Raw genomic sequence first — 230,686 nt, 5'->3', positions numbered from 1 at the left:
GACCACTCCAGCCTGCGCAAGATCCAGAGCGTCGAGCGCGGAACGCGCTGCCAGCCCCGGATGCAACCGCTTATTCCAGGCACCATTCTCCAGATACTGCATGGACCCGGCAGCCATGCTGCCGGCCAGGCCGAAGGCATCTTCGATCACCGATGCCGAAGCAGTGCGCAGTCGGCCGGCGGCGGCCACCGCACCGAATATCCCGGCAACGGAGGTGGTGTGAAAGCCGAGGTCGTAAGCGCTTTCGCCAATCGCCGCGCCTACCCGACACGCCACTTCATAGCCCACCGCCAGAGCCTCAAGAAAACCACGGCCATCACAATCAATGCGTTCGGCCTCCACCAAGGCAGCCGGTATCACCGACGCGCCGGGATGTAGCACTCCCGGCACATTGGTGTCGTCGAAATCCATGGAATGCGCGAAGGCGCCATTAAGCAGCGCCGCCTGCCGGCTTGAGTAATCACCAGAGTCACCGAACACGGTGTAACCGCCACCACCGATCTCCATGCTCTGCACGCCTTCGCGAATGGCGGCGCTGCTCTCGGCATAACGAGCCGAGAAGGCGGCATGGCCGGTGATATCAAAGAAACAATCACGCAATAGCCGGATCAGTGCCGGAGGAATATCCTCACCGGGCACCCCGGCGATCCAATCGGAAAGCAATGGGGTGATCGTTCGTACGTCAGTGTCTTCCAGGACCAGGGTCATTATGATCCTCCACAGGTATCAGTTCGTTTGACGGGAAGCAGCAGTAGCTGGCTGGTTCGCTAATCAGTCGTTATCGCTGGCAATGCCGCCCGGCACGAAGGCCTCGCCTTTCATTAAACGTCGTGCTGTTCTGATCACGCCCAGACGAACGAACCCATCGTTATTCCGGTTCGCTTCCACGTCCACCCGCATGGCCCCGAGAGGATGGCCAATTACCAGCTGGTCGCCCGAGCGGCGGCAGAACTGATGCGTCAGGGTGCCAGGCAGTCTGGAACTGGCGGCGAGACAGATCGAAGCGGTCCCCGCGAAACTTTCATGGCAGCGCCCCATGAAGATCAGGCGCGCCATCAAGTCGATGTCGCTCCCCCGCACCTCCTCGCCGTTGTCATCTCGATAGGTCCGGGGCGGGGAGAGAAAGCCGAGCATCGGCAGGCCAGGAGAGCGCACCTCTGCTTCCCGCCAATGCTTGCAAAAGCCCATCATCACAGCCGCCCTGGCACGAATTTCCTCAATGCGTTCCAGCAAGGCGTCATCGGCATTAATGTCGTCCGACAGAATCGCACCGTCCACCCCTAGCTCTTCGCTGCTCACCCAGACACAGGGGTTGGCCACATCACACAGGGTGGCGCGAAGTACATGGCCGTCTTCCAGGGTAATTTCATCAACCGGATTGCCGGTTGGCAGCACCGCACCGGTTTTGGCGCCCGCGGTATGACTGTAATCGAGCAAAATTCCCGCTCCGGTACCTGGCACGCCGGGGACCCGTACCTTCCCGGTCACATCGGCCTGACCGGAGGCTGTCGGTACCCGAGCAACGATCACCTTACCGGTATTGACGTTGTGAATACGTACAGCGGTTACGTCTCCGTTGACAGCAACCAAGCCTTCATCGATGGCGAAAGGCCCGACCCCGGCGGAAATATTGCCGCAATTTCCTGAATAACTGATGTCATCGCTCTCCACCGAGGCCTGGGCGAACAAATAATCCACATCCGCGTCCGCGCGCCCGGAACGCGAGATAATAGCTATCTTCGAGGTAATCGGACGCGACCCACCCAGGCCATCGATCTGCAAACGATCCGGCGTACCCATGATGCGTTTGAGTAAACGGTCCCTGCGCGGCCCCGCCTCGGGAAGGTCTTCAGCGTGAAAGAACAGTCCTTTACTAGTGCCCGCGCGCATGATCACGCACGGCACGGTGGTATCACTTGTTTTCATTATTTCTCCTGCCCGTATTGGCGCCCCGCCCTGGCGATCACGCAAGGTCTTTGGAGGGCGGCCCCACAGAATATCAGATGTATTCTTGTATGTACAAGATGCAATCAATCATAACCCAAAGCCAACCATCAAAGTAGATACCTCACTCACGTTAAGGCCATTTACAATTACGATAATTTGGTATAATGTTATACCAACATACAAAAAAGAGATTCCAACAACTCCCGGGAGCTTCTTATGCCGACAACACCCCCCGACCAACACCTCACCGAATGGAGCGCCGAAGAACTGGCGCAAGATCCGACCTGGATTTATCCGATGCCAGACGGAGCCGGCCAACAGTTGCTTGACTGCGTGCGCGCGGCTTACCAGCCCGGCAAGCCGCTTCTTGACTATCAGAAATCGGATTTCCCGTTTCTCCACGCGACTCTGGCGGTGCTATCCGGCGCCTTTGAGCAGGTTCGTGAGGGGCGCGGCATCGCCCTGGTTAAAGGCCTGCCCAGAGAGGGAGTCAGCGCCCAGGAGTTCGAGTTGTTAACCTGGGCGATTGGCCTGCATTTCGGCGTCGCCCGGCCACAGAGCAAGGCCAGCCAGTACTTGTCCGAGGTGATGAACAAAGGTACCGACTATCGCAGCGCCACCGGCCGGGGCTACTCCTCCAATGCCGAGCTGGATTTTCATACCGATGGCGCCGATGTAGTGGCCCTGACCTGTTACAACCAGGCCATCTCGGGCGGCGAGAGCATCTGCAGCAGCTCATCGCTGGCGTTCAAGATCATGTCCGAGGAGCGTCCGGATCTGGTCGAAGAGCTGTGCAGGCCCTACCCCTTCAGTCGGCAGGGTGAAGAGGCACCGGGCGAGGCGGCCTTTATTCATGGCCCGATTTTCGCGTTCCGAAACGGACGTTTCTTCTGCCGCTGGGTTCGCAACCGCCTTGAGAGCGCGCGAAAAATGGAGCAGGTACCCGAACTCAGTAAACGCCAGCTCGAGGCGGTGGACTATCTGGATGAAGTGGTGCGTCGCGAAACACTGATGTACCGCATGTACCTGGAGCCGGGTGATATGCAGTTGCTGAATACCCATGTCACTCTGCATTCCAGAACCCAATTCATCGATGCCGAGGAAATGGATAAACGGCGCCTGTTGTATCGGCTCTGGATCGCCCCCCCCAACTCTCCCCCACTACCGGAAACCTGGCGGGACTTTTACAAAAACGTGGAAGGCGGCGCGGTGCGTGGCGGTATACTCGGCCAACACTACGATGAGCAGTGCCAACGCTTCGACGCGCGCCAGGCCAGCGTCATGGGCATGACTCTATAACGCGCGCGGCCAGATTGGTTATCTGGTGCCATCATGCACCAGATAACCAGCACTGGCGCTGTCAATGTCGACGCCCGCCACCTTCATCAGCAAACGGCTACGCCCCGCCACCGTGCGGATGACGATGCGCTGGACCGGTTGCCCAGCGGCATCATGCACCAGACGGGTCACGCGCAATATCGGCGCATTAACATCCGCCTCCAACGCTTGTGCCACGGAGGGCGTGGCCAGTTCCGCGGAGACTTCCTGAACCACCTCCCCCACCCCGGCGATATTGCTGACAATTACATCCCACAGCGGTAATCGGGTCAGATCCTGGCCAAGCACCGCGTCGCCCAACGACGGCGACATCCAGGCATCCAACAGCATCAGTGGCTTCCTGCTTGTTCCCCGCACTCTCACCACATGAGGAGCAACGTCGCCCTCATCAAGCCCGAACAATGCCTGGATATGCCCGGGCGGGCGTTCATTACTCGCGTTGAGCACCGCCACATGGGTCTCCTCAACCACCCTGCGCATATCGTCGAGCAGAGAGTGATCCCGCCCCAGCGCATCACCCACCTGGGTGCGCTTGGCCACGAATGACCCCGATCCCTGCTCGTTACGTACCAAGCCTTCACTTTGCAACTCAGCCAATGCCCGCCGCACGGTGATCCGCGACACGCCGTACCGTTCAGCCAACTCATTCTGAGTGGGCAACCGATCATTGTAATGAAACTGCCCGCCGAGAATCTGCTCGCGCAAGGTCAAAAACAATTGCCTGTGTAATGCCGTACCGGAGGCGTTTAGTTTTATGTTCTTCATAGCGAATTCCGGAGATGAAGTTTCAAGGTGCCAAACGTTCTGGGACCCAGGTCGTGCCTTGTTTTCGGTAGCGGAAGCGATCGTGGAGACGATTGGGCCGGCCTTGCCAGAATTGGATTTCTTCGGGGACGATGAGGTAGCCGCCCCAGTTTTCCGGCATGGGGATGTCGCTGCCTTCCGGGTATTCCTGGCGCAGTTGGGCGACGTCCGCTTCCAGGGTTTCCAGGTCCACGGGCCGGCTTTGCGGCGAGGCGACGGCGCTGATCTGGCTACCGTAGGGGCGGGTTTTGAAGTAGGCGCGGGAGGTCTCGGCATCCACTTTACGGGCGCGGCCCTGCACGGTGATCTGGCGATCCATGGGTGACCAGTAGAGTACGAAGGCCACTTTGTCGCTGGCTTCGATGTCGTCGCCCTTGCGGCTGTCGTAGTGGCTGAAGAAGACGAAGCCACCCTGCTCCACGCCTTTCAGCAGTACGGTTCGGGCGGAGGGTTGTCCTTCAGCGTTGACGGTGGCCAGGGTCATGGCGTTGGCTACCGGGAGGCCGGCGTTCACCGCTTCTTCCACCCACAAGCGCACCTGCTCCACCGGATCGGCAAGCAGGTCCGCTTCGCTCAATCCTTTGCCTTGGTATTCTTCGCGTATGTCGCGCATTTACTGCTCCCATTGATTGCCGCGTGCGTATCGCGGTTCTTTCTGTATGACTGTTCCGCACTGCCATTTGCTGCTAAAGCGGAGCGCCGCCCGGCAGCTTCCCACAGCGGCTTCGTAGCCTGGGGGGGATTCGAAGCGGGCGGCTTCAGAGCTCGTGGAGAGTCGGCGGGCAGCGTTCCAGGACCGTGTTTGGCCAGGGAAGGCCAAACCCGAGCCCACATGGACGTGCTTGTAGCGTGTCCTGGAACGCTGCCCGTCGACTCGCCTTACCTGGCAAGAGGCACCCTGATCCACCACAATTTTAGGGACAGCGGCCTTCAACCGACCGTGATTATTCCAACAGCAAGTAATATAGCGCACTTGCCGGTATGGGCCGAGTTGATGGCCCGCGTCTATCGGGGCCATATCTGTTACCTTCTTCTGGTTCCGGTATCATGGCGCCATCGACGTCCGGTGCCTTGCCGCCGGTCAACCTCTGGCTCATCGGAACCATTATGAAGTTCACTGGACAGCCTGATTTCAGCCACCGGCGCCCGTTGCGTACCGGCGTGCTGATCACCAATCTGGGAACCCCGGACGCGCCCACCACGCCGGCCCTGCGCCGCTATTTGCGTGAGTTTTTGTCCGATCCCCGGGTGGTGGAGGTGCCGCGCCCGCTGTGGTGGCTGATCCTGAATCTGGTGATTCTGGTGATCCGCCCGCCCCGTTCCGCCCACGCCTACCGCGGTGTCTGGACGGAGCAGGGCTCGCCGCTGCTGGTGCACACCCGCAATCAGTGCGAGGGGCTGCGGCAGCGGCTGCAAGCCGAGTATGGCGAGGATCTGGTGGTGGACTTCGCCATGCGCTATGGCAACCCGTCCATTCCCTCGGTGTTGCAGAGGATGGCCGAGCAAGGCGTTACCCGGCTGCTGGTGCTACCGTTGTATCCGCAGTATTCCGCCAGTACCTCGGCCTCCACGTTCGACGCCGTGGCGCAGGATTTCGCCGCCCGGCGCTGGTTGCCGGATCTGCGTTTCATCAGTCATTACCATGATTACGCGCCCTACCTGGATGCCATGGCGGAGCATATTCACAGCCATTGGGCACAGCATGGCCGGGCGGAAAAACTGCTGTTCTCCTACCATGGCGTGCCCAAACGCTACCTCACCGAAGGCGACCCGTACTTTTGCGAATGCCATAAAACCAGCCGCCTTCTGGCGGAGCGGCTGGGTCTCAACGAGCGCCAATGGCAGGTCACGTTCCAGTCCCGCTTCGGCCGCGAGGAATGGCTGCAGCCCTACACCGACGCCACGCTCAAGGCACTGCCCGGCGAGGGGGTGAAAAGCGTGCAGGTGTTCTGCCCCGGCTTTTCCGCCGACTGTCTGGAAACGCTGGAAGAGATCGACGTGGAGAATCGCGGTTACTTCATGGACGCCGGCGGCGAGCGGTTCGATTACATTCCGGCGCTGAACGACTGCCCGGCCCATCTGGATGCCCTGGCGGCGCTGGTACACGATCACCTGGGAGGCTGGCCGGATCAGGACAATGGCGATGCCGCACTGGCGCAGCGTCAGCGCCGGGCGGAGGACACCCGGGCATGATCGATACCACCGCGATCAACCGCGAGCGGAGCCTGTTCCAGGACCACGAGTCGGTGTGGCTGTTCGGTTACGGCTCGCTGATTTTCAAGGTGGATTTTCCGTTCCAGGAGCGGCGGCCGGCGTCGATTCAGGGCTGGGCCCGGCGCTTCTGGCAGGGCTCCCACGATCATCGCGGCACCCCGGAAAATCCCGGCCGGGTGGTGACACTGATTGAAGCACCGGGCGCGCGCTGTGCCGGCATGGCCTACCGCGTCAGCCCCGCGGTATTCGAACAACTGGATGTGCGTGAGAAAAACGGTTATCTGCGTTTCTCCACGCCGATGACCTTCGAGGATGGCAGTCAGGAGGACGGGTTGGTCTATATTGCCACCGCCGACAACGCCGCCTTTCTCGGCCCGGCACCGGAAACGGAGATCGCCGCCCACATCCACCGCAGCCACGGCCCCAGCGGCGCCAATCGCGAGTACTTGCTGAATCTGGCCCAGGCGCTGCGCGAGCTTGGCGAGCAGGATGAACACATCTTCGAGATCGAGCGCAATCTGCAAGCGCTCTGAGACTCACTCCCCTTTGCGCATCCGCAACGGCGTGGTGCCGAACCAGCGCTGAAAGGTGCGGCTGAAATTGGAGGGATCCTGGTACCCCAGTTTCTCGGCGATGCGCTCCACCGGGTGCGCGGTTTCCAGCAGATACCAGGCGGCCAGTTCCCGGCGCACCTCATCCAGCAGTTCCTGATAGCTGGAGCCTTCCTCTTTCAATTTACGGATCAGGGTACGACGGGACATGGCGTGGCGCGCGGCCATCTCATCCAGACTCGGGTAGTGCCCCTCACACTCCAGCAGTTGCACGCCGATGCGCTGACTCAGCGGTCCCCCGCCCTGGAGTTGCCGCAGTTGATGCTCACAATCCCGCAGCGCGGTGCGGTGCAGACCGGGATCCGCGGTCAGACACGGGGTGCCCAACAACTCGGACGGCACTTCGATGGTCAGCGCTGAAGCCCCGAAGCGGACCGGGCAACCCAGTTTTTCAGTGTAGATCTCCGCCCACTCCGGTTCCGGGATCGGCATCGCCACCACCAGATCCCGCAGACGCCGGGAGGTAACGGTATCGATCAGGTGAAAGAAGGTGGCGAGCACCGCGCCGTTGACGTATTCCCGAACCTCTTCCAGGTCCTCTTCTTCCTCCATGGTCAGCACCACCCGCTCCGGCTCCTCGCGCAAATGCACCGTTACCGGCTGGAAGCGCACGCCGACGAAGCGGGAGACCACCCGCAGCACCGCCCCCAGATCCGCCGCCGAGACCACCGCGAAGCCCAGCGGGCCGTGGGCGGACACCGAGGTAACACCGCCGATGTCCAGCCCCAGCCAGGGCTCCCCGGTGAGTTCGATGGAGCGGCGGATCAGGCGGGACATCTGCTCCAGACTCAGGTAGCGATGCTCACCCAGAAGCTGCTCCCAATGCAGGCGGGTGCCCTCGAAGATGGTGGCGTTATCGAAGCCCCTGGAGTGCAAATGGGCGCACAGCAGTCTCGGGTAAGTCGGATGAATCGCCGGTCTGAGCCGGGCGGCCACCTGGATGCTCATTGGTTTCTCCCTCGCCGCCATAAACGGATGATCCTCAGCTTACCCTGCCGGCGCGCCCGGTCACTTGTCACTTTATGACGATTTTCTGCCACTCCTGGCGGTGCCGCACAAACCGGCTTGGGCGCACCATCCGGTGATCGGATAACAAAAAGAGGATTGCGGTATGAGCAAGGCAGGTGAGTTCACCGGCCCGTCCGGCGTGGTCTATCGGGATCGCAAACGCCATTTGTGGTTTTCGTCCATCTTCGTGCCCGCCATTGTGTTCATCGGGCCGCTGCTGTATTTGGCCAACGGCAATGCGCTGATGCTGTGGATTCCGCTGGTGTTCTATTACCTGGCGGTTCCGGTTCTGGACATGCTGATCGGTGAGGATCGCAGCAACCCGCCGGAAGAGGTGGTGCCGCAACTGGAAGAGGATCCCTATTACCGCTGGGTCACCTACGCTCTGGTGCCGGTGATCTGGGGCGCCTGGTTTTTCGGCGCCTGGTTCGTCGGTACCCAGGACCTGCCCTGGCACGGTCTGCTGGCGATGATTCTGCTGCTCGGTGGCACCTGCGGCGTCGGCATCAACCTGGGCCATGAACTGGGCCACAAGAAAGGCAAGGGCGAACGCTGGCTGGCCAAGTTCGTGCTGGCCCCCTGCGCCTACGGCCACTTTTTCATTGAGCACAACAAGGGTCATCACCGGGACGTGGCCACGCCGGAGGACCCGGCATCCTCGCGCATGGGCGAAAGCATCTGGAAATTCGTACTGCGGGAGATCCCCGGTGCCGCCCGCCGGGCCTGGAAGCTGGAGCAGGAGCGCCTGGAATCACGGGGCAAATCGGTGTGGTCCCTGGACAACGAAATCATTCAGCCGGCGATCATCACGGCCATTGCCTGGGGAGTCGTGCTGGCGTTGTTCGGCATCGGCATTCTGCCGTACATCCTCGGCACCGCGTTCTGGGGCGCGTTCCAGTTGACCTCCGCCAACTATATCGAGCACTACGGCCTGCTGCGGCATAAAACCAAAACCGGCCGCTACGAGCGCACCCAGCCGTATCACAGCTGGAACAGCAACCATATGTTCTCCAACTGGGCCACGTTTCATCTGCAGCGGCATTCCGATCACCATGCCCATCCGACCCGGCGCTACCAGAGCCTGCGGCATTTCGACGATGTGCCCAGCCTGCCCAACGGCTATTTCGGTATGTTCCTGGTCAGTTATATTCCGCCGCTGTGGTACCGGCTCATGGACAAGCGTCTGTTGGAACACGCCGGCTACGACGCCCGCAACATCAACTTCGATCCGGACAAACGCGAAGCGCTGATTCGTAAATACGGGATCCAGCACGGCGATGCGCCACCGCGGATCGTGTGACGGGTCTTCGGGGTTGGGAGGAAACGATCTTGTTCTCCATCGGGGACGCTGATCGGCGTTACGCCTTTGCGGGAACGCCGATCAGCTTCGAGGTAACCGACAAGCAAAGGAGTCTTTCCCGCCGCTACCAAGCCCCTATGAAGGGATGGGAGAGAGATCTCCTTTCTATTCCTCGCGCAGATTGTCCAGCATGCGCCCGGCGAGACCGACAAAGGTATCGATCTCGTCTTTCTTCATTCCCTTCAACAATCGCGTCACCACATCCTGTTCCGCCTCCCGGGCGCGGGCCATCAACGCCTCGCCCTTCCCACTCAGAGAGACAATCTGACTGCGCTTGTCATCGGGATTCGGCGCGCGTTGGATCAGCGACATACCTTCCAGCTCTTTCAGCAGACGGGTGATCTGCGCCTTGTCGCGCCCGGAAGCCAACACGATCCGGTTGGCGGTGCACGCCGGGGTGGCGCCGATCATATGCAGGATGCGCACATGCATGCCGTTCAGTGGCAAGCCGTACTGGCGGATGGCTTTTTTACTGCTGACCTTGAACTGAAACGCCAGTTGCCAGATCGCATTACGGATATCGGATTCTTTTGACACTACTGTTGACTTTGTCAATTACTGGAAATATGGTTGATATTGTCTACCAAACATTTCGATACCACAACCCACATCCAGTGGAGAGACAGACCATGCCAAGGCCCGCTCCCCGGATTCTGGAAGTCCTGCGCACCGAGAACCTGACGCCCAATATGAAGCGGGTGGTTCTGGGCGGCGGCGATCTCAGTGACTTTCCCGAGAATCATGAAAGCGCCAATTTCAAACTACTGATTCCCCGCGAAGGGCAAACCGACATCGCCTTGCCGCCTTACGGCGATACGCCACCGGAACAGCGGCCGGTGGTACGTACCTATACGCTGCGTCACTTCGACAAAACCCGTGGTGAGATTTTCGTCGACTTCATGATGCACGCCGACCATGGCCCCGCGTCCCACTGGGCGGCCCATGCCCGCCCCGGGGACCGCATCGGGTTTGCCGGGCCGGGAGCGCCGAAGTTCGTTGACTTCGACGCCGACTGGTTCCTGTTCGCCGGTGACATGTCGGCGTTACCGGCGATCAGCGCCAATATCGAACGTCTGCCAGCCGGTGCCCAGGGCTACGCGGTACTGGACATTCTCTCCCCCGCGGATCAGCAGCCCTTGCCTTTCCCCTCTGGCCTGGAGGTGCACTGGCGCGTCAATCCCTACCCGGAGCAACCTGCCCTGGGGCTGGTGGACAAGGTCTTGTCCCTACCCTGGCTGGAGGGATCCCCAGCGGTATGGGTAGCGGGGGAAAGCGGCGCGGTGCGCGCCATTCGCCGCTATCTGGTCCAGGAGCGGCGGGTGGACCGGCGTCGCCTGTACGCCAGCGGCTACTGGCAGATCGGGTTGACCGAGGACACACACCAGATCGCCAAGCGCCAGGAAAAAGCGGATTGAATAAAGCCCCGCCGATCAGCGGGGCCGGTACATCTCGAAATACTGGGAGGGATCCACGGAGAAGTATCCGGCCGGGCCGCCGGCGCGCAGAATCGGCTCGGCGGCGGCGGTGTCGTAGATGCCGTCCTTGAGCAAATGGGCGGCGATATGCACCCCCACCACTTCTCCGAACACCACCCAGGTGTCCACCGCTTCACCGGTGGCCGTGTTCAGACGCAGAATCTGGCTGAGCCGGCACTCAAAGGAGACCGGTGTTTCCGCCACTCTCGGCACTGACACCAACCGCGACGGCTCGGCGGTCAGTCCCGCCAGTTCGAACTCATTCACTTCCGGCGGGACCGCCTTGCAGCTTTGGTTCATTGCTTCCGCCAGCGGGCGGGTGGCCAGGTTCCAGGTGAACTCCTTGGTGGCTTCGATATTCCGCACGCTATCCTTATAAGTGATGCTGGAAAAGCCAATGATCGGCGGATGGTAATTGAAGGCATTGAAGAAGCTGTAGGGCGCGAGGTTGAGGACACCCTCGGCACCGCGGGAGCCGATCCAGCCGATCGGGCGCGGCGCCACCAGCGCATTGAACGGATCGTGGGGCAAACCGTGACCCTTGGCGGGCTCATAGAAGTAGGCGTCTTGCATCAACCGTCTCCACAGCGGGAAGCCGTCATGTTGAGCCAGCGGGCGCCGCCGGGCAAGCCGTCGCCCCCGTTTACTGCAACTGGTGGTTGACCACCGGCAGCGGTTCCGGCGCCGGATCGCCCAGGGCTTCGGCCACGGAGATTTCATGGATCCGGCAGATGGTGTCCAGTGGCAGATCATTGGCTTCGCGGCCGAATGGCATCTCCAGATGTTCCGCCAGTCGATCCAGCCCGAAGAAGGTGTAGGCCACCACCGCCACGAACAAAGGCGTGCCCCAGCCCAACGAGCCGATCAACACAAACGGCAACAAATAGCAGTACACATAGGCGGTACGATGGGCCAACAGCGCGTAGGCAAACGGCAACGGGGTCTGCGCGATACGCTCACTGGCGGCCTGCACACCGGCCAAAGCAGTCAACCTCTGGTCCAGCAGGCTCACGCCGATGCTGTCCAGACGCCCTTCCCGATAGCGTTCCCCCACCCAATCGCCGGCCCGACGTAGAAACCAGTCGGCACCGTTGTGATGGTCCAGGGCCTGCTCCACCACCGCCGGCGACTGCACTTTCAACAGGTCCTCGCGTACATCCTCATCACGCAACTGCCCGCGCAGGGCATGGGCATACGCCAGAACCAGCCCCAGCAGTTCCCGACGGTCCGGCTCTTCATTACCAAGCTCTTTATTACCAAGTAAGGTTGCGCTGGTCCTGGCCAGGCTGCGGATCTCATACACCATCTGGCCCCACTGTTTGCGCGCTTCCCACCAACGGTCATAGGCGGCGTTATTGCGGAAACTGAGCAGGATCGACAGCACGATCCCCAGCAATGTCACCGGCATCACCGTGTAATGGCTGACATCCAATACGTGGTACTGGCTCACCAGGGTCATCGCCGAGGCAAACAACGCCACCAGCAGGATGTGCGGCAGGATATCCGGCACCACCGAGCCACGCAGGGCGATCAATAACGCAATGGGGTTGGGACGGTCACGAACGATCATCGGAGAATCCATCAAGGCAGGGCGCGCCGATGATAGGGAATCCGATAGCAAATCGCCATCAACCGAAACAGAGAGAAAAAAAGAAGGTCGTCCCTGACCTCTTGGGGGTAAGAAATCGGAGCGGTGGACCAGCACCGCCGATTTAACGAGAGACCACTAAAAGGCCTGTTGGCAGTAAATCAGTCGGGAGCGCAGCATCGCGTGAAGATCACGGCGCCAGCGGGGTACGCAAATAGCAGGCGGTGAGCGCCAGGAAACGTTGGATCGCCGGATTGGTGGTCCGTGTCGAACGCTGTAAAGCACGGGTATCGAGCATGTCGGTTCCTCCTGTCGCGTTGTGTCCTTTATGTGGGTTTATTGTCGCCGCTGGAAGCAGTGTTGCTAATACCCAGGGCTCCATGAACCTTGCTTGATTCTGCATGCGGGCTTTTTTTGTTTTTTTCCCATCATCTGACGTCGAATTCGCTTGCAGGCAAGCTCCCACAGCGGCTTCGTGGCATGATCCGTGGGAGCCAGCCTGCTGGCGAATGGCGCACTAGCGTGGCGGGCTTGCAGGGCACCATAGAATCTCCCACAGCGGCCTTGTAGACAGCGCTGCATTGATACCTTCCTGGACGGCAAGCGGACCCGGCCGTTACTTAGCGCGCCGCGCTTCTCCTTGCCGGATCCTGCTCCGGCGGCACCGGTGCGCCGGCCAGGGCGCGGTACAGATCCACCATCGCCAGGGTCACTTCGGTGCGGCTGCGGATGAAGGCGTCGCGGGTGTCCATTAGCTCCCGCTCACTATCCAGCACCTCGAAGAAACCGATGAAACCTTCCCGGTAGCGCAGGCGCGCCAGTTCGGCGGCCTGCTGCGCGGCGTCGGTGGCGTGGCGCAGCAGTTCGGTGCGTTCACGGGCCCGCTGATGACGCACCAGTTGGGTTTCCGTTTCTTCCAGCGCCGTGAGCACGGTTTGCTGGTACTCGGCGATGACGGCCTGAGTCTCGGCGTCGGCGGCATCGATACGGGAGCGGACCTTGCCGAAATCGAGGAAGGTCCAATCCACCCCAAGGGCAATGCGCCGACTTTCCGCCGGACCGCTGAACAGGTCACCGTCACGGGAGGCGACGCTGCCGATCAGCCCTTCCAGGGTGAAGCGCGGAAACAGGTCGGCGGTGGCCACGCCGATACGGGCGGTGGCGGCGGCCACGCGACGCTCGGCGGCACGGATATCCGGGCGCCGGCGCAACACACCAGACGGCGTGCCGGTGGCCAGATCCGGCACTTGCGCCGGCAAATCACCGGGCTTGGCCAGGGTGGTCACCAGGCTGTCCGGGGTGCGCCCGGTCAGCACCGCGATACGGTACATGTAAGTCCGAATCGCGGTTTGCAGTTGCGGCACCGTGGCCCGCACCGCGTCCAGTTGCGCCCGGGCGCGGGCCTCATCCAAACGGGTGGCGTTGCCGTCTTCCATGCGAGCCTGAACAATGTCCAGCGCCTGCTGCTGATTCTCCACGTTACGGCGGGCAACCTGCAGCTGTTGCTGCAGGCCACGCAGTTGGAAGTAGCTGTTGGCGATGCGCCCGGCCATGGCCACCTGCAGCGCACCCAGATCCGCTTCCGCGGCATCCAGTTCCGCCGCCTGCGCCTGGGTGGCGCGCCGCAAACGCCCGAACAGGTCCAGCTCCCAGCCAGCAGCGACGCCGGCCTGATAGAGCTCCACCCGCTCCGCGCCACCCGGCGGGCTCTGTTCCACTTCCGCCAGATGCTGCTCGGCGGCGCTGCCGTTGACGGTGACACTCGGCAGTTGCTCCCGGCGGGCACCGCGCAACAGCGCTTCCGCTCTCTGGTAGCGCGCCAGCGCGGCACGCAGGTCGTGATTGGCGTTGAGTGCCTGATCAATCAGGTCCGCCAGCAACGGATCATCAAAGCCGGACCAGAAACGGCGCTCGGCGTTTTCATCGAACGGCCGCACCTGGTCGGCGCCAACGAAGCGCTCCGGCAACGGTGTCTCCGGCTCCTGATAGTCCGGCCCCACCGCGCAACCGGCCAGGGCCATGATCAGTGGCACAACACTCAGGGCATACTTATGCATGACTTTCTCCTGAAAGACCGTGGGCTTCGCCGTCCATGGTGGAAGCGTGGGAGTGCTTGAGCGGGCCGGCGAGTTTGCGCAGGCCGACATAGAACACCGGCGTCAGGAACAGTCCGAACAAGGTGACACCAATCATGCCGGCGAACACGGCGATCCCCAGTGCCTGGCGCACTTCCGCGCCGGCGCCATGACCGAGTACCAGCGGCACCACGGCGGCGGTAAAGGTGATCGAGGTCATGATGATCGGACGCAGACGCAGGCGGCAGGCTTCCAGAGCGGCCTTCACGGTCTCCATGCCCTGCAGTTCCAGCTCACGGGCGAACTCCACGATGAGGATGGCGTTCTTACAGGCCAGGCCAATCAGAACCACCAGCCCGACCTGTACAAAGATGTTGTTGTCGCCGCCGCCGAACCACACACCGATCAACGCGGAGAGCATACACATCGGTACGATCAGGATTACCGCCAACGGCAGTACCCAGCTCTCGTACAGCGCCGCCAGTACCAGGAACACCAGCAGGATGGCCAACGGGAAGACCACCAGCGCCGCGTTGCCCTGGGTGTGCTGCTGGAAGCTCAGGTCGGTCCATTCGAAGCTCATGCCGTTGGGCAGAATCTGATCCGCCAGTTCCGTCAGTTTGTCCATGGCCTGGGCGGACGACATCACTCTCGGATCGGCTTCGCCTGCCAGGTCGGCGGCGGGGTAGCCGTTGTAGCGCAATACCGGATCCGGACCGAAGGTTTGCCGGATATCCACCATGGAACCGATCGGCACCATTTCTCCCTGCTCATTGCGGGTCCGCAGATTGGCGATGTCCTCGACACTGTCACGGAACGGCGCGTCGGCCTGGGCAATCACCTGCCAGGTGCGTCCGAAGCGATTGAAGTCGTTCACGTAGGTGGACCCCAGATAGGTCTGCAGAGTGTCGAACAGCTCCGTCATCGGCACGCCCTGGGCTTTCGCCTTGGTGCGGTCGACCACCGCGTCCAGCTGCGGCACGTTGGCCTGATAACTGGTGATCGGGAAGGTCATCCCCGGTGTTTGCGAGATGGCGCCCTGGAAGGCACTGACCGCCTCCTGCAAAGCGCCATACCCCAAGCCACCCCGGTCCTCGATGAACATCTGGTAACCGGCACCGTTGCCCAGCCCGAGAATGGGCGGCGGCATGAAGGAGAACGCGAAGCCCTCGCTCAACGCGGAAATCTTGGCGTTGATCTCGGCGTTGATCTCTTCCGCGGTGCGCTCACGCTGATCGAACGGGTCCAGCGGCAGGAAGACCAGGCCGGTGTTGGAGGTATTGGTGAACTGCAGCGCATTGAGTCCCGGGAACGAGATCGAGTGCGCCACGCCGTCCGCCTCCATGGCGATGTCCGTCACCGTCTTGAGCAGTTTGTCGGTGCGCTCCAGGGAAGCGCCTTCGGGCAGTTTCACGCCGGCGATCAGATACTGTTTATCCTGTGTCGGGATGAACCCCGGCGGCACCACCTTGAACATCAAGCCAGTGCTGACCAGCAACACCAGATAGACCATGAACACCACCGAGCGACGGCTCAGTGACCGCGCCACCGCGCCCTGGTACTTCTCCGAACTGCGGTTGAAGAAACGGTTGAACGGACGGAACAACCAGCCGAACAGCCCGTCGATGATGCGCGTGAGGCGGTCCTTCGGCGCATCGTGGGAGCGCAGCAGTCTGGCCGCCAATGCCGGTGACAGCGTCAGCGAATTGATCGTGGAGATGACGGTGGAAATGGCGATGGTCACCGCGAACTGGCGATAGAACTGACCGGTGACCCCGGACAGAAACGCCATGGGAATGAACACCGCGCACAACACCAGACCGATGGCGACAATCGGGCCGGACACTTCCTTCATCGCCTGATGGGCGGCGGCCACCGGAGAGAGCCCCTCCTCGATGTTCCGTTCCACGTTTTCCACCACCACGATGGCGTCGTCCACCACGATCCCGATGGCGAGCACCAGCCCGAACAGCGTCAGTGAATTGATGGAATAGCCGAGCAACAGCAAGACCGAGAAGGTACCGATCACCGATACCGGCACCGCCAGCAACGGGATGATCGAAGCACGCCAGGTCTGCAGGAACAGCGTCACCACCAGCACCACCAGCAGCACCGCTTCAAGCAGGGTCTTCACCACCGAATGAATGGAGTCGCGCACGAAAATAGTGGTGTCGTACACCGCTTCGTACTTCACCCCTTCCGGAAAACGGGTGGACAGTTCATCCATGGCGGCGATCACCGAATCACGGATTTCCAGAGCATTGGCGCCGGGCGCCTGGAAGATACCCACCGCCACCGCGTCCTTGCCATCCAGTTGCGAGCGCAGGGTGTAGTCACCGGCGCCCAGTTCCAGACGGGCGACATCGGAAAGCCGGACAATTTCGCCCTGCTCACCGCTTTTCAATACGATGTCACCAAACTCCTGCACCGTACGCAGCCGGCCCTGGGCATTGATCAGGGTGAGGAAATCACTGTTGGGCATCGGCTCGGCGCCGAGCTGACCGGCGGAAACCTGAACGTTCTGTTCACGAATGGCACCCACCACATCGCTGGCGGTCATGCCCCGCGAGGCGATCTTGTCCGGGTCCAGCCAGGCGCGCATGGCGTAATCGCCGCCGCCGAAGATCTGCGCATCACCGACGCCCTGGATCCGGGCCAGTACATCCTTCACATGCAGGCGCACATAGTTACGCAGGTACAGCGTGTCGTAGCGGCCGTCCGGCGAGGTCAGATGCACCACCATCAAAAAGGTGGGCGATTGTTTCTGGGTGGTCACGCCCTGGCGGCGCACGTCCTCGGGCAATCGCGCCAGCGCCTGGCTGACCCGGTTCTGCACCCTTACCGTGGCGTCATCGGCGTCGGTGCCGGGGCGGAAGGTGACGGTCATTTGCAGCACGCCGTCGGAGCCCGCCACCGACTTGAGGTACATCATGTCCTCGACGCCGTTGATGGACTCTTCCAGGGGCGTGGCCACGGTCTCGGCGATCACCTTGGGGTTGGCGCCGGGGTAAACCGTGCGCACCACCACCGAGGGCGGCACCACTTCCGGATACTCGCTGATCGGCAGCATCGGGATCGAGATGGCGCCGACCGCGAGGATGATGATCGACAGCACCGCGGCAAAGATCGGGCGGTCGACGAAGAAACGAGAAAAATTCATGACAAGAGTACCCTCTTGGCGCGCTCCGCGGAGCGCGCTCGATCCATGGACTTGGGTTATGTCGGTGTCAGTCGATCAGGGCGCCGCCGCCACTTCCGGTTCCTTGGTGGCCGCCGCGCGCATTTCCACCAGCGTCGGCGCCACCGGCATGCCGGACATGAATACTTTCTGCACCCCGTTGACGATGACCCGCTCGCCGGGCTTCAGGCCGTCGCGGATCACCACCAGGCCATCCACGGTGCGACCGGCGTCGACGTTACGGCGGGACGCTTTGTTCTCATCGTCCACCACATAGACATAACGGCGGTTCTGATCGGTAAGCAGCGCCTTGCTGTCGATCAACAGCGCCTTGTCGAGACGCTCGGCGGGCAGTTCCACCCGGGCGAATTGCCCCGGCTTGAAGCGGCCATCCGGGTTCGGCACCACGGCGCGGAACTGCAGTGTGCCGGTGCTGGCGTTGAGACGGTTATCGATGAAGTCGACCTTGCCCCGATGCGGGTAGCCGTTTTCACCGCTCAAACCGATACGCACTTCGGTATCCTCGCCATTACCCAGCAGCTCTCGGCCACGCAGGTAGGAATCGCTGTCGCTCTCGAAGTACACGTACACTGGATCCACCGATACCACTGTGGTCAACAGGGTCTGATCAGCGTTGGCCAGGTTGCCGCGAGTGACCATGGCGCGGCCGGCGCGGCCGGTGATCGGAGAGCGCACCTCGGTGTACTCCAGATCAAGACGGGCGGTTTCCAACGCCGCTTCGGCGGCATTCATGGCCGCGCGCGCTGACACCATCGCCGACGCCCGGCGGTCGTATTCCTCGCGGGAGATGGCCCGGCTGGCCACCAGCCGTTCCGCCCGGGAGGCTTCTCTCTTGGCCAATTGATACTGGCTGCGAGCCTGGGCCAGGTCCGCGGCGGCGGCCCGTTCACGGGCACGGTAAGGGCGCTGGTCAATGACGAACAACACATCGCCCTGTTCCACCAGTTCCCCTTCCTCGAAGCTCACCTTGTCGATGTAGCCGCTGACACGGGGACGCAGGTCCACGGTTTCCGGTGCCGCCACCCGGCCGGTGAAGTCATCCCACAGTGTCACCGGGTCATCCAGCACCTTCGCCACCTTGACCGCCGGCGGCGGCATTTGCGCCTGCTCCTGCTCACCACGGGCATCGCAGCCGGCCAATCCAACGGCCACCATCAATATGAGGGCGAGCCCGATGATCAGCTCTCCCCCGCTGGCGTAATGGGTATTGATTGAATCCATGTTGCGCTCGCTCCTGCTGTTCGGGCCTTGCAGGCAATACGCCTGCCTTCAATTGAAAATAGTTCCCATTTGCAAACTCTAAAAACTGACTGACCGTCAGTCAATAGCGGGACACCATCAAGTGAGGTCAAACGATCAATGCCCCGGGCATCGGACTCGTTCTCCCCCAGGCCGCGAACGTTAATTCCTCAACCAATGTTGAGGTCAACGGCGTTTCTTGATGGGTTTACCGATGGTCGATATAGGCACGGCCTATTCGACAGCAACGTGGATCGGGGCCCCCGCTTGCCACCTGACGGACCCGTCCCGCCGATTGGCGGCGGGTCCCTTCCACGCCGCACACAATAGAGGACAGCCGCCAGCCGGCGGTATCCGTTTACTGCGCGATAATTGCCTGATCCTGTGAACAATACAGAATCAGGCAGCCGTCCCCAGCAAACGCCCGCCCGGATCCGGGCCCCATTATCCGGCAAGTGCGAACAACATCACGCCGTCGAAGCCGCCGTCCCCAACAAGGACAATGATGTTGAAACAAAAGGCTTTGCACCATATTGCCGCGTCATAAAACCGACATCCGTTCAATTTGATGCACGCGCCAGGCGGAGCCGGATCAGGCTAGATCACGGATTGTCGCGGATCACCATGACAACCCCTCCGGCTTGCCTGAAATTGCTTGTTACTCCACAGTCATTGCACGATCCTGCAGCATTCCAGGAGCCGCGCTTACCCTGTCACGGGCAGTGCGTATACTGCCGACAAACACACGGAGGGCACTATCGTGGCGCATCACTCCCTTTCCCTTTCATCGTCCGGGCAGGACATCGAACTCGAACAGCTCCGTTCCCGGCTTACCAGAACCGTCCTGCGGCATGCTCCGGAGGATGGCATAGAAGAATCCACACTGTCGGGCCTACATCTGGGCCGGGCCAACACCCCCACGCAATGCACCTCGGCCATCTACGAGCCCTGTCTGTGCGTCATCGTCCAGGGCAGCAAGACGATCTGGCTTGGCGACCGCGAAATCGTCTATGGCCCCTTGAGCTACCTGGTGTCATCGGTCCATCTGCCGGTACTGGGGCAAGTCAACGTGGCCAGCCCCGGCGAGCCGTTCCTGTCCATTCGCCTGGATGTGGATTCCCAGGAAGTGGCGGACCTGGTGTTCGAACTGGGCGAGGCGGTGAGTGACGAAGATCAGTGTCCGGAGATCAACTGCGGGCTGTGCATGGCGCCCATCGACACCGCCATGCTGGACGCCACCACCCGCCTGGTGGAGCTGCTCGACAAGCCCGCCGACACACCGATCATGGCGCCGCTGATCCGGCGTGAGATCCTGTATCGCGCGCTGATCGGCGAAATGGGCGCGCGCATGCGCAAGTTCGCCGCCGCCGACAGCCAGTCCCACCGGGTCTCCAAGGTCATCGCCCTGCTCAAGGACCGCTATACCCAACCGCTGCGGGTTCGGGATCTGGCGGATCAGGTCAACATGAGCGAATCGTCCCTGTTCCACAGTTTCAAACAGGTGACGCGCATGTCACCGCTGCAGTTCCAGAAGAAACTGCGCCTGCACGAGGCGCGTCGGCTGATGCTCAGCGAAGGCCTGGAAGCGGCCACCGCCAGTTACCGGGTGGGCTATGAAAGCCCTTCCCAGTTCAGCCGCGAATACAGCCGTATGTTCGGAGCGCCGCCGCGCGCCCACGTACAGAGCCTGCTGACCGGTGAGGGGGTTGGCGCCCCCGCCTGACCCCGTCTCCAGGGGCGGAATGCCCGCCCCTTTCCTTTCTTTGCGCCTCCTTTCCGGAGAAGTCCATGAGCCATCTGTTTACCCCGCTCGAGCTGGGTCCGTTGAAGCTGGATAACCGTATCGTCATCGCCCCGATGTGCCAGTATTCGGCCGACGACGGCAACGCCACCAGCTGGCACACCATCCACCTGGGCACCCTGGCGCAATCCGGCTCCGGCCTGCTGATCCTGGAAGCCAGCGCGGTGTTGCCGGAAGGCCGCATCAGCCCGCGGGATCTGGGGCTGTGGAACGACGACAACGAAGCCGCGCTGAAAACCGTGCTCGACCAGGTACGCGCGTGGTCTCCCATGCCGATCGGTATCCAACTGGCCCACGCAGGCCGTAAAGCGTCCACGCACCGGCCCTGGGAGGGCGGAGCGCAAATCAGGCCGGATCAGGACAGCGGCTGGCAAACCCGCGCACCCTCCGAATTGCCGTTCGCCGACCATGAACAGGCTCCGGAGCCGCTTTCCGAGGACGAGATCGGTGAATTGATTGAAGCCTTTGTCGCCGCCGCCAAACGGGCACGCCGCCTGGGGCTGGATTTGATCGAGATCCACGGCGCCCATGGCTACCTGCTGCACGAGTTTCTGTCACCGCTGTCCAACCGCCGTGACGACCGCTATGGCGGTAGCCTGGAAAACCGCATGCGGTTGCTGCTGGAGGTGTTTGAGGCCGTCCGCGAAGCAGTGCCGGAAATGGCGGTCGGGGTACGGGTATCGGCTACCGACTGGGCAGCGGACGGCTGGGACCTGGAGCAAACCGTGGCGCTGGCCAAGGCCCTCAAGGCACGCGGCTGCCATTTCATTCATGTCTCCAGTGGCGGCCTGACACCGGCGCAGAAGATTCCCGTCGGCCCCGGTTATCAGACCGCCCTGGCGGCTCGCATCAAGGCCGAAAGCGGCCTGACCACCATCGCGGTGGGCCTGATCACCGAGCCGGAACAGGCGGAAACGCTGCTGGCATCCGGCCAGGCGGATGCCGTCGGCCTGGCCCGCGGCATCCTCTATAACCCGCGTTGGCCCTGGCACGCCGCGGCCCGTCTCGGCGCCACGATCCACGCCTCCCCGCAGTATCTGCGCAGCGAGCCCTACAGCGCGCGCGGATTGTTCAAACAGTAAGCCGCCCCGGCCCGGTGCACGCTCACCGGGCCACCCGCCGTGCCCGCCCCATTCCGGTGCTCTCGTCATGCACCATTGCCCGCGCTGACACGCTTTCGTCACGGCACGGAACTTGAATACAAGAGGCCGTCCGCTTGCCGGGACCCTGGCGGGCCTGCTTGAATCAGAACTGTCCCGCCCCCATATAGGGCGCGAATTCAGTGTCCCGCTTACCGGCCCGGACAGCTACGGCCGGATACCCACCCCGGTGTCCGGCCGCGACGGTCCCCCCACCCACAACGTGGCGACGGACCCACCATAATTTTTCTGCATTCCAAAAGACCAGAAGGAGAGGAAACCATGGCGGAAACACGCGTGACCATCATCCCGGGCGACGGCATCGGCCCGGACATCGTCGATGCCACCGTTCGAGTCCTGGATGCTCTGGACTGCGGCCTGGCCTATGACTATGCCATCGCCGGGCAAACCGCCCTGGACAAGGGCCTCGACCTGGTCCCCCAGGAAACCCTCGACATGATCGGCAAGAATCCGGTGGCGTTGAAAGGGCCGATCACCACCCCGGTGGGCAAGGGCTTCCGCTCGGTCAACGTCACCCTGCGCAAATACTTCGATCTGTTCGCCAACGTCCGCCCCGCTCTCTCCATCCCCGGTGTCCGTTCCCGCTACGATAATGTCGATATCCTCACCGTCCGCGAGAACATCGAAGGCATCTACTCCGGTGAAGGCCAGATGGTCAGCGAAGATGGCGAACGGGCGGAACTGCGCAGCGTCATCACCCGCAAGGAGTCCAGACGCCTGATCCGTTTCGCCTATGAAGCCGCGCGCCGGCTGGGCCGCAAGAAAGTCACCGTGGTGCACAAAGCCAACATCATGAAATCCACCTCCGGGCTGTTCCTGGATGTGGCACGCAGCGTGGCCAAGGAATACGACGATATCGAGCACGAGGAAATGATCGTCGACAACTGCGCCATGCAACTGGTGATGAACCCTCACCGTTTCGACGTCATCGTCACCACCAACCTGTTCGGTGACATTCTTTCCGATCTCTGCGCCGGCCTGGTGGGCGGCCTTGGACTGGCACCGGGCGCCAACGTCGGGGAAGACAAGGGTATCTTTGAAGCGGTGCACGGCAGCGCGCCGGACATCGCCGGCAAGGGGGTCGCCAACCCCACCGCCCTGATGCTCGGCGCGGCCATGATGCTCGACTATCTGGATCTCAACAGCGAAGCCGAGCGTCTGCGTAACGCCCTGCGCACGGTGGTTGGTGAGGGGGACAAAGTCACCCCGGACCTGGGTGGGCGCAGCAGCACCACCGAATTCACCGATGAAGTGATTCGTAAGCTGGCGCAGTAATAAGGCTGCGAAGTCGCTGTGGGAGCTTGCCTGCAAGCGAATGTTGCTCAACGCCTGAGCGAACCTCATTCGCTTGCAGGCAAGCTCCCACAGCGGCTTCGCAGTTCGGTTTGAGGGAAACGGTGAGGCAAACGGTCCATGACTCGCCATTCCCGGCCCGCTCGTGAGCCGGATCAAGAAATCTCATGGTTTTGCATTTTTAACGGCTTGCCCACTAGTCGCCGCGGCCATGCACTCTATATGCTGAAGCTTCGTTGTTCAGATCAGAACGCAGGTCCATACCAAGGAGGCGTCATGAACCAGTCAGCGGAAACCGAAGCCCTGAAAAAAGACCTTGAGCAATTGCGCCGGGACTTCAAGGCCCTGGCCGACGCGGTCAAGCATTCCACTCAGGAACGCGCCCAGGAGCATCTCAACAGCGCCCGGGAAACCTTCGAAGGTGCGCGCCAAAGCGCCTCCCGGCAAGCGGAGCACTTGGGGGAGGAGATCAAGGCCCGCCCTTTTACCAGCGTGCTCACGGCATTCGGCGTGGGCCTGCTGCTCGGCAAACTGCTCGGCCGTTGAGTGTGAAACTGCGCGGCATGCTGGCCGGGCTGTTCAGTCTTAATGCGATGATCTGGCTGATCATGCTGATCAGCCTGGCGGCCTTACTGAGCCTGACGGCGGCGGCCTGGATCGCGCTGACACCGCCGCTGGGCGCGGCGCTGGCCGCGCTGATCAGCGGCGCTGGTCTGCTGGTGGTGGCCGCCGCCCTCGGCTACGGCCTGGTTCGCGCCAACCGCGCCGGTCCAACCCAAGACGACACACCGCCACCGGCGCCGAGCCCGACGGAAAGCGTCCTGGAGTCCGGTCTGCGTCCGTTGGTGGGCGATCAGACTCTGGCGTGGGCGCGCCGCAATAGCGGTCTGCTGATGGTCGGTGCCTTCGCCGCCGGCGTGGCGATTGCCGCCAGCCCCACTTTGCGCCGCGCGCTGACCCAGGTCGCCGGCCCCGTGGTGACACGCAAGGCCGTGGACACCTGGCGGGCCTTCAATCAGCAAGACTGACCCACGGCGCCGCTTCCTTGCGGGTTGGCGCCGACTCCCTTCTTGCATTAGCCTGTCTAAGCCTAATCCCTAGAAAACATCGCTTTTCATTAAGCAGAGCTGGTGCAATGGTACTGCTCACCGAGGGCGTCCCGGCCCGTTTTCAGAAAGGAGCAGAGCCGATGTCAGAACATCACGCCGCCATTGCCTGGACCCGCGCCGACCACCCGGACGGCAACGGAAGCTACTCCCGCAACCATCTGGCCACCCTCAATGGCGGTCAGACCGTGCAAGTCTCCGCCGCGGTGGATTATCAAGGGGACGGCAACTGCGCCGACCCGGAGCAACTGCTGGTGACCTCGGTGTCCAGTTGCTACATGCTGTTCTTCCTGGCCATCGCCGACGTCAAGGGCTACCGGGTGGAGAGCTACAAGGACACACCGGTGGGCTTTCTGGAAAAGAACGAGGAAGGCCGGCTGGCGGTGACCCGGGTGGAATTGCAACCCACCATCGAGTTCGCCGACGGCCAGACACCGGAACCGGCCGAGCTGCAACGCCTGCATGCCGGCGCTCACCGTAATTGCTTCATCGGCAATTCGCTGAAGACCAAGGTGCGCCTGCGCACCCAGTCCGCGGCGGCCTGAGCGGATAACGAAAAACAAGGAGAATCGTGATGAGCGCGCAAGCCGATCTCAATGCCCCGCTGATACTGCGAGAAGACCAGGATGGCCTGGTCACTTTGACCCTGAACCGGCCCCGCCACTACAACGCCTTGTCCGAGGAGATGCTGGCGGCGCTGAAAACCGAGCTGGACGCCCTGGCCAACGACGAGACCCTGCGCTGCGTGGTGTTGCGGGCGGCGGGCAAGGCGTTTTGCGCCGGCCATGACCTGCGTCAGATGTACTCTCATCTGGGCGAGGAGGATTATTACCGGCAACTGTTCGCCACCTGCAGCGGTGTAATGCAAAGCCTGCTGGCGGTACCGGTGCCGGTGATCGCGGTCATTCAAGGAGTGGCCACCGCCGCCGGCTGTCAGCTGGTGGCAAGTTGTGATCTGGCGGTGGCCACGGACAGCGCCCGCTTCGCCGTCTCCGGCATCAACGCCGGGCTATTCTGTTCCACGCCTTCGGTGGCGTTGTCCCGTAATGTCTCGGCCAAGCGCGCCTTCGAAATGCTGGTGACCGCGCGCTTCATCGATGCCGCCACCGCCGCCGACTGGGGATTGATCAATCAAGCCGTGCCGGAAGCGGAACTGGACGGCGCGGTAACCGCCCTGGCCACTTCGATCATGGAGAAAAGCCCGGCGGCGATCCGCCATGGCAAAGCCATGTTCTACCGGCAACGGCAACTGCCCCTGGACGAAGCCTATCGTTTTGCCGGAGAAGTGATGGCGCGGAACATGATGGAAGCGGACGCCGCCGAAGGTATCGACGCCTTCCTCAACAAACGGGCGGCACAATGGCAGCGCTAAGCGGATGAACGAACACACCCGGTCCTCCTTGCCCGCCGGCTTCATGCGGCGCCTGCCGCCGCTGGCGGCGCTGGCCTATTTCGAAGTGGCGGCGCGCACCCGCAGCTTCGCCGCCGCCGCCAAGGAATTGAGCGTGACCCCGGCGGCGGTGAGTCATCAGATCAAAGCCCTCGAGGAACAACTCGGGGTGGCGCTGTTCATTCGCCACCATCGCCGGGTCACGCCGACGGCGGCGGCGCTGAGCATTCTGCCCCGGTTACAGGACGGCTTCGCCGCGCTGGTCGATGCCGTCGATGAACTGCGCAGCCAGGGTGAAGCCAAGGACGTCATCACGGTGTGCGCCGAGCCGTTGTTCGCCACCAAATGGCTGGTGCCACGTTTGCACCGCTTCTATGCCCGCCACCCGGAGGCGGAAGTGCGTCTGCAGGCCAGCCTGCATTCCGTGGACACCGCCCCCGGAGGACCGGTCACGGCTTCCGCCTTCTCCCGCGCCGGCATCGATCTGGCGATCCGCTTTGGTTATGGCGAGTACCCGGACATGGACAGTTCACTGCTGCTGGAAGTGGCACTGGAGCCGGTGGTCGCTTCCGCGACGGGCCGGAGCACCATCGCCGAGGTGCTCGATGAGGGCGCCCTGCTCACCGACAATACCGCCGGCCGTTCCAATGAGCGATTCGGCTGGCGCGAATGGTGTGAAGCAGCCGGAAAACCTTTTCCCGCCGATGCCCGCGAGCACCATTTCGGCAACGGCTTGCTGGCACTGGAAGCCACCCTCACCGGCCAGGGCGCCTGGCTGGTCTGCCCGGAGCTGGTGGAGACGGAGCTGGCCGCCGGCACCCTGCGGCGGTTAAGTGAAGTGGCACTGCCCTGCCGGTTCCACTATTTCATCGTCAGCCCGGAGCGTGCCTCCCCTCGCGCCATCGTCACCGACTTCCGCGACTGGCTGCTGGATGAACGCCGCCTGGCCAGCGGGCAAGCCCCCGAAACCTAGGGCCTGTTCACCCTAGTTCCCCACGGTACGCATGCCTTCCTCGCCATAACGTTCGCCGGCGGCGCCGTGGCGGGGAAAGATCGCATCCAGCCGCGCCAGTTCCTCGTCGCTCAGCCGCACCTCCAGCGCCGCCAGATTCTCCTGCAGATAGCGGCGGCGCTTGGTACCGAACAGGGCGATCACATCATCGCCCCGGGCCAGCACCCAGGCCAGCGCCAACTGTGACGGCAATACCTGTTTCTGTTCCGCCAGGGCATGCACCTGATCCACCAGGTCCAGGTTGCGCTGGAAATTCTCGCCCTGGAAACGCGGATTGTGGCGGCGAAAATCCCCTTCCTCGAAATCCTCCGGCGAGCGGATCGCACCGGTGAGAAACCCCCGCCCCAGCGGACTGTAGGCGACAAAGCTGATGCCCAGTTCACGACAGGTGTCCAACACCCCGTCTTCCGGATCCCGCGTCCACAGGGAGTATTCACTCTGCAGGGCACTGATGGGATGTACCGCCTGCGCCCGGCGCAGGGTATCCGGCGCCGCCTCGCTCAAACCGAGGTAGCGGACCTTCCCTTCCCGCACCAGATCGGCCATGGCGCCGACGGTGTCCTCGATCGGCACTTGCGGATCCACCCGGTGCTGGTAATACAGATCGATGGTCTCCACGCCCAGACGGCGCAGACTGCCTTCCACTGATTCGCGCACGTAACCCGGGGAGCCATTGATACCACGGGCGTGCGGATCCAAGGGATCACGGACGATGCCGAATTTGGTGGCCAGGAATACCTGATCACGTTTGCCGGCGATGGCGCGTCCCACCAATTCTTCATTGGTGTGCGGTCCATACATGTCGGCGGTATCGATCAGGGTGACGTCCTTCTCCAAGGCCGCGTGCAAGGTGGCGATGGATTCCCGGTCATCCCGGTCTCCATAGAAATCACTCATGCCCATGCAGCCCAGACCCAGCGCCGATACCAGCGGACCGTCCCGGCCCAGTCGTCGTTGTTGCATCTTCATGCTCCTCAACAGACACGCTCTTTGCATTGAAAGGAAACAGACCGGCACAGTGTGTTCGTTCAGATGGTGGCCGATAAAGCGGCATTCGTGATTAACTCTGTTCACGATTTCTGAACAGTGTTGTGTCTCTATGGATCGTCTGCGCGCCATGGAAATCTTTGTCCGGGTGGTGGATGCCGGTAATTTCACCCGGGCCGCGGAAACCCTGTCACTGCCCAAGGCCACGGTGAGCACCGCGGTGCGGCAACTGGAAGATCATCTTGGTGTGCGGCTGCTGCACCGCACCACCCGGCGGGTGTCCCTGACTCTGGACGGCGGCGCCTATTACGAACGCTGCCTTCATCTGCTGGAAGAACTGGCGGACACCGAGGCCCTGTTCACCGACGGCCACCGGCCATCCGGACGGTTGCGCGTCAATCTGCCGGCCAGGCCCGCGCGGCTGGTGATACTGCCCCGGCTGAGGGCGTTCTGTGACCGCTACCCGGAGATCCATCTGGAACTGGGCATCAACGACCGGCTGGTGGATCTGGTCCAGGAAGGTGTGGACTGCGCGCTGCGCGTTGGCGAACTGCCCGATTCCAGTCTGGTGGCCCGGCGTCTGGGTTACCTCACCGAGATCAGTTGCGCCTCGCCGGATTACCTGGCCCGGCATGGCACGCCGGAAACCCCCGGAGACCTTGCCCGTCACCAGGTCATTATCTATCACTCCGGCCGCACAGGACGACCGCTGCCCTGGGAATACACCGAGCACGGCCGGATCCACGAATGCCAGCCGGAAGGCCGCCTTACCGTGGACAATTCCGAGGCTTACATCAGCGCCGCCCTGGCCGGCTTCGGTCTGGTGCAAGTGCCGCTGTACTCCGTTCGTCCCCATCTCAACGGCGGCGAATTGGTGGAAGTGCTGGCGGACTATCGGCCGGCGCCAAGCCCGGTGTCGGTAGTGTACGCACACCACCGGCACCGCTCGTCCAAGGTTCGCGCCTTCGTCGATTGGCTGGAGCAGACGCTGCGCGACCTCCCGGGTCTGGAACGTCATCCGCCCTAGCGGCCGCGATCAGCGCGATCCGCTAACCGTGCAACAGGTTCGCCTGACGCAGGCGGTCACGGATCCGATCCAGCGCCTCGGGGTTGGCCAGGGCATCGCGGTTATCGCCACGGGCAGCACCGTTGAGCAGCCCGGCCACCGCCAGCTCCACCTTCTTGCCACTACGGGTATAGGGGATATCCGGCACGGAGATGACATGCCTGGGAACGTGGCGGGGGCTCGCGCCTTCGCGGATTCTCGTTCGCAGACGTTGAATCAGTTCCGCGCTCAACTCGCCGCCGTCATTCGCCACCACCAGCAATACCACTTCCACATCACCGTCGATCTGGCGGCCCACCACCAGGCTGTCCTTGACCGACACCTCGGTTTCCACCTGACGATAGATCTCCGCGGTACCGATGCGTACGCCGCCCGGATTCAAAGTGGCATCGGAGCGGCCATGGATCACCGCGCCGCCGTGTTCGGTGAAGTGAATGAAATCACCGTGTGCCCAGACTCCGGGGAAGGTTTCGAAATAGGCGGCACGGTAACGCTCACCCCGAGGGTCGCCCCAGAACGCCACCGGCATGGACGGCAGCGGCTGGCGGCATACCAACTCACCCCGGCCTTCGCTGACCGGCTCGCCGTGCTCCCCATACGCCACCGCGTCCACGCCCAGGAAGCGGCATTGAATCTCGCCCCGGCGCACCGGCAGAAGCGGCGTGGCGCCGACAAAACAGCCGCAAATATCGGTGCCGCCGGCGATGGAGCCCAACAGTACCCGTGGAGCACCGTCGGCATAAACCCAGTCGTAATCCTCCGGCAGCAACGGCGATCCGGTGGAGAACAATACACGCAAAGCGGACAGATCCAGGGTCTTTGCCGGTGTCAGGCCGGCCTTGCGGCATCCCGCCAGGAAGCGCGCGCTGGTGCCGAAGTGAGTCACCTTCTCGTCCGCCACCAGACGCCACAACATGTCCAGATCCGGGTAGCCGGGTGAACCGTCCACGGTGATGACGGCAGCGCCGGTGAGCAAAGCCGAGGCCTGCCAGTTCCACATCATCCAACCGCAGGTGGTGAAGTAGAGAAACCGGTCCGCCGGCCCCACATCGCCATGCAGCATCAGTTCCTTGGCGTGATTCACCAGCAACCCGGCGGCACCGTGGACGATGCACTTGGGCTTACCGGTGGTGCCGGAGGAATAAAGAATGTACACCGGATGGTCCGGCGGCAACGGCGTGAACGAAGGCGCCTGGCCCGCGCCTTCCGCCAGCGCCACCGGCCAGGGCGTGACCCGGTCGCCGGTCAGCGCCGGCTGGTCCGGCAGTTGCTGGACACTGACCACGCAACGCAGGCTCGGCAATCCCTCGATCAACCCGGCGAAGTCTTCCTGGCGGGCGAATACTTTGCCGCCATAGCCGTAACCGTTCACCACGATCAAAGCGGCGGGTTCGATCTGGCCAAAGCGATCGAGGATGGCGCCCGTGCCGAAGTCCGGGGACGCGGAACTCCAGATCGCCCCCAGGCTGGTGGCCGCCAGCATGCCCACCAGCGCCTCGTAACCGTTGGTCACCACCGCGGCGACGCGGTCCCCCCGAACGATACCCCGGGTACGGAAAAAGGCCTCCAAGGCCCCTACGTCCGCCTTCAGTTGCGCATAACTTTTGCGCAGCACCGGGCGGGTTTCACAATAAGCCACCACCGCTTCCCGGTCGGCGTGTTCCCCCTCCGCTAGCCGCAACAGATTAGCGGCGAAGTTCATCCGCATGCCGGGAAACCACTCGGCACCGGGCATGTCGCGTCCGCTCAGCACCCGATCGGCGGGAACCTCGTGGATCAGTCCGCAATAGTCCCACAGATGCTGCCAGAACAGCTCCAGCTCCTCGATCGACCACTGATGCAAAGCGTGATAATCAGCAAAGGGGCCGAACCCCCGCTCTTGCAGCCAGGTCTTGAAACGTCCCATCTGACAATTGGCCATGGTGTCCGCCGAAGGGGACCAGAGCACGGGGGAAGCTGCCATGTTGCTCATTCATTTCTCCTCTTACTGCATGCCTGTTAAAGCCCTAGGGCCCGCCGTAGATTTCATTGGGCAGCCAGGTGGCCAGGGGCTCGAACCAGAACACCAGGGCCAGGCCCAATAACTGCAGGGCGATAAACGGCAATACGCCCAGATAGATGTGCCGTGTGGTGATCTCCGGCGGACACACGCCCTTGATATAAAACAGGGCGAACCCCACCGGCGGCGTCAAAAACGAGGTCTGCAAACACAGCGCGAACAGAATCGCGAACCACACCGGTTCCACGCCGAGGGAGAACACCACCGGCGCCACTAGCGGCAGAATGATCAAAGTGATCTCCACCCAGTCCAGGAAGAAACCAAGCAGGAAAGTGACCAGCAGAATGGTCAGCAGAATACCGGTGGTGCCGAACGGCAACCCGGTGATCGCCGCGCGTATGACGTCATCGCCTCCCAGCCCGCGCAGCACCGCCGCGAACACCGTGGCGCCGATGAAAATGCCGAAAATAAACGCGGTGGTACGGCTGGTTTGATAGAGCGCATCCTTGAGCACTGTCATATTCAGACGCCGGCTGAGCAGCGCCATCAACAAGGCCCCCGCCGCGCCCACGCCGGACGCCTCCGTGGTGGTGGCGATGCCGAAAAAGATCGAGCCCAGCACGGCGATGATCAGCGCCAGCGGCGGCACCACCGACAAGAACAGATCCCATACCGCCCGTCCGTCCAGACGGTCATGATGCTTCGGTGCCGGCGCCAGATCTTTTTTCAACCAGGAGGCGATAACGATGTAGAGAATGTACATCGCTCCCAGCATCATGCCGGGGATCAGGGCTCCCATGAACAGTTTGCCAACGGAGGCCTCGGAGGTGCCCAACCGATCCGCCATCAACACCAGCATGATGCTCGGCGGCACCAGAATGCCCAGGGTTCCCACCGAACAGGCGGTGCCCACGGCCAGCGGTTTGTTGTACTGGGCCTGCATCATCGGCCCCAGCGACAACATGCCCAGTAACACCACGGAGGCGCCAACGATGCCGGTGGACGCCGCCAGCAGAATACCGACCACCACCACGGTGATCGCGTAGCCGCCACGCAGCGGCCCGAGCACCCGCACCAGACTGTGCATCAATTTCTCGGCGATCCCGGAGCGGTCCAGCATGATGCCCATGAAGATGAAAAGCGGCAGCGCCACCATCAATTCATTGGCCACGATGCCGTAAATGCGGGCATCCAGAACACCGATGGTACCGGCCCAGGTGAACCAGAGATCGGCGTCGAAATACTGAATCAATACACTGCCAATAACGGCGAATAAGAGCCCCACGCCCGCCAGCGCCCAGGCCACGGGAAAGCCCAACAACAGCAGCCCCATGAAACTGGCGAACATGGCGATAACCAGAATTTCTTCCAGACCCATAATAGTGATGCCTCTTGATCAGGGGTGGGGATGAGCGCCGTCGCGCTCGTCCGTGCCGGGCTGGATTTCACGAGGAAAACGGAACAGGAAAGTGGCGCAGCGCAGTCCCCGGGAGAACAACGCCACGGCCACCAGCATCAGCCCCAGTGGCAACACACTTTTGAAAATGAACCGGTGCGGCAGCCCGCTGGGAGCCTGGGAGCGTTCGCTGAAGGTGTAGGCCTTGTAGGCGTAGGGCACCAAGGCATCGATCATCAGATAAAGGATCGGCAAGGCCAGCAATACGATGGCCACCAGTTCGATCCACGCCTGGGCTTTCAGGGAGAATTTTTCCCGCAAGACATCCACCCTGACGTGGTCATCCCGGACCACGGCGTAGCCCAGGGTCAACATCATGGCGGCGCCGAAAAAGTGCCAGGACAATTCCTCCAAAGCGATGGAGCCTTCGTTCATCACGAAACGGCTGAACACATTGCTTAATACCACCGCCAGAACCGCCAGCCAGAGCCAGGAGCACCAGCGCCCGACCCCGGCCACCAGCCGGTCCAGCCACCAGGACAATCGGTTGTACGGCAAGACATCGGCCCCGGCCGCCTCGGCATCGGGGGAAACAGGCTCGTCGGTCACGGTCACCTCTGCGTCGGATAGCAAATGACATCGGCAGGCACCGGACGGAGCCTGCCCCGGGGGTTATCCGGTTCGGGTCAGTCGTACTGATAGAAATCCCGCGGCAGATACCCTTTGCTGTGCCAGATGGCGTGATGCTTCATGAACTCGCGCTGACTGGTGAGCACGCGCTTGAACATGGCGTCCTTGGCGGCCATGTCATCGAGCACCTTGTTGGTGACCTTCTCCAATTCACGCAACACCGGCTCCGGCAGGGTCTGCGCGGTGACGCCTTCCTTCTGGTATTCCCGCAGGGCGGTGGGCTGTGCCCATTCACTCTGGGCAAATCCCTTGAGAACGGCGGACTCGCAGCCCATTTCGATCAAGGCGCGGCTTTCCGGCTTGAGCTTGTTCCAAGCGTCCTTGTTCACCAGCAAATGAGAGGTGGTGAGGGTCTGGTGCCAACCCGGCATCACATAGTTCTTGATGATCTGATCCAGGCCCAGCATCTTGTCGATGGCGGGCTGGGAGAACTCGGTGGCGTCGATGGTCTTGCGCTCCAGGGACTGATACAGCTCGCCACCGGGGATCATGGTGACGGAGGCGCCCAGTTCTTCCAGCACCTTGCCGCCAATACCGGCGAAACGGATCCGCAGCCCCTCGATGTCCTTGAGCTCACTGATCGGCTTGGCGAACCAGCCCGCGCCCTCGGGGCCGATGATGCTGCACAGCATCGGGTGGATATTGCGCTCGTCGTAAATCTCTTCCAGCAGCGCCTTGCCATCCCCTTCGTAGTACCAGGCCAAATAGGCGGGCGGTTCCATATTGAACGGGGCGCCCGAATACAGCGGTAGAGCCGGAATGGTGCCCTGATCGTAGCCGACCCAGGTGTAGCCCGCCGGGTACTTGCCCTCGCTGACGGCGTCCATGATTTCAAACGGTGGCACCAGTTCGCCGGGCTCGTAGTAACGCAGTTGAATATCGCCGCCGGAAATCGCTTTCAGGTTGTCCGAGAGATATTTGATCGGGGTGGTCAGACCCACCAGGTGGGAAGGGAATGCCAGCGGTACCTGCCAGCGTATTTTTTCCTCCGCCATGGCTTGACCGCTGATCAGACTGGCTGACATCAGAGCAGCGAAAGTGGCGCCGCGCCCGAGATTGGAGAGCTGTTGCTTGAGCGACATGAAAAGAATCCTTCTTGTTGTTGTGCGATTGTCGGGGTGGTTGTTCCCACCTTCTGCGCACACCAACTAGCAGGCACCGTGCCAGACCAGAAAACCCTTTAAAAACAAAGAGGCATGAGTTTTCCGGTGATTCCTCTTCATAAAAGTGTCCGGAATACAGAACAGGTTTAGGCAAAGGTCTAACGAAACTGTCCTAAAATATGGACACCTGTCTTGAAATCAGGACAGCTTATTCAGCTTTTCATACAGGGCCGAACGGGAGATCCCCAGTATCCGCGCCGCGCGGGAACGGTTGCCCCGGCTGGCCACCAGCGCGGCCTCGATGGCCTGAAGTTCCGCCTCCGCCAGCACCTGGGCCAGTGGACGGGCCGGTTGCGCCGCCCCAACCGGTTGCAGGCGTCCGCTTTTGCGCGGCAACACCTTGAAGATGGCGTCGGCGTCCAGCAGGCCGGTTTCCTCCCCCATGGTCAGGCCCCGTTCGAGCACATTACGCAACTCGCGGACATTACCGGGCCAGTCATAACTGCTGAGGGCCGACACCGCGGCATCAGTGATCTCGGCACGCAGCTCCAGACCGGCCGCGATATCCTCCAGAATCGCTTCACACAGCACGCCCAGATCCGGCAGGCGTTCCCGCAGGGGCGGGATGGTGATCTCCAGCACATTGAGCCGGTAGTAGAGATCCGAACGGAAGCGGCCCTCTTCCATCATGGTTTCCAGATTACGGCTGGTGGCGGCGATTACCCGCACATCCACCTGGGCCACCTTGTTGGAGCCCAGCGGTTCGATCTCCCCTTCCTGTAACGCCCGCAACAGCTTGGCCTGCAGCGCCAGCGGCATATCGCCCACTTCATCCAGAAACAGGGTGCCGCCATTGGCCAATTGGAATTTGCCGTCCCGGGTACGCCGGTCGGCGCCGGTGTAGGCGCCCGGCGCCACACCGAAGAACTCCGCCTCCAGCAGGTTTTCCGGTATCGCCGCCACATTGACGCCGACGAAGGGACGGTCCGCCCGCCGCGACAGAGCGTGGATGGCCTGGGCCAGAACTTCCTTGCCGGTGCCGGTTTCCCCCAGCAACAGCACCGGCATGTCCCGCCCCGCGGCCAGCCGGGCACGGCGCTTGACCTCAAGCGCCGCCGGGCTGGCGCCAACGAAATCCCCCAGGCTGTAACGCGTACCGCGATTTTTCCTCGCCAGCGCCTTGCGGGCCGCCACCAAATCCTGGTGCAAACGGCGGTACTTGCTGACCAGCGGCGTCAACGGCTGCAGGTCGTCGTACAACACGAACGCCACCGCGCCCATGACCTTGCCGCTGTCGTCAAAATAAGGCAGCCGCGTCACCACCAGTTGCTGGGATTCGTATTCCATGATGTCCAGCAGCAGGGGGCGGCCGGTTTCCACCACTTCCGGCATGCGCGTCATGGGGATCACCCGGCGTACCGGTTCACCGATCACCGCCGCCGGATCCTCGATACCCAGCAGCGAGGCGTAGCTGCCGTTGATCCAGGTAATCCGGGCCTGCCGGTCCACCGCGATGCCCCCCGCGCTGGCTTGCTCGAACATGGGAAACAGGGCTTCGATCAGGTCGCGGGTCAGCCCGCTCTTATCGTTCTTGCTGAACAGCTGTGTCATGCAAATACCGCCGGAGACACTCATGGATGGACCCACGCCATCGCGGGGCTGCGGGAGGCGGGATTGCGGAAAGTATAGGGGGGCGGTGTGAACAGGGTAAACGCCGGCACAACCGGGCGCCGCCGGATGAAAGGTCCGGTTTGCTGCAATTTCGTCTGAATCGACGAATATCCCCAATCCTCACTGAGGAACACTCAAGCATGGATTTTCTGGAGCCGCCCATGGAATTCAGAGGTTGCCACGAAGCCTCCGCAGGAGCTGTGGGACAGCAGTGACCCCCGGCATTTTTTCAGTATCAGAACAAAGGATTCTACATGAGCAGTCCCGACCCGCGCTGTCTTCCCGTCCTTGTGGGCGTGGGTGAAATCACCGATCAGCCGCAACAACTGGAGCGGGGACTGGAACCGCTGGCGCTAATGGAGCATGCCCTGCGTCGGGCCGAACAGGACAGCGGCGCCGCCCTGCTCGATCAACTGGATTCCGTCGACATCGTTTATCAGTTGTCCTGGCCTTATCCGGACACCGAGGCGCAATTGTGCCAACGCCTGGGGCGGCAGCCGCAACGGGTGGAACTCGGCCCCATGGGCGGGGAATCGCCATTGCGCTATCTGCATCAGGCCGCCCTGGCCATCGCACGGGGTGAATACCGGGTGGCGGCGGTGGTCGGCGCCGAGTCCCGGCACACCACGGAGCGGGCGGCGAAACAGAATCTGGATCTGCCCTGGCCACCGCGTGATCCAGCGCCGAAAGTGCGGCGCGGCAAGGACATTCTGCATCCGCTGTCACTCAAACACGGCATTCTGATGCCGCCAACGGTGTATCCGTTCTACGAAAACGCTCTGCCTCGCCGCTATGGTCAGACGCCCCGCGCGGCCATGGAAGAGTCCGGCCGGCTATGGGCGCGAATGGCCCGCATCGCGGCGAACAATCCCTATACCTGGTCCGAGCGCACACCGAGCGCCGAGGAGATCATTACCCCGACAGCGGAAAACCGGGCGGTGGCCTGGCCCTACACCAAATGGCAGGTGGCCAACCCGATGGTCAATCAGGGGGCCGCCCTGTTGCTGACCAGCGCCGCCGTGGCCAGGAAAATGGGAATTCCCGAGGAACGCTGGATCCACTTGTGGGGCGGAGCGGCGGCGGTGGAGCCGGAGGATTATTTGCAACGGGATCAGTTCCACCGCTCCCACGCCCAGGACACCGTGCTGGAAACCGTGCTGCGGTGGGCCGGCGGCGACGTCGGCGGCTTCCGCCATCTGGAGCTGTACAGCTGTTTTCCCTGCGTGCCCAAAATGGCCCGCCGCACTCTCGGCCTGGACGAGGATTTCGAGCCCAGCGTGACTGGCGGCCTGAGCTTCTTCGGCGCACCGATGAACAACTACATGACTCATGCCGCCGCCGCCATGGTGCGCCGCCTGCGCGACAGCGCCCCGGGCGAGGGGCTGCTCTACGGCCAGGGGGAATACGTCACCAAACACCATGCCGTGGTGCTTTCCAACCGGCCGCCACCGGCACCGCTGGCCGAGGACTACAGCGTGCAGGCGCAAGCCGATGCCCGCCGCGGACCGGTGCCGCCGCTGCTGGAACGCTATCAGGGCCCGGCCACGCTGGAGACGTTCACCGCGCTGTTCAACCGTGCCGGAGAGGTGGATTACGCCGTGGTGCTGGCTCTGACGCCGGCCGGCGAACGCGTGATGGCACGGGTTCCCGGCACCGATCGCGCCACCCTGGACACCCTGCTCGACCCCGCGAACAGCCCCATCGGCCTGGCCGGCGAGGCCATGCCGGGAGAAGAGGATCTTCTGCACTTCCGCATCGCCACACGGCGGACCGCCAGCACCAAAGAGGCTATCTAGCCCCCCAAAATACCTGGATGAGAAACGCGCACATGACGGATAACACCAATAACGCCGTAACCCTGGAACGCCTGGGCGATCACATTGCCCTGGTCACTCTCAATCGGCCGCAAGCCCGCAACGCCGTCAACGGCGACGTGGCCCAGGGACTGGCAGCCGCGGTCAAAGCCACCGAAGCGGACAACGACATCCGCGCCGTGATTCTGCAGGGCAGCGGCGACAAGGTGTTCTGCGCCGGCGCCGATCTCAAGGAAATCTCCGCCGGCAACGCCCATCGGCTGGTTACCAAGGAAGGCGGTTTCGCCGGTTTTGTTCATGCACCGCGCCGCAAGGTCTGGATCGCCGCGCTCAATGGGCTGGCCCTGGCCGGCGGTCTGGAAATCGCGTTGACCTGCGACCTGCGCGTGGCGTCCCCCAAGGTGGCGTTCGGTTTACCGGAGGTGAAACGCGGGCTGGTGGCGCTGGCCGGCGGCCTCTATCGCCTGCCCCGCAATCTGCCCCGAGCCATCGCTCTGGAGCTGATCGCCACCGGCAACACCCTGGACGCCCGGCGCGCCTATGACTTCGGCCTGGTAAACCGGCTGGTGGAAGCGGATCAGGTTCTGGACACCGCCCGGGAACTGGCCGAAACCATCGCCGCCAATGCGCCGATCGCGGTGCAGGAAAGTCTGGTCATCGCCCGCCTTACCCACGATCTGGACGAGGCCGCGCTGATCGCCGCCGGCGACAAGGCCCGTGAGTATCTGGTGACCACCGAGGACTATCAGGAAGGGCCGCGCGCTTTCATCGAGAAACGGGAACCGGTCTGGACCGGCCGCTGACCGCTCATCCTTCGGGAGATTCATCATGTCCCAGAGCATGCTCGAGGGCGTACGCATCATCGACATGACGACGATGATCTTCGGCCCTTATTGCACACAAATGCTCGCCGATCTGGGCGCCGACGTGATCAAGGTGGAGGCACCCGCCGGAGATCTCATGCGCATCGCCGGCAATCCGGCGAAAACACCGGGCATGGGGCCGGCGTTCGTGACCACCAATCGCGGCAAACGGTCGGTGGTGCTGGATCTGAAACAGGAGCAGGGCCGGCGTGCGCTGGCGGCCTTGCTGGGCGACGCCGATGTCTTCATTCACAATGTGCGCGCCGATGCCATCGCCCGCCTTGGCTTCGACTATCCCAGCGTCAAAGCCCTGCGCCCGGACATCATTTATGCCCACTGTGTCGGCTTCGGCTCCGGCGGGCCCTATGCCGGTTTGCAGGCTTACGATGACGTGATCCAGGCCGCCAGTGGCATGACCGATCTGGTTGGCCGCTACGACGGCGGCCAGCCCCGCTATGTGCCTTCGGTGATCGCCGACAAGGTGGGCGCCTTGTACGCCAGCCAGGCGGTGCTGGCGGCGGTGGTGCACCGGCTGCGCAGCGGCGAAGGCCAGCAGGTGGAGATCCCCATGTTCGAGACCTTCACCCAGTTTCTGTTTCAGGAACATTTATTCGGCCAGACGTTTCAACCGCCCACCAGCAAGGACGCCGGTTATTTCCGGCAACTGGACCCGCACCGCAATCCTTTTCCCACCGCCGACGGCCACATCAGTATCGTCCCTCACAACGATCACTGCTGGCTGACCCTGCTCGATCTGCTCGGCTGTCCGGAGCTCACCGAACGGCCTGAGTTCAGCAGCCAGCCCGAGCGCCGCGCCAATATCTCGCTGCTCTACAAGGAAATGGCGCAACGCACGCCACAAAAAACCACCGCTGAATGGATGACACTGTGCCGGACAGCGTCGATTCCGGCCATGCCGGTGTGTCCCTTTGACCGCGTTCTGGAAGACCAGCATTTGTGGGCCACCGGCCTGTTCCAGCGCCGCCGCCACCCCAGCGAAGGGGACTACGTGGAAATGCCGCTGCCCACCCGTTTCAGTGCGCGGGCACCGCAGCCGGCCCGGCCGGCACCGCATCTGGGCCAGCACACCGATGAAGTGCTGGCCGAATACAACATCACGGAGTCTCGTTGATGATCACGCTTTACCACTGCCATAACGCCCGTTCGTTCCGCTGCCTGTGGGCCCTGGAAGCGCTTGAATTGCCCTACCAGCTCAACATGATGCCGTTTCCGCCGCGCGTCGAATGCCCCGATTATCTGCGGGAAAACCCGCTCGGCACCATTCCCCTGCTGCTGGACGGTGACACGCGCATGACCGAATCCTCGGGTATCGTCCATTATCTGGTAAGCCGCTACGGACCGGATTCGTCACTGGCACTGCCCACCGACCACCCTGAGTATGGCGCCTGGATCAACTGGCTGTACTTTGGCGAAGCCACGCTGACCTTCCCGCAGACACTGGTACTGCGTTACACCCAACTGGAACCGGAAGAACGGCGGCTGCCGCGAGTGGCGGAGGATTATACGCGCTGGTTTCTGTCGCGCCTGAAAGGCGTGGAACGGGCCCTGAGCGACCGCGACTGGCTATGTGCCGGCCGCTTCACCGCCGCCGACATTTCCGTGGCCTATGCCCTGTTGCTGGCCCAACGGCTCGACCTGTCCCAGTACTTTCCGCCACGGGTCAGTGCCTATTGGCAACGGGCTCAGCAGGAGCCAGCCTACCTGCGGGCCCAGCGTTCCCAGGACCGGCACCAGCCGTCCTCAGCCGCCGTTAGTCCGCTGATGTAATTGGCGCCCGGCCGCCAGCACCTGCTCGGCGGTCATGCCGTGCAATCGTTGCGGCTCCACATCCATAATCAGCTTCACCGACTGGTCGAACTCGATACGCTGGCCTTCCGGTAGCGAAGAACGCACCCGGTCCAGGGATTCCTGCAGGGATGCCTCGGTGCCGGTATCCAGCACCGGCGCGTCCCGGTCGGAGGAGCCGGCCTGATTATGCGGGGCGGCGTCATTGGTGGTGGCTTGGTCGGAGGCCGCGTCCGCGGACGGGTCATCGGACGGGCCACAGCCCGTTACCATCGCCACCATGATCAGAGCAGCGGGCAGTTTCCAGATCGACATCTTGTTCCTTGGCGTTTTCCTGAGTGATTCTGCACGGTTGTCGAACCGGCTCAGAATAGCGCCGGAGGGGAGGTTTGTCTGTCGTATTCGCGCTAGTATTAGGCGGTTTTCAGGTAACAGGCGGATACCGGCCCGCGCCATCATAGGAGTTTCATCCTAGCCCCATTGACGGAGTCACCATGTCTCAGGATTCACCCTCGTCCAACGAGGCACTGCTGACCGCCTTGCATGGTCAGCTCGAACGCATCGCCCACGCGTTGGAAACCGCCACCGGCACCGCGGCGGTGACCTTTCCCGAAGACGCGCCGGCCTACCGCTGGGAACGGCGTCAGGGACCGTTCGGCGGCGGCCGCCTGGTGCCGATCGAGGATCCCGCTCTGATCCGCTTCGATGATCTGCGCAACGTGGACCGCCAACGGCAGGCGATTGAGCGCAACACCCGGCAGTTCGTCGCTGGCCGGCCCGCCAACAATGTGCTGCTCACCGGTGCCCGGGGGACCGGCAAGTCGTCGCTGGTGAAAGCCTGCCTGCAGGCGTTCCACGATGAAGGGCTGCGCCTGATCGAAATCGACAAGGAAGATCTCGCCGATCTGCGCCAGGTGGTGGCCCTGATCCGCCAGCGCCCGGAGCGCTTCATTCTGTTCTGTGATGATCTTTCCTTCGAGGAAGGCGAAGGCGGTTACAAGGCACTGAAGACCGCCCTGGACGGTTCATTGACCGGCGCCGCCGCCAACATGCTGATTTACGCCACGTCCAACCGGCGCCATTTGCTGCCGGAGAAGATGAGCGAGAACCTGGAGGCCCGCCCCGGCGAGAACGGCGAGATCCATCCTGGTGACACCACCGAGGAAAAAGTATCGCTGTCGGAGCGGTTCGGGTTGTGGCTGAGTTTCTACCCCTTTACCCAGGACGACTATCTGCGCGCCGTGGACCAATGGCTGCGCTATTTTGGATTCAGTGACGGGGAAGCGGCCGCTTTACGCGACGAAGCAGTGCTGTGGTCCCGCACCCGCGGCGCCCGTTCCGGACGCATCGCCTGGCAGTTCGCCCGCGATCAGGCCGGCCGGCGGAGCTGATTCGGCGCGCGAAATCGCGGCTCACGAGCCACGGGTGGCCGACCAATTTTATCGGCTCTCCACGTGCCCCGGAAACCGCTGTGGGAGATTCTATGGTGCCCTGCAATGCTTAGAAGAGCTTTGCGGGGCAATATTCTTGTTGCTGCTTCATCAGGGCGAAGGCGGTGCGAGCGATCTTCCGGGCCAGGATCACCAAGGCTTGCGTGGTGTGCAGTCCCCGGTCCCGATAGCGCTGATAGAAGGCGCGCCAGACCGGGTGTCGAGACGCACTCATGGCGGCACAGTGCAGCAGTCGCCTGACCTCCGTATCTCCTTGTTTGGTCAGCTTACGCTTGCCGGTGAGTTTGCCGGAGTCACGGACCCGGACATCCAACCCCAGGAAGGCAACGAAGGCATCGCTATTGGTGAAGTCTCCTCTCAGGAAGGCCATGACCAAGGCGGTGGCGGTGATCTCGCCGACCCCGTCGATCGCGTCGCAGCGTTGCACCTGAGTCTGTAAGCCGGCGGCGCTCACCGCGCTCTTGAGCCGTTTCTGGATCAGAGAGTCAATCCGGTCCATTTTGGCGATCAGGGCACGCAGAGGGGCCTTGAGCTCCGGTTCTCCGCTCAGGCTCTGACGTAATGCCGTGCGGGCCTTAACCAAGGCGGCCCGGCGACGCAGCAGGCTCTGCAGCACCCGGTACGCCTTTGGGGGCGGGCTCCATGGGCGTAACTCGTCTTTCTCCCTGCGCAGATAGCGGGCCAGCAACTGGGCATCGGCCAGATCCGTCTTGGCCCGCCCTCCAACGCCTTTGCGGTAGTTGCTGAGGCGGTAGCCGTCCACCACATAGACCCGATGCCCCTTGGCGTGTGCGCGCTCGGTAATGTCCATGTGATAGGTGCTGGTCGCCTCAATGGCGATATCGCAGCCCTTGGGGAGGGTGGCCAGCCATTGGCGGATGGCTTGGGGCGTATTGTCGATGGTGAGGGTTTGGTTCAGGTCCTGATGGTGGATCACCAGGTTGTCTTTCGCAGCGTCGATCCCGATCTCCGGGCGGCTTGCCGGCATTGCCATGGGGCTCCCCTGTCAGCTAGGTTAAATGGGCTTGTCGGGGCGCACCGTCACGCTGGCTTGCAGAGTATCGTCGGTCTGAGTGCGCGCTCAGCCGATGGATTCCTTATCGGCGTTTGAAGGTGCGGGGTGGGGCCATATCTCCCACAGTCTGTACCCTAGGGTCAGAAGCTTGCCTGGTCCCTCCACCCCGACAAGTCTTCTCCTTCTAAGACTTGCCGGGAAACCATACAAGCTTGCCTGCAAGCGAATTAGCTCCCGCTCTCCTGGGATTCGCTTGCAGGCAAGCTCCTACATATGCGACTCCAGTGGCCCACGAACCGCGACTCTCGGGCTTCACTCCTCCTCGGCGTCCATCACCAGCAATTCCTCGGTGGGCGCCTGCAGGTAATAGCCCTGCAGGTAGTCCACCCCGCCCAGAGTCCACAGCGCCTGCATCTGCGCGGCGGATTCGACGAAACCAACCACGGTGCGGCAACCCTTTTCCCCGGCCCGCTTGACCAGTTCGGCGAAGCGGTCGCGGCTTTCCGGTTTGCCCAGTTCCTGGGTGAAGGACCCTTCGAACTTGACCATGCTGGCGGGCAGATGTTCGAGCAGTTTGAATGGGTCCAGGCTGCCGCCGAAACGGCTGATCGACAGACCGCAACCCAGTTTGCGAAGGTCCCGGCCGAACGCCGCCGCCTGCTTCAGATGATTCACCGCGTCCCCTTCGGTGAGTTGGAAGGTCACCTGGGCCGGGCGCAACCGTGCCGCGCGCAAGGCCTTTGCCAGCCAGTCCACCAGACCGGCCTCGCCCACCGAAAAACCACTGAGGTTGATCAACAGCCCCGGCACCCGCGATTGCGCGGCGGCGGCGCGCATGGCGTTGAGTATGATCCAGCGATCCACCCGTCCGGCCATGCCCATTTCCGCCGCCACCGGCATGAACTCGGCGGCGGCCAACGGCTCGCCCTGACGTTGCGGCATCTGCACGAACACCTCGAACAGCTGCTCGCGATCATCATCAAGATTCATCAGAGGTTGATAGCGCAGTTGGAAACCGTTGTGTTCCAACGCTTCCCGCAGACTCAGCACGATCGCCTCCTGTGACCCGGAAGCGACGTCGTCCATGGGATCATGCACCTTCACCGCGTTGCCCTTGCCGCCGTTCTCGCGCTGGGCCTGGTGACAGCATTTCAACGCCAGCGTCAGGATCGAATGGCTGCTATGGGCATCCTCTCGGGCGAAGGCCAGCCCGACACTGGCGCTGATATGAACGGTACGGGAAGCCACTTCCGGCATCAGCCCGGCGATGCCGGCACACAAGGACTCCGCCATGGCGCGGGCCTCATCGATGTCGTTGACCGGCCGCAGCACGGCGAAGTCCTCGCCGTCCATGCGCGCCAGCTTGGCATCGGCGCAGTGCCGGCGCAGCCAGTCCGCCACCGCCCGCAGCACCTGATCCGCATCCTCCATGCCCAAAGCGGACTGGTGCTGCTCGAAATCATCCACGCGCAAATACAACACCGCCGCCAGTTGGCCCTGGCGTACCGCGTCGCCGACCGCCTGATCCAGCTGCTCCATGAACCAGGAACGACTGTACAGGCCGGTGACCTGGTCGGTCTGCACGATCTCATCCAGCCGCGCCTGGATCGCGCTTTCATCCACTTCACTGACACGAATGACGATCTGAGTGCAGGCCTCGCCATCGTAGGTACTGGGGGAGAAGACAAAAGTCGCGTCGAACTCTTCGCCGTCGGTGCGCAGCCCCCGGCATTGCAGTTCGTCGGTCTGGCTGGCGTCGGCGGCGCGGCCACGCAGCAGCTGTTTCAGGCGGGCGTGGTCACTGGCGGAGATCAGGTCCATGATCGGCACGCCGGCCAGGTCGTCGGCGCCCTGATAGCCGAAGATCGAGACATAGTTGTCGTTGGCGTGGATATGCATGCCATCGAGAACGTAGGCGATGGCGTCCCGGCTCTGATCCATCAGCAGCGCCAGCCGTTTCTCCGCCTCATGGCGAATGATCTCCGAATGCTGCAGTTCCCGGCGCAAGCGCAGGAACTCGATCATCCGGTCCACCATCAGCATCAGCAATTCACGGTCGTCCACCGGCACCACCGCCCTGGCGCCCGCCGCCATGGCGGTACGCACCCGGTCCGCGCAGTAGTCATCGCACAACAGCACCACCGGCAGCGCCCGTCCGAGGCGGTTGATGTGTTCCAGCGCCCGCTCGAAGCTGCCGTCACCAAAGCGGGGCCGGCACAACATCAGTTCCCAGGTGCCGCCCTTGAGGGCCCGGACCAGGTCGTCATCGTTCAGGGCCAAGTGAGCCCGGGTGGCGCGCCCGGCATTGCGCAGGGCATTCATCAGTTGTTCCGCGTCGTCCTGGGAATCGTGCGCGATCAGCAGGCGAAGGGTATCGAGAGCGTAACTCATCGGCGCAAATACTCATCCATTATTCGTAGACAAGCTATTGTGCCTGACCCTTTCGGGTTCTCCAAAGCGATCCTTCGACCGTATGAAAAAGGATCAGCCGCAATTCTGCGTCGATGCTCTGGACAGCGGCTCCGGCTCCCAGGCCCAACGCAAATGATCATGCAAGCGCTTCGCCTCCCCTCCGCCTCGCCGGGTCAGGGCCGCGGCCAGCGGCCGGGGATCGAAGTAACGCGTGTTGAAGCCACCACCGGAATCGGCGCAGGAAGGCGGCCGGTCGGAATCCAGATCCACCCGGAACAGGGCCTGCCCTTCCAGTGGTTCCAGGGTCAGCCAGCGCGCCCATTGCGCGGTGGCCCGGTACAGCGCCAGCACCGCTGGCCGCGACAAGCCCCCCGGTTGAGCACTGGCCAGCAACACCAGACGGCCGTAGGTCACCGCCACCGAGGTTTCCCGCCCCGGCCAGTCCAAGTCGTCCACAGCCACGGCCGCCAGCCCCTGATGCTCGGCTACCGCGTAGAGCCGGTGCAGGCGCCGCCACAATCCCGGCTCAGGAGGGCGGTGCAGCAGTAGATACAGCAGCAGACCGTGTCCCAGTTGCTCCAGGGTTCGCTGCAACGCCACGGCCGCCGCCTGCCGCGACGGCAGCCCGCGCCCCACCAGCGCCGAACGCGCCACCCCCTGATACCCCAGCGCCAGGCGATCATGCAGACGCACGCCCAGGTACAACATGTCCAGATCAGCGCCCCGTGGAGACAGCGGCAGGTTGAGCAGGTAGCTGTCCAGGGCCTGGCGGCATTGCCGGACCCGCGGCCGGCACAGCTCCAGCAGAGTCATGCGCAACGGCGCTTCGGCCCGCAGGCGGCAGAGATCGGAAAGTACCGCGGCCAAGCAATCCGCGCTTTCCACAGGCTCTTCCATGGGCAACTTCGCCAGCCAGGCGGCCAGACGACGGGGGCGGTGATTGGCGAACGGTAAGCGATCCAGGTCCGGCGCGCGCTCCTCGGCCGGTATGGTCCAGATGACCTCATCCATGATGGTGCTTCCCCAATAAGCCGGGGCCCTTGATTCAGAGGTTCCTTGGAATCCAGGGTCCGATTCAATGATTATTTGTGACGTAGATCACAGAATCTAATTGAATAAAAGAGAAATGTAAAATCCATCATACCCGCCGATTCCCTTCACCCCGCCAGCACGGTTTTCGCGTCCTCCCCGGGCTCTTCACGCGCCAGCCGCGGCACCAGGAAGCCCGGCAGGCGCCCGCGCATTTCCCGCACCAGCGCCAGGGCCCGCCGATCGTCCACGGCGAAATGCGCGGCGCCGGCCACCGCGTCCAGTTGATGAAGGTAATAGGGCAGTACACGCGCCTCGTGCAAGGCCTCGGACAAAGCCACCAGGGCATCGCTGTCGTCGTTCACCCCGGCCAGCAACACCGACTGGTTCAGCAGGGTCACCCCCGCCGCGCCCAGGTCGGCACAGGCCATCGCCAGTTGCGGAGAGATCTCCCGGGCATGATTGGCATGAAACACCACCGTGGTGCGCCAGCGCGGCCGGGCCAGCAATTCGACCAATTCCTGATCCAGCCGGGCGGGCAGCACTACCGGCGTGCGCGTATGCACGCGCAGCCGGCGCAAATGCGGCAAGGCCGCCAGTTCATCCAGCAACTGCCGCAACCGGCCGTTACTCAAGGTCAGCGGGTCCCCGCCGCTGAGAATCACTTCCTGTATGTCCTCGCGCCGCGCCAGCCAGTCCAGCGCCGCCCGCCAGCGTCCACCGCTGAGATGGGTCTGATAGGGGAAATGGCGGCGGAAACAATAGCGGCAGTGCACCGCGCAGGCGCCGGTCACCACCAGCAAGGCGCGCCCGTGGTACTTGTGCAGTACCCCCGGCACCGGCGTATGCGCACTCTCATCCAACGGATCCGGCCCGTAACCGGGCACCTCGCGGCGTTCATCCCGGTGCGCGAGCACCTGCCGCAGCAGCGGATCCGCGGGGTTGCCCTTTTCGATCCGGTCCAGATAGGCCCGTGGCACCCGCAGGGGAAAATCACTGGCCGGATCAGCACCGGCGGCCAGGTCGGCACGGTCCAGTTCCAGCAGTTGACAGAGCTGGTCCAGGTCGGTGACCAGGTCCGCTTGCTGTCGACGCCACTCCGGCACCTGCCAACCGTCGGCCTCCTGCGTTATCATGGCCAACCTTTGTAACGCCATCGAAAGATTCCTGAATCAACGGAAAGGGTTTATGGCCAACTATTCTACCAGTGAATTCAAGTCCGGCTTGAAAGTGATGCTTGATGGGGACCCCTGTTCCATCATCGAGAACGAGTTCGTCAAGCCCGGCAAGGGCCAGGCATTCAACCGGGTCAAACTGCGCAACCTGAAAAGCGGCAAGGTCTGGGAACGGACGTTCAAGTCCGGGGACAGCCTGGAAGGCGCCGACGTCATGGACGTGGAGATGCAGTATCTCTACAGCGATGGCGAGTTCTGGCACTTCATGGATCCGCAGAGCTTCGAGCAGAAAGCCGCCGATGCCGCCGCCGTGGGCGACGCCAAGCAGTGGCTGAAGGAAGAGGACCTGTGCGAAATCACCCTCTACAACGGTGAACCGCTGTCGGTGTCCGCGCCCAACTTCGTCGAGCTGGAGATCGTGGAAACCGATCCCGGCCTGAAAGGCGACACCGCCGGCACTGGCGGCAAACCCGCCACCCTCACCACCGGCGCGGTGGTCCGGGTACCGCTGTTCGTGCAGGTGGGCGAGGTGGTCAAGGTGGACACCCGCACCGGCGAATACGTCGGCCGGATCAAAGGCTGAGCATCGCCTGGCCGTGTCCTGACGCCGGATAACCATGTCATCCCGGATCTGGCAGCCCGCCGCTTCCCTGGAGGCCATGAAAGCGCGCGCCGAGCTTTTGAGCACGGTGCGCGCTTTTTTTGATGCCCGTGGCGTACTGGAGGTGGAAACCCCCGCCCTGGCCGCTCACGGCGTCACCGACCCGCACATCCATTGCATCGAAGTGCCCGGCTACGGCTGGCTGCAGAGCTCGCCGGAGTACCACATGAAGCGGCTGCTGGCCGCCGGCAGCGGCCCGATCTACCAGTTGTCCCGAGTATTCCGTCACGGTGAGGCCGGCCCCCGCCACAATCCGGAATTCACCATGCTGGAGTGGTATCGGCCCGAATTCTCCCTGGAACAACTGATCGACGAATGTCTGGCGCTGTTGGGTCGGTGGCTCCGGCGGCCCAATGTGATCCGCCCTTTCCGCCACCTGTTCGCCGAGGTCACCGGGCTGGATCCGCTGACCTGCCCGCCAGCGGCGCTGGTGGCCGCCGCCGCCGAGGCCGGCGCGCCGCACGGTCTGGACCATCGTCAGTCGGTGGATTTCCTGATGGCGACACAAGTGGAAACCGCACTGGATCCGGCCACGCTCACCGTGGTCACCGACTTCCCCGCCTGGGCGGCGGCGCTGGCTCAGGTGCGGGAGGATGAGGACGGTGTGCCGGTGGCGCGGCGCTTCGAGATTTACCACGGCGGCCTGGAGCTGGCCAACGGCTATCAGGAATTGACCGACGCCGGCGAGCAGGCCCGGCGCTTCGCCGCCGACAACCAAGAGCGTGCCGGGCACGGTGACCGCGCCATGGCACCGGACCCGCATCTTCTGGCCGCGCTGCAAGCCGGCCTGCCGTCCTGCAGTGGCGTGGCCATGGGGGTGGAACGGCTATTGATGGCCATCCACGGATATCGCGACATCCGCCAGGTGCTCACCTTCCCCACCCAGCGGGCGTGACGCCCCGGCGCGCTGCGCGGTGGCGGCAATCAGCTCCCCGACACGCGGCAACACGGCGGGGGGCAGGTCATGGCCCATCCCTTCCAGAATCGCCAGCCGGGCACCGGGAATTGCCTTGGCCGAGGCCTTGCCGCCGGCGGGGCGGATCAGCGGATCACTGCCACCGTGAATGATCTGCGCCGGACAGCGGACCCGGCGCAAATAGCGATTGAGGCTGCCGGTGGCGAGAATGGCCATGAATTGATTAAGGATACCGCGCGGGTTCAGGCCGCGTTCCCAGCTCTGCCGGAAGGCCCGCTCCAAGTCCTCCTGATCCTGCGGCAGCGTGCCGCCGATCCTGCTCATCATGTCGCGGCCAAACGCCAGATACTGATCCAGGGTTTCCACTTTCACCTTCGGCGCCACCAGGGTTTTCAGCGCCGCCGGTTTGGGTGGCGGCAGGAACGGACTGTTGTTGCTGGACATGATCGAAGTAAGACTGAGCACCCGGCTGGCCTGGGTTGCCGCGGTCAGCTGCGCGATCATACCGCCCATGGAAGCGCCCACCAGATGCGCCCTGGCAATGCCGAGAGCGTCCAGCAGACCCACCGTATCCGCCACCATATCCACCAGGGTGTAAGGCGCCGCCACCGGCATCCCCAGCATGTAGCGCGCCATCGCGCCCACTGGTCCCTGCCGGATCGGCGCGCGAATGGCGGTGGACATCCCCGCGTCCCGGTTATCAAAAGCGATCACCCGGTAGCCGCGGCGCGCCATGTCATCCAGCAGCGCCTCCGGCCAGAACACCCACTGGGCGGACAACCCCATGATGAACAGGATCGGCTCGCCGTCCTCGGGCCCGCGGGCGTCGTAGTACAGCTCCATACCATTGCTTTTGATGATTCCGGATGACACCTGGACGCTCCTCACCTGTGGCTGGCCCGCCCCGCTCCCGATCCCCGGGCACCGACGCGATAATGGATCAAAGGTTAAGCAAGGCCGGGAAGGTCAACAAGACATCCTCCTCGGTTTGGCCCCGCCGGCATGACCTTCAGCCTTCGTCTTCCTGCAGACAACGGCGCAGTAGCCGCGTCAGAGAGGCCTGATCGGAAGCGGACAACGGCTCACAAAGGTGATGCAACGCGCGCCGCTCAATGCGGGCGCAGAGGGAGGCGGTACTCAACCCCTTGGCGGTCAGCGAAACCCTGGCGGCGCGGCGATCCAGATCATTGACTTGGCGCTCCACCAATCCCGCTTCCACCAAAGCGGTCACCAGCCGCGTCAGTTGTCCCTTGTCCCTGCCGGAGCAAACCGCCACATCGCGCATCCCCATCGCTCCGCGCCGTTGCAGCAGCAACAACACCTGCACCGCTGGTGGCGGCAAGCGTATGCCCTCGCGACGCAACCCGTCGCGCAGCTCCCGGCGCAAGCGGATCAACACGCCGTCCAGAGCCTGGGACAGCTCATTCAATACGTCCAAGCCGAATTCCTCTTGCCGCGGTTCCTGGTCGGACCGTTCATCATCCCCGAATTATTGACCAAGTCTATCAAAGCCCCTTCCAGGAAGCGCGTGACGCGAACAAACCCGATTGACCTGGAATTCCGCTCGCTGCTAAAGTCGGCTTCCGACAGTGTCAATTCAGACCCGCTAGCGATGCGCTTTGCTTTTTCCAATAAACACCAGGCCAAGAAACGGACCTCCGATGTCCGGGCCGGGTGCTGCATGGAAAAAGTCTGAATCACCACTGACGTCAGATTCTGAAAAAAAACCCGGTCGCGGACGGCGCGACCGGGTTTTTTATTGCCCGCCAGTGCCCTCTTCGGCCTTCGACATAAGGAATCAGATCATGTTTGAAGGTTCATTGGTTGCCATGGTGACACCATTCCAGGACGGAAACATTGATTTCGCAGGGGTGCGGCGTTGTCTTGACTGGCACCTGGCGGGCACTACCGAAGGCCTGGTGATCGCCGGCACCACGGGCGAGGCGCCCACCTTGTCAAAAGAGGAATACGGGCAGCTCTTGGATGAGGTGTGCCGCTATGTGGCGGGCCGTTTGCCGGTGATCGCCGGCGCCACCTCCTACGACCCGGTGGCGGCGTTACAGTGGGTGCGCATCGCCCGGGAATGCGGAGCGGACGCGGCACTCTGCGCCACCGGATTCTATAACCGGCCCAATCAGGAGGGGCTGTACCACCATTTCCGATACCTGCATGACAACAGCGACCTCCCCCTGCTGATTTACAACATTCCACCTCGCACCATTGTCGATATTCAACCGGAAACCCTGGCCCGACTGGCCGCTCTGGAACGAGTGATCGGTGTCAAGGATGCCTGCCGTGACCTGGCCAGGCCGGCGCAGGAACACGCGCTCATCGGCGACGGCTTCACCTGGCTTTCTGGCGATGACTGCACCGCGGCGGCCTACAACGCCATGGGCGGACGGGGCGTGATCAGCGTTATCGCCAACATCCTGCCCCGGGTAAGCCGGCAATTACAGGACGCTTGCCGGAGCAATGACTTCGCCACGGCAACCCGCTTGCAGCAGGCGCTGACTCCGTTGATCCAGGCGTTGAGCCGCACCCCCAACCCGACCGGCGTGAAGTACGCCTGCTCGTTGCTGGAGTTGTGCACGGAGGAATGCAGGCCACCAATGATGGCGCTGGACGAGCCCGACCGCCAGGCGATACGGACAGCGCTGGAGCCGTGGTTATAGGAGGGATGATGAAAGGCGGCGAGGCGCGGACGGCCGAACCGTCCGCGCCGCCGCGTTTTACTGGCTCAACTCGGTGATCGAGATGCTTTGTTGCTTGATCTGTTCCTCGGTGAACGGGAACTCAAGCCATGTTTTCTCTGAATAATCCTCGGTGGCCGCGCTGTAATAGGGGCTGGCCGGGTCCGTGGTCACCGCGTGAGTGAGCATAGTGTAGGCCCGCACCGGCTCGCCTTCCGGGAAATCCACCACGTGCATGTAGGTGTTGCGCAGCACCGTGAAGTAGCCTTCATAGCCTTCACCGCCGAACTGTGGAATGTCGGTGCCGGTCTTGGCGTACTTCTGCCAGTCACGGACCTTGGCGTTCAGAGCCACGCCGGAGTCCACCACTTCCTGCACGGCCTCGGAGAACGCGGTTTCCACGGCGGCAACCACATCCTCGTTACCGGTATTCAGGCCATTCGGTGTGTGTATCGGATCTTCCGCCTTGAACGGATTGGCGTAAAGCTCATCCTGGTTGCGGATCTTGAGCCAGAACGCGCTCCAGATATGCGCGCCGGCGGCGTCCAGGTTGCCGGTGTTGTCCCAATTGTCCAGCACGATGCACGCCTCGGCTTCATCCGCGGTATCACCCGGGCAAACCAGGGGCAGCACCTCCGCCTTCAACAATTCCGCGCTCAGGTTACGGCTGTTCAGCACCATTTCCCGCACCGTCTCACTGCTGGCGCCCGCCATGCCGTGACCATCGGTGCCCGCCTTGCGGTCTTCCACCATCATGTGCCCCATGCGGGTACGCAGGCTTTGTTCATAGTCTTCCTGACCCATGATGCCGGCGTAACCGGTCAGCGGCTGGTCCGGATTACTCAGCCAATAGCTGTCATTCATGTTGGCAATGTAATCCGTGGTCAGCAGCACCGGCAGGTTGGCCGGACCGAACGTCCCCGGCGCGGCGGAATCCGAATCGGTTTTCCAGTCACACTCGGAACGGCTACCGTCCAGCAGTGGCAGACCGGGTACCGCCTGCAGGATGACCGGTCCCAGGGTCGGCACCAGACAGCCCGCCAACATGCTGTCCGGCACGTTGGGAACCGCGGTGATATCGGAATACAGCGCACGCTCGTCGTCGCGGCCAATGGCGGAGGTATTCACCCAGGGAATGCCCACGTACCGCTTGATGCTGGCCACGAACTCGTCCAGCGAACCGGCATGGCCGAAGGCGAAAAAGTTCTTGAACGAGCGGGTATTCTCCAGGTTCACGTCACGCAATGTGAACGCCTGATTGGTGTCCCAGGCCAACGCCGGATGCAGCGATGACAGGTTGATCATCGGACCGTACTCGGAACGATAAAGAGTGCGGGACACAGGCGCCAGAGAACCGTCCTCCTGCAGCACTTGAACGGTGATGGTTTCCTCTTGCAGGGGCTGTTCCGCGCCATCCTTGATGTAGGTGGTCGGGTCGCCGTCCTTCAAGGCGAGGCGATAAAGTGTGAACCGCCGCGCGGTGGACACCGTATGCGACCAGGACACGTTGTTGTTGAAGCCCAACAACACCATGGGCGCGCCCATGATGGAGACGCCGGCCACATCAAGTTTGCCCGGCAGGGTCATGTGCATTTGATAGAAGCGATCCACCCCTTCCAGATACCAGTGTGGATTGGCAAAGTTCAGCGACCGGCCGCTCTGGGTAGCTTCGCCGCCAAAGGCATAAGTGTTACTGCCGATACCGAACTGGCGCCCCAGTTGGAATCGCTCCGGATCCAGATTGATCTCGCTGCCGCTTTCAGGGGAAGGGTTACGCAGACGCAGCGGTGCCGCTGAAGGTGGCGCGGCAGCGGTAATCTCCTCGACCCAGTTGGCGGAGCTGGCCGCCAGATTCAACGCCACCAGACGGCGAAATACAGCCTTTTCATCGATTTCACCAAGCCATTCCGCGTCACGGCAATCGGCATGGCGACCGGCATGCTGGCCGGCCTGGATTTCATTCAGGTAGCGGTTATAACCAACAGCGAAGCCATCCGACAGCTCGCGCATCTCTTGCGGCTGCTCCGCCATGAAGTCCTCGACCTGCTGGTCATTAACCACAAACCGGAAGAAGAAATCCGCTTCCAGGTTCGACGGCGAACCGAAAGTCCCCATCACCGCCGCCGGTTCATCCGGACCAAAATACCGCGACCGTTCTCCACGGAAGGTCACATAAGCGTCCGCCAGCACACAGAGGTTATCCTCGGCAATGGCATAGCCGTGGCCATAACCAAGACCACGATAGTCGTCAGCACTGATATGAGGGATACCCTGGGTGGTTCGTTCAATGGTGGCGTTGTAGGAGATCGAGGACCGATTGGAGGAGGAATCACTGCCACAGCCGCTCAAGGCGACCGCGACGGACAACACGCAAGCGGCGGACAAGCCGCCCCTATAGTGAACAGAAAAGTCAGGAAAAGGCATTGCAGCACTCCCATTTTTGTTATTAAGACAGCGTTATTGAAATAACAAATTCTAGGGACGTACTGACAGGTAGGCTTGAACGCAGAGGCTATTTCATGTGCAACCGCATTCCCCGGGCCAGAAACGACGGGGTCAGGCCAAAAAATGCTTTCAAGGTGCGGGTAAGATGAGCGGAATCGGAGAAGCCCACATCATGGGCCACGCTGATCAGGGTATCGCCACGGGCAATGCACTCAACCGCACGGCGCATGCGGGCCCACAACAAATAGCTTTTTATGGAAATCCCGAGGGATTCGGAGAACAGATGGGTCAGCCGGTCCTGGGACAGCCCGACCTCTTCCCCCAATTCCGCCACCGTGCTGGTCAACGGCAACTCCTTTTTGATTTTCTGAGCGACGTGCATGACGCGCATATCAATGGGCATACGAATCGGTTGGTATCCGACGATAGCGCGAGGCAGTTGTGTGGTGAGCCGAAAAAACGCCGCATCCTCGAAAGCCTCGCTGGTACAGCGACGAACCCAGTCCGCCGGCAGGGCAGCGTCATCCAGAGTCACCGCCTTGACGCCCTCCTCTCCGAGAAAAGCTGAAAGCGCGTGGTACTCATAACTCTGCGGGTCGAAGTTGAGCGACAGCAAGGGAACCGAGCCGGCATCCAGCGACCGGGTCACCTGTTTGCCGACCAGGGCGGCGTGATAGGGCTGCACCGCGCCGCCGGATTCACACAGCGTGAACGGCGTGTCATTCAATGACAGCAACAAGGTGACGGTATGACGCTGGGTATAACCGGAAGCAATCCCCTCGGTCAGGTATAAAAAGCGGTCGTCCCAGACATAAAGCACATTGGGAAATCCCATCTCGGTTTCTCGTTGTTATTGTCCATTTTATTGTAAACCGCGTTTCGGGCGGCCTTACCCTGGCCGCCTCGTCGATACCCGGGGCCTACCACATCAGATCGTCGGGCACCTCGTAACCGGCATAAGGATCGTCCTCATCCTGCTTCTTCGCGGATGGGGTGTTGCACACCAGGACGACGCTCTCATCCCGCTCGCGGATCTTGTCCACCACCTCGGCGGGCACCAGCTCATAACCTTCACCCAGCGCCACCAGGACCAGCCGCCCATTAGCCAATTGAGTTTGCTGGGAGGCGGTCACATAGATGGTTTTCACCTTGCGTTCCTGCACGAACCGGAACCCCACCTCACCCTGCTCCCGGGGCAGGCGATGGGCTTCGATCAGTTGCCGCAGTTGGGCCTGCTTCTCCCTTTCCTCACGCTCAGCCTGCCGCTGGACCTCCAACTGGCGGTCCCGTTCGGCCTGCTCCTGGCGCTGACGGCGTGCACGTTCCGCGGCGTCCTCATCGCCCCCTTCACGGCGGGCGCGGTTGGCATCCTCACGCTTTTGCTGCTTGGCCCGGCGGGCGGCCTTCTTGTCCGCAAGCCCGGCTTTCATTAACTGCTGTTGCAGGGAATTGGCCATGGTTCTGTTCCCGGTCTGTCCGAACCCACAAGGATAGCCGTGAAGGGCGCCCGGGGCCATCGGCGCGGCGGCTTTTCCGGGGTTGGTCTGCGGCGAAGGCGATGCAATACTGCGCCTCAAACGCAGCCCTTAAATGCAACAAGGATACCCTGATTATGAAACGATTGATGCTTGGCGCCCTGGTACTGGGCGCGACGCCCCTGGTTCAGGCCGCCCCGCTGGTGGACGCTTATTTCGGCGCCTACACCTGGGACGCGAAAATCAGCGGTGACATCGCCTCCGGCGGTGGCAACATTGACGTGGAACACGATCTGGGGCTGGACGACAGCCGCGAGAACGTGCTGTTCGTGGGCGTGGAACACGCCATTCCTCTGATTCCCAATGCGCGCATTCGGCATATGGAATTCTCCGAAGGCGGCAGCCGCACCCTGGGCCGTAACATCTCCTTCAACGGCCAGGACTTTCTGGCTGGCGAGGAAGTCAGCGGCGACCTGGATCTGGAGCTGCTCGACGGCACCCTTTACTGGAGCCCGCTGAATAACGTGGTGAAGCTGGATCTCGGGGTGACGGTACGCCGAATGGAAGCCGACTTCAAAGTGAGCGGCCTCGGCCGCGCCGCTTCAGAGAGCGCCAACAAGACCTTCCCCATGGGCTATCTGGCGGCCCGCGTCAATCTGCCGCTTACCGGCCTGTATGTGGGCGGGGAGGTCAACGCGATTACCTACGATGGCAGTGACATGCGCGACTATACCGCCCGGGTTGGCTGGCAGTCCGACTTCCTGCTTGGTGTGGAAGCCGGCTACAGCCGATTGGAAGTGGAACTGGATGACGTCAGCGGCGTGGATACCGACCTGGAGATCGGCGGGCCTTATCTGGCGGCGACGTTGCGATTCTAATATCGTCTGGCGGACATGAATTCAGAGGTCGCCACCAAGCCGCTGCGGGAGCTTGCCTTGCAAGCGAACAGAGGTTCAGCCCGCAAGATTCGCCAGCAGGGCTGGCTCCTACAGTGGCTTGGTAGTCCGGTCTCCGTGGGCAGCCAGCCCGCTCAGGACACCTCCCGGGTTTCGGCGCCAACGCTGCGATGCTGATCCGCCAGCTCATCGATCAGGGCGTCTTTCTCCCGCCACAAATCGTTGACCCAGCGCTGAATCACGGTACGGAATTTCGGGTCGTTCTCGTAGTCCCCCTGCCACAGCGCCGGATCCAGCTCCCGCATGCGCAGGTCCACGATGACCCTTTCCACCCGGCCGCTGATCAAATCCCAGAAGCCCGGCGGTGTATCATTCGGGTAGACGATGGTCACATCCAGCAAGGCGTCCAGACTGTCCCCCAGAGCCGCCAGCACAAAGGCGACGCCGCCGGCCTTGGGTTTGAGCAGATGCTTGAAGGGGGAGTTTTGCCGGGCCTGCTTCTCCGGAGTACGCCGGGTCCCCTCCAGGTAATTCACCACCGTCACCGGCATGTCCTTGAATTTCTCGCAGGCGGCCTTGGTGATCTCAAGGTCCTTGCCGAGCAATTCCGGGTGCTTCTTCAGATAGCTCTTGGTATAGCGTTTCATGAAGGGGTAATCCAGCGCCCAGAACGCCAGCCCCAGAAACGGCACCCAGATCAGCTCTTTCTTGAGGAAGAACTTGAAGTACGGCACCCGGCCGTTGAGCACCTGAACCAGCGCCGGAATATCCACCCAGGATTGATGGTTGCTGACCACCAGATAGGAGGTGTTTCGGCGCAAACCTTCAGCGCCACGCACTTCCCAGCGGGTTGGCGTCATCAGCGAGAAAATCGCCTTGCAGATACCCGCCCAGGTTTCCGCGATCCACATGACACCGCGGGAACAGCGATTACGCAGGGTCTTGCCCGGCAAAACCAGTTTGAGCAGGGCGACCACCATCATCGGCCCGATCAGGATCAGCGTGTTCAGCAGTAACAACAGTGCGGTGGTAACACCGGTCAACATGGCACGCATGACGCGGCTACTCCTTTTCACTTAACGCCCGGATCATAACCAAAAGCGGCGATCCGGGCGCCCCCTGACTCAGTCGCGGGGCTCCACATCCATGGTGTCCACATTCTGGAAACCACGTGGCAGTTTGGCGCCACGGCGCCCCCGCTCTCCCATGTAGTGCTCCAGATCGGCGGGTTTGAGTTTCAAATGACGCTTGCCGGAACGCACCACCAGGGCATCCTCGGGGCCAAGCACCTGGATGTCCTGCACGAATTCCACCCGGTCAGCCACTCGCGCGGACGGAATGGAGACCATCTTGTTGCCCTTGCCACGCGCCATTTCCGGCAGATCCGCCGCCGGGAACACCAGCAGCCGGCCTTCGTTGGACACCACCGCGATCAGCGCCTGCTCGATCGCCGGCATCGGCTTCGGCGCCATCACCTTGGCGCCTTTGGGCACGGTCAGCACGGTCTTGCCGGCTTTCTTGTTGGCAAGCAGATCACCGTAACGGACCACGAAACCGTAGCCGGCGTCGGTGCTCATCAGGAAGGCGTCTTTTTCCTTGCCCATGATCGCCGCCACGAACTGGGCTCCGGAAGGCGGATTAACCCGTCCGGACAACGGCTCGCCCTGGCTGCGGGCGCTGGGCAGGGTATGGGCCGGCAGCGAGTAACTGCGCCCGGTGGAATCAAGGAAGCACACCGGCTGGTTGGACTTGCCCTTGGCGGCGGCCAGGAAGCCGTCACCGGATTTATAGCTGAGCCCTTCCGCGTCCACATCGTGGCCCTTGGCGGCACGCACCCAGCCTTTCTCGGACAACACCACGGTGACCGGGTCCGAGCCCAGCAGATCCGCTTCGTCCATGGCCCGGGCTTCGCCACGCTCCACCAGCGGGGAGCGGCGGTCGTCACCATAGGTGGCGATGTCTTCTTCCAGCTCCTTGGCCACCAGCTTCTTCATCTTGGCCATGGAACCGAGGGTCGCTTCCAGGTTGTCGCGCTCCTGGGACAGGTCGTCACGCTCGCCCTTGATCTTGAATTCTTCCAGCTTCGCCAAATGACGCAGCTTCAACTCCAGGATCGCTTCCGCCTGTTTGTCGGAAAGCCCGAAGCGCTCCATCAGCACCGGCTTGGGCGCGTCCTCGCGACGAATGATCTCGATCACTTCGTCGATATTGAGGAAGGCGATCAACAAACCTTCCAGGATGTGCAGCCGGTCGAGCACCTTGTCGAGTCGATGCTGCAGACGGCGGCGCACGGTGACCATGCGGAATTGCAGCCACTCGTTGAGAATCACGTCCAGGCTCTTCACCTGCGGCCGCCCGTCGATGCCGATCATGTTCAGATTGACCCGGTAGTTCTTCTCCAGATCGGTGGTGGCGAACAGGTGCGCCATCAACTGCTCCACGTCCACCCGGCTGGAGCGCGGCGTGATCACCAGGCGGGTGGGGTTCTCATGGTCGGACTCATCGCGCAGGTCACTGACCATGGGCAGTTTTTTCTTCTGCATCTGATCAGCGATCTGTTCCAGCACCTTGGCGCCGGAGACCTGATAAGGCAGCGCGGTGACCACGATATCCCCCTCTTCCCGGTCGTAAACCGCGCGCTGCTTGAGCGTTCCCCGGCCTTCCGAGTACATGCGGATGATGTCGTTGCGGGAGGTAATGATTTCCCCTTCGGTGGGGAAGTCCGGCCCTTGGATGTACTCCATCAGATCATCCAGCGAGGCACCGGGGTCCTTGAGCAGGTGGATACAGGCCTGCGCCACTTCGCGCAGGTTATGCGGCGGGATATCGGTGCTCATACCCACGGCGATACCGGTGGTGCCGTTCAACAGCACATTGGGCAGACGCGCCGGCAGCAGTTTCGGCTCGTCCATGGTGCCGTCGAAGTTCGGCACCCATTCCACCGTGCCCTGGCCCAGTTCCGCCAGCAGCGTCTCGGCATAGGGCGCCAGCTTCGACTCGGTGTAGCGCATGGCGGCGAACGATTTGGGGTCGTCCTGGCTGCCCCAGTTGCCCTGCCCGTCCACCAGCGGGTAGCGATAACTGAACGGCTGCGCCATCAACACCATGGCTTCGTAACAGGCGCTGTCGCCATGGGGGTGGTATTTACCCAGCACGTCGCCCACGGTACGGGCGGACTTTTTGTACTTGGCGGTGTTCTTCAGGCCCAGCTCGCTCATCGCATAGACGATGCGGCGCTGCACCGGTTTCAGGCCATCGCCGATGTGCGGCAGGGCCCGGTCCAGAATCACGTACATGGAATAATCCAGATACGCTTTTTCTGTGTAGTCCCGGAGGGAAAAATTCTCGAAATCGTCGGCCATTTTTGCTCGCTTTGCTCGCTTTGGGTCTGACGTCGGACGCCAAAACCCCAGTTCTGATTCAGCGTCGGACGTCCAACCTCAGACGTCCGACCCGCGCCGCCATGCGGCGCTTATACTTCCGCCAGGTTGCCCTTCTCTTCCAGCCAGCTCTTGCGGTCGGACGCGCGTTTCTTGCTGAGCAGCATGTCCATGAGCTGATGGGTGTCGTCGTCACTGGTCATGGTCAACCGCACCAGGCGGCGGGTATCCCGGGCCATGGTGGTTTCCCGCAGCTGCATCGGGTTCATCTCACCGAGGCCCTTGAAGCGGGTGACACTGACCTTGCCGCGCTTCTTCTCGGCCTTGATGCGATCCAGCACGCCTTCCCGCTCTTCTTTATCCAGGGCGTAATAGACGTCCTTTCCGATGTCGATGCGATACAGCGGCGGCATCGCCACGAAAACGTGCCCGTCGCGCACCAGCGCCGGGAAATGACGCAAAAACAGCGCGCACAGCAAGGTGGCGATATGCAGGCCATCGGAGTCGGCGTCGGCGAGAATGCAGATCTTGCCGTAACGCAGACCGGACAGGTCGTCGGCGCCCGGCTCGATGCCCAGGGCCACGGCGATATCGTGAATCTCCTGGCTGCCCAGCACTTCCGTCGGATCCACTTCCCAGGTGTTCAGGATTTTGCCGCGCAGCGGCATGATCGCCTGGTAGACACGATCCCGGGCCTGTTTTGCGGAACCGCCGGCGGAATCCCCCTCCACCAGGAAAATCTCGGTTTGGGCCGGGTCGTCGCTGGTGCAATCAGCCAGCTTGCCGGGCAGCGCCGGACCGCTGGTGACCTTCTTGCGGGTGACCTTACGCGCCGCGCGCAGGCGCTTCTGGGCATTGCTGATACACAGCTCCGCCAGTTGCTCCGCCTCGGAGGTGTGCTGATTGAGCCACAGCGAGAACGCGTCCTTGACCACCCCGGACACGAAACTGGCGGTTTGCCGGGAACTGAGCCGCTCCTTGGTCTGGCCGGCGAACTGCGGGTCCTGCATTTTCACGCTGAGCACGTAGCAGGCGCGGTCCCAGATGTCCTCCGGGGTCAGTTTCACGCCACGAGGCAATAAATTACGGAATTCACAGAATTCGCGCAGCGCGTCCAGCAGACCGGAGCGCAGTCCGTTCACATGAGTACCGCCCTGGGGAGTGGGGATCAGGTTGACATAGGACTCAGTGATCAGCTCACCGCCTTCCGGCAGCCACAGCACCGCCCAGTCCACCGCTTCGGTTTCGCCTTTCATGGCGCCATCGAAGGGCTCCGCCGGCACCCTCTCCCAGCCCCGGGTCCCCTCCAGCAGATATTCCACCAGGCCATCACTGAACTGCCAGTTCTCGGTTTCCCCGGTGGCCTGGTTTTCCAGCGTCACCGACAGACCCGGGCACAGCACCGCCTTGGCGCGCAGCAGGTGACGCAGACGCGCCACCGAGACCTTGGGCGAATCGAAATAGCTCTCGTCCGGCCAGAACCGCAGCAGCGTCCCGGTATTGCGTTTACCGACGGTATCGACCACTTCCAGATCACTGGTCTTTTCGCCGCCGGCAAAGCTGATGTGATGCAACTGGCCGTCCCGTTTGACCAGGACCTCCAGCTTGCGGGACAACGCGTTCACCACCGAAACCCCGACGCCGTGCAAACCACCGGAAAACTGGTAGTTCTTGTTGGAGAACTTGCCGCCGGCGTGCAGGGTGGAGAGGATCACTTCAACACCGGGCTTCTTCTGCACCGGGTGCAGGTCCACCGGCATGCCGCGGCCATCGTCTTCCACTTCCACGCCGCCGTCCTTGAGCAGGCTGACGCGGATACTGCGCGCATGCCCGGCCAGGGCTTCGTCGACGGAGTTGTCCACCACTTCCTGGATCAGGTGGTTGGGGCGGGTGGTGTCGGTGTACATGCCGGGACGCTTGCGCACCGGCTCCAGGCCCGAAAGGACCTCGATATTCTCTGAGGTATAGGTGTTGGTCATAGATCCCTGAAAACAGTCAACGGCCCGGCATTCGGACAGACCCGCCGGGCGGTACCGGACGTCACAGGCCGGACGTCAGGCGAATTCCACAAAAGCGCAACACTAACGGAATAAAGGCATCGAAGTCATCGAACCCGTGGCTGCCGCCCAATCCGCAGTAGCGGTGGCAGTCGGCATAGTATTCCCAGCCGTCGGTCCAATCCAGGGACTCATCCCCGGTTTGTGTCAGCAGCAGCAGGCGCTCGGGCTTGCTGACCTCCGGCACCTCGTAGCGCTTGAGTTCATCCAGCCAGGCCGGATCAAAGTCATAGGCCTGGCCGGTGTGATAGTTATGATTGATACCTGTGTATTTGTCCAGTAGTGCCCAGGGACGAACCGCCGGATTCACCAGCACCGCGGGCAAATCGTGGTGCTCCGCCAGCCAGGTGGCGTAGAAACCACCCAGGGACGACCCCAGCAGGGCCACCGGACCGGCACCGGCGATTTCCGCCTCCAGCGCGGCCATGGCCCGCTTGGGCTGCGGCTCCAGAGCCGGGATATGCAGACGGTGCCCGGCGCCGGCGGCCTCGAACACTTGCCGCAGCAGCCCTGCTTTATGGGATTGCGGCGAGCTGTTGAAGCCGTGAATGTAGATCAATGAGGTTTCGGTCATGGTCTTCAGCCATTCATGATGTTTTACATCGGGCCGGCACGAACACCACCCGCCGAGCCGAACCAGGCTCAAGGCTCCCGAGTTTGCCAGTCAGCGTCAAGCACCCGGGGAACAACCGTGATATAACAAAAGCCACCGTCCCACGACGGCGTGACCAGGAGGGTCGCCATGCAGGTTCTGCTGCATCTGATGGCCGCCGTGGCGTTGCTGGTGTGGGGCACGCATATCGTGCGCACCGGTGTGCTGCGGGTCTACGGAGCCCGTCTGCGCCATTGGCTGAGTCATTATCTGGATCGTCGGCTGCTGGCCTTTGCCGCCGGCACGGGGGTCACCGCGCTGGTGCAAAGCAGCAACGCCACCGCGCTGCTGGTCAGCGGCTTTGTCGCCGACGGCCTGATGCCCCTCGCCACCGGTCTGGCAATTCTGCTTGGCGCCGATCTGGGCACCGCCCTGATGGCTCGCGTGCTCACGCTGGATCTGTCCTGGCTGTCCCCGCTGCTGCTGATCGTCGGCGTTCCGCTATTCCTGTCCCGCAAGCAAAGCAAGGCGGGGCAGCTGGCGCGGGTGGCGCTGGGATTGGGCCTGATGTTGCTGGCCCTGACGCTGATCATCGAGGCCATGGCGCCGGTGACCGAGGCTCGCGGCGTACGCGTTCTGTTCGAGTCTCTCACTGGTGATCTGCTACTGGACGCGGTAGTCGGCGCGCTGTTCGCCATGTTGACCTATTCCAGCCTGGCGGCGGTCCTGCTCACCGCCACCCTGAGCGCGGCCGGTGTCCTGTCGCTGCCGGTGGCACTGTGTCTGGTGATGGGCGCCACCGTGGGCAGCGGCGTGCTGGCTTTCCTCAACAGCGGCTTTTACCACACCGCCGGACGCCGCGTGGCCCTGGGCAGCCTGCTGTTCAAACTGGCCGGGCTGATTCTGATGCTGCCCTTCGTCGATCTCACCGCGCGCTGGCTGGCCACCCTGTCCTTCGCTCCCCAGGATCTGGTGATCGGCTTCTATCTGGCCTATAACGGCGGCCGCTGCCTGACCATGCTCCCGCTGACCGTGCCGATGGCCCGTCTGTGCCGGCTATTGCTGCCGGATCCGGCCACGCCCGAGCCGCGCCAGGGGCCTCGCCATCTGGACCCGCAGGCCCTTGATCAGCCGGCCCTGGCGCTGGCCAACGCCAGCCGCGAGGTGCTGGCCATGGGAGACCTGGTGGAAACCATGCTGGACGAGTTAGGGAACGCCATGCGCCGCGAAACCACTCGGCCCAAGGCCCCGCCGGAACCGTTGGACGACCAACTGGACAGCCTGCACACCGCGATCAAGCTGTACCTGGCACGGCTTCCCCGGGAGCGGTTGAGCCCGGACAGCCAGCGGCGCTGGAGCCAGGTGCTGGAAATGAGCATCAGCCTGGAGCAGGCCGGAGATATGATCGAGCGTATGATGGAGAAAGTCCGTGATCGCAAGACCGCCCGGCGCCGCTCGTTTTCCCAAAGTGGTCTGCAGGAACTGCTGGAGTTACACGAACGGCTGCGGGCGAACCTGCGCCTGGGGCTGTCGGTGTTCCTCAACGACGATGAAGACAGCATCCGCCGCCTGCTGGAAGAAAAAAGCCGTTTTCAGGCACGCCAGCGGCAACTGGCCCACGCCCACCTGGAACGGCTGCGCCATCAGGTGGTGCAGAGCCTGGAAACCAGCTCCCTGCACCTGGATCTGCTGGGCGACATGAAACGGCTCAATTCCCTGTTCTGCGCCGCCACTCTGAAACCAGTGGACAGGGAGCGGCCAGCCGGAGAGTCGCGTTCGTAATAAACAGACTCTAAAGGCTCAACACCGGCCGGAATCCGCCCCACATCATCCGCTTGCCATCGAAGGGCATGGTGGCCGGATCGATACCGGCGATGCGCGGATCCTTCATTACCTGCTCGTTGATGCGATCCCGCTCTTCCCGCGAGGCGTAGGTGATCCAGGAGAACACCACCACTTCTCCGGGCTCCAGTTTGACGCTCATGGGAAAAGAGGTGACTTCGCCGTCCGGCACGTCATCGGCCACGCATTCCACGTAATCGATGGCGCCGTATTCCTTCCACACCTCTCCGGCCTTGCGGGACATCTCCAGGTAAGCGTCCAGGTTCTCTTTCGGTAAAGGCAGTAAGAAACCGTCCACGTAGCTCATCGTTATCTCCTAAGCGCCTGTTTAAGGTCTTTCCTGATCTGGTCGAACCGGCGGGCGCCGGATCGACATTCACGGCTATCTCAAAACGATGATTTTCGATACCAGCTCGGCGGTGTTCTTCGCTTCCAGTTTCTTCATCAGGCGGCCACGGTGGACTTCCACCGTGCGATGGGAAATACCCAGCTTGCGGCCGATCTCCTTACAAGTGAGTCCATTGACGATATAGGCGGAAATCTGCCGTTCCCTGGGCGTCAGTTTCACCGTCGCCTGGATCGGGTTATCGATGCGTTCGAAGTGCCACACCATCAGCTCGAAGGGCGACTCCGGCGTCAACGTGTAGCCGTTGGCGCGGGCCCAGAACACCTCACCGGAACGGTGCTGCATGAAGCGTTCATCGGAGTAGGAACGGTTGCGCTGCAACCAGCTCAGACAGCGGTCGCCGATGGCCTGGAAATCCGCCATGGAGGGGTACAAACGCAGAATCAGCTGGCCCAGCAATTGCTCCCTGGAGTAGCCGAACAGCGCGTTGAACGCTTCGTTGAAATCCAGCATGGCCCGCTGCCGGGTGATCACCTGGGGCGCCGGCGAAACACGGAAGGCCAGACGTTCCAGATCCTCGCTGGTGACGGAATCGTGCATCGCGACACCTCTCGCAGTCAGGTCCCCGGAAGGCACTCTTAGTCATGTACGTAGTTGCACGAATAGCGGTACGGGACGGGAATGGACCACATTGTAAATAGAACCGGCGGTCTGGCAAGTGCCTCCACCGCGACCCCAGCGAACAAAAACAACGCAGGTGCCTCATGACTCAGCAGGACCACTCCGTCTCCATCGTCGCCAGCGGTCATACCCGCTTCGGCCGCCTCAACGACGCCACCCTGGAAGACCTGATCGTCGAAGCCAGCCGCGAGGCGCTTGACGACGCCCGGGTGGACGCCAGCGACATCGATCAGATTTTCCTCGGCCATTTCAATTCCGGCATGGTCCCGGATGGCTTCCCCGCCTCGCTGGTATTGCAGGCGGATCCCGGACTGCGCTTCACTCCCGCCAGCCGCTGCGAAAACGCCTGCGCCTCCGGCGCCGCGGCGGTATTCGCCGGTATCAACGCGATCCGTTCCGGCGCCGCCGACCTGGTACTGGTGGTGGGCGCGGAGAAGATGACCGCCAACAGCACCGCCGATGTCACCCGCGCCCTGGCCGGCGCCGGCTATCAGAACGACCCGCGCGAGGCCGGGCTCAGCTTTCCGCAGGTGTTCGGCATCGCCGCCCGCGCCTATCAGGAGCGTTACGGCGATCCGCTGGCGGCGATGGCCCGCATCGCCGAAAAGAACCACGGCAACGCCATGGAAAACCCGCTGGCGCAGATGCACCGTCCGCTCAGCTTCGACGAATGCAATACTGTCTCGGAGCAAAATCCGCTGATCGCCGACCCGCTGCGGCTCACCGACTGCTCGCTGATCACCGACGGCGCCGCCGCCATCGTGCTTGCCTCGCCGGAGCGGGCCCGGGACTTCCCCCGCCAGGTGGCGATCCGTTCAGCAGTGCAAGTGAACGATCTGCTGCCGATGAACAGCCGTGATTTTCTCGCCTTCGAGGGCCCGCGCCGGGCCTTGTCCCAGGCCTACCAACAAGCCGGGGTGACCCTGGAGGATCTGCATTTCGCCGAGGTCCATGACTGCTTCACCATCGCTGAACTGTTGATCTACGAAGCCATGGGCCTCGCCCCTGCTGGCCAGGGTGCCCGGGCGCTGGAGGAGGGCACCGTGTTCGCCGACGGCCGCCTGCCGGTCAACCTGTCCGGGGGACTCAAGGCCAAGGGGCATCCGGTGGGCGCCACTGGCGTTTCCATGCACGCCCTGGCGTTCCGGCAACTCACCGGCCAGGCCGTCGGACGGGCCCGTGCTGGCGCCGAAACCGGCCTGATTTTCAACATGGGCGGCGCCGCGGTGGCCAATTACGCCTCGGTGCTGCAGGCGAAGAGGGCCTGATCACCGATGAATATCGCAAACTGGCTGCACGATCAGGCCCGCTGCCACCCGCAACGCCCGGCACTGTTTCATGGCGCCGAGCAGGTGGCGGATTACCGCACCTTCGCCGACCGCGCCGCCGCTGTCGGCGGCCTGCTACGGGAACACCACGGCGTAGTCCCTGGCGACCGGGTCGCGCTGTTCATGAAAAACGGCGTGGACTACCTGCCGCTGATGTACGGCATCTGGTGGAGCGGCGCCGTGGCGGTCCCCGTCAACGCCAAACTGCATGCCGCGGAAGCGGCCTGGATCGCTGGCAACGCGGAAAGCAAGCTGGTGATCACCGACGACGGCCGCACTTTCCAGGACTCGCCCCTGGAGAGCGGCGTCGAGCTGGCCGCCAGCGCTCTGATTGCCCGCGACACGCCAGCGGCCCGCACTCAACCTCCACATCCACGCCGCGCCGATGACCTGGCCTGGCTGTTCTATACCTCCGGCACCACCGGCCGCTCCAAAGGCGTCATGCTCTCCCACGGCAACCTGGTCGCCATGGCGCTGTGCTACCCGGTGGATGTGGAGCCGGTAACCGGGGACGACGCCCTGCTCTACGCCGCGCCCATGTCCCACGGCGCCGGCCTGTATAACTTCATCTTCGTTCGCGCCGGCGCCCGCCATATCCTGCCGGTCTCGCGAGGCTTCGATGCCGCCGAGGTGCTGGACCTGGCCCGGCGACTCGACCGGGTATCACTGTTCGCGGCGCCGACCATGGTCAAGCGGATGGTGGCGGAAGCGCGCCGCCAGGGCGAGCACGGAGAAGGCCTGAAGAGCGTGGTCTACGGCGGCGCGCCGATGTACACCGCGGACATTCGCGAAGCCCTTTCCGTGCTCGGCCCGCGCTTCATCCAGATCTATGGCCAGGGCGAAAGTCCAATGACCATCACCGCCCTGGACCGGCGGCGTATCGCCGACCGCGACGCCCCGGACTGGGAACGCCACCTGGCCTCGGTGGGACGCGCGCAATCCTGTGTCGACGTGCAGGTGGTCGACAGGCAAATGCGCCCCCTTCCCCCGGGCGAGCCCGGTGAAGTGGTGGTACGCGGCCTCACCGTGATGGCGGGCTACTGGCGTAATGAAGACGCCAGCCGCGACACCCTGGTGGACGGCTGGCTGCGCACCGGGGATATCGGCTTCCTCGATGAGCAAGGCTTTCTGACCCTCACCGACCGCTCCAAGGATGTGATCATCTCCGGTGGCACCAACATCTATCCGCGCGAGGTGGAAGAAGTACTGGCGCAGCACCCGGCCATCAGCGAGGTATCGGTGATCGGTGAACGGGACCCGGAATGGGGTGAAATCGTGGTGGCCTTCGTGGTGGCCGACAATATTCAGGCCGAGCAACTGAACCGATGGTTCAGCAAGCGCATGGCCTCGTTCAAAAAGCCGAAAAAATACTACTTCTGCGACGATCTGCCGAAAAACAGCTACGGGAAAATTTTGAAGACCGAGCTACGCAAACGAGTGGAAAGCGGCTCTGCCGCTTCCCTCTGAAATAGAAAAAACGATCCCCTATAACGCTGACCAAGACAATAACAGGAGACACGTGATGACAATAAAAAGAAGGGATTTCCTCAAAGGCAGCGCCGCCCTGGCCGGCGCCGGCATGCTGAGCGGTTTGTCGGTACCGGTGTGGTCCGCGTCCGCCACCCGCATCAAGTTCGACACCTACATTTCTGAAACCGCCGGCCCCTCGCGCCTGGACGGCTGGTTCCTCGACGAACTGGAAAAACGGGCCGGCGACGCGGTAAAAATTCGCCGTTTCTGGGCCCAATCGCTGAACAAGGTTGGCGAGCATCTGGCGGCGGTCCGCGACGCCACGTCCGAAATGTCGCTGATTTCCCCCGGCTACTACCAGGCGGAATTGCCGGTGACCCGGGGACTGGACTGGTACTTCCGCATGCAGCGCGCCGACGCCCTGCAGCTGGTGTGCCGCGACCTGTACCAGCAGTTCGAGCCGCTGCGTCAGGAGTGGGAGCAACGGCACCGCTCCAAGGTGATGTACTGGACCAACTGGTATTACGCGCCCCTGGTGACCCGCGAGCCGATCCGCTCCCTGGAGGACATCAAGGGCAAACGGATTCGCGGCTACGGCGTGGCCACGGAAGTGATCGAGCGTCTCGGCGGCACCGCCGTGCCAATGGCGGCACCGGAAGTTTACACCGCCCTGGAACGGGGTGTTCTGGACGGTGTCTACGGTTTCGATTTCATGACCTCCATTGCTTACAAACTGCATGAGATCGCGCCCTATTTCACCGACCTGGGCGACGGCCCTCATGCTCCCGCCGCCACCATAATGAGCATGAGTACCTGGAACGAACTGCCGGACAAGGTGCAGGGTATCTGCAACGAGCTGGTGGAAGAGATTTACGCTGGCAAGTACACCGAAATCTACGGTGCCACTTCCCAGGAGTATGTGAAAACCGCGCTCAAGGAAGGCGCAAAATTCTCCTCACTCAGCGATGCCGAAAAAGCCGAAGCCAAGGCCCTGATCCAACCGGCCCAGGTGGAGGGCTGGATCGAACGGGTAGCCAAACCGGCCAACATCGATGGCGCCAAGATGCAGGCGCTGGTGGACGCGGCCATCGCCAGGCACGATGCCAACGGTACCCTGGAGCGGCCTATAGAACTGGCGGCGGAGCTGTAAAGCTCCGCCCCTGCCGGCATCGCATCGGATGACAACAATAACGAGGCAATCATGACCTTCCTTGAACGGCCATTCCGGGCCCTGGCCAATGTGTTTGGCGGCGTGGCACTGGTTTCGCTCGCCTTTCTGATGGTAGCGATCACCCTGGACGCCACCGTCCGCTCCCTGATCGACCGGCCGATCACCGGCATCTTCGAGCTTTCGGAGATCGCCCTGGTGCTGATCGTATTCCTCGGTCTGGGCTGGACCCAGATGGAACACGCTCATATCCGCGTGGACGCCCTGGTGAAACTGGCGCCACCGCCAGTGGCCCGGGCCATGAATGCCTTTTCCTGGGCCGCCGCCGCGCTGGCCCTGGCCTTGCTGACCTGGCCCTCGACCCTGGACGCCATTCATTCGTTCCAGATCAAGGAGTTCCGCTGGGGCTATATCGAGTTCCCGATCTGGTGGGCGAAGATCGCCCTGGCCGTGGGCCTCTGGTTCGCCACCGCGCAAATGCTGCTGTATTCCGGCCTGGCTCTGCTGGGCCGGGACCAGCCTTCCACGCCAGACCCGCACACCGACTGACAGGCCAATGAGAGACCCGCTATGGATGAAATGACCGCTACCCTGCTGGCCATTGGCCTGGTCTTCGTGCTGTTGGCCACCGGCGTGCCCGTCTTTGCTTCGCTGGCCCTGGCCGGCGTTGCCGGCGTGGTGATGGTGGAAGATCTGGACTTCGCACTGAACCGGCTCAAGGCTTTCTCTTACACCCAGACCGCAGTCTATCTGCTGACCGTAATCCCGCTGTTTATTCTGATGGGGAACTTCGCGCAAAAAGCCGGTGTCGGGCAAAGGCTATTCAGTGTGGCGCGTAAATGGGTCGGGCAATTGCCCGGCGGCCTGGCCATCGCCAGCGTCCTCACCAGCGCCGGGTTCGCCGCCACCTCCGGTTCCAGCGTGGCCACCGCCGCCACCGTCGGCGCCGTCGCCATCCCGGAAATGAAACAGGCCGGTTACGACCGCCGGCTGAGCACCGGCGCGGTGGCGGCCGGCGGCGTACTGGGCGTGCTGATTCCGCCGAGCGTGCTGCTGATCTTCTATGCCGCGCTCACCGAAGTTTCCGCCGGCGCCATGCTGGTGGCAGGGGTGTTGCCCGGGTTACTGTCCACTCTGGTGTTCATCGCCGGTATCGTGGTGGTCAGCAAAAAAATCATGCCCGATTGCCACCAGACCCAGCCCCACTATGGCTGGGGGGAACGCTTTGCCTCCCTGGGCGATGCCTGGCAGGTGATCGTGCTGTTCGTGGTCGTGCTCGGCGGCATTTATCTGGGCTTCGTCACCCCCACCGAAGCCGGCGCGATCGGTGCTTTCGCCGCCTTCGTGATGCTGCTGTGCTCACGCCAGGCCCGCGCCAACCTCGGCGGCAACCTGAAGGACAGCTTCCGCTCTTCGATCAGCACCACGGTGATGATCCTCATGACCATGCTCGGCGCCGGCATCTTCAGCTACTTCCTCACCCTGGTGGGCGCGCCGCAATACATCGTCGAGGCCGTCACCACCGTGGATCTGCCGCCGCTGCTGATCATCGGTTTACTGCTGTTGATCTATCTGCCGCTGGGCATGTTCCTGGACGCGTTCTCGATGCTGGTAATCACACTGCCGATTCTGTTCCCCACGGTGCAGTCACTCGGTTTCGATCCGCTCTGGTTCGGTATTCTGGCGGTGAAAATGTGCGAGATCGGCCTGATCACCCCACCGGTGGGCCTGAACGTCTATGTCACCGCCGGCATCGACCGCGACACCCCACTGGTGGACGTGTTTCGTGGTGCCGGCTGGTTCATGATCATGGAAGCGGTTACCACCTTGCTGATTTTCTTCTTTCCGGTCATTGTCACCTGGTTGCCCGCCAACATGCTCGGCTGAAGGTCGAATCATTGGAGGTCGAATAAACAACAGTGTTCATGCACAGGCGTTCGTGCATAGGAGAGATGCCGTGAAAGCCATGATCATCGACCGCTCCGACGCGGCTCCAACCATCCGGCAAAGCGAAATTGAGCCTCCTTCCCGGGCCAGAGGGCAGGTACTGATCCGGGTCCAGGCCGCGTCGGTGAATCGCGCCGACCTGGCGGTCCTGGCTGGCACCCATGCCCACCCCGGAGCCGCTGGCCCCGCCGTGGTGGGTCTGGATGCCGCCGGCATCGTGGTCGAAGCCGATGAAGACAGCGAGTTCCGTGTCGGCGACCGGGTGATGACCATGGTGGGCGGCGGGTTGGCGGAGTATGTCGCCATTGATTCGCGCTTCCCGGTGCCCCTCCCTGACTCGTGGACGTTCGAGGAAGGCGCTGGCGCCATTATTGCCCTGATGACCGAACACAACGCGCTTCGTACCGCCGGCCGGCTGCGAGACGGCGACGCCGTACTGATCAATGCCGCCAACTCCGGGGTCGGCCAAATGGCCATCCAGGTCGCGCGACATCTGGGTGCCGGGCGGATCATCGCCGGCGTCCGCACTCACCGGGAAGACGCGCTGCTCACCACGCTCGGCGCGGACACCATCATCAATACCGGAGCTGGCGGGTTCGCCGAGCAGGTCCTCGACGTCAGCGACGGGCAGGGCGTGGACATCATCATCGACCATGTGGGCGGCCCCTATCTGGCGGACCACATCAAAGCCGCGGCGCTCAGGGCACGCCTCATCGGCGTGGGCCGTCTCGGTGGCGCCGAAGGCACCCTGGACATGGAAACCCTGGCCTTCAAACGGCTGGAAATCATCGGCGTGACGTTCCGCACCCGTAGCCTGGAAGAGAAGGTCCGCATCGTCGAGACAATGCGTGAGGATCTGGACAACGCCCTGGCCGCGGGAAAGCTGAAGCCGCGTATCGACCGGGTACTGCCCTGGACGGAAGTGCGTTCGGCGCAGACCCTGGTGGCCGGCAATGACCACCTGGGCAAGGTTATCCTCCAGGTCGGGACTTGATCATCCGGAGGCCCCGGTCGTGGTTATTTCGGAGACCTGGGCAGGAACGACAAATCCATGTGATAACGGCGAGGATCGTCACGCCCGATGAACACCGGCACGCTCACGTCCTGCAAATAAGGGGAAGGGTCGTACCATAAGTAATCGCTGAGAAAACGGCGGCTGTCCCCGCTCAAAGGATCGCGTCCTCGTGTCACCACCCGATAAGGATGGCGATACTGCATCTTCATCGAAGTCACATGCTCCACGCGCTCCAGTTCGGTCTCGATCCGCCGCCCTTCACGCTTCAGCACAGCCACTCGGCGCCGCTTTCGCCGCCCGGCCGCAATCCAGATACCACCGATCAAAAGGAATACCGGTCCGATCAACCCACCGATTATCGAACCGCCCCAGAGCGCAAAGAAATCATCAACCCGAGCCTCCGCGGGCCTGGCCGGCGGATACAGGATCGGCATGGCATCGCCTATCCGCGCTCCAGCACAACGCGTTCCTGCTCTGGTGGAAAACTCGATTGGGCGTCCGTCCTCCGTACGAAACCGCACCACCCATTCGCATACGGTCTTTTCGTCCATACGCCGCTCACGAACGTTCTCCAGCACTCCTTGCCCTGATACCGCCTCCTTTACGAAAGAGGCAGTGTCCAGATACAGCACGACCGCCATAACAATCGCGGCGAAGCCAAAAACCACAAAAAAGTATTTAAAGAGTCCGCGAACTGTCATGATTCAACCACACCCCCACTGCGCCATCCTTGCCTCAATTCTCGTCTTCTCCTATGCATCACGCTCCGCCCTCAGCGTATCTCTCCGGAGCGAATTTTTCTCACTACCGCCGCCAGCTCCGGGCTCGATATCTGCCGGGCGCCCCAAAGCAGTTCCCACTTGCTCAGTTGCTTCTTGCGATACAACCTTTCCAGATGACCGGCGAAATCCCTGTCACTCATACCCGGCTCACGATGAGCCATCACCACTTCAAACGCACGCAGCCAACGATAAATGAACCCGTATACAATAACCGTGGACAAAAGCGAGACGGCCATTACGACAAAAAGAACGACATCCACCGGCTTGCCAAGCCAGAGTTTGACACCATCCCAAAGAAACACCCCCAGACACAACAGAAAAACCGCCAGGAGTCCCCATGTGACCGAGGCCGGGGTTCGCCGATATATAACAGGGGCTTTTCGTGGATCCAGAGGCGGTTTATCCGGTCCCGCAAAGAACCAGTCGTAATGTGCCTGACAACAGAAGAGGCGACCGCTCTCACTGACGACGGCTTTATCCGTGGTCACTTTTTTGTTGCAGGCGGCGCATTTCGGGGAAGTCCTGAGCATGAACGCCCTTCCTTTAGTGGACATCATGCGCCTTATTTAAACACAGGGCGGCGGTGGGCGCCGGTCGACGCCCATGGTCTTTTTACCAGAAAAACGAGAATTGACCACCCATCGGAAAAAAAGCCGACCGATAGTCCACCCAGGATACGAGCGAAGACCAGAGCACTTCCCTCGTCGCTCAATGAAACAAACCCACCTCACGGCAGCCACTGAGAGCCGGATTCTTCTTCCTTGGCAGGCGCGTCCGGATCATGGTCCTTGGGCACCCACAAATCCGCATTCAAATACAAACGGCGACAGGTCTCCGGGTCGTAATCTTCCGCTGTGGTCAACTTAGGGGTAGGTTTGCCGGGTTGACCAGCTTCACGAATGATCTTGGGCCAACGAGGTTCCCAGCATAGTAACTGAGATACCCAATGCCCCGCGCCCAGAATCAAAAAGGCGGGACTCATCAGTAATTTACCCAGCCATAATTTCCAGTCGCCATGACGCAGAATCGGCCACAGACCCTCGAATTGGGGTTCCAGGCTGTACCAGGGCCAGGGAATCTTGCTGCGCACGCGGGGTTTGGGTACGGACTTGGGGCCGTCTTCCATGTAGCGGCGGATAAACTCCCATTCATCGAGTAGGTCCTGTGCAGTGCCGGCACGTTTGCCGACGGCGGCAAAGGTCACAAACGGCTGCCCGGTTCGGTGCGGCATCCAGGCCAAGACCAGACGCATACCTGCCCCTTCATGGATGGCAATAATCTTGTCCCAGGGCATTGTCACCACTCCGCCCGTATACTTTGGGCGATGCAAATACACCTGTCGGGTTTTGCGGTTGAAGCGGATCAATAAACGACGGTGGGTGAACAGTTCCCAGCGGATAGGAATGTAGAATTTGAATTTGAAGAAGCAGTACCAAAGTCCGGCAGTTAAGCCGCCTACGCCAATCACGCCGACAAGATAATCTATAATCCCATTGTGATTGGGACCTTGAAGCAGCAAATCAATTGCACCATAAACCCCACCGAAAGCAAACAAGAAGAGCGTTAATGCCAACGGTGTAATCAACCCCCGATAATGCTCCAGAGAGCCGCAATGCATTTCCAGGACAGTGTCATTGAAGGCGTACACTGGCCCCCGGCTACGAGGAACATCGCTGACAGCTTGGTCCAGGGGCGGCTGCTTTTCTTCCAGTAATGCTTTCAGCGATGCCTGGCGCTTCTCTATGGATTTGAGCCAGTCTTTGTCTCGCTGCGTCTCATCAAAAGTGCTGCCCCACCAAGCCATCCATTCAAATAAGTACATCAGGTTACCTCGGCAACGGACATCCACAACTCGGACAGTTCCGTGTCCAGATCATCGTAACCCGTGCCATTGTTCTTACGGAACACGCTCTTGTCACACCACGCCTCCAGGGCATCCGGCGTCACCAAATACCATACTCCGGTGGCGCCCCAAAATACGGCGTTACTACCGACGAGAACGCGCGTCAGCAGTTGCTGGGCGCCTTTGGTGCCAAGTTTGATGGATAGATCAGCAAAGAAGCCGGCAGAGACAACCGCAGCCCTATTGGTAGAGGTCTTCGCCACATGCTCAAAGAACGGCTTGGCAGTGGCAATGGCCAGTAAGGAACTGGCAAGACCCAGGCCAAGCCCGGCAAGACCTCGGGCCAGATAGGCGGTAGCCAATGTACCTTGACCGCTCTTTCTTGCACCCCAGAAGTCCCCAAAGTCATACGCCGCCAATACCACCCCACCCACGGTGCCCATTGAGGCCGCCCACAGTTTGCGGCTGCCTTGAAGGATACGGGCTCCCTCGGCACTGTTCCCCACCGCGGCAGCGCGTTGGGCCGCCGACTCGGCGGCGCTGGCCATCATCTCCGCCCCACAGGCCGCACCGGCCATCACGGCGGCCATGGCCTCCATGTAAAAACGTTGGTCTTTGGCGCCCACGCTTTCCGCCTTGAACGCCAGCATCAATACCTCGGCAGCGATCAATACCGACAAGGCGCGTCCATAGCGCACTTCGCTGGCTTTCGGCTGGGTGATAAAACTATCCAGTCCCGCTTGCGCATTCCGAGCAGCCCCGGTCGCGCTCTGCCGCACCACTTCGGACTCGCGCACCAACTTTTCGACCAGCCGTGGGGCGGTACGCGCGACAGGGTGCACAGCCGCGCGGGACAACTGCTTGTGCAGTTCCGCATCGAAGGCATAGCGCCCCAGTTGCGCCCGGCTCGCCGTGCCCAGTAATCGGTACAACGCACTTTCGCCTTTGCCGGGATGGCCGCTGCCGAACAGATTACGCAACAGCCCCGCCTGCCAGGCGAGTACGCCACTAACGGCCACGCCACTACCTTCCAGCGAACTAATGGCTGTATCCAGCTTTTCGAACTGTTGGGTGGCCGACTGAACCACCTGAAGCGCGCCGATGGCCACCCAATTGGGCCCTTCGCCCTCGGTATCGACCTGCCCTTCCAGCGCCTTGGCCATTTCAATCAGATTGTCTTCCAGCGCTTGATGGTTGTAGGCCATGGCACGCCAACACAGGTTAGCCGGATCCCCACTGGGGCCCTGGGCCCACCAGCCATCAATCACGGATCGGCCACTTTCGCAGCCTACCAGGCCATCCACCGCCAACCCCAAGGTCGCGGTAAAACGGGCGCCGTTCTCCTCATCCGCCTTGTCGTAGGCCTGCAGGGCTCCTTGCAAATAATCGCTTTGCAGCACCGCAATCTGTTCCGGAGCACGGCGGTTCATTTCCGTCTCTGCCTCGGCACTGTGTTGCAGGAAAGCGGTTTGTACCTGATCCATCTCGCCGGTATTCAGCCGGGACAGATAGTCCTGCTCGAACTCTTCCCGATAGGCGTTCTGCTGTGCCGGGCTATATTCGGCATTACGGGCCGCGTCAACCGTATCTTGATGCCCTTGTTTAATCCGTTCCCGGCGTCTGGCGAACTGCGCGGCGTATTTCTCTTCAAAAACACGGTCTCCGTGAACGTGCCGTCGCTGCCGTTCTTCCTCTTCGAGGCGATGCAGCTGATGTTCCACACTGCCGTGGCCGGCCTCCCAGCGAAGGCTTTCTCGTTGCACCGTCCCCGCCGCCTTCTTCCCCGCATACCCCTCATGCAGTTGTTCGATCTGCTGCTGGATCTGCACTTTCCAGTCGTTGCTGACGCCGTGTTCGTCTTCTTCTTGAAGCCAATCGTGCAGTGGATCCAGGGCGGCGTTACGCCAGGTGTTCAGGGTCTGGGCGGCGCCGAGGGCGTCGTTCAGGGCCAGAACGGCGCCGTGGGTGGAGACCGCCTGGGTGACGGTAGTCAGAGTGCCCTTCAGCACACCGACGTTGGCGTACTGAATCAGGCCCTGGTCATCCGCCAGCCAGGCGGGGGCGAAGGGGTCTTGCGTCAGCGCCTGTTGCAGGGCCGGATTGCCGTCAAGGCACGCCTCGGTCACCGCGTTGCCGATCTGCTCACCGTGCAGGGTATCAAGCTGGGAGGTTTGGCCTTCGGCCCATTCCTTCGGCGAGAAGGTTTGCCAATAGCCTTTGGCGGTATAGTCGTCGGCGTTTTCTTCATAATCCGCTTTGCGGGCGTCGGTGAGCGGGTCCGGGGTGAACAACCACCATGAGCGTTCAACGGTCTCCGCTTTTTCAATCTCCACCGCCAGGGTATTGGGCGTCACGGGTTCGGGTTGGGCCGGTGCTTTTGGCGCCTCACCCTCAAACCGGGTCAGGTCGCCGTTGGGCTTCACCTGATAGTGCTGCCATTCCTTCCGGCCGCCCCGGTCCAGCAGTACGTACAGATAGCCTGCCCTCAATAATCTCAGTGTCTCCCGGGATTGGGACAATGAGGTGGGAGGAACAAGTTGTTTCGGCAGTTGGGGCGCATGCTCGGCCAAGGCCCCCGTGGCCACGGCGTGACGCACAGGCAGGATCGTGAGCGTCAGCGTCTCCATCATTTCCTGTTCGGTGGTTTCCTCTTCCTCATCTTCCCACTCGACATCCGCCAAACGCTGCGGAGCCAGAGGCGCTTTAGCGGTCAGGGAGGGCGCCAGCCCGGCCACTTTTTTTGCCAAGGGAGCGAAGGAGAACAAACCCGCGGGCAAAGCGGGAAAGCTGGTGTTGCCCGATTGCCCGCCTTCCAAGGATTTGATTGAGCCTTTTACGGTAAAGGTCCCCGGGCAGCGGAAGGTGATGTTGGCGCCGTCGAGGACGATTTCGGTCTGGCCGCTTTGTAGGGTGATTTTTTCCTTGGCGAGGACGCTGACCTTGCCTTCACTGCTGCTGGCGGTGACGGCCTGGTCGGCGAGCAGTTCCAGCGGCCCGCCGTTGGCCTGCAGGGAGACCGGACCGTTTTCGCTGATGATCTTGAGCGGGCCTTTGTGGCTGTAGAGGCCGGCGCTGCCGCCGCTGGCCAGGGCGAGATTATCGCCGGCGGTGATGTGGCCGTCGCTCTGGGTGGTGATGTGCAGGTGCTCGCCGGCCATGGCGGCGGCGCTTTTGTCGCTGTTGAGGACGATGTGATCCGGGCTTTCCAATACCAGTTTCGGATCGGCGAAGGTTTCCACCGGCTGGTCGCTGTCTTCACGGCTGCCGGGCTTCGGTTTGAACGGCGACTGGCCCGCCACCGGAGCGGTGTAGCGGCCGTCGACTTGCGGGTCCAGGGCTTCACGGAAGGCGGTTTGCGCGGCGTTGCCGGCCAGGCCCGGCGCGCCAGCGGCGGTGGCGGCGTCGTGCAGGGCCTGGGCGGTGCGTTCCGCGCCTTTGAGCTGGGCCACCGCTTCGTTCATTTCCATCTGGGTGCCCTGGCCCTTGGCCTTGGCGCTGGCCGATATCAGCAATCCACGGCCGGCGCGCACGGTGGTCCAGGCCTGGGTGGCCAGTTCCCAGCCCTGGCCGCGCAGGGCGCCACGCCGGGTGGGTCCCGGGGTGACGCTGTAATCCACCAGATAGCCCAGCCCCAGGCCGCTGCGGGCCAGGCTGGTTTCCAGCCGCACGCTCACCTGTTTCGGGGTGTCGTCCAGCAGCAGACGCTGCAGGGTCGGGCTGTGGTCGCCCTGGCCGTCGTGCTCCCGGGTTTGCAGGCCACTGACGGTGCCGGCGTGGTTGGTGCCGTCTTCCCGGGCGACGCCGAACGGCGGCTTCACTTCGCCGTTGTAGAGTTGGCCGATGACTACTGGCTGGTCGATGTCTCCCTGGCGGAATTCCACCAGTACCTCGCTGTCGACCCGGGGCAGGAAATTGCCGCCCCAGTTGGGACCGGCCAGGGCTTCCGCCACCGGCACCCAGATACCGGAAGAATGGTCTCCCGGAGCATGGCCGGGATGCTGCCCTCCGGTGTCGTCAAGGCTGCCGGGATTGGGCGCCGTACCGCGCTGCCAGGCGTATTGAATACGCACCTGGTGATCGCGGTTGCTGGTGACGGCATCGCCGGGCATGCCCACCACCCGCGCCACCAGCGGCCCGCCCACGGTGGGTTTGGGGCGGCATAGCGGCGCGATCGGGGTGGTCGCCGGCACCGCCAGGAAGGTGTTGCGGTACTGACCGGCTTTGAGGGTGTCGTCGCCGAGCAGTTCGCCGGCGTGGGCCAGGTTGTTCACGGCGGCGTGTTCCACCGCCAGGGCCAGATAGGGCCCCTGGTCACAACGGGGATGGCCGCTCAGCGTAAACGCCTCGCCGGCCGCGAGAGTGCGGGAGCGGCCCTCACCGCGGTGCACACGCCGCAATACCCGCAGCGCGTCGAGATGATGGCGGGCGCTTTGTTCCGCCTGATCGGCGCCGTCGAAGCGGGCGTCCTGGTGGTGCCAGTAAACTTCCCGCACCGGCAGGCCATCCGGGTCGGCTTCCTCGGCACGACCGGTAACGGTGCGCACCTTGCCGCTGTGCCAGCTGGCCACCTGCACCGCGTTGGGGGTCAAGCGGGTGCCGTCGGTGAAGCGGGTGATCGCGGCCCGGCCTTCTTCGGAAAGGTCGTTATGAAAATGCAGCGGCGCGGCCTCGGGATGTCTGGCATGGCGATCGAAGATCACCAGGGTCACCGGCGCGCCAGAATCGCCCTCCCCCTCGTCCTGGCGATGCTCGAAACGCCAGGCCAGGCCACACTCGGCCATCAGCCGCCGCACGAAATGCCAGTCACTTTCCCGGTACTGGGTGATCATCGGCCGCCGCGGCAACGGATCCATCAGGTCGAACCGCACGGCACCGTCGGGGTACTCCGCGAACACCTGCTCCAGCACTTCCCGAACGGTACATTGGGGAAACACCAGGCTGTTAAGCCGCTGTTCCAGCCACCAGGTCCAGGGCGCCACGGTGAGCTCACAGCGAGGCAGGCCATCCATATCAACGAAGTGGTGGCCGTCCACGCAGACACCGTGCCAGCGCCGCCAGCCACCGTCGGCACGGCGCAGGGATAAGGTCAGGGGCTGACCGATCAGGGCGTCGAGAAAGCCGTCATCACGGCGATCGGAACCGGAGATGAAGCATTGCAACTGGAAACGATAGTCGCCACAGAGTTCCTCCCGGCCACGGAAGCGCTCCACCACCAGACCATCCACTGGAGCATCCAGTTCGATCAGGCGCTGGTCTTGCAGAGGGTTGGCCAGGGAGGCCAGTAGATCACGGGCGAGGGATTGAGCATCGATCATGGAAAGTCCTTTTCCAGCGGGCGGGTCATCCGGCCGTCTTGGCCTCCCGCCGAATCCGCAGAGCATAGCAAGGCGGCCGAATGAGTCAACCCAACCGCCGTCGGGGTTAATAGCCGTTGACGGTGAGATCCACGGTGAAGTGCATGCCCTGGACCCGGCTCACTCCGGATTCGATGCGCCCATCGGGGTAGAGATCCAGCCAACGGTAGCCCGGATTGCATTGGTCCAGGGCGAAGTCGGCGCTGTGTGGTTTGAATTGAACGCAGGTGCTGGGCACCGCCAGCAAACGCACATTTTTGCGTCGGCTTTCGTATTCCTGATGAACATGCCCCCACAACACGGCCCGCACTTGGGGGTGCTGGTCAACGATGCGAAAAAAGGCGTCGGAATTGGCCACTTGCTGCTCATCGAGCCAGCGGCTGCCCATGGGCACCGGATGGTGATGCAGGCAAATCATCACATGGTGGTCACGGCTCTCCATCAGCGCTTGTTCCAGAAACACCAGGTCCCGGTCGAACAGCTCGCCGGGCACCTGACCGGGGATGGTGGAGTCGAGCATGATCACCCGCCAGCCGTCGACGGTGCCGACACAGGGGCTGACCCGGCCGGCTTCATCGGCAAGCATGGCGCGCATGGGGTGGGTTTCATCGTGGTTCCCTTCGAGCCAGTAGACCGGCACACCAAAGGCTCGCAACGCCTGTTTGAGACGCGTATAAGACGCCTCGGAGCCGTCCTGGGACAAATCCCCGGTGGCCAGGATCGCCCGCATATCCGGCTGCTCGGCGCGAACCAGACGAAGAACGGTCTCCAGACTGTGCTGCGTATTCAACCCCAGCATGGTGCTGGCCGGGTCGGCGAACAGGTGGAAGTCCGACAGTTGCACCACCCGAACGGGTGTTACCGGTTGCGACAAGGTACGCGCTCCCGCTGTTTGTAGTGATCCGTTTTACCCTCAAGCGCCGTGGCGCCCATCCCATGCGTCGCCGGCCCCTTCCCCAAGCGGCCGAACCACGCGGAACTTATAACGCAACCATTACAGGATTGACCAGGAACCTGGTTCCGTTTCAGGAACCGGCCGCCGGCCATACCGGGGCGGCACTGCGTCCATGGTCGCTGACATGGGTCAGCCACTCACCGAGAAAGCGATTCCACTGCGCCTTCTCATCGCGCTGATGCATGTCGGGATTGGGATAGGGGTAGCGGGCGCTGACGCGTTGGAAGCGGCTGGCCTCGGTGACTTCCGCCACCCGGGCATCGTGGTAAAGCCGCACGGTGAGGCGCTGCCCCGGCATGGCTTCGTGCAGCCCCTGATCTTCCAGTCGCAGAGTGGTGGTATAAGGGGCGCGTTCCAGCACCCGGATGTTCAGGGTACGAGGCCGCTCGGCACCCAGCGACAGATCCAGGCTGTCCTGTTCACCCAGAGCGCGGATCAACGGCAAAAGGCGGGCATAGTTGGCCTCGCACTGCGCCATCAGATCACGAAAGTTCAGGCGATAGCGGCGAGATACCGTCATCCCCGCCACTCCCGGTCCAGGGCATCCCGATGTAACAGCAGCCATTGAAGGGTGATCAGGGAGGCGGCGTTATCCACCCGCCCGCTTTCCAGCAGTGCCGGAATTTCCGCCACCGGCCATGTCGTCGCCAGGATGTCCTCGCCTTCCTCGGCGCAACCGTAAACACCGCCGGCACCGGCCAGATCCGCGCGGGCGACGAACAAATGCAGCCGCTCATTGGTGCCGCCGGGGCTGGGCATGTAGCTGAGCACAGGGCACATCTCGCCGAGCTCGATCCCCGCCTCCTCCATCGCTTCACGGCGCACCAGCTGCTCCACCGGCTCGCCCTCCTTGTCGGCGATACCGGCGATCATTTCCAGGCACCATGGGGTATCACGCCAGCCCAGGGCACCGACGCGGAACTGCTCCACCAGCAGGATCTCGCCACGCACCGGATCATAGGGCAGCACCGCCGCCGCCGGCTGCCGCAGGAACACTTCACGGGTCAGTTCGGGGCCCCAATCGCCTTGATAGCGGCGATGACGCAGGGTCAGCCGATCCACCTGGAAGAAACCTTTGAACGGGGTTTCCCGCTTCAGCACTTCCACATCGGCGGCGCTGAAGCGGGGGGCGCGGGAATTACTCATTGGCCTCATGATAAAGTTTGGAGCCCTGCTCAAGGAACTCGCGGGACTTTTCCTGCATGCCGGCACGGGCCTGGTCGACCTGTGCCTGTCCGTCGCCGTAGGTCTCGCGAACCTCCTGGCTGATCTTCATGGAGCAGAACTTCGGCCCGCACATGGAGCAGAAGTGGGCTACCTTGTGCGCCTGCTTCGGCATGGTTTCGTCATGGAATGCCCGCGCCCGGTCCGGGTCCAGCCCCAGGTTGAACTGGTCCTCCCAGCGGAATTCGAAGCGCGCCTTGGACAGCACGTTGTCACGCAACTGGGCGCCCGGGTGTCCCTTGGCCAGGTCGGCGGCGTGGGCGGCGATCTTGTAGGCGATGATACCTTCCTTGACGTCTTCCCGGTTGGGCAGCCCCAGGTGCTCCTTGGGCGTCACGTAGCACAGCATGGCGGTGCCGAACCAGCCGATCATGGCGGCGCCGATGGCGCTGCTGATGTGATCGTAGCCCGGAGAAATATCCAGGGTCAGCGGCCCCAGGGTATAGAAGGGCGCCTCGTGGCAATGCTTGAGCTGCTCTTCCATGTTTTCCTTGATCATGTGCATGGGCACGTGACCGGGGCCTTCGATCATCACCTGAACGTCATGTTTCCAGGCGATCTTGGTCAGCTCGCCCAGAGTGCGCAGCTCGGAGAACTGGGCCTCGTCGTTGGCGTCGGCGATGGAGCCGGGACGCAGACCATCACCGAGACTGAAGGTCACGTCGTAGGCCTTCATGATCTCGCAGATGTCTTCAAAATGGGTGTAAAGGAAATTTTCCTCATGGTGCGCCAGACACCACTTGGCCATGATCGAGCCACCGCGGGAGACGATGCCGGTCACCCGGTTGGCGGTGAGCGGCACATAACGCAGCAACACGCCGGCGTGAATGGTGAAGTAATCCACGCCCTGCTCGGCCTGTTCGATCAGCGTGTCGCGGAAAATTTCCCAGGTCAGGTCCTCGGCAATACCGTTGACCTTCTCAAGCGCTTGATAAATCGGTACCGTGCCGATGGGCACCGGCGAGTTGCGCAGGATCCATTCCCGGGTTTCGTGAATGTTCTGCCCGGTGGAGAGATCCATCACGGTGTCGCCGCCCCAGCGAGTGGCCCAGGTCATCTTCGCCACTTCCTCCTCGATGGAGGAGGTCACCGCGGAGTTGCCGATGTTGGCGTTGACCTTGGTGAGGAAGTTGCGGCCGATGATCATCGGCTCGATTTCCGGGTGGTTGATATTGGCGGGGATCACGGCACGGCCGCGGGCGACTTCATCGCGGACGAATTCCGGGGTGATCTCGTCCGGAATGGCGGCGCCGAAACTGCGGCCCGGATGCTGCGCCACCGGCAAGCCGGCTTCGCGATGCTCGCGCAGGCGCTGGCTTTCGCGGATGGCGATGAATTCCATCTCCGGGGTGACAATACCCTGGCGCGCGTAGTGCATTTGCGAGACATTGGCGCCCTGGCGCGCGCGGCGCGGCGCGCGGATATGCGGAAAACGCAAACCGGCGGTGGCCACGTCGGCGGCGCGGCGGCGGCCGTAGTCGCTGGTCAGGCCGGCAAGCTGTTCGCTGTCACCGCGCTCCTCGATCCAGGCGTCGCGCAAAGGCGGCAGGCCCTGGCGGATGTCGATACGCGCGTCGGGGTCGGTATAAGGGCCGGAAGTGTCGTACACCGATAAGGGGGGATTCTGCTCAAAGGCCCCGTTGGCCAGGGGGGTCGGATCCTGGCGGATTTCACGCATGGGAACGCGGATATCTGGGCGGCTGCCGGAGACATACACCTTCCGCGAACCCATGATGGGTTGGCAGGCCTCGTCGATGGCATTGGGTGCGGCATTACGTTGCTCGTCTGGCACGATCGGCCTCCAGGGCTACAACAAACATGGGGGAGGCGAACACTATACGCAGCGACCCATTTACGGACAACCGAGGGCGCGACGATGGGAGTGTCAATCCGTCTCGCTTGCCATTACCATACTGGCCAGTTCACCATTTCACCGTTACCTGTCGGTGGGGATCAAGCGCCAGCCGTGCAAGGACAAAATGCCCGGCACGGCTGGCGCGAGACACAAGCCGGAACAAAAGAATGAGGAAGGAAACGCATATGAAGCGGAGCCCGCTGAAACCTCTGGCCCTGGCCATCACCCTGCTGTCCATGGGCGCCCAGGCCGCCGACCTGAAACAGGTCGCCAATGCCGCCTGGGATTACGACAGCACCTGGCGCGCCGAGCGGCAAACCTGGGAAGCGGAACAGGAAACGCTGGTGCAGGGCCGGGCGGCGCTGCTCCCCACCATCGATGCCCGCTACGGCCGCTACCGCACCGACCGGGATATCGAGGAAGGTAATTTCAACCAGAAGTATGACTCGGAAGCCACCACGGTAACGCTGTCGCAACCGCTGTTCCGGCTCGACGCCTGGTACGGCTTCAAGGAAGCCAAGGCCGTGGTCTCCACCGCCGAGGCTGAATTCCAACAAGCGCGCCAGGATTTCGTATTGCGCGTGGCTCAGGGCTACTTCGGCGTGCTGCGGGCCTGGGACACCCTGGTGTCGGCCCAGGCCGAGGAAAAGGCCATCTCCCGGCAACTGGAGCAAACCAACGAACGCTTCGAAGTGGGTCTGGTACCGGCCACCGAAGTGGAAGAGGCGCAAGCCGCCTATGACCTGACCAGGGTGAACCTGATCGTCGCCGAGCAGGACTTCGCCATCGCCCGCGACCAGTTGGAAACCCTCACCGGTCAGCGTTGGGAAACCCTGGCGGAACTGCGTGAGCAACTGCCGATGGAAGGGCCGCAACCGGCAACAATGCAGGACTGGCTGGACAAGGCCTCGGTACGGAATCCCCAGGTACTGGTGGCCCAGGGGAACGCCACCGCGGCGGGTTTCACCGCCGACCGTCAATTCGGCGCGATGATGCCGCAGGTGGCTTTGGTGGGCACCTACTCCCACACCCACACCTCTCCACGAGGCGACAGCGCGGTGGGCACCACGTCTTCCGGCATTACCCCGGATAATCACGGTACGGAAGTAGGCATCGAAATTTCCATGCCGCTGTTCCGTGGCGGTGGCCTCAACAGTCAACGCAAACAGGCCGCCCTGCGCGCCGATGCCGCCGACCAGCTGTACCAGCAGGCGATCCGTGACGTCACCCAGCAAACCCGCACCTTCTACCGCACGGTGGAGGCCGATGCGCTGCGTGTGAGTGCCCGCAAACAAGCGATCCGTTCCGCCCGCGCGGCCCTGGAAGCAACCCAGTCCGGTTACGAGGTGGGCACCCGTAACGTGGTCGACCTGCTCAACGCGCAACAGGCCTTGTATGGCGCGTTGCGTGACTACGCCAATGCCCGCTACGACTACATCCTCAACACCCTGAACCTGAAAGCCGCCACTGGCGAGCTGGATGTGGAGGACCTGGCGTCACTGAATGACTGGCTGTCCGATCAGGAAAGTCTGGATCTCTACGATCCGGACCTGGAAGGCCAGAGCGAAGCGCAAATGGTGATCCCGCGCTGAAGCGCCCCGCGGTTGGCGGCCACCACGGCCGCCGCCGCTTCCCCACGCCGCCGGCACTCATCGGCGTCGGCGAACAAAGCCGCTACCGCGCGCGCCAGCGCTTCGCTGTCCGCCACCAGCTCCAGGGCCCCGGCCTGATCCAGCAAATCGGCGATGGCGGTGAAATTATGCAGATGGCAGCCGCTCAGCACCGGCAACGACCAGGCCGCCGGTTCCAACAGGTTGTGTCCGCCCACCGGCACCAGGGAGCCGCCCACGAACGCCACGTCGCTGACGCCGAACAGCATCAGTAATTCCCCCATGGTGTCCGCCAGGTAAACCTGCGTCTGCTCATCCACCGTATCGTGCCGACTGCGCCGGGCGAGGCCAAATCCACGCCGGCGGGCCAGCCCGGCCACTTCATCAAAACGCTCCGGGTGGCGCGGCACCAGCACCAGCAACGCTTGTGGTTGATCAGCCAGAATCTGGCGATGGGCGGCAAGCACCATCTCGTCCTCGCCGGGATGGGTGCTGGCGGCGATCCACACCGGCCGTTGCGTGAACTCCGCCCTCAATGCCGAGGCCGCCGTTTTCACCGGGTCGTCCAGGGTCAGGTCGAATTTGACGCTGCCGTTGACCTTGATCCGTTGCGGATCGGCGCCCAACTGGCGAAACCGTTCCGCCTCCGCTTCAGTCTGCACCGCCAGCACCTGGAAACGGCCCAGCATCGGGCGCACCAGGGCACCGAGCCTGGCATAGCCGCGATAGCTCTTCTCCGACAGCCGGCCATTCATCAGCATCAGTTTGGCGCCACGGGCCGTGGCGGCGGCGCACAGATTCGGCCACAGCTCGGTTTCCAGCACGATTACCAGCCGCGGATCGAAGGCACGGAAAAAGCGCCGATAGGCGCCGGGCAATTCCCACGGACAGTAGACATGAGTAACCCGGTCGCCGAACAACGCCCGCACCCGCTCCGAGCCGGTGGGCGTGGTGGTGGTCACGATCAATGGCGTTTCCGGGAAGCGCGCCAGCAGGGCTTCGATCAACGGCGCCGCCGCCAGGGTCTCCCCCACCGATACCGCGTGGATCCAAACGCTGTGTTTCAGCGTACCAGGGCGATATCCCAGAGCCATGCGCTCACGCCAGCGTTGCCGGTAGGCTGGCGCCCGCCGTCCCCGCCACCACAGACGCACGAACAGCAACGGCAGCAACAGATACCAAAGCAAGGTGTAGAAAAAACGCATAGAACGATCCAAACGGTGGCACGGGCGAGACGGTTGACCTTGAGGTCGCCGGCTATCATCCCCAGAGATGATCCACATCGGCATCCTTGACGGCGGCCTATGCTAGCATAGCCGCAACTTTTTCCGGCGGTGAGCCATGACTACCCAGACCCTAGAACCGGACGTTCTCATTTTCGGCGGCGGCGTCGCCGGCCTGTGGTTGATCAACCAATTGCAGAATCAGGGCTACCAATGCCTGCTGCTGGAAACCGGCACCCTGGGCGGGGCCCAGACCCTGGCCAGCCAGGGCATTATTCATGGCGGGCTCAAGTACGCCCTCGGCGGCGCCCTGTCCAACGAATCCGAGGCCATCGCCGGCATGCCGGAGCGCTGGCGCGCCGCCATGGGCGGCCAGGGTCCGGTGCCGCTGAATGGTCTTGATGTGCTCTCGGACACCCAGCATCTGTGGTCCGCCGGTTCCGTGGCCAGCCGCATGACCACCTTCTTCGCCAGTAAAATGCTGCGCGGCCGTATCGAGCGTTTGCGCCGCGGCGACTACCCTTCCGCTCTTGCCAACGCCCGTTTCAAAGGCCAGGTTTACCGGCTCGACGACCTGGTGGTGGATACCGAGAGCCTGCTCGATGTGCTGACCGCGCCGGTGCGGCCCCGCCTGTTGCGGGCGCCGGATTTAAACGGCCGGCTGACCTGGGGTGAGCGGGGCATTCGCGAGGTGCGGCTCGATGGCGCCGTGATCCGACCGAAGTTGTCGGTGCTGGCCGCCGGCGAGGGGAACGCGGCCCTGCTGGACGGCGCCCACGCCCGGCATCTCTTCACCCAGGATGAGAGCCAGAGCCGGCCACTGAAAATGGTGCTGGTGCGCCACCGTCTCGGCCATTCGCTCTATGCTCACTGCGTCGGCGCCAGCAGCAAGCCACGCCTGACCGTCACCACCCACCCTCTGCCGGACGGCTCCCTGGTCTGGTATCTCGGTGGTGACCTGGCGGAACGGGGCGTGGAGCGCAGCGACGCCGAACAGATCGCCGCGGCCCGGACGGAACTCGACCAGTTGTTCCCCTGGCTGGACTTCAGCGGCGCCGATTGGGCCACCCTGGACGTAAGCCGGGCCGAGCCGCGCCAGAACAGCCTGGCCAAACCCGACAACGCCTATGCCCGCCGCGATGGCGACCTGATCCTGACCTGGCCCACCAAATTGACGCTGGCGCCGGATCTGGGCGATCGGGTCGAAGCCCTGATTCGCGACCACGGCCTGCAACCGGGCCCCGCCATGGCGCCGCCCGACAACCTGCCGCAGGCCCCTCTGGGGCAACCGTACTGGCACCACTGCTTCGCGCGGGAGAATCACTGATGGCGTTTCTGCGCCCGCTCGGCGACACCGGGCTGACCGTCAGCGCCCTCGGCCTCGGCACGGTGAAGATCGGCCGCGACCAGGGCGTGAAATACCCCAACGCCTTCACCATCCCCGATGACCAGGCGGTGCGTGAACTGCTGGCGCTGGCCCGGGAGTTGGACATCAATCTGATCGACACCGCGCCAGCTTACGGACGCAGCGAGGAACGGCTGGGACAGCTGCTGAGTGGCCGACAGGACTGGGTGATCGTTTCCAAGGTCGGCGAAGAGTTTGAGAATGGCGAGAGCCGTTTCGACTTTACCCCCGAGCACGCCATTGCCTCGGTGGAGCGCAGCTTGCGCCGCCTCAACACCGACTATCTGGATTGCGTGCTGATTCATTCCGACGGCAACGATCTGGAAGTGCTGCGTCAGGGCACGCTGGAAGCCCTGGCGGAGCTGAAGCGCAAGGGCCTGATCCGTGCCATCGGTGTTTCCACCAAGACCGTGGAAGGCGGGCTGGAAACCCTGCGGCGGGCGGACGTGGCCATGGTCACCTACAACCTGGCCCACGATGAGGAAAGACCGGTGATCGATTACGCCTCCGAACACGACAAAGGTATTTTGATCAAGAAGGCGTTCGCCAGTGGCCATCTTGATGCCGGCCACGCCGACCCGGTTCAAGCCAGTCTCGACCGGATCCTGGGCACACCGGGCGTCGGCGCCGTGATCGCCGGCACGGTCAACCCGAAACACCTGCGGGAAAACGTGGAGAAAGCCCGCAGGGCGGTGGGGGATCTCTGACGCTGGTATTCGTATTCGCCGCCAAGGCAGCTCCCACAGCGGCTTCGTAGCGATACTGCCGTGGGAGCTGCCTTGGCAGCGAATAGTCTCGAAAGGCGTGTCAGGCCGTCACCGGCTCCGCCTGCCGGTGTCTCTCCGCCACTTTTTCCCAGCGATAAACGGACTCGTCCAGGGAGCGGGTCTTCAGCCAGTAGCGCCAGGTGGAGTAAGGCCAGATCGCCACATTGCGGCCATCCGCCTGCTGATACCAACTGGAACAGCCGCCGCTCTGCCACACCGTGCCCTTGAGATCCTTCTGCAACCGGTCGTTGAAGGCGTCCATATCCGAGCGCTTCACGTCCAGATAGTCCACGCCGCGCCGCGCCACCGTGCTGATGGCGTCGACGATATAACGGGCCTGGCACTCGATCATGAAGATAATGGAGTTGTGGCCCAGCCCGGTGTTGGGGCCGACCATCTGGAACATATTCGGATAACCGGCCACGCTGACCCCCAGGTAGGCTTCGGAAGCGTTGCGCCAGTCGTCCTGCAGACGATGGCCCGGCAGCCCGGTGATTTCGAAATCCTTCATATAGATGCGCGGATCCACCACGAAGCCGGTACCGAGCACCAGGCAGTCCATCTCCCGCTCGCTACCGTCACTGAACACAATGCTGTGTTCCCGTATTTCCTTCACCCCTTCGGTGACCAGCTCCACGTTGGGCCGGTTGAAGGTGGGATAATAGCGATTGGAGATCATGATCCGCTTGCAGCCCAATCGATAGTTGGGCGTCAACTTGCGGGCGGTGTCCTTGTCCTTCACCTGATAGCGGATGAACTGCTTCACCAACGGTTCCAGCAGCGACGCCAGGCGCGGATGAAAGATCGGCAGTACCCGGGACTCGTTGCTCCAGTACAAGCGCGCCCGATGCAGTTTGCGCAACAGCGGGAAGCGACGGAACCAGTTCTTGTCCCGCTGTGAATAAGCCCTCTCATCACGGGGGACGATCCAGCCCGGGGTACGCTGCACCACGGTCAATTGATCCACCTTCGGCGCGATCTCCGGCACGTACTGAATGGCACTGGCGCCGGTGCCGACGGACACCACTTTTTTGCCACCGAGATCGTAGTCGTGATCCCACTGGGAAGAATGGAACACTTTGCCTTTGAAGTTTTCCAGCCCTGGGAACTCAGGTATGGACGGCACATGCAGCGGGCCGGTGGCCAGCACCCAATGCTGACAATCGACACGGGTGCCGTCGGTGAGCCGCAGCGTCCAGCGGGCTCTCTTTTCATCAAAGTGGGCCGCTTCCACCTCCGAGTTGAAACGGATGTTGTCGTGGAGCCGGTGCTTGTCCGTGACTCGCAGGATGTAGTCCTGAATCTCCCGCCAGCCACTGTAACGGCGGGACCAGTCGGGATTGCCTTCGAAGGAATAGGAGTACAGGTGCGATTGCACATCGCAGGCGGCACCGGGATAGGTGTTGTCCCGCCAGGTGCCGCCTACCTCGGCGGCTTTTTCCAACACCACGAAATCCTCGATTCCGGCCTCCCGCAGTTTGATCGCCATGCACAGGCCACCAAAACCGCCGCCGACGATTGCCACCTTGGTGCTCAGCTCGCGAACGTCCAGGTTCACCTTACTGTTCATCTTGTTCTCCTGTTGGACACGCCATGCCGGCAGTCTAGCTTGGCGGCCGTCGAGGGGAACGTGTTAGGCTGACCCGGAAATTGATAATTCCGGCCACAACCCAGGCGCTTAACCAGACACTTATGTCACAACGCTCCGTTCTTGCCCTGATGTACACCCTGGATCTGTTGGAGCAGCGCGGCATCCAGTGCGCGCCGGTGCTGGCACGGCACGGCCTGGACGCGGCCAGGCTGGATCCCAACGGTGAAATCGAACGCGACCGGGAACTGCGACTACTGGCGGAACTGCTGCCCCTGGCGGAGGACCCGCAACTGGGCATGGAGATGGGAAAGCGGTTCGGGCTGGCCGGCTACGGCCCGCTGACCATGCTGCTGATGACCAGTGCCACCGCCTTCGATGGCTTCCAGCTCGGCGTCCGCTATCAGTCCCTGACCTATCTCTACGGCGAGTTGTCGCTGGTGCCGGGTAGCGACACCACCGCTCTGATTCTGAAGCCGATTCCGCTGCCCGAGCCAGTACGCCGCATTCTCATCGAGCGCGACATGGTCGGCACCTTCAAACTGGTCAACGATATCCAAACGCAACTGGGCCTGGATCTGACACCGAGGGAAGTCTGGTTGCCGCTACCCGAACCGGAGCACGGCGAACTTTATGAACAGTTTTTCCGCGCGCCGGTGAAGTACGACATGCCCTGGTGCCAGGCCACCATCAGAAACCGTGATCTGGCCTTGCCCCTGCCGGGCTACAACCGCACCGCCCATGAACTTTACCGCTCACAATGCGATGCTCTGCTGGCACGCCGCCAGACCCCCAGCGAGCAGCTGGCCGACCGCGTCAGCGCCTATCTGGATTTGTTTCTGGAGGATTTTCCCGGCGCCGCCGAGGTGGCAATCACCTTTGATCTGCCGGAACGCACTCTGCGCCGCCGCCTCAGTGCCGAAGGCCGGCCGTTCCAGCAGCTTCTCGACGACGTCCGCCTGAACAAGGCCCTAAATTACCTGGCGGACTCCAAACGCAGCGTCGAGGACATCGCCCGCCTGCTCGGCTACAGCGAACCCGCCGCCTTCATCCGCGCGTTCCAGCGCTGGACCGGGGAGACCCCGGCAAAACACAGAAAAAGCAGTGAAAAGTGAACGATGAATAGTTAACAGCGAACATCAAAGGCATTGCGATACCGCAAAGGCCATTTGCGTATTCACAACTCCCCGTTTTCACTGTTCATTGTTAACTATTCCTTATTCACTGTTCCCTATTCACTGTTCTTCCGGATTTTTTGCACGATATGCGTGGTGGAAATGTCCTCGACGAAGTCCAGTACTTCCACCTTGCCGCCGTAGGCTTTGACGATGTCGGCGCCGACCACCTGATCGACGGCGTAGTCGCCCCCCTTGACCAGCACATCGGGCTTCACCTTTTCCAATAGCGGTTCAGGGGTGTCGGTGTCGAAGGCCACCACATAGTCCACCGCTTCCAGCGCCGCCAGTACCGCCATGCGCCGCTCCAGCGGATTGATGGGGCGGCCGGGGCCTTTGAGCCGGGTGATCGAGGCGTCGCTGTTAACCGCCAGTACCAAGCGGTCGCCCAGACGGCGGGCGGAATCCAGGTAACCCACGTGACCGGCATGGATGATGTCGAAGCAGCCATTGGTGAAGACGATTTTCTCGCCCTGGACACGGGCGTCCTCGATCGCCACCAGCAATTGCTCCTCGGTCATCACGCCCCGCCCCAGGCCACCGGTCTGGTGCACCGCCCGGCGCAATTCCGGCGCAGACACCACCGCGGTACCCAGTTTGCCCACCACGATACCGGCGGCAATGTTGGCCAGCGCCACCGCCTCTTCCATGGGGCTGCCGGCGGCCAGCGCCACCGCCAGGGTGGATATCACCGTGTCGCCGGCGCCGGTAACGTCGAACACTTCCCGGGCACGGGCCGGCAGGTGCAATTCCGGCTTGCCGGCGCGGATCAGCGTCATGCCTTTTTCGCTGCGTGTCACCAACAGCGCTTCCAGGTCCAGACTGGACAGCAGTTCCTGCCCTTTGGCGACCAGGGTTTTCTCGTCCGGCACCGGTCCGACCACGGCTTCCAGCTCCGCCAGATTGGGCGTCAGCAGAGTGGCCCCCCGATAGCGTTCAAAGTCCGTGCCTTTGGGGTCCACCAGTACCGGCACCCCGGCCTGGCGCGCCAGCGCGATCAGTCCCTGACAATCCCGCAGCGCGCCCTTGGCGTAATCGGAGAGCACCAGAGCGCCGCAGTCACGCAGCCCCTGCTCCACCTCGGCGGCGAACGGCGCCGGGTCCTCGCCCTGGAACGATTCCTCGAAATCCAGTCTCAGTAATTGCTGCTGACGGCTCACCACCCGCAGTTTGGTGATGGTGGGCAGTCCCGGGATCTTCTGGAAGCGGCTGGTGACCTCGGCCGCGCCGAGCCTCTCCTCGAGCAGACGGGCGGCATCATCATCACCAGTGACCCCCACCAGGGAGGCCTTGGCGCCCAGCGCGGCCATGTTCAGCGCCACGTTGGCGGCCCCGCCGGGACGATCCTCGATGTCCGTGACCCGCACCACCGGCACCGGCGCTTCCGGCGAGATGCGCCCGGTGGGCCCATGCCAGTAGCGATCCAGCATGACATCACCGGCCACCAGCACCCGAGCCTGGCCGAAAGGGGGAATTTGCGGGTTGTGCATCACCGTCTCCTCGACGCCACCCTGCGGATGGCGACACAAGCCAATATTTGCCGCGCAGTGTAGCATAGGACACTGTCGGCACTGTCGCCCCCGGCGTCGCTGCCGGCCGCCCGCCAGGCTGTGGTTTTTCCCCGGCGCGCTCAGTACACTTCCGACTCGCCGGTGAAGGCGGACAACATGCAAGGGCTTTAACAGGTTCTCCCTCGATGGAGCACCGGGAGCGATCAACGGGATAAGCATCTATGACGGCATTGCGCCCTAACGTATTGGAAGGCCGGGGACTGCGGCTTTGGTTGACGGTTTCCTTCGCGGTGATGTTCACCGGACCCTTTCTGTTCCATTCCCGGGTCGCCCTTCTCAACGTGGTGGATGTGCTGTTCTTTCTGCCGTCACTAACCCTGTTGACCCGGGCCGTGGTCAGCGGTGATCGCCGCTTGTTGCTGTCCCCATGGCTGGTGCCGCTGTACGCCCTGCTCGGCTGGTTGCTGTTGACCATGGCCTGGGCGGATAACGCCAATACCTCCCGCACCGTGCGCGGCGTGGTGGAGATCATCACCCTGGTGGGGATCCTGCGCTGGCTGCATCTGTACTATCGCCACACGCTCAAACAGGCGCTGACCAACGCCGCTCTCACCTCCACCGTGCTGCTGGTGGTGATCATGATCAGCTACTACACCACCCAACCCCTGGGCAGCCCCCTGTTTGGTGAGTCAGTGCGTTTGATATTCGATCTGCCGCAACCCGGCCCGCTGCTGACCACCATGGCCCTGGTCACACCCTGTTTCATTCTGCTGGCCCAGGCGGTGGAGGAAGGCATCAACGCCAAAGGCGGACGGCGCGCCGCCGGCGCTCTGGTGGGATTCGGCTTCCTGGTGCTGGTGCAATGGCACACCGGCATCATGCTGCTGGTGGCGGCGCTCAGTTGGGTACTGCTGCGCGCGGAACAACGGATACTCGGCATGCTTGCCGCGGCGGTGGCGCTGTACCTGTCCCTGGATTTCGAGGTGCTTGGCAATATGGGCCAGTACTTCACCCACCCCTTCTTTGGCAACGGCCTCAGCCAGGAAACCGGTGAATCCCTGCTGGTGGGCGTGGACGAGGCGCTGCGGATCATTCCTCACCCGGACAATGTGCTGCTGGCGGTAATCCATTCCGCCGGGCTGGTGGGGCTGATTCTGTTCATCGCCGCCTGGGCGGTGCCCGCCTGGCGCCTGCCGGACGGTGAGCAGAACCTGCGCGAAGGGGCCATCTTCCTGATCGCCGTGGTACCGGGTCTGCTCGCCATGCTGTCGGTGGGCGCCTATCTATTGGTGCCGTTCCATCCCAGTTGGATGAGCCTGTGGATGCCGCTGGCTCTGATGCTGGCCAGCCTCAGCACCCGCGACACCATCCGCCCGCCAGTGCGGCACCCGCAACCCCAGCCGCAGTAACCGCACCATGGCTAAACGTCGACAACGACCCACGGATCCCCGCGACCCGCGCCTTTGGCCCACACGTGTGGGCCTGGCCCTGTTCTGGCTGATCGGCCAGTTACCCTGGGACCTGCTGCTGGCGCTGGGGCGCGGCATCGGGCATCTGGGTTGGTGGCTGGCCAGGAAGCGGCGGCATATCGCCCTGACCAATCTGCGTCTGTGCTTCCCCGAACTCTCCGACACCGAGCGGGAAGCGCTGGCCCGGAAAGTGATGGTCAGCACCGGCGAGGCATTGATGGAGATGGCGGGCAGCTTCCACAACCGCCGCATCGACCTGGGCCAGCGGCTCTCGGTCACTGGCCTGGAGCACCTGGAAGCCGCTCGAGAGCGCGGCCAGGGGGTCCTGCTGCTAGGTATGCACTTCAATTCCATCGACGTCGGCAGCCGCCTGCTCGGCAAGTTCTTTACCTTCAGCGTGGTGTATCGACCCAACGACAACCCCTTGCTGGATCACCTGATCACCGAAGGCCGCGGCACCTGGCTCAAACACTCAGTGGACCGCCGTGACTTGCGGCAAACAGTACGGCTGCTGCGCCAGGGCGAAGTGGTGTGGTATGCCCCGGACCAGGACTACGGCACCGAACACGCCGTGTACGTGCCGTTCTTTGGTGTCCCCGCGGCCACCATCACCTCCACCAGCCGTATCGCCCGCATGGGCAAAGCGGCGGTGATCCCCTGTGCCCATTACCGCCTGCCTGGCGGGCGCTATAAGATCGAATTCGGTGAACCGCTAACCGACTTCCCCAGCGGCGATGACGAAGCCGACACCGCTCTGATCAACCGCACCATCGAGCACTACGTGCGCAAGCATCCCGAGCAGTATTTGTGGGTGCATAAGCGCTTCAAGCATCAGCCCGAGGGGCGGCGCTCGCCGTACTGAGTGGGGGGATCGGACCATGAGCTATCCAGATCAAGATATCATTCCCCGGGTTTTGCACTTCGTTTGGGTTGGCGACGAAAACAAACGTCCGGACAACTGCATCGAGACCTGGCGTGAACTGCACCCGGACTTTGAAATTCGGGTGTGGGGTAATGCGGAGCGGGACAATCTGGATTGGCGATTGAAGCGGCACATGGTGGAAATGGCTGAGACCGGACAACTCTACGGCGTCGCGGATTTGATGCGCTGGGAGATCCTTGAGCGGCATGGCGGTTTCGCCCTGGATTGCGATTCCATTTGTCTACGGCGCCTTCCGGACTGGCTGTTCCAGTGTGAGGCCTTTACTTGCTGGGAGAACGAACTGGAAAGCCCCGGCCTCGCCGCCAACGGCTACGTGGCCTGCGCGCCCGGCAATCCGCTCCTCCAATATTTGGTGGCACGACTGGAAAACAGTCTTCATCTGGCCTGGCGCCCACGCAAATGGTATCAACGCAAGCGCAAACGTTTTTCCGCCTGGAAAACCACGGGGCCGTTGGCATGGACCAATGCCATCCGTGACTTGGAATACACCAACCTGACCATTCTGCCGAGCCATTTTTTCTGCCCCCGGCATCCTTCCGGGCGTATTTATCGAGGCCACGGCCCAGTGTACTGCGACCAGCTCTTCGGCAGTACCGGCGAGTCCATTTACGAGACCCTCCACCAAAGCACGCCGGAGGCATTGCGCCAGTGGGTCCGCCAACAACGGGATGAGAGCCCATGACCTCCTCTCGTTCCGATCTTCTGGTTATCACCCATGACTATCGCAGTATTCCAATTCCGGAGACCCTGGAAGCACTGCGCGATCATGCCGGCGCAACGATCGTGGCGCTGAACCGGCGGCAGGTTCGCTGGCTACCCTGGAGCCTGCGCCGTCTGCAAGCCCATCGGTACCGCAAGGTTCTGCTGGATCTGCCATTCAAGCATGTTCATGGCGCCGGCTCTTGCCTGAGCAGGCTCGACAACCTCTATATCTACGAAGAAGACGCCTGCCAGGATGGTCTGTCACGCTCCAAGTGGTACGGACAATTTAGCGACTTCTACCGCCAGGTGGCGCCGCTCCGGGTCATCGCGACCGGCCATATCACCGCCCAACGCCTTCAGAGAAAAGGCGTGCCGGCGGTTTTCGTTCCCAAGGGCTACGCCACGCGCAACACGGGTTTGCTCGATCTGGAACGGGACATTGAAGTGGGCTTTATCGGGCGCGTGCGCTCCGAGGTGTACCGCGAGCGGGCAGAGCTTCTGGAGGGCGCCGAGGCTCGTTTGGGTTGCCGCTTGCTCAGAACAGAAAATGACGACGAGTATAGACGTACCTTGAACCGCATCCGTTTCTTTTTCAGTGCCGACAAAGGGCTTGGTGAGTACATGGCGAAGAATTTCGAGGCCATGGCCTGCGGCTGCATTCTGGTTGCCTACCGGCAGGGCGAAGGTGAGGAGCAGGCGCTGGGACTGCGTGACGGTGAAAACTGCCTTTTGTACCAGTCTTTGGACGAAGCCGCGGAAAAACTTGAACGGATCCGCCAGGATCCCGCCGCGCTGCGCACTCTGCAGACCTGTTCGCTCACACTCATCAAGCAATTCTCCCATTATGAAATGGGTAAACGGATCGCCGCATATTTATGACTACTCAGCCTCCCATTCGTCTTAGCGGCGCCGCCGCGCATCTCATGGTCGCCTGGCTGACCTTGTCTTTTTTCCTGTTTTCCGGCGCCGTACTTTTGACACCTTCCCTGGGCACTCTGGGTCATGCTCTGAAAGCGGTGTTTTTCTTACCCGCCTTAATTCTTTTGATTCGCCATTACCGGCGCACGCCAAACAATCTCTTCGATGATTTGAACCTGGCATTACTGGCGTTTTTCATTCTCGGACTGGTATCACTATTCTGGGCCGCGGAACCGAGATGGACGCGAATGACGCACGCCATGTTGCAAATTGCCGTGCTCTTTCTCACCTGCCGGACTCTTGGTCAGCATCACCGGCCGCTACTGGCCCGGGCACTGGTTCTGTCCGCCTTGCTGTCAGCCGTTGTCGCCGGAGTGATCATGGTGCTGTTTTACCGGGATAACCCGCCGATTTTGCCACTTTATGAGGTCCGCACAGGGCTGGAAGGCCTGATTCCCAACACAAATCAACTCATCGCCACCATGACGATGATGTCCCCGACCTTTATTCTCGCTGGCGCTCTGGTGGCGGAACAACAGGTAGGAAGGCGGATACTGCTTGCCCTGGGTTTAACGGTCTGCGCGCTGTTCCTGATCGCCCTGCAAAGGCGAACCGGTTTAGTGGCCTTGCTCGGTGGCGGCGTGGCCTTGATTCTACTCACCCGCAGCAAACGCATCATACTGGCCCTCGTGGCGATCATTATCGCCACCAGCTATTTCATCGTCACCGATGCCAATCACTATATAAGTCGCGGGGACTCGGAAAGAATCGCGGTATGGTTATCCTATCTGGAAGTCGCCGGCCATCACCCCTGGTTCGGCCACGGCCTGAGTGACAACATCCCCACCATCACTCCGGAGCAATCCCCTATCCTGCCCTATGCGGTATTTCACCCGCACAACATTCTGTTGTCTCTGTTCTATTACCTTGGGGCAGCGGGGCTGGTGGTGTTCGCGGTTTTCGTCATCATACTCTTGCGTCGGCTGCTGGTAAGCCGGGCGGCATTCGAGCACAAGAATCTGGTTTTTCTGGCTCCTCTGGCACCAGGGCTGATCACGCTGATGTTCGATGGAGAAAAAGTGATTACACCTTTTTGGCCGAACTGGAACTGCTTGTGGATTCCCCTGGCTCTGGCGGCGGCGACATTGGCGCGAACTGCTTCCAATTCGCCTGAAAGCGACGCATCTCACGCAGCCCCTTGCGACGAGAGCGGCACCGCCAACGACTGAATCCGGCACCGTCCAGGTCGATCCAGTGAACATGCTCCATGGCATCCACCAGAACGTTCTGCGCTTTGCTATCACCATGCCAAAATCCAGCGGCATGCAGTCTTTCCAGCCAGCACTCAGCTTGCGGCGCGACACGATGCGCCCGGGGCGGATCCCGCTCAATCAGGTGGCTCAGCGCCACGCCTTCCACGCGAGGAAAGGCAATCACCGCCTGGGCATCGCGACGCCTTAGCAGCATGACGGGACGCGGTGTCGGTATACCCAATAGCGCCCAGGTCCAACCCATCAGCCAGGACACATCGGCTCTGCCACGAAACCAACGCTGTTTCAGACGCGCTTTCCAACTGGTATCGCGGTAATGCTTGATCACCCAATGCTCGTCACCATGAACACTGATGCGACTGCCCTTTTTTATCAACGGCAGGGAATCCGGCGCCACCAATGCTCTGGCTAGCGCTTTTTTTTCTTCGTCCGGCAAGGCACGTTCCACGAGCCAGTCACCATGCGCGTCGCTATGACTGGCGATAGCCGACGAAGCCCGGCGCCATTTCCTCAGGGCGCGGGCTATCCGCCGTCGGGAATGGCCATATACCCGGGCTCTCAAACTGGCTGACGGCAGGCCGCGTTCACTCAGAGCCCCCGTCACTCGATTCAGCAAAGTATCACGCAAGTCCAAGGGAGCCTGAGCACAAAACAACGCCAGGTTATCAAGAATAGCTCCCCGCCGGCGCCGACCTGCAGGCAGGGTGTCAATATCACCCGCATCAAGAATCAGAGCTTGCTGGCCATCAAACAGAAAGTTATCCAGATGCAGATCACGCTGGCGCCAACCGGCTTGATACAACCCAAAAACGCTGTCCAGCAGCGCAGGCATCACTTGGTCTTCCTGGTGACGAAGGGCGGCACCCGCGGGTTCACCGTCACACCATCGGGCTATCAGCACCGTGCCTTTGTCCATCTGGTGCAGCTCCAGAGGCTGAGGAGTGGGCAGGCCAGCGGCCAGAAGAGCCTTTTGCCGCTCCTGCTCCGGAGCGGCTTTCTCCGCCTCGGGTTGAAAGAATAACTTCGCGAACACCAGCTCACCGCGCCAGCGCGCGCGCATAGCCAACCGACGGCCCGGCAGATGACGCAGTATGCGATCCGCATACAAAGGTTCTTCACCAATCATCAGAGTGAACGCGGCCACCTCTCCCCACTCGCGACGGGAGAGCTGTGACAATGACAGCGGAGCATCACCGGTCATGCCGCCTCCCTTTTAAACAGACTGGCGATTACCCGGCGCACATAGCGGGGCCGCAACGCCAGCCAGGGGTCGGCACGCAGTGCCTGACAATAAAAGCGTTGAACCAGATCCGGCCACCCCCCTCTATCCGCCAGCTTCAGCAACGACAAGGCACGGCGGGCCCGGTATGGCTTCCGGTACGCCATGGCCCAGGAAGGCAAGCCATTGTTTTCGAATATCTGCTGCTCCAATTCCATTCCCACCGACAAAGCAGCCTGCAGATCATTCCGGCGGCTATCCGGGTGTTTATGCACATTCAACAATGGCTCAGGCAACGCCACGGCCGCGTAGCAGGCCAGAAGGTGAGCAAAAACCGGCATGTCCTCGGTATGACGCAGCTCTTCGCGGAAGTCCACCGTGGCAAACGCCTCCCGGTGGATAGCGCTGGCACCATTGCTAAATTGGATTTTTTTATTCAAATAAAGAGCGAAGTTGCGCTCCCGGTCATCACCAACGGGCCCGGGAGGAACCGATACGACCTTCCCTTCCGTCAAAGCATAGTGCCCTGCGATCACCAGCTTCGTTTGCGGGTGAGCCCGCACGCTGCTGGCGAAAGCAGAGAGCGCCCCAGCGCACAGCTCATCATCCGCATCCAGAAAAATCAGCCATTCATTGGACGTTTCTTCCACACCTCTGGCACGAGTCGCTGCCGGACCACGGTTACGCTGCGTCAAACAGCGTAACGGCCCGGCGCTCTCCGAAACCAGCCTCTCCATGACCTCAAGCGTGTTGTCGGTGGACCCATCGTCAATCACCAGCACTTCAAAATGCGGGTAGTCCTGGGTTAACACCGACTTTACCGCCCTTTCCAGGCAATGGCCGTAATTGTAGGCCGGTATGACCACCGAAAACGCCACGCTCATGGTCAAATATCCTTTCCCGGGTGCTCGGCGAACGGCAACGGAAACGCTGGTGTTTTTTCGAAGTAGCGCTGATAGATGCGCTCGCCCTCGCGACGACTGGCATCCAGCAGCGGCGTCTTGTCGCTGAGCGCTTCCCGTAGCGGCATGTCGGTGTAGATCCGTACGAAGCGCAATACATCGCGCCGGGTCAGAGAAAAGCGGGCGGTGGAGAAATACAAGCCGCCCAGGTCCTTGACCCGCCAGCGACGCGGCACCCGCCCTCGAACCTGGGAGCGATGCAGATCAATCAGATACAACGGCGCGGTGGCATCGTGCACGGCGGCCGCATCCCTTGGCATCAGAAAATGCCCCAGGTAGAAATCACGGTGATTCACACCGGCATCGTGCATGCGTTTGGCAATCTCCGCCACGCGCCGGATCAGTGCCCATTTAAAGGTCGCCGGTGGCGGATTCCCGCGCCAGGACTCGCCAAGTTCTTCCAGGCTCACGGTGTCCAGCAATTCCTCGGTGACCAGGAAACTTTGCCGGGACGCCGGGTTAAGGCCGCGCTCGCCATAGCCAACGACGGTGAGTGTATCCAGCCCGGCTTCCGCCACCCGGCGAATGGCGCGCACTTCCGACATGGCGCCGAGAATCGGCAGTTTGGCCTGGGTCAGATTCTTGAGGATTTCACCCCAACCGATGCCCCCATGGTACTTGAGAAAATAATGCCCGCGCCCGGTCTGAAAACGCAGTGTGCGGCGCCCCTCCCGTTCCCGGAACACCTCCCCTTGTTGGCGGGCGGCCTGCTCGAACGGGTCCTCGCCGCGCCAGGCCTCGGCCAGATCGTCACGCAGATACAGCGTCATGAAGACTTCCTTGGATAGCGTTCGATGGCGTCCACCGCGTGATGCACCAGATCGTAAATATCCGCGCTCTCGGCGAACGCCCTGCCACGCTGACGCCATTGGTCCCTTGACGTGGTCATCAGTGCGTTAACATCGGTGGCCGAGGGCTCGGCGCTGACCCTGCCCATGTTCGCCCGCTCGATATAGGGCGCGTAGCCACAAACCGGGGTGGTCAGCACCGGCAAGCCGGCCACCGCCGCTTCCAGTAATACCGTGCCGGTATTCTCCGCATAGGCGGGATGGACCAGCAGGTCCGCGCTCCATAGCCATTCCGCCACGTTATCCTGACCGCCCATGAAGTGCACACGGTCCCGCACTCCCAGACGGCGGGCACGGCGCAGGTAAGGCGCCGGGTTATCATCTCCCACCACATACAATGGGATCCGCTCCGGCAAATCCGGCAGCAACGCGATGGCGCGATCCAATCCCTTAGTACGAAAACCGGAACCGACGAACAGCAACATCGGCGTGTCCTCGGCCAGCCCCAGCCCGGCTCGCAGGCGGTGGCGGCAAGAGGCATAGTCCTCCGGCAGAATGCGGTCACGACGGATGCCCGGCGGCAAATCCACGAAGCGCTCGCCGGCGGTGCCGTAGTGGCGTTGGTACAAGGCTCGCTGAGGCGGAGAAATAGAAAGGATCCGTGTGCCGACGTCCGCCCCGAACACCGCGGCTTCCTTGGCCAGTTTGTCGCGGTAGCGGGAAAGCCAGCGCCGCGCGCCCCGATAACGGGCCGCCAGGCAGCCATCGGCGGCGTAATACCAATCCAGTCCCGGCATTTTGTTGAAACCCACCACGCTGTCGAAGCCTTCCAGTCGGTCCCGCACCTGCCGGGCGAAGCGATCGTCGCGAACATGGTTCATGCCGTCGTGCACCTGCAAGGTTTCCACCGCCAGCCCCGGTTCCGGCTCACCGTGCCAGGCGCGGGTGAACACCGTGACCTCCTGGCCCCGGGACTGTGCCTCCCGGGCGATGGCGAGCATGTCCCGCTGCAGGCCCCCGTAGGGGAAATATTCAAACAACAGAAAGGCCAGCTTCATGGATCCGTGACCTCCAGCAGCCGTTGCCACACCCACTGCGGTTTGAGGCTGCTGAAGCAGGGTGGCTCCACCCCTTTACCCAGACTGCCCCGGTAGGTGCATTTCTCTTGCACACAGGGCGCGCAGGGGAATTCCGCGCCCAGGGATTGGGCCCGGCTGCCCCAGACGCCGGTCAGCCGCGGATCGGTGGGGCCGTACAGCGCCACTCCGGGCATGCCGGTGGCGGCGGCCAGGTGAGCCAGTCCGGTGTCCACGGCAATGAACGCATCCCAGCCGAGGAATCGTTCGGTCAGCGCCTCCAGCGACAGGCGCGGCAGCACTCGCGCGCCAGGCACACCGCGAACCAGCCGTTCCGCCCGGCGTTTTTCGGTTTCATCACCCCAAGGCAGGTGCACCCGGTGTCCGGCCTCGTCGGCCCATTCCACCAGTTCACGCCAGAACGCCTCGGGGTAGTGTTTGGTGGGCCAGGTAGTGCCATGACAGAACACCAGATCCGCGCCCGGGGTCAATAGAGAGCGCGGCTCCTGTTGCCGGTGCAGACCGTAATCCGGGGCGCTATCCGGCGTGGGATAGCCGAGCACACGGGCGAACAGTTCCCGCACCCGGCTGACCGCGTGCCCGCCACGGGGGATGGGTAAGGGATGATCCAGCACGCGGGCCGACAAAGCCTCCCGGGCGGAGGTGCGGTCAAGGCCGTACTTGGGCCCTCGCGCCAGCCGTGTCAGGAAAGCGCTCTTGATCAGTCCCTGGGCGTCGATCACCGCGTCGTATTCGGTCGCCTGAAGGCGTGCTCTGAAACCGCCCCATTCACCGCTGCGGCGAGCTCTCAGAGGATGGCGGCGCCAGCGGCGCAGGGCACAGGGCAACACCTGCTCCACCGCCGGGTGCCGACCGGCCAGATCCGCAAAGGCTTCCTCCACCACCCAGTCCACACGTAATCCGGGCACCACCGCCTGGGCGTCGGTCAATGCCGGCAGGGTGTGGATGACGTCCCCCATGGACGAGGTTTTGATCAGAAGAACGCGCATGTGCTTCCTGGTATTAGGGCCCGACAGTCGCCCGCCATCATAACGGCTGCTTGGGGCCGGTTCATGCTCTTTACCGAAAAGATCGTGAACTTAGCGCCTGTCCATGACCTTTAAGCCTGTTCTTAGCGATAGTGCAGTTTACGGGCCAGCCAGCGGGCAAGAATTTTGCCATCCTCGCTGAGATGGCCGGTGTCCAGGTAATACTTGAGGAACCGGAGCTGATCGCGCCGGCTGACATTCTTGCTGCGCCGCGCCAGGCTTTCCAGATCCCGGAACAGGTGGCGGAAGCCGGTGAACAGGTGGGTCTTTTCCAAATCAATGAAACGGACGTCGAACCGCTCCAGTGCCGGCCGCCAGGCCACGAAAACATGCTTGGGGTAGAGATTGCGATGAGCAAAGCCCCGCAGATGCATGAAACGCAGCGTCATGCCCACGTCTTCCAGCAAACGCCAGCGCCGCTCCAGCGGCAGCGCCGGCATATCGATTTGATCGAGGCTCTGAAAGCCGTCCAGTCCCAGGCTCACCAGGACATAATGCTCATCACCGTTGTCATCGACGAAGTGATCGAAAAACACCGGCCGCGCCACCGGCACGCCCTTTTTCAAGCAGGCGGACAACGCCCTGAACTCCGTTTCCAGGGTGGCCCGCCCCCGCACGGGGTGGCGCAAGGATCGTCGGCGCTGGTTGCACTGGCATTTTATATAGAGGTTGTGACGCAACCCCGTGCCATCGTCCATTTGCAGACGATAGACATGCATGCTGCCGCCATAGCGCAGGTTGGGTTCATCCACCAGCGCCTTGTCCGGCAACGCCAGCCAGGCAGCGGCGTAATCCAGACGCCAGCCGATCAGCGCCGGACGCCAGTCCGGATCAATATACTTCCGGGGTACACGCACACTTAATCCTCCTTGACGGCCAGGTCCTGCAAAGCGGAGATCACTCGCGCCGGTTCCAGTTGGCGCAAGCAATTGAGGTGACCCAGGGGGCACTCACGCTGGAAACAGGGACTGCAATCCAGCCCCAGACGCACCACCCGCACCGCCGAACCCAGTGGTGGCGTGAAGTCCGGAGAGGTGGAGCCGTAAACCGCCACCAGCGGGCGCCCGAGGGCCGCGGCGATGTGCATCAGTCCCGAATCGTTGCTGACCACCGCGTTGGTGGCGGACAGCAAATCCACCGCTTGTTCCAGGCTGGTGCTGCCGGCCAGCAGTTGTACCGAAGACCGCTGCGCCCCGGGCAGTGCATCGCGAATGGCCCGCGCCACGGGCAGATCCTTGCCGGATCCGAAAATCCAGACCTGGCCGCCGCGGGTGCTGATCCAGTCCCGCGCCACCTCGGCATAGTGGTATTCCGGCCAGCGCTTGGCCGGGCCGAACTCCGCCCCGGGACAAAGCCCGAGCACCGGCACATCCCGATTCAAACCGTGGGCCCGCAGTGCCTGCTCCAGGCTGTCCTCACTAACCACCAGATGCGGCGGGGTGATCGTCTCAAGCAGCGGCGGAGCGGCTTGAGAGGGCAACGCCAGGGCAACGAAACGCTGCACCATCAAGGGATAACGCTGCTTATCGAGTACCCGGACGTCGTTGAGCAGGCCATAGCGCATCTCGCCACGCCACCCCGTGCGTACCGGTACCCGGGCCCAAAAGGGCACCAACGCGGATTTCAGAGAGTTGGGTAAAACGAAGCATTGATCGTAGCGACCACGCAGGGAGCGACCCAGCTTCCGGCGGGCAGCCAGCTTCAGATCGCCATGGTCGAACGGCAAATCGAGGGGGGCGCGCACTTCCGGCATGCGCGATAACAAGGGCCGGCACCAGGCGGGCGCCAGAACATCGATGGCGCAGTCCTGTTGCCGTTGCAGCTCGGCGAACAGGGTCTGCGCCATCACCATGTCACCCACCCATGAAGGGCCGACGACAAGGATGCGCTGGGATTCGGACATCAGGCGTCAGGCGTCCGTCTTCGCGTCTCAGACCGCGAAGGTCAGCCAGTTCTGGTACTCGTCCAACTTGCCGCGCACCAGATCGAAGTACACCGCCTGCAACTGCTCGGTGATCGGCCCCCGTTTGCCTTCACCGATGATACGGCCGTCCAGCTCACGGATCGGCGTCACTTCCGCCGCGGTGCCGGTGAAGAAAGCTTCGTCGGCGATGTAGAACTCGTCCCGGGTGAGACGCTTCTCACGTACCTTGTAGCCCCGTTCCTCGGCCAGTTGGATGATGGTCTTGCGGGTGATGCCGTCCAGACAGGACGTCAACTCCGGGGTGTACAGCACCTTGTCGCGGATCAGGAACACGTTCTCGCCGGAGCCTTCGGCCACGTAGCCTTCGTTATCCAGCAGCAGGGCTTCATCGGCACCACCGGAGAGGGCTTCGTTCAACGCCAGCATGGAGTTCATGTAGCTGCCGGAAGACTTCGCCTTGCACATGGTGATGTTCACATGGTGGCGGGTGTAGCTGGAGGTACGCACCTTGATACCCAGCTCCAGCGCTTCCGGAGACATGTAGGACGGCCATTCCCAGGCGGCCACGGCCACATGCACATTAAGGCCGGCGGCGCGCAGGCCCATGCCTTCACTTCCGTAGAACACCAGCGGACGCAGGTAAGCGTGGGGCAGCTTGTTTTCCCGTACCACGTCGATTTGCGCCTGGTTGATCACATCCTTGGCGTACGGCACCTTCATGTTGAGAATATGCGCGCTGTTGAAGAGCCGGTCCGTGTGCTCCCGCAGGCGGAAGATAGCCGGGCCCTTGTCGGTCTCGTAGGCCCGCACGCCTTCGAACACGCCCATGCCGTAATGCAGGGAATGCGTCAGCACGTGCACCTTGGCATCGCGCCAGGGCACCAGTTTACCATCCAGCCAGATAACACCATCTCTATCAGCCATGGACATGGCGGTCATTCTCCCAGAACTATGACCCGTGGAAGCGTGCCTTGCCGGGCACGTCTATTCTTCGAGGTCGAACCATTGCTTCCAAATCGCACGAACCCCCTCCCGCAGATCGCGGAATTCGGCATCGTCGACGATGGATTTCTCTTTGCGCAGCGAGGCGCGATGAGCCGCTGACCGGTAGGCCAGGTAGGCTTCCCTTAACAATCCGGCGTCCTGCGCCGGCATCAGTTCCAGAGCGGCAAGCGTTTCCAGCAACCGCACGTTATCGGTGAAGCGGGTCAGTTCACCGTGGGAGGAGGCCCATCTGAGTACGCCATATTGCACCATAAATTCGATATCAACGATACCTCCAGGATCCTGCTTGAGGTGGAAACGGCCTTCCTCCCCCGATCCCAGGTGCGTCACCATGCGTTCGCGCATGGCCAGAACATCATCACGCAGCCCCCGCGGATCGCGCGGCTGACACAGCACCTGATGACGAATCGCGTCGAACGCCTGACGCGCCCGGTTGCAACCGGCCACCACCCGGGCCCGCACCAGAGCCTGATGTTCCCAGGTCCAGGCATCCTGGGTCTGATACTTTTCGAACGAGGCCATGGACGACACCAGGAGCCCGGATTTGCCGCTGGGACGCAGCCGCATATCCACTTCGTACAGCTGACCGCTCATGGTGCGGGTGGAAAGGATATGAACGATGCGCTGCCCCAGGCGGGCGTAGAACTGCTCATTGGAGACCGGTTTGTCACCGTCGGTATTGCCGCCGGGGGCGGCATCGTGCAGGAACACCAGGTCCAGATCCGAGTTATGTCCCAGCTCGATGCCGCCGAGCTTGCCGTACCCCACCACCACGAAATCCGGATCGCAGGGCTGGCCGCTGTCCCGGGACGGCTTGCCGTGGCGTTCCACCAACGGCTCCCAGGCCAGCATCACCACCTGATTGAGAATGCTCTCCGCCAGCCAGGTGAGGTAATCGCTCACCTTCATCAGCGGCAGCACCTGAGTCACCTCTGATGCCGCCACCCGCAGCAGATGCGCCTGCTTGAAGTTCCTCAGCACCTCCATCTGCTGCTCCAGGTCATCCTCCGCCACTCTCAGCAATTGCTGGCGCAACTCATCATCCAGTTCGGTCCGGGCGGGCGGCGAGTACAGAGTGCCAACGTCCAGCAACTCGTCCAGCAACACCGGGTGGCGCGCCAGCCTTTCAGCGATCCAGGGGCTGGCCCCGGACAGTTTCACCAACTGGGTCAGGGCGCCGGGATTTTCCACCAGTAGCGCGATATAGGCGCTGCGCCGCAGTACCGCTTCGATAAAGGCCACCAGCCGTGCCGCGGTGACCGCGCCGTGGCCCTGATAGCCCAGACTTTCCAGCAGTAACGGCATCAACCGGTCGAGACGGTCGCGGCCGATACGCTGCATGTTCTCCACCGCCCGGCTCTCGCGCAGCTCATGGATCAGTCCATGAACCTGCTCCGCCTCCTGGATGCCCATGTTTGCCAGGGTGGCGATGGCAGCCTCGGGCTCCAGCCGCCCCTGCCAGACATCCACCAGATCCTGATCGCCCTGGCGCTCGTCGGATTCCTGTTCGGGATCGGCGATCACCTGACTGAAGTGGAAGCGCACCCGTTCCCGGTGGCGGCGCAAGCCGCGTTCGAATACACGCCGTGAGGAAAACCCCATGGCAAAGGTCAAGCGCTCCCAGCCGGCTTCGTCGTCGGGCAGCCGCTGGGTTTGCCGGTCCGCCACCGCCTGCAGCCGATGTTCCACATCACGCAGGAACACGTAGGCGTCCCGCAACTCCTCCACCACATCCTCGGGCAACAGGCCCTGCTCGAGCAGCAGCGGCAGCACCTGGATCAGGTTGGGTTGGCGCAGCGCCGGCAACTGACCGCCACGGATCAATTGGAAGGCCTGAACGATGAATTCCACTTCACGAATACCGCCGGCACCGAGTTTGACGTCCGCCTGCATCCCCTTGCGGTTCACTTCCCGCTCGATCAGAGATTTCATCTCGCGCAGAGACTGGAACGCGCCGTAGTCGATGTAACGGCGATAGACAAAGGGATTGAGCCGCTCCACCAGGCGGGCGCCGGCCTGCAGATCCCCGGCCACCGGGCGCATCTTGATCAGCGCGTAGCGTTCCCATTCCCGGCCCTGGGTTTCGTAGTAGCTTTCCATGGCGTCGAAGCCCACCGCCAGGGCACCGCTCTTGCCCCAGGGACGCAGCCGCATGTCCACACGGAACACGAAACCGTCGGCGGTGGTCTGGTCCAGCGCCTTGATCAGCTGCTGGCCGAGACGCTGGAAAAACTGGTGATAGCTGAGCGCGCGCCGCTCGCCTTCCAGCTCGCCCTCATGCTCATAGGCGAAGATCAGGTCGATATCGGAGGACAGATTCAGTTCCCGCGCGCCCAGCTTGCCCATGGCGAACACCACCAGCTTCACCGGCTGACCATCCGGCCCCGTGGGCGTGCCCTGGCGGGCCCGGGCCCAGTCGTAAAGCTGCTCCAGAGCGCAGGAAATCAGAGTATCGGCCAACAGGGACAGGTCCGCCACGGTGCTGTGGTAGTCACCCTGTCCGGCCAGATCCCGCCAGATGATGCGGGCCATATGGCGCTGCCGCAGCCGCCGCAGCACCTGTTTCAGCTCATCCTCGCCGGCACAGGCGGCCACTGTCTGTTGTACCTGGGCAACCAGCGACATCGCGTCCAGGCGTTGATTCAGGGAGTGCTCGAGCAACCAGGGTCCCAGTTCACCGTCACGAATAAACTGTTCCGCCACGAAGTCGGAACCCGCCCAGACTTTGGGCAGATCGGCGAGCAGAGCGTCAGGCAGGGTATGGCCCGCCTCCTGAAACCGTTGCCAATGCTGGCCAACCAGCTGGGCAAGGTCATCGGGCAGGCCGGAATAGTCCGGTTCTGTCATGGGTGGTATTGTCCACGGCCTCGAAACATAACGAAAGACCAGGGACGACATACCGATGGTCGGCCACGATGCTCCCCCGGGATGCACCGGCCTCGTCCCCGCCCTCCTCCCTGGCCTGGATGCCACGCATCCCGACCAGGTCAGGCCAACAGCATATCCGGGGACGGCGTTACCCGCATCACTTCTTCCACCGTGGTGAATCCGGCGGCCACTTTCTGGGCGCCGCTGATACGCAGCGGCTTCATGCCACCCCGCACCGCTTCACGGGTAAGCGACTCGAGATCGCCACCACGATTGACCAGGCTTTTTACCGGCGCCGCCAGCGGCATGGCTTCATACACCCCCATCCGCCCCAAATAGCCGGTGCCCCGGCACTCCAGACAGCCCACCGGCCGATACCAGGTTGCCGGCTGAGTCATCTTGAATGGCCGCACCAGCTCCCGCCAGGATGCCGCGTCCACCGCTTGCGGCGCCTTGCAGTGCGGGCACAGGGTCCGCACCAACCGCTGGGCCATGACCCCGGTGACAGCGGCGGTGATCAGATAAGGCGGCACGCCGAGATCGGTGAGCCGCACAATCGACGAAGGCGCATCATTGGTGTGCAGGGTGGACAACACCAGGTGGCCGGTCAGCGCCGCCTGGATCGCCATTTCCGCGGTGGCCAGATCGCGAATCTCGCCGATCATGATGATGTCCGGGTCCTGCCGCAGCATCGCCCGCACCCCCTCGGCGAAGCCGACGTCGATATTGGCCTGCACCTGCATCTGATTGAAGCTGGGTTCCACCATTTCGATGGGATCCTCGATGGTGCAGACATTGACCTCGCTGGTCGCCAGCTGCTTGAGCGTGGAATACAGGGTGGTGGTTTTACCGGAGCCGGTGGGCCCGGTGACGAAGACGATGCCGTGAGTGTGGCCGGTCATGGCCCGCCAAGCCTGGTGGTCCTCCTGGCTGAAGCCCATCTGCGCGAAGCTGCGCACCAGTACCTCCGGATCGAAGATCCGCATCACCATCTTCTCGCCAAAGGCGGTGGGCAACGTGGACAGCCGCAGCTCCACCTCATTGCCATCCGGTGTTTTGGTCTTGAGGCGACCGTCCTGAGGTTTGCGCTTCTCCGCCACGTTCAGCCGGGACAGGATCTTGAGGCGGCTGGTCACCGCCGCCATCACCGGTGCCGGCAATTCATAGACGTCGTGCAGAACGCCGTCGATACGAAAACGCATGCGCCCGGTATCCCGGCGCGGCTCCAGGTGGATGTCGCTGGCGCGTTGGGAGAACGCATACTGCAGGATCCAGTCGACGATATTGACGATGTGCTGGTCATCAGCGTCCGGCCGCCCCCGCCCGACCTCCAGCAGCTGCTCGAAATTGGCGATATCCGTGCCGCCCTGTCCACCGGAGCGGCGAGCCCCGGCGATGGAGCGGCTGAGATTGTAGAATTCAATGCGATAGCGGCGCAGCGCCTCCGGGTTCGCCAGTACTACCCGCACCGCCCGGTCCCCCAGCACCTGCTGCAGATCCTCGCGCCAGTCCAGCCGGTAAGGCTGATCGCAGCCCACCACCACCGTATCCGCCGACACTTCCAGCGCCAGGATGCCGTGGCGTTCGGCGAAGGCGTAGCTCATTACCTCGGTGACCCGGTCCACTTCCACCTTGAGCGGGTCGATGTGATACAGGCTCAGACCGCTTTTTTTCGCCAGCCAGGCGGTCAGCACTTCGATGTCGAGGAGAGTGTGCTCGTCCTGGCGGTCGGCCAGCCGGTATTTCGCCACCACCTGCAGCGGATGCCAGCTCTGTTCACTGCTTTCCCGCGGCGTGGTGGAGATCACGTTGTAGTCTTCCCGGGTCACGCGCTGCTCTTCGAGCAATTCACGCATGACCCAGCGAACATCCAGCTCGAACGCCCGGGACGGGCGAGCCGTGGTGGTGGCACCGATCACTACTACCCCCAAAAACCCATCTCACAATTAAGAAGATAGTATCAGCTTCCCATGAGATAGGCAGCGGCGCCGCTATCCACTATACTCGCGCCCACTTCAGTGACGATTCCGTGACAGGGTCCCTATGTCCTTTGGCAGCTCCATCGCCGGCCTTTTCGGCCGATCGCCGATACGCCCCCTGCAAAAGCATTACGACACCGTGCACGATTGCGCTTTGGGCCTGGGCGATTTCTTCTCCGCGGTCCGCGACAGTGACTGGGAACGTGCCCGCGAGGCCCGCCAGCGCATCGCCCAACTGGAAAACCAGGCCGACGAGCTGAAGAAAGAGTTCCGCCTCAATTTGCCCAAAAGCCTGTTTTTGCCGGTGCCCCGCTCCGATCTGCTGGAACTGGTCAGCGTGCAGGACAAGGTGGCCAACAAGGCCAAGGACATCGCCGGTCTCATGCTGGGCCGGCAGATGACGCTCCCCCCCAGCCTCGCCGATAGCATGACCGACTATCTGCAAGGCGCCATCGATACTTCCGCCCAGGCCAAGAAGGCCATCAATGAACTGGACGAACTGGTGGAAACCGGTTTCAGCGGCCGGGAAATCCGTCTGGTGGAAGAGCTCATCGAGGAATTGGATCGCCTGGAACGGGCCAACGACGACCAGCAGGTGCAGATCCGCGCCCAGCTGTTCAAATTGGAATCCGAATTGCCTCCGGTGGATGTGATGTTCCTATACAAGATCATCGACTGGATCGGTGACCTGGCCGACCGCGCTCAAAAGGTTGGCGGCCATCTTCAATTGTTGCTTGCCCGCTAGGGTCCGGCAGACCAGCAGAGGTTCCCTATGGAGTGGATGCTCGAACACAGCACCCTGATGCTGCTCATTGCCGGCGGCGCCGGTTTCCTGATGGCCCTGGGCGTGGGCGCCAATGACGTTGCCAACGCCATGGGTACGTCGGTGGGGGCGCGGGCCCTCACCGTCAAACAGGCGGTTCTGATCGCCATCGTTTTCGAGTTCGCCGGGGCCTACCTGGCCGGCGGCGAAGTCACCGCCACCATCCGCAAGGGCATCATCGACGCCGAGGTGTTCAACCAGACGCCTCATTATCTGGTCTACGGCATGCTCGCCGCGTTACTGGCCGCCGGTATCTGGCTGGTGGTGGCCTCCTGGGCGGGCTGGCCGGTATCGACCACCCACTCCATCGTCGGCGCCATCGTCGGCTTCGCCGCGGTTGGCGTGGGCATGGACTCGGTGCATTGGGGGCAGGTGGGTTCCATTGTCGCCAGTTGGGTCACCTCGCCGCTGCTGGCGGGCTTCCTCTCCTTCGCCTTGATAAAGAGCGTGCAGAAACTGGTTCTCAACCATGACGACCCGTTCCAGCGGGCCAAGAAAGTGGTGCCGTTCTACATGTTCCTGGTGGGTTTCGTGATCACCAAGGTAACCCTGGTCAAAGGCCTCAAGCACGTGGGGCTGGAGATGAGCTTTGGCGCCAGCACCCTGTGGGCCATCGCCGGCGGCGCCGTGGTGGCCGGCCTCGGGGTTCTGTTCCTGAGCCGCATCCAGCCGGATCCGGAAGCCGACAAGGATTTTCGTTTCAGTTCGGTGGAGCGGGTGTTCGCGGTACTGATGATTTTCACCGCCTGCGCCATGGCCTTCGCGCATGGCTCCAATGACGTGGCCAATGCGGTGGGCCCGCTGGCGGCGATCAGCAGCGTGCTCGCCAATGGCGGCGTGATTGGCAAGGAAGCGATTATTCCCAGTTGGGTTTTACTGGTAGGGGCCATGGGGATCGTCTTTGGCCTGGCGGTACTCGGCGCCCGGGTGATGGCCACGGTGGGCACCAAGATCACCGAGCTGACCCCGAGCCGCGGCTTCGCCGCCGAACTGGGCGCCGCCACCACCGTGGTGCTGGCGTCCGGCACCGGCCTGCCCATCTCCACCACCCACACTCTGGTGGGCGCGGTACTCGGCGTCGGCATGGCGCGCGGCATTGGCTCGCTCAACCTGCGCGTGATCAGCACCATCTTCACCTCCTGGATCGTCACCCTGCCCGCCGGGGCGCTGTTGTCGATTCTGTTCTTCTATTTCTTCAAGGGCCTGTTCGGGGCCTGACCCATCGCGGCCCACGGGCCGCGAGCGCTTTTGCCCCAGCCCCCTGGCGCGGCCCCGGCCGCGCTGGCTATACTGGCCCATCCCCTTGATTGGCCGAGAAAAACCGTGAGCACTACCGACCAGGTGAACTGGTTTCGCAACTCCTCCCCCTACATCAACGCCCATCGTGGCCGCACTTTCGTGGTGATGATGACCGGTGAGGTCCTGGACAGTCCGTTACTGCCCTCCCTGGTGCATGACCTGGCGCTGCTCAACACCCTCGGCGTGCGCCTGGTCCTGGTCCACGGGGCCCGGCCGCAGATCAGCCGGCGCCTTCATGCCGCCGGTCTGGAAACCCATTTCGAGCACCACACCCGGATCACCGACAGCGCCGCGCTGGAAGCGGTGATCGCCGCGGTGGGCGCACTGCGGCTGAAGCTGGAAGGCCTGTTCTCCATGGGGCTGGCGAACACCCCCATGCACAACGCCTCGATCCAGCTGATCAGCGGCAACTTCGTCATCGCCAAACCCAAGGGGGTACGCGATGGATTCGACTACCAGCACACCGGCGAGGTGCGCCGCATAGAGGTCGGACCGATCCGCCGGCAGGTGGACGCCGGCAACGTGGTGCTGCTGTCACCGCTGGGAAGCTCCCCCACCGGCGAGCTGTTCAACCTGAATGCGGAGGAAGTGGCCTCCACCGCCGCCATCGCCCTGGCCGCCGACAAGTTGATCGTACTGGGCGACGGCGTGCGCATCGACGATGAACACCAACGCATACTGCGCGAGCTGACCCCGCAGGAAGCCGGGCGCCTGCTCGCCGACCAGCGCCTGCAGGACAGCGCCCTGGAACGGCATCTTACCGCCGCCTGTCACGCCGCCAGTAACGGTGTGGCACGCGCCCACCTGCTGGACGCCGGCGACGACGGCGTGCTGTTGAAGGAACTGTTCACCCGGGACGGCTGCGGCACCATGGTCACGCGGGAGACCTACGAAACCCTGCGCGGCGCGCGCATCGAGGATGTCGGCGGCGTGCTGGAACTGATCTCTCCGCTGGAGGCGGACGGCACCCTGGTGCGCCGTTCCCGGGAGCTGCTGGAAAGCGAGATACAACGCTTCCTGATCATCGAGCGGGATGGCATGGTGATCGCCTGCGCGGCGCTCTACCCCTTCCCCGATGAAAAAGTGGGCGAGCTGGCCTGCGTCGCCGTGCATCCGCAGTATCGCAGTGGCGAGCGCGGCATTCAGTTGTTGCGGCAACTGGAGCGGCGGGCACGGGAGCAGGGCCTGGAACGGCTGTTCGTGCTCACCACCCATACCGCCCACTGGTTCCAGGAACAGGGGTTCCAGCCGGCGGATGTGCACAGCCTGCCGGCGCAACGGCAACAGCTGTACAACTGGCAGCGCAATTCCAAGGTGTTCGTCAAGACGCTCTGACCATATGCCCAGTTCCCGGACCTCCGCCACCGGCACCGCGCCCGACAGCGCCGGCCTTCGCCTGCGCCATTTTCTGGAGCGTTTTTTCCAGCTGCGCCAGCATGGTGACGACGCGGTATTCCTGGCCCGCCTGCAGCGGCTGCGGGCCATCCAGCGGCAGCGGCTTGCCGATACCCACGCCGATCTGCTCGCCGATCAACGGCTGCAACCAGCGCTGACTTTCCTGCTGGATGACGTCTACGGTGGCCAGGATCTGCTGCCAGTGGCCACCGAAATTCGCCGTGCCCTGCCCAAGGCGCTGAAGTTACTGCCCGACCGGGTCATGGCCACCTCCGCCCTGGCCCTGGAAGCGGCGATTCTCACCCAGGAACTGGATGAGGCCCTGGTCAGGACGCTGGGAGAGCGATTGGATCAGCCGCTGGACCAGGCCGGCTATGCCGAAGGCTACCGCGATCTCGGCGATGACGGAGCGCGCCGGCAACAGATCACACTGGTGGCGGAACTGGGGCCGCGGCTGGACCGCTATATCCGCTCACGCACCCTGCAGGCGACCTTCCGGCTGGTGCGCAAACCCGCTCATGCGGCGGGCTTCTCGAACCTGTATGATTTCATCGACCGCAGTTTCCGGGTAATGAAACCGGTGCCCAGCGTGACCGCCCTGCTCGAGCGCGTGGCGGCCCGCGAGGACGCGATCATGACGCGCCTGTTCGCCCGGCACCCTTTTCCGTTCAAGGACATCCCATGACCGACGCCAACGACGACAAAGTAACCCACTTCGGCTACCAGCAGGTTCCCTGGCAGGAAAAACAGCAGCGGGTGGCGGGCGTGTTCCGTTCGGTGGCGGCCAAATACGACGTCATGAACGACCTGATTTCACTGGGAAGCCACCGTATCCTCAAACGCATGACCATCGAACTGGCCGGGGTGCGTCCGGGCCAGCGAGTGCTGGATCTGGCCGGCGGCACCGGCGATCTGGCGATCAAATTCTCCCGTCTGGCCGGCGAAACCGGCCAGGTGGTGCTGGCCGACATCAATGACGCGATGCTGGCGGTGGGCCGGGACCGGCTCTACGACGCGGGTTGCGGGCACAACACACAAGTGGCCCAGGTCAATGGTGAGTGCCTTCCTTTCGCCGACAATAGCTTCCACTGCGTGACCATCGCCTTCGGCTTGCGCAACATCACCGACAAGGACGCGGCCCTGCGCTCCATGCTGCGCGTGCTCAAACCCGGTGGCCGTCTGCTGGTACTGGAGTTCTCGCAGCCGGTGAACAAGCCCTTCGCCAAGCTGTATGACCTGTACTCCTTCGCGGTCTGGCCGCGGCTGGGCAAACTGGTGGTCAATGACGCCGACAGTTATCAGTACCTGGCCGAGTCGATCCGCATGCACCCGGACCAGGACACTTTGCAAGGCATGATGGACGAGGCCGGCTTCGTGCGTACCGAATACTTCAACATGATCGGCGGCGTGGTGGCCCTGCACCGGGGGTTCAAGGCCTGATGTCGGATCCCGGACTGCTCTCCACCACCGCCGTGGCCGCCCTGGAGCGGGCCATCAACACGGCATTGCGCGGCGACCCGGTGACCGCCGCCGCGCTTAGCCAGCATGCTGGCCGGTTGCTGGCGGTACACAGCACTTTGCCGCGCACCTCGGTGTTTCTACTGATCGTGGACGATGGCGTCGAGCTGTATCTGCGCAGCGAAGCGGCGGCGGACGTCAGCGTCACCGGCAATCCGGTGGACCTGGCCGCGCTGCTGCTGGACTGGAAACGACAGCCCAGCGCCATTGGCGGCCCGGTTCGCATCGAAGGCAATCGCGAGTTGCTGCAGTCCCTGCGCGAGCTGGCCCGCGACCTGCAACTGGACTGGGGCGCCATGCTGGAACCGGCGCTTGGCGGTGAGTTGGCGCAGACTCTGCACCAGGGCGCCATGCGTCTGGGCGGTTGGGCCCGTGAAGCATTTCGCCGCATTGGCGACCAGGTGGGCGACTACCTGGGTAACGAATCCGGCCTGCTGGCGCTGCGCCGGGAAGTGTACGAGTTCTACCAGGACGTGGATGAGCTGCGCGGTGATGTGGACCGCCTGGAAGCCCGCGTTCAGCGTTTGAAGGCCCGTTCCCGCCCGGTTCGATAGTCGCGTTGCCGCCTCAAAGCGGGCCAGGCAAGGCGTGAGGAGAGAAGTTTAGCGTGCTAAATGAACGACGAAGAACACCGGCTGGCCCGCTTTGGGGCGCAACCCGAAGGGCCGGGGCCGTTTTCCCGCGACCCTGCGTTGCGGCTCGCTCATGTGGCCAGCCACACCGCGCTCACCGCGCCTTGGCTAGCGAGAAAACGGCCCCCGGCGCGATTATCGAACCGGGCGGGAACAGGCCCGCAAGGAGTTCCACGCGCTGATGCCACCGTTTGCCCGTTTATTCTCGGTCGCCCTGGTGGTGTGCCGCTATCGTCTGCTGTCCCTGCTTCCGGCGCATCCCATTCGCCCGCTGCTGGTCTTTCTGCAGTACCTGGTGCCAACCAGCTGGCGCGGCACCGGCGACCTCAGCGAAGGCGAACGTCTGCGGTTGGCGCTGGAGGAGTTAGGGCCGATCTTCATCAAATTCGGCCAGTTGATGGCCACTCGCCGGGATCTGCTGCCACCGGACTGGACCGAATCCCTGGCGCGCCTGCAGGATCAGGTGGCGCCCTTCGATGGCGGTGAAGCCCGGCAAAAGGTCCAGGCCAGTCTGCCCAAGCCCTTCGATCAGGTGTTCGCCACCTTCGACGAGCGGCCATTGGCCTCCGCCTCGGTGGCCCAGGTGCATCCGGCCACCTTGCTGGACGGCCGCGAGGTGGTGGTCAAGGTATTGCGCCCCGGTGTCGAAATGAAGGTGGAGCGGGACCTGCGAGTAATGGGCTTCGGCGCCCGGGTACTGGAGAAACTCTGGGCTGACTCCCGCTATTTCCATCCGGTGCGGGTGGTGCGCGACTACCAGTCGGTGATCCGTGGCGAACTGGACCTGGAACAGGAAGCCAGCAACAGCGAGACCATGCGCCGGCATTTCCTGTTCAGCTCCCTGCTGCACATCCCGGAAGTGCACCTGGATGTGTCCTCCCGCCAGGTGATGATCTCCGATCGCATTTACGGTATCCCGGTCAACGATATCGAGCGCATCAAGGCCGCTGGCATCGACCCTCGGGCCCTGGCCGAACGCGGTGTGGAAATCTTCTTCGCCCAGGTGTTCCGGCACAATTTCTTCCATGCCGACATGCACCCGGGCAATATTTTCGTCAATCCGGCCAACCCGGATCTGCCCCAGTACATGGCGGTGGATTGCGCCATTGCCGGACGCCTGTCCCGCCAAGATCTCAACGTGCTGGGGCGCATGGTCCTGGCGGTGATGCGCGAGGATTACCCGATGCTGGTGGACCTGGTGATCCGGGCGGGATGGAGCAACGCCCCGATCGACCGCCACCGTTTCGAGCAGGAGGCCACCCAACTGCTGGCGCCGGTACGCTCCGCCTCGCTGGAGCAGCTGGAATTCGCCCCGTTGATCCTGCGCCTGTTTGATCTGGCCCGGGAATATCATATCGAGGCGCCGGTACAATATGTGCTGTTAATGAAGACCCTGGTGCATATCGAGGGGCTCGGCCGCAGCATTTACCCGCAACTGGATATCTGGACCGTGGGACGGCCGTTGCTGGAAGCGTGGATGATGGAGGAGTACGGCCCGACCGCCACGCTCAACAAACTGCGCAACCGGCTACCGGAATGGACCGCTCAATTGCCGGAAATGCCCGATCTGCTGCGTGACGCCCTGGAAAATCTGCGCGATCAGCCACAGCGGCAACGGGACCTGGAATTCCGCCTGGCACTAAACTTGCGACGCAATCGGCGCCGCGTCCTGGCGGGTATCGGCGGGGTGGCGCTGGGACTGCTGGCGGGCATCGACGTGCTGCTGGCCGGCAGCGGCTGGGCCTGGCCCCTAGCCGGCGCCGGCGCCGTGTTGCTGGCATGGTCGTTGCGCGCGTAGGTGAACCGGCCCGTACTTTGCTACACTGACGGGCCTGCACTGGAGACACCATGTCGGATATTCTTAACCAATTGCACCAAGTCCTGGAGGCCCGCAAAGGGGCGGCCCCGGACAGTTCCTATGTGGCGAGTCTGTACCATAAGGGCCTGAACAAGATCCTGGAGAAAGTCGGCGAGGAAGCCGTGGAAACCCTGCTCGCGGCCCGGGACCTGGAAGCCGGCGGCGAGGCCCAGGCCTTGATCAGTGAAACCGCTGATCTGTGGTTTCATTCCATGGTCATGTTGGCCCACCTAGGATTGCACCCCGACCAAGTGCTGGCGGAACTGGAGCGTCGCTTCGGCCTGTCCGGGCACGAAGAAAAAGCCTCTCGAGGAGATTAATCATGTTTTCCGGTATCAGTATTTGGCAATTGCTCATCGTCCTGGCCATCGTGGTTCTGCTGTTCGGGACCAAGAAGCTGCGCAACATCGGCAACGATCTCGGCGGCGCGGTCAAGGGCTTCAAGGACTCCATGCGTGACGGAGAAAATGAGCAGGACCAGCAACGTCTGGCCGACGACCAGCGCGAGACCACCCAGGAACAGAAAGAAAAGGACAAGGATCAGGTCTGACCTGAGCGGAGCCGCTAACCCATGTTCGATGTCGGCTTTTCCGAGCTGCTGCTGATTTTTGTTATCGCCCTGGTGGTGCTGGGCCCCGAGCGCCTGCCGAAAGCGGCCCGCACTCTGGGCTACTGGGTAGGCCGTGCCCGCTCCACCTTCAATAACCTGCGCAACGAGCTGGAACGCGAAGCGTTGAACATGGACATGCGTGAGCGCATGGAAAAACAGATGCGGGAAATGGGGCTGGACGAAGACAGCATCCGCAAGGCCAAGGACAGCCTGCTGTCTCCGCACGAAGTGGCCGAAGCCCGGCGCAAGCCGGAACCGCCAGCCCAGAGCGAGACCGATCTGAACGCCACGGATGATACTCCCGCGCCTTCCGAACCCTCCTCTTCCCGCCCGGCGGAGAACAAGTCCAATGAATGACGAGCACCACGGCGATACCGCGCAACCGCTGGTAGCTCACCTTCTGGAACTGCGTAACCGCCTGCTACGGGCAGTGGTGGCGGTTCTGGTGGTGTTCCTGTGTCTGTTTTATTTTTCCCGGGAACTGTACACGCTGGTCGCCGCGCCCCTCATGCAGGCAATGCCCGAGGGCACCCACATGATCGCCACCGGCGTGGCCGCGCCCTTCCTGGCACCGTTCAAACTGACGCTGTATCTGAGCATCTTCGTGGCGGTCCCGGTCATTCTGCATCAGGCCTGGGCCTTCGTGGCCCCGGGGCTCTACCGCCATGAAAAACGGCTGGCGATCCCGTTGCTGATGAGCAGCGTTCTGCTGTTCTACGCTGGCGCCGCCTTCGCCTACTTCGTGGTCTTCCCGTTGATGTTCCAGTTCTTCACCTCGGTGGCCCCGGAAGGCGTGGCCGTGTCCACCGACATCAGCAGTTATCTGGATTTCGTACTGGCGCTGTTTCTGGCTTTCGGTGTCGCCTTCGAGCTGCCCATCGCCATCGTCCTGCTGATCGCCTCCGGCGCCACCACCGCCGCCAAGCTGGCCTCCTCACGGGCCTATGTGGTGGTGGCCTGTTTTGTGCTCGGCATGCTGCTGACCCCCCCGGACATTATCAGCCAGACCTTGCTCGCCCTGCCCATGTGGCTGCTGTTTGAAGTAGGGCTGATCTTCGGCCGGTTCGTCGAGAAGGAAAAGGTGCAGCGGGAAGAGGAAGACAACGGCGTTTCCGCCAAGGACGAGTGAGAGGTTGATCGCGGTACTTTCTTTGGCCGCTCCTGGCAGGAAAGCAGCGGCGGGAAGCGGCCACGGCCGCGAATGCCCCCCGAGCCGTTGGGCATTCGCTTGCAAGCAAGCTCCCACAGCGGCTTCGTAGCATGTGGGAGCCAGCCTGCTGGCGAAGGGACGCGCCAGCTTGACGATCAGCCTCCCAGGCACGCCTTGTCGCGCAGGAAATCGACGATCCGGGCGCGAACCGCTGGATCCCTCGTTCCCTGCCCATGGCCGCCGCGCAGCGGCTGAAACAGCTTCGGTGCCTCGGCGGCGTGGTACAGGCGCTCGCCCTGTGCATAGGGGATCACTGGATCTTCCCGGCTATGCAGAATCAGTAACGGGCGCGGTGCCAAAGCGGCAATGTTGTTCTCCGGATCCCAGTCGCGCGGTGGCAACGTCGGCACCACCAGCCATTGCAACGGCCACAGCAACCAGCTGCGCCCCATTACATCCTTGGCAATGTCCCGATAACTGGCAAAGGTGCCCTCGAACACCACGCACTGGACCTTGCCCTCATTGGCCGGCCGCGCCAGCACCCGGGTTCCCATGGCCGCCCCAAGACTTTGACCAAACAAAATAATCGGCTTGCCCTCGGCACGCCCGGAAGCCGCCAACCAGTCCAGTCCCAGTTGGATGTCATCGAACACCTCCGGCAGCCCGGCGGAACCTTCCGACAAACCGTAGCCCCGGTAATCCAGCAGCAGCACATTGAAACCCTGCTCCGGCATCCATTGCACATTGGCCAGATGCGTGCTGATGTTCTCCGCATTACCGTGCAGATAATAAACGGTGGCAACGCTGTCTCCACGGGCCGGCAGCCACCAGGCGTGCAGGCGCAGCCCGTCCGGATGAATCAGCACCACGTCCTCATAATCCAGCCCCTGGCGTGCCGGATTCTGCGCCCAGGGCTTCATCGGATAGAAGAACACGCCACTGCATCCGCTTACCAGCAACGGCACCAACAGCAGCATCAGTCGTAATACCATCGCCACTCCAGATTGAAACCGGTGTCACTGTCACCGCGCCAGCCTTCGCGTTCCAGAGAGGCGCGCAAACCATGCTGACGCCCCAGCGCATAGTGAGCGCTGAACCGGGAACGATGCCGGTATTCGTCGTTGGTAAAGTAATGCCCGGCACTGCTGAGTTGCCACTGCCAGGCGCCGGTGTTGTAAAGCAACCCGGCCTCGGCGCCCCCGCCTGGAGTAATCCAGGTGCTGAAAGCGCTGTTGTTTTCCGCCCGGGCGCTGAGCAGCACATAGGGTTGCCAGCCCTGCCAGCGCCAGCTGAGGCCGGCTCCTCCCTGAACATAACGGGTCAACCGGCGGCCTTGCGCCCAGGCCCGTTCCAACCCACCTTCCACATACCAGCTCAACGGCTTGGAGAAAGTGTCGCGGGGGCTCAGCGAGCGAATACTGACCAGGTCCAGACGTTCCAGTTTCACTGCCTGACTCTCAGTACTGCGTAAGGTAACACCCAGCCCCTCGATCTGCGCGCCGTCAAGAAAGCCTCGGCGGTTATCCAGCAGGTCATGGTAGGTCATCCGCCAGGTGAGCTGACCGTAATCGTCCGCGCCCCATTGCCCACCGGAAACGCCCAGCATTTTGGTGCCGTGTCCCTCTTCCGGCGGCCGTTGTGGCTGCACCGAAGGCGGTGTTGTCGATGGCAGCCGGCTCATCAATCCCAACAAAGCGAAGGAACGTTTGGCCACGTCCTCGGTACGCGCCTCCTTGCGATGGATAAACCGTACATGACGGTAAGCGGTTTGCGCCATCAACGCCTGCCGCGGCGGCGGGTAGGCCTGAAACTCCGCGCTTTGCGCCAAATCCGGATCATCGGCGAGACGGCGGGAAAGGCGCCGTTCCGCCACCGTCATCTCCGCCACCAGGGCTTCCAGCTCCTGCGCCTTGGACGGTCGATAATGGCGCTGTTCGATCAGGTCTTTATCGTCCAGAGCCCGCACCGTATTGACGGGCAGCTCAGCGAACCGCCACTTGTCCAGCAAGCCGGTGCCGGGCCGGGCCACTTCCACCAGTTCCAACAGCCGGAATGAGCAATTTTCGTCGAAAAAGTAATAATCGAAATTGATGTCCTTGAGTTCCCACAAATGCTCAATGACCCAGTCAATCTCTTCCTGATTCAAGGTCAAGTCATACTCCCAGATGTCCCGGTTTTCCATATGGGAGTATTCCTGGATTTTCTGCACATAGGGCACCAGGGTAAAGCGCCCTGGATAGCCCCCGGCCAGGCCACGGTATATATAAAACAGAGAATTGTCCTGCTCCGAGGTCATGGCACCGAAATTGACCGCCCAGGACAGCCAGACCGTCTCGTCGCCGGTCTGATCCAGCCGTAACAAAGTGTGGCCGAACATGGAAGACGGGCTGTTCAGGTAGGCGGCGGGAAAGACCAGCACGGCCCGGTTCGCCTGAACGGACTGGCGCCATTCCATGTACTCATCACAATGGGCGAAAGGCGCGCTCTCTTCCCAACCCAAGTGCTCGGCAAAAAAGCGATAGCGGGCCGGGAAACGGCAGCGCTCCGGCGCCTGTGCCAGCCGCAACGCCTCGATGGAGGCATTCAGTTCCGCCAGCGGATCATCCTTGCCGGTATCGGAGAGAAAAAAATTATCGTCGTCCACATAGCTGCGGTGGCGATCACGAAGGGTGGCGCCCGGATTAATATGCAGCAAGGCCTGCCAGCGCGGCTCCCGGGCAAGAAGCTCCCGGCTTTGCGCGGCGGCAACGGTATCGGACAGGATCAGGAACAGGCCCGCGAGGGCGCACAGAACTCCAGTGCGCATGGCACATCCTGGCAGGGAAAAAGAAAAGCGTGAAACGAGGGCCCCGCCGAGGCAGCGGGGCCGTCAGGCACTTACACTTATACGTACTTGGCCAGTTGTTGGTCCTGGCTCATTACCATGTTGATTTGCTGCATTACTTCCGCGGCAGTGACGTCCTGGCTCGGGAAGATGGAGGCGAAGTTCTGATGCATGACGCTGTTGAAATGAGCGCGATCCGCCGCGTCCACACCGATGGAAACGGACAGCGCGGTCAGGGCCTCACCTTCACCCACCGCCATGTCCTGAGCCACTTCTTCCATCACGCCGGTCATCCCCAGCAGGCTTTCACCGCTGTAGGTCAGAGCGCCATTGGTGTCACAACCGTTGGTGCCGGAAGTCATGCCAAAGGTCGCGTTGCCGGAGGTGCCGTTCACGATAGTGGCCAAAAGATGCATGGGAAGGCCGGATTTGCCTTCGAACAACAGGTTACCCCAACCACAGCCCGGACCACCCGGAGCCACGGCGTGAGCGGAGAAGGAAGCACCCATCAGTGCAGCAGCAAGAAGCGTTTTTTTCATCTTTGATCTCCTGATGTTTTTTACCATCGTCCCTAAGGAACTTGCTTTGGCCCCCATCGACGATCCCCGGGAGCATGCAAATCATCATAAACCAGGGGTTTCCCATTGCAATACGGCTGTCACGTAAAAAAGGGCCATTTACAAAACGCAACCTGACCGGGATCACAGCTCCAGCAGAAAAGTCACCGGCCCATCGTTGATCAAATGCACTTGCATGTCGGCACCGAAGCGGCCGGTAGCCACCGGCACCTGGTGAGCCGTCAAGGCGTCGACGAACTCCTGATACAGGCGCAACCCCTGCTCCGGTTCCGCGGCACCGGAAAAGCCGGGCCGGCGCCCTTTGCGGGTATCCGCCGCCAGGGTGAACTGGGAGACCGCCAGCACCTCCCCGGCCACATCGCGGACATCCAGATTCATCTTGCCCTGCTCATCGGAGAACACCCGGTAACCGGCCAGCCGTTCCGCCAGCCGCCGGGCTGTATCAGACGCATCGCCCCGCTCCACACCGACAAAGACCAGCAGGCCCCGACCTATGCGGCCAATCTCTTCCCCCGCCACTTCCACACGGGCTTCGCGCACTCGCTGCAGCAACACTTTCACGCCAGTCCCTCGTGCTGTTCCAGACGATGGACCGCGGCAATCAACGCCTCCCCGACCCCCGCCTCACTGGTGGCATGGCCGGCGCCGGGCACCCAGCGCAGGCGACTGTCCGGCAGTGTCTGATGCAACAACCACGCTTGCTCCGGCGGACACACCAGATCATAGCTGCCGTGCACGATCTCCACCGGGCAGCGCAACCGAGCGCAGCGCGGCAGTAGCGGTTCCGGTAAGAAGCCCTCGTGCATGAAGTAGTGAGTTTCGAGCCTGGCCATGGGCCAGGCATGATCGTCCACGTCCACACCGGTCGGTGGTATAAGAGCGGACAAATGGGTTTCCCAACGTGTCCACTCCCGAGCCAGCCGCATGCCCTCCCCGTTCTGGTCTTCACACGCGGCGAGCGCGGCATGATAACGGGCCAGCACCGTGCCTTCCCCGGGCGGCAGGGCCCCCACCAGCCGCTGCCATTGCTCGGGGCGATAACGGGCGGCACCGTGCTCCGTGTAAAGCCAGTCCATGTCTTGTCGCCGGCACAGGAAGACACCTCGCAATACCAGTGACGCCACCCGCTCACCATGCTCCAGAGCATAGCTGAGAGCCAGCGTGCTGCCCCAGGATCCTCCCATCACCACCCGCCAGCGGGACACGCCCAGATGCTGGCGAATACGTTCGATATCGTCGACCAGGTGTGCCAGGGTATTGTGGTTGGTGTCGGCGTGAGGGCGGCTCTTGCCGGCGCCGCGCTGGTCATGGATCACGATGCGATAAAGACGGGGATCAAACAATCGGCGCAGCAACGGCGAGCTGCCGCCACCGGGGCCGCCATGGAGCACCATCACCGGCATACCGTCCGGATTGCCACATTGTTCCAGATAGAGCTCATGACCGTCGCCGACGGGCAGATACTCCTGATGAAAGGGTTCGAGGGGAGGATAAAGCGCCATGGTGATCTTCTTGCCGGGGAGCGCTCCAGCATAAGGGTTGCGGGGACAAGCGCAAGACGTGGGAAAAACCCCCTGAAATCCTCTGGCCGCTGGTGTTCCATAATTTGCCGGCACACCATTCGCTGTTAAAGCAGCTTCCAACGGGCAGGACTACGAAGCCACTGTGGGAAGCTTGCTTGCAAGCGAATGTCCCAACATCAGAGGCCGCATTCGCCAGCAAGCTAGCTCCCACGGACCCTGCCACGAAGCCGCTGTGGGAGCCTGCCTGCAGGCGAATACCCAACGTCGTGCGTCCGGCGCCCCCTGATCAATCCTCGCCGCTGAACTCCGCTTCCATGTCCAGCTCCTTGATCTTGCGGGTCAGGGTATTGCGCCCCCATCCGAGCAACGCCGCCGCGTCACGTTTACGGCCACCGGTATGCTGCAGCGCCACTTCGATCATGGTGCGCTCGAACACCGGCACCGCTTGATCGAGAATCGCCCGATCGCCCTGGGCAAGCGCCCGGTCCGCCCACTGACGCAGGGATTTCTGCCAGTCGCCGCCGCCTTCGGCGGGACGGCCCACGGACTGACGCAGTTCCGGCGGCAGATCGTCCACCAGCACTTCCCGGCCGGACGCCATTACCGTCAGCCATCGGCAGGTGTTTTCCAACTGCCGCACGTTGCCCTGCCAGGGCAGCGCCGCCAGATACTTCTCGGTGTCCTTGTGCAGCACCTTGGGTTCCACGCCCAGTTCGCTGGCGGCCCGTTGCAGGAAGTACCCGGCCAGTTGCGGGATGTCTTCCCGGCGCTCAGCCAGCTTCGGAATATGGATGCGAATGACATTGAGACGGTGGAACAGATCCTCGCGGAAATCGCCTTCGCGTACCAATCGTTCCAGATCCTGGTGAGTGGCGGCGATGATGCGCACATCCACATGAATCGGCGTGGTACCACCGACCCGGTAAAATTCGTTTTCCTGCAGCACCCGCAATAGCCGCGTCTGGGCCTCCAGCGGCATGTCACCGATCTCATCCAGAAACAGGGTGCCGCCGTTGGACTGCTCGAAGCGCCCCACCCGCTGGGCATTGGCGCCGGTGAACGCGCCCTTTTCATGGCCGAACAATTCGGATTCGATCAAATCCTTGGGAATCGCCGCCATGTTCAACGCCACGAACGGCTTTTCCCGGCGCATGGAATGACGGTGCAGCGCCCGCGCCACCAGCTCCTTACCGGTACCCGACTGGCCGTTGATCAACACGGTGACATTGGAATGGCTGAGCCGGCCAATGGCGCGAAAGACTTCCTGCATGGCCGGCGCTTCACCGATGATCTCGGTGGGGGTTTCCTCGTTGGCCACCACCGCTTCACCGCGGGCCTCCTGGCGGTGCTTGATGGCCCGCTTCACCAGCGCCACCGCCTCGTCCACGTCGAACGGCTTGGGCAGATACTCGAACGCCCCGCCCTGATAGGACGCCACCGCGGAATCCAGATCCGAGTGCGCGGTCATGATGATGACCGGCAGATCCGGGTGCTTGCGCTGCAGGATCTTGAGCATGCGCAACCCGTCGGTGCCAGGCATGCGCACGTCGGAAATCAGCACATCCGGTTCCCGGGTGCCTTCTTCCAGGGTATTGAGGGCCTCATCCGCATCCTCGAAACAGGCCAGTTGAAACCCCTCCTGGCTGAGCGCCTTCTCCAGCACCCAGCGGATGGAACGGTCATCGTCGATCACCCATATGGTCGAGGTCATGCCTGTGCTCTCCCTACATCATCGGGCCACTGGCCGGCCTGTCAGGCCGGAACCGAGGTGGCGCTGTTCGCTTCCGGTAATTCCATGGGCAGCAGCAAACTGAACAGGGTCCGGCCCGGTTCGCTGTCGCATTCAATCAACCCCTGGTGCTGGCTGATAATGGATTGGGCGATGGACAACCCCAGACCGGAGCCATTGGCTCGGCCGCTGACCATGGGATAAAAGAGGGTTTCCCGTAACTCTTCCGGGATCCCCGGGCCGTTATCTTCAATGTCCACCCGCAACACCAGACGGTGGCGGGTGGAGCCGATGGTGAATTGCCGCAATACCCGGGTGCGCAGAAGGACCTGCGCGTCCTCGGTGCCGGATTCCAGCAACGCCTGGATGGCGTTGCGCATCAGATTGAGCAGCACCTGGATCAGTTGATCGCGGTCGGCGGGGATGTCCGGCAGGCTGACATCGTAGTCGCGCAGGATGCGCACGCCCTGAGGATATTCCGCCAGCAACAGTTGGCGCACATGCTCCAGGCATTCGTGCACGTTCACGTCGGCGAACGCCGGCGGTTTACGCGGCCCGAGCATGCGATCCGCCACCGAACGCAGACGGTCCGCCTCGTCGATGATCACCCGTGTGTACTCGGCCAGATCCGCACTGGGCAAAGCACGCTCCAGCAGTTGCGCGGCGCCGCGGATCCCACCCAGCGGATTCTTGATTTCGTGTGCCACGCCCCGCACCAGCGCGCGAGTGGCCTGATGCGCGTGCACCAGAGCTTCCTCGCGACTGATTTTGAGCATACGGTCGAGCCCCTGCATTTCCACCAGCAACGCCATCGGATAGCCGGGCTCCTGCAGCGGCGTAATGCTGTAATCCACCGTCACCTGCACCCCGGGGGCCACATCCAGCTTCGCCTCCCGGCGGGTAAAGGGGTTACCGTCCTCGATGCACTGCTTTAGTGCATCATGGGCATTGCCGTCATCACGGAAATAGTCCGGCAGCACCTGTCCGATGATCCGGCTGGCACTGGTGGACAACAGAATCTCCGCCGCCGGGTTGAGATAGCAAACCCGCAACTCATCATCCAGCAGCATCACCGCGGTGCGCAGGTGATCCAGCAAGCGTTTGTGCATTACCTTCTCGGTCTTCATGATTCGGCCCATAACGGGGCATAAGCAATTATCAGGCCACTCGCCAGAACCATCGGAATGAGGCAAACCGGGCACTGCTGGAGGGCGCCGGACGGCCTGACAGCCTGAATCAGTGTAGCCAGAACACAGGAAGGGGGCACCAATTTGGTGCAAGAAGGGGAAAAGGGGTCAGGAATCGGGCTTAACCGCTTGGGCACGAGTGGCTGGCTGCCCCACGGAGGCCGGTGAACCGGCCTTCGCGCCGCTTCCACGGGTGCTGCCAGAGCCCGGACTGGCGGCGCCCCCTCGCTGGGCAGCCTGCCCGATCCCGGCCCTTCCACTGGGCGCGGGCGCCTGGCCACTTTGCAACCGGCTGGTGCGATGCACATGCACGGTGACCGCGGAGGAGCGCTTAAGCTCCTTGCCTTGCTGATCCAGCACACGCGCCACCAGCACATGGCTGCCCCGTTCCGGATCCCGCAGCGCGGTTCCGGACAAGGGCTCGCCATTATCCAGAATCTCCAGCCGGTGCCCGGCCTGCAGGGCCGGCTCCAGCGCCACCTCCACACTGATCGCCCCCTCCGGATTCCGCACGGTGGCATTTGACCGCGGGGAAACAATCGCCAGACGATGGTAGCCCTCGAAAACCGGCTGCGACGCCGCCGGCGGCTCGGCCGGGGGCTGGACCCGTTGCGGCCCCGGCACGGTATTGGTGGGACCAATACGCACCGCCTCGGCATCGCGGCCCTCTGGCGGCGCGTCGGTGAATGTCACGTTGCCGTGCTCGTCAACACTACGAAAGATCGTCGTGCCCCGGTTTTCCGGCACATCGTCGGCCCGCGCGGAGACCGCGGCACAGATACCCAGCAGAGTGATCAGTAGAACGGTTGTGGTTTTCATGTGGTCCTCCTCCCCCCAAGAGACACAACTTTGATTCTGACCGCACCGGAACGGGGAGAAAAGGGTCTGGGGCACACTAGAGGAACAACGGTGGTGGAGGCTCCATCGGGGAGGCGGGTCTGCACGGAGACCTTTCGGAACAGGAGCCCACACTACCCATCCCGCCGTGGTTCCTCCGGCGGTTAGAAGGACACCCTGCTTTCCGGCTCCGCTTCGAGGTAATCGGCAAGCGCAGGAGTTCTTCTGACCTTCGGGACATAAATTCGAGCGCCTCCGTGGGAGCTTGCCTGCAAGCGAATTTTTTGGCCCCGAGAGCCAGTTCGCTTGCGGGCAAGCTTGTATGGTTTCCCGGCAAGTCTTAGAAGGAGAAGACTTGTCGGGGTGGAGGGACCAGGCAAGCTTCTGACCCTAGGGTACAGACTGTGGGAGATATGGCCCCACCCCGCACCTTCAAACGCCGATAAGGAATCCATCGGCTGAGCGCGCACTCAGACCGACGATACTCTGCAAGCCAGCGTGACGGTGCGCCCCGACAAGCCCATTTAACCTAGCTGACAGGGGAGCCCCATGGCAATGCCGGCAAGCCGCCCGGAGATCGGGATCGACGCTGCGAAAGACAACCTGGTGATCCACCATCAGGACCTGAACCAAACCCTCACCATCGACAATACGCCCCAAGCCATCCGCCAATGGCTGGCCACCCTCCCCGAGGGCTGCGATATCGCCATTGAGGCGACCAGCACCTATCACATGGACATTACCGAGCGCGCACACGCCAAGGGGCATCGGGTCTATGTGGTGGACGGTTACCGCCTCAGCAACTACCGCAAAGGCGTTGGAGGGCGGGCCAAGACGGATCTGGCCGATGCCCAGTTGCTGGCCCGCCATCTGCACAAGGAGAAAGACGAGTTACGCCCGTGGAGCCCGCCCCCAAAGGCGTACCGGATGCTGCAGAGCCTGCTGCGTCGCCGGGCCGCCTTGGTTAAGGCCCGCACGGCATTACGTCAGAGCCTGAGCGGAGAACCGGAGCTCAAGGCCCCTCTGCGTGCCCTGATCGCCAAAATGGACCGGATTGACTCTCTGATCCAGAAACGGCTCAAGAGCGCGGTGAGCGCCGCCGGCTTACAGACTCAGGTCCAACGCTGCGACGCGATCGACGGGGTCGGCGAGATCACCGCCACCGCCTTGGTCATGGCCTTCCTGAGAGGGGACTTCACCAATAGCGATGCCTTCGTTGCCTTCCTGGGGTTGGATGTCCGGGTCCGTGACTCCGGCAAACTCACCGGCAAGCGTAAGCTGACCAAACAAGGAGATACGGAGGTCAGGCGACTGCTGCACTGTGCCGCCATGAGTGCGTCTCGACACCCGGTCTGGCGCGCCTTCTATCAGCGCTATCGGGACCGGGGACTGCACACCACGCAAGCCTTGGTGATCCTGGCCCGGAAGATCGCTCGCACCGCCTTCGCCCTGATGAAGCAGCAACAAGAATATTGCCCCGCAAAGCTCTTCTAAGCATTGCGGGGCACCATAGAATCTCCCACAGCGGCTTCGTGGCCCTTTCTGTGTCAGCGATCAACGTTGCTAGAGCCCGGAACACCCATTCCCGCTATTCCGCAATGAACCACAAAAAAAGGCCCCGCCGGAGCGGGGCCTTGCAACTGCCGGGAACTTGGGATTCTTAGCAGCTGTAGTACATGTCGAACTCGACCGGGTGCGGGGTCATGTTCAGACGTTCGATCTCTTCACGCTTGAGCTGGATGTAGCCGTCCAGCATGTCCTTGGTGAACACGTCGCCCGCCATCAGGAACTCGTAGTCCGCTTCCAGGCAATCCAGAGCCATGGTCAGGGTGTGAGCCACGGTCGGGATGCCCTTGGCTTCCTCGGCCGGCAGATCGTACAGATCCTTGTCCATGGCGTCGCCCGGGTGCATCTTGTTCTTGATGCCGTCCAGGCCGGCCATCAGCAGCGCCGCGAAACACAGGTACGGGTTGGCGGACGGATCCGGGAAGCGCGCCTCGATACGACGGGCTTTCGGGCTGTTCACCCACGGAATCCGGATGGAAGCGGAACGGTTGCGGGCGGAGTACGCCAGCATTACCGGCGCTTCGAAACCGGGCACCAGACGCTTGTAGGAGTTGGTGGAACCGTTGGTGAAGGCGTTGATGGCGCGAGCGTGCTTGATGATACCGCCGATGAAGTACAGGGCTTCCTCGGACAGTCCCGCGTAGCTGTCGCCGGCAAACAGGTTCTTGCCGTCCTTGGCCAGGGACACGTGCACGTGCATACCGGAACCGTTGTCACCGATCAGCGGCTTGGGCATGAAGGTGGCGGTCTTGCCATAAGCATGAGCCACGTTGTGAACGCAGTACTTCAGGATCTGAACTTCGTCGGCCTTGGCGGTCAGGGTGTTGGCGCCAACACCGATTTCGCACTGGCCGGCGGTGCCCACTTCGTGGTGGTGCACTTCGATTTCCAGGCCCATCTGCTCCATGGCGGCGCACATGGCGGCGCGCAGGTCGTGCAGGGAATCCACCGGCGGTACCGGGAAGTAGCCGCCTTTCACACCCGGACGGTGACCGATGTTGTTCTTCTCGAACTCATCGGCGGACACCCAGGCCGCTTCTTCGGAGTAGATGTTGTACATGGCGCCGGACATGTCGGACTTCCACTGTACGGAATCAAACACGAAGAATTCCGGCTCCGGACCGAACAGGGCGCTGTCGGCGATGCCGGTGGACTTCAGGTATTCCTCGGCGCGCTGGGCCACGGAGCGGGGATCGCGCTCGTAGCCCTGCATGGTGGAGGGCTCGACGATGGTGCAACGCAGGTTCAGGGTGGTAACGTCGGTGAACGGATCGATCACCGCGGAACTGTCGTCCGGCATCATGATCATGTCGGACTCGTTGATACCTTTCCAGCCAGCGATGGAAGAACCATCGAACATCTTGCCGTCCTGGAAGAAGTCTTCGTCCACTTCCGAACTCGGGATGGTGACATGCTGCTCCTTACCCCGGCTATCGGTAAAACGCAGATCGACCCACTTCACGTCGTTATCTTTGATCAGCTTCAGCGTCTTTTCAGACATTGTAGAACGTCCTCCTGGAACGGGTATGTGTCTGGCATTCAGTGGTATCGGCGGGCCGACCACTCGAAGCCGCTATTCTCGGGCACTCGGCCCCGCATGCCAATAGGAGAGCAAATTACGTGCCAGCCCTTTTTTAGCGCATCCGGGCCGCAACGCCCCGAAATCGGCCGGTATATTCGGACAGGAAAGCACCAATACCGTGCACTCTCAATAAAAAACGCACCATTATAGTGCAATTGAGGGTTCTCCAACTTCGAGCGTCACCCTCACCTCGTGGCCCTCTTCCCGGGTTTCCAGCACCGCATGTCCATTGATCCGGCACCAGGCGGGAATGTCGTTGAGCGCCCCCGGGTCGGTACAGATCACCGTCAGGGTATCGCCTTGCCGGAGTGTGTTCACTTGATTCTGGGTTTTGATCACCGGCATCGGGCACAGCAACCGGCGAGCGTCCAGTTCGTGATGGCTCATGGTTATACCATCCATTCCGGCGCGACCTGATCCGGCGTCGCCGGCCGGACCGGCAACTGACGGGCCACGCCGCTGGGATCGCGCACTTCCACCACCACCTCGTCATCGGTTCGCCCTTTGGAATAACGGGCGACGATGGCGGCTGCCTGGCGCAACTCGTCGTCGGACGCCAACGTGCCGTCGATCAGAGCCAGCGGACCGGGGCAGCTCGACGTGGTGATGCTGGTGAACTGATATCGATAGCCTTCCAGGAAGCGGTTCTCCCCTTCCTCGCGGCTGATGATCAGCTTGTAGTGCGGCGCCGGGCGGATATGCCGCCCCACCTTCAGCAGCATGATGTCGTCCAGCTCGTAACGCCGTTCGTTACGAGCCTGCCAAAGATCCGCCAGCTTGCGCGAATAGGACTCATCGGTAAGGAAGCAACAGCCGCCGGCGGGCTGGGCGAAGTCATCCAGGCCAAAACGTTTGGCCAGCGCCATTTGCGGCTTACGGTTGCGGCCGGAGAAGTCGTGCAATCGGCTGCGATCCACCCAGCCTTCCCGTTCCGGCAGGGTCTCCGGCAGGTTCTTGGCGCTGAGCGGGCGCAACAGGCGATCATCGGCGCCGGATTCGCGGCTGATGATCGGCATGGTTTCCTTGCGCTGACTCTTGGGACGCTGCCCCACCACCTCACCGGTGATGATGAAATCGAACCCCTTCTCGCCGGCCAGTTCCCGAGCCTTGTTCAGCATCAGGGTGGCCTTATTGACCATGAAAATCTTGCAGTCCAGGCAGGGGTTCAGATTGGCGCCATAGCCGTGTTTCGGATTGAGCACCACATCCTTGTACTCTTCCGAAATATCCACGATATGCAGCTTGATACCCAGCTGCTCGGCGACCCAAAGCGCGTTGTTGCGCTTGTTTTTGTCCTGGTCCTTTTTACGGATGGCGTGAGTATGGCCTTCCACACAGAAGCCGGTGAAGAAATTCACCCCTTCGACGTGGATGCCTTGTTCCTGCATGACTTTCACCGCCAGCATGGAGTCCAGGCCGCCGGAAACCAGGGCGATGGCGCGTCGTTGCAGCGTTTGAGGGGCTGACTCGGTCATAGGGCGGCTCGCGTGCCGGTCAAAAAGTGGGCGACGGAGTATAGCAAACCCGACCCGGGTAACACTATCCGCGCCGGCGCCTCAACGACCGCCCGAAAAAAACCGGGACATATCCCCCAGCACCTCCACCAGCCGGCGCTGAAGCCGGGCCATCACCGCATCCTCATCCTTCACCGGGGTATCGTCGGCACGGCTGACCGCCATTTCGAACAGACCGCCGGCGCGCACCGGCATCGCCACCTTGTATTCCGGGCCGAGATACGCCACCGCATCCCAGCTCGCCGCCAGGCGATAGCGATCATCAGGCACCTGGTCCAGCGGCACGCCCACGGCATAATCGCGCGGTTCGTTCTCCACCCCCAGGCGGCTCAACAACGTCGGAGCCAGATCCAAATGGCTGGTGGGCTTGTCCACCACCGCCGGCGCGATGCCCGGGCCGGCCAGTACCAGTGGAACGTGGACTTGCTGATTATGAAACTCGGAATTGTGTCCCCAGCGGCCGTTCTCCATGAACTCCTCACCGTGATCGCCGGTGATTACCAGGATGGTGTTGTCCAGCAGGTTGCGTTCGGCCATGCCATCCAACAGCCTGCCCAGTTGCTGGTCCAGGTGATGAGAGGCGTTCACATAGCGGTTAAAAATACCGCCGATGTCCTGTTCCAGGTCCATGGTGGCGTAGTTGAAGTTCTTCAGATAATCCGGCCGGATCACGCTTTCCTCGGGGAAGTAATAGCGCGCGTGAGGGGACTCGAAAAACAGAAAGCCGAAGAACGGTTTCGCCGCGTCCCGTTGATCCAGAAACGACAGCATGCGGTCCACGTTGCGGCGGTCCCGCTGCCAGCCGGGTCCTTCTTCGTCGCTGTGCAAAAGGGACTCGGGGACATCGGCGAAGACCGTTTTATCGAATTCCGGGTAACTGAACCGCGCACTGGTGTAAAGGCCCATCCGGTAACCCCGGCGCTGCATCTCACTCATCAGAACCGGCGGCTGACGCGCATCCAGAAAAGCGAACCAGTAATTACCCGGCAAGCCATAAAACAGGGAGAAAATGCCCATTCGGGTGCCATTACCCCCGCTGTAATGATCGGTGAAGCGGATACCCCGCTCCTCGGCGAAGCGCCACAGATTGGGCATGATTTCCGGCGTCAGCATATCCCAGCGCAGGGATTCCGCCACCAGCACCATGATATTGAGGGAAGGCGCATCCGCGGCCACCCGGAGGGCTTGCCGCGGGTAATGCAGTCGGCCCTGGTCGGCCACGTCCAGCTTATCGCGGGTCCGCACCGGCTCGAACCCCAAAGCCATGGCGGCACCGCGGAACGTGGTCGGCTGGTAGAACGGCACCGCATGGGAAGCGTTGAGGACCGGACGATAAGCCAGAAAATGCGCGGTACCATAAGCCGCCCGTTCCCCCACCATACATAACAGCAATGCCGCGACCATCCAGCCCCAACGCAAACGAGGAACCGGTTTGCGAAGGCTCCAGAACAACAAGCCGGCTTCGAACACCACCAGGGCCAGTGCGAACAATACAAAGGAGAACACCGCGTCCGGACCGCCGCCCATGGAGGTGAATCCCCCCGGCGTGGTCAACAGGTTCCAGACGAAGCCGTTGAGGTGGAAGCCATAGAGATCATGGATCTGGCCGTCCACCAGCAACAGCAGCAACATCAGAGCACTGCCGGTTACCGCCACGCCGTACCCCGGCCAACGGCCGAACAGGCGCGCCAACATCGACGAAATCAGAGGCGGCAGCAGGAACACAAAGGCGTAGCCCACCAACGCCACAAGCAGGAAGAACAGGCTCCAGACGCTACCAGGCTGCAGCAGCGCCTGCCTCGCCACATACAGGCAGACAAACAAAACAAGCAAGTAATTGACTAAAAAGAAGCGCCGCCAGGGTGCGGACGAAAGGGAGGGACGGGATCTTTGTGTCATCAACCAGGCTCGCCAGGAGTGTGAATCCTGACAAGCCTAGACACAAAAACTTAATCAAAGCTTAATGTTGATGGCCACCGTCAATGTCGGCCCACTCCAGGCCTCCACGGGGGGTGACTTCGTGGAGACGGTTATTCCGTGGCGATATCCTGCGGCTCGGGAGTCGCCACCGCGAAGTGACGTTTAGCGAACAATACCCTCTGCTCCGCCGGCTCCTCGCCATCATCCTTGCCGCGCTGTTCCAAATGGCGCTCAACGATACCGCAGCGGCGCAACAGTCCATCGTCATTGGCAATCTGGATATTCAGACCGGGACGGGCGTTCAGTTCCAGCATCATCGGCCCCTTGTGTTTGTCCAGCACCAGGTCCACGCCGAGATACCCCAGCCCGGTCAGGTCATAGCAGCGCGCCGCCAGCGCCAGACACTCCTCCCAATCCGGGATGGTGACGCCCGCCACCGGATGCGCGGTATCGGGATGGCGGTCGATTTTCAGGTTGTGCCAGGTGCCAGCCAGAGTCACCCCGGTGGCGATGTCCACGCCCACGCCGATGGCCCCCTGGTGCAGGTTGGCCTTGCCATCGGACTGCCGGGTGGGCAGACGCAGCATGGCGAACACCGGATAGCCCTTGAGCACGATGATGCGCACATCCGGCACCCCACCGATACTGATGCGGTCGAACAGGTCAGTGGAGCGGACCCGGTATTCAATCAGCGCGCGATCACGATGACCGCCCAGGGAATAGATGCCGGAAATGATCCCGGAAATGTGAAACTCCATCTCCTCGGGGCTGACCATGCGGCCGGAGACCGTGCGGTAGTAGCCCTCGAAGCGATCGGAGATGACCATGATGCCGTCACCGCCCGCCCCCTGGGAGGGCTTGATGACAAAATCCCCATGGGTTTCCACGATCTCCGCCACCTTGCCGATGCCCTGTTCGGTCTCGATGATGCCGTACATATCCGGCGCCCGGATACCGGCGTCCAGCGCCAGTTTCTTGGTGCGGATCTTGTCGTCCACCAGCGGGTACAAGCGGCGATCATTGTAACGCAGCACATAATCACCGTTCCGCTGGTTGATGCCCATCACGCCGCGACGCCGCAGGGCACGCCAGGTCTTCACCCCGAACATTCAGCGCCCCTCTTCGGTCATGGCCCGGAAGCGGACCAGTTCAGTGAGCCGGTAGCCCCGGTAATGGCCCATGAACACCATGAACGCGGCCAGTACCAGAAGAATGCCCGGGAAGGTGAAGACCAGATAGACCAGCGGACTCCACACCATCAGCAAATGACAGAGAATCGCCACCACCAAGGTGCCAATGGCGACTTTCATGGACTGCGGTCCGCCCCGCTCTTCCCAGACAATGGACATCCGCTCGATCACCATGGTCAGGATCACCATCGGGAACAGCGCCACCGACAGCCCCACTTCCAGACCCAGCTTGTAGCTGAACAAACTGATCAGGCCGATCATGATCACCACGAAGGTCAGCACCACCGACAATCGCGCCATCAACTGCAACTTGAGATGTTCCAGATACGATCGTAACGACAGGCCGATGGTGGTGATGAAGGTGAACAGAATCACTCCCCATACCACCTGGGTCTCGCGGAACGCCAGGGCGATCAGCACCGGTGTGAAGGTACCGAGGGTCTCCACGCCGATCAGGCTGCGCATCAACAGCACCAGCAGCACCCCCACCGGAATCATGATCAGGATCCGGTGAAGCTGTTGTACCGGTAGCGGCAAATCATAGAGCGAGAAATCGATAAAGCTGGAAACGTCCTGGGAACTCAGTGTCTGCGCCAGTTGCAGAGCACTCATCTCATTCTGGTGAACGCTGAATTTGACCTCCGCGTTGCGGCCACCATCCAGGTTGTACAGGGGCGCCTGCCCGCTCCACCACACCAGACGGTCCTCTGGCAGCCCTTGCTGACCGGTATTGGGGTTGAAGTACAACCAGGCGTTGCCGTTATAGGAGCGCAGCCATAGCTCCGGCTGCTGATTCTGCACCTCGGACAGACGCAGGGTGTATACCGGTTCCGCCGGGATGTGCGCCACCGCCAGCAGCAGGTCCACCACCCGGGCCCGGTTCTCCGGCGTCATGTTCCCGCCCAGCAACAATCGGACATTATCGTTGTCGTCGCGGCTGTTGACCCTTTTGATGGTCTCGCTGATGAAGGTTTCGATATCCGCGGAATGCTGACGAATTGGCGCCAGCAAAGCGTCGGCGGCCACTTTTTCCGGCCCGGACAGTGTCGGGCTGGGACGGAATTGCGGCCCGGGTTCCTTCGCCTGGCCGCCGGGCTCGGCGAAACGGGGAGTGATCAGCAGCCGGTAATACAGACTCTGCTGGCCCTCCACCCGGCGGCTGGACCAGGTCACCACCCGATTGCCGCCCTCACGGCTGACGTTGACGCCATAGTTATTGGAGATGAAGCTTTCATTCAGGGTGGTGAAGCCGCTGTCCAGTGGCGGCACGAACATCCGCACCTTCACCGGGTGGTTTCCCCTGGCCTGGAACTGGACCTGAGCATCCACTACCCAGACCGGATCGGTTTCACTTTCGGTAAGCGGCACTTTCTGAATCAGAATCTGGTAGGCCATGCTGCCTATGCCCAGAACCAACAATGCCACGGCCAGCAGCCGCGCGTGCAGTTTCACAGAACCCATGTTCCAGCCTTATTCGGTTTCTTCGGCCGCCAAGCCGACGGTTTCTTCCTTGGAGCAGGATGGCGCACCCCCGCTCATGGACTGTGCCGGGTCAACCAAAGCCCCCAGCGAAACCAGCGCCTCGGATCCCACCAGCAGCGGGAACCGGAAGTCACTGCGATCGGTCAGATTGACGTCCACCTGCCGGGCCCGGTCACGGACGCACAGCGTCAGTTCCACCACCGGACGACGGCTGTAGCCCGGCGCCCCATCAATCTGGTTTTCGGCGCGGCGCTTGATGCGCACATGTTTGGATAGTGGCAATTCAAGGGTGCGCCATTGATCCTGCTCCAGCCCGATTTTCTCGCGCTGCTCCGGGACCACCCACAGATCAAAGGATACCCAATCCTGCCCATCCCGCTTGAACGTCCGGATTTGCCGGGCACTGAGCGACGCGGACTGGGCCCCGGTGTCCAGTTTAGCGGGCAACGCGACACCCAGTTCCTCGATCATGACCTCTTCGTTGAGGCCCAGAATGATCTTTCCAGGGTCCTCGCCGTCGGCGACGGCCTTCATGGGCAGGGCCAGACAGACCGCTATCGCCAGTCCATACCCTATGCCGCACGCACACCCAAACCGCATATAACGAATACCTTCCTTGTCCGGGATCGCACGTACCCGGAATCGCATTGGAGAAACGCCGCCACGGGCAGGCTGATATGCCAATCCGGGCAGCCTCGGGAGCCAGGGAGGCTCGAAACGGATCGTCATCGACGGGCAGTGTATGACCGGTACGACCCCGTTTGGTTGCGCCATTCTAGGCGAATGCACAGTGCCTTGAAGCAACAACCGCAAAATCGTGAACCGGGTCGCATTCTCTCATAGCCCGCGGGCGCCGCCCACTATCACCGGCGGCTAGCCGCGGGGCCGACAAGACGGTGGCTTCGGTAGCCAAGGGGGCTGTACAATGCGCTCCCGCCGCGGCCCCGCCACGGCCTTATTACTCGCTTCGGAGCCTGTTTCGTGATTGAACGTCTGCGCAATATCGCCATCATCGCCCACGTTGACCACGGCAAGACCACCCTGGTGGACAAGTTGTTGCAACAGTCCGGCACACTGGGAGACCGCGCCGGCGACGTCGAGCGGGTAATGGACTCCAACGACCTGGAGAAGGAACGGGGTATCACCATCCTCTCCAAGAACACCGCCCTTAAATACGGCGACTACCGTATCAATATCGTCGACACCCCCGGCCACGCCGACTTCGGCGGCGAGGTGGAACGCGTGATGTCGATGGTGGACTCGGTGCTGCTGCTGGTGGACGCGGTGGACGGCCCCATGCCGCAGACCCGCTTCGTCACCCAGAAGGCGTTCGCCGCCGGGCTCAAGCCGATCGTGGTGATCAACAAGATCGACCGCCCCGGCGCCCGCCCGGACTGGGTCATGGATCAGGTGTTCGACCTGTTCGACAATCTCGGCGCCAGCGACGAGCAACTGGACTTCCCGGTGGTGTACGCCTCCGCCCTGAACGGCATCGCCGGCCTGGAGCCGGACCAGATGGCGGAAGACATGACCCCGCTGTTCCAGACCATCATCGACCGGGTACCGGCGCCGGAAGTGGATGCCGACGGCCCGTTCCAGATGCAGATTTCCTCATTGGACTACAACAGCTACCTAGGCGTGATCGGTATCGGCCGCATCAAGCGTGGCCAGGTAAAGGCCAACACGCAGGTGAAGATCGTTGACCGCGACGGTAAGGTGCGTAACGGCCGGATACTGCAGATCATGGGTCATCACGGCCTGGAGCGAGTGGATGTCAGCGAAGCCGGCGCCGGCGATATCGTCTGTGTCACCGGTATGGACCCGCTGGATATTTCCGACACGCTGTGCGACCCGAACAATGTCGAGGCCCTGCCGCCACTGACCGTGGACGAGCCCACCGTGAGCATGGTGTTCCACGTCAACACCTCGCCGTTCGCCGGCCAGGACGGCAAATTCGTCACCAGCCGCCAGATCCGTGAGCGTCTGGAAGCGGAGCTCAAGCACAACGTGGCCCTGCGCGTGGAAGAAACCGGCAGCGCCGACCAGTTCCGTGTCTCCGGCCGTGGTGAACTGCACCTGTCGGTACTGATCGAGAACATGCGCCGCGAGGGCTTCGAGCTGGCGGTGGGCCGCCCGCAAGTGATCGTGCGCGAAGTGGACGGCCAGAAACAGGAGCCTTACGAGAATGTAATGGCCGACGTTGAAGAACAGCACCAGGGCGCGATCATGGAGCACCTGGGCCTGCGCCGCGCCGAGATGACCAACATGGAGCCCGATGGCAAAGGCCGTGTACGCCTGACCTTCGTCGTGCCCAGCCGCGGCCTGATCGGCTTCCGCAGTCTGTTCCTGACACTGACTTCCGGCACTGGCATCCTCAACAGCACTTTCAGCCATTACGGCGAATACAAACCCGGCGACATGGCTCAGCGCAACAATGGCGTGCTGGTCTCCATGGTCAAGGGCAAGGTGCTGGCGTTCGCCCTGTTCAATCTGCAGGAGCGTGGCCGCATGCTGATCGACCCCAACGTGGAAGTCTATGAAGGCCAGTTGATCGGCATCCACAGCCGGGGCAATGACTTGGTGGTGAACCCCACCAAGGGCAAGCAGCTCACCAACATGCGCGCTTCCGGCACCGACGAGAACGTGATTCTCACCCCGCCGGTGCGCTTCAGCCTGGAACAGGCCCTGGACTTCATCGAGGACGATGAACTGGTGGAAGTAACGCCGAACCATCTGCGCCTGCGCAAGAAACTGCTCACCGAAACCGAGCGCAAACGCGCCAGCCGTTAAAATCCCGCCCTGATGCCCCGGACAGCGCGACGGGCGCCCCTGCCCGTCGCGCATTCCCCTCCAGCTCGTCCCCGCTTTTACAGAGTTTTCCTCCAACCGTCATCGTCAACCGGTCATAGTCAAAGAGCCGTTGCCGCAGGGCAGCTGGTTCTCCGCTATTCCCCCTTCACCACAACCTTATCTCAGGAGAGACAAGATGAACTGAAACACCATCGAAGGTCGCTGGAAGGAACTGAAAGGCAATGTCCGGGAACATTGGGGCAAACTCACCGACGACGACATCGAGGAGGCCAAGGGTAAGCGTGATGTACTGCTGGGCAAGATCCAGGCAAAATACGGTATCGCCAAGGAAGAGGCGGAAAAGCAAATTGACCAGTGGGTCGATAAACTGAACTCGAAATAAGCGACTTCAGGGCCATCCGGATCGCCTTTCCCCACCCTTCCGGTTAGCGGATGGCTAACGGGCGGCGCCCCGCCGCCCTCCTTTACCATGCTGCATATTGCTCTCTACCAACCGGAGATTCCGCCGAACACCGGCAACATTATTCGCCTCGCCGCCAATACCGGCGCCGGGCTGCACCTGATCGAGCCGCTTGGTTTCAGCCTGGATGAGAAGCGCCTGCGGCGCGCGGGGCTGGACTATTCGGAATGGGCAAGGGTAACCGTGCACCCGGATTTCGAGGCCTTCCTGGCCGCCATGAACGGGGCCCGCCTGTTCGCCCTGACCACCAAGGGCCACACCACCCCCAGCGATACCCGGTTCGAGGACGGCGACGTGCTGCTGTTCGGACCGGAAACACGGGGCTTGCCCCCGGAGGTTCTGGGCCGGCTGACGCCGGAGCAACGGCTGCGGCTGCCGATGGTAGCCGACAGCCGCAGTCTCAACCTGAGCAACGCGGTCGCGATAACGCTCTACGAGGCCTGGCGCCAACTGGGATATCCGGGCGCGGTGTAAGAATTAGCAGAACAGACGCGACGTCATCCGCCGGCGCCGTCTTTACTGAACCGTCACGCTTTCGTTGCCTTCCGTTTGCTGTTGACGCTGTTGCTGATACAGAGCGTCGAAGTTCAACGGCTGCAACACCATCTGCGGGAAAGACGCCTTGGATACCAGGTCCGATACCACTTCGCGCACGTAAGGGAACAGCAGATTGGGGCAATAGGCGCCAAGCAGCTGGTTGCGCTCCTCGCCTTCAATGCCGACCAGGGTAAAGATGCCGGCCTGCTTCACTTCCACCAGGTAAAAGGTTTTCTCTTCCCCCTCATCCTTGGCGGTCACGGTCACCGTCACTTCCACTTCGTACTCGTTGGAGTCACCAAGCCGGCGGGCATTGTTGTTCAACTGAACATTCACCTTCGGCTTCCACTCCTGCAGGAAAATCTCGGGCGCGCCCGGGCACTCGAAGGAAGCGTCCTTCAGGTACACGCGCTGCAGTTGGAATACTTTTTCCTGTTGATCCGCCATCATTATCTCCATGGTTTGCAAGGCCGCCCCCGGCGACCCGTGTTATCCGGCAAGCAAGGCATCCAGCTTGCCCGCCCGTTCCAGGGCGAAAAGTTCATCGCAGCCCCCCACATGGTGCGGCCCGATCCAGATTTGCGGCACGGTACGCCGGCCGCTGCGCTCCATCATCTCCTGGCGCCCTCCGGCAACACGATCCACGTCGATTTCATGAAGCCGCGCCGCCTTCGACACCAACAAACTTTTGGCCCGCCGGCAGAAAGGACACCACGAGGTGGTGTACATTGTCACCTCGGTCATAGTGTCACCCCGGCCATCAGGCCTTCACCACCGGCAGGTTATCATTGCGCCAGGCGTTGATGCCGCCCTGGATGCGGTAAAGGTTGGGAATCCCCTTGCCGCGCAACTGACGCCCCAGGTGTGACGACTGATTGCCCATTTTGCAGGCCAGAATCACCGGTCGGTCCTTATAGGCCTGTAGCTGCGAAAGCTGATCCATGACCTGCCCGGCGGGGATATTGACACTACCAGCGATATGGCCGGCGCGGAACTCCTCGCCGTCACGCAAGTCGATGATCACACCGTTTTGCTGGTTGATCAGATTGGTGGCCAACTGCGGACTGATGGGCTTGCCCCCACGCCGGGACTCAATGGTGAAGAAAACAGCCCACAACAGAAAGAAGGCGGAGACCAGAAGGTAATGGTTGCTGGCAAACTCGATCAAACGATCCATGGTTGCGTTCCTGCCGAGGTAAAATCGGCGCCAAGTATACACATCGGGGGCCGGTTACGGTAAAACCCGCTGCCATGAGAAGTCTTTTTCCCCTGCTCCTGCTGTTGAGCCTGGTGGCCCGGGCGGACGACCCGTCCCCCGAGCAACTGGAAGCCCTGAAGGAGCGCATCCGCGAGCTGACCTCGGCTCAGAATCAGGACCTGGAGCGCCGCGACGACCTGCAGGCGAAGCTGCGCGATACCGAAAAACGCATCGGTACCCTGGGTCGTGAACAACGCCATCTGGACCGTGAGGTCCAGGACGCGGAACAACGCCTGGCCGAGACCGAACAGCGCCAGGCCGAACTGGCGGCGGAGAAAAAGGTTCAGTTGTCTTGGCTGGCCCGCACCGTGCGGGCCAGCTACCAGGCCGGCCGGGAGGAGCGCATCAAGCTGCTGCTCAACCAGGAAGACCCGGAACGGGTGGCCCGGCTGCTACGCTACCAGGAATACTTCCAGCGTGCGCGGCGTGATCGCCTGGTCAACCTGGAAGGTGAGTTGGTCGATCTCCGCCAGGTGGCCCGGGAAGTGGCCGATGCCCGCGCCAACCTGCTGGACCGGCGCACCGCCCTGGCCCGGCATCGCCAGGAGCTGGAAGCCGCCGGCCGTGAACGGGAGAAGGCGTTGGCCGCCCTTGGCCAGTCGCTGGAGAACCGCGGTGGCCAGTTGAACAGTCTGCGAGCGGATCAGCAGCGCCTGGAACGTCTGCTGGAGCAAATGCGCCAGGCCGCCGAACAGGCAGCGCGGGAGAGCGCTCCAAGCGGCCCGAGCCGGCCGGCCGCCAGCGGCGGAACTCCCTTCGGCAAACTGGCGGGCGGTCTGCCCTGGCCGGTGCGCGGCCCCCTACTGACCAGCTACAACAGCCGCCGGGAAGGCGAACTGCGCTGGACCGGGGTCATTCTGGGCGTGGACGAAGGCACCCCGGTACAGGCCGTGCACCCCGGGCGGGTGGTGTTCGCCGACTGGCTGCGCGGTTTCGGTCTGCTCATCATTCTCGATCATGGCGACGGTTACCTGACGCTCTACGGCTACAATCAAAGCCTGCTGCGCCAGGTCGGTGACCAGGTCGCCACCGGCGATGTGCTGTCCCTGGCGGGCCGTTCCGGCGGCAATAGCCGCAGCGCTCTGTACTTTGAAATCCGCCACCGCGGCAAGGCGGTGAACCCGGCGCGCTGGTGCGACCGCCGTGTTACACTGCCGCCCATTGCTCGTAACAACTGATCGCCGTAACAACTGATCACCCGCGCCAACTGACGCCAGGATTAGAGCCTCATGTTGAAACTGCCTCACGCTGTTCTGCGCTCCACTTTGCTCGCTCTTACTGTTTTCGTTCCCACTCTGCACGCCGCCACTACCTCCGAGTCCCTGGATGATCAGGCCCGTGAAGCCGGCGTTCCAGTGACCCAGTTGCGGGCCTTCGCCGAGGTGCTGGAACGGGTGCGCGGCGCCTACATCGAGGAAGTGGACGAGAAGGAACTGCTCAATGCCGCCATTCGCGGCATGCTCTATGAACTGGATCCGCACTCCGCCTATCTGACTCCGGATCAGTTCGAGGATCTGCAGACCACCACCACCGGTGAGTTCGGCGGTCTGGGCCTGGAAGTGACCATGGAAGACGGCTTCGTCAAGGTCGTCACCCCCATCGATGATTCCCCCGCCGCCCGCGCCGGCATCCGCGCCGGCGATCTGATCCTGAAAATCGACGACACCTTCGTCAAGGGCCTGAGCCTGGAAGAGGCGGTGGAGAAAATGCGCGGGGAACGCGGTTCCAAGGTTTCCCTGTCGGTCCTCAGCGAAGGCGAGGAACAGCCGCGCACCGTGGTGCTGGAGCGGGACCGCATCAAAGTACAGAGCGTAAGACAGGACACCCTGGAGCCAGGTTACGGCTACATCCGTATCTCCCAGTTCCAGAACAACACCGGCATGGAAACCGGCAAGGCGCTGGAGAAATTGCAGGGGGAAGGCACACTCAAAGGCCTGATCCTGGACCTGCGCAACAATCCCGGCGGCGTCCTGGACGGCGCCGTGCAAGTGGCCGATCTGTTCCTGAACAGCGGTCTGATCGTCTATACCCAGGGCCGCGACGAAGCCAGCCGCAACGACTACCGCGCCCACGCCGGCGACCGGCTGCAAGGTCTGCCTCTGGTGGTACTGGTGAACGGCGGCTCCGCCTCCGCTTCGGAAATCGTTGCCGGCGCCCTGCAGGATCAGGGGCGCGCCGTGATCGTCGGCAATCGCACCTTCGGCAAAGGCTCGGTGCAAACGGTACTGCCGATCAGCGGTGATAGCGCGCTGAAGCTGACCACGGCCCGTTATTACACCCCCGAAGGGCGCTCGATCCAGGCGGAAGGCATCGTCCCGGATATCAAGGTGGAAGTGGCCAGCGTCAAGCTGCTCAAGGAGCATCTGCCACGGGAAGCGGACCTGCCCCATCATCTGATGAACCAGAATGGAGAGAGCGGGCCGGATGCGGAGCCGGATGAGGAACCGCTGGCCAGCCGCGATTACCCGCTGTCCCAGGCGCTGTCGATTCTCAAGGGGATTACGCTGGCGGGGAAACGCTAGAAGACCGCTTCCCACAGACCGGCCTAAGAAGCCGCTGTGGGAAGCGGCCTTGGCCGCGAATGCCTCCGGGCCTTTGTCCACTCGCTTGCAAGCAAGCTTCCCACAGCGGCTTCGTGGCAAGCTCTGAATTCATCTTTCCAGTCACCCGAATCACCGCAACGGCAGCCAGCGCACCACCGAGCCCGCGCGCCAGGCGTCATCACCGGCCGGCACCCAGGCCAGCACATCGGCGGCCATCAGGTTGGACAGCATATGCGACGCCTGGCGCGGTAACGGCGCCAGTGCCGTGGCACCGGTGAGGGGGTCGGTTTGCAACCGCATACGCAGCCACTGATCGCGGCGATCGTCCGGACGCGCGTCTTCGAGTAAGCGGGCATGGCCCCAGGGCGGCCCCGCCGGATCGCCTTCCAGTACCCGCAGCACTTCCGCCACGTGCACCGTCAGCCCCACCAGCACCGCCGCCGGATTGCCCGGCAACCCGATCAGCGCGGTGCCTTCCCGGGTCCCGAACCACAGCGGCTTGCCCGGCTTTTGCGCCAGCTTCCAGAAGTGCCTGGCCACACCCAGCCGTTGCGCCGCTTCCGGTAAATAATCCCGGTCACCCACAGACACGCCGCCGGTGGTGATAACCACGTCCGACTCCGCCAGCGCCTGCTCCAACGCCTGGCAAACGTCCTCGAAACGATCCGCCACCGCCAGGCAGCGCACCAGCGGCTGCCCGCGCTGCGCCAGCCAGCCACGCACCAGCGGCCCGTTGGCGTCATAGATTTGTCCGGGCCTCAGCCGCTCGCCCACGGGTTTGACCTCGTCCCCGGTCACCAGCACCGTCACCCGCGCTTTCGGATGCGTGTTCACATCGGCCACCCCGGCCATGGCCAGCGCCGCCAGACGGCCGGCATCCAGCCGCGTGCCAGCGGCCGCCAATTCCGTGCCGCTTTGTAACTCCTCACCCCGGCGACGCAGGTCCGTCTCCGGCGCCACCACGCGATCGACCCGGATGGCACCTTCCTCGCGGACCACCCACTCCTGTCTCACGATGGTATCGGCCCCCGGCGGCACCGGCGCGCCGGTCAGAATGCGCATGGCGCAACCCGGCGCCAACGCTGTTTCCGTGCTTTGACCGGCGGGAATGTCGCCACTGAGGGTCAAGCGCACCGGACTATCCTGCGTGGCCATGGCCAGATCGACGCTGCGTGCCGCATAGCCGTCCACCGCGCTCTGATCGAACAGCGGCAGGTCCACCGCCGCCCGCGCCGGGGCCGCCAATACCTGCCCCAAGGCCGCCTCGACCGGTTGCTCCCGGGCCGGCAGCGGGGTCAACACGCGCCGGTACGTGGCCAGGGCCTCGGCCACCGGCAGCAGTCCCGGCGTGGTCCCGCATCCCATCAGAGAATCTCCTTCAAACTGGTCTTGGGAACGTGAATTCAGAAATGGCCACAAAGCCGCTGTAGGAGCCGGGCGGCGGGCCGCTTGCCTGCAAGCGAATCTATTTTCCGAATGTTGGAAGAATTCGCTTGCAGGCATGCTCCTACAGCGGCTTTGTAGTCCAGTCTGTGAAGCGCTGTCAGGCGGTGCTGCGCGTGCTACTGATACCCGCCCGGATGCGGGCGGCCGGCCCGGCACACTTCCAGCAGGTGCACCAGCCCCGGCAGCAGCGCCGCCAGCGTCTCCTCGGCGCCGCGCCGGCTGCCCGGGAACGTCACCACCACGCTATCTCCGGCCAGCCCGGCAATGCCCCGTGACATCATGGCGTAGGGTGTACGGCGCTGACCGAAGTCCCGCGCCGCTTCCATTACCCCCGGCAGCTCGGTGGTCAGCATCGGCTGCACGGTGTCCACGGTGCAGTCACGGGGCCCGACCCCGGTGCCGCCGACGGTAACGATCAGCGCGGTGCCCTCGGTCAGTTGCGCCTGCACCGCCTCGCGCAGCTGATCCGGCTCGTCCGGCAACACCTGATAATGCACCGGTTCAAAACCGGCGGCGGCCAGACCTTCCTCCACCGAGCGCCCGGCGGTGTCCGGTTTACGGCCAGCGGCCACGGTGTCCGACAGCACGATCACCGCCGCGCTCATCGGCGCACGCAGATAGCGGCGGAACTGGGACTTGCCGCCGGTTTTTTCCAGCAGGCGGCCATCGGTGATTTCCAACTGATCCGGACGGCAGTGTGGCTTGAGCATGTCGTACAAGGTGAGTGCCGCCATCTGCGCGGCGGTGAGCGCTTCCATTTCCACCCCGGTAGGGCCGATGGTCTGCACTTCGGCCAGGATCGTTACTTGCTCCTCGCCCAGCTCGAACTCCAGTTCGGCGCGGTGGATCGGCAGCGGGTGGCACAGCGGCAGCAGTTCGTCGGTGCGCTTGGCGGCGAGAATGCCGGCGATGCGCGCGGTCTTCAAGGCATCGCCTTTGTCGGTGTCGCCACGGCGCAGGCGCTCGATGCAGTCCTGCGGAGCCCGCAGACAGCACTGCGCGCGGGCGCTGCGGAACGAGTCCGGTTTGTTACTGACGTCTTTCAAGAATGATCTCCATCACAATGGGGAACCCGGTGATGGTCCGGGTGAGAGTCGGTATGAGCGTGATGCTGATCGCCCGACCGTGAGTCCGGGCGGATGCAGCAGCCCTGCACATAGGCGCTGCTGCCGTCGGTATAGAATTCTTCCTTCCAGATCGGCGCCTGATGCTTCACTTCATCCACCAGGTAACGGCACGCCTCGAACGCCTCCGCCCGATGCGCGGCACGGGCCACGCACACGATCGCCACGTCACCGATGCGCAGCGCGCCCAGGCGATGCACCACGCGGCAATAGCTCAGGCCGAAGCGCTCACGGGCCTGTTGTTCGATCTCGGCGATGCGCTTTTCCGCCAACGGCGCGTAGGCGGTATAGCGCAAGCTCTCCACCGGCAAGCCCTGGTGATGGTCGCGCACGGTGCCGGCGAACAGGGCCAGGCCGCCGCACTCCGGATAGCGATCCAGCGCCAGCAGTTCGTCGATGGCGATCGGATATTCGGTCAAATGCATCCTGTTACTCGAATCCGTCATGATCACCCCCCCGCCACTGGTGGCAGCAGCACCAGATGACCGTTTTCCGGCAACGGGTCCGAGCGCAATAAAATGTCGGTGTCGCGCACCGCGGCGCACTGATCCAGGCGCGGTTGCAGGGCCGGACACTGATCGGCCAGCACGCTCAGTGCCTCGGCCACCGTGGCCGGCGCCATTTCGGTGACGAGGGTGATACGCTCGCCACCCGCCAGCGGAATCAGTTCACCGTAAAGTTCAAAGGACAGATTCATCAGCCTCCCATCCCGTGCATGGTAATTGGCCGGTCCACCGGGCCGGGCGTGGCCGCGTAGCCGGCGTCCTTGTGCCAGACTCTCTGTTCGATGCGACGCCGCAGCTGGGCCTCGCTTTCCCCGCCGCGCAGCGGCGTCAGCAGATCGTGCCCCTGACGGGCGAACAGACAGGTGTAAAGATGCCCGTTGGCGGTCAGCCGCAGCCGGTCGCAATCGGCGCAAAAGGGCCGGGTCACGGTGGAGATCACGCCCAGGGTGTAGCGCTCATCGAGTCGGTATTCGGTGGCCGGGGCCGCCCCGCGGGGCAGTGCCTCGATCCGATAGTGGCCGGCCAGCGTATCGAGAATGCGAGCCTCGGACACCACCTGCTCCTCACGCCAGCGGCCCGGTTCGTCCAGCGGCATGTATTCGATGAAGCGCAATGGCAGATCACGGGCCTTGGCCCAGTGGGTCAGCGGCAGGATCTGGTCGTCGTTATACCCCTGTATCAGCACCGCGTTCAGTTTCACCGGCAGGCCGCTGTCGCGGGCCTTTTCGATCCCCGCCAGCACCGGCGCCAGCGGGCGGCGGGTAAGCGCCTGGAAACGGCCTTCGTCCACCGCGTCCAGACTAATGTTCAGATCGTCCAGGCCGGCCTCGATCAGGTCATCGAGCAATGCCGGCAAGCGGGTGCCGTTGGTGGTCATCGACAGCCGCTTCAACCCATGCTCACGCAACCGGGACAGCGCCGCCACGCACGCCACCACATCCTTGCGCAGCAGCGGCTCGCCGCCGGTCAGGCGCAGCTCTTCAATACCGTTGTCCACGAACAGAGTCGCCAGCCGCAGCAGTTCCTCCCGGTCCATCAGTTCCCGCCCGGGCAGCCATTGCGGGTGTTCCGGCATGCAATACCGGCAACGGAAGTTGCAGCGGTCGGTCAGTGACAAGCGCAGCTTGCGTTTGACCCGGCCGAAACGGTCCTGCAACGGCTCTTTTACCAACAACGGCTCAAAGGCTATGCCCATGATCAGTCTCCCCGGCTCAGACGGGCACAAGCGTCGGCCACTTCCGCGGGGTTGTTCAAACTCCACAGCGGCTCCGGCTGCACGTCGGAAAAGTCCACCGGCCGCGCACCGATGGTGGCGAACCAGCGACGCGGCGCCCGCTCGCCATGCTCCAGCGCTTCGGCGAGCCCGCTTTCCAGATCGCGATTCAGCAAGCAGCACAAATACTGCCCCTGACCATGCGCCTCAGCATACACTGCCCGCAAGCCTTGCAGCTTGGCCTGGATCATTAAACGGGGCAGCAGATCGTCGGGCAAGGTCACCGCATCACAGGGGAGAATAAGCACCCACGGAGTGGAGGCAGTGCGTAACGCGGCCAGAATACCGGCCAGGGGCCCACGAAAATCCGGCCAGGGGTCACTGGCCACCGGCACCCCCAGCGCCTGATAGGCGCGCAAATTACGATTGGCCACGATCAGTCTCGCCGGTCCGTCGGGCAGGGCTTGCAGCACCCGCTCCACCAGGCTGCGGCCCAGCACCGGTATCAGCCCCTTGTCCACACCGCCGAGCCGGCGTCCCTGGCCACCCGCGAGAATCGCAACCGTCACGTCCTCCATCACGCGCCCTCCGCCAGTCTCGCCTCTTCGATCAGGGCGCGGATTTCCGGCTGGCAGGAACCGCAATTGGTGCCTGCTCCGACGCAGCGCCCAACGCCCTCCACCGAGGTTAACCCGTTATCGCGAATGGCGTCGAGGATGGTATTCCGCCCCACTGAGAAACAAGAGCAGACCGTGGCGCCGACGTCGTCGGCCGGATCCACCGAACGCCCCAGTTTGAGCCCGACGATATCCGCCTCGGATACTGTTTCCTTCCCGAACACGCGGCTCAGCCAACTGCGTGAAGGCAGCTCGGCGCGCGGTGACAGATAGACACAGGCCAGCAGGCGCTCTTGCTCCAGGGCCACGGCGCCATAATCACCGGCACTGTCCTCGCCCACTTCCAGCCACCGCGGTTGCTGCTCGAATCCCAGCAGCGACCGGCTCCAGTGGTGCGGCTCCTCAAGCCGGCCCCGGCCAGCCAGCTCATAGCGCAGGAAACCGTCACCCTGGATACAAACCCAGTAGGCCGGCGCCTCTCTGCCCGCGAATTGCAGCGGGGAACGGCTGTAGACCACCCCGTGCCAATCCACCGGGAACGGCGACACCATGACCGGGGTGTGCTTGAACTCCGGCTCCCCGGAAAGCGGATCCACCACCGGGTTGACCAACGCGCCAACGCGGGCATCCGATGCACGCTGGTCATTCCAGTGAATCGGCACGAACACGGTCCGCCGCGGTTGATCGGCGGTGCAGCGCAGCCGCGCCACCATCGCGCCCCAACGGCTGGCCACCCGCACCAGGGCCCCGTCCTGCACACCGCACAACATGGCTTCGTAAGGATGCATTTCCACGAACGGCTCGGGCAGGTGGCTGGCCAGACGCGGGGCGCGGCCGGTGCGCGTCATGGTGTGCCATTGGTCGCGAATACGGCCAGTGTTGAGCACCAGCGGGAACTCGTCATCCACCGCGTTGACCGGAGCACGGGGCGCGGTAGGCACCAGCCTGGCCCTGCCGTCCCCATGGAAAAAGCGGCGGTCCTGGAACAGCCGGGAGGTATGCTCACCAGCTTGCGGCACCGGCCACTGGCACGGGCGCAGGCGATCATAGCCCTCGGCGTCGAGGCCCGCCAAACCGCCAATATGGAAAGCACGCCGCACGCCATCGTCGTCGTTGCGCCAGGCCGACAGCCGCGCGTGCTCATCGAAAATTTGATGGGGCTGCTCAAAGGCGAAGCCATCGAACCCCAGCCGCCGGGCCACCTCACTGACCGCCCACCAGTCCGGCTTTGCCTCTCCCGGCGCCGGCAGAAAGGCTTTTTGCCGGGACAGGCAGCGTTCCGAGTTGGTCACGGTACCGTCTTTCTCGCCCCAGCCCAGCGCCGGCAGCACCACCCCGGCCTCGGCGGCGGTATCGGTATCGGCAAACAGATCGGACACCACCAACAGTTCACAACGGCGCAGGGCCTCGCGGACCCGGTCGGCGTCCGGCAGACTCACCACCGGATTGGTGGCCATCACCCACAGGGCCTTGATACGGCCATCGTGCACCGCTTCAAACAAATCCACGGCCTTTAAACCCGGCTCCCGGGCGATACGCGGGCTGCCCCAGAATTCCCGCACCAGTTGCCGGTGCGCCGGCTCATCCAGTTCCAGATGCGCCGCCAGCGTATTGGCCAGGCCACCGACTTCCCGGCCGCCCATGGCATTGGGCTGGCCGGTGATGGAAAACGGTCCCATGCCGGGCTCGCCAAGCCGCCCGGTGAACAGGTGACAATTGATGATGCTGTTGACCTTGTCGGTGCCGCTGGACGATTGGTTCACGCCCTGGGAAAACACCGTCACCACCTTGCGGGTACGCGCGAACAGGGCGTAAAACGCCTGTAATTGCGCCACCGGCACCCCACAGGCCTTGGCGACCGCCTCCAGACGGCCGCCGTCGGCACGGGCCACGGCCAGCGCTTCGGCGGCACCGCGGGTATGGTTGGCGACAAACCCGGTGTCCACCACACCGTGCTCTTCCAGATAGGTGAGCAGCCCGTTGAACAACCACACATCGGAGCCTGCCCTCACCGGCAAATGCATATCCGCTTGCTCGCAGGTGGCGGTGCGGCGCGGATCCACCACCACGATACGTTTCTCCGGCCGCTCGCGCCGGCTCCGCATCAATCGCTGGTAGACGATCGGGTGGCACCAGGCGGTATTGGAACCCACCAGCACCACCAGGTCCGCTTCTTCCAGATCCTGATAATTGCCACCCACCAGATCTTCGCCGAAAGCTCTTTTATGACCGGCCACCGCGGAGGACATGCACAGCCGCGAATTGGTATCGATGTTGGCGGTGCCCAGCCAGCCCTTTACCAGCTTGTTGACCACGTAATAGTCCTCGGTCAGCAACTGGCCGGAGACGTAGAAGGCCACCGCCTCCGGACCATGCTGGTCGATAATGCGGCGCAGATCCGTGGCCACCCGATCCAGCGCCCGATCCCAGGACACGGTTTGCGCCTGCCCGGCGTCATCGCGCATCAAGGGTTGCAACAGGCGCCCTTCCAACCCTACCGTCTCCGCCAGCGCCGACCCTTTCACACAGAGACGGCCCTGGTTCGCCGGGTGATCCGGATCGCCTTCGATACGCAACCGGTTCGGTGCGCTCTCGTCTCCGGGCGTGGCGATCACGCCACAACCGACACCACAGTAGGGGCAGGTGGTGCAGGTCATGTTCCCACCTCCGCCAGCGCATCCGCCTCGACGCCGAAAGTGTCCAGCAGCGTCCGAACCATGGGCTCGCAACCGCCACAACCGGTGGCGGCGCCGGTACATTGCTTGATCGCCGCCAGATCACAGTGCCCCTCGGCGATGGCCTGGCACAAGGCTCCCTTGGTCACATTCTGGCACTGGCACAGCGTGGCGCTGTCCGGCAACCGGGTGACATCGAGGGCCGGCGCGGCGCCCTGGGCGGCGGGCAGGATCAATTGCTCCGGCGTTTCCGGCAACGCCATGTCATTGAGCATCAGTTGCAACAAGGTGTTGTATTCCCGTGCGTCCCCCACCAACACGCCGCCCAGCAGGCGACGACCGTCCTCGCTGACCACCAGCTTCTTGTAAATCTGCTTGCGCTCGTCCTCGTAGCGATAACAGCAGGCTCCCGGCGTGCTGGCATGGGCATCCCCCAGGGACGCCACGTCCACGCCCATCAATTTCAATTTGGTGGACATATCGGCGCCGGTGAACGGTACCGCCAATGTTTCATCACGCCGATGCCGCAAATGACTGACGGCGGCGCGCGCCATCTCGTAACCTGGCGCCACCAGGCCATAGATGCGCCCGCCCCAGAGCGCGCACTCGCCGATGGCGTAAACATCAGGATCGGATGTGCGGCAGTGGTTATCGATGACAATCCCGCCGCGCTCTCCCACCGCCAGCCCGGCGTCACGGGCCAGCGTGTCCTGGGGGCGAATGCCGGCGGAAAATACCACCAGATCCGCTTCCAAGTGCCCGCCGTCGGCGAAGTTGAGACGATGACGGTAAAACTCCCCGTCGATGATTTCCGTGGTGTTCATTCCGGTATGCACGAACACGCCGAGCTGTTCGATCTTGCGGCGCAGCAGCGCGCCGCCGCCGTCGTCAACCTGCACCGCCATCAGGCGCGGCGCGAATTCCACCACATGGGTTTGCAGGCCGATATCGCGCAGGGCTTTGGCCGCTTCGAGACCGAGCAGGCCACCGCCTATCACCGCGCCCACTTCCGCATCCCGCCCGGATGCCATGATCGCTTCCAGATCCTCGATGGTGCGGTACACCAGGCAACTGGGGCGGCCCCGCCCCGGCACCGGCGGCACGAACGGATAGGACCCGGTGGCCAGCACCAGCTTGTCATAGTTCAGCGTGGCCCCCTTGGCGGTCCGGATCGTCTTGTTCTGCAGATCGATGCTGTCGGCGCCCTCACTCAAGCGTAGCTCAAGGCCGTGGCGTTCGAAAAAACGCTCCGGCACCAGGGACAAGTCCTCGCTGCTGCGTCCGGTGAAGAACTCCGACAGGTGAACCCGGTCGTAGGCCGGACGCGGCTCCGCGCACAGCACCGTGACCTGATAACGGTGATGCAACCCGTCCGCCACCAGATGGTCCAGATACTTCTGTCCCACCATGCCATTACCAATCACCACTAACCGTTCCTGTTTCATCACGACCTCCATCGGATCCGGTGTCTCAGGCGTTACCGCCGGCAACCTGGGCGGACCGCTGCGCCAGGGCTTCCTGGTAAAGTTCTTCTTCACGGGCTTTATGCGCGGCGGAGAAACGCACGGCGATGGCGCACAGGGCGCTGACCAGCACCAAAGCGCCGAGGATGAACAGGGTGTGCCGTACTTCACCCACCCACAGCAACAGAAAGCCGGCGGCCACCGCGCCCACGTTACCGCCGGCGCCGATAATGCCGGCCACGCCACCGAGCGCCTGACGGTCGATGAACGGCACCAGGGCGTAGGTGGCGCCGCAGGCCATATGGGTGAACAGGCCGAAGGCGAGCATCGACAGCACCGCCAGCTGGAAACTGTCCATCAGCGAGAACAGCAGCAGCCCCAGCCCCTCACCAACGATGAGCACGAACAGCACCAGGGCACGCGCATCCAGGCCGCCCCGGCGTGCCACCTGATCGGAAACCCAGCCGCCGAGAGCACGGGCGAACAGGGCCAGCAAGCCAAAGCTGCCGGCCACCAGTCCGGCGGTTTTCAATGACAGGTCGAAGTTATCGAGAAAATAGGTGGCGACCACGTTGTGCATGAAAATCTCAACACCGAAACAGGCGCCGTAGGTGACGAACAACATCCATACGCGATAGTTGCCAGCGGCCAGCTTGAAGCTGTCCCAGCCGCCTTTCTTGCCGGTGTCCGGAACCTTGCCGGCGGCCCGCAGCTCACTGTAGTTACCGTCCATGCAATCCTGGGTGAAGCGCCAGTAAAGAAACGCCATCACCAGCATCAACACCCCGGGTACCAGCAGAGCCAGTCGCCAGCCAAAGACTTCACCAACGCCAAACATCAGCACCGCGCCAAGCACCAGTGGCATCAGCGCCTGGGCGGCGCCGCCACCGGCGTTGCCCCATCCCGCCGCCGCCGCATTGGCGGTGCCCACCACGTTGGGCGCGTACATCACCGAAGTGTGGTACTGGGTGATCACGAAGCTGGCGCCCACGGCACCGATCAGAAGACGGAAGAACAGAAAGCTCTCATAGCTCTGCGCCGCCGCCACGCCGAACACCGGAATGGCACCGAGCAGCATCAGGCCGGTGTAGGTCTTGCGCGGCCCGTACCGGTCACAGAGGGGACCGATGATCAGCCGGACCAGGATGGTGATCGCCACGGCGGCGATGTTGATGTTGGCGATCTGCTTGGTGGTCAGATCGAATTCACCGCGAATCACCGGCATCAGGGGAGCGCAGGCGAACCACGCGAAAAAGCAGACGAAGAACGCCATCCAGGTCAGATGGAACACCCGGGTCTGTACCAGGCGCAGATCAAAAAGTTGCAATCGGGTTGCTTTATCAGTGTGCATGGTCTGAATTCCTCACCAGAACACACCGCAACTCGCAAGGACCATGCCACGGCCAGCCATGGCCCCGGAGGATGGTGACGGGGGGCCGCCCTCTCGCCCCCGCCCTCAATGTTTTTTATTTACAGAACAAGGAATTAGGCCGCTCTGACTGGCGACAACCAGGCACATGGAGGGAGCCCCGGAAGACGGACCGGCGTCACCGGTCCGCCCCGGGCCATGCCCATATCGGGTGCAAATTTCATGCACCCGGTGCGTGCACCCGGTGCATTACCGCCGGCTACGTCGCCGTCCGTGGCCGGCCGATTCCGGTTACCCGGCTGTATCCCAGCATCAGGAAACCGAACAGGAACATCAGCACCCCGTACACCGCAGCCGGCACCGACATTGCCTCGGACTGCAGCATGGTCAAGGTGATCATCAGCCCCAAGGTACCGTTCTTGATCCCCAGCTCGATCGCCACGGTGAACGCCTGGGGGCGGTCCAGACCGATCAAGCGTCCTCCCAGCATGCCCAGTGCCAGGCCAATGACATTCAGCAGAATCACCGCCGCCCCGCCCTGTTTGAGCAATACCAGCGCTTCTTCTCCGAGATCAATCAGCAGCAGGGCAATCACCGCCACCAGCACCAGCAGACCAAACACGCTCACCAGTTTTTCGCCTTTCTCCGCCCAGTCACGGCGGAAATGGCGCAAGGTCATGCCGAGCATCACCGGGATCAGGATGATGACGAACAGAGTAATGATGGTGCGCAGTACCGGTAATTCCAGCACCCGCTCGCTATCCTGGAAATGGCCGAGCGCCCAACTGGTGAACATCGGCAGGGTGACAATGGTGATCAGACTTGCCGCCACCGTGAGGACAATGGACAGCGCCACGTCACCCCGGCCGAGAAAGGCAAACAGATTGGAAGTGGTACCGCCGGGACAGGCCGCGATCACCACCAGCCCCACCGCCAGCGCCGGTGACAGGTCCAGCCACAGCGCCAGCCCCACACCGACCATCGGCAACAGCAGGATCTGGGCCACCAAGCCATACAAGGTGGCCCGGGGCGCCACCAGCACTTCACGAAAATCCTTGGGGGTCAGGGTCAACCCCATACCCACCATGATCAAAAACAGGGCCGCCGGCAGCCCCACCGCAATCAATGTTGCCTGATCCATGCGCTCGTCCTCTTGTCATTATTAGGACGATCGTACCTTTACCCCGCGAACATGGCCACGCCGCCTCATTCAACCGCGTGATTCTGCATCCGATATTCCCAGGTATCGTTGGCATGCATTGCGAAACCGATCCAGCCTGCCCGCGGTTCGCGCGCGTAACGGGGCTCGCCGGGATGCGATTTCCCGCCAGGCCCGGTCAGTGCCCGCAACTCGGTGAACCAGGTGGCGGCATTGTCCAGCAGTTGCGCGGCGGGACGATGGAGCAGATTCGGGTCACCGGATTCCATGTGCGCCTTAAGCACCACTCGACCGGCTTCCGGGGCATACCAGAGCAACTCGCGGGTGAAGCCCTCCACCAGACCATCGCCGCCGTTGCGGATGTTATCCAGGCCCTCCCCTTCGCCACGAGCCTGGTCCTTGCGCCAGGCAATTTCGCGGCTGATGCGCAAGGCGGCGAAGGTACCGGCGCCCACCTGAATTTTTTCCAGGGCATCCACCCGGCTGATCACCCGGGTCCGGTAGCGGTATTGCCAGCGCCCCCCCTTTGACACCGGCACCTCCACCGTGGACTCGGTGTCATAGCGCCACACATCGCCGGGATGCAGCGGAAAGCGCAGAGTGGGGCCAGCCTCGGCGCTCTCTGGTTGATAGGCGTTCAGGTCCTCCCGAAGCGTGATGCCGCCCTCTCCCACTTCATAATCGGCCCTGTCGCCGTTTATCGCCGTGAGCGTCAAGGTCACCGGTTGGGCGTCATTGAACTGGTACAGCCAGGAGGTACCCACCGGAGGCAGACTGCGTTCGACTTCGCCCAGCGCCGCCGGCGCCATCGGTTTGCCGTCGTCGCCATGAACCACCAGATCGGCGCCGATGTGATAACGGCCCAGGAACCTGCCCTGGTCATCGTAGCGGGTCACGGTGACCTCGCCGGTGTCCTCATCCACCTTGAACCAGCGCCCCACCGGCTGATCGTTCCGGTAGAAGCCCTGTGCCAGCCAGGTGTCCCCCCGACGGCTGGAGGAAGCGCCATGCCGCTTACCCTTGCGGTAATGGGATACCCGGCGCACGCCCTCGTCGGTGACAAAAATCTGTTCCCCGTCCCGCTGGTAGCCGGGCAACAGATTCCGGTCCCGCCGTATCAGATCACCGTCTTCGTTGAAGCGCTCCCGGAGCGACCAGGTTCCGGCCCGGTCGAAGGTGAGACGTTCCACCAAGTGACTGTCCTTGATCGTCTCGCTGACCTGGACGTCATCATTGGCTTCCACGCGGGCAACAATGTTGCCCTGTGGGTCGTAGTTCAGCCGCACATCCGCCAGGCCGCCCTGTTCAGCGGGCCGGGTGTAGAGGCGGGACCGCAACGACCCGTCTTTCCGGTAGTGCTTCTCCCGGCCAGTGCGTTCGCCCTTGTCCGGCAACGCCTCCATGGCCAGGCCACCGTTCTCATGGAAGGCCTTGAGCACATGGTAACCCTCTGGCAAGTAGTCACGAATTTCCCGGGCATTGCCATTGTCCCAGTAGAAGATGGACTGGCCGGTGATTCTTCCCTGGTCATCATAGTGGCCTTCCAGTTCCACCTGGCCGTTATCATGGTAATAGGCGAAGGGGCCACGGCGGTTGCTGGTGTTAAGCAGGTGTAGCGCCTCCGGATCGGCGATCTGGCTCTTGAAAAACAGAGTGCCGTCGGGCTTGTCGATCACTACCCGCCAGCCTGAGTCCGTTTGCTCAAGAGGCCAGTGCAACCGGAAGGCCGGATCGCCGTCAGTCAAAAACCAGTCATTGTCCAGGGCACGGGTATCGGCGCCAGCCAGCGCGCTCAACAAGAGGGCCGGCACACCGGCCAGCATCGCTAATCGGAGCATCATGGACATCCTTCCTTGAATCGGAACAGTGGGGATCGGGGAATCAGGGGCGCACCTTGCCGCGCAGCGCCTTGGTCTGGCCGTGCCGCGTTTTCTTGTCCATGCGTTTGTTGCGCGCCGATTTCGACGGACGGGTGGGCTTGCGTTTCTTATGCACCACGGTGGCGTCGAGAATCAGCGCACGCAATCTCTGCAAGGCATCGTCCAGATTCTTTTCCTGGGTCCGGTATCGCTGTGCCTTGATCACGATGACACCGTCGGCGGTGATGCGCTGGTCCGCCAAGGCCAGCAGCCGCTCCTTGTAGAACTCGGGCAAGGTCGATGCCCGCACGTCAAAGCGCAAATGGATAGCGGAAGACACTTTATTGACGTTCTGGCCGCCCGCGCCCTGGGCACGGATGGCATGCCATTCGATCTCCGCTTCGGGGATGGTCACGTTGTTGGAGATTTTCAGCATGGGAACGGGCTCTCAGTCTGTTCGGGCGGCGGGCCCGCTACAAGCGATTCTGGGGGCCTGAAGGCCCATTCGCCTGCAAACAGGCTCCTACGGCAGCCTTATCGCGCCGTGGCGAGGAACCGGTCGAGGGCGTTGGCGAAGGCCTGGACCTGGCGCTTGTCCAGTGCCGAGGGGCCGCCGCTGGCAAGACCGGCGGAGCGCATCTCTTCCATGAAGTCCCGGCGGTTGAGATGCTCGCGCACCGTCTCCCTGGTGTAAAGGGTGCCACGCGGATTGAGACCAGTGGCGCCCGCCGCCACGATCCGGTCCGCCAGTGGCACGTCCGCGGTGATCACCAGATCACCAGGGCTGACTTGTTCGGCGATGTAATCGTCGGCGGCATCAAAGCCGGAGGGAACCTGGATCAAACGGATAAACGGGGAGCGGGGCACGCGCATGGTGTGGTTCGCCACCAGCCGGGTGTGCAGATGACGACGCTGGGCGGCTCGGAACAACACTTCCTTGATGGCGCCAGGACAGGCGTCCGCGTCCACCCAGATACACGGCGCCGCTTCACTCACAGGCGCATCTCAATGCCGGCCTGCTGCATGTATTGCTTGGCTTCGGCAATGCTGTATTCGCCGAAGTGGAAGATCGACGCCGCCAGCACCGCATCGGCGCCGCCCTGGATCACGCCGTCCACCAGGTGTTGCAAATTGCCGACGCCACCGGAGGCAATCACCGGCACCGGCACCGCATCGGCGATGGCCCGGGTCAGGGCGATATCAAAACCGTTTTTGGTACCGTCACGATCCATGCTGGTCAGCAGGATTTCACCGGCGCCGTAATCGGTCATGCGCCGAGCCCATTCCACCGCATCGATACCGGTGGGCTTGCGGCCGCCGTGGGTGAAAATCTCCCAGCGATTGTTCTCGCTTTCGCCGCTGACTTTCTTGGCATCGATGGCCACCACGATGCACTGGGAGCCGAACCGCTGCGCGGCCTCATGGACAAATTCCGGATTCTTCACCGCCGCCGAGTTGATACTGACCTTGTCGGCGCCGGCATTGAGCAGATTACGAATATCTTCCAGGGTGCGCACGCCACCGCCCACGGTGAGCGGGATGAACACCTGACTGGCCATGCGCTCCACGGTTTCCAGGGTGGTGTCCCGCCCTTCGTGGCTGGCGGTAATGTCCAGGAAGGTAATCTCGTCCGCCCCGGCTTCATTATAACGGCGCGCCACTTCCACCGGGTCACCGGCGTCGCGGATATCGACGAACTGGACACCCTTGACCACGCGGCCGGCATCCACGTCCAGGCAGGGGATGATACGTTTGGCAAGGCTCATGGTTGTCTCCGCGCTCAGGCGCCGGTGAGCTGGTCGGACAGCGCCTGGCCTTCGGCGAAGTCCAGGGTGTTCTCGTAAATGGCACGGCCGGTGATGGCGCCGCTGATGCCCTGGTCCGCCACCGCGCACAGGTTGCGCACGTCGTCCAGATTGGTGATGCCACCGGAGGCGATCACCGGGATGCTCATGGACCGGGCCAGCCGCACGGTCGCTTCCACATTCACACCCTGCAGCATGCCATCACGGCTGATGTCGGTGTAAACGATGGCGGAGACACCGTCGTTCTCGAATTGCCGGGCCAGGTCGATCACATCCACATCGGTGACGTTGGCCCAACCGTCGGTGGCCACTTTGCCGTCCTTGGCGTCCAGGCCGACGATGATATGGCCGGGAAAACGCTGACACATTTCCTTGACGAAGGCCGGCTCATTGACGGCCTTGGTGCCGATGATCACCCACTGCACCCCGGCGTCCAGGTAGGTCTGGATGATTTCCGGGGTACGGATGCCACCGCCAATCTGGATCGGCAGGTCCGGGTGGGCCTTGGCGATGGCCTTGACGATCTCGCCATTCACCGGCTCGCCAGCAAAGGCCCCGTTCAGGTCCACCAGGTGCAGGCGGCGGGCGCCCCGTTCCACCCAGTGAGTGGCGACGGCCACCGGGTCTTCGGAGAAGACGGTGTCGTCTTCCATGCGCCCTTGCTTCAGGCGTACGCACTTACCGTCTTTCAGGTCGATGGCGGGAATCAGTTGCATCAAAGTCTCTTTCTATCAACGTGTATCGGCGGTTTGTTCGGCCGGACGACGACCTCAGGGCTGCCAGCGCAGGAAATTTTCCAACAGTTGCAGGCCAGCGTCGGCGCTTTTTTCCGGGTGGAACTGCACCGCGAAGACATTTTTCTTGATCACCGCGGCGGCGAAATCGCGGCCGTAGTGACACATGCCGGAGATATTCTCTTCCGGCACGTCCACGGCACAGTAGCTGTGCACGAAATAAAAACGGCTGTTGTCGGCAATGCCGGCCCACATCGGGTGCGGGTGCATCTGACGCACCTCGTTCCAACCCATGTGCGGCACTTTCAGGCGGTTTCCGGTTTCCCCGTACTGCTCACCAAAATGGGCCACCCGGCCGTTGAAGACACCCAGGCAGTCGACGCCGTCGTTTTCCTCACTGTGATCCAGCAGCGCCTGCATGCCCACACAAACACCGAGCAGCGGTTTGCGCGCGTCAATCACATCGAGAATGGCCCGGTCCAGCCCGGTCTCGGTGATCACCCGGATACAGTCACGAATGGCACCGACACCGGGAAACACCACCCGGTCCGCATGGCGAACCTGGTCCGGGTCACCGGTAATCACGATGCGCTGACCGGAAGCCACTTTCTCCAGCGCCTTGCCGGCGGAGTGCAGATTTCCCATGCCGTAATCGACCACGGCGACGGTTTCACTCATACCTGGGTTCCTCATTCGGTTTCCGTCAAGGTGCCCTTGGTGCTGGGAGTGATGTCACCCATGCGCGGATCCCTCTCCACCGCCACACGCAGCGCGCGGCCAAAGGCCTTGAACACGGTTTCCGCCTGGTGGTGAGCGTTCTTGCCGCGCAGGTTGTCCACGTGCACGGTGATCATGGCGTGGTTCACCAGCCCCTGGAAGAACTCGTGGAACAGATCCACGTCGAAGCCGCCGATCATGCCGCGGGTGAACGGCACATGCATTTCCAGGCCGGGACGGCCGGACAGATCGATCACCACCCGGGACAGGGCTTCATCCAGGGGCACATAGGCGTGGCCATAACGGCGAATGCCTTTTTTGTCGCCCCAGGCCCGGGACAGCGCCTGCCCCAGGGTAATACCGATATCCTCCACGGTGTGGTGGGCATCGATATGCAAATCCCCGTTGGCGACGATGTCCAGGTCGATCAGACCGTGGCGTGCCACCTGATCCAGCATGTGCTCCAGAAACGGCAGGCCGGTGTCCAGCTTACAGGTGCCGGTGCCATCCAGATTCACGGCGACCCGGATCTGGGTTTCCAGTGTGTTGCGCTCGACAGTGGCGCGACGTTCGCTCATCGGTACCTCCAATGTGAGAGCCTGTTTATGATCTCTACGCCGCCGCGTTGCCGCTGGAAAAGCCGCCAGACGGCGTTGCGGACTGCAGGCTCTGGTGGGTCCAAAGTCAAAGGCCGCAGCGTCGTCTGGCGGCTTTTCCAGCGCAACCCGAAGGGCCGGGTCCCTTTTGCCGCCAGCCCGCGATTACGCTTGTTTATGTAGATTGACTACACCGCACAACCGGAATCACGACCTGACGAAAAAATGAACTCCGGCGCGGTGGCGTAGAGATCATAAACAGGCTCTTAGGCGGGTAGTATACTAGGGAACCGACCCTTTAGCCTACGTGGCCCGCCGAGACCGGCCGGGCACGGACTTTTTTTACCGCCTCCGGGAGACCGCATGCCGATTCAGCTCCAGATTCATGCCGCCAGTGACAGCGTCAACGACACTTTCGCCAAGACCCTGCGCGATGATCCCGACCACGCCCGGGCGCTGCGCCAGGCCATCGCCGCGGGACACACCATCGCCGGCGCCCATTTCAACGGCCAGCCGGTGGCGGTGGCCGCCCTGGACGGCGAGGCGCTGCTGTGGATGGTGGTGCATCCGTCCACCCGGGGGCGTGGCGTTGGCAAGGATTTTCTACGCCTGCTGGAACAGCACCAAGGCGGCCCCCTGTCACTGCCGCCGGAGTGCCGCCGGCCGGGCTGAATCACCGCCGCGGGACAGCGCTGAATTTGCTTGCCGAGACACCCGATTTGGCCCTATAAAATCGTCCGTTACGGCTAAATGGTGCTGTCCTGCGTTGAAACTGATCACCTTTGATCCCTTCCGCACTTTGGGGTTGGCTTCGGTTCGCTACATCAAACCGGAACATGCCGCTGCCCATGTGAGCGAGTTGAGTGAAGCCGACTGGCTGCTGTTCCCCGCCTATTGGCAGCTGCATGGCCTGCACTACGTGCTGCGTCGGCCGATTTTCCCCAGCCCGGCATCCTATCATCTCGGCCATGACAAGATCGAAATGACCCGGGCCCTGGAACTGGCCTGCCCGCAACATCTGCCTGCCACCGAGATATTGCCCTCCGACAGCACTTCGGTGAGCCGTATCCTGGACACCTGGACGTTCCCGTTCGTGGGCAAACAAGCCCGTTCCAGCCGTGGCGAGGGCGTTTTCCTGATCGAGAACCGCCAGCAATTACAGGCGTTCGCCGCGCAAAACGACGTGCTCTACATCCAGAAGCTGCTGCCGATCGTGCGCGATCTGCGCGTGGTGGTGGTGGGTCGTAAGGTGATCGCCGCTTACTGGCGCGAGGGCGAGGGGTTCCTCAATAACGTGGCACGCGGCGGCCGTGTACGTCATGACCTGCCGGTGCCGGAGGCCGCGGTGGCGCTGGTGCACGATCTGGCCCTGCGCCTCGGCATCGATTACGCCGGCTTCGACGTGGCCTGGGTGGATGGCCACCCTTATGTGCTGGAGTTCAACCGCTTGTTCGGCAATCAGGGCATGCCCGATCTGCCGCAGCGCATCGCCTCGGCCATGAACGATTACCTGCTCGGCGAAACGCCGTCCTCGCCGGCCGGGCCGGAACCCAACCCGTCGCCCATCACCGCTTCCGCCTGACTGCGCAACAGCGCCTGATAGCGATAAGCCAATTGCTCCACCGGCTGCAGCCGCACCTGGCGCTCGCCGGCCATCACCGTCAGCGCCCGCTCCGGTTGATACAGGGCCTTCACATCCAGCTCGCCGCGGGTGAGCTGGCTTTCCGGCACCTGCAACCGGCCGGGCACGCCGGCCACGCACAGTGCCCAGCTTTCCTCTTCCCCAAAGTCATCACACACCAGCGCCTTGAACTCCAACGCCGGCGCTTGATGCGCCTTGCGGCGGGGCCCCTGCAACCGCGCCAGGCGCAGGAACAACAAGCCCGCGCACAGCGCCGCGAAGGAGGTGGATGACAACGGCTGCCCCGGGAAGCGCACCAGCGCACGGTCGCCGAGGCCACGCTCCACCTGGCCGCCGTACAGGCGCGCCACTTCACTCAGCAGATGGTGATAGTCGTCCAGCAAGGCCCGCAGGGCATCGGCGGTATAGCGTTGTCGGAAGTGATCGAAATTGACGATGCTCAGGCGCAAATCGCTGCCGCCCGGCCCGCCATTGCCTTGCGGACGCCGGAACACGATGGACGGTGGAGCGCCGTCCAGCGCTTCAGCGCCGCCGTTGTCCAAATCCTCTACCGGCGTTTCGCCGTTGGCCCGGGCGGGCTGGCCCCGCTGGATTCGCCGCCACATGACTTCCCCGGCCACCCGCAACAGCAACACGCCCAGCACTACCAGCACATAGCCGGATTCCAGCCCCTCGCGGGCGGTGCTCGGACGGGCCGCCAGCACCAGGGCTCCAGCCGGTTCGCCATCCGCCAACGCCACCGGAACCTCCACTCTCACCGTGGCCGCCGACGGCAGCTCGCCGCCGGCCAGCGGCTGCCGGGCCACACTGAGGAAGCGCGCCTCACTGACGGTGTCCAGAGCGCGGGTCTCACGAGCGATGACATTGAGGCTGATAAGGTCATCACTGACCATGGACTCGGCCGCGCGCAGGGCGGTCTGTCGGGCCAGGGAGGTCAGTTCCTGCCGCTGTTGCTCCTCCAGACGGGCGGAAAAGTGCTCAAGAAAGTAGACGCCGATCACCAGCGCCATCAGCAGCATGGTGGCCAGTTCCACCAGCAGAACGCGCTCCTGGCGCAGCCACGGGCGCCATCGTTGCCAAAGGGACATGATCCGTATTTCCTGTTGGGCGAATCGCGGGGCCGAGTATACCTGTTTAGAGTCTGTTCATGGCGCCAAACCGGGCTGCCGCTGGCCGACGCTTTTTGCTACGCTACGCCGACCTTTTACCAAGGACCACAGTTAGTGCGCGAGATCATTCTCATCCAGGTATCCGGCAATGACCGGCCTGGCTTGACCGCGGCCTTCACCGCGATACTGGGCCGCTACCAGGTGAACGTACTGGATATCGGCCAGGCGGTGATCCACGACACCCTGTCCCTGGGCATTCTGGTGGAGGTGCCACCGGAAGGGGAAGCATCGCCGCTGCTCAAGGACCTGTTGTTCGAGGCCCACAAACGTAATATTTCGGTGCGCTTCCGTCCCATCGACGAGGACCGCTACGAGGAATGGGTGGCCGGCCAGGGCAAGGACCGCCACATCATTACCCTGCTGTCACGCAAGATCACCGCCGAACAGCTGGCCGAAGTCACCACCGTGGTGGCCGACAATGGCCTCAACATCGACAGCATGACCCGCCTGTCCGGCCGGGTTCGCCTGGAAGGCGAGCAGGAAAACCCGGACACCCGCGCCTGCGTGGAAATCTCGGTGCGCGGCGAACCCCGGGACGCGGCGGCCATGCGCGCCGCTTTTCTGTCCATCGCCAACGAGCGCAACCTGGACATCGCCTTCCAGCGCGACAGTGCTTTCCGCCGTAATCGGCGGCTGGTGGTATTCGACATGGATTCCACCCTGATCCGCTCGGAAGTGATCGATGAACTGGCCGCCGAGGCCGGCGTCGGCGAGCAGGTAGCCGCCATCACTGAACGGGCCATGCGCGGTGAACTGGACTTCAATGAAAGCTTCCGCTCCCGCGTGGCCCTGCTCAAGGGGCTGGACGAAGGTGCCCTGGAACGAGTGCGCGACCGCCTGGAACTGACCGAAGGGGCCCAGCGCCTGATCCCCACCCTCAAGGCACTGGGCTACCGCACCGCCATTCTATCCGGCGGCTTTACCTGGTTCGGCGAATGGCTCAAGCGCACCCTGAACATCGACTACGTCTACGCCAACGAACTGGAAATCGAGGACGGCAAAGTCACTGGCCGGGTGGTGGGCCAGATCGTCAACGGCGAACGCAAGGCGGAACTGCTCAAACAGATCGCCAAGCAGGAAAACATCAACCTGGAGCAGGTTATCGCCGTGGGCGACGGCGCCAACGATCTGCCCATGCTGGGCGCCGCGGGTCTTGGTATCGCCTTCCGCGCCAAGCCGCTGGTAAAAAAGAATGCCGAGCAGTCCATCTCCACGCTGGGCCTGGACGGCATCCTCTATCTGATCGGGGTGCGCGACAAGGATCAGGCTGAACTGCTGAACTAGGGCCTGTGGGAGCTGCCTTGGCAGCGAACAACTACGCCCCAGGACTCCATGGCCCTTCATACAGCCAAGAACCCTCGATACCGGTCTGTCAGCTCCGCAGCATCGCCAGCAAACCACCGCGACGACGGCTGGCCGGGGCCGGTGAGAACTCCAGAGTGTCGTCCTCGATGCGCCCGAACCGCAGCGCCGGCAAATCCTTGAAGTAGTTGTTCAGCACCTGCCAGGGCGCCTTGCTGCCCTGGCGGGGCAGACGGTCGGCGGCGCGCTGTACATAACCGGATTGCAAGCCGACGAAATTGTCGTCGGTATCGCAGCCTTCCTGGTCACGCGGCGTGACCCGCTCAATGCCATTGCGCGCCATGTAGTTGAGCAGGCGGCAAACATACTCGCTGACCAGATCCGCTTTCAGTGTCCAGGAGGAGTTGGTGTAACCGAACACCAGCGCCATATTGGGCACGTCACGCAGCATCAGCCCGCGATACACCAGGGTGTCCTTGGGCACCACCTCTTCGCCGTCCACGGTCAGGCTGGCGCCGCCCAGCAGCTGCAGGTCCAGACCGGTGGCGGTAATGATGATGTCGGCCTCCAGTTCCTTGCCGGATTTCAAACGGATGCCTTTCTCGGTGAAGGTATCGATATGATCGGTCACCACGTCCGCCTTGCCCTTGCGCAGCACCTTGAACAAATCGCCGTTGGGGACCGCGCACAGGCGCTCGTCCCAGGGGTTGTACTGGGGTTTGAAGTGGGTCATGTCGAACTCGGAGCCCAACTGACGGCGGGCGGCGGCCAGCAGGGCGCGCCGCACCAGCTTCGGCCGCTGCTTGGACAGCTTGAAGACCATGCGCTGCAGCGCGATATTGCGCGCCCGGGCCAGACGGTACACCGCCATTTCCGGCAGAAATCGGCGCAGATTGGCGGAGATCGGGTCTTCCTGCGGCACCGTGGCCACATAGGTGGGCGAACGCTGCAACATGGTAATGCTGCCGGCTTTGTCCGCCATCGCCGGCACCAGCGTCACAGCGGTGGCGCCACTGCCAATCACCACGACCTTCTTGCCGGAGTAATCCAGGTCCTCGGGCCATTTCTGCGGATGGACCAGTTGACCTTTGAAGTCGTCCACGCCGGGAAAGTCCGGGGTATAGCCGGCATCGTAGTTATAGTAACCGGTGCAGCAATAGAGGAACTGGCAGGTGACCTGCTCGGCACTGCCGTCTTCCTCACGGACCAGGTCCACGGTCCAGCGGTTCTGTGATGACGACCAGCGCGCGCCGGTCATCTTGCGGCCGTAGCGGATTTTATCCTCGACCTTGTATTCCTTGGCGGTGTCGACAATGTAATTACGGATCGACGGCCCGTCCGCCAGCACCTTCGCTTCGGTCCAGGGGCGGAAGTTGTAGCCCAGGGTGAACATGTCCGAGTCGGAACGGATACCCGGGTAACGGAACAGGTCCCAGGTGCCTCCCATGCGTTCACGGCGCTCGATGATGGCGTAGCTGCGCTCCGGGCATTGGCGGCTCAAATGACAGGCGGCGCCGATACCGGACAGGCCGGCGCCAATGATCAGAACATCGAAGTGGTTGTTGGACATGATTCTCTCCGCCGTATGGGCTGAGCCGTCCTCCTCGCGCGGGCGGGGCAGTGGCTCGTGACATTGGCCCATAATGCGGGTATCCCAAGGGGGATCGGAAGGTCGGATGGTGCCGAATCATCGGCGCTACGGCCAAGCGGGTGGCCCGATCGGGGCGCTGCGGCCAATGTCCATGACATTGACTGATGTAAAGGACGTTTGCGCCATGAGGACGCCGGAACCGGACCGGCGCCGCGGTCATTCCGACAGCCGATCACCTCCAGAGAAAACTCAGATGGGAAGGGCAAGCTGCTCCAGGGCCTGTCGCAGCATTTTCGGCTTCAGTTCAAACACACGGCGGGTGCGCTGCCGGCACTCCGTCATCACCCTCTCTTCGCGACGGGCCGCCAGTTGGCGCACACAGACCAGGGCTTCACGGAGCTCCGCGTCTCCGGTCTTCTTGAGCCGGCGTTTCAACTGGTCACCGAGCATATGCAGATCGTGCAAGTCGCCAAGCTGGCTGCCCAGCTTGCGGATCCGCTTTATATCCACCTCGGCGTCCGCCAGCGTGCCGCCCAGGGGTTCCAGTTGATACAGCAGGTATTTCACGTCGCGGCGCAGGCGGTGCCAGTCCTCGTCCTTGCCCTCGGACAATGTCTCCAGAGCTTGCTGGCGTAATTGCCGATACAAAGTGACGTAACCCTTGCGGATCACATCCTGATCTTCCCCTTTGCGCTTGAGTGCCTGCCAGGCGTCCAGGTCTTCCTGGAATACCAGCGGCAGCGCTTCCGGCACCGGCGGCGCCACCGGATCGCTTTGTTCCTCCGCCAGCCAGGCCATCACCCGCTCCAGGGCCTCCAGCTCATAATCCCGCCGCGTGGTCTGTTTCAACGTGGCCAGAGTCTCTTCGGTGACCTGACGATCACGGGAAGCGGCCAGCAGTCTGGCTCCGGCACGCAGGGCCTTGTCCTGTTTCTGCGCGCGTTTGCTCTCTCCCTGGGTGGACATCAGTTGCCATAACGCGCGCTGCCGCTTGATCAGCACACGTAAGGAATGAACCTGTTCCGGTGTCAATTGCTGTTGGTCCATCAACGATGCAAGGGCCTGACAATCCTGGTCACAGGCCACGGCCACCAGCCGTTCCAGCATGGGGGAACTCATGGATACCTCCGGGGAGTGCAAAAAGCCGCTCGATTATGGCAGGCCCCCGGCGGGATTACCGTGACAAGGAAATGACAGTGACCGCCATACCTGCCAGCCGGTAGGTCACACTCGAACCCGCCGTGCCGGCCGCTTTCTTGATCATCATCAAAAGGCCCGCCGTCCCGCTGCCCTAGGCTGAAGAGTCCAATCAGCGAGGAGCGCCCCATGGAGTTCGAATTCTCCGAATACAGCCGCCAGGTCCAGGACGTGATGCACCAGTTCATGCGACGCCGGGTGATGCCCCGCAACGCGGAATGGCACCGGCTGGCCAACGCCGGAGAATACCCTCTGCCGGTGATCGATCCGCTCAAGCTCCAGGCCCGGGAAGACGGCCTGTGGAACCTGTTCCTGCCTGAGCTTCGCGAGGAGGAACCCGGCACCCGCCTGGACAACCTGGACTACGCGCCGCTGGCGGAAATCATGGGCCGCATCCCGTGGGCCGCGGAGGTGTTCAATTGCAGCGCTCCGGACACCGGCAACATGGAATTACTGCACCGTTTCGCCACCCCGGCGCAGTACGACCGCTGGCTGCGCCCCCTGCTGGAAGGCGAGGTAAGATCCTGTTTCGCCATGAGCGAGCCGGACGTGGCGTCCTCCGACGCCACCAACATCGCCACCACTCTGCGCCGGGACGGCGATCACTATGTACTGGACGGTCGCAAGTGGTTCATCACCGGCGCCGCCCACCCCCGCTGCGACTTCGCCATCGTGCTGGCGCGCTGCGATGACCATGAAGGCGGCGGCCCCCACCACCAGCATTCCATGATCATGGTGCCTCTCAACACCCCGGGCGTGAGTGTGGAACGCAACATTCCCATCCTCCAGCACCACTCCCCGGAAGGTCACTGCGAGTTGCTGTTTCGTCAGGTGCGGCTGCCCGTCGAGTTTCTGCTCGGCGAGCCCGGCGCCGGTTTCGCCATGGCTCAGGCCCGGCTCGGCCCGGGCCGTGTGCACCACTGCATGCGCACCATCGGCCAATGCGAGCTGGCCCTGGAGATGATGTGTGAACGGGCTTTGGAACGGCGCGCCTTCGGCAAGTTCCTGTGCGATTTCGACAATATTCGCGACTGGATCGCCGAGAGCCGGCTGGAGATTGATCAGGCCCGTTTGCTGGTACTGCAAGCGGCTTGGCAAATGGATCGCCACGGGAATTCAGCCGCCAGGGTGGCGGTATCCGCCATCAAGGTGGTGGCCGCGCGCCTGCAAACCCGGGTACTGGACCGGGCCATGCAGATTTTCGGCGCCATGGGCCTCAGCCCCGATACACCGCTCGCCTATTTGTGGACCTGGGGCCGCGCCTTGCGCTTCATGGACGGCCCGGACGAAGTGCACCTGCGCACCGTGGCGCGGGATGAACTGCGCCGGGCGCGGGAGAATCGCGGCGCCACGGCGGTGTATTTCACGCTGTGATGTCTGGCGACGGCAGAGCGTCCCGCCGCCAGCGCCTTGTATGCGCATACTAATGCGCATACACTTCAGAAACGTTACCCACAGCTCCCATGGAGGCTGCAATGCACGAAATTTACGACACCACGGCCCCCAAAAAAGCAGCTAACTTGTCCATCAACAGCGACCTTCTCAAGAAGACCCGGGCACTCAACATCAATTTGTCGGCCACTTTGGAGAGGGCACTCAGGGAAGAACTGGCCCGGCACGAGGGCGCCCGCTGGGTCGAGGAGAACCGGGCAGCAATCAGGACGTATAACGAGAGCGTTGAGCAGCACGGCTGTTTCGGAGATGAGTTTCGGGAATTTTGATGGCCCAGTTCGACGTTTACCGCAATCCGAGCAATACCAGCCGAGCCCTCTACCCCTACCTGGTGAATATACAGAGTTCCATTCTGGAGGATCTGGCCACGCGTATCGTCATTCCGTTGGCCAAGTGCTCTGCCTTTGGCGACCAGGCCATGCGGGGACTGACCCCGGAAATCCATTTTGAAGATGAGGTGCTACTGTTGCTGACACCTCAGATTTCTTCCCTGCCGGTGAAGCGTCTCGATGCCCCCGTCGGTTCTCTTGCGCATTTCAGGGAAAACATCATCGCGGCCCTGGATTTCGCGGTTACCGGTATTTGAGTGGGACATTCGAATCAGGTGAACTGGTCAATGTGCGTTTCCCGCCGGCAATGGTGGCAGCGGAAGAACGAGACTTCCCGCAGGGACTCCGGAGCCCCGTCTCGCCTGAAATCACGACGATAGGCGGTGAGCCCCCGATCCCAGGCTCGGGATTGCTCGTGGCGCTCGATCAAACGCTGATGATTTTCCGCGCAACCGACAAACTCACACCAGTCGCCACAACACAAAGGCCAGTCGAATCCCTTCAGAAACAACGGTATTTCCGGCAACTGCTGAAACTCCCGCCACAGCCGCTCGACATCGGAGAGCTTGTCGGCCACGGCGCGCAAACGGTCATCCATGTCACGAACCACGTTCCCGCCGAGAATACAGTTGGCACATAACTCCGACACTTCCGGCTCCTCCCCGGCCAACGCCGGATCGGCGGCCAGCTTCGGATCAACAATCCGGCCGGAGTATTCGAAGATCGGACGGTCCTCACACTCGCAATGATGGCAGACCGTCCCTTCACAAGGTTCCAGAGCACTGTCCGCAATGTGTTTGAAGCGTTGTCCCATGCCCCACCTTGCAAAGTCAGTTCCTGTATTAATGATTGTCGAAGACCGATACCCAGTCGTTATAATACCGCCCGGCATGGGTCTTCATGAACGGAAAAAGCCAGTCCGCGCATTGATCACAGAGATTGAAACCACGCTCATCGTCGATGATCGGATCATCGACCGGAATTTCCTCCAGCGCATGATGCATCGCCGCGGAGCAGACCAGAAACTGGCCTATGGAGTCAGCAATGGGAACAAAATCCCAGGCGCCGGCACCGTGCATGGCCTGATAGACCGTGCAGTTTGACTCTCGCTCGCTCAGATCGACAATGACCGGGTCGCCGCCTTCGTCGGCGAACAAAAACCAGTCCGGGTGCCAGTCCTCTATCGGTTCATTGATTACCCGGTTGAAGTTATAGCCGTCCATTACCCAGGACAATGACGCTCCGCCATAAAGCGAAAGCGGGTTTCCCACCTTGGTGAAATGCTGGGTCTGCTCAGGGGCGAACTGGTCGATATAGCAACGGAACTCCTCGGGCAATCTCCGCTTCTTTTCCTTTTCCAGGACCTCGCTGTGCGAGCGCGTGGATTCCCCAAGGCCAAACCCTGCTCTGGAAAAGCGGCGAATCAGTTCCATGCTTTCCTAAAGTTCCACCTCAGGCTCCTCTCTGTCCCGCGCCAGTAGCGCCGTGTCTCAAAGAGTACACGCAAACCGTTTATAGCCCTCGAACGATTCGTCGTGCCACAAACCTGGCTACAAGGCCGCTGTAGGAGCTTGTCCGGGCGGCGGGCCGCTGCAAGCGAATTTTTTAGCCGAGAACCCATTCGCTTGCAGGGCAAGCTCCTACAGCGGGTTCGTTGCCCGGGTTGATTCGAAGCGAAGAGTTTCAGAGCTCGTGGAGAGCCGGCGGTCGGTATTCCAGGACACGGAGAAGCACGGTCCTGGAACACCGACCGCCGGCTCTCCCTCCCTGATAAGAGCCCCCCGACTCACGCGCTCCCGGTTTGCGGCACCCGCCGATAGTGCTGATCCACGAACCGGGACATCTGACGGCGGTACTGGCTGGCGAAGCCCGGGTACATGGTGGCGTTATAGCCATCCTCCGTCAGATACCAGCTTTTACACCCGGAGTTCCAGTTGGTCCTGGCCAGCCGCTTTTGCAAATGGCGATTATGACGCTGCTGCACACTCTCGCGCACGTCCAGGATCTTCAGGTCATGATCGAGAATGCGGCGAATGCCCTCCACCGCATAGTCCAGTTGCGCTTCCATATAAACCAGCGCCGAATTATGACCAGGACCGGAGTTGGGCCCGAAGGTAAAGAACAGGTTCGGATAGCCTGCCACACTGACGCTCTTGTAGGCCCGCGCGCCGCCGGACCACTCCTCTCCCAGCTCACGGCCATTGAGACCACGGATCGGGAACGGCGTGCCGCTCTTGGGCACATCAAAGCCGGTGGCGAAGACGATGCAATCGAATTGGTGTTCGATGCCGTCACAGGTGCGGACACCGTTCTCGGCGATGCGGGCAATGGGCCAGGTGATCAGGTCCACGTTGTCCCGTTGCAGGGCAGGATAGTAATCGTTGGAGAGCAAAACCCGTTTACAACCGATGCGGAAATCCGGCGTCAATTGCCGGCGCATCCAGTCGTCCTTCACCTGGCTACGCAGGTGCATCAGGCTGAGCCGCTCCGCCAAACGCGTCAGCGGCGAATTCCAGATCACCGCCAGCGCCATGGTTTCATGCGTCCAGTACAGCGCCTGGCGCATGGCCTTACGGGTCAGTGGCAGCTTCTCGAACAGCGCTTTGTTCCAGTCCGGAGTGGCGTAATCCGGGCGTGGAATCACCCAGGCCGGGGTGCGCTGAAACACTTTCAGGGTACCGGCGGTTTTCGCCAATTCCGGAATGATCTGCACGGCGCTGGCACCGGTGCCAATCACCGCCACCCGCTTGCCGGAGAAATCGTAATCGTGATCCCAGCGGGCACTATGGATGCGCTTGCCTTTAAAGTCTGTCAGGCCCTCGATGTCCGGAAAGCTGGCATTGGAAAGCGGCCCCTGGGCCATGACCACCGCCCGCCCCTGCCAGACATCGCCCTGGCGGGTATCCACACGCCATTGGCCTTTCGTTTCATCGAAGCGCGCATCGGTGACGTCCTGCTGGAAGTGAATCTTGTCACGCAAACCGTACTGTTTCACCAGGTGCTCGATGTAACCCAGGATCTCGTCACTGCCGGAAAAGTGCCGGGACCAATGCGGATTCGGCGCGAAGGAATAGGAATACAAGTGAGAAGGAATATCGCAGGCGGCGCCCGGATAGGTGTTGTCACGCCAGGTGCCGCCCACCTTGTCGGCACGCTCCAACAGCACGAAATCATCCACGCCCGCCTGACGAAGCCGGATCGCCATGCCCAGACCGGCGAAACCAGCGCCCACGATGACCACGGACGCCTCTTTCACCGCATTGCGTTTGCTTTGCGCGTCGCTACGGCGGCTGGATTTGGCGGCCACGGCTTTCTTCCGTGCCGTGGCTTTACGCTTCACCGCGGCTTTTTTCGCAGCTGGCCTGGCTGCCGCCTTGCGGGTGGCGGCCTTTTTCTTTTTCGCCGCTGGAGCCGGCGCGGTGGTGTTCTGATTCTGCTCGTTCTCGTTGCTCATGGCGGTCCGTTCAATGTATCAGACAATCGGATAGTGGATGGCGCATCCGGGCTCAGGCGGTGGGCCGGTAGCTGATGCCCTTGACCCAGGTGGGCACTCGCGAGGGCATGAGCCGCTCCGGAATGTAATCCGTCAACCGGACCATCAGATCCACCGGAGCGTGATAAGCGCGGTTATCGCGGTTCACCACCATGCGGCCGTGGCGGCTGATGATTTGATACCAGGGATTGCGGCGCCCCTGCGCGGTGCGTCCGCCGATGCGCTCGAACTTTTTCATGCAGGCATAGAGCTTCTCTTCGCTCAGCCCCATGGCCACCACGTTGTCACGCATGCGATTCAGCAGCGGCACATAGGACGCGATGCCGAGAATCAGACGTGGATCGAGCACCGTGGCCACGGTTTTCAATGCCTTGATGTAGAGGTCACCGCGCCCCTGCATTTCCAGAACGTGGAAGCCAACCCCCAGATGCCGGGATTCATCGTCGTTGATACGGGCAAACGCCTGGTGACACACCGGATCGTCCACGGTATCCAGCAGGAAGGTGCACAGCGCGCCATCCAGGGCAATCTCCAGCATCGGGATTACCGACCCCAGCACTTCCAGCGGCATGTCATCGCTGTATTTATCCAGCCATTGGATCACCAGCTTCAGGTTCTTGTTGGGTTCCGGCAGCTCATCGCCATCGAGCATGCCCCACCGTTTCATCAGTGCCATTTCCGCATTGGCGTGGCGCTGCTCCTCGGCGTGGAAATAGGTATAGATTTGCTTGAGGGTGTCATCGGGCGCCTTCTTGGCCATAGCGGCGAAACCGCGGGCGCCCACATGTTCGATCCACATCAGGTCGGCCATGAACGCTTTCAGTTTCGGCCACTGTTCTTCGGTGATCAGGTCCGCGCCAGGGGCGTCCCAATCAATGTCCGCCAACGCCCACTGGCTGCTTTTCACCTTGGCCAGCATTTTATCCAGATCGATATTCGCCATTTTGGCTCTCCTGTTACTGAGTGGGCCTGTTACTGAGCCGGGTTGGTTTTGAGGCGTTCGCTGACCAGCCTGCCTAGCAGGCTGGCGCCACGGGTGTAGGTCACCGGCAGGAAGCGTTTGGCACGCCAGATCAGCCGGGCATCAAATTGCGGCATGACATAGAAGCGGCCACGATCGAGGGCTTTCAGAGTCGTGGCCGCCACACTCTCGGCGGATACGCCGGTGAGCGAGATAATCCGGTCCATGAACGGGGTAAGCGCCTGATCGATACGGCCGGCGCTGAAGATGTTGGTTTTCACCACGGTGGGACACAGCGCGGTCACGCGCAGACCGCTGCCGGCGTTTTCCGCCGCCAGGGTTTCCGACAGCGCCAGCACCGCGGCCTTGCTGGTGTTGTAAGCGCCCATGCGCGGCGCGGCGGCGAAGCTGGCGGTGGAACAGACATTGATCACGCCCGCCCGCGGCAGCTCGCGCAGCAACGGTGTGAACACGTGGCAACCGTGGATCACGCCCCACATATTCACATCCAGCACCCACTTCCAGTCCGCCATCGACATATCGCCGATGGCCTTGCCGCCGGCGCCGACGCCGGCGTTGTTGATCACCAGATTGGGAGACTCGCCGAACCAGTCGACGGCCTCGGCGGCAAGGCGTTCCACCGCCGCCAGCTCGGACACGTCGCAGGACACAGCCAGACCGTGGCCACCCGCCCGTTCGATGATCGCCACCGTATCCTCGGCGGCGGCCATATTCAGATCGGCGCAGACCACATGGCCTCCACGCTTGGCCAAAGCCAGCGCGAACGCACGACCAATGCCGCTACCTGCTCCGGTTACCACCGCGCGGGCGCCATGGGACAAATGTTGTTGGGGCATGCCGGCTCCTCGCGACAACGATGACAAATTGACCGTTACATTCAGTAATGGCAAATTAAGCCGACTGTTTGTTCGGATTCAATTCGGATTCCCGCCGCTAACGCCAATGAGGAGCTCAGATGCCACGCACGCCCCGCCAGCCGCGCGCCAAAGCCACCGTCAATGCCATTGTCGAGGCTGGCTTCCTGTCCTTGTCGGAGCACGGGGTGCAGGGCACGACCACGCGCCATATAGCGGATCTGGCGGGAGTAAGCGTTGGCTCACTTTACGAATACTTCGCCAATAAGGAGGAGGTGTTCGAAGCCATGCACCACCATATGGTGGCGGAGGTCGTGGCCATGGTGGAACCGATGACACCGGCGCTGGTGAGGATGGAAATCCGCGACCTGATCAAGGAATTGTTGTTCGGGTTCCGGGATCTGCTGGAAAAAAACCAGGGCCGCTATCTGCGTTACATGAGCTACGCCGCCTACTTCGCGCCCCGCAATCACATGGAGCCGATCCAGCGGCTGCTGATGAACCTGCTATTGCAGTATGTGATTCATCACCCGCAACTGGCGCGTCTGGGCAATCTGCCGGCCATGGGCTATATCATGATCAATGGCGGCGTCTTCACGGTACTGCGCTATCTGAGCGAACCCAATCCCACCATCGGTTTCGAGGAACTGGTCAAGGGGCTGGGCGACATGGTCGCGCACTTCGTGGAAGGGGAATTGAGGAAGGAGGATTAACCGGAGTCCGACGCCGCTGTAGGAGCCAGCCCTGCTGACGAATAGGGTCTGGAGAAAAATTCGCCAACAGGGCTGGCTCCTACAGTTGCTAAAGATCCGGGCACTACTGCAGAAATTCCTTCTGCACATGAGGCGCGCTTTCATCGATGCGCTGCCAGGTCTGGCTGCGGCCAAGCAGGCTGACACCAATGTAACCGCGCACCTTCAGAGTATCCTGATCCTTCAGTTCAGCACTCAGATCGTAGGTTTTTCCGTTATCCGGTGAGTAGACCTTGCCATCGTCCCAACGATCATCGCCGTCGTACTTCAGGCCGGTGACCACATCCACGCCGAGCAGCCGGCGGCCACGCAGTTCTTCATCGGGGTTCTCGTTGTCGTAACGGTGCTCACCGTCCCGGGAACCCACCGCGGTACCCACCCAGGTGTCGCCTTCCGGATGGATATAGACGTAGCCGCCGTCTTCCGTTTCCCAGATACCCTGGATCGCATCGGCGCCGGCGTAGGCATACACACTCATGAGCAGCAAAACACTGCTGGTCAGGACTTTCAGCATATTGGAACCTCCGCACGCGTATACAAAGTGCGAGAAAGGGTATACCAATTACGCCGACTTGTCCTTGCGCGACATCATGATTACCGCATCGGATCGTTAAATGTTGTCCAACGCCTCGGCCAAACGCCGCACCGCCCGGTCCACGTCACCCAGTTTATCCAGGCCGAACAGGCCCACGCGGAAAGTCTTGAATCCGGCCGGTTCATCGCACATCAGCGGTACACCGGCGGCGGTCTGCAACCCCTTGGCAATGAATTTGCTGCCGTTGTGCATCCCGTCGTCCTCGGTGTAGCACACCACCACACCAGGCGCTTCGAATCCCGGCGCCGCCACACTGGCCAGCCCCCGTTCCGCGAACAGCTCCCGTACCCGGCGCCCCAGCTCCCATTGCTTCTCGCGGACCGCTTCAAAGCCGGCGTCCCGGGTTTCCAGCATGGCATCGCGGAATTTGCGCAAGGCGTCGGTGGGCATGGTGGCATGGTAGGCATGACCACCGTTTTCGTAGGCTTCCATGATCCGCCGCCATTTGAGCAGATCCATGGCGAAACTGGTGCTTTGCGTTTGTTCCAGACGTTTGGCCGCCTCTTCACCGAACATCACCAGGGCGCTGCACGGTGAGGAGCTCCAGCCTTTTTGCGGCGCGCTGATCAGGATGTCGACACCGTTGGCGGCCATATCCACCCACAACGTCCCCGAGGCGATGCAGTCCAGGACAAACAGACCCCCATGTTCGTGCACCGCGGCGGCCACGGCTTGCAGGTAGTCATCCGGTAACAGCAGGCCGGCGGCGGTTTCCACGTGAGGAGCGAACACCAGATCCGGCTTTTCGCCGCGAATACGCTCCACCACTTCATCAATGGGGGGCGGGGCGAACGGCGCCTGGGGCTGATCGGACACCATCCGCGCCTTCATCACGATCTCCTCGGCGGGGATCGCGCCCATCTCGAAGATCTGGCTCCAGCGATAGCTGAAAAATCCATTCCGGATCACCAGTACCTTCTTGCCGGTGGCGAATTGACGGGCCACCGACTCCATGCCGTAACTTCCCCCGCCCGGCACCACCGCCACCGAGGCGGCGTTGTAGACCTGCCGCAGGGTCCCGGAAATATCCCGCATTACCGCCTGGAAAGCCTGGGACATATGGTTCAGGGAGCGGTCGGTGAAGACCACGGAATACTCCAGCAAGCCCTCCGGGTCGACCTCGGCTGTCCGCTCTGCTCTCCGTTCTGCTCCCCGTTCTGATATGGGCCGTTCAGACACAAGCTCTCTCCGCTATCGTTATGCAACAGCCCCTCGTTATAGAGCATTCGGCTGGCGGACGGAACCATTGATCCTTTCCCCGGGACCGGTTCGCCCTCGCTGTACCCGATCCCCACTTCCCCTACAATGGAAACTTTCTTGTCCTATTGCCGCCAAAGGGAAACCATCATGACCACTCTGGACATCAAGACCCTTGCCCTGCCCACCTCCTGGCATATGGATACTGTGCAGGATGTGGCGGGACCGCTACGTCTGGTGAAGTGGGATCTGCGTGATGACCCGCCGATACCGGCAGAGGAGATCGACGCGGTGGTGTTTCATCATCCCGCCGGCGAGGCCGGGCTGGCGCGGCTGGGGCAACTCCCCAATCTGAAACTGGTGCAGACTCAATCCACCGGTTATGACGGCTTCGTCGAGGCCGCCGGCGGCGCTACCGTGGCCAACGCCTATGGCCTGCATGCGGAAGCCACCGCCGAACTGGCGTTGGGCCTGATCCTGGCGGGCCAGCGGTCACTCTTTGATTTTGCCGTGGATCAAAAAGCCCATCGCTGGGCGCCGAAACAAACACCGGGACTGGTGGACCGCACCGTGCTGATCATCGGCGCCGGAGGTATCGGCCGCGCCATCGCCGAGCGGCTGCTGCCATTCGGTGTGACGTTGCTGCGGGTGGGACAGAGAGCCCGGGAAGATGATTTGGGCGTCATCCGGGCCAACACCGAACTGCCGGCATTGCTGCCGCAAGCGGACATCGTGGTGCTGATCACCCCGCTTAACGACGCCACTCGCCATCTGGTGAACGCCGATTTTCTGGCACGCCTACCCGATGGCGCACTGGTGGTGAACGTGGCACGAGGCCCGGTGGTGGACACCGATGCCCTGCTGGCGGAACTGCGAAGCGGACGGCTGCGTGCCGCTCTGGATGTGGTGGAGCCGGAGCCCCTGCCCGAAGATCACCCTCTTTGGGACGCGCCAAACACCTTGATCACACCGCACGTGGGCGGCCGCAGCGAGGCACTGAAGCCCCGGCTGTCGGCGTTCCTGCGCGACCAAGTGGGGCGGATCGCGCGGGGTGAGCCCTTATTAAATATAGTAAGTTGAATGTAACGAGCTGAATCCAGCAGGCCAGAAAAACATCGCGGCCCATGGAGTACACCACGGACCGCGATATGGTTTCCTACCCTGCCTTTCTTACCAGGTATCGATCATCGGGCGCCGCTTGCCGGCGATCGGCGCCATGCCTTCCGGCGGTTGCGCGCGCAGGCCGCGCATCACCCAGGCACGGGTATCCACCGGATCGATCACGGCATCGATTTCCAGCGCCGCGGCCATGCTCAGCGCCTGTCCTTTCTCATACAGCTGAGCCACCAGTTTCTCGTACAGCGCCTGGCGTTCTTCCGGCGTTTCCTGAGCATCCAGTTCCTTGCGGTACGCCAGGTTCACCGCCCCCTCCAGCCCCATACCACCGAATTCGCCGGTGGGCCAGGAAGCGCAATAGAAAGGCGCATGGAAGGAACCGCCCGTCATGCCCTGGGCACCCAATCCATACCCCTTGCGCAGCACGATGGAGAACAGCGGCACGGACAGGCTGGCGGCGGTGACGAACATGCGGCAGGTGTGGCGCACGGTGGCGGTCTTTTCTTCCTCCGGACCGACCATGAATCCGGGGGTATCGCACAGGCTCAGCATCGGAATGGAAAAGGCATCGCACAGTTGCATGAAGCGGGACGCCTTGTCCGCCCCCGGCGCGTCGATGGCCCCCCCCAGCACTTTCGGGTCGTTGGCGATCAGCCCCAGCGGACGGCCCTCGATGCGGATAAAGGCGGTGATCATGCCCGGCGCGAAGTCCGGTCGCAGCTCCAGGTAGGAATCGCTGTCCACCAGAGTGCGGATCAGCGAGCGTACGTCATAGGCGTGCAGGCGGTTTTCCGGGATGGCCCGGCGCAACCAGCGCTGATCCTCGCAGTCCCAATTGTCCACCGGCCCCTGAAAGTAGCCCATCAGCTTCTTCGCCAGGGCAGCCCCTTCTTCCTCATCCTTGACCACGCAATCGATCACACCGTTGTGGCGCTGAACCGATACCGGCCCCACTTCCTCGGGGCGGAAAGAGCCGAGGCCACCGCCTTCGATCATCGCCGGGCCGGCCATACCAATGCAGGCGTTCTCGGTGGCGATCATCAGATCACTACAGCCGGCGAACACCGCGTTGCCGGCGAAGCAGCGTCCGGACACCACGGCAATGCGCGGCACCAGACCGCTGAGGCGCGCGTATTGCAGGAAGCTGGGGCCATCCAGACCCGCCACCTTGGTGGCGTTATCGGTATCACCGGGCCGGCCGCCGCCGCCTTCGGCGAAAAAGATCACCGGCAGCCGGTGCTTCTCCGCCACTTCCAGAATACGGTCGGTTTTCTTGTGGTTCATGGTGCCCTGGGTACCGGCCAGCACGGTGTAATCGTAGGCCAGCACCACGCAGCGGCTCTTGCTGTCGTCGAACAGATCGCCGTTCACCGAACCAATGCCGGTGACCATGCCGTCCGCCGGGGTATTCTTGATCAGATCCTCGACACTGCGACGGGCCTTCTGGGCGGCGATGGTCAGCCCGCCGTATTCGATGAAGCTGTCCGCATCACAAATCGCCGCCACGTTCTCGCGGGCGGTACGCTGGCCGGTGCGGCGGCGCTTGGCCACCGCGTCGGGGCGGTTCTCATCCTCCAGCAGTGCCAGCCGCTGTTTCAGCCGTGCCAGGTCCGGGCGGATGTAGTCCAGATCAATGTCCTCTTCCTCGATCCCCTGCTCGCCGCCCACTTCCGCCGGCTCCACGAACAACAGCGGCTCATCCTTGCCAACCGCGTCGCCCACGTCCAACGCGCACAGGCGCACGATGCCGCTCATGGAGGCCACCACCTGGTGCTGCATCTTCATTGCCTCGACGAAGGCCACCGGCTGACCTTCACGCACGGTATCGCCTTCCGCCACCATGTATTCCACCAGCACGCCCTGCATCGGCGTGATCACCGGCTCGGTACCCGCGGGCCCCTGAACCCGCTGAGCGGTGGCGGCCTGCTCCTCGGCACCGCTGCTGAAATGCAGCCGCCGATGTTCGCCATCGCCCACCAGTTCCGCCATATGCTGATCCACGAAGCGGGTGTGCAGCGTATTGCTCACCACTTCATCGCGTTGCAGCAGGTTCTGCAGGAAACCGATGTTGGTTTCCACGCCCTCGATACGGAACTGGCACAAGGCCCGGTAAGCGCGCCCCACGGCGTCCGCATAGTCGGCGCCGCGGCTGTGCACGATCAGCTTCGCCAGCAGGGAATCGTAGTGGGGGCTGGTGCGGTAGCCGCGATAACCGAAGGTATCCACGCGCACGCCGGGGCCGCCCGGCGCTTCGAAGGTGGCCAGCGTGCCGCCACTGGGCTGGGTGTCACCGTTGGCGCTCATGGTTTCCATGTTGATACGCAGCTGGATCGCATACCCCACCGGCGCCGGCTCGCGCCCGGATACCAGCCCCATTTCAGCCAGGGAGCAACCGCCGAACAGGCGCAGTTGCGTCTGCACCAGGTCCACGCCGGTGACTTCCTCGGTGACGGTATGTTCCACCTGCAAGCGCGGGTTCGCTTCGATGAAGGCAAAGTGCGATTCATCCGCGTCAACCAGAAACTCGAAGGTGCCGAGACCGCGATAACCGACCTTGGCGGCGATACGCTGGGCCGCGTCCAGCAGTTGCTGGCGCATGCCTTCCGAAAGGGTGGGGCTCGGCGCGATTTCCAGCAGCTTCTGATTGCGGCGCTGCACGCTGCATTCGCGCTCCCACAAATGCACCGGCTCGGCCCCGCCATCGCCGACGATCTGCACCTCAATGTGACGGGCCCGCGCCACGAAGCGCTCCACATAGACCGCGTCGTTACCGAATGAAGAGGCGGCCTCCGCCTGGCAACGGCGATAGGCTTCGTCGAGGTCGTCATTCGGGCCGACGATGCGCATGCCGCGTCCGCCGCCACCAGCGATGGCCTTGACGATCACCGTGCTCTGCTCGCCCAGTTGCGCCCGGAAAGCCCGGGCCTGTTCCAGCGAGGTAACGCCATTGGTGCCAGGCACCACCGGCACCTCGCATTCCTGCGCCAGTTCCCGGGCCCGGGCTTTGTCCCCCAACAGGGACAGGGTTTCCGATGAGGGGCCGACGAAAATGATGCCGGCCTGCTCGCACAAGGCGGCGAAGGTGGGGCTTTCGCTGAGGAAGCCATAGCCGGGGTGGACCGCGTCGCAGCCGTGTTCCCTGGCCACCCGCAACAGTTGCTCACCATCCAGGTACGCCGCCACGCCACGCCCTTCCAGGGCCACCGCCTGATCCGCCAGGCGTGTATGCAGGGAAGTGGCATCGTCCTCGGGGTACACCGCCACGGTGGCGATATTCAGATCGGCGGCGGCTCGGGCAATGCGTACCGCCACCTCTCCACGGTTGGCAATCAGCAGTCTGGAAATGGTCATGGGGCTGGTCCGTCCTGTTATTCGAATAGGTGCCTACATCAGGGAGCACCGGTCACGGGGTACGACGATAGCGATTTACTTACTTACACGTCAATTAGTATTGACAAGGTTTTTATTTACTTGCAGATTAGGAGGCCAATTTGGACCAGTCGGAGATCGCCCCCGTGGGACGCCCGGAGAAAAAAGCACGACTCGGCCAGCCGCCCATGAAGACACAGATCAAACAGGCGGCCCGGGATCTGTTTATCCAGCGCGGCATCGGTGACGTCAGCTACGGCGATATCGCCGAGGTGGTGAATACCACCCGGGCCAACCTGCACTACCACTTCGGCAACAAGGAAGCGCTGATCGAAGCGGTGTTCCAGGAGACCTTCGACAGCGTCGAGAACACCTTCCAGGAGATCTGGGCCAAGCCCGGCCTGACCCTGGATCAGCGCATAGAACTGACGGCGAAGGACAGCGCGGAGCGCTTTTACCAGTTCAACGATCACGAAAAAGGCCGCCGGCCCTGGAGTCTTTCCGCCCAGGCCCGTTTCACCAGCCAGCATATTTCGCCCAAGGTGCAGACCGGCATTTCCAATATGTCCCGCCGCTTCGAGGACTACGTGACCCATGCGGTGAAGCTGGCCATCGGCAACGGCGAGCTGCGCCACGATGCGCCGGTCCGCACCATCGTTCTGATGATTTCGCCGATATGGAATTTCGGCTCGCTGCTGACCCAACACAGCGGCCTGAAAAAACTGATGGACCACTATGCCGCGGTGCGCACCACCATCAACGCGGCCTATGGCACACCTGACGACGCGTAACCCACGCGCGACAGGGCCCAGCACACATTCAGATAACAACAGGCCCGCGACAACACACCACGCGGGCCAGTGCCGGAGGCAAACATGGCGCAAACATCGGAAGCGCGCACCGACAGTCCGCTGTTGGAAGTGCGTGATCTGAGTATTTCCTTCGCCCGACCCGGTGGCGAAACGTCGATCACTCGCAACGTGTCGTTCGATGTGAACGCCGGCGAACGGGTCGGCGTGGTCGGCGAAAGCGGGTGCGGCAAGACTGTCACGGGCCTTGCCCTGCTCGGCCTGCTGCCGCGACGTACCGCCCGGGTTCGCGGGCGGATTCTGTTTCAGGGCCGGGATTTGCTGACCATGCCGGCGCGGGAGTTCCGACGCCTGCGCGGCCGTGACATCAGCATGATCTTCCAGGAACCGATGAGCGCCCTGGATCCGGTGTTCACGGTCGGCGAGCAACTCACAGAGACCCTGCGCAGCCACGAAAAAGTCAGCCGCGCGGAGGCCCGCGAGCGGGCCATCGCCGCTCTGGAGGAGGTGGGCATTCCTTCTCCCCACACTCGCATCGACGAGTATCCCTATCAGTTTTCCGGCGGCATGCGGCAACGAGTGATGATCGCCATGGCGCTGATCTGCCGGCCGAAGCTGGTCATCGCCGACGAACCCACCACCGCACTGGACGTCACCGTGCAGGCGCAGATCATCGATCTGCTGCGCTCGCTCAGCGACAGCCACGGCACCGCCCTGCTGTTCATCACCCACGATCTTGGCGTGGTGGCGGAAACCTGTTCCCGGCTGCTGACCATGTACGCCGGCGAGGTGGTGGAGAATGCGCCGGTGGACGATGTCCTGCTGCGCCCGGGCCATCCTTATTCTTCTGGCCTGTTGCGCTCCCTGCCCGGACTGAGCGAGCGTGGCAGCCGCCTGCCTTCGATTCCCGGCCGGGTCCCGGCGCCGGATCAGATGCCGGCGGGCTGCCGCTTCCAACAGCGCTGCCCCCATGCCGCGCCTTTATGTGAACAGCATCCGGAGCTGGAGCCGTTCCAGGGCCCCCGCGAAGTACGCTGCTGGCGCAAGGACGAACTGACGCTGACGGGAGCGGTATGAATATGAACGCTTTGGCTTCCAGCCCCATCAACAATCGTGACAACGCCGTCTCGGTGGACGACCTGGTGATTCATTTCCACACTCGCGCCGGTACCGTGAAGGCGGTGGACGGTGTCAGCTTCGATATCCGCCCCGGGGAAACCTTCGGCATCATCGGCGAATCCGGTTCCGGCAAAACCACCCTGGGCCGGGCCCTGGCCGGTTTGCTCAAAGCCACTGACGGCCACATCCGCTATCAGGGCCGGGAACCGGCGGCACTATCCAAGGCCGAGCAGCGCCAGATCCGCCGGGATTATCAGATTATCTTTCAGGACCCGCATGCCGCGCTGAACCCACGCATGACCATTCTGCAATCGGTGATGGAACCGATGGAGATCCTGCGCGACGGCGACGCCCGCCAGCGCCAACGGGTCGCCAAGGAAGCGTTGGAACGGGTGGGCCTGCCAGCGGAAATCGGCAAGCGTTATCCGCACGAACTGTCCGGCGGCCAGAAGCAACGGGTGAACATCGCCCGCACTCTGACCCTGAAGCCCCGCTTCATTGTTTGCGACGAAGTGGTGGCGGCACTGGACGTGTCCATTCGCGGCTCGGTGCTGAACCTGTTCGCCGATCTGCAGAAAGAACTGGGCATCACCTATGCCTTCATTACCCACGATATCTCGGTGGTGTCCCACGTCAGTGATCGCGTTGGCGTGTTGTATCTGGGCCGCTTGATGGAAGTGGGCCCGGCGGCGGCGGTCACCGAAAAACCCATTCACCCCTACACCCAGGCACTGTTGTCGGCGGAGCCTCTGCCACTGCCCAGCGACCAGCGCGACCAACGCCGCGCCATCCGCCTGCAAGGGGAAATTCCCAGTCCGTTGGCGCCGCCTTCCGGGTGCCGCTTCCGCACCCGTTGTCCGGCGGCGCAGTCCCGCTGCGCCGAGCAGGAGCCGGCCTGGCGGGAAGTCGCACCCGAACATTGGGTGGCCTGTCATTTCGCCGACAGTGAAGGCGGTCCGCTGGACCGGGAACAATCGATCTCGTTTGGACGGGAAAGCGCCACCGAAACGGTTTAGCGCGCCCGAATTTGAGCACAACAACAACAGGTAGGGCATCATGAACCATCACGACAACAACGACGACGATCTGATCATCAACGGCGTGCCCATGGGACGCCGGGCTTTTCTCGGTATGCTGTCCGGCGCGGTGGCGGCCGGCACCCTGATGTCGCCCTCATGGAGTTGGGCGCAGGCCGGTGGTGGTGCCACCTTGATGGTAAGCGCACCAGCCAACCCTTCCAGCCTGGACCCCACCACCGGCGGCTCCGGCTCCGATCACGCGTTGCTGTTCCCGCTGTACGACACCTTGATCAATTGGAATCCCTCATCGCTCACGCCGATCCCCGGCCTGGCACAGAAGTGGTCCTTCCCCGATCCCAAAACACTGGTGCTGGAGCTGCGTCCCGGCATGACCTTCCACGACGGCACGCCGGTCAACGCGGAAGCGGTGAAGATCAATCTGGACCGTAGCCGCACCGCCGATTTTTCCAATATCCGCGAGGAGCTCGGTTCGGTGGATCATATCGAGGTCAGCGGTGAGCACGTGGTGACCCTGCATCTGAAGAACCCGGACAGCGCCCTGCCGCTGATTCTTTCCGACCGCGCCGGCATGATGGTCAGCCCCAAGGCCCTGGCGGATAACAATAACCGCGTGGATCGCAACCCGGTGGGTGCCGGTTTCATGCGCTTTGAGAAATGGAACGACGGCAGCGAAGTGGCGATGACCCGCTACGCCGATTACAAGGGCCCCAATAAACCCGAAGTGGCGGCCATCAGCTTCAAGATCATCACCGACAGTGCCACCCGTCTGCGTTCGGTGATGTCCGGTCAGGCCCACGTGGCCTACCATCTGGACGGGCGCCAGAAACAGATGATCGAAAAACTGCCCACCGTACAGGGCTTCGCCGATCCTACTATTTACTGTTACCAGTTCTACCTGAATATGTCGCGCAAGCCGCTGGATGATGTGCGGGTGCGGCAGGCGATCAACTACGCGGTGGATCGCGAAACCTTCATCCGCGCCGCCATGGCCGGCGCCGGTGAGCCCGCGCACATGAACCTGCCGAAAACGCACTGGGCCTACGATCCGGAAACCGCCAAGCTCTACCCCCACGATCCGGACAAAGCCAGGGCTCTTCTCAAGGAAGCCGGCCATGCCGACGGGATCGAGCTGGACCTGCGCGGTTACAACGATCAGTCCTCGGTGCAAATGCAGGAAGTGCTGATGGAGCAATTCTCCAAGGCGGGCATCCGTGGCCGCTTCCGCACCGGCACCATCGCCGATATGTCCGCCGCTTACTTTGGTCAGGAAAAAGCGGGTCATATGCTGCTGTCCGCCTGGACCGGCCGCCCCGATCCCAGCCAGGCCTATGGCCTGCTCTACAGCAGCAACGCTTATTTCAACGCCGGGCGGGTCAAGGCGCCGGACGGGTTCGATCAGGCTCTGCTGGATTCCCGCAGCAGTGATGATCAGCAGAAACGCCAGGAGGCCCTGGCGCGGCTGCAACGCATCGTCATGGAGAACGCCCTGGTGGTACCGCTGGCGTTCCGCCAGAGCATCGTCGCCACCACCGCTCAGGTGCAGGGTTTCAAGAACAACCTGCTGGGCAAACCCAAATTCGACAACGTTTCCCTGAAAGCCTGACGTCCGTGGCGCGCGCCTTGAGGCGCGCGCCCGGGCGGGAGTTCCCCCCATGGTCACTCGTGTAAAACAACGAATGGTGGTTGCGCGCCTGCTGCAGGCGATCCCCATTCTGGTGCTGGCCACCTTTATTGTGTTCTGCCTGATGCAGTTGATCCCCGGTGACGTGGCCGTCACTCTGGCCGGAGAAAATGCCTCGGTGGAACGGATCGCCCAGATTCGCCAGGCTTATGGTCTGGATCAGCCGTTCTTCGTGCAATACGGCCAATGGCTGTGGCAAGCCGCCGGTGGCGATCTTGGCACGGCGCTGCTGTCCGGTGAGCCGGTGGCGCAAACCGTTGCCCGGACCTTCCCCAACACTCTGTTGGTGGCCGTATACGCCACCCTGTTGTCGATCGTGATCGGCGTACCACTGGGCATACTCGCCGCCACTCGTTCCGGTTCCAAATTGGACGGCGGCATCATGGGCGCCGCCTCCCTCGGCGTGGCTCTGCCCAATTTCTGGTTCGGCATGATCCTGGTGCTGTACTTCGCGCTGACCTTCAAGTGGTTCCCCGCTACCGGCTTTGTTTCTCCATTCGAGGATTTCGGCCAGGCGGTGTGGTACGCCACGCTGCCCGCCCTGGCCCTGTGCACTAACGGTATCGCCGAGGTGGCGCGACAGCTACGCAGCTCCCTGGTGGAAATCCAGTCCTCCCAACATGTACGCACCCTGCACGCCAAGGGTCTGAGCCCGGCGCGCATCCTCTGGCTGCACGGCTTGAAAAACGTCAGCGTCAACCTGCTCACCGTGGTCGGGCTGCTGTTCAACAAAATCCTCGCCGCCACCGTGGTGGTGGAAGCGGTGTTCGCCATTCCCGGCATCGGCAGCAGCATCGTCAACGCGGTATTGCAGGGTGATTTCCCGGTGGTACAGGGCGCGGTACTGGCCATGGTGGTCACGGTCATCGTGGTCAACCTGGTGACCGACCTGCTGTGCACTCTTCTTGACCCGAGGATCAACGCATCATGACCAATCTGACGCTGTCCGAAGCGGAACCCTTGCCGCACTGGGAAGAGCCGGCGTTACCGGTCCGCCTTCTGCGCTGGCTGCGCCGCGACCCGCGCGCGGCCGTCAGCCTGGCGATTCTGGTAATCATCCTCGGCACCGCCCTACTGGCGCCCTGGATCGCCCCGCACTCCCCCACCGACCAGAACATCGACCTGATGCTGGCCGGTCCCAGCGCGGATCACTGGCTCGGCACCGACGATCTCGGCCGGGACGTGTTCAGCCGCCTGATCCATGGCGGCGCCAACTCGCTCTACGCCGCACTGCTGGCGGTGACCGTGGCGCTGGCGATCGGCTTGCCGCTGGGCCTGATCGCCGGTTTCGCCGGGGGCTGGGTGGATCAGGTGATCAGCCGTCTGATCGATACCTTTCTGTCGTTTCCGGCGATCATCCTGGCGGTGGCGGTCACCGGCGCCATGGGCATCGGCCTGACCAACGCCATGTTTTCCGTGGGGCTGGTGTTCGCCCCGCAAATCGCTCGCCTGATTCGTGCCCGTACTCTGGTGGTGCGCCAGGAACTGTATGTGGACGCCGCCCGCTGTTTCGGCGCCTCGCCGGCGCGGCTGCTGATCAAACACGTACTGCCGAACGCGGTACAGCCGGTGATCGTGCAGAGCACCCTGCTGCTGGCGGTGGCGCTGCTGGCGGAAGCGAGTCTGAGTTTTCTCGGACTTGGCGTGCAGCCGCCGGAAGTCAGCTGGGGCTCGATGATTGCCCGTGGCTACCTGTACATGTCCATCGTGCCGGAGCAAATGTACGCACCCGGACTGCTGATCATGATCACAGCGGTAGCCTTCAACGCCCTCGGCGAGTCCCTGCGATCGGCCCTCGACCCAACCACCCAGGGCCACGGATAACCCCTTTTTTTGGCCGCCGTCCATGGCGGTCACCCATAGGGCCGTCGCTGAAGCGACGTTGAAAATGGCCCCCGGCCATTTTTTAGCGCCCCGCCGTCAGAGGCAGGTCGGGGCGCTCTTTGTATTGATCGAGGCCGATAAGGCCAATAAGGAGAGCAACCAGATGTCCAGCCAGACCCAAGCCGAGTTCAATCCGGTGGCGGTTCCCGGTTCCGCCTGGGCCGGAGAGACCGTGGAATACCTGCGCGGTGAAAAACCCCTGCATGAATACCTGCAACAGCACGCCGAGGAGGTGCCCGATCGCCGCGCCTACATCTATTACGGCACCGAACTGACCTGGGGAGAGGTGGGCGACAAGGTACGGCGCCTTGCCGCCTACCTGAGCCAGCAAGGCGTCGGCAAAGGTGACCGGGTAGCGCTGTACATGCAAAACTGCCCGCAATACATCATTGCGCACTACGCGGTACAAAGCCTGGGTGGCATCGTGACACCGGTGAACCCGCAGTACAAAGCGGCGGAAATCGCCTACCAGTTGAGCAATGCCGAGGTTTGCGCGCTGATCGCCGCGCGCAATCTGTACCCGAACGTGGCGCAGGCGCGGGACCAGGTCCCGACCCTGAACACCATTCTGACCGTCGCCTATGGTGATTACCTGCCAGCGGAGCCCACCCTGGAAATTCCCGGCGAACTGCTGGACGAACCGGACCAGGCACCGGCGGATACCGTGGATCTGAGCCAGGTACTGCGTGACACCGCGCCGCTGGCCGAACTGCCGGCCGCTGATCTGTGGAACGGCATCGGCCTGATGACCTTCACCTCCGGCACTACCGGCCGCCCCAAGGGCGCCATGCTCAGCTACGGCAGCAGCCTTTTCAAAATGGCGGCGTCGTTCCAGGCCAACCGCCTGAAGGCGGATGGCATTGGCCTGGCCATCGCGCCTCTATGCCATATCGCCGGCATGAACATGGGTGTGTACATGCCGGTGTACGCGCGCCGCACCACCGTGATCCTGGCACGCTTCGATCCGGAAACCACCGCCAGGGCGTTGCACCAATACCGTTGCGACATGTGGTACTCCATCGCGCCGATGAATCGGGCGCTGCTGGACATGCCCAACATCCGCGACTACGACCTGAGCAGCCTGATCAATAACCCGGCCACCAGCTTCGGCATGCCGGTGACGGAAAAGCTGGCCGAGGAATGGAAAGCGCTGACCGGCTGCCAGATGCACGAAGCCTCCTATGGCCTGAGCGAAACCCATACTTCCGATACCTTCATGCCCAAGGATCGCATCAAGTGGGGCAGTTGCGGTGTACCGGTGGCGGGCAACGAGATCCGCATTCTCGATATGGAAAGCAAAACGCCACTGGGCCCCAACCAGAGCGGCGAAATCGTGGTGCGCAACCCTGCGGTATTCAAAGGCTACTGGAAGCGGGACGAAGCCACCGCGGAAACCCTGCGTGACGGCTGGGTGCACACCGGCGATGTCGGCTATCTGGACGAGGACGGTTACCTGTTCTTCACCGGCCGGGTGAAGGAAATGATCAAATGCTCGGGCTACAGCGTGTTCCCCGAGGACGTGGAAGCGCTGATGCAGGACCATCCCGCCGTCGCCCAGAGCGCCGCCATCGGCATCCCCGATGACAAACGCGGCGAGACGGTCAAACTGTTCGTGGTGCTCAAACCCGAGCATAAAGGCAAGGTCAGCGAGCAGGACCTGATCGACTGGGCCAGGGAGCACATGGCGGCGTACAAGTACCCGCGCCACATTGCCTTTATTGACAGCCTGCCGGCCACCCCCGCCGGCAAGGTACTGCGCCGTCTACTGAAGGATTAAGAGCCTGTTCACGGTGACCGCCGTCATACGGCGGTCACCGTTTCGTCACGCCATTGTCATCGCCGTTCTGTACACCCCAAGGGCGACCAAAATGACAACTGGAGACGATTCATGGCGACTTGGCGACTTCTGGCCACCACCACGGTACTGGCCACCGCCCTCAGTGCCTGTGGGGGAGACAGCGACAACGATCCGACACCGGTGGATCCGCCGGTGATCACCCCGGAAAGCATCAGCCTGCAACTGCTGGGCCGCTACAAGAGCGGACAATTCGACGCCAGCGCGGCCGAAATCACCGCCTATCATGCCGGCACCAAGCGGGCCTTCGTGGTCAACGCCCAGAAAGGCGCGGTGGACGTGCTGGATCTGAGCGATCCGGCCAACCCGGTTCACGCCGACACCCTGACCACCGAAAGCATTGGTGAGGGCACCGTGGTCAACAGCGTCGCCGTGCACGGCGATCTGGTGGCTCTGGCGGTGGAGGCACCCACCAAGACCGATCAGGGCCATCTGGCGCTGTATGACGCCAGCACCCTCCAACTGATCTCCACCACATCGGTTGGCGCTCAACCGGACATGGTGACCTTCACCCCGAACGGCCAATACGTCCTGCTCGCCAACGAAGGCGAACCCAGCGATGACTACAGCGTGGATCCGGAAGGCTCCATCAGTGTCGTGGACATCACCGACCCGGCCAGCCCGCAGGAAAACACCGCGGATTTCACCGGCTTTGATGACCGCAAGGACGAGCTATTGGCCGCCGGCGTGCGCATCTACGGCCCCGGCGCCTCCGTGGCCATGGACCTGGAACCGGAATACATCGCGGTTTCCACCGACAGCGGCAAGGCCTGGGTCACTCTGCAGGAAAACAACGCTCTGGCGATTGTCGACATCGCCGGCGCCAAGGTCACCAACATTGTGGCGCTGGGCGCCAAGGACCATGGTGAAGACGGCAACGGGCTCGACGTCTCCGATGACGACGGCGCCATCAACATCACCACCTGGCCCGGTGTCAAAGGCCTGTACCTGCCGGATGCCATCGCCGCCTACCCATCCGGTGACGCCACCTATCTGGTCACCGCCAACGAGGGCGACGCCCGCGCCTGGGGCGAGGACAATGCCGCCTACTTCGGCACCGAGGACGCCGTGCCCTGCGATGGCGACGTCACCCAGGGCTTCGTCGAGGAATGGCGCGTCAAGCATCTGGTGCACGCCAACGGCTTCGATCGCCGCTGCGGCGACGACCTGCCGGCCCACCTGCGCGCCCTGGCCGCTGGAGCACTGCTCAATCCGGAAACCTTCAGCTACTGCGGCGCCACCGCCGGCGACCCCGGCACCTGCCGCGATGATGAGAAACTCGGCCGTCTCAACATCACCTGGACCGAAGGCTATCGCACCGACGAGGCTGGCAACCCGGTGATGTTCAACGAGCAGGGTCTGGAAGACGCCAACGGCGACCGCCTCATGTACGACAACCTGTACGCCTTTGGCGGCCGCTCGTTCTCCATCTGGGACGAACAAGGCGCTCTGGTATGGGATTCCGGCGACGCCATCGAACAGTTTCTGGCCGGCGATGAGTGCATGCTGGGCAGCAATCGCGATATTCCGTGCAAGGACTTCTTCAACAGCAATCACGACGAAGGCAGCGCCCTGGAAAGCCGCAGCGACAACAAAGGGCCGGAGCCGGAAGGCCTGACCATCGGCCAGATCGGCGACAAGCACTTCCTGTTCCTGGGTCTGGAGCGCATGGGCGGCATTCTGGTGTATGACATCACCGACCCCGCCGCGCCGATCTTCCAGGACTATCTGAACACCCGTGAAGACTGGACAACCGAAGACCCTTCCACGGTGGAAGCCGGCGATCTGGGCCCGGAAGGTCTGGTATTCATCCCCGCGGATCAGTCTCCCAATGAAGAGGCGCTGCTGATCGTGGGCAACGAAGTCAGCGGCACCACCGCCATCTACCGGGTAGAGTCCAAGCTGGCGGACTAATACCCGATCCTGCCCCGGGCGGCGGCCGGTTACCACCGGCGCCGCCCCCTATTTTTACCTCCGCATTTCATTAATATCGTATTATTTACTTGTCCGCGCGCGCTCCCGACTCATCTTTTAACCCCAACCGGGTTGCATAATACCCCCAAGAAAGTCAATCATTCTGACCAATGACCCTCAGCCAATCGAGACAGTGAGTCGATGATGACAGAGAGCCTTTCCTCCGAAGACCTGGACGCCACCCTGGAGACCCTCCATTTCGCCTTTCGCGGCCTGGTCGCGGAACCCGACGCCATCCTCAAAACCTATGGCCTGTCCCGTATCCATCACCGTCTGCTGTTCTTCATCAACCGCTACAACGACCTCAGCGTCAATGAGCTGGTGGAAGCCATGCGCCTCACCAAGCAGGCCATTCACAAACCTCTGAAGACCCTGGCCGAGCAGGGTTACGTGGACGTGCGCCGGGACGACAACGACAAACGCATCAAGCGCCTGTCCCTCACCGAGCAAGGCAAGGCCCTGCAGGCCCATCTCACCGGTATCCAGCACCAGTTGTTAAGAGAGTCCTTCGCCGAGACCGGCGATGATCACGAAGGCTGGCGCCGTGTCATGGAGGCCATGGCGCGGCGGCTGGGCGGCTGAGCCCAAAAAAAGGGCGCCATCCGGCGCCCTGAAAATGAGGGTAGTTACTTTTATGGTTATCTCTGGTTATACAACCACTCGTCCCGTCCCAAGGCGCGGTTGTTAATACGGATCTCGGCGATATCGCCGGCGAACAGATTGCTGGGGTTGCCCTGCCAGCTGTTCACGCCGATGGACCAGGGCTGGCCCGGCTCCACCAGCAGACCCTGTTGCTCATCGACACCGGTGCGCATGACCAGGGAGCCGTCCACGTACATCTGCACCCGCTCACCGTCGTTGACCAGCGCGATGTGATACCAGTACTCGTTGCTCACTTCCCAGGACCAGTTGTCCTGGCCCTTGCCGTTCTGAGAGGTGCTCACCCACTGGAACTCTTTCAGGGAAGAGACGTTCAGGCCCAGGGATGCGTCGCTGCCTGAGCAAGAAATCGAGTGATAGTTACACACCTGGGAAATGCCGGGCTGGTGATTGAGGATACCGGACCACTGATTGTTCTCGGGAGTCCAGCCTCCGGGCAGACGGACGACGGCCTCGATGGTGTACTGTGGCAGGAAGCCCGGCTGGCCGGCGGCGCTCTGTTCGAAGGTCAGGCTCGGGCCGTCGGTGGTCAGGTAATAGCCGCCGATTTCGTTGCGCCCCATGAAGCGGGCGCTGCCGGTGGCGTAGCCGAACGCGGGCGCCTCCGCGGTGACCTGAAAGAAGTCGGAGAGTGCACCTTGCGGATCGTTACCTTCGGCATCTTTATAGGGCACCAACGTCATGGTGTTGCCGTTGCCGGAGGCGTCCATGAACTTGACGCTGTTGTCGGTGGCGGTGAGTTGGTGCGCCGAATCCAGAATCCAGTAGGCCTGGGTGCCCTCGATGCTGCCCGGCGCCACGATCCCCTCGCCCTGGTTCAGGTCGGCGAAGCGCTGCTCGAAGTCCATCGGCACGCTGAATTCCCAGCGCGACAATTCGTCCTGGGGCTGACGGCTGGCTTCGTCGATGGCCGCCACCCAGGGTGAGTAGGACATGAAATCCAGTTCGTCGTTGGTGAGGTCGAACGTCACCAGCTGCATCATGCCATTACCGCCCCAGAAACCGGATTGGTAATCCACCACCACCATGACCACATCACGGCCGTAGTCGTTCTTGCCCACCATCATCGCTTCGCCGTGGTGGTGACCGTTGAAAGTCAGGAAAATCTGATCGTGGCTGCGAATCAGTTGATCCCACAAACGGGCGCCATGCTCGGTGAAAATAGCGGTCTCGCCATCACCGGCGATGTTGAGCAACTGGTGCGTAGTCAAAATGGTGGGAACGTCCGGGTGCGCATCCAGCACACCACGGGCCCATTCCAGCGACTGATCGGACACTCGCCAGTCCAGGGCCAGCACCAGATACTCACGCCCTTCGGCTTCGAAGATGTGGTAGCTGTTGAAACCCGTATCGTCCGCCCCCTGGAAGGTGGAGAAGTTGCCGGCCTGGCGGGCCGCGGAGAAGTAACGCGGAAAAGGCTCGGCGGCCAGATCCCGGTCCGCGTCCCACTGCCCGCTGTTCAGCACATCGTGGTTGCCAGCGAGGATGCTGTAGGGTGTTTCCGGATTGACGTCGAGAATCTGCATGGCTTCCATCGCCGCCGCCCATTCGGAATCCTCGCGGGGAAGGTCCACCACGTCCCCCAGATGCAGAGTGAAGGGAATGTTGTATTCCTGGTAATTGTCCGCGATCCATTGCGTCTGGGCGATGTAACGTTCCGGAGAATAACGGGAATACTTCTGGGTGTCCGGGATCACCGCCACGGTGAAGCTCTGGCCGGTTTCCCCACCGTCATCACCGCCGTCATCCCCACCACCGTCTCCGTCGCCGCCATTATCGCCGTTTCCGGTATCCGGTGGCGTGGGCTCGCCTCCGGAATGGCTGCTGCTGTCGCCACCACAGGCGGTCAGAAACAAAGACAAAAGAATAACGAGCCAGGTGGCACGCCACCCGACGGGTCTCAACGCATTCATTAGCAAGCTCCGCAATCACGATAAGGACTGGGCGCGTACTTTAGAAAACGGAGGTGACCAGGCGGTGACGATGAAATGTCATTTCAATAACAAAAGTGCCAATACCGACAGGTATGTCCATCGGTATTGGCGATCAGACGGGCGATGATCAGGCGGTGGCTTCCTGCTTATCGAAGGTCTTTTTGTACAGGGAGCGTTTCGGTTTTTCCATTACCCGTCGCAGCATCGGCTCGAAGAACGACAAAGGCAGGGTTTCCGCTTCCGGGTCGAAGGCGGCGCCGTCGTATTTCGCGCAAAACTCCACGGTACGTTCGAAACACGGATGGTCCCGGAACTGGTCACGCAGATTGCGATCCAGCCCCAGATGGTGGAAGAAATAGTAGCCCTGGAAAATGGCATGGTGTTTCACCATCCAGTGATTCTCCTCGCTGACGAACGGTTCCAGCAGGGAGGCGGCGATGTCGGCGTGGTTGTACGGGCCCAGAGTGTCGCCAATGTCATGCAGCAGCGCGCACACTACATATTCCTCGTCCTTGCCGTCCTGATGGGCCAGGGTGGCGGTCTGCAAACAGTGGGTGAGACGGTCCACCGGGAAGCCGCCGCAATCGCCTTCCAGCAAACGCAGGTGTTCGATCACCCGGTCCGGCAGTTCCCGGGCGAAACCGCCAAAGGCATCGGAAATGATCTGCCAGTCCTCGGCCTTGCCGTCTTCCATGTGGGTGAAGCTGGCTCTGAGTTCGTCGTGCTGACCTTGCATGATGTGGTTCTCCCGAACCCCGGCGCGGAGGGTCCCCGATGGCACGGCCCGGAGAACGGGTCGCGGTGGCGGCGGGCTGGCGCGACGGGTCATTGTTGAACGTTATTTAGGGCCTGTTCACACTATTTACATCGCGCCTGCTGGATGGAAATAGTGTGAACAGGCCCTGCTATCGGTCCGCGCCACGGCGGGCGCCAAACAACGGAACCGTGGGTTCAGTCTAGGTCCGGGGGCAGCGGCAAACTGTCAATTTCTTTACACTTGGCCGATGGAAGGACGAAGAGGCGGGAAGAATGGCGAAGAGAGCAATGGGAAACGACCATGAGTGACCGGGCCCTGGCTATTTTACGCAGCTGTTCCTTGCTCTCGGGATTGCCCGAATCAGCCTTGCGGGAAGCGGCCACGGCGGCCCGCATCCGGCCGTTCCAGACCGGCCAGGTGCTGTACGAGCGGGGAGAGGTGCAATCGACCCTGTCGGTGGTGGGCACCGGTAATGTGCGGATCAGTTCCACCAATCCCGAGGGGCGCGAGGTCATCCTGACCCTGTTCCATGCCGGCGCCTGGTTCGGCGACACCGTGTTCTCGCCGGGCATGCCCAGGGTGTTCGGCGCCACCGCCCACAGCGATGGCGAGCTGCTGGAAATCCCCGGCCAGGATTACCGGGCCCTGCTGAGCCGATACCCGGAGGCCTATCCCCGCACTCTGGACATGCTCAGCCGCCGTCTGTGGTCGGCCATTTCCGTGATCGAGGACAACGCTCTGCGCGACATGCCGGGCCGGCTTGGCCGGCGCCTGTTGTTTCTGGCGGAAACCCTGGACGGGCACGCCCTCACCGAGCCGGTGACCTTCAAGCTGACCCGGGAGCATATCGCCAGCATGCTGGGCATGAGCCGCCAGGGCGTGCACGGTGTGCTCAAGCAACTGGAGAAGGAAGGGCTGGTCCGGTTCGGCTACGGCACCGTTACCCTGCCCGACCCCCAGGCCCTGCGGTATTACCTGGACCAGCACTAGTGTGACTTTCCGATTAGACAGAATTAACACTTTAGTATTAATCGTGATATCATTTCGCCACCAAATCATTATTGGCGGAACACGGAATAAAGAACCGCCACGGACATTCAAGGACGGCTTGCTGTGGGGGCACCGCCGTTGTTTTCCGATTTATTGCCTGACCTGACCTTGCCCGTCCTGCCTCCAGGCTGGACCGAAATCACGCCTCCGGACTGGTTGGCGGCGCCACTGGCGGTGGTGGTGGTGATCAGCGCGCTGCTGTGGAGCGGACGCATCCGCCAAACCGTGGTGGTGAATTTCCTGGTGCTGGGGATGATGTTGCCGGCGTTGAATCTGTGCCTGTTCGGCATGGCCTTTCATCTCAGCCATGGCTATATGACCCAACAGCTGGTTGAGCTGCTGCCGCCCTGGCTAAGCTGAAAGTCCGCGGCTACTGGCCGGCCTCTGGCGTGGCCGGCTCATCACTCGGAGCCAGAATCCGCCGCAGGAAGGCCAATTGCTCCCGCAGACTGCGCTCGCGGTGTTCGCCCTGATAGATGTCGAAGTGTCCGATGGAATAGCGGCGCACCGTCGCATCCGGCATCCGGGCGATCGCCCGGTCCGCGTCCCGCGCCGGCGCCACCGTGTCCTCATCGCAGACCAGCACCAACGCCGGGCACTGCACCCGGTCGGCCACGGTCACCGGGCGAAACAGCGGCAGGCTGAACGCGATCCGCGCCGCCACCTGGTTGGGGACGCCGTCCGCCAGCAAAGCGGTGTAACCCTGATAAGCGTCGTCGCTGCTCATCGCCGCCACCTCACCCGGTTGGCCGGCGCTGGCCACATAGTACGGCGCCAACCCCGCCGCACCGCGCACCGCGTCCAGAGCCCCCAGGGCGGTAAGTTTCAACCCCTGCATAAGCCCCGCGTAGCGGATCACTTCCAGCACCGCGTTGAAGCCGTCCATCATCGGGCACTGGCTGATGATGCCGGCCACCCGTTCACGGGCCGCCACCGCGGTGACCAGACCGCCGGAAAACGACGTTCCCCACAGGACGATGCGATCCGAATCCACCTGCGCAAGGCCCCGCACGGTGTGCAATGCCGCTTGCCAGTCCGCCACCTGACGGGCCGGTGACAACAGTTGCCGGGGCATGCCTTCACTGTCGCCGAAATGGCGGTAATCGAACCAGAACACCGCGTAACCGGCGGCCAGAAAGGCGTCCCGGAACGGCGCCAGCCCGCACTCCCGGGTCAAGCCGAAGCCGTGGGCCATGATCAGGGTGGCGAAGGGCCCGTCCCCTTCCGGCAGGAACAAATCACCACAACAGGACTGACCGGCGCTGACGAATCGGATGGCTTCGCTCTGACTCATGGTTACTCCAGGGCGGGGGCGATAAACCGCCAGCTGTCCACCGCCTGGCCGAGCACCAGAAAGTGGGGATTGAGGATGTCCGGTTTATTGTAGACCAACGGCTGAAAGGCGGTGTTCACCACCTCGCCACCGGCGGCGGACACCACCGCATGGGCGGCGGCGGTGTCCCATTCGCTGGTGGGCGCCAGGCGCGGATAGAGGTCCGCCTTGCCTTCCGCCACCAGACACAGCTTAAGCGACGACCCCATGGAGGTGCGCTCCACTTCGCCGACTTCCTCGCGAATGAAGGCCTCCAGTTTCTCCACCGCTTCACCACCATGGCTGCGGCTGGCCACCATTACCACCGGTGTGGTGCGCTCACGGCATTGAATGGCAGCGCGTTCGCCATTCTCCTCCTTGAAGGCGCCAACGCCGCGCCCACCCAGGTACAGCACACCGGTGACCGGCACATAGACCACGCCCAGCACCGGCGTATCACCTTCGATCAGCGCGATGTTCACGGTGAACTCACCATTACGCTTGATGAACTCCTTGGTCCCATCCAGCGGGTCCACCAGCCAGAACCGCGGCCAGTCCTTGCGGGTGGCGTAGTCGATGTCTCCGGATTCCTCGGAGTACACCGGAATCTCCGGCGTCAGCGTCTCGAGGCCGGCGACAATGATGTCGTGGGCGGCTTTATCCGCCTCGGTGATCGGCGATTTGTCGTCTTTGGTTTCCACGCCCAAATCATCCCGCTCATACACTGTCAGAATGGCGCTGCCCGCGTCACGAGCGATCTTGGAGAGGGAGTCCAGCAGGGCATTAAAGTCAGTCATTACGGCTTTCCGCTTTTCGTTGGTCAAGAATGGCGTTGGTCGAGAATGCGTTGCGTCATATACAGCGCGGCGATGACCCGCGCTTCGGTCATATCGTCCCGCTCGATCAGACGATCCAGCTCGGACAGTTTCCAGGGGACCACTTCCAGCGGCTCCGGTTCATCGCCGGGCAGCGATTCCTCATAAAGTTCCTCCGCCAGCACCACACCGATATGGTGGCCCATATAGCCGGGAGACAAGGACATGCGCTTCAGGAAGGTCAGCTTGCGGGCACCGTGGCCGGCTTCTTCCTTCAACTCGCGATTGGCCGCCTCGCGCCAGTCCTCGCCGTGCTCATAGGCCCCCTTGGGCAGGGTCAGCAGATATTCCTCGACGCCGGCGCCGTATTCCCGGATCAGCAGCACCGTATCCTGGTCCAGCATCGGCACGCACATGACACCGGCCAAGGGCGGCGTACGCAGGCGTTCGTAGGTTCTCTCCTCGCCGTTGGAGAAGCGGAGATGCATCTCTTCGATGCCGAACAGGCGGCTTTGCGCCACCAGGCGGGTATCCAGAATACGCGGCTTTTGTTCGTCCATGGGGGCTCCTGTGTCAGGAGCCTGTTCATGATCTTTACGCCGCCGCGTTGCCGCTGGAAAATACCCGGAGGGCCGGGCTCCACTTTCTTTAGGTGGAGAGTCCGCCAGGCCGCGATTACGCTTGTTTATGTAGATGGACTACACCGCACAATCGGAATCACAACCTGACAACACTCTCTACCGGGCAAACAGGGAACTCCGGCGCGGCGGCGTAAAGATCATGAACAGGCTCTCGGCCCCAAGCGTAACGGGATTGAGCGGTGAAAGGTAGACGGGGCGCCCGGCCGGACGCCCCGGATGAGGATCAGGGCCGGCCCTGATCCGGTTGGCTGTAGTCACATACCCCTTGCGGGAAGATGGCGTTGAGTTCGGCGATCTGCTCCGCCGTAGGCGCCCAATCGCCGTAGGTTCCGTCTTGCAGCGCCGTGCTGACGGGTTTCAGCGCGCATTTGAAGACATCCCCCTGATAGGGTGCGCCGGCGACGATGCGCGATGTGGAATAGAGCGGGAATGTCTGGGTACAGGCCCCATCCGCTTGCTCATCGAGCACGCCGTTCCACACATCGTCACCTCGGGCGATCAGGCTGCCATCGGTGGCGAAGCAGGCGTCCCGGGCACGTTCCGGCCGGCTTTGGGCCACCGACGCTTGCGGGTCGGCCAGCAGATTGGCCATCCATTCATCCACCACTTCCAATGCCAGCGCCACCTGGTCCGGTCCTTCCTCGGGGCGGGCGTCGCTGAACCAGATCACCTGATTGTCCGCGTTGCCGGCGAAGTCGATCATGCGCTGGCGCACGGCGAAGGACTGGTGGGCATTGTGCATGTCCAGTTCTTCCTCCAGATACGGGCGCCAGTCGATCACCGGAATGTCGATCTCCCCGTGGAACACGATACCCGCGTCATAGGCGGCGCGAATCGCCTCCAGATTACCCTCGGTACGCGGCGCCGGCGTGGACGGATCCTCACTGAGGGTCATGTTGCGGCTGCTCCAGGGGTCGAATGTGCTTGGGTCCGCCAGCACGTCGTCCTGGGTACCCAGGAACGGAAAGCCTTCCTGCACCATCTCTTTCTGCGGCTTCCAGCCGCCGACAGTGGCGTTCAGTTTGAGGAACTCCTCGGCGGAGATATGGCCGTCCAGGAAGGATTGCAGACCGTACTGCACGCCCACATTGTCGAACAGGCGACGGGGGTAGCCCTCGCCGTCCACGCCGTAGACGTTGCGCAGGTCGTCGTAATGGCTCCAGTTCACCGAGTCCATCACCCCCGCCGGTTGCATCTGTTCCTGATTCTCGGCGTTTCCAAAATGGGGGTTCATCGTCAAGGGAGTGAGGCCACGCCATGACTCCACGCATTCGGTGGAGCCGGGTGCGGTGCCATACCCCAGTTGCGTTTTGGCGCCGGCCAATGGATCGGGTACCTCATCAGTGGCGTTCAGCCCCACCAGCCAGGTGCGGTTCTTGGTGGTATGCCATTTGTCATTGTCACGGTCGGTGGCGTCCATGAAGTACTCCAGCAATTCACAGTCGCCGATGTGAATGGTCTGGGTGACCATGTCCGGATAGCTTTGCACCGGAATCGCCGCGTCGATCAGACCGGGGTGGTTCTGACCGTATACGTACTGCTGGATAGCGCCACCGGAAGCACCCAGTCCAACCGTATAGAGCGGTTTGCCGTACAGCTCGACAAAGCGTTCCTTGACCATTAGCGCGGTCTCGCCGCCCACCTGCACGTTGTAGTGTTCGGACATGCGGGTGCCGGTGGAATAGATGATGGCGTAGCCCTTGCCCAGAACGTCCGGCTGTAACGCCCGGCGATTGACGTCCATGCGCCCCTGGGTGTGGCCGATACCGACGCCGCCCTGGAAGCGGTACATGAGCCGTCCGTTCCAAAGGCCGGTGTCCAGCGAATCGGGATCCTCGCCGGCTTCCGCCAGCATGGCGATGGAATAGAGGAAGCGGTTAATGGTGCCGCGTTCCCAACGCACCACGAAATCCACCTCGCGACCGTCCAGCAGCGTGGTGGTGGCGATGTCCGCCGGCCGGGAACCGTCCTCGGGCATCGGCTTGTAGCTGCCGTCGGTGCTGCGATAAACGTACTCCACGAACGGCTCCAGGCCACAGTCCCGGCTCAGGCCAATCTGCTGTCCGCCCTCGTCGTAGACCGGGAAGCCTTCGTCGCCGTCGGTATCCACCAGCGGCTGCTTGCCGAACTCGGATACCGTGGTGCATACGAACGGATACTGATGCGGCCCGGAAAACATGGGGCCTTCCTGCGGGTAATTGGTAAGCGTGAGCGTGGCCAGGACGCCACCTTCCGAGTCGCTCACGGTCAGTGCGTTGTCGCCCAGAACCAGGCCGGAGATCACGCCTTCCAGACCTTCTTCTTTCTCTGACAGGCTATCGGCGGTCACCGGCTCGCCGTTCAGGGCCAGGGTCGCCCCCTCTGGCGCCCCTTCGATGCGAATCCGCGCATCGCCACCGCTAACCCACTGCGGGTCACTGGACAGCACGCTCAGGGATACCTCCGGAGCGCGGTCATGGGAACTCGAACTGCCTCCACAAGCACTCAGCGTCAGGGCCGCGCCAACCAGTAAGGCGCCGGCCAGCCCCTGCTTCCATCGTTTACCGTCTGACCCTCTATAGCCCGACAACGCGTGCGCGCCCGATCCTGTCACGGACATCATGTCTCTCCTCGATGTTGTTGTTATCGGCTTCGAAGGTAGGCATGGCGGCGGCGCCAAAACAGACACAGTTCCGTCAAAATTGCTGACACAGTACGGTCATCGGAAATTGCCGGACAAGGCAGCGGAACTGTTTCAGCGAAATGGCGGCAACTGTATCTGTTATACCGCTGCGCGAGACGGTTAGATAACCGCCGAGGTCGTTAGCCTTAGTGAGCGCTCTCGGGAGAGCTATTAACGTCCTTACCTTTTGCACTGCCTCACCACGCCGGCGTCAGCCGGCGTTTTTTATGATTCATCGCGGTTTAATAGGGAACAGGATTGCCCTCCATCAAGGACAGCGGGCGTTGCTACAACGCCGCTGTGGGAGCTTGCCTGCAAGCAAATGTTGGGGCCCGGAAACTCATTCGCTGCCAGGGCAGCTCCCACAGCAGCTTCGTAGCCCCTTCTGTGCCAGAGCCCGGAACGCTGCGGTTCGCTCGAAGCGGATCTGTACAGCCCCGTGCCCCCGATGGAGAGACTCACTCCATGACGCAACCACCGGCCAGCTCCGAAGTGGCCCGCCCCAGCCAGCGTAACGCCTCCACCACGGCACCAGTAACCGGCCCTCCGGCGTTCAGGCGCAAATAATCCGAATGCTTGTTGTCCAGCGAGAATACGCCGCCGGGGAACACATGGATGCCCTCCCGGGCCGCTTTTTCGAACAGCGCCACGGCATTCACCCGGCCCGGCAAGCGCACCCACAGCACGCAACCGCCGGTGGGGCGGGTCAACCGTGTACCCGGCGGAAACGCCGCCCGCACTTCCCGGGCGGTGGCTTCCACCTGCTGCTGCAAGGTACGGCGCAAGTCACGAATGTGCTGGGCATAGAAGCCGCTTTCCAGCAGCCGGCCCATGACGATCTGCGACAGCGAGGTGGAGGTGATGGTGCTCAATTGCTTGAGTTCCAGGAAGCGCCGCTGGAACCGGCCCGGCGCCGCCCAGCCAATGCGCAGGCCGGGCATCAGGGTCTTGGAAAAACTGTTGCAGTACAGCACCCAGCCGTCTTCATCGAACGCCTTGACCGGCAGCGCGCCTTCTTCGTAGACGGTGTCGCCCCAAACATCGTTCTCGATCAGCGGGATCTGATAACGCCGGGCCAGCGCCGACAGCGCCTGCTTACGTTCCAGGCTCATGGTGAACCCGAGAGGATTCTGAGCATTGGCGGACACGATGCAGGCGGACACCCCGCGCTCGGCGAACACCCGCTCCAATGCCGACAGGCTGATGCCGTGGCGCGGATGGGTGGGAATTTCCACCACCCGGCGCTGGTGTGTCTTCAGCAGCAACAAAGTGCCGTAATAGGTGGGAGACTCCACCGCCACCGCGTCGCCGGGCCGGCTGACGCTGCGCAGCGCCAGGGACAGCCCCTCCATGGCGCCGCCGGTGACGATAATATCGTCCGGCACCACCGGCACATCGTACGACAGGCTGCGGCGGGCCAGATGGTGGGTGAACTGCGGAAAGCCATGGGGGTGCATGTAATCCCAGGTTTCCTGGGGGTAATGCCGGGCCACCTCGCGAATCGTCTGGGTGACCCGCTCCACCGGCATCACCTCGACGCCCGGCAGGGCGATACCGAGCCGCACCTGGTGCGGCATCACATGCAATTCCATGTAATGCAGCACCTCCTCGCTCAGCGACACTTCCACCGGCAGCAGCGGGTAGCGCGAGCCATCCGGCTCCGGCACGTCATGGACATCGCAATGACGCACATAGGCGCCGGACTGGGGACGAATCTCCAGATAACCTTCCGCCTCCAGCTGGCGATAGCTTTGCATCACCGTGTTGACGCTGACCTGGAACAGGCGGCTCAAGTGCCGCACCGAGGGCAGCTTCTGCCCCACGGCGTAGCTGCCAGCCCCGATTTGCTCCAACAGCCGGCGACTGATCCGCTCGTAGAGGAACCCTTCTTCGTTCACCGAACCTTCTCATTTTATTGTCGTATGTGTCCCGATTATGCACCGCCGCACCAGGACCGGACACCCGGTGTATTTCGGCGCCGGCGCCGATCCTGCATACTGTGCCACCGCGACAGGCACTTCCCCCGACAGGCATGACAATGATCGACTGGAACGCTATCGACACGGTGCTGCTGGACATGGACGGCACCCTGCTGGATCTGCGCTTCGACAACTGGTTCTGGCAGCAGCACGTCCCCGAACAATACGCCAAGGCCCATGGGCTGCCCGCCGATCAGGCGGAGCGTAAGCTGCATGACTGGATCGGCCGCCACCAGGGTACCCTGAACTGGTATTGCCTGGACTTCTGGACCTCGGAACTGGGACTCAACATCGTCGAACTGAAGCGGGCGGCGGCGGACCGTATCGCTATCCGCCCCGGTGCCGAGGCTTTCCTGGACGCCCTCGCGGCCAGTTCCCGGCGGGTGGTCATGGTCACCAACGCCCACCGCGACGCGCTGCAGGTGAAACTGGAACGCACCGGCATCGAACGTTACTTCGATGCCCTGGTGTCCAGCCACGACTATGGCCACGCCAAGGAGCATCAGCCGTTCTGGCGGAATCTGCGTGAGGCGCACCCGTTCGACCCGGCCCGCACGCTGCTGGTGGACGATTCGCTGCCGGTGCTGCATTCCGGACGCCGTTTCGGCCTTGGCCATCTGGTTTCCATCCGCCGCCCCGACTCCAGCCTGCCGGAGCGCGACGACACCCGCCCGTTCCAGGCCATCGATGATTTCCTGCGGGTGCTGCCATGAGCGAAGGCACCCGCATTGATTCCTGGCTGTGGGCGGCCCGCTTCTTCAAGACCCGCAGTCTCGCCAAGCAGGCCGTTGAGGGCGGCAAGATCCAGGTCGATGGCGCCAAGGCCAAGCCCAGCAAAACCGTGCAGCCCGGCAGCGAAGTGGTGATCCGCAAAGGGGATGAGCAGTGGACGGTGCGGGTCGAAGGCCTCAGCAATAAGCGTGGCCCGGCCAGCGTCGCTCAGACGCTCTATCAGGAAACCGAGGAGAGCCGCCAGCAACGGCAGGACAAGTCGGAACAGCGGCGCCTGGCGCACAGTGCCAACGCCAGCCCGGATCACCGCCCCAGCAAGAAGGAACGGCGCGACCTGGCCCGTTTCAAGCGCGACAACGACATCTAGGCGCCTGTTCATAGTCGTCATGGCCCCAAAAACAGCAGGAAAGGCACCAATGCAGGACCAAAAGCAACGTTTTCTCTTCCCGGACTCCGACATCCGTGGCGAACTGATCCGCCTGGAAAGCAGTCTGGCGTCGATCACCGGCAACCGCGACTACCCAATGGTGGTGCAGAGCCTGATCAGCGAAGCAGTAGTGGCCGTGGCCCTGCTCGCCAGCACCCTCAAATTCAAGGGCCGCCTGGCACTGCAGGCCCAGGGCAAGGGACCGCTGTCCCTGCTGATGGCGGAATGCAGCGACGACGGCAAGGTGCGCGCGCTGGCTCGCCACGCCGAATCCCTGCCGGCGGATCGCACCAACCTGCCGGCGCTGCTGGGCGAAGGCACCATGGTGATCACCATCAGCCCGGAGCAGGGCCGCCAGTATCAGGGCATCGTGCCCCTGGAAGGGCCGGACCTGGCCACCTGTCTGGAAGGCTATTTCCGCCAATCCGAGCAACTGCCCACCCGCCTGTGGCTGGCGGCGGGCAACGGCCGTGCCGCCGGTCTGATGCTGCAACGCCTGCCCAATCAGATCGCCGAAGCCGACCACAACGCCATCACCTGGGAACACCTGGAAACGCTGGCCAGCACTCTCAGTGGCGAGGAGTTGCTGGACCTGGACACCGCCACCGTGCTGCACCGGCTGTTCCACGACACGCCGCCCCAGCTGCCGCCGGCGCAGCCGCTGGCATTCGGCTGCACCTGCTCCCGGGAGCGCACCCAGCGCGCGCTGGTTTCCCTGGGCAAGGAAGAGCTGCAGGCGATCCTGGACGAACAGGGGGAAGCCACCCTGACCTGCGACTTCTGCGGCCACCAGGAACACTTCGATGCGGTGGATTTGGCTGAGCTGATTCACAAAGAAACATAAAACCGTGGCAACGGACCCCGGCGCGGCGTCGCCACCTTTTGGCTTTTCTGGCATAATCGCGCCCCTGTCGGGCTTCCCGAAGCCATCCACCCGGTTGCTTCCTTGGGCCCGTGCAGTCGCCGTCCGGCTACCCTTGGCCTGTTTTTCCGGGTCCGGAAACGGCGAAAGGTGGGAAACACCACCGGTTCAGGTCTTGCCCCGAAAGGGCACGAGACCGGCACTGTCACCCGCAATGCGAACTAGGGGGCTTTGCTACCTTGAACGCGGTTTCGGCCGCCGAGTACAAGCCCGCAGCTCGGCCACAAGCCCAGGAAAAACCATGACCGATCCCATTATTTACAACGATTTGAGCCCGGCCCAACTGGTGGAGCTGGCGATTCAGCGCAACGAAGGCCAACTGGCCGCCAACGGGTCCCTGGTGGTGGAAACCGGTCACCGTACCGGCCGCTCCCCGATGGACCGTTTCATCGTCGACGAACCCTCCACCAGTGAGCAGATCCACTGGGGTCCGGTGAACCGCCCGTTCCCGGTGGACAAGTTCGACGCCCTCTGGGATCGGGTGGCGTCCTTCGTTACTGAAAGTGACAGCTTTGTTTCCCATCTTCACGTTGGCGCCGCCGAAGAGCACTACCTGCCGGTGAAGGTCACCGCCCAGACCGCCTGGCACAATCTGTTCGCCAACACCCTTTTCATCCGCCCGGACACCTACAATCCGGCCGGCAAGGACCAATGGCAGATCCTGCACGCGGTGGACTTCCAGTGTGATCCGGAACGCGACGGCACCAACTCCGACGGTTGCGTGATCCTCAACTTCGCCCAGCGCAAAGTGCTGATCGCCGGCATGCGCTACGCCGGTGAAATGAAGAAAGCCATGTTCTCGGTACAGAACTTCCTGCTGCCGGCCAAGGACGTGCTGCCGATGCACTGCTCCGCCAACGTTGGCGAAAGCGGCGATGTGGCCCTGTTCTTCGGCCTCTCCGGCACCGGCAAGACCACCCTGTCCGCGGACCCGGCCCGCTATCTGATCGGCGACGATGAGCACGGCTGGGGCAAGGGCGTGGTGTTCAACATCGAAGGCGGCTGCTACGCCAAGTGCATCGACCTGAGCCAGAAGAACGAGCCGGTGATCTGGGACGCGATCAAATTCGGCGCGGTGCTGGAAAACGTCATCATCAACGACGAAACCCGCCTGCCGGACTACAGCGATGTGTCCCTGACCCAGAACACCCGCGCCGCCTACCCGCTGGAAAACATCGAGAAGCGGGTACCGCAGAACCGCGCCGGCGAACCCAAGCACGTGATCTTCCTGACCTGCGACCTGACCGGCGTGCTGCCGCCGGTGTCCTGTCTGAGCAAGGAAGCCGCCGCCTACCACTTCCTGAGCGGCTACACCGCCCTGGTCGGCTCCACCGAAATGGGCTCCGAGCCCGGCATCAAGAGCACCTTCTCCACCTGCTTCGGCGCCCCGTTCTTCCCGCGCCGTGCCGGTGAGTATGCCGAGCTGCTGATCAAGCGCATGGAAGAATTCGGCTCCAAGGTGTTCCTGGTCAACACCGGCTGGACCGGCGGCCCCTACGGTCAGGGCGAGCGCTTCAGCATCCCCACCACCCGTGGCGTGGTCAATGCCATCCTCAGCGGCGCCCTGGACGACGCGGAAACCGAGCACCTGGACATCATCAACCTGGATGTGCCGAAGACCGTGCCCGGTGTGGACGACAACCTGCTGCAACCGAAAAACACCTGGGCCAACCCGGAAGAGTACGACGCCAAGGCCCGTGACCTGGCGCAGCAGTTCGAGAAAAACTTCGCCGAGAAATACGCGGACGTGTCCGAAGAGATCCACGCCGCCGGCCCCAAGGCCTGATCCCCTGATCAGCGCCCGGTAGTAAAAAAGCCCGCTTCGGCGGGCTTTTTTGTGGGCCGCAGTCCATGGCGGCCCCCTCCTCCCTCTGCCTGATTGCCCCAATTCATTAATTTGTTATATTTCCTTAAAAGTCCAACAATCCCAGGCGGAAAGGAAGCATTGGCACGGCGTTTGCTGCGCCGGTAGCGGCATTACCGGAAAGCGGTAGCCGTCCCCTTCTTTTCGCCAACGCCTACGCGGAGGGTCCCGATGGAACCCGCAGCCAGCACCAGTCATCTTGTGGAAACCCGCACCCTGCGGGGGTTTCAGCCGTGGCGGCAGTTCGTCAACGACAAATTCCCCTGGCTCAGAATCGCCTCGCCCCGGGACGACGACTTCCATGCCCGGGTGCGCCTGACCAGCCTCGGCGAGCGCTCGGTGGCGGTGATCCGTGCCGACCAGTGCCAGCTCACCCGCACCGATTACGCCATCAAACGGGCGGAAACCGGCTACCTCAAGGTCATGTGGCAGCAGGCCGGGCGCATGCTGGTGGAGCAGGATGGCCACCGTACGGTGCTGCGCCCCGGCGATATCACCGTGTGCGATACCAGCCGCCCCTATCGGTTGGAGAAAGATCACCAGGCGCAATTGACGGTGTTGACCCTGCCCTATCACGCGGTGCCCGGCTGGCACCAGATTAGTGACCGTCTTTGCGGCCGTTCGTTGAGTGATCGCACCACCGCCCGCGCGGCCCTTGCCGCCCTGCTGGCTTTACTGGAGCGCCCCGGCGACGGCGACAGCGCCCAGACCATTTTTCAGGCGGTGCAATTAATGCTGTCCGCCCTGATCCATTGTTCCGTCAGGCCGGCGGGTCAGGCCTCGCCTACCCTTCGGCTGGATACCGCCCATCAGCATGTGCTTGCCCATATCGACGACCCGCATTTGAGCCCGGACGAACTGGCCGAGGCGCTGCATGTGTCCCGGCGCGCCCTGTACCGCCTGTTTCAGGAGCACCAGGTCACCCCCGGACGCTTCATCCGCCAGGTGCGGCTGGATGCGGTGCGCGACGCTCTCGCCTTGCCCGACAATGACCATCGCAGCATTCTTGAAGTGGCTCTGGATTACGGCTTTACCGACAGTGCGTCCTTTAGCCGCAGCTTCAAGGCGGCCTTCGCCATCAGCCCCAGCGACTGGCGTCTGCAGGCACGGGGCCGTCACAACTGATGTCGGTCAGGGCCTGCTTGCGGAAAACCCCGTGGCGTGGAGTGTCAGGTCATAGTGCGCGGGCCGCTCGCCACTGATCTCCACTTGATAACGGCCCGGCGGCACCCGGACGCGCACGCCATCCTCCCCATCATGGGTATGTGCCACGGCGTGGTGGCCACCGGCGGACAGAATCCGCAGCCGAGGTATCGGCCCGGTCACGCCGAGCGTCGCTTCCAACAACACCTCACGGTCGATCCTCACCTGATAACGATGCGTCAGTACCGGTGCCTCCAGTTGTTCGGTAACCAGGATCGGCTCCCGCGACAGACGCCCGAGCGCCACGCTCCAAACCTCTGGGGGCCGGCGCGATGGCGCCGTCATGAGTAAGGTGTAGGAGAGGGACTGGCGTTGCGGTGACGCCACCCACAGCGCATAGCGTCCCGGCGCCAGGACGCCGGCGAACCAGGAGCCGCTCTCCGGCGCCGGCCCTTCCGCCAGATCATAGCTGCCCGGCCCGCCCCAGATATCCCCCATCTCCCGGCTCAACCGGGCCACCACCGTGCCTTCGGCGCCACCAACTTCGATATCGGCGGCGACCCAATCCGATAGCAGAAAATAAAGCGGCTCGGTGAATTCCGGCGCCGTCAGTTGCCCCTGGTACCGGTCCTGACGGTCGCCGGCAAAATCCAGATAAACGCCCGGCGGACCAATCTCCGTCGCCCAAGGCACCACCGGCCATAGCCACAGCAACGCCACAAAGAGAAAGCCGCGGGCAGGATCGGCGGTATTAACCGCCATTTTGTGCTTGAATCCGTTCATGGACGCTTACCGGCGAAATACGGACATGGCAACATCCTACTACCTGAAGCGCTATCCCACCGCCATCTCGGGCACCATCTTCACTTTCATGGGGTTCCTGCCGGTCTGGATCTGCCTGGGCACGGGTGAATCGCTGAAGGACAGCATTCTTTTCTATCTGACCTCGCTGGTCAGCTTTCCCGGCGTCATCATGGCGGGCATGAGCCTGTCGTTTCTGATGATCGGGCTGGCCTTGCTGTGGTGTACCGGCCGGGTTATCCGTTGCCGACTGGACGATCACGGGATCCACTACGTCCCTCTGGCGCCGCTGCCCGACCGGCCAGCCCTGTTCGGGGACATCCTCCGGGTTCTGTTCGGCACCACCTTGCGCCCACGGCTGGCCCTCATACCCTATGAGGATATCGCCGATATTCAGGTGCGCGGGGATCGACGCAAAGGCTTCAATCTGTACGTTCAGCGCAAGAGCAGCGGACTGCCCGAACGCCTGCATACGCTCACCACACTCAGCGAACCCCAGCTTCGCGACATTCAGCAACGGGTACGCGCCCGCCTCTAAGAGCCTGCTCTTAGTCTTGGCAAGAATAGCCAACGGGTTGGCACCCATTCTCAAGCTTCCCCTTCCCTGACCGGCGCAGACTGAAGGCAGTGTTCCATGCCATCGATAACCAAAAACAGGGAATCACCATGCCTTTGTCCAAATTTGCCGCCGGCCTGCTGGCGCTGGGATCCGCACTGATCCCACCGTCCTTGTACGCGGCGCTGCCGACCGAAACCGTCGGCCAGGCCGAACTGCCTTTCCCTCCCAGTCCTCATCGCAGTTATCTGATCGACTTCGAGTTCGACAACATGGTCGCCACCCGGGTGGTGGTGGTGGATCCGGACCGACAAAAAGTGCTGGGCATGCTCAGTACCGGCGGCGCCGCGCCGGCGGTGCTGGCCCACGATCAGAAGACGGTCTACACCGCCGATATCTTTTTCAGCCGCTATGTGCGCGGCACCCGTACCGATGTGCTGACCGCCTGGGATACCCGCACCCTGTCCCCCTCCTGGGAAGTGGAAATCCCCGCCAAGCGCGCCTCCACGCTGACCGAGAAGTACGCGCTGTCGATGAGCGGCGATGACCGCTTTGTTTACGTTTACAACTTCACGCCGTCACAAACCATTACCGTGGTCGATACCCAGGCCCGAAAAGTGGCCAGCGAGGTCAACATCAACGGCTGCATTCTCGCTTACCCGATTGGTGACCGGCGTTTCGCATCCCTGTGCGGCAGTGGTGATCTGCAAGTCACCACCCTGGATGACAACGGCAAGGTCAGTGATCGCACCACCACCCAATTCTTCGACCCGGAGCAGGAGAAGCTGGTGGAAAGGGCCATCCATCTGGGCGACACCTTCTATTTCGTTACCACCGAGGGCGTCATTCACGGTGTCGATTTCTCCGGCGCCAAACCCAAGGTCCTGCCCACCTGGTCCCTGACCAGCGAACAAGAAAAGAAAGACGGCTGGGCCCCCGGCGGCTGGCAGTTGATGGCCATCGCACCGCGACTGAATCGTCTCTACGTACTGATGCATCCGGATCATGAGCGGCACAAGTGGGAAGATCCGAGCACCATCATCTGGGCGTTCGATCTGAAGACCCACAAAAAGGTCGGCACGCTGGAGGCTCCTAATCTGATCTGGAGCCTCAACGCCACCAACGATGACGCGCCGCTGCTGCTGGGCACCAACATCGAGGGCGGCCTGGAGACCTTTGATCTGAAAACCGGCAAGCACCTTCACACCATGGAAGGCGTCAGCAAAACCCCAACGCTGATCCTCAATCACTGAGTGGAGGAATAACCATGACGCTGGATCCGATTATCAGCATCGCCGGCGCCCTGGCCCTGGCGGTGATCCTGGCCAGCGCGGCGCTGCATAAATTGCAGGCACCGGCCTGGTTCGAACGCCAGTTGGATGCCTACCAGCTGTTGCCAACGAGTCTGACCACGGTAACCGCCCGCGCACTGCCGGTTCTGGAAGGCGCGTTGGCCCTGGGCTTGCTGTTCCAGCCCAGCCGCGTCACCAGCGCCGTTCTCGCCGCCGGCCTGCTCGCGCTCTACGCCCTGGCCATGATCACCAATCTGCTGCGCGGGCGCCACGATCTCGATTGCGGCTGCGCCGGCCCCAACAGTCAGCAACCCCTGCATCCGTTGCTGCTGATCCGCAATGGCTTGCTGATCGCCCTGGCGATACCGGCCGGCCTGCCCGTGGCCGAACGCACCCTGGGTTTATTCGACGGTTTCGTGGTGCTGGCCGCCGGCGCCGCGACCCTGCTGATTTACGCCGCGACCGATGCCCTCTTGGCGAATCGGCCGCGCCTGCTTGCTTTGACCGGAAGGTAATACGCTATGACTGCTCTATTGATTTCCAACATTCTGCTCTGGTGCTTACTGATCGCCCTGGCTCTGGTGGTGTTTGGCCTGATCCGTCAGATCGGTGTTCTGCACGCTCGTATCGCCCCCGCCGGCGCTCTTATGGTGGACAAAGGCGTGGCGGTGAATCAGCCCGCGCCCCAGGTTACCGCCGAGGATCTGTTGGGGCGTCCGGTGAATTTTGGCTACGCCAACGATCGCACTCAACTGCTGTTCTTCCTGTCGCCGACTTGCCCGATCTGCAAATCCCTGTTGCCCGCGCTGCGTGCCATCGATAAGGCCCGCGACGATCTGGAAGTGGTGTACATCAGCGACGGTGAGCCGGAACAGCAACGAAAACTGATCAAGGAATTCGGGCTGGAAGGCGCTCGCTACGTGGTCAGCCCGCAGGTGGGCATGACCTATCAGATCGGCAAGCTGCCCTACGCGGTGATGATCGATCGTCAGGGCGTGCTCAAAGCCAAAGGGCTGGTGAACTCGCGGGAACACCTGGACAGCCTGTTCGAAACCGAGCACCTCGGTGCGGCCACCCTGCAGGAGTACCTCAACAAGCCCTCCCCTTCCATGCATACGCCGTCCTGAGCCAGGAGTCCGACCATGAAATTTCTCGACCGTTTTTTCGAACGCTCCAGCCGGCACGTAGCCAGCACCACGTCGCGGCGGAATTTTCTTTCCAAACTTGGTTCCCTGATGGTGGTGGGCACCGCCATGCCGGTGCTGCTACCCATCGACCGCACCGCCAAGGCGCTGGCCGCGGAGTCGCCATCCGCCGGTGATCCGGGCGATCCCAACAGCTGCGACTACTGGCGTTACTGCTCCGTGGACGGCTTTCTGTGCAGTTGCTGCGGCGGCTCGGTGACCAGTTGTCCGCCGGGCACGGAAGTCTCCCAAGTCACCTGGATCGGCACCTGCCGCAACCCGGCGGACGGCCTGGACTACATCATCTCCTACAACGATTGCTGCGGTAAGCACAGCTGCGGTCAGTGCGCCTGCACCCGTAACGACAGCGAGGAACCGATGTACCGACCGTTCAACAACAACGACATCAACTGGTGCCTGGGCGCCAAGGCCAACGTCTACAACTGCACCGTCGCTGTGATTCGCGGCGTGGCCAGCGCCTGAACCCGGCATGAAGCCGTTGCCGCCACTGTTGCTGGTCGTTGCCTGTCTGGCCACCCCTGCCGGGCACGCCCGGGCGTTTCCCGACCCCGGGCAGAAACCGGCACCGGGTAATGAACAACCGCAGGTGCCACTGTCCCAGGCCGGCTATCGCCCGGAGGTGAACTATCAGTTGCAATGCGCGGGCTGCCATCTGCCCCGGGGGCAAGGCGCGCCCGCCAACGATGTACCCAACATGATCGGCTTTGTCGGCAACTTTCTGCGCGTACCGGGGGGAAGGGAATTTCTGGTGCGCGTACCTGGCGTGGCTCAGGCGGCGTTGAACGACGAACAACTGGCGGCGCTGCTGAACTGGATCCTGCGCCGCGACGGTATCGCCGGTGACAGCACGCCGGCCGGCGCCGAGCCCTACAGCGCCGATGAAGTGGCGGCGATTCGCCACCGGATGATGGACAACATTCCAGGCACCCGGGCCGGACTGGTCCGTGTCATGCGCGACCAGGGTATCGACATCAACGACGGCATGCCCGCCACAGCGCCATAACAACAGAGGACATTCATCATGCGCGTCAGGCTCGCCCCCCTTGTCGGGGGCTCTCTCCTGCTAATGGCCACCAGTGCACAAGCGCTGGAATTGACCAACAACGACCATACTACTTTGAATTTCGATGTTTCCGGCACCGCCGCCTGGCTGCACAGTCAGGAAAGCTACGACCAGGCCGGCACTCTCGACGAGGGCAGCGTCACCTGGCAGGAAGGCGCGGTGAAGTATGGCATCAGCGGCGACCACCGGCTGGCCCGGGATCAACGCGTCACCGGCGCCCTGAGATGGACCTCCACCGGCACCTGGGGTGATGGTGACGCCGCCGGCTTCTCCGATGGCGGCGAGCGCACCACCAAACTGGAGGATGCTTTCCTGACCTGGCACTCCGGCGCCCTGTTTCCCGCCCTCGGCAACGATGGCTTGGCGGTGTCCGCCGGCCGCCAGAGCGTGATCGTCGGCGACGGCTTTCTGATCACCAGTGACTCGCTGAACTTCGGCAAGGGCATCGCCGATGGCGCGCTGAACCGCGGCGGTGCTTACTATCTTGCCGGCCGCAGCGCCTTCGACAAGACCGCCATCATCAGCCTGGGTGGCGAACAAGGCTGGCGCGGTGACGTCATGTGGCTGCAATCGGATAACCCGGCCCAGGCCAAACCGGAACTCAACATTGGTGTGCTAGAGCATGTAAACGACAAAGGCACCATGGGCCTCACCTACGTCAAGGTCACCGATCTCGACGACGAATTCGCCTTCCTCTATCCGCAACGGGATGACATGGAAACCGTCAGCCTGCGCGCTCAGGGCAACGCTGGCGTGGAGAATCTGTTCCTGGCCGCGGAATACGCCTGGCAGGATCAGGATCAGGGTGATGAAAACGCCTGGTACGCGGAACTGGGCTGGACCTTCTCCGGGATGCCCTGGCGGCCCAGTATCCATTATCGATTCAGCCGTTTCTCCACCGGCTACGATCCGCTGCTCTACGGTAATGGCCGCGCTCTAGGCACCTGGTTCCAGGGCGAAGTGGCGGCGAATTACGCTGGACCGTTCAACACCAATTCACGAGTCCATCATCTCGCCGCGACCGTGACGCCAAAGGAAAACCTGTCGCTCGGTTTGCTGGCCTACGACTTCACCACTCTGGACCGGGACGCCGGAGCGGACACCAGTGCCCGGGAATACGACCTCTATCTGGAATGGGCGGTGAACGACCACCTCGCCCTGATTCCGGTCATCGGCCTGTACCAACCGGACCGCGCCGCCGCCGATGGTGGCACGCAATTAGGTAATGACGATCGCAACCTGTACAGCCAATTGATCGTCGCCTTTTCGTTTTAATGCAATGAGGACTGGACCATGAGCGACATCGCTTTATTACCCGAGGTGCGGGCATTCCTGCAGCAAGGCCATGATTGTTTCATCAACGGCGACTATGGCCGGGCCACCGGTCCGGCCCATCCGGTGGTGAACCCCGGCACCGGCGAAACCTTCGCGGAGGTACGGGAGGCGGAACCGGCGCAAACAGACGCTGCGGTGAACGCCGCCCACCACGCCTTTCACAGCGTCTGGCGGGATATGGCGCCACTCCAGCGTGGCGCCATCCTTAACCGGCTCGCCGATCTGATCGATCAGCATGGGGAGGAGCTCGCGCAATTGGAAACGCTGTGCTCCGGCAAGACCATTCAGTTGTCCCGGGCCTTCGAAGTAGGACAAAGCAGCCATTTCCTTCGCTATTACGCCGGCTGGGCCGGCAAGATCAACGGTGAGACACTGACACCGTCACTGCCTTCCATGCAGGGCGAACGCTACACCGCCTTCACGTTACGCGAACCGGTCGGCGTGGTGGCCGGTATCGTGCCGTGGAACTTCTCATTGATGATCGCCATCTGGAAAATTGCCTCGGCACTGATCTGCGGTTGTACCGTGGTGATCAAGCCCAGCGAGTTCACGCCCTTCACCCTGCTGCGTTTGGCCGGGTTGGCAAAGGAAGCCGGCCTGCCCGACGGCGTTCTCAACGTGGTCTGCGGCACCGGCGCCTGCGGCCAGGCGCTGATCGAGCACGAAAAGATCAACAAGGTCTCGTTCACCGGCTCCATGAGCACCGGCCGCAGGGTTGGCGCCCAGGCCATGCAAGCCAACCTGACCCGTGCCACTCTGGAGCTGGGCGGCAAGAACGCCGCCGGCTTTCTCGCTGATATCGACACCCAAAAAGCAGTGGCGGGTGTCATGGAAGCGGCCTATCTGCATCAAGGCCAGGTGTGCGCGGCGGCGGAACGGTTCTACGTGCACCGCTCACGGCTGGATGAAATCGTCGACGGCGTGGCGGCACAGCTGAAGCAGCTCAAAATCGGCTCGCCGCTGGATGAAAGCACCGACTTTGGACCGCTCTCCAACCGCCCGCACTTCGAAAAAGTCAGCCAGTACTTCGCCAGTGCCCCCGATCAGGGTTGCGAGATCGTCCACGGTGGCCGAGCGCTGGACCGCCCTGGCTTCTTTATCGAACCAACCCTGGCGGTGGCGGATCGTCGCGATGCCACTTTGCTGCAAGAGGAAGTGTTCGGCCCGGTGGCGTGCTTCCTGCCTTTCGATGACGAAGAGGAATTGCTCTCCCTCATGAACGACAGTCCCTACGGCCTCACCGCCAGCCTCTGGACCAACGATTTGTCCCGGGCCCTGCGTCTGGTGCCGCGCATTGAAGCGGGCACGGTGTGGGTGAACATGCACACCTTCATCGATCCGGCGGTGCCGTTCGGTGGCGTCAAGGGCTCCGGCATCGGCCGGGAGTTCGGCAGCGCCTTCATCGAGGATTACACCGAACTGAAGTCGGTGACGGTGCGGTATTAAAGACACGATCGCGGTTTGGTTCCTCTCCACCTCCCCATCCGGGACAGCGGAGCCGCGGTTCACTCGAAGCGGGGTTGTACGAAGGCCTTCCGGACCAACCACTGGCACGGAACGGGCTACAACACCACTGTGGGAGCTTGCCTGCAAGCGAATGGGCTTCCGGGCCCCAAGATTCGCTTGCAGGCAAGCTCCCACAGCGGCGTTGTAGTGCCCCCCGCCAATTCATATCTCCAAGGCCCGCAACAGGCTTGGGGTTTAACGTAACGCGGCTCCGCCTGTCCACGATGGCGGGTAGGGCCGGATGCCGCTAAACCGCGATCAACCCAATAAAAAGCCGGCCCAATGGGCCGGCGCAAGGCAGAACAAAAAACGTCAGGATCAGGCCGTGGCGGCCGCCTGGCGTTGCCGCGCCACTTCTTCGTTGCGCAGCAGGAATCGCTGTATCTTACCACTGGGTGTCTTCGGCAGCGACTCCACGAACTCAATTTCGCGCGGATAGGCGTGAGCGGACAACCGCTGGCGAACCGCTTGCTGCAGTTCCTTCGCCAGGTCGTCATCCCCTCGGTAGCCCGCCCCCAACACCACGAACGCTTTTACCAATTCAGTACGCTCTTCGTCGGGTTTGCCGATCACCGCCGCTTCCACCACTGATGGGTGTTCGATCAGGGCGCTTTCCACATCGAACGGGCCAACCCGGTAACCGGAAGTGGTGATCACATCATCGGAACGGCCAACAAAGCTGATGCTGCCGTCGTCGTTCAGCTCCACCGTATCGCCGCTCATATAATAGTGTTTCAGCATCGACTTTTGCGGATCCGCGGGATACCCCGGGAACCAGAATAACGGCGATTGATTGCGATCCACGGCAAGAATTCCCGGCTGTCCCGCCGGCAATTCCTCGCCCTCTTCGTTGACCACCACCACCCGATGCCCGGGCACGGCGAAGCCGGCGGCACCGATCCGCACCGGATGCTCCAGTTCGTGATGGTTACACAGCACCATGCCCAGCTCGGTCTGGCCGTAGTGATCGTGGATGATGGTGCCCAGTTCCTTGGCGAACCAGCGGATCACCTCCGGCGTCAGCGGTTCACCGGCACTGCTCACCGCCCGTAATTTGCCGCGCAACGCCTTTACCACGGTGTCCCCGCCGGCCATCAACAATCGGTAAGCGGTGGGCGAGCCGGCCAGGTTGGTAATACCGTATTTGTTGATCACCCGGCAGGTGCTTTCCACGGTGAAGCCGCCGTCATAGAAGGTGGTGGGGTGACCAAGGGACAGCGGCCCGGTCACCGCATAGTAAAGCCCGTAAGCCCAGCCGGGATCGGCCAGATTCCAGAATGCATCGTCTTCACGCAATCCAACCGCGTGTTGCATGTAACCGGCGAAAGCGACGATGGCCTTGAGCGGTACCGGTACCGCCTTGGGCAAGCCGGTGGTGCCGGAGGTGAACATCATCAGAAAGGGGTCGTCGGCACTGCGCATTACCGGCTCGGCGCCGTCCTGCTGGCTCTCCAGTTCCGCCCAGAAACTGAAGTCACCACGGCGGATACCCCGGCCTTTATCTCCACCCACGGTGACCACCAATGGATCGCTTTCCAGACCGTCCAGTTTGCCGCGATTGTCACCGTCGGTGACCACAACCCGGGTACCGGCGGTTTGCAGCCGGTGGTCGATGGCCTTCGGACCAAAGGCGGTGAACAACGGTTGATACACAGCGCCAAGCCGCCAGGTGGCCAGCACCGTGATCAGCAGCTCCACCCGGCGTGGTAACAGCCCCGCCACGCAGTCGCCCGCGCCCACACCCTGATTGGCGAGAAAGGCAGCGAAACGGGAGGCCTGGTCGCGCAACTCGCTGAATGTGTAGGTGGCGCTGTCACCATCGGCGCCTTCCCAGAACAGGGCGATCCGCCCCGGCAGGGCATGACGGTCGCAGCATTCCACGCAGGCATTCAGGCTCTCAAGGGAGCCGCTCAGAGCGGCTTTCGCCACCTGTTGAATATCGAATTGGTCCACCGCCTCGTTGTACTGGCGCATGGGTCGCTCTCCTTCTTTTTTATATCTCGCGGCCCGGCGGCCAGCCGGGCTCTGTCGTCACAGGCTCGGAAACATCAGGATTCGGTAACGGTGACACGAACCTCCTCGATGCTGATCTCACGCATACGGAATTTCTGTATCTTGCCGGTCACCGTCATCGGAAAATCGTCCACGAATTTGAAATGCCGGGGAGTCTTGAAGTGAGCGATGCGGTTCTTGCAGTAATCGCGCAACTGCTCCGCATCGGTATTTTCGTCACCTTTCAGTTTCACCCAGGCGACAATTTCCTCGCCGTACTTATCGTCGGGAATACCAATCACCTGGACGTCGGCCACGGCGGGATGGGTGTAGAGAAACTCCTCGATTTCACGGGGATAAATATTCTCGCCACCGCGAATGATCATGTCCTTGCTGCGTCCCACGATGCGGACATAGCCGGCGTCGTCCATCACCGCCAGATCACCGGTGTGCATCCAGCCGTCCTCGTCGATGGCATCGGCGGTGGCGTCCGGATTGTTCCAATAACCCAGCATCACACTGTAGCCCCGGGTGCACAGCTCGCCGATTTCACCACGCGGCACGGTATTGCCCTGCTCGTCGACAACCTTGGTTTCCAGGTGCGGCTGCGTGCGGCCAACGGTGGAGACACGGCGCTCCAGTTCATCATCGGCGCCGGTTTGCAGTGATACCGGGCTGGTCTCGGTCATGCCGTAGGCGATTTGCACCTCCTCCATGTGCATTTCGCTGATCACCCGCCGCATGACTTCAATGGGACAGGTCGCGCCGGCCATGATGCCGGTGCGCAGGGAGGAAAGATCAAATTCCTTGATGCGCGGATGGCCCAGCTCGGCGATGAACATGGTGGGCACGCCGTACAGGGCGGTGGCCCGTTCACTGGCCACCGCTTCCAGCGTGGCTTCGGGGTCAAAGCCCGGCGCCGGATAGATCATGGTGCTGCCATGGGTCATGCAACCGAGATTCCCCATCACCATGCCGAAGCAATGATAAAGCGGTACCGGGATCACCAGCCGGTCACGTTCGGTAAAGCCCATGCTCTCGGCCACCATATAGCCGTTATTGAGGATGTTGCGGTGGCTGAGCGTGGCGCCCTTGGGAAAGCCGGTGGTACCGGAGGTGTACTGGATGTTGATCGGGTCATCGGGCTTGAGGCCGGCCTGGCGCTTCCCGAGGTCGTCCACCGCCACGGATTCCGACAGCGCGCCCAGCTCTCGCCAACTGACGAAACCGGCGGGCGGTTGATCGGCGAGGCTCACCACGCCGCGCAACTCGGGCAGGACTTCGCTGTGCACGTCCCCGGGACGGCACGATGCCAGCTCCGGCACCAGCTCCATCAACATGCTCTGGTAATCCGAGGTCTTGAAGTTATCGGCGCAGACCAGCCAGCGGCAACCGGATTGCTTTAGCGCGTATTCCAGCTCATTGAGGCGGTAGGCGGGATTGATGTTGACCAGGATGGCACCCATTTTGGCGCTGGCGAACTGGGTAATGCACCATTCGGCGCAGTTTGGCGCCCAGATACCAAGACGATCACCGGGTTGCAGACCAAGGGCCATGAAAGCGCGGGCATAGCGTTCCACTTCCTCGGCCAGTTGATTCCAGGAGTAACGAAGCTGCTGATGACTGGCCACCAGCGCCTCCCGTTCACCGTATGCGGCCACCGTATTGTCAAAGGCATCGCCAATGGTGGAGGTCAGCAGCGTCTTGTCCCGCGGCCCACGGGTATAGGACTCCGTCATGGCAGGCTCCTTGTCGTTCATTGTTGTCGGTATGAGGGGCCCGTCCAGCCCCGCTTTACGCCTTTACGTTAACGTAAAGGTAAACTTACACGACGTCACTTATACTTAAGTCGTGACTGGCTGTCCACGCTTTTAGTTCCTAAGCACTAGCTTGGGCTTTTCCGTTCGTCCGGAGATGCCGGTAAACTGTTCTTTTCGCCGCCCCCTTCCCTTCCCGGGACCGGGGCGGCCCTGCTTTGAAGGACGGAGCCCCTGCATGAGCAAACCCAAGATCCTGGTAGTAGGAGGCGGTGCCGGCGGCCTGCCGCTGGTCACCCAACTCGGGCGCAAACTGGGCAAGCGCGGCCGCGCCGACATAACCCTGGTCGATACCAGCAACATTCATGTCTGGAAACCGCGCTATCACGAGGTGGCTACTGGCGCCATCGACGCCGACCTGGACGCCGTGGACTACCGCGCCCATGCCCGGCTCAATCATTACCGGTTCGAACCGGGCACCCTGACCCGCGTGGATGCCGCCGCACGGACCGTTACCCTGGCGGCGATGAACGGCCCGGACGGCGAAGAGGTGCTGCCCGAACGGCAACTCGACTATGACTACCTGGTGCTCGCCATCGGCAGCCAGAGCAATGACTTCGGTACCCCTGGCGTGCGCCAGCACTGCCTGTTCATGGATACCCGCACCCAGGCGGAACGCTTTCGCGAGCGCTTCCTGAACACTTGTCTGCACGCCAACTACCGCAATGATCCAGTGTCCGTGGCGATTGTCGGCGGCGGCGCCACCGGTGTGGAACTGGCGGCGGAAATCCATCATGCGGTGGCCATGCTCAAGCTCTACGGCCACGAACACCTGGACCGCAAACAGCTGCGCGTCACCGTGGTCGAGGCGCTGCCGCGGATTCTGCCCGCCCTCAGTGAGCGGGTATCCGCCGCCGCCACCGAACGGTTGCAGGCGCTCGGTGTATCAGTCCGCACCGGCGTGATGGTGGCGGAGGCCACCGAGCAGGCGCTGGTCACCAAGGACGGCGAGGAGATCAAGGCCGACCTGATGGTGTGGGCCGCGGGAGTAAAAGGCCCGGATGTTTTCGGACAGCTGGAGGGCTTCGCCGTCACTCGCGTCAACCAGATCGAGGTGGAACCGAATCTGCTGGCCAAGGGCCACGACAATGTCTTCATTATCGGCGACAGCGCTTTCCTTAAACCGGAAGGGGCGGAGCGGCCGATTCCGCCGCGCGCGCAATCGGCGCAGCAAATGGCCCATCACACCGCCCGGAATCTGGTTCGCTTGCTCAACAGTCAGGAGCTGAAGCCGTTCGAGTACAAGGACCACGGTTCGCTGGTGTCGCTGTCCAACTACAGTTCCGTGGGCATGCTGATGGGCAACCTGAAAGGCGGCAACTTCTTCGTCGAAGGCTGGCTGGCGCGGATCATGTACGTGGCGTTGTATCGCATGCATCAGGCCGCGTTGTATGGCTGGCCACGAACGATCATGCTGCTCACAGCGGGCCGTTTCAGCCGTTTGGTGCGACCGCGTTTGAAGCTGCATTGACGACAACGGGCTCCCCCCGGCAGCTTCCCATGGACCAGACCAAGAAGCCGCGGTGGGAGCTTGCCCGCAAGTGAATCGTGCTTTCCAGCCCTGGAAATTCGCTTGCGGGCAAGCTCCCACCGCGGCTTCGTGGCAATTCTGAACATCTGTCTTTAACGCTCGGCACCCGATGCACCGGATCCGGTTGTCCTTCTACGAAGAAAAGTGGACTTTCTTCTCGGCGCGCATAGCGGAACAATAGTCCCATCATTAATCGCCGCCAGGACGACACGGCATGCAGAAAATCAAGGACATCGTCCTCTATTGGTTCGGTATTCTCAAAGCGTCCATCGGCTATTGGTTAAGAGGTGATGCCCTGATCCACGCCGGCGCGCTGGCGTTCTTCACGCTGTTCTCCATCGCGCCAGTGGTGATTCTGGCGGTCCAGGTGATCGGTCTGGTGATGAGCACCGATGCCGCCATGCAACAGATCATGAGTCTGCTGGAAGACAACGTCGGCGCCGAAGCCGCCCAGGCGGTGGCGGAAGCGGTGGCGCGTACCCGCATCACCGACGGCGGCCTGTTGCCCACCATCATCGGTGTCGGCGCCATGTTGCTCGGTGCCACCACGGTTTTTGCCCAGATGCAGCGTTCACTCAACAACATCTGGGATATCGCCCCCCGCCCGTCGCGCAATACTCTTTTCGCGCTGATCAAGAACCGGCTGTTGTCGCTTACCGTGGTGCTCTCCATCGGTTTCGTGATGATGGTGTCGTTGCTGCTCAGTGTGATCACCCAAGCGCTGATGGTGTTCGCTCAGGACTGGCTGCCGGTACCCGGCATGTTCATGGTGGTAGTGGAAACACTGGTATCGGTGACGGTGATCACATTGCTGTTCGCCACCATCTTCAAGGTCCTGCCGGACGCCATCCTGAGCTGGCGCGACGTGCTGCTCGGCGCACTGGTCACCGCCTTGCTGTTCATCCTCGGCCGCTTCCTGATCGCGTTGTATCTTTCCCATACCGCCACCGCCTCCACCTACGGCGCCGCCGGCTCCCTGGTGTTGCTGTTGTTGTGGGTGTACTACTCGTCGTTGATCCTGCTGTTCGGCGCCGCCGTCACCCGCGCCCGCGCGGAAGCCCGCAACAGCACCGTCCGCCCGCGCGCCACGGCGGTACGGGTACGACGCGTACTGGAAGATCAATAACCTGGGCCCCGGCCCGCCCCCTGATGTCATGGAGAGATTATGCCCCGCCCCTTTTTCATCACCATGCCGGTTTTGTTGTTCGGTCTGATTACCGGCGCCCATGCCTTGGAACAGGAAGATTTCCGGGCGTGCCTGGGTGAGCTGGAACAAAAAGCCATCGAGGACGGCATCGATCCGGAGCTGGCCCGCCAGCGGATCCCCGCTCTGACCCTGCAGACCAAGGTGGTCGAGCTGGATCGCAAACAACCGGAATTCACCAGCAGCTTCGCCGACTATTATGGGCGCCGGGTAACGTCGCAGCGGATAAAACATGGCCGGGAGCTGCGCCGCCAACACGCCGATCTGCTGGCCAAGGTGGAAGCCGAGTACGGTGTCCCCACCGCCTACTTGCTGGCGTTCTGGGGGCTGGAGACCAACTATGGCGGTTTTTACGGCAACACGCCGGTACTCGACGCGCTCGCCACACTGGCCTGTGAAGGCCGTCGCGGCGCTTTCTTCACCGCCGAGTTGATGAACGCTCTGCGCATCGTCGAGGAAGGCGCCATTGCCGTGCCACAAATGGAAGGCTCCTGGGCCGGCGCCATGGGCCATGTGCAATTCATGCCCTCCACCTTTCTCCGTTACGCCGTGGACGGCGACGGTGACGGCCGCCGGGATCTCTGGCACAGCCTGCCGGACGCTCTCTCTTCCGCCGCCAATTTCCTCAACGCCCTGGGCTGGCGGACCGGCGAGCGCTGGGGACGCGAAGTCTCGTTACCGGACCAGTTCGACTATGGCCTGGCCGGCCTCGGCGAATCCTGGCCGCTGAGCTACTGGCGCGAACGCAACGTGCGACTTCCCAACGGCCAGCCACTGCCGGAGGCGCCGATGAACGCGTCGCTGTTGGTGCCCTCCGGCGCCCATGGCCCCGCCTTTCTGGTGTACGAGAACTTCCGCGTGATCATGGGCTGGAATCGCTCCGAAGCCTACGCGCTGGCGGTGGGCCGTCTGGCGGACCGGATCAATGGCGCCGGCGAACTCAGCCGGGCACCGGTCCCGGCGCCGCGTCTGCACCGGGACCAGGTCAAGGCGTTGCAAACGCGCCTGAACGCCGACGGCTTCAAGGCCGGCTCCGAAGACGGGCTGCTCGGTCCGGGCACCCGCGCCGCGCTCGGCCGCTTCCAGCAACAACAGGGACTGCCGGCCGACGGCTTCCCGGACGAAGCCAGTCTCAAGGCACTGGGCATTCTCGAGGAGGAAGCGGAAGCCAAACCGGACGAGCCACCACGACCGCAGCAAAGCCAGCAAGAATAGGAGGTGCTTCGTGATTCGTGTGGTGATCGCCCTGCTGATACTACTGCTGGGTCTGGCCATGACCGCCGGCGGCGGCTGGCTGGTATCCCTGAATGGCAGCCCCTATTACCTGGTGGCTGGCGCGGTGCTGGTGCTTTGCGCCTTGCTGCTGCTGATGAAGCGGCGCAGCGCCCTTGGTCTTTACGCTCTACTGTTGATCGGCACCCTCGGTTGGAGCCTGTGGGAGGCAGGACTGGACTGGTGGGCCCTGGCGCCACGCGGCGCATTGCTGGTGCTGTTTGGTTTGCTGCTGGTGATTCCCGGCGTGACGTCCCCGATCCGGGGCGGGCGCGCGCCCTTGCTGCTGGCGGTCTTGCTGAGCACGGCGGTTGCCGCTGTCGGCTACTATCAGGACCCCCATGATCTGAACGGAGAGCTGCCCGGCCCGGTCAGCCCGGACGCCGGCCACTCCGAGTTGGTACCCAAAGGAGACTGGCACGCCTACGGACGTACCGCCTTGGGCCAGCGGTATTCGCCATTGACGCAAATCACCCCCGACAACGTGACCCGGTTGCGCCGGGCCTGGGTGTTCCATACCGGCGATACCGACGCCACCACGTTCGAGGCCACGCCGCTGAAAGTGGGCGACACACTGTACCTGTGCACGCCGCGCCATGAGCTGATCGCGCTGGACGCCACCACCGGCGTGGAACGCTGGCGTTTCGATCCCGACATCGAACCGGAGCTCAATCGCCGGCGCCAGATCTGTCGCGGCGTGGCTTATTTCCCCGGCCATCGTCAGCCGTCGCTGGCCACGGTGGAACGCACCAATCCACAGCCAGAGGAAATGCTCGCCGCCACCGGCAGCGAACGGGACAGCCTGATCGATCCGGAAGATCTGCATTGTGAACAACGGCTGTTCCTGCCCACCGCCGACGCCCGCCTCATCGCGCTCGACGCGGACACCGGTGAACGGTGCGCCCGGTTTGGCGACAACGGCGAAGTAAACCTTTGGAACGGCATGCCCAATCCCGAGCCGCCGCTCTACTATCCATCCTCACCACCGGCGGTCACTGACCAGTTGGTGATCATCGGCGGCCTGATCAGCGACAACGTTTCCGTCTCCCAGCCCTCCGGTGTCATCCGCGCCTACGATGTGGACGACGGCCGGCTGGTGTGGAACTGGGACCCCGGCAACCCGGAACGGACCGAACCGCTACCGGAGGGCGAAACCTACAGCGCCAGCAGTCCCAACAGTTGGTCGGTGGCCAGCGTCGACGAAGCTCTGGGCATGGTCTATCTGCCCATGGGCAATCACACTCCGGATCAATGGGGGGAACAGCGCGACCCCGATGCCGAACGTTTCAGTTCCTCGGTGGTGGCGCTGGATCTGGCCACCGGCAAGGTGCGCTGGGTGTTTCAGACCGTGCGTCACGATCTCTGGGACATGGATGTACCGGCACAGCCCAGCCTGCTGGACCTGGATACCCCCCAGGGCCGCGTGCCGGTGCTGGTGCAACCGACCAAACAGGGCGACATCTATGTGCTCGACCGCCGCACCGGCGATCCGGTGTTGCCGGTACGTGAACAACCGGCGCCGGCCAGTCTCGGTTATCAGACCGTGGCCACCAGCCAGCCCAGCTCCGCCCTCAACTTCAATCCACCGCCATTGCGTGAGCGGGACATGTGGGGCGCCACGCCGGTGGATCAATTATTTTGCCGCATCCGCTTTCGCCAGCTTCAGTACCAGGGCCGTTATACACCACCTTCGGAACAAGGAAGCCTGATTTACCCGGGAAACTTCGGCGTATTCAATTGGGGCGCCCTGGCGGTGGATCCGGTCCGCCAGGTGGCATTCACCTCGCCCTCCTATCTCGCCTACGTCTCCACTCTGGTTCCCAGAAAAGACGACCATAGCCGACATGTTTCCTCACGGGGGCCCGGCGCCAACGAAAACTATGGCGCCCCCTATGCGGTGAAGATGAAACCGCTCCTGTCGCCACTGGGCCTGCCCTGCCAGCAACCGCCCTGGGGTTACGTGGCCGGCGCCGATCTGCGTACCGGCGAAGTGGTATGGCGTCATCGCAACGGCACCATCGGCTACCCGTCACCGATCGCGTTGCCGGTGACCATCGGCGTGCCGGATATCGGCGGACCGATCATCACCGCCGGCGGCGTGGCGTTCATGAGCGGCGGCCTGGATAACAAGGTGCGCGCCTACGACCTCACCAGCGGGCGCACGCTATGGGAAGACCATCTGCCCATTGGCGGTCACGCCACACCGATGACCTATCTGGACGACACCGGCCGGCAGATCCTGCTGGTGGTGGCCGGCGGCCACAGCGCCATCGGCACCCGGGGCCCGAGCCGCGATGCCGTGATCGCTTATGTGCTGGATGACGCGGCGGCGGAAAAGGACGTCGATCAGGTTCGCTGAACGAGCGTCAGAACCGCACGGTGATGCCGGCGTTATAACGCCGGCCATCCAGCACCCGGCCATAGGTATCGCTGTCCACTTCCTTGTCGAGCAAGTTATAGACGCCGCCGTACACGCTCACCAACTCGGAAAGCTGATACTGCATACCCGTATCCACCAGCGTATAGCTCGGGTAACGCTCGGTCAGGCCGCCGCGTCCGGCCACTTGTTCGGCACGGCCCTTGAACCGGGCCTTGGACCAGATCCGGGCTTTGTCGGTGGCTTGCCAGTCGAAAGCGATATTGGCGCGATGACGGGGCTGATCGTTGAGCGGGTTGCCTTTGTTGTCGCCGGAAAGCTGCTCGCTGTCGGTGAAGGTATAGTTGGTGTGCACGCGCATGTCATGGCGCAACGGGAAACCGAACGTCACTTCCACACCTCGCACCCGGGCCTCGTCCACGTTGGTGTACTGATAGAGTTTTTCGTAATCGTAGCCTTGATAGAGGCAGTCGGTATCCGTCCCACTGACGCGATCACAGATCAGCGGCTTCTCGATTTTGTCCTTGTAGTCGGTGTGAAACACGGTGACGCTGGTTTCGATGCCGTTGCGGCCCTGCCACAACCCCGCCAGCTCATAGGTGACACTCTTTTCCGGTTTCAGATCGGAATTGCCGATGTCGCCACCATCGGTGGAAGGACCGCCGCCGCCCTCCACCCAGTTGGAATCGCCCTGCTTAAGATCCGGCGTGCGATAGCCGGCGCTGACGCCGCCTTTCACGGTGAAGGCCGGCGACAGCGCATGGACAGCGTAGGCCCGTGGCACCACTTCGCTGCCGTAGTTCTCGTCCTTGACCCAACGCAGGCCGCCGGTGAGTGACAGCGGATCATTGATGA

Annotated in this window: 202 protein-coding genes (2 of these 202 cut by a window edge); 92 read left to right on the top strand and 110 right to left on the bottom strand. The window is 62.6% G+C overall.

The annotated features are described in order from the left end of the window. Nucleotides 1-708, bottom strand: the 5' portion of a protein-coding gene (locus RYH70_RS03520; protein ID WP_316309492.1) for an MmgE/PrpD family protein. The gene continues 663 nt to the left of window position 1, outside the view; the window shows 708 of its 1,371 coding nt (coding positions 1-708); its start codon is at nt 706-708; its stop codon lies beyond the left edge, outside the window. Between the two features lie 63 nt (nt 709-771). Continuing rightward, nucleotides 772-1,926 carry a 2-methylaconitate cis-trans isomerase PrpF family protein gene (locus tag RYH70_RS03515; RefSeq protein WP_262462269.1) on the bottom strand — a complete coding sequence of 385 codons (1,155 nt, stop codon included), beginning with the start codon at nt 1,924-1,926 and terminating at the stop codon, nt 772-774. A gap of 237 nt (nt 1,927-2,163) precedes the next feature. Here RYH70_RS03515 and RYH70_RS03510 point away from each other — a divergent pair, with 237 nt between their 5' ends. Next, entirely contained in the window at nt 2,164-3,246 is a 1,083-nt protein-coding gene (locus RYH70_RS03510; protein ID WP_262462268.1) for a TauD/TfdA family dioxygenase, read from the top strand. Nucleotides 3,247-3,264: 18 nt separating this feature from the next. Here the strand turns inward: RYH70_RS03510 and RYH70_RS03505 are convergent, their stop codons facing one another. After that, on the bottom strand, nt 3,265-4,050 hold the full coding sequence (locus tag RYH70_RS03505; RefSeq protein ID WP_262462267.1) for a GntR family transcriptional regulator: 786 nt from the start codon (nt 4,048-4,050) through the stop codon (nt 3,265-3,267). A gap of 22 nt (nt 4,051-4,072) precedes the next feature. Continuing rightward, nucleotides 4,073-4,702 carry a pyridoxamine 5'-phosphate oxidase gene (gene pdxH, locus RYH70_RS03500; RefSeq protein ID WP_284455917.1) on the bottom strand — a complete coding sequence of 210 codons (630 nt, stop codon included), beginning with the start codon at nt 4,700-4,702 and terminating at the stop codon, nt 4,073-4,075. Between the two features lie 494 nt (nt 4,703-5,196). On the opposite strand from pdxH, the gene hemH reads away from it, so the two are divergent. Both hemH and RYH70_RS03490 read left to right on the top strand, forming a co-directional pair. Beyond that, entirely contained in the window at nt 5,197-6,282 is a 1,086-nt protein-coding gene (gene hemH / locus RYH70_RS03495; protein WP_080530434.1) for a ferrochelatase, read from the top strand. Further along, entirely contained in the window at nt 6,279-6,836 is a 558-nt protein-coding gene (locus tag RYH70_RS03490) for a gamma-glutamylcyclotransferase (protein ID WP_055099823.1), read from the top strand. Before hemH ends, RYH70_RS03490 begins: the two co-directional genes overlap by 4 nt. A 3-nt stretch (nt 6,837-6,839) precedes the next feature. On the opposite strand, the gene RYH70_RS03485 is transcribed toward RYH70_RS03490, so the two are convergent. Beyond that, the gene (locus tag RYH70_RS03485) at nt 6,840-7,862 is read right to left on the bottom strand and encodes an AraC family transcriptional regulator (RefSeq protein ID WP_080530433.1); all 1,023 of its coding nucleotides are present in this window, start codon (nt 7,860-7,862) and stop codon (nt 6,840-6,842) included. A 163-nt stretch (nt 7,863-8,025) separates the two neighbouring features. Here RYH70_RS03485 and RYH70_RS03480 point away from each other — a divergent pair, with 163 nt between their 5' ends. Beyond that, entirely contained in the window at nt 8,026-9,222 is a 1,197-nt protein-coding gene (locus RYH70_RS03480; protein ID WP_022993905.1) for an alkane 1-monooxygenase, read from the top strand. A 165-nt stretch (nt 9,223-9,387) separates the two neighbouring features. On the opposite strand, the gene RYH70_RS03475 is transcribed toward RYH70_RS03480, so the two are convergent. Then, nucleotides 9,388-9,819, bottom strand: coding sequence for a MarR family winged helix-turn-helix transcriptional regulator (locus RYH70_RS03475; protein WP_022993906.1), 432 nt, complete (start codon nt 9,817-9,819; stop codon nt 9,388-9,390). A 92-nt stretch (nt 9,820-9,911) separates the two neighbouring features. Between RYH70_RS03475 and RYH70_RS03470 the strand changes: the two genes are divergently transcribed. Continuing rightward, entirely contained in the window at nt 9,912-10,697 is a 786-nt protein-coding gene (locus RYH70_RS03470; protein ID WP_080530432.1) for a siderophore-interacting protein, read from the top strand. 15 nt (nt 10,698-10,712) lie between these two features. On the opposite strand, the gene RYH70_RS03465 is transcribed toward RYH70_RS03470, so the two are convergent. The 5 genes from RYH70_RS03465 to RYH70_RS03445 form a co-directional block, all read right to left on the bottom strand. Beyond that, nucleotides 10,713-11,330: a flavin reductase family protein gene (locus tag RYH70_RS03465; protein ID WP_080530431.1), complete on the bottom strand. Its 618-nt coding sequence runs from the start codon at nt 11,328-11,330 to the stop codon at nt 10,713-10,715. Nucleotides 11,331-11,400: 70 nt separating this feature from the next. Further along, on the bottom strand, nt 11,401-12,327 hold the full coding sequence (locus tag RYH70_RS03460; RefSeq protein WP_080530430.1) for a bestrophin family protein: 927 nt from the start codon (nt 12,325-12,327) through the stop codon (nt 11,401-11,403). Between the two features lie 638 nt (nt 12,328-12,965). Further along, nucleotides 12,966-14,402: an efflux transporter outer membrane subunit gene (locus RYH70_RS03455; protein ID WP_317009777.1), complete on the bottom strand. Its 1,437-nt coding sequence runs from the start codon at nt 14,400-14,402 to the stop codon at nt 12,966-12,968. Continuing rightward, complete coding sequence (locus RYH70_RS03450) at nt 14,395-17,580, bottom strand: efflux RND transporter permease subunit (protein WP_022993913.1); 3,186 nt, start codon at nt 17,578-17,580, stop codon at nt 14,395-14,397. Before RYH70_RS03450 ends, RYH70_RS03455 begins: the two co-directional genes overlap by 8 nt. A gap of 75 nt (nt 17,581-17,655) precedes the next feature. Beyond that, nucleotides 17,656-18,774 carry an efflux RND transporter periplasmic adaptor subunit gene (locus RYH70_RS03445; RefSeq protein WP_374072923.1) on the bottom strand — a complete coding sequence of 373 codons (1,119 nt, stop codon included), beginning with the start codon at nt 18,772-18,774 and terminating at the stop codon, nt 17,656-17,658. An 844-nt stretch (nt 18,775-19,618) separates the two neighbouring features. On the opposite strand from RYH70_RS03445, the gene RYH70_RS03440 reads away from it, so the two are divergent. The 8 genes from RYH70_RS03440 to RYH70_RS03405 all read left to right on the top strand — a co-directional run bounded on the left by RYH70_RS03440 (nt 19,619) and on the right by RYH70_RS03405 (nt 26,581). Beyond that, nucleotides 19,619-20,581, top strand: a complete 963-nt coding sequence (locus RYH70_RS03440) for an AraC family transcriptional regulator (protein WP_022993915.1) — start codon at nt 19,619-19,621, stop codon at nt 20,579-20,581. 65 nt (nt 20,582-20,646) lie between these two features. Continuing rightward, the gene (locus RYH70_RS03435) at nt 20,647-21,741 is read left to right on the top strand and encodes an NADH:flavin oxidoreductase/NADH oxidase (protein WP_317009776.1); all 1,095 of its coding nucleotides are present in this window, start codon (nt 20,647-20,649) and stop codon (nt 21,739-21,741) included. Between the two features lie 339 nt (nt 21,742-22,080). Further along, complete coding sequence (locus tag RYH70_RS03430) at nt 22,081-23,094, top strand: isocitrate dehydrogenase (RefSeq protein WP_022993917.1); 1,014 nt, start codon at nt 22,081-22,083, stop codon at nt 23,092-23,094. Nucleotides 23,095-23,388: 294 nt separating this feature from the next. Further along, nucleotides 23,389-23,658: a DUF883 family protein gene (locus tag RYH70_RS03425; RefSeq protein WP_022993918.1), complete on the top strand. Its 270-nt coding sequence runs from the start codon at nt 23,389-23,391 to the stop codon at nt 23,656-23,658. Beyond that, a complete protein-coding gene (locus RYH70_RS03420) occupies nt 23,655-24,140 on the top strand; it encodes a hypothetical protein (protein ID WP_147299953.1) in 486 nt (161 codons plus the stop codon). Before RYH70_RS03425 ends, RYH70_RS03420 begins: the two co-directional genes overlap by 4 nt. Before the next feature lie 161 nt (nt 24,141-24,301). Continuing rightward, the gene (locus RYH70_RS03415) at nt 24,302-24,763 is read left to right on the top strand and encodes an OsmC family protein (RefSeq protein WP_063142327.1); all 462 of its coding nucleotides are present in this window, start codon (nt 24,302-24,304) and stop codon (nt 24,761-24,763) included. 29 nt (nt 24,764-24,792) lie between these two features. Continuing rightward, complete coding sequence (locus tag RYH70_RS03410; protein ID WP_022993921.1) at nt 24,793-25,590, top strand: enoyl-CoA hydratase; 798 nt, start codon at nt 24,793-24,795, stop codon at nt 25,588-25,590. A gap of 4 nt (nt 25,591-25,594) precedes the next feature. Beyond that, complete coding sequence (locus tag RYH70_RS03405) at nt 25,595-26,581, top strand: LysR family transcriptional regulator (RefSeq protein ID WP_022993922.1); 987 nt, start codon at nt 25,595-25,597, stop codon at nt 26,579-26,581. Between the two features lie 12 nt (nt 26,582-26,593). Here the strand turns inward: RYH70_RS03405 and RYH70_RS03400 are convergent, their stop codons facing one another. Further along, nucleotides 26,594-27,583 carry an aldo/keto reductase gene (locus tag RYH70_RS03400; RefSeq protein WP_317009775.1) on the bottom strand — a complete coding sequence of 330 codons (990 nt, stop codon included), beginning with the start codon at nt 27,581-27,583 and terminating at the stop codon, nt 26,594-26,596. A gap of 136 nt (nt 27,584-27,719) precedes the next feature. Here RYH70_RS03400 and RYH70_RS03395 point away from each other — a divergent pair, with 136 nt between their 5' ends. Continuing rightward, nucleotides 27,720-28,634, top strand: coding sequence for a LysR family transcriptional regulator (locus RYH70_RS03395; RefSeq protein ID WP_233917267.1), 915 nt, complete (start codon nt 27,720-27,722; stop codon nt 28,632-28,634). Between the two features lie 22 nt (nt 28,635-28,656). On the opposite strand, the gene RYH70_RS03390 is transcribed toward RYH70_RS03395, so the two are convergent. The 5 genes from RYH70_RS03390 to RYH70_RS03370 all read right to left on the bottom strand — a co-directional run bounded on the left by RYH70_RS03390 (nt 28,657) and on the right by RYH70_RS03370 (nt 35,472). Further along, complete coding sequence (locus RYH70_RS03390; RefSeq protein ID WP_055099832.1) at nt 28,657-30,645, bottom strand: acetoacetate--CoA ligase; 1,989 nt, start codon at nt 30,643-30,645, stop codon at nt 28,657-28,659. A gap of 34 nt (nt 30,646-30,679) precedes the next feature. Beyond that, the gene (locus RYH70_RS03385; RefSeq protein WP_080530424.1) at nt 30,680-32,050 is read right to left on the bottom strand and encodes a TRAP transporter large permease; all 1,371 of its coding nucleotides are present in this window, start codon (nt 32,048-32,050) and stop codon (nt 30,680-30,682) included. A gap of 18 nt (nt 32,051-32,068) precedes the next feature. Then, nucleotides 32,069-32,677, bottom strand: coding sequence for a TRAP transporter small permease subunit (locus tag RYH70_RS03380; RefSeq protein ID WP_022993927.1), 609 nt, complete (start codon nt 32,675-32,677; stop codon nt 32,069-32,071). A 77-nt stretch (nt 32,678-32,754) separates the two neighbouring features. After that, nucleotides 32,755-33,840 carry a TRAP transporter substrate-binding protein gene (locus RYH70_RS03375; RefSeq protein WP_022993928.1) on the bottom strand — a complete coding sequence of 362 codons (1,086 nt, stop codon included), beginning with the start codon at nt 33,838-33,840 and terminating at the stop codon, nt 32,755-32,757. 219 nt (nt 33,841-34,059) lie between these two features. Then, nucleotides 34,060-35,472: a sigma-54 interaction domain-containing protein gene (locus RYH70_RS03370; protein WP_080530422.1), complete on the bottom strand. Its 1,413-nt coding sequence runs from the start codon at nt 35,470-35,472 to the stop codon at nt 34,060-34,062. A 314-nt stretch (nt 35,473-35,786) separates the two neighbouring features. Between RYH70_RS03370 and RYH70_RS03365 the strand changes: the two genes are divergently transcribed. From RYH70_RS03365 to RYH70_RS03350, 4 genes are read left to right on the top strand one after another with little or no spacing between them, the layout of a single operon-like run. Continuing rightward, nucleotides 35,787-37,328, top strand: a complete 1,542-nt coding sequence (locus tag RYH70_RS03365) for an acetyl-CoA acetyltransferase (RefSeq protein ID WP_233917271.1) — start codon at nt 35,787-35,789, stop codon at nt 37,326-37,328. 32 nt (nt 37,329-37,360) lie between these two features. Next, entirely contained in the window at nt 37,361-38,149 is a 789-nt protein-coding gene (locus tag RYH70_RS03360; protein ID WP_080530420.1) for an enoyl-CoA hydratase-related protein, read from the top strand. Nucleotides 38,150-38,174: 25 nt separating this feature from the next. Continuing rightward, on the top strand, nt 38,175-39,341 hold the full coding sequence (locus tag RYH70_RS03355) for a CaiB/BaiF CoA transferase family protein (RefSeq protein WP_317009774.1): 1,167 nt from the start codon (nt 38,175-38,177) through the stop codon (nt 39,339-39,341). Then, complete coding sequence (locus tag RYH70_RS03350; RefSeq protein WP_022993933.1) at nt 39,341-39,997, top strand: glutathione S-transferase family protein; 657 nt, start codon at nt 39,341-39,343, stop codon at nt 39,995-39,997. The genes RYH70_RS03355 and RYH70_RS03350 overlap by 1 nt, the downstream gene beginning before the upstream one ends. Here the strand turns inward: RYH70_RS03350 and RYH70_RS03345 are convergent. Beyond that, the gene (locus RYH70_RS03345; RefSeq protein WP_080530418.1) at nt 39,971-40,330 is read right to left on the bottom strand and encodes a DUF6694 family lipoprotein; all 360 of its coding nucleotides are present in this window, start codon (nt 40,328-40,330) and stop codon (nt 39,971-39,973) included. The two genes, RYH70_RS03350 and RYH70_RS03345, sit on opposite strands and share 27 nt — an antisense overlap. Before the next feature lie 179 nt (nt 40,331-40,509). On the opposite strand from RYH70_RS03345, the gene RYH70_RS03340 reads away from it, so the two are divergent. After that, on the top strand, nt 40,510-41,406 hold the full coding sequence (locus RYH70_RS03340) for an ATP-binding protein (RefSeq protein ID WP_022993935.1): 897 nt from the start codon (nt 40,510-40,512) through the stop codon (nt 41,404-41,406). Nucleotides 41,407-41,515: 109 nt separating this feature from the next. On the opposite strand, the gene RYH70_RS03335 is transcribed toward RYH70_RS03340, so the two are convergent. From RYH70_RS03335 to epmB, 4 genes are all read right to left on the bottom strand, one after another. Further along, a complete protein-coding gene (locus tag RYH70_RS03335) occupies nt 41,516-42,460 on the bottom strand; it encodes a transposase (RefSeq protein ID WP_284455070.1) in 945 nt (314 codons plus the stop codon). Nucleotides 42,461-42,793: 333 nt separating this feature from the next. After that, nucleotides 42,794-44,872: an EAL domain-containing protein gene (locus tag RYH70_RS03330; RefSeq protein WP_022993936.1), complete on the bottom strand. Its 2,079-nt coding sequence runs from the start codon at nt 44,870-44,872 to the stop codon at nt 42,794-42,796. Nucleotides 44,873-44,965: 93 nt separating this feature from the next. Further along, nucleotides 44,966-45,904: a hypothetical protein gene (locus tag RYH70_RS03325; protein WP_026948545.1), complete on the bottom strand. Its 939-nt coding sequence runs from the start codon at nt 45,902-45,904 to the stop codon at nt 44,966-44,968. A 146-nt stretch (nt 45,905-46,050) separates the two neighbouring features. Continuing rightward, nucleotides 46,051-47,058, bottom strand: coding sequence for an EF-P beta-lysylation protein EpmB (gene epmB / locus RYH70_RS03320; RefSeq protein WP_063142392.1), 1,008 nt, complete (start codon nt 47,056-47,058; stop codon nt 46,051-46,053). Nucleotides 47,059-47,110: 52 nt separating this feature from the next. Here epmB and efp point away from each other — a divergent pair, with 52 nt between their 5' ends. Next, a complete protein-coding gene (efp, locus tag RYH70_RS03315; protein WP_022993939.1) occupies nt 47,111-47,680 on the top strand; it encodes an elongation factor P in 570 nt (189 codons plus the stop codon). Between the two features lie 34 nt (nt 47,681-47,714). Further along, on the top strand, nt 47,715-48,653 hold the full coding sequence (epmA, locus tag RYH70_RS03310; RefSeq protein WP_022993940.1) for an EF-P lysine aminoacylase EpmA: 939 nt from the start codon (nt 47,715-47,717) through the stop codon (nt 48,651-48,653). Here epmA and RYH70_RS03305 read toward each other — a convergent pair. Together RYH70_RS03305 and RYH70_RS03300 are read right to left on the bottom strand one after the other, a co-directional pair. Next, entirely contained in the window at nt 48,585-49,547 is a 963-nt protein-coding gene (locus RYH70_RS03305; RefSeq protein WP_317009773.1) for an alpha/beta fold hydrolase, read from the bottom strand. The two genes, epmA and RYH70_RS03305, sit on opposite strands and share 69 nt — an antisense overlap. Nucleotides 49,548-49,683: 136 nt before the next feature. Then, complete coding sequence (locus RYH70_RS03300) at nt 49,684-50,112, bottom strand: MarR family winged helix-turn-helix transcriptional regulator (protein ID WP_022993942.1); 429 nt, start codon at nt 50,110-50,112, stop codon at nt 49,684-49,686. A gap of 367 nt (nt 50,113-50,479) precedes the next feature. On the opposite strand from RYH70_RS03300, the gene dapA reads away from it, so the two are divergent. Then, nucleotides 50,480-51,346 (top strand): 4-hydroxy-tetrahydrodipicolinate synthase, encoded by an 867-nt coding sequence (gene dapA, locus RYH70_RS03295; RefSeq protein ID WP_116027590.1) that lies wholly within the window; start codon nt 50,480-50,482, stop codon nt 51,344-51,346. 57 nt (nt 51,347-51,403) lie between these two features. Here dapA and RYH70_RS03290 read toward each other — a convergent pair whose 3' ends face one another. From RYH70_RS03290 to RYH70_RS03280, 3 genes are all read right to left on the bottom strand, one after another. Then, nucleotides 51,404-53,788, bottom strand: coding sequence for a penicillin acylase family protein (locus tag RYH70_RS03290; protein WP_284455900.1), 2,385 nt, complete (start codon nt 53,786-53,788; stop codon nt 51,404-51,406). 88 nt (nt 53,789-53,876) lie between these two features. Beyond that, nucleotides 53,877-54,644 (bottom strand): helix-turn-helix transcriptional regulator, encoded by a 768-nt coding sequence (locus tag RYH70_RS03285; protein WP_080530414.1) that lies wholly within the window; start codon nt 54,642-54,644, stop codon nt 53,877-53,879. 85 nt (nt 54,645-54,729) lie between these two features. After that, nucleotides 54,730-55,266 carry a DUF2058 domain-containing protein gene (locus RYH70_RS03280; RefSeq protein WP_022993947.1) on the bottom strand — a complete coding sequence of 179 codons (537 nt, stop codon included), beginning with the start codon at nt 55,264-55,266 and terminating at the stop codon, nt 54,730-54,732. Nucleotides 55,267-55,421: 155 nt separating this feature from the next. Here RYH70_RS03280 and RYH70_RS03275 point away from each other — a divergent pair, with 155 nt between their 5' ends. Continuing rightward, the gene (locus tag RYH70_RS03275) at nt 55,422-56,162 is read left to right on the top strand and encodes a TIGR04219 family outer membrane beta-barrel protein (RefSeq protein WP_284455898.1); all 741 of its coding nucleotides are present in this window, start codon (nt 55,422-55,424) and stop codon (nt 56,160-56,162) included. A 152-nt stretch (nt 56,163-56,314) separates the two neighbouring features. On the opposite strand, the gene RYH70_RS03270 is transcribed toward RYH70_RS03275, so the two are convergent. From RYH70_RS03270 to RYH70_RS03255, 4 genes are all read right to left on the bottom strand, one after another. Continuing rightward, complete coding sequence (locus tag RYH70_RS03270; protein ID WP_080530413.1) at nt 56,315-57,235, bottom strand: acyltransferase; 921 nt, start codon at nt 57,233-57,235, stop codon at nt 56,315-56,317. Between the two features lie 69 nt (nt 57,236-57,304). Next, a complete protein-coding gene (gene parC, locus RYH70_RS03265; RefSeq protein WP_022993950.1) occupies nt 57,305-59,542 on the bottom strand; it encodes a DNA topoisomerase IV subunit A in 2,238 nt (745 codons plus the stop codon). Nucleotides 59,543-59,652: 110 nt separating this feature from the next. Then, the gene (parE, locus tag RYH70_RS03260; protein ID WP_022993951.1) at nt 59,653-61,539 is read right to left on the bottom strand and encodes a DNA topoisomerase IV subunit B; all 1,887 of its coding nucleotides are present in this window, start codon (nt 61,537-61,539) and stop codon (nt 59,653-59,655) included. Between the two features lie 61 nt (nt 61,540-61,600). After that, the gene (locus RYH70_RS03255) at nt 61,601-62,191 is read right to left on the bottom strand and encodes a YqiA/YcfP family alpha/beta fold hydrolase (protein WP_022993952.1); all 591 of its coding nucleotides are present in this window, start codon (nt 62,189-62,191) and stop codon (nt 61,601-61,603) included. 168 nt (nt 62,192-62,359) lie between these two features. Here RYH70_RS03255 and RYH70_RS03250 point away from each other — a divergent pair, with 168 nt between their 5' ends. Beyond that, nucleotides 62,360-63,991: a Na/Pi cotransporter family protein gene (locus RYH70_RS03250; RefSeq protein WP_051414178.1), complete on the top strand. Its 1,632-nt coding sequence runs from the start codon at nt 62,360-62,362 to the stop codon at nt 63,989-63,991. Between the two features lie 10 nt (nt 63,992-64,001). Here the strand turns inward: RYH70_RS03250 and RYH70_RS03245 are convergent, their stop codons facing one another. After that, entirely contained in the window at nt 64,002-64,358 is a 357-nt protein-coding gene (locus RYH70_RS03245; RefSeq protein WP_080530411.1) for a DUF1428 domain-containing protein, read from the bottom strand. 75 nt (nt 64,359-64,433) lie between these two features. Continuing rightward, a complete protein-coding gene (locus RYH70_RS03240; protein ID WP_014993042.1) occupies nt 64,434-64,997 on the bottom strand; it encodes a response regulator transcription factor in 564 nt (187 codons plus the stop codon). Between the two features lie 164 nt (nt 64,998-65,161). Between RYH70_RS03240 and RYH70_RS03235 the strand changes: the two genes are divergently transcribed. The 6 genes from RYH70_RS03235 (at nt 65,162) to RYH70_RS03210 (ending at nt 71,985) form a co-directional block, all read left to right on the top strand. Then, nucleotides 65,162-66,346, top strand: coding sequence for an acetyl-CoA acetyltransferase (locus RYH70_RS03235; protein ID WP_080530410.1), 1,185 nt, complete (start codon nt 65,162-65,164; stop codon nt 66,344-66,346). A 6-nt stretch (nt 66,347-66,352) separates the two neighbouring features. After that, on the top strand, nt 66,353-67,873 hold the full coding sequence (locus tag RYH70_RS03230; RefSeq protein WP_317009772.1) for a class I adenylate-forming enzyme family protein: 1,521 nt from the start codon (nt 66,353-66,355) through the stop codon (nt 67,871-67,873). Nucleotides 67,874-67,928: 55 nt separating this feature from the next. Continuing rightward, complete coding sequence (dctP, locus tag RYH70_RS03225; protein WP_317009771.1) at nt 67,929-69,026, top strand: TRAP transporter substrate-binding protein DctP; 1,098 nt, start codon at nt 67,929-67,931, stop codon at nt 69,024-69,026. Between the two features lie 51 nt (nt 69,027-69,077). Then, nucleotides 69,078-69,593: a TRAP transporter small permease gene (locus RYH70_RS03220; protein ID WP_317009770.1), complete on the top strand. Its 516-nt coding sequence runs from the start codon at nt 69,078-69,080 to the stop codon at nt 69,591-69,593. A gap of 21 nt (nt 69,594-69,614) precedes the next feature. Further along, on the top strand, nt 69,615-70,931 hold the full coding sequence (locus RYH70_RS03215; RefSeq protein ID WP_055099848.1) for a TRAP transporter large permease: 1,317 nt from the start codon (nt 69,615-69,617) through the stop codon (nt 70,929-70,931). Nucleotides 70,932-71,010: 79 nt separating this feature from the next. After that, nucleotides 71,011-71,985 (top strand): zinc-binding dehydrogenase, encoded by a 975-nt coding sequence (locus RYH70_RS03210; protein ID WP_317010159.1) that lies wholly within the window; start codon nt 71,011-71,013, stop codon nt 71,983-71,985. Between the two features lie 23 nt (nt 71,986-72,008). On the opposite strand, the gene RYH70_RS03205 is transcribed toward RYH70_RS03210, so the two are convergent. The 8 genes from RYH70_RS03205 to thiC all read right to left on the bottom strand — a co-directional run bounded on the left by RYH70_RS03205 (nt 72,009) and on the right by thiC (nt 83,956). Continuing rightward, nucleotides 72,009-72,707 carry a DUF3592 domain-containing protein gene (locus tag RYH70_RS03205; RefSeq protein WP_080530406.1) on the bottom strand — a complete coding sequence of 233 codons (699 nt, stop codon included), beginning with the start codon at nt 72,705-72,707 and terminating at the stop codon, nt 72,009-72,011. Nucleotides 72,708-72,778: 71 nt separating this feature from the next. Continuing rightward, nucleotides 72,779-73,318 carry a hypothetical protein gene (locus RYH70_RS03200; RefSeq protein ID WP_233925889.1) on the bottom strand — a complete coding sequence of 180 codons (540 nt, stop codon included), beginning with the start codon at nt 73,316-73,318 and terminating at the stop codon, nt 72,779-72,781. Between the two features lie 197 nt (nt 73,319-73,515). Continuing rightward, the gene (locus RYH70_RS03195; protein ID WP_233925888.1) at nt 73,516-74,610 is read right to left on the bottom strand and encodes a DUF6708 domain-containing protein; all 1,095 of its coding nucleotides are present in this window, start codon (nt 74,608-74,610) and stop codon (nt 73,516-73,518) included. Then, the gene (locus RYH70_RS03190; protein WP_317009769.1) at nt 74,610-79,946 is read right to left on the bottom strand and encodes a T6SS effector BTH_I2691 family protein; all 5,337 of its coding nucleotides are present in this window, start codon (nt 79,944-79,946) and stop codon (nt 74,610-74,612) included. Before RYH70_RS03190 ends, RYH70_RS03195 begins: the two co-directional genes overlap by 1 nt. A 106-nt stretch (nt 79,947-80,052) precedes the next feature. Continuing rightward, on the bottom strand, nt 80,053-80,859 hold the full coding sequence (gene cpdA / locus RYH70_RS03185; protein WP_317009768.1) for a 3',5'-cyclic-AMP phosphodiesterase: 807 nt from the start codon (nt 80,857-80,859) through the stop codon (nt 80,053-80,055). A 151-nt stretch (nt 80,860-81,010) separates the two neighbouring features. Then, complete coding sequence (locus RYH70_RS03180) at nt 81,011-81,460, bottom strand: DUF1249 domain-containing protein (protein ID WP_133491651.1); 450 nt, start codon at nt 81,458-81,460, stop codon at nt 81,011-81,013. Beyond that, a complete protein-coding gene (locus tag RYH70_RS03175; protein ID WP_116027583.1) occupies nt 81,457-82,086 on the bottom strand; it encodes an NUDIX domain-containing protein in 630 nt (209 codons plus the stop codon). The genes RYH70_RS03180 and RYH70_RS03175 overlap by 4 nt, the downstream gene beginning before the upstream one ends. After that, on the bottom strand, nt 82,079-83,956 hold the full coding sequence (gene thiC / locus RYH70_RS03170; RefSeq protein WP_317009767.1) for a phosphomethylpyrimidine synthase ThiC: 1,878 nt from the start codon (nt 83,954-83,956) through the stop codon (nt 82,079-82,081). The genes RYH70_RS03175 and thiC overlap by 8 nt, the downstream gene beginning before the upstream one ends. 248 nt (nt 83,957-84,204) lie before the next feature. Here thiC and RYH70_RS03165 point away from each other — a divergent pair, with 248 nt between their 5' ends. Continuing rightward, the gene (locus tag RYH70_RS03165; RefSeq protein ID WP_284455550.1) at nt 84,205-85,611 is read left to right on the top strand and encodes a TolC family outer membrane protein; all 1,407 of its coding nucleotides are present in this window, start codon (nt 84,205-84,207) and stop codon (nt 85,609-85,611) included. Here RYH70_RS03165 and waaA read toward each other — a convergent pair. After that, on the bottom strand, nt 85,557-86,834 hold the full coding sequence (gene waaA, locus RYH70_RS03160) for a lipid IV(A) 3-deoxy-D-manno-octulosonic acid transferase (RefSeq protein ID WP_080530398.1): 1,278 nt from the start codon (nt 86,832-86,834) through the stop codon (nt 85,557-85,559). The two genes, RYH70_RS03165 and waaA, sit on opposite strands and share 55 nt — an antisense overlap. 136 nt (nt 86,835-86,970) lie before the next feature. Between waaA and RYH70_RS03155 the strand changes: the two genes are divergently transcribed. Both RYH70_RS03155 and RYH70_RS03150 read left to right on the top strand, forming a co-directional pair. Continuing rightward, nucleotides 86,971-88,179, top strand: coding sequence for an FAD-dependent oxidoreductase (locus RYH70_RS03155; protein WP_317009766.1), 1,209 nt, complete (start codon nt 86,971-86,973; stop codon nt 88,177-88,179). After that, nucleotides 88,179-88,964 carry an aldo/keto reductase gene (locus tag RYH70_RS03150; protein ID WP_080530396.1) on the top strand — a complete coding sequence of 262 codons (786 nt, stop codon included), beginning with the start codon at nt 88,179-88,181 and terminating at the stop codon, nt 88,962-88,964. Before RYH70_RS03155 ends, RYH70_RS03150 begins: the two co-directional genes overlap by 1 nt. 100 nt (nt 88,965-89,064) lie before the next feature. On the opposite strand, the gene RYH70_RS03145 is transcribed toward RYH70_RS03150, so the two are convergent. Further along, nucleotides 89,065-90,594 (bottom strand): flavin-containing monooxygenase, encoded by a 1,530-nt coding sequence (locus tag RYH70_RS03145; protein ID WP_063142370.1) that lies wholly within the window; start codon nt 90,592-90,594, stop codon nt 89,065-89,067. A 122-nt stretch (nt 90,595-90,716) separates the two neighbouring features. Here RYH70_RS03145 and RYH70_RS03140 point away from each other — a divergent pair, with 122 nt between their 5' ends. Further along, nucleotides 90,717-91,727, top strand: a complete 1,011-nt coding sequence (locus RYH70_RS03140; protein WP_116027579.1) for an AraC family transcriptional regulator — start codon at nt 90,717-90,719, stop codon at nt 91,725-91,727. Between the two features lie 116 nt (nt 91,728-91,843). Here the strand turns inward: RYH70_RS03140 and hldE are convergent, their stop codons facing one another. Next, complete coding sequence (gene hldE / locus RYH70_RS03135; RefSeq protein WP_080530393.1) at nt 91,844-93,277, bottom strand: bifunctional D-glycero-beta-D-manno-heptose-7-phosphate kinase/D-glycero-beta-D-manno-heptose 1-phosphate adenylyltransferase HldE; 1,434 nt, start codon at nt 93,275-93,277, stop codon at nt 91,844-91,846. A 242-nt stretch (nt 93,278-93,519) separates the two neighbouring features. Between hldE and RYH70_RS03130 the strand changes: the two genes are divergently transcribed. The 5 genes from RYH70_RS03130 to RYH70_RS03110 are packed head-to-tail and all read left to right on the top strand — an operon-like array spanning nt 93,520 to nt 98,559. Continuing rightward, nucleotides 93,520-94,707: a hypothetical protein gene (locus RYH70_RS03130; protein ID WP_022997195.1), complete on the top strand. Its 1,188-nt coding sequence runs from the start codon at nt 93,520-93,522 to the stop codon at nt 94,705-94,707. 7 nt (nt 94,708-94,714) lie between these two features. Further along, nucleotides 94,715-95,629: an LpxL/LpxP family Kdo(2)-lipid IV(A) lauroyl/palmitoleoyl acyltransferase gene (lpxL, locus tag RYH70_RS03125; RefSeq protein ID WP_026948532.1), complete on the top strand. Its 915-nt coding sequence runs from the start codon at nt 94,715-94,717 to the stop codon at nt 95,627-95,629. A gap of 16 nt (nt 95,630-95,645) precedes the next feature. Next, nucleotides 95,646-96,392, top strand: coding sequence for a glycosyltransferase family 32 protein (locus tag RYH70_RS03120; protein ID WP_022997193.1), 747 nt, complete (start codon nt 95,646-95,648; stop codon nt 96,390-96,392). Further along, the gene (locus tag RYH70_RS03115) at nt 96,389-97,291 is read left to right on the top strand and encodes a glycosyltransferase family protein (RefSeq protein ID WP_022997192.1); all 903 of its coding nucleotides are present in this window, start codon (nt 96,389-96,391) and stop codon (nt 97,289-97,291) included. Before RYH70_RS03120 ends, RYH70_RS03115 begins: the two co-directional genes overlap by 4 nt. Continuing rightward, nucleotides 97,288-98,559 carry an O-antigen ligase family protein gene (locus tag RYH70_RS03110; protein WP_233917286.1) on the top strand — a complete coding sequence of 424 codons (1,272 nt, stop codon included), beginning with the start codon at nt 97,288-97,290 and terminating at the stop codon, nt 98,557-98,559. Before RYH70_RS03115 ends, RYH70_RS03110 begins: the two co-directional genes overlap by 4 nt. A 1,239-nt stretch (nt 98,560-99,798) precedes the next feature. Here RYH70_RS03110 and RYH70_RS03105 read toward each other — a convergent pair. The 9 genes from RYH70_RS03105 to RYH70_RS03065 form a co-directional block, all read right to left on the bottom strand. Beyond that, nucleotides 99,799-100,704, bottom strand: a complete 906-nt coding sequence (locus tag RYH70_RS03105; RefSeq protein ID WP_022997188.1) for a glycosyltransferase family 2 protein — start codon at nt 100,702-100,704, stop codon at nt 99,799-99,801. 2 nt (nt 100,705-100,706) lie between these two features. Then, a complete protein-coding gene (gene rfaP, locus RYH70_RS03100) occupies nt 100,707-101,552 on the bottom strand; it encodes a lipopolysaccharide core heptose(I) kinase RfaP (RefSeq protein WP_316309406.1) in 846 nt (281 codons plus the stop codon). Continuing rightward, nucleotides 101,549-102,628, bottom strand: coding sequence for a glycosyltransferase family 4 protein (locus RYH70_RS03095; protein WP_317009765.1), 1,080 nt, complete (start codon nt 102,626-102,628; stop codon nt 101,549-101,551). The genes rfaP and RYH70_RS03095 overlap by 4 nt, the downstream gene beginning before the upstream one ends. After that, nucleotides 102,625-103,656: a lipopolysaccharide heptosyltransferase I gene (gene waaC, locus RYH70_RS03090; RefSeq protein WP_317009764.1), complete on the bottom strand. Its 1,032-nt coding sequence runs from the start codon at nt 103,654-103,656 to the stop codon at nt 102,625-102,627. The genes RYH70_RS03095 and waaC overlap by 4 nt, the downstream gene beginning before the upstream one ends. A 122-nt stretch (nt 103,657-103,778) precedes the next feature. Beyond that, complete coding sequence (locus RYH70_RS03085; RefSeq protein WP_022997184.1) at nt 103,779-104,552, bottom strand: lipopolysaccharide kinase InaA family protein; 774 nt, start codon at nt 104,550-104,552, stop codon at nt 103,779-103,781. A gap of 2 nt (nt 104,553-104,554) precedes the next feature. Beyond that, a complete protein-coding gene (gene waaF / locus RYH70_RS03080) occupies nt 104,555-105,598 on the bottom strand; it encodes a lipopolysaccharide heptosyltransferase II (protein WP_055098688.1) in 1,044 nt (347 codons plus the stop codon). Nucleotides 105,599-105,625: 27 nt separating this feature from the next. Next, on the bottom strand, nt 105,626-106,549 hold the full coding sequence (locus tag RYH70_RS03075; RefSeq protein ID WP_022997182.1) for a branched-chain amino acid transaminase: 924 nt from the start codon (nt 106,547-106,549) through the stop codon (nt 105,626-105,628). A gap of 54 nt (nt 106,550-106,603) precedes the next feature. Then, nucleotides 106,604-109,471, bottom strand: coding sequence for a bifunctional [glutamate--ammonia ligase]-adenylyl-L-tyrosine phosphorylase/[glutamate--ammonia-ligase] adenylyltransferase (glnE, locus tag RYH70_RS03070; RefSeq protein ID WP_317009763.1), 2,868 nt, complete (start codon nt 109,469-109,471; stop codon nt 106,604-106,606). Nucleotides 109,472-109,611: 140 nt separating this feature from the next. Further along, nucleotides 109,612-111,348: a GspE/PulE family protein gene (locus tag RYH70_RS03065; protein ID WP_233917295.1), complete on the bottom strand. Its 1,737-nt coding sequence runs from the start codon at nt 111,346-111,348 to the stop codon at nt 109,612-109,614. Nucleotides 111,349-111,535: 187 nt separating this feature from the next. On the opposite strand from RYH70_RS03065, the gene RYH70_RS03060 reads away from it, so the two are divergent. The 11 genes from RYH70_RS03060 (at nt 111,536) to tatC (ending at nt 120,735) form a co-directional block, all read left to right on the top strand. Then, nucleotides 111,536-112,216, top strand: coding sequence for a TIGR00153 family protein (locus RYH70_RS03060; RefSeq protein ID WP_022997179.1), 681 nt, complete (start codon nt 111,536-111,538; stop codon nt 112,214-112,216). A 27-nt stretch (nt 112,217-112,243) separates the two neighbouring features. Continuing rightward, nucleotides 112,244-113,512, top strand: a complete 1,269-nt coding sequence (locus RYH70_RS03055) for an inorganic phosphate transporter (protein ID WP_026948531.1) — start codon at nt 112,244-112,246, stop codon at nt 113,510-113,512. Nucleotides 113,513-113,617: 105 nt separating this feature from the next. Continuing rightward, on the top strand, nt 113,618-114,928 hold the full coding sequence (argA, locus tag RYH70_RS03050) for an amino-acid N-acetyltransferase (RefSeq protein ID WP_022997177.1): 1,311 nt from the start codon (nt 113,618-113,620) through the stop codon (nt 114,926-114,928). A 4-nt stretch (nt 114,929-114,932) separates the two neighbouring features. Further along, the gene (locus RYH70_RS03045) at nt 114,933-115,673 is read left to right on the top strand and encodes an FFLEELY motif protein (RefSeq protein ID WP_026948530.1); all 741 of its coding nucleotides are present in this window, start codon (nt 114,933-114,935) and stop codon (nt 115,671-115,673) included. Further along, nucleotides 115,670-116,428: a bifunctional demethylmenaquinone methyltransferase/2-methoxy-6-polyprenyl-1,4-benzoquinol methylase UbiE gene (ubiE, locus tag RYH70_RS03040; protein ID WP_022997175.1), complete on the top strand. Its 759-nt coding sequence runs from the start codon at nt 115,670-115,672 to the stop codon at nt 116,426-116,428. The genes RYH70_RS03045 and ubiE overlap by 4 nt, the downstream gene beginning before the upstream one ends. After that, nucleotides 116,428-117,060 carry a ubiquinone biosynthesis accessory factor UbiJ gene (locus RYH70_RS03035; RefSeq protein ID WP_022997174.1) on the top strand — a complete coding sequence of 211 codons (633 nt, stop codon included), beginning with the start codon at nt 116,428-116,430 and terminating at the stop codon, nt 117,058-117,060. Before ubiE ends, RYH70_RS03035 begins: the two co-directional genes overlap by 1 nt. 259 nt (nt 117,061-117,319) lie before the next feature. Next, nucleotides 117,320-118,936: an AarF/UbiB family protein gene (locus RYH70_RS03030; protein ID WP_026948529.1), complete on the top strand. Its 1,617-nt coding sequence runs from the start codon at nt 117,320-117,322 to the stop codon at nt 118,934-118,936. A gap of 50 nt (nt 118,937-118,986) precedes the next feature. Further along, on the top strand, nt 118,987-119,316 hold the full coding sequence (locus tag RYH70_RS03025; RefSeq protein ID WP_317009762.1) for a phosphoribosyl-ATP diphosphatase: 330 nt from the start codon (nt 118,987-118,989) through the stop codon (nt 119,314-119,316). A gap of 2 nt (nt 119,317-119,318) precedes the next feature. Next, the gene (gene tatA / locus RYH70_RS03020) at nt 119,319-119,546 is read left to right on the top strand and encodes a Sec-independent protein translocase subunit TatA (RefSeq protein WP_022997171.1); all 228 of its coding nucleotides are present in this window, start codon (nt 119,319-119,321) and stop codon (nt 119,544-119,546) included. Between the two features lie 21 nt (nt 119,547-119,567). After that, entirely contained in the window at nt 119,568-119,963 is a 396-nt protein-coding gene (gene tatB, locus RYH70_RS03015) for a Sec-independent protein translocase protein TatB (protein WP_055098692.1), read from the top strand. Beyond that, nucleotides 119,956-120,735 (top strand): twin-arginine translocase subunit TatC, encoded by a 780-nt coding sequence (gene tatC, locus RYH70_RS03010; RefSeq protein ID WP_022997169.1) that lies wholly within the window; start codon nt 119,956-119,958, stop codon nt 120,733-120,735. Before tatB ends, tatC begins: the two co-directional genes overlap by 8 nt. Nucleotides 120,736-120,911: 176 nt before the next feature. Here the strand turns inward: tatC and RYH70_RS03005 are convergent, their stop codons facing one another. From RYH70_RS03005 to RYH70_RS02970, 8 genes are all read right to left on the bottom strand, one after another. After that, nucleotides 120,912-121,748, bottom strand: coding sequence for an alpha/beta hydrolase (locus RYH70_RS03005; protein WP_026948527.1), 837 nt, complete (start codon nt 121,746-121,748; stop codon nt 120,912-120,914). Next, nucleotides 121,733-123,562 (bottom strand): Lnb N-terminal periplasmic domain-containing protein, encoded by a 1,830-nt coding sequence (locus RYH70_RS03000; RefSeq protein ID WP_080530380.1) that lies wholly within the window; start codon nt 123,560-123,562, stop codon nt 121,733-121,735. Before RYH70_RS03000 ends, RYH70_RS03005 begins: the two co-directional genes overlap by 16 nt. A gap of 77 nt (nt 123,563-123,639) precedes the next feature. Further along, nucleotides 123,640-124,119 carry a DUF3015 domain-containing protein gene (locus RYH70_RS02995; RefSeq protein ID WP_022997166.1) on the bottom strand — a complete coding sequence of 160 codons (480 nt, stop codon included), beginning with the start codon at nt 124,117-124,119 and terminating at the stop codon, nt 123,640-123,642. 162 nt (nt 124,120-124,281) lie between these two features. Further along, on the bottom strand, nt 124,282-124,719 hold the full coding sequence (dtd, locus tag RYH70_RS02990; RefSeq protein WP_317009761.1) for a D-aminoacyl-tRNA deacylase: 438 nt from the start codon (nt 124,717-124,719) through the stop codon (nt 124,282-124,284). Next, nucleotides 124,716-125,660: a prolyl aminopeptidase gene (pip, locus tag RYH70_RS02985; protein WP_317009760.1), complete on the bottom strand. Its 945-nt coding sequence runs from the start codon at nt 125,658-125,660 to the stop codon at nt 124,716-124,718. Before pip ends, dtd begins: the two co-directional genes overlap by 4 nt. A 307-nt stretch (nt 125,661-125,967) precedes the next feature. Next, nucleotides 125,968-127,392: a nitrogen regulation protein NR(I) gene (glnG, locus tag RYH70_RS02980; protein WP_014992990.1), complete on the bottom strand. Its 1,425-nt coding sequence runs from the start codon at nt 127,390-127,392 to the stop codon at nt 125,968-125,970. 41 nt (nt 127,393-127,433) lie between these two features. Then, nucleotides 127,434-128,537: a nitrogen regulation protein NR(II) gene (gene glnL, locus RYH70_RS02975; protein ID WP_026948523.1), complete on the bottom strand. Its 1,104-nt coding sequence runs from the start codon at nt 128,535-128,537 to the stop codon at nt 127,434-127,436. A 168-nt stretch (nt 128,538-128,705) separates the two neighbouring features. Beyond that, the gene (locus RYH70_RS02970; RefSeq protein ID WP_233925878.1) at nt 128,706-129,416 is read right to left on the bottom strand and encodes a DUF4124 domain-containing protein; all 711 of its coding nucleotides are present in this window, start codon (nt 129,414-129,416) and stop codon (nt 128,706-128,708) included. Between the two features lie 567 nt (nt 129,417-129,983). Between RYH70_RS02970 and RYH70_RS02965 the strand changes: the two genes are divergently transcribed. Then, nucleotides 129,984-130,928 carry a transposase gene (locus tag RYH70_RS02965; RefSeq protein ID WP_317009759.1) on the top strand — a complete coding sequence of 315 codons (945 nt, stop codon included), beginning with the start codon at nt 129,984-129,986 and terminating at the stop codon, nt 130,926-130,928. Nucleotides 130,929-131,094: 166 nt separating this feature from the next. On the opposite strand, the gene glnA is transcribed toward RYH70_RS02965, so the two are convergent. The 7 genes from glnA to RYH70_RS02930 all read right to left on the bottom strand — a co-directional run bounded on the left by glnA (nt 131,095) and on the right by RYH70_RS02930 (nt 139,222). Further along, nucleotides 131,095-132,501 carry a glutamate--ammonia ligase gene (gene glnA, locus RYH70_RS02960; protein ID WP_022997160.1) on the bottom strand — a complete coding sequence of 469 codons (1,407 nt, stop codon included), beginning with the start codon at nt 132,499-132,501 and terminating at the stop codon, nt 131,095-131,097. A 225-nt stretch (nt 132,502-132,726) separates the two neighbouring features. After that, nucleotides 132,727-132,969 (bottom strand): sulfurtransferase TusA family protein, encoded by a 243-nt coding sequence (locus RYH70_RS02955; protein ID WP_022997159.1) that lies wholly within the window; start codon nt 132,967-132,969, stop codon nt 132,727-132,729. A 2-nt stretch (nt 132,970-132,971) separates the two neighbouring features. Then, complete coding sequence (locus RYH70_RS02950; protein WP_080530376.1) at nt 132,972-134,057, bottom strand: tRNA (5-methylaminomethyl-2-thiouridylate)-methyltransferase; 1,086 nt, start codon at nt 134,055-134,057, stop codon at nt 132,972-132,974. An 81-nt stretch (nt 134,058-134,138) separates the two neighbouring features. Continuing rightward, a complete protein-coding gene (locus tag RYH70_RS02945) occupies nt 134,139-135,995 on the bottom strand; it encodes a sulfatase-like hydrolase/transferase (RefSeq protein ID WP_317009758.1) in 1,857 nt (618 codons plus the stop codon). Nucleotides 135,996-136,126: 131 nt separating this feature from the next. Beyond that, on the bottom strand, nt 136,127-137,125 hold the full coding sequence (locus RYH70_RS02940; RefSeq protein ID WP_022997156.1) for an alpha-L-glutamate ligase-like protein: 999 nt from the start codon (nt 137,123-137,125) through the stop codon (nt 136,127-136,129). Then, nucleotides 137,126-138,667, bottom strand: a complete 1,542-nt coding sequence (locus tag RYH70_RS02935; protein ID WP_022997155.1) for an inactive transglutaminase family protein — start codon at nt 138,665-138,667, stop codon at nt 137,126-137,128. It abuts the gene before it with no gap. Between the two features lie 9 nt (nt 138,668-138,676). After that, nucleotides 138,677-139,222: an ATP-dependent zinc protease family protein gene (locus tag RYH70_RS02930; RefSeq protein WP_022997154.1), complete on the bottom strand. Its 546-nt coding sequence runs from the start codon at nt 139,220-139,222 to the stop codon at nt 138,677-138,679. 447 nt (nt 139,223-139,669) lie between these two features. Here RYH70_RS02930 and typA point away from each other — a divergent pair, with 447 nt between their 5' ends. From typA to trmL, 3 genes are all read left to right on the top strand, one after another. Continuing rightward, nucleotides 139,670-141,478 (top strand): translational GTPase TypA, encoded by a 1,809-nt coding sequence (typA, locus tag RYH70_RS02925; RefSeq protein ID WP_022997153.1) that lies wholly within the window; start codon nt 139,670-139,672, stop codon nt 141,476-141,478. 211 nt (nt 141,479-141,689) lie between these two features. Then, nucleotides 141,690-141,881 (top strand): CsbD family protein, encoded by a 192-nt coding sequence (locus tag RYH70_RS02920; RefSeq protein WP_317010158.1) that lies wholly within the window; start codon nt 141,690-141,692, stop codon nt 141,879-141,881. A gap of 87 nt (nt 141,882-141,968) precedes the next feature. Further along, nucleotides 141,969-142,433 carry a tRNA (uridine(34)/cytosine(34)/5-carboxymethylaminomethyluridine(34)-2'-O)-methyltransferase TrmL gene (trmL, locus tag RYH70_RS02915; protein ID WP_080530374.1) on the top strand — a complete coding sequence of 155 codons (465 nt, stop codon included), beginning with the start codon at nt 141,969-141,971 and terminating at the stop codon, nt 142,431-142,433. Nucleotides 142,434-142,475: 42 nt separating this feature from the next. On the opposite strand, the gene secB is transcribed toward trmL, so the two are convergent. Genes secB through RYH70_RS02900 form a run of 3 tightly spaced genes read right to left on the bottom strand, consistent with a single transcriptional unit; the run spans nt 142,476 to nt 143,673 of the window. After that, nucleotides 142,476-142,943: a protein-export chaperone SecB gene (secB, locus tag RYH70_RS02910; protein WP_022997150.1), complete on the bottom strand. Its 468-nt coding sequence runs from the start codon at nt 142,941-142,943 to the stop codon at nt 142,476-142,478. A gap of 42 nt (nt 142,944-142,985) precedes the next feature. Next, nucleotides 142,986-143,240, bottom strand: coding sequence for a glutaredoxin 3 (grxC, locus tag RYH70_RS02905; RefSeq protein ID WP_022997149.1), 255 nt, complete (start codon nt 143,238-143,240; stop codon nt 142,986-142,988). A gap of 16 nt (nt 143,241-143,256) precedes the next feature. After that, a complete protein-coding gene (locus RYH70_RS02900) occupies nt 143,257-143,673 on the bottom strand; it encodes a rhodanese-like domain-containing protein (RefSeq protein ID WP_022997148.1) in 417 nt (138 codons plus the stop codon). Between the two features lie 74 nt (nt 143,674-143,747). On the opposite strand from RYH70_RS02900, the gene RYH70_RS02895 reads away from it, so the two are divergent. Together RYH70_RS02895 and RYH70_RS02890 are read left to right on the top strand one after the other, a co-directional pair. Then, a complete protein-coding gene (locus tag RYH70_RS02895; protein WP_080530373.1) occupies nt 143,748-144,932 on the top strand; it encodes a murein hydrolase activator EnvC family protein in 1,185 nt (394 codons plus the stop codon). 51 nt (nt 144,933-144,983) lie between these two features. Further along, nucleotides 144,984-146,276: a S41 family peptidase gene (locus RYH70_RS02890; protein ID WP_063140418.1), complete on the top strand. Its 1,293-nt coding sequence runs from the start codon at nt 144,984-144,986 to the stop codon at nt 146,274-146,276. A gap of 150 nt (nt 146,277-146,426) precedes the next feature. Here RYH70_RS02890 and RYH70_RS02885 read toward each other — a convergent pair whose 3' ends face one another. The 17 genes from RYH70_RS02885 to hisB form a co-directional block, all read right to left on the bottom strand. Then, complete coding sequence (locus RYH70_RS02885) at nt 146,427-147,662, bottom strand: molybdopterin molybdotransferase MoeA (RefSeq protein WP_022997145.1); 1,236 nt, start codon at nt 147,660-147,662, stop codon at nt 146,427-146,429. 197 nt (nt 147,663-147,859) lie between these two features. Beyond that, nucleotides 147,860-148,789, bottom strand: a complete 930-nt coding sequence (gene moaCB / locus RYH70_RS02880; protein WP_055098701.1) for a bifunctional molybdenum cofactor biosynthesis protein MoaC/MoaB — start codon at nt 148,787-148,789, stop codon at nt 147,860-147,862. Next, nucleotides 148,786-149,292: a molybdenum cofactor biosynthesis protein MoaE gene (locus RYH70_RS02875; RefSeq protein WP_022994375.1), complete on the bottom strand. Its 507-nt coding sequence runs from the start codon at nt 149,290-149,292 to the stop codon at nt 148,786-148,788. The genes moaCB and RYH70_RS02875 overlap by 4 nt, the downstream gene beginning before the upstream one ends. A gap of 23 nt (nt 149,293-149,315) precedes the next feature. Further along, the gene (locus RYH70_RS02870; RefSeq protein WP_022994374.1) at nt 149,316-149,564 is read right to left on the bottom strand and encodes a MoaD/ThiS family protein; all 249 of its coding nucleotides are present in this window, start codon (nt 149,562-149,564) and stop codon (nt 149,316-149,318) included. Next, nucleotides 149,564-150,568: a GTP 3',8-cyclase MoaA gene (moaA, locus tag RYH70_RS02865; protein ID WP_051414163.1), complete on the bottom strand. Its 1,005-nt coding sequence runs from the start codon at nt 150,566-150,568 to the stop codon at nt 149,564-149,566. The genes RYH70_RS02870 and moaA overlap by 1 nt, the downstream gene beginning before the upstream one ends. A gap of 2 nt (nt 150,569-150,570) precedes the next feature. Beyond that, complete coding sequence (gene mobA / locus RYH70_RS02860; protein WP_022994372.1) at nt 150,571-151,164, bottom strand: molybdenum cofactor guanylyltransferase MobA; 594 nt, start codon at nt 151,162-151,164, stop codon at nt 150,571-150,573. After that, nucleotides 151,164-153,860: a nitrate reductase gene (locus RYH70_RS02855; RefSeq protein ID WP_055098705.1), complete on the bottom strand. Its 2,697-nt coding sequence runs from the start codon at nt 153,858-153,860 to the stop codon at nt 151,164-151,166. Before RYH70_RS02855 ends, mobA begins: the two co-directional genes overlap by 1 nt. Further along, a complete protein-coding gene (gene nirB, locus RYH70_RS02850) occupies nt 153,857-155,323 on the bottom strand; it encodes a nitrite reductase large subunit NirB (protein WP_022994370.1) in 1,467 nt (488 codons plus the stop codon). Before nirB ends, RYH70_RS02855 begins: the two co-directional genes overlap by 4 nt. A 25-nt stretch (nt 155,324-155,348) precedes the next feature. Beyond that, entirely contained in the window at nt 155,349-156,692 is a 1,344-nt protein-coding gene (locus RYH70_RS02845; RefSeq protein ID WP_317009757.1) for an MFS transporter, read from the bottom strand. Between the two features lie 277 nt (nt 156,693-156,969). Further along, on the bottom strand, nt 156,970-157,851 hold the full coding sequence (locus tag RYH70_RS02840; RefSeq protein ID WP_022994368.1) for a bile acid:sodium symporter family protein: 882 nt from the start codon (nt 157,849-157,851) through the stop codon (nt 156,970-156,972). A 65-nt stretch (nt 157,852-157,916) separates the two neighbouring features. Next, nucleotides 157,917-159,710 carry a toxin-antitoxin system YwqK family antitoxin gene (locus tag RYH70_RS02835; RefSeq protein WP_317009756.1) on the bottom strand — a complete coding sequence of 598 codons (1,794 nt, stop codon included), beginning with the start codon at nt 159,708-159,710 and terminating at the stop codon, nt 157,917-157,919. A 40-nt stretch (nt 159,711-159,750) separates the two neighbouring features. Next, nucleotides 159,751-160,164 (bottom strand): alternative ribosome rescue aminoacyl-tRNA hydrolase ArfB, encoded by a 414-nt coding sequence (arfB, locus tag RYH70_RS02830; RefSeq protein WP_022994366.1) that lies wholly within the window; start codon nt 160,162-160,164, stop codon nt 159,751-159,753. Between the two features lie 98 nt (nt 160,165-160,262). Continuing rightward, nucleotides 160,263-160,724 (bottom strand): YaiI/YqxD family protein, encoded by a 462-nt coding sequence (locus RYH70_RS02825; protein ID WP_022994365.1) that lies wholly within the window; start codon nt 160,722-160,724, stop codon nt 160,263-160,265. After that, nucleotides 160,721-161,494 carry an imidazole glycerol phosphate synthase subunit HisF gene (gene hisF, locus RYH70_RS02820; protein WP_022994364.1) on the bottom strand — a complete coding sequence of 258 codons (774 nt, stop codon included), beginning with the start codon at nt 161,492-161,494 and terminating at the stop codon, nt 160,721-160,723. Before hisF ends, RYH70_RS02825 begins: the two co-directional genes overlap by 4 nt. A 14-nt stretch (nt 161,495-161,508) precedes the next feature. After that, nucleotides 161,509-162,249 (bottom strand): 1-(5-phosphoribosyl)-5-[(5-phosphoribosylamino)methylideneamino]imidazole-4-carboxamide isomerase, encoded by a 741-nt coding sequence (gene hisA, locus RYH70_RS02815; protein ID WP_317009755.1) that lies wholly within the window; start codon nt 162,247-162,249, stop codon nt 161,509-161,511. A 54-nt stretch (nt 162,250-162,303) separates the two neighbouring features. Then, the gene (gene hisH / locus RYH70_RS02810) at nt 162,304-162,945 is read right to left on the bottom strand and encodes an imidazole glycerol phosphate synthase subunit HisH (RefSeq protein ID WP_022994362.1); all 642 of its coding nucleotides are present in this window, start codon (nt 162,943-162,945) and stop codon (nt 162,304-162,306) included. Nucleotides 162,946-162,956: 11 nt separating this feature from the next. Beyond that, entirely contained in the window at nt 162,957-163,562 is a 606-nt protein-coding gene (gene hisB, locus RYH70_RS02805; RefSeq protein WP_022994361.1) for an imidazoleglycerol-phosphate dehydratase HisB, read from the bottom strand. 381 nt (nt 163,563-163,943) lie between these two features. Between hisB and RYH70_RS02800 the strand changes: the two genes are divergently transcribed. After that, on the top strand, nt 163,944-164,252 hold the full coding sequence (locus tag RYH70_RS02800; RefSeq protein WP_022994360.1) for a GNAT family N-acetyltransferase: 309 nt from the start codon (nt 163,944-163,946) through the stop codon (nt 164,250-164,252). 94 nt (nt 164,253-164,346) lie between these two features. Then, nucleotides 164,347-165,162: an ATP-grasp domain-containing protein gene (locus RYH70_RS02795; RefSeq protein ID WP_022994359.1), complete on the top strand. Its 816-nt coding sequence runs from the start codon at nt 164,347-164,349 to the stop codon at nt 165,160-165,162. On the opposite strand, the gene RYH70_RS02790 is transcribed toward RYH70_RS02795, so the two are convergent. Then, nucleotides 165,087-166,310, bottom strand: coding sequence for a nucleotidyl cyclase domain-containing protein (locus RYH70_RS02790; RefSeq protein WP_022994358.1), 1,224 nt, complete (start codon nt 166,308-166,310; stop codon nt 165,087-165,089). The two genes, RYH70_RS02795 and RYH70_RS02790, sit on opposite strands and share 76 nt — an antisense overlap. A 135-nt stretch (nt 166,311-166,445) precedes the next feature. On the opposite strand from RYH70_RS02790, the gene serB reads away from it, so the two are divergent. After that, nucleotides 166,446-167,675, top strand: a complete 1,230-nt coding sequence (serB, locus tag RYH70_RS02785; protein ID WP_022994357.1) for a phosphoserine phosphatase SerB — start codon at nt 166,446-166,448, stop codon at nt 167,673-167,675. Nucleotides 167,676-167,763: 88 nt separating this feature from the next. Here the strand turns inward: serB and RYH70_RS02780 are convergent, their stop codons facing one another. After that, nucleotides 167,764-169,263 (bottom strand): flavin-containing monooxygenase, encoded by a 1,500-nt coding sequence (locus tag RYH70_RS02780; RefSeq protein WP_022994356.1) that lies wholly within the window; start codon nt 169,261-169,263, stop codon nt 167,764-167,766. Between the two features lie 270 nt (nt 169,264-169,533). Then, nucleotides 169,534-170,403: a CHAD domain-containing protein gene (locus RYH70_RS02775; protein WP_055098709.1), complete on the bottom strand. Its 870-nt coding sequence runs from the start codon at nt 170,401-170,403 to the stop codon at nt 169,534-169,536. 207 nt (nt 170,404-170,610) lie between these two features. Here RYH70_RS02775 and RYH70_RS02770 point away from each other — a divergent pair, with 207 nt between their 5' ends. The 3 genes from RYH70_RS02770 (at nt 170,611) to RYH70_RS02760 (ending at nt 172,519) form a co-directional block, all read left to right on the top strand. Further along, nucleotides 170,611-171,855, top strand: coding sequence for an acyl-CoA dehydrogenase family protein (locus tag RYH70_RS02770; RefSeq protein WP_317009754.1), 1,245 nt, complete (start codon nt 170,611-170,613; stop codon nt 171,853-171,855). Between the two features lie 101 nt (nt 171,856-171,956). Beyond that, nucleotides 171,957-172,202 carry a type II toxin-antitoxin system CcdA family antitoxin gene (locus RYH70_RS02765; protein ID WP_317009753.1) on the top strand — a complete coding sequence of 82 codons (246 nt, stop codon included), beginning with the start codon at nt 171,957-171,959 and terminating at the stop codon, nt 172,200-172,202. Further along, nucleotides 172,202-172,519, top strand: a complete 318-nt coding sequence (locus RYH70_RS02760; RefSeq protein WP_317009752.1) for a CcdB family protein — start codon at nt 172,202-172,204, stop codon at nt 172,517-172,519. Before RYH70_RS02765 ends, RYH70_RS02760 begins: the two co-directional genes overlap by 1 nt. Nucleotides 172,520-172,533: 14 nt before the next feature. On the opposite strand, the gene RYH70_RS02755 is transcribed toward RYH70_RS02760, so the two are convergent. From RYH70_RS02755 to RYH70_RS02735, 5 genes are all read right to left on the bottom strand, one after another. Next, complete coding sequence (locus RYH70_RS02755) at nt 172,534-173,076, bottom strand: hypothetical protein (protein ID WP_317009751.1); 543 nt, start codon at nt 173,074-173,076, stop codon at nt 172,534-172,536. 28 nt (nt 173,077-173,104) lie between these two features. Continuing rightward, nucleotides 173,105-173,695, bottom strand: a complete 591-nt coding sequence (locus tag RYH70_RS02750) for an SMI1/KNR4 family protein (protein ID WP_317009750.1) — start codon at nt 173,693-173,695, stop codon at nt 173,105-173,107. Nucleotides 173,696-174,048: 353 nt separating this feature from the next. Continuing rightward, entirely contained in the window at nt 174,049-175,716 is a 1,668-nt protein-coding gene (locus RYH70_RS02745) for a flavin-containing monooxygenase (protein WP_284455082.1), read from the bottom strand. Nucleotides 175,717-175,768: 52 nt separating this feature from the next. Then, nucleotides 175,769-176,698, bottom strand: coding sequence for a reductase (locus RYH70_RS02740; protein WP_022994348.1), 930 nt, complete (start codon nt 176,696-176,698; stop codon nt 175,769-175,771). Between the two features lie 29 nt (nt 176,699-176,727). Next, nucleotides 176,728-177,573 carry an SDR family NAD(P)-dependent oxidoreductase gene (locus tag RYH70_RS02735; RefSeq protein ID WP_035450518.1) on the bottom strand — a complete coding sequence of 282 codons (846 nt, stop codon included), beginning with the start codon at nt 177,571-177,573 and terminating at the stop codon, nt 176,728-176,730. 119 nt (nt 177,574-177,692) lie between these two features. Here RYH70_RS02735 and RYH70_RS02730 point away from each other — a divergent pair, with 119 nt between their 5' ends. Then, nucleotides 177,693-178,304, top strand: a complete 612-nt coding sequence (locus RYH70_RS02730) for a TetR/AcrR family transcriptional regulator (RefSeq protein ID WP_022994346.1) — start codon at nt 177,693-177,695, stop codon at nt 178,302-178,304. 103 nt (nt 178,305-178,407) lie between these two features. Here the strand turns inward: RYH70_RS02730 and RYH70_RS02725 are convergent, their stop codons facing one another. Together RYH70_RS02725 and RYH70_RS02720 are read right to left on the bottom strand one after the other, a co-directional pair. Further along, the gene (locus RYH70_RS02725) at nt 178,408-178,857 is read right to left on the bottom strand and encodes a DUF2147 domain-containing protein (protein WP_022994345.1); all 450 of its coding nucleotides are present in this window, start codon (nt 178,855-178,857) and stop codon (nt 178,408-178,410) included. Between the two features lie 96 nt (nt 178,858-178,953). Continuing rightward, nucleotides 178,954-180,042 carry an aminotransferase class V-fold PLP-dependent enzyme gene (locus RYH70_RS02720; RefSeq protein WP_026948500.1) on the bottom strand — a complete coding sequence of 363 codons (1,089 nt, stop codon included), beginning with the start codon at nt 180,040-180,042 and terminating at the stop codon, nt 178,954-178,956. Nucleotides 180,043-180,285: 243 nt separating this feature from the next. Between RYH70_RS02720 and RYH70_RS02715 the strand changes: the two genes are divergently transcribed. Further along, nucleotides 180,286-181,215: a 2-hydroxyacid dehydrogenase gene (locus tag RYH70_RS02715; protein ID WP_317009749.1), complete on the top strand. Its 930-nt coding sequence runs from the start codon at nt 180,286-180,288 to the stop codon at nt 181,213-181,215. Nucleotides 181,216-181,305: 90 nt separating this feature from the next. Here the strand turns inward: RYH70_RS02715 and RYH70_RS02710 are convergent, their stop codons facing one another. Beyond that, complete coding sequence (locus tag RYH70_RS02710; protein ID WP_317009748.1) at nt 181,306-184,602, bottom strand: carboxyl transferase domain-containing protein; 3,297 nt, start codon at nt 184,600-184,602, stop codon at nt 181,306-181,308. Nucleotides 184,603-184,742: 140 nt separating this feature from the next. Between RYH70_RS02710 and RYH70_RS02705 the strand changes: the two genes are divergently transcribed. From RYH70_RS02705 to RYH70_RS02665, 9 genes are all read left to right on the top strand, one after another. Beyond that, nucleotides 184,743-185,411 (top strand): TetR/AcrR family transcriptional regulator, encoded by a 669-nt coding sequence (locus tag RYH70_RS02705; RefSeq protein WP_022994341.1) that lies wholly within the window; start codon nt 184,743-184,745, stop codon nt 185,409-185,411. 84 nt (nt 185,412-185,495) lie between these two features. Continuing rightward, entirely contained in the window at nt 185,496-186,506 is a 1,011-nt protein-coding gene (locus RYH70_RS02700; protein ID WP_026948497.1) for an ABC transporter ATP-binding protein, read from the top strand. Further along, entirely contained in the window at nt 186,503-187,564 is a 1,062-nt protein-coding gene (locus tag RYH70_RS02695; RefSeq protein WP_316309378.1) for an ABC transporter ATP-binding protein, read from the top strand. Before RYH70_RS02700 ends, RYH70_RS02695 begins: the two co-directional genes overlap by 4 nt. 40 nt (nt 187,565-187,604) lie before the next feature. Further along, complete coding sequence (locus RYH70_RS02690; protein WP_233917996.1) at nt 187,605-189,191, top strand: ABC transporter substrate-binding protein; 1,587 nt, start codon at nt 187,605-187,607, stop codon at nt 189,189-189,191. Between the two features lie 49 nt (nt 189,192-189,240). Further along, nucleotides 189,241-190,200 (top strand): ABC transporter permease, encoded by a 960-nt coding sequence (locus RYH70_RS02685; protein WP_026948494.1) that lies wholly within the window; start codon nt 189,241-189,243, stop codon nt 190,198-190,200. Further along, nucleotides 190,197-191,093, top strand: a complete 897-nt coding sequence (locus RYH70_RS02680; protein WP_026948493.1) for an ABC transporter permease — start codon at nt 190,197-190,199, stop codon at nt 191,091-191,093. Before RYH70_RS02685 ends, RYH70_RS02680 begins: the two co-directional genes overlap by 4 nt. 163 nt (nt 191,094-191,256) lie before the next feature. Next, nucleotides 191,257-192,930, top strand: a complete 1,674-nt coding sequence (locus RYH70_RS02675) for an AMP-binding protein (protein WP_231504679.1) — start codon at nt 191,257-191,259, stop codon at nt 192,928-192,930. A 111-nt stretch (nt 192,931-193,041) separates the two neighbouring features. Then, nucleotides 193,042-194,922 (top strand): choice-of-anchor I family protein, encoded by a 1,881-nt coding sequence (locus RYH70_RS02670; RefSeq protein WP_080530358.1) that lies wholly within the window; start codon nt 193,042-193,044, stop codon nt 194,920-194,922. A 201-nt stretch (nt 194,923-195,123) separates the two neighbouring features. Then, complete coding sequence (locus tag RYH70_RS02665; protein WP_080530357.1) at nt 195,124-195,564, top strand: MarR family winged helix-turn-helix transcriptional regulator; 441 nt, start codon at nt 195,124-195,126, stop codon at nt 195,562-195,564. 56 nt (nt 195,565-195,620) lie between these two features. Here the strand turns inward: RYH70_RS02665 and RYH70_RS02660 are convergent, their stop codons facing one another. Both RYH70_RS02660 and RYH70_RS02655 read right to left on the bottom strand, forming a co-directional pair. Continuing rightward, complete coding sequence (locus RYH70_RS02660) at nt 195,621-197,555, bottom strand: LamG-like jellyroll fold domain-containing protein (RefSeq protein ID WP_233926249.1); 1,935 nt, start codon at nt 197,553-197,555, stop codon at nt 195,621-195,623. Between the two features lie 148 nt (nt 197,556-197,703). After that, the gene (locus RYH70_RS02655) at nt 197,704-198,312 is read right to left on the bottom strand and encodes an HD domain-containing protein (RefSeq protein WP_022994331.1); all 609 of its coding nucleotides are present in this window, start codon (nt 198,310-198,312) and stop codon (nt 197,704-197,706) included. A 321-nt stretch (nt 198,313-198,633) separates the two neighbouring features. On the opposite strand from RYH70_RS02655, the gene RYH70_RS02650 reads away from it, so the two are divergent. Together RYH70_RS02650 and RYH70_RS02645 are read left to right on the top strand one after the other, a co-directional pair. Continuing rightward, nucleotides 198,634-199,323 carry a Crp/Fnr family transcriptional regulator gene (locus tag RYH70_RS02650; protein ID WP_055099323.1) on the top strand — a complete coding sequence of 230 codons (690 nt, stop codon included), beginning with the start codon at nt 198,634-198,636 and terminating at the stop codon, nt 199,321-199,323. Between the two features lie 123 nt (nt 199,324-199,446). Further along, nucleotides 199,447-199,743: a hypothetical protein gene (locus tag RYH70_RS02645; RefSeq protein WP_022994329.1), complete on the top strand. Its 297-nt coding sequence runs from the start codon at nt 199,447-199,449 to the stop codon at nt 199,741-199,743. Nucleotides 199,744-199,753: 10 nt separating this feature from the next. Here the strand turns inward: RYH70_RS02645 and RYH70_RS02640 are convergent, their stop codons facing one another. The 5 genes from RYH70_RS02640 to RYH70_RS02620 all read right to left on the bottom strand — a co-directional run bounded on the left by RYH70_RS02640 (nt 199,754) and on the right by RYH70_RS02620 (nt 206,711). Continuing rightward, nucleotides 199,754-200,677: an alpha/beta hydrolase gene (locus RYH70_RS02640; RefSeq protein WP_233926251.1), complete on the bottom strand. Its 924-nt coding sequence runs from the start codon at nt 200,675-200,677 to the stop codon at nt 199,754-199,756. A gap of 2 nt (nt 200,678-200,679) precedes the next feature. Then, on the bottom strand, nt 200,680-201,492 hold the full coding sequence (cysQ, locus tag RYH70_RS02635) for a 3'(2'),5'-bisphosphate nucleotidase CysQ (RefSeq protein WP_080530354.1): 813 nt from the start codon (nt 201,490-201,492) through the stop codon (nt 200,680-200,682). A 23-nt stretch (nt 201,493-201,515) separates the two neighbouring features. Continuing rightward, on the bottom strand, nt 201,516-202,070 hold the full coding sequence (gene nudE / locus RYH70_RS02630) for an ADP compounds hydrolase NudE (RefSeq protein WP_022994326.1): 555 nt from the start codon (nt 202,068-202,070) through the stop codon (nt 201,516-201,518). 304 nt (nt 202,071-202,374) lie between these two features. After that, nucleotides 202,375-204,753: a DUF6351 family protein gene (locus RYH70_RS02625; RefSeq protein ID WP_231504678.1), complete on the bottom strand. Its 2,379-nt coding sequence runs from the start codon at nt 204,751-204,753 to the stop codon at nt 202,375-202,377. Nucleotides 204,754-205,271: 518 nt separating this feature from the next. Then, on the bottom strand, nt 205,272-206,711 hold the full coding sequence (locus RYH70_RS02620; RefSeq protein WP_284455089.1) for an aminotransferase-like domain-containing protein: 1,440 nt from the start codon (nt 206,709-206,711) through the stop codon (nt 205,272-205,274). A 140-nt stretch (nt 206,712-206,851) separates the two neighbouring features. On the opposite strand from RYH70_RS02620, the gene yrfG reads away from it, so the two are divergent. From yrfG to RYH70_RS02595, 5 genes are all read left to right on the top strand, one after another. Beyond that, nucleotides 206,852-207,505, top strand: a complete 654-nt coding sequence (yrfG, locus tag RYH70_RS02615; RefSeq protein WP_233918006.1) for a GMP/IMP nucleotidase — start codon at nt 206,852-206,854, stop codon at nt 207,503-207,505. Continuing rightward, complete coding sequence (locus tag RYH70_RS02610) at nt 207,502-207,891, top strand: RNA-binding S4 domain-containing protein (RefSeq protein ID WP_022994322.1); 390 nt, start codon at nt 207,502-207,504, stop codon at nt 207,889-207,891. Before yrfG ends, RYH70_RS02610 begins: the two co-directional genes overlap by 4 nt. Nucleotides 207,892-207,940: 49 nt before the next feature. Next, nucleotides 207,941-208,795: an Hsp33 family molecular chaperone HslO gene (gene hslO / locus RYH70_RS02605; RefSeq protein ID WP_026948487.1), complete on the top strand. Its 855-nt coding sequence runs from the start codon at nt 207,941-207,943 to the stop codon at nt 208,793-208,795. Between the two features lie 319 nt (nt 208,796-209,114). After that, complete coding sequence (locus RYH70_RS02600; protein WP_026948486.1) at nt 209,115-210,659, top strand: phosphoenolpyruvate carboxykinase; 1,545 nt, start codon at nt 209,115-209,117, stop codon at nt 210,657-210,659. Between the two features lie 249 nt (nt 210,660-210,908). Beyond that, complete coding sequence (locus RYH70_RS02595) at nt 210,909-211,862, top strand: helix-turn-helix domain-containing protein (protein WP_055099327.1); 954 nt, start codon at nt 210,909-210,911, stop codon at nt 211,860-211,862. A gap of 6 nt (nt 211,863-211,868) precedes the next feature. On the opposite strand, the gene RYH70_RS02590 is transcribed toward RYH70_RS02595, so the two are convergent. After that, nucleotides 211,869-212,663, bottom strand: coding sequence for a hypothetical protein (locus RYH70_RS02590; protein WP_233918009.1), 795 nt, complete (start codon nt 212,661-212,663; stop codon nt 211,869-211,871). A gap of 25 nt (nt 212,664-212,688) precedes the next feature. On the opposite strand from RYH70_RS02590, the gene RYH70_RS02585 reads away from it, so the two are divergent. The 8 genes from RYH70_RS02585 to RYH70_RS02550 all read left to right on the top strand — a co-directional run bounded on the left by RYH70_RS02585 (nt 212,689) and on the right by RYH70_RS02550 (nt 219,578). Continuing rightward, nucleotides 212,689-213,219: a hypothetical protein gene (locus tag RYH70_RS02585; RefSeq protein ID WP_143247725.1), complete on the top strand. Its 531-nt coding sequence runs from the start codon at nt 212,689-212,691 to the stop codon at nt 213,217-213,219. 128 nt (nt 213,220-213,347) lie between these two features. Next, nucleotides 213,348-214,490 carry an amine dehydrogenase large subunit gene (locus tag RYH70_RS02580; RefSeq protein WP_026948482.1) on the top strand — a complete coding sequence of 381 codons (1,143 nt, stop codon included), beginning with the start codon at nt 213,348-213,350 and terminating at the stop codon, nt 214,488-214,490. A gap of 14 nt (nt 214,491-214,504) precedes the next feature. Next, the gene (locus RYH70_RS02575; RefSeq protein WP_014992901.1) at nt 214,505-215,044 is read left to right on the top strand and encodes a MauE/DoxX family redox-associated membrane protein; all 540 of its coding nucleotides are present in this window, start codon (nt 214,505-214,507) and stop codon (nt 215,042-215,044) included. 6 nt (nt 215,045-215,050) lie between these two features. Continuing rightward, nucleotides 215,051-215,656 carry a methylamine dehydrogenase accessory protein MauD gene (gene mauD, locus RYH70_RS02570; RefSeq protein ID WP_022994315.1) on the top strand — a complete coding sequence of 202 codons (606 nt, stop codon included), beginning with the start codon at nt 215,051-215,053 and terminating at the stop codon, nt 215,654-215,656. 15 nt (nt 215,657-215,671) lie between these two features. Further along, a complete protein-coding gene (locus tag RYH70_RS02565; protein WP_014992899.1) occupies nt 215,672-216,196 on the top strand; it encodes a methylamine dehydrogenase light chain in 525 nt (174 codons plus the stop codon). A 7-nt stretch (nt 216,197-216,203) separates the two neighbouring features. Further along, nucleotides 216,204-216,737, top strand: a complete 534-nt coding sequence (locus RYH70_RS02560) for a cytochrome C (protein WP_317009747.1) — start codon at nt 216,204-216,206, stop codon at nt 216,735-216,737. Between the two features lie 63 nt (nt 216,738-216,800). Further along, nucleotides 216,801-218,072, top strand: a complete 1,272-nt coding sequence (locus RYH70_RS02555; protein WP_317009746.1) for an alginate export family protein — start codon at nt 216,801-216,803, stop codon at nt 218,070-218,072. 18 nt (nt 218,073-218,090) lie between these two features. Then, nucleotides 218,091-219,578, top strand: a complete 1,488-nt coding sequence (locus RYH70_RS02550; protein ID WP_026948479.1) for an aldehyde dehydrogenase family protein — start codon at nt 218,091-218,093, stop codon at nt 219,576-219,578. A 378-nt stretch (nt 219,579-219,956) separates the two neighbouring features. Here RYH70_RS02550 and RYH70_RS02545 read toward each other — a convergent pair whose 3' ends face one another. Both RYH70_RS02545 and RYH70_RS02540 read right to left on the bottom strand, forming a co-directional pair. Then, nucleotides 219,957-221,612: an AMP-binding protein gene (locus tag RYH70_RS02545; protein WP_317009745.1), complete on the bottom strand. Its 1,656-nt coding sequence runs from the start codon at nt 221,610-221,612 to the stop codon at nt 219,957-219,959. A 74-nt stretch (nt 221,613-221,686) separates the two neighbouring features. Further along, the gene (locus tag RYH70_RS02540) at nt 221,687-223,369 is read right to left on the bottom strand and encodes an AMP-binding protein (protein WP_317009744.1); all 1,683 of its coding nucleotides are present in this window, start codon (nt 223,367-223,369) and stop codon (nt 221,687-221,689) included. A gap of 256 nt (nt 223,370-223,625) precedes the next feature. Here RYH70_RS02540 and RYH70_RS02535 point away from each other — a divergent pair, with 256 nt between their 5' ends. The 4 genes from RYH70_RS02535 (at nt 223,626) to RYH70_RS02520 (ending at nt 229,813) form a co-directional block, all read left to right on the top strand. Beyond that, nucleotides 223,626-224,918, top strand: coding sequence for an NAD(P)/FAD-dependent oxidoreductase (locus tag RYH70_RS02535; protein WP_026948476.1), 1,293 nt, complete (start codon nt 223,626-223,628; stop codon nt 224,916-224,918). Between the two features lie 274 nt (nt 224,919-225,192). After that, on the top strand, nt 225,193-226,104 hold the full coding sequence (locus RYH70_RS02530; protein WP_035450515.1) for a YihY/virulence factor BrkB family protein: 912 nt from the start codon (nt 225,193-225,195) through the stop codon (nt 226,102-226,104). 39 nt (nt 226,105-226,143) lie between these two features. Then, a complete protein-coding gene (locus RYH70_RS02525; RefSeq protein ID WP_317009743.1) occupies nt 226,144-227,397 on the top strand; it encodes a lytic murein transglycosylase in 1,254 nt (417 codons plus the stop codon). A 10-nt stretch (nt 227,398-227,407) separates the two neighbouring features. After that, nucleotides 227,408-229,813 (top strand): membrane-bound PQQ-dependent dehydrogenase, glucose/quinate/shikimate family, encoded by a 2,406-nt coding sequence (locus RYH70_RS02520; RefSeq protein ID WP_317009742.1) that lies wholly within the window; start codon nt 227,408-227,410, stop codon nt 229,811-229,813. A 7-nt stretch (nt 229,814-229,820) separates the two neighbouring features. Here RYH70_RS02520 and RYH70_RS02515 read toward each other — a convergent pair whose 3' ends face one another. Beyond that, nucleotides 229,821-230,686: the 3' end of a TonB-dependent receptor gene (locus tag RYH70_RS02515; protein WP_317009741.1), read on the bottom strand. 1,378 nt of this gene lie beyond the right edge of the window; 866 of the gene's 2,244 nt are visible here — the last part of the coding sequence; the start codon falls outside the window, past its right edge; it ends in the stop codon at nt 229,821-229,823.

It is taken from the genome of Alloalcanivorax xenomutans (assembly GCF_032810065.1).
GTDB lineage: Bacteria > Pseudomonadota > Gammaproteobacteria > Pseudomonadales > Alcanivoracaceae > Alloalcanivorax > Alloalcanivorax xenomutans.
Note: the sequence above shows the minus strand (reverse complement) of the source record. Positions and strands in the feature narration are given on the sequence as shown.

Coding starts and splice junctions, on each gene's coding strand:
- moaA (WP_051414163.1), bottom strand. CDS start 150,568: ATGGGCATAGCCTTTGAGCCGTTGTTGGTAAAAGAGCCGTTGCAGGAC.
- rfaP (WP_316309406.1), bottom strand. CDS start 101,552: ATGACGCTGTATCTGCGTGACGATCTGGCCGAGGCCTGGCGCGGCGAG.
- RYH70_RS03105 (WP_022997188.1), bottom strand. CDS start 100,704: ATGAGCGTGGCGTTTTCGGTGGTCATACCGGCCTACAATTACGGCCAT.
- RYH70_RS03345 (WP_080530418.1), bottom strand. CDS start 40,330: ATGTCGATCTGGAAACTGCCCGCTGCTCTGATCATGGTGGCGATGGTA.
- hisB (WP_022994361.1), bottom strand. CDS start 163,562: ATGAGCGAACGTCGCGCCACTGTCGAGCGCAACACACTGGAAACCCAG.
- dctP (WP_317009771.1), top strand. CDS start 67,929: ATGACAATAAAAAGAAGGGATTTCCTCAAAGGCAGCGCCGCCCTGGCC.
- secB (WP_022997150.1), bottom strand. CDS start 142,943: ATGGCGGATCAACAGGAAAAAGTATTCCAACTGCAGCGCGTGTACCTG.
- RYH70_RS02575 (WP_014992901.1), top strand. CDS start 214,505: ATGACGCTGGATCCGATTATCAGCATCGCCGGCGCCCTGGCCCTGGCG.
- RYH70_RS03155 (WP_317009766.1), top strand. CDS start 86,971: ATGACTACCCAGACCCTAGAACCGGACGTTCTCATTTTCGGCGGCGGC.
- tatC (WP_022997169.1), top strand. CDS start 119,956: ATGAATGACGAGCACCACGGCGATACCGCGCAACCGCTGGTAGCTCAC.
- RYH70_RS03075 (WP_022997182.1), bottom strand. CDS start 106,549: ATGTCCATGGCTGATAGAGATGGTGTTATCTGGCTGGATGGTAAACTG.
- RYH70_RS03410 (WP_022993921.1), top strand. CDS start 24,793: ATGAGCGCGCAAGCCGATCTCAATGCCCCGCTGATACTGCGAGAAGAC.
- RYH70_RS02650 (WP_055099323.1), top strand. CDS start 198,634: ATGAGTGACCGGGCCCTGGCTATTTTACGCAGCTGTTCCTTGCTCTCG.
- RYH70_RS03215 (WP_055099848.1), top strand. CDS start 69,615: ATGGATGAAATGACCGCTACCCTGCTGGCCATTGGCCTGGTCTTCGTG.
- RYH70_RS02950 (WP_080530376.1), bottom strand. CDS start 134,057: ATGACCGAGTCAGCCCCTCAAACGCTGCAACGACGCGCCATCGCCCTG.
- hemH (WP_080530434.1), top strand. CDS start 5,197: ATGAAGTTCACTGGACAGCCTGATTTCAGCCACCGGCGCCCGTTGCGT.
- RYH70_RS03180 (WP_133491651.1), bottom strand. CDS start 81,460: ATGACGGTATCTCGCCGCTATCGCCTGAACTTTCGTGATCTGATGGCG.
- RYH70_RS03360 (WP_080530420.1), top strand. CDS start 37,361: ATGACGGATAACACCAATAACGCCGTAACCCTGGAACGCCTGGGCGAT.
- RYH70_RS02780 (WP_022994356.1), bottom strand. CDS start 169,263: ATGTCCAACAACCACTTCGATGTTCTGATCATTGGCGCCGGCCTGTCC.
- RYH70_RS03280 (WP_022993947.1), bottom strand. CDS start 55,266: ATGGCCAATTCCCTGCAACAGCAGTTAATGAAAGCCGGGCTTGCGGAC.
- RYH70_RS02740 (WP_022994348.1), bottom strand. CDS start 176,698: ATGGCGAATATCGATCTGGATAAAATGCTGGCCAAGGTGAAAAGCAGC.
- RYH70_RS03445 (WP_374072923.1), bottom strand. CDS start 18,774: ATGGTGGCCGTTGGATTGGCCGGCTGCGATGCCCGTGGTGAGCAGGAG.
- RYH70_RS03510 (WP_262462268.1), top strand. CDS start 2,164: ATGCCGACAACACCCCCCGACCAACACCTCACCGAATGGAGCGCCGAA.
- RYH70_RS03140 (WP_116027579.1), top strand. CDS start 90,717: ATGTCACAACGCTCCGTTCTTGCCCTGATGTACACCCTGGATCTGTTG.
- RYH70_RS03190 (WP_317009769.1), bottom strand. CDS start 79,946: ATGATCGATGCTCAATCCCTCGCCCGTGATCTACTGGCCTCCCTGGCC.
- RYH70_RS02545 (WP_317009745.1), bottom strand. CDS start 221,612: ATGCGCCAGTACAACGAGGCGGTGGACCAATTCGATATTCAACAGGTG.
- RYH70_RS03400 (WP_317009775.1), bottom strand. CDS start 27,583: ATGCAACAACGACGACTGGGCCGGGACGGTCCGCTGGTATCGGCGCTG.
- RYH70_RS02890 (WP_063140418.1), top strand. CDS start 144,984: ATGTTGAAACTGCCTCACGCTGTTCTGCGCTCCACTTTGCTCGCTCTT.
- RYH70_RS03365 (WP_233917271.1), top strand. CDS start 35,787: ATGAGCAGTCCCGACCCGCGCTGTCTTCCCGTCCTTGTGGGCGTGGGT.
- RYH70_RS03455 (WP_317009777.1), bottom strand. CDS start 14,402: ATGCATAAGTATGCCCTGAGTGTTGTGCCACTGATCATGGCCCTGGCC.
- RYH70_RS03405 (WP_022993922.1), top strand. CDS start 25,595: ATGAACGAACACACCCGGTCCTCCTTGCCCGCCGGCTTCATGCGGCGC.
- hisF (WP_022994364.1), bottom strand. CDS start 161,494: ATGAGCCTTGCCAAACGTATCATCCCCTGCCTGGACGTGGATGCCGGC.
- RYH70_RS02885 (WP_022997145.1), bottom strand. CDS start 147,662: ATGGGATGCGGGACCACGCCGGGACTGCTGCCGGTGGCCGAGGCCCTG.
- glnA (WP_022997160.1), bottom strand. CDS start 132,501: ATGTCTGAAAAGACGCTGAAGCTGATCAAAGATAACGACGTGAAGTGG.
- RYH70_RS02835 (WP_317009756.1), bottom strand. CDS start 159,710: ATGATGCTCCGATTAGCGATGCTGGCCGGTGTGCCGGCCCTCTTGTTG.
- efp (WP_022993939.1), top strand. CDS start 47,111: ATGGCCAACTATTCTACCAGTGAATTCAAGTCCGGCTTGAAAGTGATG.
- RYH70_RS02710 (WP_317009748.1), bottom strand. CDS start 184,602: ATGACCATTTCCAGACTGCTGATTGCCAACCGTGGAGAGGTGGCGGTA.
- hslO (WP_026948487.1), top strand. CDS start 207,941: ATGCAGGACCAAAAGCAACGTTTTCTCTTCCCGGACTCCGACATCCGT.
- RYH70_RS02600 (WP_026948486.1), top strand. CDS start 209,115: ATGACCGATCCCATTATTTACAACGATTTGAGCCCGGCCCAACTGGTG.
- RYH70_RS03235 (WP_080530410.1), top strand. CDS start 65,162: ATGACTCAGCAGGACCACTCCGTCTCCATCGTCGCCAGCGGTCATACC.
- RYH70_RS02610 (WP_022994322.1), top strand. CDS start 207,502: ATGAGCGAAGGCACCCGCATTGATTCCTGGCTGTGGGCGGCCCGCTTC.
- RYH70_RS03335 (WP_284455070.1), bottom strand. CDS start 42,460: ATGGCAATGCCGGCAAGCCGCCCGGAGATCGGGATCGACGCTGCGAAA.
- RYH70_RS03425 (WP_022993918.1), top strand. CDS start 23,389: ATGAACCAGTCAGCGGAAACCGAAGCCCTGAAAAAAGACCTTGAGCAA.
- hisA (WP_317009755.1), bottom strand. CDS start 162,249: ATGCAACTGATTCCCGCCATCGACCTGAAAGACGGTAAGTGCGTACGC.
- RYH70_RS03290 (WP_284455900.1), bottom strand. CDS start 53,788: ATGCCTTTTCCTGACTTTTCTGTTCACTATAGGGGCGGCTTGTCCGCC.
- RYH70_RS02715 (WP_317009749.1), top strand. CDS start 180,286: ATGACCACTCTGGACATCAAGACCCTTGCCCTGCCCACCTCCTGGCAT.
- RYH70_RS02875 (WP_022994375.1), bottom strand. CDS start 149,292: ATGCATTTGACCGAATATCCGATCGCCATCGACGAACTGCTGGCGCTG.
- RYH70_RS02755 (WP_317009751.1), bottom strand. CDS start 173,076: ATGGGACAACGCTTCAAACACATTGCGGACAGTGCTCTGGAACCTTGT.
- epmA (WP_022993940.1), top strand. CDS start 47,715: ATGTCATCCCGGATCTGGCAGCCCGCCGCTTCCCTGGAGGCCATGAAA.
- trmL (WP_080530374.1), top strand. CDS start 141,969: ATGCTGCATATTGCTCTCTACCAACCGGAGATTCCGCCGAACACCGGC.
- RYH70_RS03060 (WP_022997179.1), top strand. CDS start 111,536: ATGTCCTTTGGCAGCTCCATCGCCGGCCTTTTCGGCCGATCGCCGATA.
- RYH70_RS03110 (WP_233917286.1), top strand. CDS start 97,288: ATGACTACTCAGCCTCCCATTCGTCTTAGCGGCGCCGCCGCGCATCTC.
- RYH70_RS03210 (WP_317010159.1), top strand. CDS start 71,011: ATGATCATCGACCGCTCCGACGCGGCTCCAACCATCCGGCAAAGCGAA.
- RYH70_RS03435 (WP_317009776.1), top strand. CDS start 20,647: ATGAGCCATCTGTTTACCCCGCTCGAGCTGGGTCCGTTGAAGCTGGAT.
- RYH70_RS03120 (WP_022997193.1), top strand. CDS start 95,646: ATGAGCTATCCAGATCAAGATATCATTCCCCGGGTTTTGCACTTCGTT.
- RYH70_RS02585 (WP_143247725.1), top strand. CDS start 212,689: ATGGCAACATCCTACTACCTGAAGCGCTATCCCACCGCCATCTCGGGC.
- RYH70_RS03095 (WP_317009765.1), bottom strand. CDS start 102,628: ATGAAGCTGGCCTTTCTGTTGTTTGAATATTTCCCCTACGGGGGCCTG.
- nudE (WP_022994326.1), bottom strand. CDS start 202,070: ATGGACGAACAAAAGCCGCGTATTCTGGATACCCGCCTGGTGGCGCAA.
- RYH70_RS02655 (WP_022994331.1), bottom strand. CDS start 198,312: ATGCAAGGTCAGCACGACGAACTCAGAGCCAGCTTCACCCACATGGAA.
- RYH70_RS03390 (WP_055099832.1), bottom strand. CDS start 30,645: ATGAGCAACATGGCAGCTTCCCCCGTGCTCTGGTCCCCTTCGGCGGAC.
- RYH70_RS03490 (WP_055099823.1), top strand. CDS start 6,279: ATGATCGATACCACCGCGATCAACCGCGAGCGGAGCCTGTTCCAGGAC.
- mauD (WP_022994315.1), top strand. CDS start 215,051: ATGACTGCTCTATTGATTTCCAACATTCTGCTCTGGTGCTTACTGATC.
- parE (WP_022993951.1), bottom strand. CDS start 61,539: ATGACCAACACCTATACCTCAGAGAATATCGAGGTCCTTTCGGGCCTG.
- RYH70_RS02895 (WP_080530373.1), top strand. CDS start 143,748: ATGAGAAGTCTTTTTCCCCTGCTCCTGCTGTTGAGCCTGGTGGCCCGG.
- RYH70_RS03000 (WP_080530380.1), bottom strand. CDS start 123,562: ATGCGCACTGGAGTTCTGTGCGCCCTCGCGGGCCTGTTCCTGATCCTG.
- RYH70_RS03375 (WP_022993928.1), bottom strand. CDS start 33,840: ATGTCGCTCAAGCAACAGCTCTCCAATCTCGGGCGCGGCGCCACTTTC.
- RYH70_RS03250 (WP_051414178.1), top strand. CDS start 62,360: ATGCAGGTTCTGCTGCATCTGATGGCCGCCGTGGCGTTGCTGGTGTGG.
- RYH70_RS02725 (WP_022994345.1), bottom strand. CDS start 178,857: ATGCTGAAAGTCCTGACCAGCAGTGTTTTGCTGCTCATGAGTGTGTAT.
- tatB (WP_055098692.1), top strand. CDS start 119,568: ATGTTCGATGTCGGCTTTTCCGAGCTGCTGCTGATTTTTGTTATCGCC.
- RYH70_RS03355 (WP_317009774.1), top strand. CDS start 38,175: ATGTCCCAGAGCATGCTCGAGGGCGTACGCATCATCGACATGACGACG.
- RYH70_RS02970 (WP_233925878.1), bottom strand. CDS start 129,416: ATGAAAACCACAACCGTTCTACTGATCACTCTGCTGGGTATCTGTGCC.
- RYH70_RS03045 (WP_026948530.1), top strand. CDS start 114,933: ATGCCCAGTTCCCGGACCTCCGCCACCGGCACCGCGCCCGACAGCGCC.
- RYH70_RS02790 (WP_022994358.1), bottom strand. CDS start 166,310: ATGTCCCTTTGGCAACGATGGCGCCCGTGGCTGCGCCAGGAGCGCGTT.
- RYH70_RS02680 (WP_026948493.1), top strand. CDS start 190,197: ATGACCAATCTGACGCTGTCCGAAGCGGAACCCTTGCCGCACTGGGAA.
- RYH70_RS02840 (WP_022994368.1), bottom strand. CDS start 157,851: ATGGATCAGGCAACATTGATTGCGGTGGGGCTGCCGGCGGCCCTGTTT.
- arfB (WP_022994366.1), bottom strand. CDS start 160,164: ATGCTGAAAATCTCCAACAACGTGACCATCCCCGAAGCGGAGATCGAA.
- RYH70_RS03200 (WP_233925889.1), bottom strand. CDS start 73,318: ATGCTCAGGACTTCCCCGAAATGCGCCGCCTGCAACAAAAAAGTGACC.
- RYH70_RS03195 (WP_233925888.1), bottom strand. CDS start 74,610: ATGTACTTATTTGAATGGATGGCTTGGTGGGGCAGCACTTTTGATGAG.
- RYH70_RS03385 (WP_080530424.1), bottom strand. CDS start 32,050: ATGGGTCTGGAAGAAATTCTGGTTATCGCCATGTTCGCCAGTTTCATG.
- RYH70_RS03035 (WP_022997174.1), top strand. CDS start 116,428: ATGTCGGATCCCGGACTGCTCTCCACCACCGCCGTGGCCGCCCTGGAG.
- grxC (WP_022997149.1), bottom strand. CDS start 143,240: ATGACCGAGGTGACAATGTACACCACCTCGTGGTGTCCTTTCTGCCGG.
- RYH70_RS02690 (WP_233917996.1), top strand. CDS start 187,605: ATGAACCATCACGACAACAACGACGACGATCTGATCATCAACGGCGTG.
- parC (WP_022993950.1), bottom strand. CDS start 59,542: ATGGCCGACGATTTCGAGAATTTTTCCCTCCGGGACTACACAGAAAAA.
- RYH70_RS02845 (WP_317009757.1), bottom strand. CDS start 156,692: ATGCACACTGATAAAGCAACCCGATTGCAACTTTTTGATCTGCGCCTG.
- RYH70_RS03450 (WP_022993913.1), bottom strand. CDS start 17,580: ATGAATTTTTCTCGTTTCTTCGTCGACCGCCCGATCTTTGCCGCGGTG.
- RYH70_RS03415 (WP_063142327.1), top strand. CDS start 24,302: ATGTCAGAACATCACGCCGCCATTGCCTGGACCCGCGCCGACCACCCG.
- RYH70_RS02535 (WP_026948476.1), top strand. CDS start 223,626: ATGAGCAAACCCAAGATCCTGGTAGTAGGAGGCGGTGCCGGCGGCCTG.
- RYH70_RS02735 (WP_035450518.1), bottom strand. CDS start 177,573: ATGCCCCAACAACATTTGTCCCATGGCGCCCGCGCGGTGGTAACCGGA.
- RYH70_RS03285 (WP_080530414.1), bottom strand. CDS start 54,644: ATGGGATTTCCCAATGTGCTTTATGTCTGGGACGACCGCTTTTTATAC.
- RYH70_RS03065 (WP_233917295.1), bottom strand. CDS start 111,348: ATGCGTGAATTGCTCGAAGAGCAGCGCGTGACCCGGGAAGACTACAAC.
- mobA (WP_022994372.1), bottom strand. CDS start 151,164: ATGGAGGACGTGACGGTTGCGATTCTCGCGGGTGGCCAGGGACGCCGG.
- RYH70_RS03485 (WP_080530433.1), bottom strand. CDS start 7,862: ATGAGCATCCAGGTGGCCGCCCGGCTCAGACCGGCGATTCATCCGACT.
- ubiE (WP_022997175.1), top strand. CDS start 115,670: ATGACCGACGCCAACGACGACAAAGTAACCCACTTCGGCTACCAGCAG.
- RYH70_RS02670 (WP_080530358.1), top strand. CDS start 193,042: ATGGCGACTTGGCGACTTCTGGCCACCACCACGGTACTGGCCACCGCC.
- RYH70_RS02770 (WP_317009754.1), top strand. CDS start 170,611: ATGGAGTTCGAATTCTCCGAATACAGCCGCCAGGTCCAGGACGTGATG.
- RYH70_RS03150 (WP_080530396.1), top strand. CDS start 88,179: ATGGCGTTTCTGCGCCCGCTCGGCGACACCGGGCTGACCGTCAGCGCC.
- lpxL (WP_026948532.1), top strand. CDS start 94,715: ATGGCTAAACGTCGACAACGACCCACGGATCCCCGCGACCCGCGCCTT.
- RYH70_RS03270 (WP_080530413.1), bottom strand. CDS start 57,235: ATGCGTGCCATGTTGACCGGTGTTACCACCGCACTGTTGTTACTGCTG.
- RYH70_RS02525 (WP_317009743.1), top strand. CDS start 226,144: ATGCCCCGCCCCTTTTTCATCACCATGCCGGTTTTGTTGTTCGGTCTG.
- RYH70_RS03145 (WP_063142370.1), bottom strand. CDS start 90,594: ATGAACAGTAAGGTGAACCTGGACGTTCGCGAGCTGAGCACCAAGGTG.
- RYH70_RS03030 (WP_026948529.1), top strand. CDS start 117,320: ATGCCACCGTTTGCCCGTTTATTCTCGGTCGCCCTGGTGGTGTGCCGC.
- RYH70_RS03370 (WP_080530422.1), bottom strand. CDS start 35,472: ATGACACAGCTGTTCAGCAAGAACGATAAGAGCGGGCTGACCCGCGAC.
- glnL (WP_026948523.1), bottom strand. CDS start 128,537: ATGAAGACCGAGAAGGTAATGCACAAACGCTTGCTGGATCACCTGCGC.
- glnG (WP_014992990.1), bottom strand. CDS start 127,392: ATGACCTCGACCATATGGGTGATCGACGATGACCGTTCCATCCGCTGG.
- RYH70_RS03025 (WP_317009762.1), top strand. CDS start 118,987: ATGTCGGATATTCTTAACCAATTGCACCAAGTCCTGGAGGCCCGCAAA.
- RYH70_RS03350 (WP_022993933.1), top strand. CDS start 39,341: ATGATCACGCTTTACCACTGCCATAACGCCCGTTCGTTCCGCTGCCTG.
- RYH70_RS03465 (WP_080530431.1), bottom strand. CDS start 11,330: ATGCAAGACGCCTACTTCTATGAGCCCGCCAAGGGTCACGGTTTGCCC.
- RYH70_RS02955 (WP_022997159.1), bottom strand. CDS start 132,969: ATGAGCCATCACGAACTGGACGCTCGCCGGTTGCTGTGCCCGATGCCG.
- RYH70_RS02660 (WP_233926249.1), bottom strand. CDS start 197,555: ATGAATGCGTTGAGACCCGTCGGGTGGCGTGCCACCTGGCTCGTTATT.
- RYH70_RS02995 (WP_022997166.1), bottom strand. CDS start 124,119: ATGAAAAAAACGCTTCTTGCTGCTGCACTGATGGGTGCTTCCTTCTCC.
- epmB (WP_063142392.1), bottom strand. CDS start 47,058: ATGATAACGCAGGAGGCCGACGGTTGGCAGGTGCCGGAGTGGCGTCGA.
- hldE (WP_080530393.1), bottom strand. CDS start 93,277: ATGCACAACCCGCAAATTCCCCCTTTCGGCCAGGCTCGGGTGCTGGTG.
- RYH70_RS02760 (WP_317009752.1), top strand. CDS start 172,202: ATGGCCCAGTTCGACGTTTACCGCAATCCGAGCAATACCAGCCGAGCC.
- RYH70_RS03205 (WP_080530406.1), bottom strand. CDS start 72,707: ATGACAGTTCGCGGACTCTTTAAATACTTTTTTGTGGTTTTTGGCTTC.
- RYH70_RS03245 (WP_080530411.1), bottom strand. CDS start 64,358: ATGAGCTACGTGGACGGTTTCTTACTGCCTTTACCGAAAGAGAACCTG.
- cysQ (WP_080530354.1), bottom strand. CDS start 201,492: ATGACTGACTTTAATGCCCTGCTGGACTCCCTCTCCAAGATCGCTCGT.
- RYH70_RS03240 (WP_014993042.1), bottom strand. CDS start 64,997: ATGCACGATTCCGTCACCAGCGAGGATCTGGAACGTCTGGCCTTCCGT.
- RYH70_RS02775 (WP_055098709.1), bottom strand. CDS start 170,403: ATGAGTTCCCCCATGCTGGAACGGCTGGTGGCCGTGGCCTGTGACCAG.
- pip (WP_317009760.1), bottom strand. CDS start 125,660: ATGGCGCTTTATCCTCCCCTCGAACCCTTTCATCAGGAGTATCTGCCC.
- RYH70_RS03005 (WP_026948527.1), bottom strand. CDS start 121,748: ATGGTATTACGACTGATGCTGCTGTTGGTGCCGTTGCTGGTAAGCGGA.
- RYH70_RS03230 (WP_317009772.1), top strand. CDS start 66,353: ATGAATATCGCAAACTGGCTGCACGATCAGGCCCGCTGCCACCCGCAA.
- waaF (WP_055098688.1), bottom strand. CDS start 105,598: ATGTCCGAATCCCAGCGCATCCTTGTCGTCGGCCCTTCATGGGTGGGT.
- RYH70_RS02965 (WP_317009759.1), top strand. CDS start 129,984: ATGGCAATGCCGGCAAGCCGCCCGGAGATCGGGATCGACGCTGCGAAA.
- waaC (WP_317009764.1), bottom strand. CDS start 103,656: ATGCGCGTTCTTCTGATCAAAACCTCGTCCATGGGGGACGTCATCCAC.
- nirB (WP_022994370.1), bottom strand. CDS start 155,323: ATGAAACAGGAACGGTTAGTGGTGATTGGTAATGGCATGGTGGGACAG.
- RYH70_RS02900 (WP_022997148.1), bottom strand. CDS start 143,673: ATGGATCGTTTGATCGAGTTTGCCAGCAACCATTACCTTCTGGTCTCC.
- RYH70_RS02700 (WP_026948497.1), top strand. CDS start 185,496: ATGGCGCAAACATCGGAAGCGCGCACCGACAGTCCGCTGTTGGAAGTG.
- RYH70_RS03175 (WP_116027583.1), bottom strand. CDS start 82,086: ATGAGTAATTCCCGCGCCCCCCGCTTCAGCGCCGCCGATGTGGAAGTG.
- RYH70_RS02930 (WP_022997154.1), bottom strand. CDS start 139,222: ATGAAGGCCGTCGCCGACGGCGAGGACCCTGGAAAGATCATTCTGGGC.
- RYH70_RS03340 (WP_022993935.1), top strand. CDS start 40,510: ATGTCTCAGGATTCACCCTCGTCCAACGAGGCACTGCTGACCGCCTTG.
- glnE (WP_317009763.1), bottom strand. CDS start 109,471: ATGACAGAACCGGACTATTCCGGCCTGCCCGATGACCTTGCCCAGCTG.
- dapA (WP_116027590.1), top strand. CDS start 50,480: ATGTTTGAAGGTTCATTGGTTGCCATGGTGACACCATTCCAGGACGGA.
- RYH70_RS02665 (WP_080530357.1), top strand. CDS start 195,124: ATGATGACAGAGAGCCTTTCCTCCGAAGACCTGGACGCCACCCTGGAG.
- RYH70_RS03165 (WP_284455550.1), top strand. CDS start 84,205: ATGAAGCGGAGCCCGCTGAAACCTCTGGCCCTGGCCATCACCCTGCTG.
- RYH70_RS02550 (WP_026948479.1), top strand. CDS start 218,091: ATGAGCGACATCGCTTTATTACCCGAGGTGCGGGCATTCCTGCAGCAA.
- RYH70_RS03255 (WP_022993952.1), bottom strand. CDS start 62,191: ATGACCGAAACCTCATTGATCTACATTCACGGCTTCAACAGCTCGCCG.
- tatA (WP_022997171.1), top strand. CDS start 119,319: ATGTTTTCCGGTATCAGTATTTGGCAATTGCTCATCGTCCTGGCCATC.
- RYH70_RS02675 (WP_231504679.1), top strand. CDS start 191,257: ATGTCCAGCCAGACCCAAGCCGAGTTCAATCCGGTGGCGGTTCCCGGT.
- RYH70_RS03130 (WP_022997195.1), top strand. CDS start 93,520: ATGACGGCATTGCGCCCTAACGTATTGGAAGGCCGGGGACTGCGGCTT.
- pdxH (WP_284455917.1), bottom strand. CDS start 4,702: ATGCGCGACATACGCGAAGAATACCAAGGCAAAGGATTGAGCGAAGCG.
- RYH70_RS02940 (WP_022997156.1), bottom strand. CDS start 137,125: ATGTTCGGGGTGAAGACCTGGCGTGCCCTGCGGCGTCGCGGCGTGATG.
- RYH70_RS02595 (WP_055099327.1), top strand. CDS start 210,909: ATGGAACCCGCAGCCAGCACCAGTCATCTTGTGGAAACCCGCACCCTG.
- RYH70_RS02730 (WP_022994346.1), top strand. CDS start 177,693: ATGCCACGCACGCCCCGCCAGCCGCGCGCCAAAGCCACCGTCAATGCC.
- RYH70_RS02745 (WP_284455082.1), bottom strand. CDS start 175,716: ATGAGCAACGAGAACGAGCAGAATCAGAACACCACCGCGCCGGCTCCA.
- RYH70_RS02590 (WP_233918009.1), bottom strand. CDS start 212,663: ATGAACGGATTCAAGCACAAAATGGCGGTTAATACCGCCGATCCTGCC.
- hisH (WP_022994362.1), bottom strand. CDS start 162,945: ATGAGTGAAACCGTCGCCGTGGTCGATTACGGCATGGGAAATCTGCAC.
- RYH70_RS02530 (WP_035450515.1), top strand. CDS start 225,193: ATGCAGAAAATCAAGGACATCGTCCTCTATTGGTTCGGTATTCTCAAA.
- RYH70_RS02870 (WP_022994374.1), bottom strand. CDS start 149,564: ATGAATCTGTCCTTTGAACTTTACGGTGAACTGATTCCGCTGGCGGGT.
- RYH70_RS02580 (WP_026948482.1), top strand. CDS start 213,348: ATGCCTTTGTCCAAATTTGCCGCCGGCCTGCTGGCGCTGGGATCCGCA.
- RYH70_RS02695 (WP_316309378.1), top strand. CDS start 186,503: ATGAATATGAACGCTTTGGCTTCCAGCCCCATCAACAATCGTGACAAC.
- RYH70_RS03325 (WP_026948545.1), bottom strand. CDS start 45,904: ATGGATGAGGTCATCTGGACCATACCGGCCGAGGAGCGCGCGCCGGAC.
- RYH70_RS03470 (WP_080530432.1), top strand. CDS start 9,912: ATGCCAAGGCCCGCTCCCCGGATTCTGGAAGTCCTGCGCACCGAGAAC.
- waaA (WP_080530398.1), bottom strand. CDS start 86,834: ATGCGTTTTTTCTACACCTTGCTTTGGTATCTGTTGCTGCCGTTGCTG.
- RYH70_RS03115 (WP_022997192.1), top strand. CDS start 96,389: ATGACCTCCTCTCGTTCCGATCTTCTGGTTATCACCCATGACTATCGC.
- RYH70_RS03480 (WP_022993905.1), top strand. CDS start 8,026: ATGAGCAAGGCAGGTGAGTTCACCGGCCCGTCCGGCGTGGTCTATCGG.
- RYH70_RS03330 (WP_022993936.1), bottom strand. CDS start 44,872: ATGAGTTACGCTCTCGATACCCTTCGCCTGCTGATCGCGCACGATTCC.
- RYH70_RS02640 (WP_233926251.1), bottom strand. CDS start 200,677: ATGAGTCAGAGCGAAGCCATCCGATTCGTCAGCGCCGGTCAGTCCTGT.
- RYH70_RS02765 (WP_317009753.1), top strand. CDS start 171,957: ATGCACGAAATTTACGACACCACGGCCCCCAAAAAAGCAGCTAACTTG.
- RYH70_RS02855 (WP_055098705.1), bottom strand. CDS start 153,860: ATGACCTGCACCACCTGCCCCTACTGTGGTGTCGGTTGTGGCGTGATC.
- RYH70_RS02560 (WP_317009747.1), top strand. CDS start 216,204: ATGAAGCCGTTGCCGCCACTGTTGCTGGTCGTTGCCTGTCTGGCCACC.
- yrfG (WP_233918006.1), top strand. CDS start 206,852: ATGATCGACTGGAACGCTATCGACACGGTGCTGCTGGACATGGACGGC.
- RYH70_RS02685 (WP_026948494.1), top strand. CDS start 189,241: ATGGTCACTCGTGTAAAACAACGAATGGTGGTTGCGCGCCTGCTGCAG.
- RYH70_RS03430 (WP_022993917.1), top strand. CDS start 22,081: ATGGCGGAAACACGCGTGACCATCATCCCGGGCGACGGCATCGGCCCG.
- RYH70_RS02565 (WP_014992899.1), top strand. CDS start 215,672: ATGAAATTTCTCGACCGTTTTTTCGAACGCTCCAGCCGGCACGTAGCC.
- RYH70_RS03505 (WP_262462267.1), bottom strand. CDS start 4,050: ATGAAGAACATAAAACTAAACGCCTCCGGTACGGCATTACACAGGCAA.
- RYH70_RS02750 (WP_317009750.1), bottom strand. CDS start 173,695: ATGGAACTGATTCGCCGCTTTTCCAGAGCAGGGTTTGGCCTTGGGGAA.
- RYH70_RS02800 (WP_022994360.1), top strand. CDS start 163,944: ATGCCGATTCAGCTCCAGATTCATGCCGCCAGTGACAGCGTCAACGAC.
- RYH70_RS02945 (WP_317009758.1), bottom strand. CDS start 135,995: ATGACACAAAGATCCCGTCCCTCCCTTTCGTCCGCACCCTGGCGGCGC.
- RYH70_RS03460 (WP_080530430.1), bottom strand. CDS start 12,327: ATGATCGTTCGTGACCGTCCCAACCCCATTGCGTTATTGATCGCCCTG.
- RYH70_RS03055 (WP_026948531.1), top strand. CDS start 112,244: ATGGAGTGGATGCTCGAACACAGCACCCTGATGCTGCTCATTGCCGGC.
- RYH70_RS02935 (WP_022997155.1), bottom strand. CDS start 138,667: ATGGGTTCTGTGAAACTGCACGCGCGGCTGCTGGCCGTGGCATTGTTG.
- RYH70_RS03515 (WP_262462269.1), bottom strand. CDS start 1,926: ATGAAAACAAGTGATACCACCGTGCCGTGCGTGATCATGCGCGCGGGC.
- RYH70_RS02555 (WP_317009746.1), top strand. CDS start 216,801: ATGGCCACCAGTGCACAAGCGCTGGAATTGACCAACAACGACCATACT.
- RYH70_RS02540 (WP_317009744.1), bottom strand. CDS start 223,369: ATGACGGAGTCCTATACCCGTGGGCCGCGGGACAAGACGCTGCTGACC.
- RYH70_RS03220 (WP_317009770.1), top strand. CDS start 69,078: ATGACCTTCCTTGAACGGCCATTCCGGGCCCTGGCCAATGTGTTTGGC.
- RYH70_RS03275 (WP_284455898.1), top strand. CDS start 55,422: ATGAAACGATTGATGCTTGGCGCCCTGGTACTGGGCGCGACGCCCCTG.
- RYH70_RS03395 (WP_233917267.1), top strand. CDS start 27,720: ATGGATCGTCTGCGCGCCATGGAAATCTTTGTCCGGGTGGTGGATGCC.
- RYH70_RS02625 (WP_231504678.1), bottom strand. CDS start 204,753: ATGATGTCCGTGACAGGATCGGGCGCGCACGCGTTGTCGGGCTATAGA.